At 68.2% G+C, this 230,686-nt stretch carries 206 protein-coding genes, 3 tRNA genes and 2 pseudogenes (1 of these 211 running past the window's edge); 110 read left to right on the top strand and 101 right to left on the bottom strand.

Annotation, left to right across the window (positions count from 1 at the left end):
• A pseudogene (locus ACIRRA_RS08415) lies at nt 1-400 on the top strand (transposase); its annotated part reaches 32 nt to the left of the window's first position; the annotation flags it as partial.
• 19 nt (nt 401-419) lie between these two features.
• On the opposite strand, the gene ACIRRA_RS08410 reads toward ACIRRA_RS08415, so the two are convergent.
• Nucleotides 420-923, bottom strand: a complete 504-nt coding sequence (locus tag ACIRRA_RS08410; protein WP_402764787.1) for a MarR family winged helix-turn-helix transcriptional regulator — start codon at nt 921-923, stop codon at nt 420-422.
• A gap of 93 nt (nt 924-1,016) precedes the next feature.
• Between ACIRRA_RS08410 and ACIRRA_RS08405 the strand changes: the two genes are divergently transcribed.
• Together ACIRRA_RS08405 and ACIRRA_RS08400 are read left to right on the top strand one after the other, a co-directional pair.
• Nucleotides 1,017-2,471: an MFS transporter gene (locus ACIRRA_RS08405; RefSeq protein WP_402764785.1), complete on the top strand. Its 1,455-nt coding sequence runs from the start codon at nt 1,017-1,019 to the stop codon at nt 2,469-2,471.
• Nucleotides 2,472-2,618: 147 nt separating this feature from the next.
• A complete protein-coding gene (locus ACIRRA_RS08400) occupies nt 2,619-3,950 on the top strand; it encodes an FAD-dependent oxidoreductase (protein ID WP_402764783.1) in 1,332 nt (443 codons plus the stop codon).
• 254 nt (nt 3,951-4,204) lie between these two features.
• Here ACIRRA_RS08400 and ACIRRA_RS08395 read toward each other — a convergent pair whose 3' ends face one another.
• Nucleotides 4,205-4,990 carry an amidohydrolase family protein gene (locus ACIRRA_RS08395; protein WP_402764780.1) on the bottom strand — a complete coding sequence of 262 codons (786 nt, stop codon included), beginning with the start codon at nt 4,988-4,990 and terminating at the stop codon, nt 4,205-4,207.
• Nucleotides 4,991-5,074: 84 nt separating this feature from the next.
• On the opposite strand from ACIRRA_RS08395, the gene ACIRRA_RS08390 reads away from it, so the two are divergent.
• The 4 genes from ACIRRA_RS08390 (at nt 5,075) to ACIRRA_RS08375 (ending at nt 10,139) form a co-directional block, all read left to right on the top strand.
• Nucleotides 5,075-5,443 carry a MerR family transcriptional regulator gene (locus ACIRRA_RS08390; RefSeq protein WP_402764778.1) on the top strand — a complete coding sequence of 123 codons (369 nt, stop codon included), beginning with the start codon at nt 5,075-5,077 and terminating at the stop codon, nt 5,441-5,443.
• A 36-nt stretch (nt 5,444-5,479) separates the two neighbouring features.
• Nucleotides 5,480-7,411: a CocE/NonD family hydrolase gene (locus ACIRRA_RS08385; RefSeq protein WP_402764775.1), complete on the top strand. Its 1,932-nt coding sequence runs from the start codon at nt 5,480-5,482 to the stop codon at nt 7,409-7,411.
• A gap of 136 nt (nt 7,412-7,547) precedes the next feature.
• A complete protein-coding gene (locus ACIRRA_RS08380; RefSeq protein ID WP_402764772.1) occupies nt 7,548-9,491 on the top strand; it encodes a DUF6301 family protein in 1,944 nt (647 codons plus the stop codon).
• 9 nt (nt 9,492-9,500) lie between these two features.
• Complete coding sequence (locus ACIRRA_RS08375) at nt 9,501-10,139, top strand: class I SAM-dependent DNA methyltransferase (protein WP_402764770.1); 639 nt, start codon at nt 9,501-9,503, stop codon at nt 10,137-10,139.
• Nucleotides 10,140-10,151: 12 nt separating this feature from the next.
• Here ACIRRA_RS08375 and ACIRRA_RS08370 read toward each other — a convergent pair whose 3' ends face one another.
• Nucleotides 10,152-10,574, bottom strand: a complete 423-nt coding sequence (locus ACIRRA_RS08370) for a winged helix-turn-helix transcriptional regulator (RefSeq protein ID WP_402764767.1) — start codon at nt 10,572-10,574, stop codon at nt 10,152-10,154.
• 66 nt (nt 10,575-10,640) lie between these two features.
• Here ACIRRA_RS08370 and ACIRRA_RS08365 point away from each other — a divergent pair, with 66 nt between their 5' ends.
• From ACIRRA_RS08365 to ACIRRA_RS08355, 3 genes are all read left to right on the top strand, one after another.
• Complete coding sequence (locus ACIRRA_RS08365; protein ID WP_402764764.1) at nt 10,641-11,543, top strand: NADP-dependent oxidoreductase; 903 nt, start codon at nt 10,641-10,643, stop codon at nt 11,541-11,543.
• Between the two features lie 89 nt (nt 11,544-11,632).
• On the top strand, nt 11,633-13,168 hold the full coding sequence (locus ACIRRA_RS08360) for an FAD-binding protein (protein WP_402764761.1): 1,536 nt from the start codon (nt 11,633-11,635) through the stop codon (nt 13,166-13,168).
• Between the two features lie 343 nt (nt 13,169-13,511).
• On the top strand, nt 13,512-15,065 hold the full coding sequence (locus tag ACIRRA_RS08355) for a phytoene desaturase family protein (RefSeq protein WP_402764759.1): 1,554 nt from the start codon (nt 13,512-13,514) through the stop codon (nt 15,063-15,065).
• A gap of 57 nt (nt 15,066-15,122) precedes the next feature.
• Here ACIRRA_RS08355 and ACIRRA_RS08350 read toward each other — a convergent pair whose 3' ends face one another.
• Entirely contained in the window at nt 15,123-15,539 is a 417-nt protein-coding gene (locus ACIRRA_RS08350) for a winged helix-turn-helix transcriptional regulator (protein ID WP_402764756.1), read from the bottom strand.
• A gap of 87 nt (nt 15,540-15,626) precedes the next feature.
• Here ACIRRA_RS08350 and ACIRRA_RS08345 point away from each other — a divergent pair, with 87 nt between their 5' ends.
• Nucleotides 15,627-16,535 carry an NmrA family NAD(P)-binding protein gene (locus tag ACIRRA_RS08345; protein ID WP_402764754.1) on the top strand — a complete coding sequence of 303 codons (909 nt, stop codon included), beginning with the start codon at nt 15,627-15,629 and terminating at the stop codon, nt 16,533-16,535.
• Here ACIRRA_RS08345 and ACIRRA_RS08340 read toward each other — a convergent pair.
• Both ACIRRA_RS08340 and ACIRRA_RS08335 read right to left on the bottom strand, forming a co-directional pair.
• A complete protein-coding gene (locus tag ACIRRA_RS08340; RefSeq protein WP_402764752.1) occupies nt 16,510-17,154 on the bottom strand; it encodes a class I SAM-dependent methyltransferase in 645 nt (214 codons plus the stop codon). The genes ACIRRA_RS08345 and ACIRRA_RS08340 overlap by 26 nt on opposite strands.
• Nucleotides 17,155-17,179: 25 nt before the next feature.
• Nucleotides 17,180-18,097 (bottom strand): LysR family transcriptional regulator, encoded by a 918-nt coding sequence (locus ACIRRA_RS08335; protein WP_402764749.1) that lies wholly within the window; start codon nt 18,095-18,097, stop codon nt 17,180-17,182.
• 182 nt (nt 18,098-18,279) lie between these two features.
• On the opposite strand from ACIRRA_RS08335, the gene ACIRRA_RS08330 reads away from it, so the two are divergent.
• The gene (locus ACIRRA_RS08330) at nt 18,280-19,779 is read left to right on the top strand and encodes a threonine/serine exporter ThrE family protein (protein ID WP_402764747.1); all 1,500 of its coding nucleotides are present in this window, start codon (nt 18,280-18,282) and stop codon (nt 19,777-19,779) included.
• On the opposite strand, the gene ACIRRA_RS08325 is transcribed toward ACIRRA_RS08330, so the two are convergent.
• Nucleotides 19,725-20,351, bottom strand: coding sequence for a GDSL-type esterase/lipase family protein (locus ACIRRA_RS08325; RefSeq protein ID WP_402764745.1), 627 nt, complete (start codon nt 20,349-20,351; stop codon nt 19,725-19,727). The two genes, ACIRRA_RS08330 and ACIRRA_RS08325, sit on opposite strands and share 55 nt — an antisense overlap.
• A 210-nt stretch (nt 20,352-20,561) precedes the next feature.
• Between ACIRRA_RS08325 and ACIRRA_RS08320 the strand changes: the two genes are divergently transcribed.
• Nucleotides 20,562-23,006, top strand: coding sequence for a YbhN family protein (locus ACIRRA_RS08320; RefSeq protein WP_402764742.1), 2,445 nt, complete (start codon nt 20,562-20,564; stop codon nt 23,004-23,006).
• A gap of 12 nt (nt 23,007-23,018) precedes the next feature.
• Here the strand turns inward: ACIRRA_RS08320 and fadD5 are convergent, their stop codons facing one another.
• Nucleotides 23,019-24,584 (bottom strand): fatty-acid--CoA ligase FadD5, encoded by a 1,566-nt coding sequence (gene fadD5 / locus ACIRRA_RS08315; protein WP_402764739.1) that lies wholly within the window; start codon nt 24,582-24,584, stop codon nt 23,019-23,021.
• A 284-nt stretch (nt 24,585-24,868) separates the two neighbouring features.
• On the opposite strand from fadD5, the gene ACIRRA_RS08310 reads away from it, so the two are divergent.
• From ACIRRA_RS08310 to ACIRRA_RS08290, 5 genes are all read left to right on the top strand, one after another.
• Entirely contained in the window at nt 24,869-25,843 is a 975-nt protein-coding gene (locus ACIRRA_RS08310; RefSeq protein WP_402764737.1) for an NAD(P)H-dependent flavin oxidoreductase, read from the top strand.
• A gap of 143 nt (nt 25,844-25,986) precedes the next feature.
• Nucleotides 25,987-26,160, top strand: a complete 174-nt coding sequence (locus tag ACIRRA_RS08305; RefSeq protein WP_402764734.1) for a type II toxin-antitoxin system VapB family antitoxin — start codon at nt 25,987-25,989, stop codon at nt 26,158-26,160.
• Between the two features lie 222 nt (nt 26,161-26,382).
• Nucleotides 26,383-29,130, top strand: coding sequence for an acyltransferase domain-containing protein (locus tag ACIRRA_RS08300; RefSeq protein WP_402764731.1), 2,748 nt, complete (start codon nt 26,383-26,385; stop codon nt 29,128-29,130).
• A 79-nt stretch (nt 29,131-29,209) separates the two neighbouring features.
• Nucleotides 29,210-29,599 carry a hypothetical protein gene (locus tag ACIRRA_RS08295; protein WP_402764730.1) on the top strand — a complete coding sequence of 130 codons (390 nt, stop codon included), beginning with the start codon at nt 29,210-29,212 and terminating at the stop codon, nt 29,597-29,599.
• A gap of 24 nt (nt 29,600-29,623) precedes the next feature.
• Nucleotides 29,624-30,781 carry a cation:proton antiporter gene (locus ACIRRA_RS08290; RefSeq protein ID WP_402764727.1) on the top strand — a complete coding sequence of 386 codons (1,158 nt, stop codon included), beginning with the start codon at nt 29,624-29,626 and terminating at the stop codon, nt 30,779-30,781.
• Between the two features lie 88 nt (nt 30,782-30,869).
• Here ACIRRA_RS08290 and ACIRRA_RS08285 read toward each other — a convergent pair whose 3' ends face one another.
• The 3 genes from ACIRRA_RS08285 to ACIRRA_RS08275 form a co-directional block, all read right to left on the bottom strand.
• On the bottom strand, nt 30,870-31,292 hold the full coding sequence (locus ACIRRA_RS08285; protein ID WP_402764724.1) for an RNA-binding S4 domain-containing protein: 423 nt from the start codon (nt 31,290-31,292) through the stop codon (nt 30,870-30,872).
• 17 nt (nt 31,293-31,309) lie between these two features.
• The gene (locus ACIRRA_RS08280; RefSeq protein ID WP_356996307.1) at nt 31,310-31,921 is read right to left on the bottom strand and encodes an NlpC/P60 family protein; all 612 of its coding nucleotides are present in this window, start codon (nt 31,919-31,921) and stop codon (nt 31,310-31,312) included.
• 283 nt (nt 31,922-32,204) lie between these two features.
• Nucleotides 32,205-32,462, bottom strand: coding sequence for a hypothetical protein (locus tag ACIRRA_RS08275; RefSeq protein ID WP_356996042.1), 258 nt, complete (start codon nt 32,460-32,462; stop codon nt 32,205-32,207).
• Nucleotides 32,463-32,650: 188 nt separating this feature from the next.
• Between ACIRRA_RS08275 and ACIRRA_RS08270 the strand changes: the two genes are divergently transcribed.
• The gene (locus ACIRRA_RS08270; RefSeq protein WP_402764721.1) at nt 32,651-33,835 is read left to right on the top strand and encodes an AAA family ATPase; all 1,185 of its coding nucleotides are present in this window, start codon (nt 32,651-32,653) and stop codon (nt 33,833-33,835) included.
• Nucleotides 33,836-33,962: 127 nt separating this feature from the next.
• The gene (locus tag ACIRRA_RS08265) at nt 33,963-35,918 is read left to right on the top strand and encodes an acyl-CoA dehydrogenase family protein (protein WP_402764873.1); all 1,956 of its coding nucleotides are present in this window, start codon (nt 33,963-33,965) and stop codon (nt 35,916-35,918) included.
• Nucleotides 35,919-35,998: 80 nt separating this feature from the next.
• On the opposite strand, the gene ACIRRA_RS08260 is transcribed toward ACIRRA_RS08265, so the two are convergent.
• Entirely contained in the window at nt 35,999-36,451 is a 453-nt protein-coding gene (locus tag ACIRRA_RS08260) for a carboxymuconolactone decarboxylase family protein (RefSeq protein WP_402764718.1), read from the bottom strand.
• A 375-nt stretch (nt 36,452-36,826) separates the two neighbouring features.
• On the opposite strand from ACIRRA_RS08260, the gene ACIRRA_RS08255 reads away from it, so the two are divergent.
• Nucleotides 36,827-37,813, top strand: coding sequence for an alpha/beta fold hydrolase (locus tag ACIRRA_RS08255; RefSeq protein WP_402764715.1), 987 nt, complete (start codon nt 36,827-36,829; stop codon nt 37,811-37,813).
• A gap of 182 nt (nt 37,814-37,995) precedes the next feature.
• On the top strand, nt 37,996-38,283 hold the full coding sequence (locus tag ACIRRA_RS08250) for a hypothetical protein (protein ID WP_356996046.1): 288 nt from the start codon (nt 37,996-37,998) through the stop codon (nt 38,281-38,283).
• Here ACIRRA_RS08250 and ACIRRA_RS08245 read toward each other — a convergent pair whose 3' ends face one another.
• Nucleotides 38,284-38,877, bottom strand: a complete 594-nt coding sequence (locus ACIRRA_RS08245; protein WP_402764713.1) for a TetR/AcrR family transcriptional regulator — start codon at nt 38,875-38,877, stop codon at nt 38,284-38,286.
• 115 nt (nt 38,878-38,992) lie between these two features.
• Between ACIRRA_RS08245 and ACIRRA_RS08240 the strand changes: the two genes are divergently transcribed.
• On the top strand, nt 38,993-39,466 hold the full coding sequence (locus tag ACIRRA_RS08240; RefSeq protein ID WP_402764710.1) for a nitroreductase/quinone reductase family protein: 474 nt from the start codon (nt 38,993-38,995) through the stop codon (nt 39,464-39,466).
• A 3-nt stretch (nt 39,467-39,469) separates the two neighbouring features.
• Here the strand turns inward: ACIRRA_RS08240 and ACIRRA_RS08235 are convergent, their stop codons facing one another.
• Nucleotides 39,470-40,771: an acetyl-CoA acetyltransferase gene (locus ACIRRA_RS08235; protein ID WP_402764708.1), complete on the bottom strand. Its 1,302-nt coding sequence runs from the start codon at nt 40,769-40,771 to the stop codon at nt 39,470-39,472.
• Between the two features lie 336 nt (nt 40,772-41,107).
• Here ACIRRA_RS08235 and ACIRRA_RS08230 point away from each other — a divergent pair, with 336 nt between their 5' ends.
• The 4 genes from ACIRRA_RS08230 to ACIRRA_RS08215 all read left to right on the top strand — a co-directional run bounded on the left by ACIRRA_RS08230 (nt 41,108) and on the right by ACIRRA_RS08215 (nt 45,004).
• Nucleotides 41,108-41,941, top strand: coding sequence for a hypothetical protein (locus tag ACIRRA_RS08230; RefSeq protein ID WP_379400718.1), 834 nt, complete (start codon nt 41,108-41,110; stop codon nt 41,939-41,941).
• Between the two features lie 40 nt (nt 41,942-41,981).
• Complete coding sequence (locus ACIRRA_RS08225; protein ID WP_402764705.1) at nt 41,982-43,913, top strand: fumarate reductase/succinate dehydrogenase flavoprotein subunit; 1,932 nt, start codon at nt 41,982-41,984, stop codon at nt 43,911-43,913.
• Between the two features lie 2 nt (nt 43,914-43,915).
• The gene (locus ACIRRA_RS08220) at nt 43,916-44,662 is read left to right on the top strand and encodes a succinate dehydrogenase/fumarate reductase iron-sulfur subunit (protein WP_379384410.1); all 747 of its coding nucleotides are present in this window, start codon (nt 43,916-43,918) and stop codon (nt 44,660-44,662) included.
• Nucleotides 44,663-44,848: 186 nt separating this feature from the next.
• On the top strand, nt 44,849-45,004 hold the full coding sequence (locus ACIRRA_RS08215) for a hypothetical protein (RefSeq protein WP_356996053.1): 156 nt from the start codon (nt 44,849-44,851) through the stop codon (nt 45,002-45,004).
• Between the two features lie 45 nt (nt 45,005-45,049).
• Here the strand turns inward: ACIRRA_RS08215 and ACIRRA_RS08210 are convergent, their stop codons facing one another.
• Both ACIRRA_RS08210 and ACIRRA_RS08205 read right to left on the bottom strand, forming a co-directional pair.
• Nucleotides 45,050-45,253 (bottom strand): DUF397 domain-containing protein, encoded by a 204-nt coding sequence (locus tag ACIRRA_RS08210; RefSeq protein WP_356996054.1) that lies wholly within the window; start codon nt 45,251-45,253, stop codon nt 45,050-45,052.
• A gap of 188 nt (nt 45,254-45,441) precedes the next feature.
• Entirely contained in the window at nt 45,442-46,362 is a 921-nt protein-coding gene (locus tag ACIRRA_RS08205) for a helix-turn-helix domain-containing protein (protein ID WP_402764701.1), read from the bottom strand.
• Between the two features lie 263 nt (nt 46,363-46,625).
• Between ACIRRA_RS08205 and ACIRRA_RS08200 the strand changes: the two genes are divergently transcribed.
• The 4 genes from ACIRRA_RS08200 (at nt 46,626) to ACIRRA_RS08185 (ending at nt 48,539) form a co-directional block, all read left to right on the top strand.
• On the top strand, nt 46,626-46,829 hold the full coding sequence (locus tag ACIRRA_RS08200) for a hypothetical protein (protein WP_040862491.1): 204 nt from the start codon (nt 46,626-46,628) through the stop codon (nt 46,827-46,829).
• Entirely contained in the window at nt 46,799-47,050 is a 252-nt protein-coding gene (locus ACIRRA_RS08195) for a hypothetical protein (RefSeq protein WP_402764698.1), read from the top strand. Before ACIRRA_RS08200 ends, ACIRRA_RS08195 begins: the two co-directional genes overlap by 31 nt.
• 158 nt (nt 47,051-47,208) lie before the next feature.
• Complete coding sequence (locus tag ACIRRA_RS08190; protein ID WP_402764695.1) at nt 47,209-47,676, top strand: GNAT family N-acetyltransferase; 468 nt, start codon at nt 47,209-47,211, stop codon at nt 47,674-47,676.
• Between the two features lie 2 nt (nt 47,677-47,678).
• Entirely contained in the window at nt 47,679-48,539 is an 861-nt protein-coding gene (locus tag ACIRRA_RS08185; RefSeq protein WP_402764693.1) for a hypothetical protein, read from the top strand.
• A gap of 30 nt (nt 48,540-48,569) precedes the next feature.
• On the opposite strand, the gene ACIRRA_RS08180 is transcribed toward ACIRRA_RS08185, so the two are convergent.
• The 4 genes from ACIRRA_RS08180 to ACIRRA_RS08165 are packed head-to-tail and all read right to left on the bottom strand — an operon-like array spanning nt 48,570 to nt 53,421.
• Nucleotides 48,570-49,553 carry an SCO2521 family protein gene (locus ACIRRA_RS08180; RefSeq protein ID WP_402764690.1) on the bottom strand — a complete coding sequence of 328 codons (984 nt, stop codon included), beginning with the start codon at nt 49,551-49,553 and terminating at the stop codon, nt 48,570-48,572.
• A gap of 12 nt (nt 49,554-49,565) precedes the next feature.
• Nucleotides 49,566-50,615: an SCO2522 family protein gene (locus ACIRRA_RS08175; RefSeq protein WP_402764687.1), complete on the bottom strand. Its 1,050-nt coding sequence runs from the start codon at nt 50,613-50,615 to the stop codon at nt 49,566-49,568.
• Entirely contained in the window at nt 50,612-51,544 is a 933-nt protein-coding gene (locus tag ACIRRA_RS08170; protein WP_402764684.1) for an SCO2523 family variant P-loop protein, read from the bottom strand. Before ACIRRA_RS08170 ends, ACIRRA_RS08175 begins: the two co-directional genes overlap by 4 nt.
• On the bottom strand, nt 51,541-53,421 hold the full coding sequence (locus ACIRRA_RS08165; RefSeq protein ID WP_402764682.1) for an SCO2524 family protein: 1,881 nt from the start codon (nt 53,419-53,421) through the stop codon (nt 51,541-51,543). The genes ACIRRA_RS08170 and ACIRRA_RS08165 overlap by 4 nt, the downstream gene beginning before the upstream one ends.
• Nucleotides 53,422-53,616: 195 nt before the next feature.
• Here ACIRRA_RS08165 and ACIRRA_RS08160 point away from each other — a divergent pair, with 195 nt between their 5' ends.
• The 3 genes from ACIRRA_RS08160 to ACIRRA_RS08150 are packed head-to-tail and all read left to right on the top strand — an operon-like array spanning nt 53,617 to nt 56,628.
• Complete coding sequence (locus ACIRRA_RS08160) at nt 53,617-54,522, top strand: carbohydrate ABC transporter permease (protein ID WP_402764679.1); 906 nt, start codon at nt 53,617-53,619, stop codon at nt 54,520-54,522.
• Nucleotides 54,512-55,342, top strand: coding sequence for a carbohydrate ABC transporter permease (locus ACIRRA_RS08155; RefSeq protein ID WP_402764677.1), 831 nt, complete (start codon nt 54,512-54,514; stop codon nt 55,340-55,342). Before ACIRRA_RS08160 ends, ACIRRA_RS08155 begins: the two co-directional genes overlap by 11 nt.
• 11 nt (nt 55,343-55,353) lie before the next feature.
• Nucleotides 55,354-56,628, top strand: coding sequence for an extracellular solute-binding protein (locus ACIRRA_RS08150; RefSeq protein ID WP_402764871.1), 1,275 nt, complete (start codon nt 55,354-55,356; stop codon nt 56,626-56,628).
• A 7-nt stretch (nt 56,629-56,635) separates the two neighbouring features.
• Here ACIRRA_RS08150 and ACIRRA_RS08145 read toward each other — a convergent pair whose 3' ends face one another.
• On the bottom strand, nt 56,636-57,583 hold the full coding sequence (locus ACIRRA_RS08145) for a DNA-3-methyladenine glycosylase family protein (protein WP_402764674.1): 948 nt from the start codon (nt 57,581-57,583) through the stop codon (nt 56,636-56,638).
• Nucleotides 57,584-57,880: 297 nt separating this feature from the next.
• Nucleotides 57,881-60,652 (bottom strand): FAD-binding and (Fe-S)-binding domain-containing protein, encoded by a 2,772-nt coding sequence (locus ACIRRA_RS08140; protein WP_402764671.1) that lies wholly within the window; start codon nt 60,650-60,652, stop codon nt 57,881-57,883.
• A 224-nt stretch (nt 60,653-60,876) separates the two neighbouring features.
• Between ACIRRA_RS08140 and ACIRRA_RS08135 the strand changes: the two genes are divergently transcribed.
• The 5 genes from ACIRRA_RS08135 to ACIRRA_RS08115 all read left to right on the top strand — a co-directional run bounded on the left by ACIRRA_RS08135 (nt 60,877) and on the right by ACIRRA_RS08115 (nt 66,458).
• Nucleotides 60,877-62,757: an ABC transporter ATP-binding protein gene (locus tag ACIRRA_RS08135; protein ID WP_402764668.1), complete on the top strand. Its 1,881-nt coding sequence runs from the start codon at nt 60,877-60,879 to the stop codon at nt 62,755-62,757.
• A gap of 95 nt (nt 62,758-62,852) precedes the next feature.
• On the top strand, nt 62,853-63,806 hold the full coding sequence (locus ACIRRA_RS08130; RefSeq protein ID WP_402764666.1) for a class I SAM-dependent methyltransferase: 954 nt from the start codon (nt 62,853-62,855) through the stop codon (nt 63,804-63,806).
• Nucleotides 63,807-63,995: 189 nt separating this feature from the next.
• Complete coding sequence (locus ACIRRA_RS08125; RefSeq protein WP_402764663.1) at nt 63,996-64,466, top strand: hypothetical protein; 471 nt, start codon at nt 63,996-63,998, stop codon at nt 64,464-64,466.
• A 51-nt stretch (nt 64,467-64,517) separates the two neighbouring features.
• Entirely contained in the window at nt 64,518-65,591 is a 1,074-nt protein-coding gene (locus ACIRRA_RS08120; RefSeq protein WP_402764869.1) for a DNA polymerase IV, read from the top strand.
• A gap of 30 nt (nt 65,592-65,621) precedes the next feature.
• Nucleotides 65,622-66,458: an enoyl-CoA hydratase/isomerase family protein gene (locus ACIRRA_RS08115; protein WP_402764661.1), complete on the top strand. Its 837-nt coding sequence runs from the start codon at nt 65,622-65,624 to the stop codon at nt 66,456-66,458.
• A 72-nt stretch (nt 66,459-66,530) separates the two neighbouring features.
• Here the strand turns inward: ACIRRA_RS08115 and ACIRRA_RS08110 are convergent, their stop codons facing one another.
• Nucleotides 66,531-67,352: an alpha/beta fold hydrolase gene (locus tag ACIRRA_RS08110; protein ID WP_402764658.1), complete on the bottom strand. Its 822-nt coding sequence runs from the start codon at nt 67,350-67,352 to the stop codon at nt 66,531-66,533.
• A gap of 140 nt (nt 67,353-67,492) precedes the next feature.
• Between ACIRRA_RS08110 and ACIRRA_RS08105 the strand changes: the two genes are divergently transcribed.
• Nucleotides 67,493-68,485, top strand: coding sequence for an oxidoreductase (locus ACIRRA_RS08105; RefSeq protein WP_402764656.1), 993 nt, complete (start codon nt 67,493-67,495; stop codon nt 68,483-68,485).
• Here the strand turns inward: ACIRRA_RS08105 and ACIRRA_RS08100 are convergent.
• From ACIRRA_RS08100 to ACIRRA_RS08080, 5 genes are all read right to left on the bottom strand, one after another.
• Nucleotides 68,482-69,183 (bottom strand): endonuclease/exonuclease/phosphatase family protein, encoded by a 702-nt coding sequence (locus tag ACIRRA_RS08100; RefSeq protein ID WP_402764653.1) that lies wholly within the window; start codon nt 69,181-69,183, stop codon nt 68,482-68,484. The genes ACIRRA_RS08105 and ACIRRA_RS08100 overlap by 4 nt on opposite strands.
• 105 nt (nt 69,184-69,288) lie before the next feature.
• The gene (locus ACIRRA_RS08095; protein WP_402764650.1) at nt 69,289-69,660 is read right to left on the bottom strand and encodes a DUF5073 family protein; all 372 of its coding nucleotides are present in this window, start codon (nt 69,658-69,660) and stop codon (nt 69,289-69,291) included.
• Nucleotides 69,657-70,463: a heavy metal-binding domain-containing protein gene (locus ACIRRA_RS08090; RefSeq protein ID WP_356996074.1), complete on the bottom strand. Its 807-nt coding sequence runs from the start codon at nt 70,461-70,463 to the stop codon at nt 69,657-69,659. The genes ACIRRA_RS08095 and ACIRRA_RS08090 overlap by 4 nt, the downstream gene beginning before the upstream one ends.
• Before the next feature lie 129 nt (nt 70,464-70,592).
• A complete protein-coding gene (lon, locus tag ACIRRA_RS08085; RefSeq protein ID WP_402764646.1) occupies nt 70,593-73,049 on the bottom strand; it encodes an endopeptidase La in 2,457 nt (818 codons plus the stop codon).
• Between the two features lie 136 nt (nt 73,050-73,185).
• Nucleotides 73,186-73,602 carry a TetR-like C-terminal domain-containing protein gene (locus tag ACIRRA_RS08080; RefSeq protein ID WP_402764643.1) on the bottom strand — a complete coding sequence of 139 codons (417 nt, stop codon included), beginning with the start codon at nt 73,600-73,602 and terminating at the stop codon, nt 73,186-73,188.
• Nucleotides 73,603-73,634: 32 nt separating this feature from the next.
• On the opposite strand from ACIRRA_RS08080, the gene ACIRRA_RS08075 reads away from it, so the two are divergent.
• The 5 genes from ACIRRA_RS08075 (at nt 73,635) to ACIRRA_RS08055 (ending at nt 77,783) form a co-directional block, all read left to right on the top strand.
• Entirely contained in the window at nt 73,635-74,243 is a 609-nt protein-coding gene (locus ACIRRA_RS08075; protein ID WP_402764640.1) for an SRPBCC family protein, read from the top strand.
• A gap of 113 nt (nt 74,244-74,356) precedes the next feature.
• Nucleotides 74,357-75,208, top strand: coding sequence for an alpha/beta fold hydrolase (locus ACIRRA_RS08070; RefSeq protein ID WP_402764637.1), 852 nt, complete (start codon nt 74,357-74,359; stop codon nt 75,206-75,208).
• Nucleotides 75,201-75,773, top strand: a complete 573-nt coding sequence (locus ACIRRA_RS08065; protein ID WP_402764634.1) for a TetR/AcrR family transcriptional regulator — start codon at nt 75,201-75,203, stop codon at nt 75,771-75,773. Before ACIRRA_RS08070 ends, ACIRRA_RS08065 begins: the two co-directional genes overlap by 8 nt.
• A 53-nt stretch (nt 75,774-75,826) precedes the next feature.
• Complete coding sequence (locus ACIRRA_RS08060) at nt 75,827-76,666, top strand: alpha/beta fold hydrolase (RefSeq protein ID WP_402764631.1); 840 nt, start codon at nt 75,827-75,829, stop codon at nt 76,664-76,666.
• 109 nt (nt 76,667-76,775) lie between these two features.
• Nucleotides 76,776-77,783, top strand: coding sequence for a zinc-binding dehydrogenase (locus tag ACIRRA_RS08055; RefSeq protein WP_402764629.1), 1,008 nt, complete (start codon nt 76,776-76,778; stop codon nt 77,781-77,783).
• Between the two features lie 30 nt (nt 77,784-77,813).
• Here ACIRRA_RS08055 and ACIRRA_RS08050 read toward each other — a convergent pair whose 3' ends face one another.
• Nucleotides 77,814-78,887, bottom strand: coding sequence for a metallophosphoesterase (locus ACIRRA_RS08050; RefSeq protein ID WP_402764626.1), 1,074 nt, complete (start codon nt 78,885-78,887; stop codon nt 77,814-77,816).
• Between the two features lie 205 nt (nt 78,888-79,092).
• Between ACIRRA_RS08050 and ACIRRA_RS08045 the strand changes: the two genes are divergently transcribed.
• The 6 genes from ACIRRA_RS08045 to ACIRRA_RS08020 all read left to right on the top strand — a co-directional run bounded on the left by ACIRRA_RS08045 (nt 79,093) and on the right by ACIRRA_RS08020 (nt 84,947).
• A complete protein-coding gene (locus tag ACIRRA_RS08045) occupies nt 79,093-80,448 on the top strand; it encodes a hypothetical protein (RefSeq protein WP_402764624.1) in 1,356 nt (451 codons plus the stop codon).
• Between the two features lie 87 nt (nt 80,449-80,535).
• Nucleotides 80,536-81,327, top strand: coding sequence for a TIGR03084 family metal-binding protein (locus ACIRRA_RS08040; RefSeq protein WP_402764621.1), 792 nt, complete (start codon nt 80,536-80,538; stop codon nt 81,325-81,327).
• A gap of 430 nt (nt 81,328-81,757) precedes the next feature.
• Nucleotides 81,758-82,510: a hypothetical protein gene (locus ACIRRA_RS08035; RefSeq protein ID WP_402764619.1), complete on the top strand. Its 753-nt coding sequence runs from the start codon at nt 81,758-81,760 to the stop codon at nt 82,508-82,510.
• 10 nt (nt 82,511-82,520) lie between these two features.
• Nucleotides 82,521-83,714, top strand: coding sequence for an L-2-hydroxyglutarate oxidase (lhgO, locus tag ACIRRA_RS08030; protein WP_402764617.1), 1,194 nt, complete (start codon nt 82,521-82,523; stop codon nt 83,712-83,714).
• Between the two features lie 50 nt (nt 83,715-83,764).
• Entirely contained in the window at nt 83,765-84,265 is a 501-nt protein-coding gene (locus tag ACIRRA_RS08025; RefSeq protein ID WP_402764616.1) for an SRPBCC family protein, read from the top strand.
• Between the two features lie 10 nt (nt 84,266-84,275).
• Nucleotides 84,276-84,947: a ribonuclease H gene (locus ACIRRA_RS08020; RefSeq protein WP_402764613.1), complete on the top strand. Its 672-nt coding sequence runs from the start codon at nt 84,276-84,278 to the stop codon at nt 84,945-84,947.
• A 98-nt stretch (nt 84,948-85,045) separates the two neighbouring features.
• Here the strand turns inward: ACIRRA_RS08020 and ACIRRA_RS08015 are convergent, their stop codons facing one another.
• The 9 genes from ACIRRA_RS08015 to ACIRRA_RS07975 all read right to left on the bottom strand — a co-directional run bounded on the left by ACIRRA_RS08015 (nt 85,046) and on the right by ACIRRA_RS07975 (nt 94,689).
• Nucleotides 85,046-85,969, bottom strand: a complete 924-nt coding sequence (locus ACIRRA_RS08015; protein WP_402764611.1) for a hypothetical protein — start codon at nt 85,967-85,969, stop codon at nt 85,046-85,048.
• 91 nt (nt 85,970-86,060) lie between these two features.
• Nucleotides 86,061-87,233, bottom strand: coding sequence for an MlaD family protein (locus ACIRRA_RS08010; RefSeq protein ID WP_402764610.1), 1,173 nt, complete (start codon nt 87,231-87,233; stop codon nt 86,061-86,063).
• Nucleotides 87,230-88,345, bottom strand: coding sequence for an MCE family protein (locus tag ACIRRA_RS08005; RefSeq protein WP_402764607.1), 1,116 nt, complete (start codon nt 88,343-88,345; stop codon nt 87,230-87,232). Before ACIRRA_RS08005 ends, ACIRRA_RS08010 begins: the two co-directional genes overlap by 4 nt.
• Nucleotides 88,342-89,484, bottom strand: coding sequence for an MCE family protein (locus ACIRRA_RS08000; protein WP_402764605.1), 1,143 nt, complete (start codon nt 89,482-89,484; stop codon nt 88,342-88,344). Before ACIRRA_RS08000 ends, ACIRRA_RS08005 begins: the two co-directional genes overlap by 4 nt.
• Nucleotides 89,481-90,479 carry an MCE family protein gene (locus tag ACIRRA_RS07995; protein WP_402764603.1) on the bottom strand — a complete coding sequence of 333 codons (999 nt, stop codon included), beginning with the start codon at nt 90,477-90,479 and terminating at the stop codon, nt 89,481-89,483. The genes ACIRRA_RS08000 and ACIRRA_RS07995 overlap by 4 nt, the downstream gene beginning before the upstream one ends.
• Nucleotides 90,476-91,519 (bottom strand): MCE family protein, encoded by a 1,044-nt coding sequence (locus tag ACIRRA_RS07990; RefSeq protein ID WP_356996090.1) that lies wholly within the window; start codon nt 91,517-91,519, stop codon nt 90,476-90,478. Before ACIRRA_RS07990 ends, ACIRRA_RS07995 begins: the two co-directional genes overlap by 4 nt.
• On the bottom strand, nt 91,516-92,991 hold the full coding sequence (locus ACIRRA_RS07985) for an MlaD family protein (RefSeq protein WP_402764600.1): 1,476 nt from the start codon (nt 92,989-92,991) through the stop codon (nt 91,516-91,518). The genes ACIRRA_RS07990 and ACIRRA_RS07985 overlap by 4 nt, the downstream gene beginning before the upstream one ends.
• 12 nt (nt 92,992-93,003) lie before the next feature.
• The gene (locus ACIRRA_RS07980; RefSeq protein ID WP_402764597.1) at nt 93,004-93,867 is read right to left on the bottom strand and encodes an ABC transporter permease; all 864 of its coding nucleotides are present in this window, start codon (nt 93,865-93,867) and stop codon (nt 93,004-93,006) included.
• A gap of 3 nt (nt 93,868-93,870) precedes the next feature.
• A complete protein-coding gene (locus ACIRRA_RS07975; protein WP_402764594.1) occupies nt 93,871-94,689 on the bottom strand; it encodes an MlaE family ABC transporter permease in 819 nt (272 codons plus the stop codon).
• A gap of 499 nt (nt 94,690-95,188) precedes the next feature.
• Here ACIRRA_RS07975 and ACIRRA_RS07970 point away from each other — a divergent pair, with 499 nt between their 5' ends.
• The gene (locus ACIRRA_RS07970; protein WP_402764591.1) at nt 95,189-95,854 is read left to right on the top strand and encodes a serine protease; all 666 of its coding nucleotides are present in this window, start codon (nt 95,189-95,191) and stop codon (nt 95,852-95,854) included.
• A gap of 52 nt (nt 95,855-95,906) precedes the next feature.
• Here ACIRRA_RS07970 and ACIRRA_RS07965 read toward each other — a convergent pair whose 3' ends face one another.
• Nucleotides 95,907-96,539 carry a hypothetical protein gene (locus ACIRRA_RS07965; RefSeq protein WP_402764589.1) on the bottom strand — a complete coding sequence of 211 codons (633 nt, stop codon included), beginning with the start codon at nt 96,537-96,539 and terminating at the stop codon, nt 95,907-95,909.
• A 110-nt stretch (nt 96,540-96,649) separates the two neighbouring features.
• Between ACIRRA_RS07965 and ACIRRA_RS07960 the strand changes: the two genes are divergently transcribed.
• From ACIRRA_RS07960 to ACIRRA_RS07935, 6 genes are all read left to right on the top strand, one after another.
• Nucleotides 96,650-97,948, top strand: a complete 1,299-nt coding sequence (locus ACIRRA_RS07960) for a cytochrome P450 (RefSeq protein WP_402764586.1) — start codon at nt 96,650-96,652, stop codon at nt 97,946-97,948.
• A gap of 293 nt (nt 97,949-98,241) precedes the next feature.
• On the top strand, nt 98,242-99,147 hold the full coding sequence (locus ACIRRA_RS07955) for an Ig-like domain-containing protein (protein ID WP_402764583.1): 906 nt from the start codon (nt 98,242-98,244) through the stop codon (nt 99,145-99,147).
• Between the two features lie 349 nt (nt 99,148-99,496).
• Entirely contained in the window at nt 99,497-100,426 is a 930-nt protein-coding gene (locus ACIRRA_RS07950; protein WP_402764868.1) for a carbohydrate ABC transporter permease, read from the top strand.
• A 68-nt stretch (nt 100,427-100,494) separates the two neighbouring features.
• Complete coding sequence (locus ACIRRA_RS07945; protein ID WP_402764866.1) at nt 100,495-101,286, top strand: carbohydrate ABC transporter permease; 792 nt, start codon at nt 100,495-100,497, stop codon at nt 101,284-101,286.
• Nucleotides 101,287-101,305: 19 nt separating this feature from the next.
• Nucleotides 101,306-102,661, top strand: coding sequence for an ABC transporter substrate-binding protein (locus ACIRRA_RS07940; protein ID WP_402764580.1), 1,356 nt, complete (start codon nt 101,306-101,308; stop codon nt 102,659-102,661).
• Nucleotides 102,662-102,685: 24 nt separating this feature from the next.
• On the top strand, nt 102,686-103,765 hold the full coding sequence (locus ACIRRA_RS07935) for an ABC transporter ATP-binding protein (RefSeq protein WP_402764578.1): 1,080 nt from the start codon (nt 102,686-102,688) through the stop codon (nt 103,763-103,765).
• Between the two features lie 42 nt (nt 103,766-103,807).
• Here the strand turns inward: ACIRRA_RS07935 and ACIRRA_RS07930 are convergent, their stop codons facing one another.
• From ACIRRA_RS07930 to ACIRRA_RS07920, 3 genes are all read right to left on the bottom strand, one after another.
• Nucleotides 103,808-105,790, bottom strand: a complete 1,983-nt coding sequence (locus ACIRRA_RS07930; RefSeq protein ID WP_402764575.1) for a M13 family metallopeptidase — start codon at nt 105,788-105,790, stop codon at nt 103,808-103,810.
• 169 nt (nt 105,791-105,959) lie between these two features.
• Nucleotides 105,960-106,340, bottom strand: coding sequence for a DUF397 domain-containing protein (locus ACIRRA_RS07925; RefSeq protein WP_402764572.1), 381 nt, complete (start codon nt 106,338-106,340; stop codon nt 105,960-105,962).
• Nucleotides 106,341-106,371: 31 nt separating this feature from the next.
• Nucleotides 106,372-107,223: a Scr1 family TA system antitoxin-like transcriptional regulator gene (locus ACIRRA_RS07920; protein WP_402764569.1), complete on the bottom strand. Its 852-nt coding sequence runs from the start codon at nt 107,221-107,223 to the stop codon at nt 106,372-106,374.
• Between the two features lie 90 nt (nt 107,224-107,313).
• On the opposite strand from ACIRRA_RS07920, the gene ACIRRA_RS07915 reads away from it, so the two are divergent.
• Nucleotides 107,314-107,787 carry a hypothetical protein gene (locus ACIRRA_RS07915; RefSeq protein ID WP_402764566.1) on the top strand — a complete coding sequence of 158 codons (474 nt, stop codon included), beginning with the start codon at nt 107,314-107,316 and terminating at the stop codon, nt 107,785-107,787.
• Here the strand turns inward: ACIRRA_RS07915 and ACIRRA_RS07910 are convergent.
• On the bottom strand, nt 107,777-108,157 hold the full coding sequence (locus tag ACIRRA_RS07910; RefSeq protein WP_402764563.1) for a DUF4190 domain-containing protein: 381 nt from the start codon (nt 108,155-108,157) through the stop codon (nt 107,777-107,779). The genes ACIRRA_RS07915 and ACIRRA_RS07910 overlap by 11 nt on opposite strands.
• Before the next feature lie 123 nt (nt 108,158-108,280).
• On the bottom strand, nt 108,281-109,054 hold the full coding sequence (locus ACIRRA_RS07905) for a pirin family protein (protein ID WP_356996105.1): 774 nt from the start codon (nt 109,052-109,054) through the stop codon (nt 108,281-108,283).
• Nucleotides 109,055-109,335: 281 nt separating this feature from the next.
• Here ACIRRA_RS07905 and ACIRRA_RS07900 point away from each other — a divergent pair, with 281 nt between their 5' ends.
• The 4 genes from ACIRRA_RS07900 (at nt 109,336) to ACIRRA_RS07885 (ending at nt 116,682) form a co-directional block, all read left to right on the top strand.
• Entirely contained in the window at nt 109,336-109,806 is a 471-nt protein-coding gene (locus ACIRRA_RS07900; RefSeq protein ID WP_402764559.1) for an NUDIX hydrolase, read from the top strand.
• Nucleotides 109,803-111,149, top strand: coding sequence for an MFS transporter (locus ACIRRA_RS07895; RefSeq protein WP_402764557.1), 1,347 nt, complete (start codon nt 109,803-109,805; stop codon nt 111,147-111,149). The genes ACIRRA_RS07900 and ACIRRA_RS07895 overlap by 4 nt, the downstream gene beginning before the upstream one ends.
• A 121-nt stretch (nt 111,150-111,270) precedes the next feature.
• On the top strand, nt 111,271-112,935 hold the full coding sequence (locus ACIRRA_RS07890; protein ID WP_402764555.1) for a DUF4185 domain-containing protein: 1,665 nt from the start codon (nt 111,271-111,273) through the stop codon (nt 112,933-112,935).
• Between the two features lie 81 nt (nt 112,936-113,016).
• A complete protein-coding gene (locus tag ACIRRA_RS07885; protein WP_402764552.1) occupies nt 113,017-116,682 on the top strand; it encodes a hydantoinase B/oxoprolinase family protein in 3,666 nt (1,221 codons plus the stop codon).
• A gap of 28 nt (nt 116,683-116,710) precedes the next feature.
• On the opposite strand, the gene ACIRRA_RS07880 is transcribed toward ACIRRA_RS07885, so the two are convergent.
• Genes ACIRRA_RS07880 through ACIRRA_RS07860 form a run of 5 tightly spaced genes read right to left on the bottom strand, consistent with a single transcriptional unit; the run spans nt 116,711 to nt 121,474 of the window.
• Complete coding sequence (locus ACIRRA_RS07880; RefSeq protein WP_402764549.1) at nt 116,711-117,892, bottom strand: sulfate/molybdate ABC transporter ATP-binding protein; 1,182 nt, start codon at nt 117,890-117,892, stop codon at nt 116,711-116,713.
• 4 nt (nt 117,893-117,896) lie between these two features.
• Nucleotides 117,897-119,516: a DUF885 domain-containing protein gene (locus ACIRRA_RS07875; protein WP_402764546.1), complete on the bottom strand. Its 1,620-nt coding sequence runs from the start codon at nt 119,514-119,516 to the stop codon at nt 117,897-117,899.
• Between the two features lie 10 nt (nt 119,517-119,526).
• Nucleotides 119,527-120,300 (bottom strand): ABC transporter permease, encoded by a 774-nt coding sequence (locus tag ACIRRA_RS07870; RefSeq protein WP_402764543.1) that lies wholly within the window; start codon nt 120,298-120,300, stop codon nt 119,527-119,529.
• On the bottom strand, nt 120,297-121,040 hold the full coding sequence (modA, locus tag ACIRRA_RS07865; RefSeq protein ID WP_402764863.1) for a molybdate ABC transporter substrate-binding protein: 744 nt from the start codon (nt 121,038-121,040) through the stop codon (nt 120,297-120,299). The genes ACIRRA_RS07870 and modA overlap by 4 nt, the downstream gene beginning before the upstream one ends.
• A 20-nt stretch (nt 121,041-121,060) precedes the next feature.
• Nucleotides 121,061-121,474: a TOBE domain-containing protein gene (locus ACIRRA_RS07860; protein WP_356996113.1), complete on the bottom strand. Its 414-nt coding sequence runs from the start codon at nt 121,472-121,474 to the stop codon at nt 121,061-121,063.
• Nucleotides 121,475-121,614: 140 nt separating this feature from the next.
• Between ACIRRA_RS07860 and ACIRRA_RS07855 the strand changes: the two genes are divergently transcribed.
• A complete protein-coding gene (locus tag ACIRRA_RS07855) occupies nt 121,615-122,442 on the top strand; it encodes a hypothetical protein (RefSeq protein ID WP_402764541.1) in 828 nt (275 codons plus the stop codon).
• A 22-nt stretch (nt 122,443-122,464) separates the two neighbouring features.
• On the opposite strand, the gene ACIRRA_RS07850 is transcribed toward ACIRRA_RS07855, so the two are convergent.
• A complete protein-coding gene (locus tag ACIRRA_RS07850) occupies nt 122,465-123,934 on the bottom strand; it encodes a CCA tRNA nucleotidyltransferase (protein WP_402764538.1) in 1,470 nt (489 codons plus the stop codon).
• Nucleotides 123,935-124,144: 210 nt separating this feature from the next.
• Here ACIRRA_RS07850 and ACIRRA_RS07845 point away from each other — a divergent pair, with 210 nt between their 5' ends.
• The 8 genes from ACIRRA_RS07845 to ACIRRA_RS07810 all read left to right on the top strand — a co-directional run bounded on the left by ACIRRA_RS07845 (nt 124,145) and on the right by ACIRRA_RS07810 (nt 136,402).
• Nucleotides 124,145-124,699 carry an NUDIX hydrolase gene (locus tag ACIRRA_RS07845; RefSeq protein ID WP_402764536.1) on the top strand — a complete coding sequence of 185 codons (555 nt, stop codon included), beginning with the start codon at nt 124,145-124,147 and terminating at the stop codon, nt 124,697-124,699.
• Nucleotides 124,696-127,218 (top strand): DUF6049 family protein, encoded by a 2,523-nt coding sequence (locus tag ACIRRA_RS07840; protein ID WP_402764533.1) that lies wholly within the window; start codon nt 124,696-124,698, stop codon nt 127,216-127,218. Before ACIRRA_RS07845 ends, ACIRRA_RS07840 begins: the two co-directional genes overlap by 4 nt.
• A 374-nt stretch (nt 127,219-127,592) precedes the next feature.
• Nucleotides 127,593-131,504, top strand: a complete 3,912-nt coding sequence (locus ACIRRA_RS07835) for a murein biosynthesis integral membrane protein MurJ (protein ID WP_402764860.1) — start codon at nt 127,593-127,595, stop codon at nt 131,502-131,504.
• A gap of 286 nt (nt 131,505-131,790) precedes the next feature.
• Nucleotides 131,791-132,378, top strand: a complete 588-nt coding sequence (sigM, locus tag ACIRRA_RS07830; RefSeq protein ID WP_402764530.1) for an RNA polymerase sigma factor SigM — start codon at nt 131,791-131,793, stop codon at nt 132,376-132,378.
• 101 nt (nt 132,379-132,479) lie between these two features.
• The gene (locus ACIRRA_RS07825) at nt 132,480-133,391 is read left to right on the top strand and encodes a hypothetical protein (protein ID WP_402764527.1); all 912 of its coding nucleotides are present in this window, start codon (nt 132,480-132,482) and stop codon (nt 133,389-133,391) included.
• Between the two features lie 259 nt (nt 133,392-133,650).
• Nucleotides 133,651-134,634 (top strand): thioredoxin-disulfide reductase, encoded by a 984-nt coding sequence (gene trxB, locus ACIRRA_RS07820; RefSeq protein ID WP_402764524.1) that lies wholly within the window; start codon nt 133,651-133,653, stop codon nt 134,632-134,634.
• Nucleotides 134,635-134,645: 11 nt separating this feature from the next.
• Complete coding sequence (gene trxA / locus ACIRRA_RS07815; RefSeq protein WP_402764523.1) at nt 134,646-134,984, top strand: thioredoxin; 339 nt, start codon at nt 134,646-134,648, stop codon at nt 134,982-134,984.
• Between the two features lie 221 nt (nt 134,985-135,205).
• Nucleotides 135,206-136,402 carry an N-acetylmuramoyl-L-alanine amidase gene (locus ACIRRA_RS07810; RefSeq protein WP_356996123.1) on the top strand — a complete coding sequence of 399 codons (1,197 nt, stop codon included), beginning with the start codon at nt 135,206-135,208 and terminating at the stop codon, nt 136,400-136,402.
• Between the two features lie 101 nt (nt 136,403-136,503).
• Here ACIRRA_RS07810 and ACIRRA_RS07805 read toward each other — a convergent pair whose 3' ends face one another.
• The 9 genes from ACIRRA_RS07805 to rpmH all read right to left on the bottom strand — a co-directional run bounded on the left by ACIRRA_RS07805 (nt 136,504) and on the right by rpmH (nt 143,245).
• The gene (locus ACIRRA_RS07805; RefSeq protein WP_402764520.1) at nt 136,504-137,223 is read right to left on the bottom strand and encodes a GNAT family N-acetyltransferase; all 720 of its coding nucleotides are present in this window, start codon (nt 137,221-137,223) and stop codon (nt 136,504-136,506) included.
• 160 nt (nt 137,224-137,383) lie between these two features.
• Nucleotides 137,384-138,400, bottom strand: coding sequence for a ParB/RepB/Spo0J family partition protein (locus ACIRRA_RS07800; protein ID WP_402764518.1), 1,017 nt, complete (start codon nt 138,398-138,400; stop codon nt 137,384-137,386).
• A 51-nt stretch (nt 138,401-138,451) separates the two neighbouring features.
• Nucleotides 138,452-139,420, bottom strand: coding sequence for a ParA family protein (locus ACIRRA_RS07795; RefSeq protein WP_402764857.1), 969 nt, complete (start codon nt 139,418-139,420; stop codon nt 138,452-138,454).
• A gap of 350 nt (nt 139,421-139,770) precedes the next feature.
• On the bottom strand, nt 139,771-140,508 hold the full coding sequence (gene rsmG / locus ACIRRA_RS07790) for a 16S rRNA (guanine(527)-N(7))-methyltransferase RsmG (protein WP_402764515.1): 738 nt from the start codon (nt 140,506-140,508) through the stop codon (nt 139,771-139,773).
• 156 nt (nt 140,509-140,664) lie between these two features.
• A complete protein-coding gene (locus tag ACIRRA_RS07785) occupies nt 140,665-141,201 on the bottom strand; it encodes a protein jag (protein ID WP_402764512.1) in 537 nt (178 codons plus the stop codon).
• Nucleotides 141,202-141,231: 30 nt separating this feature from the next.
• The gene (gene yidC, locus ACIRRA_RS07780; protein ID WP_402764855.1) at nt 141,232-142,320 is read right to left on the bottom strand and encodes a membrane protein insertase YidC; all 1,089 of its coding nucleotides are present in this window, start codon (nt 142,318-142,320) and stop codon (nt 141,232-141,234) included.
• 4 nt (nt 142,321-142,324) lie between these two features.
• A complete protein-coding gene (gene yidD / locus ACIRRA_RS07775) occupies nt 142,325-142,645 on the bottom strand; it encodes a membrane protein insertion efficiency factor YidD (RefSeq protein WP_354849007.1) in 321 nt (106 codons plus the stop codon).
• Nucleotides 142,642-143,013 (bottom strand): ribonuclease P protein component, encoded by a 372-nt coding sequence (gene rnpA, locus ACIRRA_RS07770; RefSeq protein ID WP_402764510.1) that lies wholly within the window; start codon nt 143,011-143,013, stop codon nt 142,642-142,644. The genes yidD and rnpA overlap by 4 nt, the downstream gene beginning before the upstream one ends.
• Before the next feature lie 88 nt (nt 143,014-143,101).
• The gene (gene rpmH / locus ACIRRA_RS07765) at nt 143,102-143,245 is read right to left on the bottom strand and encodes a 50S ribosomal protein L34 (protein WP_033085250.1); all 144 of its coding nucleotides are present in this window, start codon (nt 143,243-143,245) and stop codon (nt 143,102-143,104) included.
• A 536-nt stretch (nt 143,246-143,781) separates the two neighbouring features.
• Between rpmH and dnaA the strand changes: the two genes are divergently transcribed.
• From dnaA to ACIRRA_RS07725, 8 genes are all read left to right on the top strand, one after another.
• Nucleotides 143,782-145,746 carry a chromosomal replication initiator protein DnaA gene (gene dnaA, locus ACIRRA_RS07760; RefSeq protein ID WP_402764508.1) on the top strand — a complete coding sequence of 655 codons (1,965 nt, stop codon included), beginning with the start codon at nt 143,782-143,784 and terminating at the stop codon, nt 145,744-145,746.
• Nucleotides 145,747-146,547: 801 nt separating this feature from the next.
• Nucleotides 146,548-147,717 carry a DNA polymerase III subunit beta gene (gene dnaN, locus ACIRRA_RS07755; protein WP_402764506.1) on the top strand — a complete coding sequence of 390 codons (1,170 nt, stop codon included), beginning with the start codon at nt 146,548-146,550 and terminating at the stop codon, nt 147,715-147,717.
• A 163-nt stretch (nt 147,718-147,880) separates the two neighbouring features.
• Nucleotides 147,881-149,065, top strand: coding sequence for a DNA replication/repair protein RecF (gene recF / locus ACIRRA_RS07750; protein ID WP_402764503.1), 1,185 nt, complete (start codon nt 147,881-147,883; stop codon nt 149,063-149,065).
• Nucleotides 149,066-149,177: 112 nt separating this feature from the next.
• Nucleotides 149,178-149,786, top strand: coding sequence for a DUF721 family protein (locus tag ACIRRA_RS07745; protein WP_402764500.1), 609 nt, complete (start codon nt 149,178-149,180; stop codon nt 149,784-149,786).
• A gap of 423 nt (nt 149,787-150,209) precedes the next feature.
• Entirely contained in the window at nt 150,210-152,243 is a 2,034-nt protein-coding gene (gyrB, locus tag ACIRRA_RS07740) for a DNA topoisomerase (ATP-hydrolyzing) subunit B (RefSeq protein WP_402764498.1), read from the top strand.
• 86 nt (nt 152,244-152,329) lie between these two features.
• On the top strand, nt 152,330-154,843 hold the full coding sequence (gene gyrA / locus ACIRRA_RS07735) for a DNA gyrase subunit A (protein ID WP_402764497.1): 2,514 nt from the start codon (nt 152,330-152,332) through the stop codon (nt 154,841-154,843).
• A 45-nt stretch (nt 154,844-154,888) separates the two neighbouring features.
• Nucleotides 154,889-155,869, top strand: coding sequence for a DUF3566 domain-containing protein (locus ACIRRA_RS07730; RefSeq protein ID WP_402764495.1), 981 nt, complete (start codon nt 154,889-154,891; stop codon nt 155,867-155,869).
• Nucleotides 155,870-156,008: 139 nt separating this feature from the next.
• Nucleotides 156,009-156,082, top strand: a tRNA-Ile gene (locus ACIRRA_RS07725).
• 139 nt (nt 156,083-156,221) lie between these two features.
• Here ACIRRA_RS07725 and ACIRRA_RS07720 read toward each other — a convergent pair.
• The 3 genes from ACIRRA_RS07720 to ACIRRA_RS07710 form a co-directional block, all read right to left on the bottom strand.
• Nucleotides 156,222-156,294, bottom strand: a tRNA-Ala gene (locus tag ACIRRA_RS07720).
• A gap of 50 nt (nt 156,295-156,344) precedes the next feature.
• Nucleotides 156,345-156,962 (bottom strand): MarR family winged helix-turn-helix transcriptional regulator, encoded by a 618-nt coding sequence (locus ACIRRA_RS07715; RefSeq protein ID WP_402764493.1) that lies wholly within the window; start codon nt 156,960-156,962, stop codon nt 156,345-156,347.
• The gene (locus tag ACIRRA_RS07710; RefSeq protein ID WP_402764491.1) at nt 156,956-157,546 is read right to left on the bottom strand and encodes a protoglobin domain-containing protein; all 591 of its coding nucleotides are present in this window, start codon (nt 157,544-157,546) and stop codon (nt 156,956-156,958) included. Before ACIRRA_RS07710 ends, ACIRRA_RS07715 begins: the two co-directional genes overlap by 7 nt.
• Before the next feature lie 60 nt (nt 157,547-157,606).
• On the opposite strand from ACIRRA_RS07710, the gene ACIRRA_RS07705 reads away from it, so the two are divergent.
• Nucleotides 157,607-157,714 carry a DLW-39 family protein gene (locus tag ACIRRA_RS07705; RefSeq protein ID WP_354848972.1) on the top strand — a complete coding sequence of 36 codons (108 nt, stop codon included), beginning with the start codon at nt 157,607-157,609 and terminating at the stop codon, nt 157,712-157,714.
• A gap of 289 nt (nt 157,715-158,003) precedes the next feature.
• Nucleotides 158,004-158,447, top strand: a complete 444-nt coding sequence (locus ACIRRA_RS07700; RefSeq protein WP_402764877.1) for a hypothetical protein — start codon at nt 158,004-158,006, stop codon at nt 158,445-158,447.
• Here ACIRRA_RS07700 and ACIRRA_RS07695 read toward each other — a convergent pair.
• Nucleotides 158,440-158,646: pseudogene (locus ACIRRA_RS07695) on the bottom strand (ABC transporter); the annotation flags it as partial. The gene ACIRRA_RS07700 and the pseudogene ACIRRA_RS07695 overlap by 8 nt on opposite strands.
• A gap of 183 nt (nt 158,647-158,829) precedes the next feature.
• Here ACIRRA_RS07695 and ACIRRA_RS07690 point away from each other — a divergent pair.
• From ACIRRA_RS07690 to ACIRRA_RS07680, 3 genes are all read left to right on the top strand, one after another.
• Entirely contained in the window at nt 158,830-159,855 is a 1,026-nt protein-coding gene (locus ACIRRA_RS07690) for an adenylate/guanylate cyclase domain-containing protein (protein WP_402764489.1), read from the top strand.
• Nucleotides 159,856-160,294: 439 nt separating this feature from the next.
• Nucleotides 160,295-161,290, top strand: a complete 996-nt coding sequence (locus tag ACIRRA_RS07685; protein WP_402764488.1) for an ATP-binding cassette domain-containing protein — start codon at nt 160,295-160,297, stop codon at nt 161,288-161,290.
• Nucleotides 161,287-162,129: an ABC transporter permease gene (locus ACIRRA_RS07680; protein WP_402764486.1), complete on the top strand. Its 843-nt coding sequence runs from the start codon at nt 161,287-161,289 to the stop codon at nt 162,127-162,129. Before ACIRRA_RS07685 ends, ACIRRA_RS07680 begins: the two co-directional genes overlap by 4 nt.
• A 25-nt stretch (nt 162,130-162,154) precedes the next feature.
• On the opposite strand, the gene ACIRRA_RS07675 is transcribed toward ACIRRA_RS07680, so the two are convergent.
• Genes ACIRRA_RS07675 through ACIRRA_RS07665 form a run of 3 tightly spaced genes read right to left on the bottom strand, consistent with a single transcriptional unit; the run spans nt 162,155 to nt 164,516 of the window.
• Nucleotides 162,155-162,337 (bottom strand): hypothetical protein, encoded by a 183-nt coding sequence (locus ACIRRA_RS07675; RefSeq protein ID WP_402764484.1) that lies wholly within the window; start codon nt 162,335-162,337, stop codon nt 162,155-162,157.
• A 55-nt stretch (nt 162,338-162,392) separates the two neighbouring features.
• Complete coding sequence (gene glmS / locus ACIRRA_RS07670) at nt 162,393-164,231, bottom strand: glutamine--fructose-6-phosphate transaminase (isomerizing) (RefSeq protein WP_402764482.1); 1,839 nt, start codon at nt 164,229-164,231, stop codon at nt 162,393-162,395.
• A gap of 15 nt (nt 164,232-164,246) precedes the next feature.
• Complete coding sequence (locus ACIRRA_RS07665) at nt 164,247-164,516, bottom strand: hypothetical protein (protein WP_356996146.1); 270 nt, start codon at nt 164,514-164,516, stop codon at nt 164,247-164,249.
• Nucleotides 164,517-164,756: 240 nt separating this feature from the next.
• On the opposite strand from ACIRRA_RS07665, the gene ACIRRA_RS07660 reads away from it, so the two are divergent.
• Both ACIRRA_RS07660 and ACIRRA_RS07655 read left to right on the top strand, forming a co-directional pair.
• Nucleotides 164,757-165,296: a peptidylprolyl isomerase gene (locus tag ACIRRA_RS07660; protein WP_356996317.1), complete on the top strand. Its 540-nt coding sequence runs from the start codon at nt 164,757-164,759 to the stop codon at nt 165,294-165,296.
• A 37-nt stretch (nt 165,297-165,333) separates the two neighbouring features.
• Complete coding sequence (locus ACIRRA_RS07655) at nt 165,334-166,200, top strand: rhomboid family intramembrane serine protease (RefSeq protein WP_402764480.1); 867 nt, start codon at nt 165,334-165,336, stop codon at nt 166,198-166,200.
• Here ACIRRA_RS07655 and ACIRRA_RS07650 read toward each other — a convergent pair.
• Nucleotides 166,197-166,640: a PH domain-containing protein gene (locus ACIRRA_RS07650; protein ID WP_402764478.1), complete on the bottom strand. Its 444-nt coding sequence runs from the start codon at nt 166,638-166,640 to the stop codon at nt 166,197-166,199. The genes ACIRRA_RS07655 and ACIRRA_RS07650 overlap by 4 nt on opposite strands.
• 86 nt (nt 166,641-166,726) lie before the next feature.
• Entirely contained in the window at nt 166,727-166,993 is a 267-nt protein-coding gene (gene crgA, locus ACIRRA_RS07645; protein ID WP_040862582.1) for a cell division protein CrgA, read from the bottom strand.
• Nucleotides 166,994-167,141: 148 nt separating this feature from the next.
• Here crgA and ACIRRA_RS07640 point away from each other — a divergent pair, with 148 nt between their 5' ends.
• The 3 genes from ACIRRA_RS07640 to ACIRRA_RS07630 all read left to right on the top strand — a co-directional run bounded on the left by ACIRRA_RS07640 (nt 167,142) and on the right by ACIRRA_RS07630 (nt 169,066).
• Nucleotides 167,142-167,780, top strand: coding sequence for an aminodeoxychorismate/anthranilate synthase component II (locus ACIRRA_RS07640; protein WP_356996149.1), 639 nt, complete (start codon nt 167,142-167,144; stop codon nt 167,778-167,780).
• 151 nt (nt 167,781-167,931) lie between these two features.
• Nucleotides 167,932-168,615 (top strand): RibD family protein, encoded by a 684-nt coding sequence (locus ACIRRA_RS07635; RefSeq protein ID WP_402764475.1) that lies wholly within the window; start codon nt 167,932-167,934, stop codon nt 168,613-168,615.
• Nucleotides 168,605-169,066 (top strand): dCMP deaminase, encoded by a 462-nt coding sequence (locus tag ACIRRA_RS07630; RefSeq protein ID WP_402764472.1) that lies wholly within the window; start codon nt 168,605-168,607, stop codon nt 169,064-169,066. The genes ACIRRA_RS07635 and ACIRRA_RS07630 overlap by 11 nt, the downstream gene beginning before the upstream one ends.
• Nucleotides 169,067-169,149: 83 nt before the next feature.
• Here ACIRRA_RS07630 and pknB read toward each other — a convergent pair whose 3' ends face one another.
• The 7 genes from pknB to ACIRRA_RS07595 form a co-directional block, all read right to left on the bottom strand.
• Entirely contained in the window at nt 169,150-171,048 is a 1,899-nt protein-coding gene (gene pknB, locus ACIRRA_RS07625) for a Stk1 family PASTA domain-containing Ser/Thr kinase (protein WP_402764469.1), read from the bottom strand.
• On the bottom strand, nt 171,045-172,625 hold the full coding sequence (locus ACIRRA_RS07620; protein ID WP_402764467.1) for a protein kinase: 1,581 nt from the start codon (nt 172,623-172,625) through the stop codon (nt 171,045-171,047). The genes pknB and ACIRRA_RS07620 overlap by 4 nt, the downstream gene beginning before the upstream one ends.
• A 34-nt stretch (nt 172,626-172,659) precedes the next feature.
• A complete protein-coding gene (locus tag ACIRRA_RS07615) occupies nt 172,660-174,135 on the bottom strand; it encodes a peptidoglycan D,D-transpeptidase FtsI family protein (protein ID WP_402764464.1) in 1,476 nt (491 codons plus the stop codon).
• Complete coding sequence (locus tag ACIRRA_RS07610) at nt 174,132-175,598, bottom strand: FtsW/RodA/SpoVE family cell cycle protein (protein WP_402764461.1); 1,467 nt, start codon at nt 175,596-175,598, stop codon at nt 174,132-174,134. Before ACIRRA_RS07610 ends, ACIRRA_RS07615 begins: the two co-directional genes overlap by 4 nt.
• Complete coding sequence (locus ACIRRA_RS07605) at nt 175,598-177,100, bottom strand: PP2C family protein-serine/threonine phosphatase (RefSeq protein ID WP_402764459.1); 1,503 nt, start codon at nt 177,098-177,100, stop codon at nt 175,598-175,600. The genes ACIRRA_RS07610 and ACIRRA_RS07605 overlap by 1 nt, the downstream gene beginning before the upstream one ends.
• Nucleotides 177,097-177,564, bottom strand: coding sequence for an FHA domain-containing protein (locus tag ACIRRA_RS07600; RefSeq protein WP_040862589.1), 468 nt, complete (start codon nt 177,562-177,564; stop codon nt 177,097-177,099). Before ACIRRA_RS07600 ends, ACIRRA_RS07605 begins: the two co-directional genes overlap by 4 nt.
• Before the next feature lie 208 nt (nt 177,565-177,772).
• Nucleotides 177,773-179,188, bottom strand: coding sequence for a DUF3662 and FHA domain-containing protein (locus ACIRRA_RS07595; RefSeq protein ID WP_402764456.1), 1,416 nt, complete (start codon nt 179,186-179,188; stop codon nt 177,773-177,775).
• A 293-nt stretch (nt 179,189-179,481) separates the two neighbouring features.
• On the opposite strand from ACIRRA_RS07595, the gene ACIRRA_RS07590 reads away from it, so the two are divergent.
• A tRNA-Leu gene (locus tag ACIRRA_RS07590) sits at nt 179,482-179,567 on the top strand.
• A gap of 837 nt (nt 179,568-180,404) precedes the next feature.
• Here the strand turns inward: ACIRRA_RS07590 and ACIRRA_RS07585 are convergent.
• Entirely contained in the window at nt 180,405-181,457 is a 1,053-nt protein-coding gene (locus ACIRRA_RS07585; RefSeq protein ID WP_402764453.1) for a stage II sporulation protein M, read from the bottom strand.
• Between the two features lie 191 nt (nt 181,458-181,648).
• Between ACIRRA_RS07585 and ACIRRA_RS07580 the strand changes: the two genes are divergently transcribed.
• Nucleotides 181,649-182,449 carry an RDD family protein gene (locus ACIRRA_RS07580; protein ID WP_402764450.1) on the top strand — a complete coding sequence of 267 codons (801 nt, stop codon included), beginning with the start codon at nt 181,649-181,651 and terminating at the stop codon, nt 182,447-182,449.
• On the opposite strand, the gene ACIRRA_RS07575 is transcribed toward ACIRRA_RS07580, so the two are convergent.
• From ACIRRA_RS07575 to ACIRRA_RS07555, 5 genes are all read right to left on the bottom strand, one after another.
• On the bottom strand, nt 182,427-183,722 hold the full coding sequence (locus ACIRRA_RS07575; RefSeq protein ID WP_402764447.1) for a DUF58 domain-containing protein: 1,296 nt from the start codon (nt 183,720-183,722) through the stop codon (nt 182,427-182,429). The genes ACIRRA_RS07580 and ACIRRA_RS07575 overlap by 23 nt on opposite strands.
• Before the next feature lie 3 nt (nt 183,723-183,725).
• Entirely contained in the window at nt 183,726-184,745 is a 1,020-nt protein-coding gene (locus ACIRRA_RS07570) for an AAA family ATPase (RefSeq protein ID WP_402764445.1), read from the bottom strand.
• Nucleotides 184,721-185,818, bottom strand: a complete 1,098-nt coding sequence (locus tag ACIRRA_RS07565) for a DUF4129 domain-containing protein (protein ID WP_402764442.1) — start codon at nt 185,816-185,818, stop codon at nt 184,721-184,723. Before ACIRRA_RS07565 ends, ACIRRA_RS07570 begins: the two co-directional genes overlap by 25 nt.
• Complete coding sequence (locus ACIRRA_RS07560; RefSeq protein WP_402764439.1) at nt 185,815-186,690, bottom strand: hypothetical protein; 876 nt, start codon at nt 186,688-186,690, stop codon at nt 185,815-185,817. The genes ACIRRA_RS07565 and ACIRRA_RS07560 overlap by 4 nt, the downstream gene beginning before the upstream one ends.
• A 75-nt stretch (nt 186,691-186,765) precedes the next feature.
• Entirely contained in the window at nt 186,766-187,338 is a 573-nt protein-coding gene (locus ACIRRA_RS07555) for a TetR/AcrR family transcriptional regulator (RefSeq protein WP_402764436.1), read from the bottom strand.
• A gap of 78 nt (nt 187,339-187,416) precedes the next feature.
• On the opposite strand from ACIRRA_RS07555, the gene ACIRRA_RS07550 reads away from it, so the two are divergent.
• Nucleotides 187,417-188,985, top strand: coding sequence for an MFS transporter (locus tag ACIRRA_RS07550; RefSeq protein ID WP_402764434.1), 1,569 nt, complete (start codon nt 187,417-187,419; stop codon nt 188,983-188,985).
• A 72-nt stretch (nt 188,986-189,057) separates the two neighbouring features.
• On the opposite strand, the gene ACIRRA_RS07545 is transcribed toward ACIRRA_RS07550, so the two are convergent.
• A complete protein-coding gene (locus ACIRRA_RS07545) occupies nt 189,058-190,908 on the bottom strand; it encodes a DUF4407 domain-containing protein (protein ID WP_402764431.1) in 1,851 nt (616 codons plus the stop codon).
• An 882-nt stretch (nt 190,909-191,790) separates the two neighbouring features.
• Here ACIRRA_RS07545 and gltB point away from each other — a divergent pair.
• The 5 genes from gltB (at nt 191,791) to ACIRRA_RS07520 (ending at nt 201,242) form a co-directional block, all read left to right on the top strand.
• A complete protein-coding gene (gene gltB / locus ACIRRA_RS07540; RefSeq protein WP_402764428.1) occupies nt 191,791-196,440 on the top strand; it encodes a glutamate synthase large subunit in 4,650 nt (1,549 codons plus the stop codon).
• Between the two features lie 152 nt (nt 196,441-196,592).
• Entirely contained in the window at nt 196,593-198,062 is a 1,470-nt protein-coding gene (locus ACIRRA_RS07535) for a glutamate synthase subunit beta (protein WP_356996168.1), read from the top strand.
• A gap of 258 nt (nt 198,063-198,320) precedes the next feature.
• The gene (locus tag ACIRRA_RS07530; protein WP_402764426.1) at nt 198,321-199,025 is read left to right on the top strand and encodes a hypothetical protein; all 705 of its coding nucleotides are present in this window, start codon (nt 198,321-198,323) and stop codon (nt 199,023-199,025) included.
• Between the two features lie 41 nt (nt 199,026-199,066).
• A complete protein-coding gene (locus tag ACIRRA_RS07525; protein WP_402764423.1) occupies nt 199,067-200,080 on the top strand; it encodes an alpha/beta hydrolase in 1,014 nt (337 codons plus the stop codon).
• A gap of 259 nt (nt 200,081-200,339) precedes the next feature.
• Nucleotides 200,340-201,242 (top strand): cutinase family protein, encoded by a 903-nt coding sequence (locus tag ACIRRA_RS07520; RefSeq protein WP_402764420.1) that lies wholly within the window; start codon nt 200,340-200,342, stop codon nt 201,240-201,242.
• A gap of 105 nt (nt 201,243-201,347) precedes the next feature.
• On the opposite strand, the gene ACIRRA_RS07515 is transcribed toward ACIRRA_RS07520, so the two are convergent.
• The 4 genes from ACIRRA_RS07515 to lysX form a co-directional block, all read right to left on the bottom strand.
• Entirely contained in the window at nt 201,348-201,689 is a 342-nt protein-coding gene (locus ACIRRA_RS07515; protein ID WP_402764418.1) for a hypothetical protein, read from the bottom strand.
• A gap of 115 nt (nt 201,690-201,804) precedes the next feature.
• Entirely contained in the window at nt 201,805-202,422 is a 618-nt protein-coding gene (locus tag ACIRRA_RS07510; RefSeq protein WP_402764416.1) for a histidine phosphatase family protein, read from the bottom strand.
• 43 nt (nt 202,423-202,465) lie between these two features.
• Nucleotides 202,466-202,666, bottom strand: coding sequence for a hypothetical protein (locus ACIRRA_RS07505; protein ID WP_402764413.1), 201 nt, complete (start codon nt 202,664-202,666; stop codon nt 202,466-202,468).
• A 113-nt stretch (nt 202,667-202,779) separates the two neighbouring features.
• The gene (gene lysX / locus ACIRRA_RS07500) at nt 202,780-206,115 is read right to left on the bottom strand and encodes a bifunctional lysylphosphatidylglycerol synthetase/lysine--tRNA ligase LysX (RefSeq protein ID WP_402764853.1); all 3,336 of its coding nucleotides are present in this window, start codon (nt 206,113-206,115) and stop codon (nt 202,780-202,782) included.
• 139 nt (nt 206,116-206,254) lie between these two features.
• Here lysX and ACIRRA_RS07495 point away from each other — a divergent pair, with 139 nt between their 5' ends.
• Nucleotides 206,255-206,476, top strand: a complete 222-nt coding sequence (locus ACIRRA_RS07495) for an RNA-binding S4 domain-containing protein (protein ID WP_033085219.1) — start codon at nt 206,255-206,257, stop codon at nt 206,474-206,476.
• Between the two features lie 188 nt (nt 206,477-206,664).
• Here the strand turns inward: ACIRRA_RS07495 and rraA are convergent, their stop codons facing one another.
• Both rraA and ACIRRA_RS07485 read right to left on the bottom strand, forming a co-directional pair.
• A complete protein-coding gene (gene rraA, locus ACIRRA_RS07490; RefSeq protein WP_402764410.1) occupies nt 206,665-207,156 on the bottom strand; it encodes a ribonuclease E activity regulator RraA in 492 nt (163 codons plus the stop codon).
• Between the two features lie 5 nt (nt 207,157-207,161).
• Nucleotides 207,162-207,668 (bottom strand): nitroreductase family deazaflavin-dependent oxidoreductase, encoded by a 507-nt coding sequence (locus tag ACIRRA_RS07485; RefSeq protein ID WP_402764408.1) that lies wholly within the window; start codon nt 207,666-207,668, stop codon nt 207,162-207,164.
• A gap of 153 nt (nt 207,669-207,821) precedes the next feature.
• On the opposite strand from ACIRRA_RS07485, the gene ACIRRA_RS07480 reads away from it, so the two are divergent.
• A complete protein-coding gene (locus tag ACIRRA_RS07480) occupies nt 207,822-210,062 on the top strand; it encodes a serine/threonine-protein kinase (RefSeq protein ID WP_402764406.1) in 2,241 nt (746 codons plus the stop codon).
• Here the strand turns inward: ACIRRA_RS07480 and ACIRRA_RS07475 are convergent, their stop codons facing one another.
• The 6 genes from ACIRRA_RS07475 to ACIRRA_RS07450 form a co-directional block, all read right to left on the bottom strand.
• Nucleotides 210,063-210,524: an SRPBCC family protein gene (locus ACIRRA_RS07475; protein ID WP_356996179.1), complete on the bottom strand. Its 462-nt coding sequence runs from the start codon at nt 210,522-210,524 to the stop codon at nt 210,063-210,065.
• 116 nt (nt 210,525-210,640) lie between these two features.
• Nucleotides 210,641-211,609 (bottom strand): copper resistance D family protein, encoded by a 969-nt coding sequence (locus ACIRRA_RS07470; protein WP_402764402.1) that lies wholly within the window; start codon nt 211,607-211,609, stop codon nt 210,641-210,643.
• On the bottom strand, nt 211,606-212,139 hold the full coding sequence (locus ACIRRA_RS07465; protein ID WP_402764400.1) for a copper resistance protein CopC: 534 nt from the start codon (nt 212,137-212,139) through the stop codon (nt 211,606-211,608). The genes ACIRRA_RS07470 and ACIRRA_RS07465 overlap by 4 nt, the downstream gene beginning before the upstream one ends.
• Nucleotides 212,136-212,792: a YcnI family protein gene (locus ACIRRA_RS07460; RefSeq protein ID WP_402764398.1), complete on the bottom strand. Its 657-nt coding sequence runs from the start codon at nt 212,790-212,792 to the stop codon at nt 212,136-212,138. Before ACIRRA_RS07460 ends, ACIRRA_RS07465 begins: the two co-directional genes overlap by 4 nt.
• A 49-nt stretch (nt 212,793-212,841) precedes the next feature.
• Nucleotides 212,842-213,342 (bottom strand): hypothetical protein, encoded by a 501-nt coding sequence (locus ACIRRA_RS07455; protein ID WP_402764396.1) that lies wholly within the window; start codon nt 213,340-213,342, stop codon nt 212,842-212,844.
• A gap of 7 nt (nt 213,343-213,349) precedes the next feature.
• Complete coding sequence (locus ACIRRA_RS07450; RefSeq protein WP_402764393.1) at nt 213,350-213,988, bottom strand: DUF6474 family protein; 639 nt, start codon at nt 213,986-213,988, stop codon at nt 213,350-213,352.
• A gap of 177 nt (nt 213,989-214,165) precedes the next feature.
• Here ACIRRA_RS07450 and ACIRRA_RS07445 point away from each other — a divergent pair, with 177 nt between their 5' ends.
• The 3 genes from ACIRRA_RS07445 (at nt 214,166) to ACIRRA_RS07435 (ending at nt 218,284) form a co-directional block, all read left to right on the top strand.
• Nucleotides 214,166-215,815, top strand: coding sequence for a TM0106 family RecB-like putative nuclease (locus ACIRRA_RS07445; protein ID WP_402764391.1), 1,650 nt, complete (start codon nt 214,166-214,168; stop codon nt 215,813-215,815).
• Nucleotides 215,812-217,767 (top strand): molecular chaperone HtpG, encoded by a 1,956-nt coding sequence (gene htpG / locus ACIRRA_RS07440; RefSeq protein ID WP_402764388.1) that lies wholly within the window; start codon nt 215,812-215,814, stop codon nt 217,765-217,767. The genes ACIRRA_RS07445 and htpG overlap by 4 nt, the downstream gene beginning before the upstream one ends.
• Before the next feature lie 316 nt (nt 217,768-218,083).
• Complete coding sequence (locus ACIRRA_RS07435) at nt 218,084-218,284, top strand: cold-shock protein (protein ID WP_033085228.1); 201 nt, start codon at nt 218,084-218,086, stop codon at nt 218,282-218,284.
• A 156-nt stretch (nt 218,285-218,440) separates the two neighbouring features.
• Here the strand turns inward: ACIRRA_RS07435 and ACIRRA_RS07430 are convergent, their stop codons facing one another.
• A complete protein-coding gene (locus ACIRRA_RS07430; RefSeq protein ID WP_356996187.1) occupies nt 218,441-219,208 on the bottom strand; it encodes an SDR family NAD(P)-dependent oxidoreductase in 768 nt (255 codons plus the stop codon).
• A 143-nt stretch (nt 219,209-219,351) separates the two neighbouring features.
• Between ACIRRA_RS07430 and ACIRRA_RS07425 the strand changes: the two genes are divergently transcribed.
• Entirely contained in the window at nt 219,352-220,260 is a 909-nt protein-coding gene (locus ACIRRA_RS07425) for an SDR family NAD(P)-dependent oxidoreductase (RefSeq protein WP_402764384.1), read from the top strand.
• Between the two features lie 28 nt (nt 220,261-220,288).
• Complete coding sequence (locus ACIRRA_RS07420) at nt 220,289-220,933, top strand: TetR/AcrR family transcriptional regulator (RefSeq protein WP_402764381.1); 645 nt, start codon at nt 220,289-220,291, stop codon at nt 220,931-220,933.
• Here the strand turns inward: ACIRRA_RS07420 and ACIRRA_RS07415 are convergent.
• The 3 genes from ACIRRA_RS07415 to ACIRRA_RS07405 all read right to left on the bottom strand — a co-directional run bounded on the left by ACIRRA_RS07415 (nt 220,874) and on the right by ACIRRA_RS07405 (nt 223,248).
• On the bottom strand, nt 220,874-221,617 hold the full coding sequence (locus tag ACIRRA_RS07415) for a TMEM165/GDT1 family protein (protein ID WP_402764378.1): 744 nt from the start codon (nt 221,615-221,617) through the stop codon (nt 220,874-220,876). The genes ACIRRA_RS07420 and ACIRRA_RS07415 overlap by 60 nt on opposite strands.
• A gap of 293 nt (nt 221,618-221,910) precedes the next feature.
• A complete protein-coding gene (locus ACIRRA_RS07410) occupies nt 221,911-222,432 on the bottom strand; it encodes a peptidase (RefSeq protein WP_402764376.1) in 522 nt (173 codons plus the stop codon).
• Nucleotides 222,433-222,624: 192 nt separating this feature from the next.
• Nucleotides 222,625-223,248 carry a superoxide dismutase gene (locus tag ACIRRA_RS07405; RefSeq protein ID WP_356996192.1) on the bottom strand — a complete coding sequence of 208 codons (624 nt, stop codon included), beginning with the start codon at nt 223,246-223,248 and terminating at the stop codon, nt 222,625-222,627.
• A 195-nt stretch (nt 223,249-223,443) separates the two neighbouring features.
• On the opposite strand from ACIRRA_RS07405, the gene msrA reads away from it, so the two are divergent.
• Nucleotides 223,444-224,124: a peptide-methionine (S)-S-oxide reductase MsrA gene (gene msrA / locus ACIRRA_RS07400; RefSeq protein ID WP_402764373.1), complete on the top strand. Its 681-nt coding sequence runs from the start codon at nt 223,444-223,446 to the stop codon at nt 224,122-224,124.
• 119 nt (nt 224,125-224,243) lie between these two features.
• Here the strand turns inward: msrA and ACIRRA_RS07395 are convergent, their stop codons facing one another.
• Entirely contained in the window at nt 224,244-224,855 is a 612-nt protein-coding gene (locus ACIRRA_RS07395) for a hypothetical protein (RefSeq protein ID WP_402764370.1), read from the bottom strand.
• 312 nt (nt 224,856-225,167) lie between these two features.
• Between ACIRRA_RS07395 and ACIRRA_RS07390 the strand changes: the two genes are divergently transcribed.
• The 4 genes from ACIRRA_RS07390 to ACIRRA_RS07375 all read left to right on the top strand — a co-directional run bounded on the left by ACIRRA_RS07390 (nt 225,168) and on the right by ACIRRA_RS07375 (nt 228,564).
• Entirely contained in the window at nt 225,168-225,539 is a 372-nt protein-coding gene (locus ACIRRA_RS07390) for a rhodanese-like domain-containing protein (RefSeq protein ID WP_402764368.1), read from the top strand.
• 18 nt (nt 225,540-225,557) lie between these two features.
• Entirely contained in the window at nt 225,558-226,655 is a 1,098-nt protein-coding gene (locus tag ACIRRA_RS07385) for a DUF4328 domain-containing protein (protein WP_402764365.1), read from the top strand.
• Nucleotides 226,652-227,419, top strand: coding sequence for a glycerophosphodiester phosphodiesterase (locus ACIRRA_RS07380; protein WP_402764362.1), 768 nt, complete (start codon nt 226,652-226,654; stop codon nt 227,417-227,419). The genes ACIRRA_RS07385 and ACIRRA_RS07380 overlap by 4 nt, the downstream gene beginning before the upstream one ends.
• 227 nt (nt 227,420-227,646) lie before the next feature.
• Nucleotides 227,647-228,564, top strand: coding sequence for a DUF5926 family protein (locus ACIRRA_RS07375; protein ID WP_402764359.1), 918 nt, complete (start codon nt 227,647-227,649; stop codon nt 228,562-228,564).
• Nucleotides 228,565-228,984: 420 nt separating this feature from the next.
• On the opposite strand, the gene ACIRRA_RS07370 is transcribed toward ACIRRA_RS07375, so the two are convergent.
• Together ACIRRA_RS07370 and ACIRRA_RS07365 are read right to left on the bottom strand one after the other, a co-directional pair.
• Nucleotides 228,985-229,533: a ferritin gene (locus tag ACIRRA_RS07370; RefSeq protein ID WP_402764356.1), complete on the bottom strand. Its 549-nt coding sequence runs from the start codon at nt 229,531-229,533 to the stop codon at nt 228,985-228,987.
• A 94-nt stretch (nt 229,534-229,627) separates the two neighbouring features.
• Nucleotides 229,628-230,644, bottom strand: coding sequence for an LCP family protein (locus tag ACIRRA_RS07365; RefSeq protein WP_402764354.1), 1,017 nt, complete (start codon nt 230,642-230,644; stop codon nt 229,628-229,630).
• Nucleotides 230,645-230,686 lie beyond the last annotated feature (42 nt).

Genomic DNA, 230,686 nt, shown 5'->3' with positions numbered 1-230,686 from the left:
GTTCGGTGGGCGCGAGCGTATCTGACGGGGGTTGCTGGCGCCGGTGGAGCGGAAGAACTCCTGGCAGCTGTCCGAGGCCGCTGGGGTGGCCTAGCTCGGCGCGTTGCAGCACTTTCTGAACCGGTCCCGCTGGGATGCCGATGAGCTGCGGGATCGACTGCGTTCGTATATGGCCGAGGCGTTGGCCTGCCCGGACGGTGTCCCGGTTCCGGACGAGACCGGATTCCTGAAGAAGGGTGCGAAATCCGCCGGTGTGCAACGTCGATGCTCGGGCACGGCGGGACGTGTGGAGAACAGCCAGCTCGAGGTGTTTTTGGCGTATACGGTCAGGTCGGGGCGAGCGCTGATCGACCGAGAGCTCTACTTGCCCGAGTCCTGGATCAGTGACCGTGACCGCTGCACGAAAGGCGGGCGTGCGGTCAGCGTGCGCCGGTGCGGCGGCGGGTGGACAACGGGGTGGGACGGCCGCGGAGGCGGTCGATGTGGCGCTGCTGGATGGCGGTGTTGGTGCGCAGGAAGTCGGTGACCAGTTGCAGCTGTGCGGTGTCGTATTTGGCGCCGAGCTCGCGTTCCCCGTCGCTGATCAGCGGGCCGACGAGGGCGAAGCAGCGTTGAGCGCCGTCGTCGGTGATACGGACCACCACCTTGCGCCGGTCGACGGGGTGCGGCGCGCGGGTGAGCAGTTCGAGCTTCTCCAACCGGTCGAGCATGACGGTGACACTGCCGGTGGTCAGGTTGAGCTGGTCGCTGAGCTCGCGTGGGGTGAGCTCACCGGCTGCGAGAAGCTCTTCCAGGCAGCGAAGGTCGGTGCCGTTGACGCCCAGCAGGCGGGCTGTCTCACGGTCGAAGTCGTCGACGGCGGCCTGGTAGGCCTGGGTCGCCTGCCCCAGTTCGGCGAGCACTTCCGCCATTTCGCTTGACATTCGAGTCATCTCCTTGGATTCTCAATTAGCTCGACAATCAAGAAACATTATGTTCGAGATTCATTATAGTCAAGTGAGACCCGGGAGTCACTCATGCCTCGAGCCCTGAATGCGACCGGCGTGGCGCCGGCCGCCGCGCCATCACCCCATCCCAAGCGATGGGCTGCCGCGATCGTGATGATCCTGGCGGCCTTGCTGGACATGATCGACGGTTCGATCGTCAACACCGCGCTACCGTCGATCGGCCGTGAGCTGGGCGCGACTCCCGCCCAGCTGCAGTGGATGGTGTCGGCCTATCTGCTGGGGTTCGCGGCCACCCTGATCGTCGCCGGGCATCTGGGCGACCGGTTCGGCCGCAAGGGGTTGTTCCTGGCCGGGGTGGCAGGGTTCGCGGTCGCGAGCCTGGCCAGTGCCGTGGCGGCCGGGACGGAGCAGCTGATCGCGGCGCGGGCAGTGCAGGGTGTGGCTGCCGCGGTGATCATGCCCCAGGTGCTCGGCTCACTGCGGACCTTGTTCACCGGCGCCGAGCGGGGCAAGGTGTTCGCGATCTACGGCGCGATCGCCGGGATCGCGGTGGCCACCGGAGTGGTACTGGGCGGGGTGCTGACGGACTGGAACCTGTTCGGGTGGGGCTGGCGGACGATCTTCGCGGTCAATGTGCCGCTGGCTGCCGTCGCGATCGCGCTGGGCGCACTGTGGATTCCCGCTGCCCACGACCGCACGCCCGGCCGGGTCGGTGTCGTGCGCGCGGGTGCGCTGGCGCTGTCGCTGGTGGCGATCGTGCTGCCACTGGTGCAGGGCCGCTCCGCGGGGTGGCCATTGTGGGGCTGGTTGTGCCTGGGCGCGGGCGTGGCGGGCCTGGCAGGGTTGGCGGCGGGGCAGCGGGCGCTCGGCGAGCAGCGGCCGATGCTGCCTGCCGGGTTGTTCGTTTCGCGTGCGTTCGTCGCGGGGCTGGTCGTGCAGATGCTGTTCTACGGTGCGATGTCGGGCTTCATGCTGATCCTCACCATCTGGCTGCAGTCCGGGCAAGGCTATTCGCCGGCCCGGGCCGGGCTGCTGATGGTGGCGTTCAGCGGCGGCACCTTCCTCACCGCCCCGATTGTCGACGGGCTGGTAGCGAAGTTCGGCCGCGGCGCGCTGGCGGCCGGGGGGCTGATCCTGGCGGGCGGGTTCTCCGGGGTTGTGCGCGCCGCCGGCCACGCAGGCACCCACTCGGCGGCCTGGCCGCTGGTGCCGGGACTGCTGATCGCCGGCGCGGGCCTGGGACTGATGGTGATCCCGCTGGCCAACATCGCGCTCACCGCCGTGCCGGCGGATCTGGCCGGTGCCGCGTCGGGGGTGTTCACCACTGCCCAGCAATTTGGTGGCGCGCTGGGCGTGGCGGTCATCGGTAACGTGTTTTTCGCCCACATCGGCACCGGCTACGGGGATGCGATCGGCCGCGCCGGGCAGTGGCCGGTGGTGGCGTGCGCGGCCTGCGCACTGCTGTGCCTTGCCATACCCCGCGCGGCGATCGTCCACCACGCCGAGACCGACCACGTCGGCTGACACTCGGGGGCCCACCACGACCCGGACCAGGTTCCGCGGCGGTCGTGGCACATCGCCCGAAAATAGACTTGACAATCAAGTATCTTGAATGACAAGCTCTATTTGCTTGATAAACAAGAAGAACGAACTTTAAGGGAAGTGGTTCACATGCGGGTCATGATCATCGGCGGCGGCACCGGCGGCATGTGCCTGGCGCACGGCCTGAAGCAGGCAGGTGTCGAGGTCGTCGTCTACGAGCGCTACGGGTCCCGCCGCGACGGGCTCTACGGCTACCGGGTCGGCATCGACCCCACCGGCAACCGGGCGCTGCAGCAGTGCCTGCCGCCAGAGCTCTTCGACACCTTCGTCGCCACCTGCGCCCGAGGTCCGCGGCACTTCAATGTGCTGACCCAGTCCATGCACGCCACCGCGAGCATCCCGCTGCGCGACGACAGCGACGAAATCAACAGCGAGCGCTCGGTCTCGCGGTCCACCCTTCGGCAGGTGTTGTTCACCGGCATGGACGACGTGGTGCACTTCGGCAAGGAGTTCACCCACTACGAGCAGCACGAGAACGGCACCGTCACCGCGTATTTCAGCGATGGCACCACCGACACCGGCGATGTGCTGATCGCTGCCGACGGCACCCGCTCGGCCGTGCGCCGGCAGTTCCTGCCGCACGCGGAGGTCAAGGACGCCGGCATCACCTCCATCGCGACCAAGACCGCGCTCACCCCCGAGACCCGCGCCCTGCTCACCGAGGAGATGCTCAACGGCATCAACCTGATCTTCGCCACCAAGGGCCTGATCGGCATGCTGCACGTCATGGAGTTCAAGTGGGACGCCGAGGGCAACCCCAAGGACCCGGCGGACGCCGACCAGCTGCAGAGCTGGTCGGGCCTGCAGTTCGACAACACCCGCGACTACATCAACCTCTCGGTCTGGAGCTCGCACGACCACTTCCCCGCGAACACAGTCGAGCAGCGCGGCGCGGAACTCATCACCACCGCCCTCGAGGTGACCCGCAACTGGCACCCCGACCTGCGCCGTATCTTCGAGCTCTCCGACCCCGAAGCCGCCTTCCCCCTGCAGATCTCGACCTCGGTGCCGGTCGAGCCCTGGAAGACCACCAACATCACCCTGCTGGGCGACGCTATCCACACCATGACCCCCGGTCAGGGCGTGGGCGCCAACACCGCCCTGCGCGACGCCGCCCTGCTGTGCCGCGAACTCGTCGCAGCCGCGCGCGGCGAGAAGACCCTGCTGACCGCCATCGCCGACTACGAATCCGAAATGCTGCCCTACGGTTTCGCCCGTGTCGCCGACTCCCTCGACAACAACGGCACGAACGGCGACGACCCGCTCTACAAACCCTTCACCGGCCGCCTAGCCCTCTTCGCCGCCCGCACCTACTTCAGCCTCACCGGCAAGATCCCCGCGCTGCGCCGCAAATTCCTCGAAGACCTCTACACCTATCGCGGCACCGAGGACGCCGCCTGACCCTTCTCCCCATTCCCCACTCGACGGCCCGCAGCCGGAGCATCGGCTCCGCTGCGGGCCAGTTCATTGCCGAAGGCCCGAAACCTGGTGCCGGGCATCAGGCAATCACCACAACAGTGTCTTGGTTAAGGGTGCAACTTCACTACTTCACTGATCCAGCGGTGCAGCTTGGTCTGGCCGGAGATTCCGGCCGACCCTCAGGATTCGTTGCTGAAAATTAGCGCTATTCTTGCGGATTGGCGTGTTCCCACAGATCAGGCACGGAGAATTCGTTGAAAGTTGTCCTCCAGGACCAGGGTTCGCACTGCCGGATCCGCAATGGCCGCCTCGACGGTGTGCCGCGCGGCGACTACGTCCCCGTACGGTGTGTTCGATCCGAACAGGCACTGATCAGGTACTTCCCGCGCGGCGGCCGCGACTGCGAACACCTGCAACGCGCTCGACAGATCGATGTGCAGGTTGGGCCGCTCCGCGGCCAGCTCCACCAGCTCCAGGGCGTGGAATCCGCCCAGGGCACCGACGATCAGGGGAACCGACGGATAGCGGGCGGCCAGCGCCGCATAGGTCCGGAGATCGTCGAGGGTATTGGGCGCGAAGCCGTGGACCAGCACCGGAATCCCGCCGTGGTCGGCGCTGACGCCCAGCACCGGTTCGATGCGCGCGGCCTGCCCGGGCGGCGGGGTGACCTCGCCGATGCCCACGATGCCGGGTCGGGACAGGTAGGGCTCGAACCATTCGCCGAGGGGCTCGGCACGCAGCAGCGAGGGCATGCTCGCGAAGCCGAGGGTGGCGTCGGGATGTGCGTCCAGCGCGCGCAGCACCTCGTCCATGGCCGCGCGCACCTCGTCCGCCGCCGCGTCCGCACCGCCGATAACTGCTGTCAGTCTGGCGAATTCGGACCGCACCTCGTCGAGCGTGCGGGCGCGTTCGGGGTGGACCCGGGTGGACAGCAGCACCGTGCGATCCACTCCGGCCTGCTTCGCGCGCGCCAGCTGTGCGGCGGGGTCGGCGGTGACGTGGGCGTGGACATCGGTGACCATGGCGTTTCCTCCGGCGGGGAATGGGCGGCAGCGGCTCGACGCTAAACGTTGACACTGGGGTCAAGGTCAAGCCGGAGGACATCGATGCTGATCAGCGAGCTGTCGCAGCGCAGTGGGGTGAGCGCCCGCGCGCTACGGCACTACGACCGCAGCGGCCTGCTGGAGGCCGGGCGGCGATCCAATGGCTACCGGGATTTCCCGGAGTCGAGTGTCGAACGGGTGCGCCGGATTCGAGCGTTGCTCGAGGTGGGTCTCGATCTATCGGGGGTCGCGGATCTGCTGCCGTGCTTCGCGCCGGACGGGCAGCTGGGCGGGTGTGAGCGGGCGCGGCGCCGGTTGACCGATCGGATCGCGGATCTGGACCGGTCGCTGGTGGCCATCACGCGGGCGCGGGACCTGCTGGCCGCGGAGGTCGCGCGATGGGACCGGCCTGCCTTGCCCGATTGTCGATGAGTGGGCGTGGAGTCGGGGCCGGGTTACCGTCGATCCATGAGCCGTAGTGGGAGAGGGCGCGGTCCGATCGCTCGAGTGGGGGCGGTGGTCGGGGCGGTCGCGCTGGTGGCGGCAGGCTGCGGGAGCGGTGGGGGCGGGTCGGCGCCGCAGGGTGCGGCGAGCTGGCCGCCGTCGGACGGACGCGGGTCGTGCGCGGTCGACAAGCAGGAGAATGTTCCCGCGACCATGCGCGACGGCGTGGTGCTGAAAGCCGATGTGTATCGGCCCAAATCGGAGGATCCGGTGCCGGTGATTCTGATGCGGACGCAGTACGGGAAGACCGGCGCGCAGATTCAGCCGTTCCGCTATCAGACCCCGGACTGGTTCGCGTCACACTGCTATCTGGTTGTGGTGCAGGACATTCGGGGTCAAGGCGCGTCGGGCGGCACGTTCACCGAGTTCGCGAATGACACCAATGACGGCTACGACTCGGTGGAGTGGGCCGCCACCTTGCCGGGCTCGAATGGCAAGGTCGGGATGTACGGTTCGTCGTATGTCGGTGCGACGCAATGGCTTGCGGCCGTCGGCGCGCCGCCGCATCTGACGACCATCGTGCCCGCCAATACCGCCTCGGATTATTACGACGACTGGACCTATGAGGGCGGTGCGTTCCGCCTGGCGTTCGTGGAACCGTGGGCCATGGAGACCATCGGTGCGAGCGCGGCCCTCAATCGTGGTGACACCGCCACCGCCAAGCAGTTGGGGGTCGATGGCGCGGACTACACGCGCTGGCTGGGTTTCCGCCCGTATCAGCAGTTTCCGCCGCTGCACCCGGGTGATGGGGCGGTCGCGCCGTGGTTCTACGACTGGATCTCGCACTCCACCCGCGACGATTACTGGAAGCAGTGGAGCATTCGCGATCGGTACGCGAATGTGAAGGTCCCGGTGCTGGATGTAGAGGGTTGGTACGACGCGTTTCTCGCGGGCGGGGTGCAGAATTTCTCCGGCATGGTCGCCGGCGGCGGCACGCCGGAGGCCCGTGCGGGGCAGCGGCTGGTGCTGGGCCCGTGGGATCACGTCGGCTGGGGGCGTCCGGGCAGCAAGGTGGAGACCCCGATGCTGGCGGCGAGCGGTGCGGCGGGCGACAGTCCGATCAACGACCTCATGCTGGCCTGGTACGACCATTTCCTGAAGGGCAAGGACAACAAGGTATCCGGGAAGCCGGTCGTCGACTACTTCCTGATGGGTGCGAACAAGTGGAAGTCGGCCACGGCCTGGCCGCTGCCGGATACCCGGTGGACCACCTATTACCTGTCCGGCAATGGCGGCAATGGGATTCAGGGCCGGGCCGGGCTGCTCACCACCGATGCCCCGAAGGACGCGCAGCAGCCGGATCGCTACGACTACGACCCGCTCAATCCGGTGCCCAGCGCGGGCGGGCACTCGTGCTGTGGCGCGTCGGCGGGACCGCAGGGCCCGGTGGATCAGTTCGTGGTGGAGCAGCGTTCGGATGTGCTGACCTATACGACCGCGCCGATGCCCTCCGACACCGAACTCACCGGTCCGATTCGCATGACGCTGTGGGCGTCCTCGACCGCGACCGACACCGATTTCACAGCGAAGGTGGTGGCGGTGGCCCCGGACGGCTCGACGGTGAATCTCAACAACGGCATCGTGCGCACCGCGTTCCGCGATTCGCTCGATCATCCGTCGCCGATCGTGCCGGGTCAGCCGTATCAGTTCACGATCGATGTCTGGCCGACCAGCTATCTCGTCAAGGCCGGATCGGCGATCCGGGTCGAGGTGTCGAGCAGCGATTTCCCGCAGTTCGCACCGAATCCGAATACCGGTGACCCGTTCGGGCAGAACACGAACACGCAGGTCGCGACCCAGACCGTGTATCACGACAAGGATCACCCGTCGGCGCTGGTGTTGCCGATCATTCCGGCGGGCGACGCGGGAAGTTCACGTTTCCCGATGGCGCACTGACATATTCGGCCCCGACGATGACCGTGGCCGGGCTTCCCGTGGATTGTCCGCCCCGTGCGGGAAGCACCGGCCGCCTACAGACTAATCGCCAACGCGAAGGCCCCCGGCACGGCCGGGCCGGGGTTAGTGTCGCTGGGTGGGTTTCGAGGTGCGTGTCGATACCGCGGGTGCGGTCGAGATCGTGAGAGCGGCAGCGGGGTTCGGCTGGCGCTGGGGTTCGGGCAATGTCTCCGAATTCGCCCGACTGGTCGGATGGAGTAGTCCGCAGCCGGTGGGAACGCTGCGCACCGGCCCGGTCTTCTCCCGGACCGGGCTGTCGGTGTGGTGGGACTCGGCCATGTTCTGGGGCAGCGACCGCGGCCTCGACCATGTCCGCGTGACCATCTCCGACTGCCCGCCCCCCGCGGAGTTCGGCAGCCGGGAACTCCTGGACGCGGCGCTGGCCCGCACGGCGGCCGTGTTCACCGAGCACTGGGGCGATCCGGAGAGCCCGGCCGCAGGCCCGGCCGAGGGTCCGGCCTGGCGTTTCCCGACCGTGTTCGCGGGCCTCACCATCGGTGTGGACACCGTCGACCTGCTGCTGGTGAACCCGACCGCGCAGCGGTACTGGATGGAACGCCGGCACGAGACCGCCCGCCGCCGCGCCGCCGTATGCGCCTGGACCCGCTTCGCCGAGCACCTGGCGGGCTTCCTGGAGACGCTGCCGGTGAACGCACGACTGCTGGTCACCGCACCCGGTGGCCGCTTCGTGCAGTTCGACGCCGGGCCGGAGCAGCTGACCGGCGAGCTGGCCCGCGCCGAATTCATCGACCCCACCTGGTATTACGGCCCGGAGACGGAGCAGCGGCTGATCGACCTGGGCTGGACGCCGCCGCGCGAGGCCAACTGGACGCGCACCCTGTCCCGGCGCGCGGGCGCCGTGGCCATGAGCGGGCTGGCGCTGCGCACTGCCGACACGCTGCGCGCGGTCGGTGTCACCGCGCCCACCGAGCTGATGGCCGATGCCTGGGCGGAGGGCGGCGCGGATCTGGACGTGACCCCGCTGGGCGTCCCGCCGCATCCCACCTCGCGCAGCCAGCGCGCCGAATTCCTGCGCCGCCACGCGGTCTCCGATTTCGATGCCGGGCCGCTGCGGGTGGACGTGCCCGCCGGTGTCGAGATCGCCCGCGCCGCGCGGGCCTTCGACTGGACCTGGACGCGCGCCGATCTGGACGGCTTCGCGGCCGCAGTGGGCTGGAAACCGGTGCGCGACAACGATACCGGCGAGCGCACGGTGTGGACGGACACCGAGCTGGGCGTGGACGATCCGCGCGCCCGCTTCTGCTTCGACGGCGACCGGCTGGAGGCGGTGTGTGTCACCCTCAGCGACAGCATCGAATCGTTCCTCTACGACGAGGGCCTGCCCGGCGAGGTGCGCGAACAGCGCACCGCCGCCCAGGCCCGCGCGCTGGACGGCTTCCGCGCCGAGTTCGGCGTGCCGCGCCATGCGGTGCTGGGGCAGGCGCACGGACCGGCCTGGCCCGATGACCGGCTCACGGTGGGCCTGGTCACCGAGCCGGACACGGTGGAGCTGTATCTGGTGCGGCCGGGTGAACGCGACCGCCGCCTCATCATCGAGCAGCAGCGCGCCGCCTTCCGCGCCCATGATCGCGAATGGGCGCAGTGCTACGAGGAATTGGCCGCCCTCATCGCCGATCTCACCGAGTCCGGCCAGCTCACCGTGGATGCCGGCGAACCGCATCGCGCCCGGATCAATCTCGACCGAGGCGTCGACCACGAGCTGCTGCGGCTGGAATTGGCCAGCGCGACCGCCCGCGAATTGTCCCCGCGCGTCCTGAAATTCATGCTGCGCGACGGCTGGCAGCATCCCGATCACCGATATCCGCTGTGGCACATCGATCTTCCGCTGCCCGCCCTGCCGCGTGACCTGCGCCGGCTGGCCCGGCTGGCGGTGTTGCCGCTGCGCACCCTGATGCCGCCGCAGGCCCGGTTGCGGGTGCTGCTGAACGGCGAGTACCAGGCGGTGCGCGCACCGTCGACGGGCGCGATCGGCGCACCGACGGCCGCGCCGGACGCCTAGAGTCGAGGCATGATCGACAGCGAGGACATGCGCGTCACCCGGGCCGCCTACGACGAGGTGGCGGAGCGGTACGCCAAACTGTTCCACCGGTACCTGCACACCAATCCGCTCGACCGGTTGATGCTGGACGCCTTCGTGGAAGCGGTGCAGGAGAACGGAAACGGCCCGGTGGCCGATATCGGCTGCGGGCCGGGACGGGTCACCTCGCATCTGGCGGCGGCCGGGCTGGAGATGTCGGGGGTCGATCTGTCGCCGGAGATGATCCGGCTGGCCCGGGAGGAATACCCGGACATTCCGTTCGAGGTCGGGCCGATGGAGCGACTGCGGTACGACGACGCCGCGCTGGCCGGGCTGGTGGCCTGGTACTCGATCATTCACATTCCGCCGCAGCGTGTTCCGGCGGTGCTGACCGAGTTCGCGCGGGTGGTGCGGCCCGGTGGGCACGCCGTGTTCGGCTTCCAGGCCGCCGACGAGCCGACGGGCGTGCGGGATTACGCGCACAAGGTCGCCCCCGCCTATCGGTGGGCGCCGGGCACCTTCGCGGAAGCCCTGGCCGCCCATGGTTTCCGGGCCACCGCCACGCTGTCGCGGGAGGCCCGCCCGGACGAATACACCCCGCACGCGGCCATGCTGGCGGTCAGGGTCTGAGCGCGCCGGCGGTCAGGGCCGGATCGGTTCCGGTTCCCGTGCCGCCCGCTCGTCGAATTCGGTTCTGGCGGCGGTGATTTCCTCGGCGTGCTGCAGCGCCCACTGTCCCATGGCGTGGGTGATCCGGCCCAGATCGGCGCCCATGTCGGTGAGCGTGTACTCCACCCGGGGCGGCACGGTCGGATACACCGCACGCCGGACCAGCCCGTCGCGTTCCAGGTCCCGCAGGGTGCGGGTGAGCACCTTCTGGGTGATGCCGTCGAGGCGGCGGCGCAGTTCGTTGAATCGGATCGGCCCGCCCTCGTTGCGCAGCGTGCCCAGCACCAGCAGCACCCACTTGTCGGCCAGCACCGCGAGGATGTCGCGGGCAGGGCAGCGCCGCAGGTAACTGTCGACCAGATTTCCGGATGGCTCCCAGTCGGAGACGGTATCCATGAGGTACCTCGGGATCAAAAGAGTGCCTTCTTTCCACGAGATACTATCCGGCGCAGGATCGAGAACATGAAAGCGATCAGTCAGCGCACCCTCGGCGGACCGGACGTTCTGGAGACGGTGGAGGTCGATGTTCCGCGACCCGGCACCGGCGAGGTGCTGGTGCGGGTGGCCGCCACCTCGATCAATGCCGCCGATTGGAAACTGCGCTCGGGCGCGGTCACCAAGCTGGGCCCGCCGCCGTTCACGCTGGGCTTCGACCTGTCGGGTGTGGTCGCCGAGGTCGGCGCGGAGGTCACCGAATTCCGGCCCGGTGACGAGGTTTTCGGGAATGTGCTCAGCCGTTCCGGCGCGTACGCCGAATACGCGGTGACCCCGGCGCAGTTCCTCGCCCACCGACCCGCCGGGCTCGACCGCATCCATGCCGCCGCGCTGCCGACGGCAGTGCTCACCGCGTGGCAGGCGCTCACCGATGTCCAACCGGGACAACGGGTTCTGGTGCACGCGGCGGCCGGCGGCGTGGGTCATCTGGCGGTGCAGATCGCCAAGGCACGCGGTGCCTACGTGATCGGCACAGCCCGCGCGGCCAATCACGACTTCCTGAGCGGCCTCGGCGTCGACGAGCTGATCGATTACACGGCAACCGATTTCACCACCGCCGTCAGCGACGTGGATATCGCGTTCGACCTGGTCGGCGGCGACTATGCGGCCCGCTCGCTGCGGGTGCTCACCCCGCACGGCCGGATGATCGATGCCCAGGGCGAGGAGCCGCTCGACGATCCCCGCTATCGCCGCCTCTGGTTCGCCCCGTCCGGCGCGGACCTGCGCGCGGTCGCGGACCTGGTCACGGACGGGCGGTTGCGCGGCGAGATCGATCGGGTGATGTCCCTGGCCGATGCCGCCGAGGCGCACAAGCTCAGCGAATCCGGCCGGGTGCGCGGCAAGATCGTCCTGACCGCCTGGAACGACTGATCCGGCTTTCCGGCCATCGGGATACTTGATGCACGCGCCGCTCCCGGCGCATACCGTCGCGGAGAGACCACGTTGATCAGGGAGTAACGGTGACGGACTGGAACGAAGAAGTCGATGTCCTGGTGGCAGGGTCGGGCGGCGGCCTGGCCGGGGCCTATACGGCGGCCCGCGAGGGGCTCACGGTGGCGGTGGTGGAGGCCACCGACAAGTTCGGCGGCACCACCTCGTTCTCGGGCGGCGGCGGGGTCTGGTTCCCGTGCAATCCGGTGCTGCGGCGCGCGGGTGTCGACGACACCATCGAGGACGCGCTCACCTACTTCCGGTCCGTGGTCGGCGACCGTACCCCGGCCGAGCTGCAGGAAACCTATGTCCGCAAGGGCGCCAAGGTCATCGAATACCTGGAGCAGGACGAGGCTTTCGAGTTCCAGATGTTTCCGTGGCCGGACTATTTCGGCAAGGCGCCGAAGGCGCGGCTGGACGGCAAGCGGCACATCATCCCCGCGCCGCTGCGGGCCGCGAAGCTGGGCGAGCTGAGCGACTCGGTGCGCGGGCCGCTGGGCACCGACCGCCACGGCGATCCGCAGCCCGACTACCTGATCGGCGGGCGGGCCCTCGTCGGCCGGTTCCTGCTGGCGCTGTCCAAGTACCCCGACGCCAGGCTGTACCTGAACTCCACGCTGGTCGAGCTGGTCACCGAGGACGGCGCTGTGGTCGGGGCGATCGTCGAGCGCGAGGGGCAGCGAGTGGCCATCCGGGCCCGCAAGGGCGTGCTGCTGGCCGCCGGTGGTTTCGAGGGCAACGACGAACTGCGGCAGCGCTACGGTGTGCCGGGCGTGGCCCGAGACACCATGGGGCCGTGGGGAAATCAGGGTAGGGCGCACGAGGCGGGCATCGCGGTGGGCGCGGACACCGACCTGATGGATCAGGCGTGGTGGTCGCCGGGCCTGGTGCACCCGGACGGGCGTGCGGCCTTCGCGCTGTGGTTCACCGGCGGCATCTTCGTCAACCAGGCCGGAGAACGCTTCGTCAACGAGTCGGCACCCTACGACCGGCTCGGCCGCGACATCATCGAGCACCTGAACGACGGCTCGGCGACACTTCCGTTCTGGATGATCTACGACGACACCGAAGGTGTCGTACCGCCCATCAAGGCCAGCAATGTGCCGATGGTGGACGCGGAACGCTATGTCGAGGCGGGCCTGTGGAAGACCGCCGACACCCTCGAGGGCCTGGCCGCCGAAATCGGTGTTCCCGCCGAGGCGCTGGTGGCGACCGTGGCCCGGTTCAACGACTTCGCGGCCCAGGGCGTGGATCCGGACTTCGGCCGCGGCGACGAAGCCTACGACCGCGCCTTCTCCAACGGCGAGCCCCCACTCACCCCGATCGTGAAGGGCCCGTTCCACGCGGCCGCCTTCGGCATCTCCGATCTGGGCACCAAGGGCGGGCTGCGCACCGACACCGCCGCGCGCGTACTGAACACCGACGGCGAGCCGATCCCGGGACTGTACGCCGCGGGCAACACCATGGCGGCGGTCAGCGGAACCGTCTACCCCGGTGGCGGCAATCCGATCGGCGCGTCGGTGCTGTTCAGCCACCTGGCGGCACTCGACATGAGCGGCCGCTAGCCGCTCCCACCGCCCAAAGGTTCGCGGCGCCAGCGCGGGGCGGCGGAGCGAACGGCTCCATAAACCTGCGCCTTGGAGGAGCGGAAGAGGGAAGAACGAGACCTCCAGCGCCGCGAACCCGCCCGAAGCGAAGCAGAGGGCAAATTCACCACAGCTGGTTCGCGGCGCGTCTCGTTCTGGACTGACGGAGCGGGGGAGCGAAGCGGAGGAGCGGAGGAGGGAAGAACGAGACCTTCAGCGCCGCGAACCCGCCCGGAGCGAAGCGGAGGGCAAATTCAACACAGCGAACCCGCCCGAAGCGAAGCGGAGGGCAAATCAAACACAGTTGTGATGCGATGGGCGCATGACGCGAGCGGGATACGACGTGATCGTGGTGGGCGGCGGCCACAACGGCCTGGTGGCCGCCGCCTACCTGGCCCGGGCCGGGCGTTCGGTGCTGGTGCTGGAACGCCGGACCCACACCGGAGGCGCGGCCGTGTCCGAGCGGGTGTTCCCGGGCTTCGACGCGCGACTGTCGCGCTACTCGTACCTGGTGAGCCTGCTGCCCGAGCGCATCGTTCGAGACCTGGACCTGAGCTTCGAGACCCGCAAGCGGCGCATCGCGTCGTACACGCCGATCGGTGACACCGGGTTGCTGGTGGACAACGGTTCCGAGGCCGCCACCCGGGCCAGCTTCGCGCAGGTCACCGGATCGGAGCGGGATTACGAAGCCTGGCAGCGCTTCTACGCAATGATGGGACACCTCGCCGAGCGCGTCTTCCCGACCCTGACCCACCCGCTGCCCACCCGCGCCGAATTGCAGCGCACGGTGGACGATTCCACGGCCTGGGAGACGATTTTCGAACGGCCGCTGGGCGAATCGGTGGAGGCCGCCTTCACCGACGACACCGTGCGCGGCGTGGTCCTCACCGATGCGCTCATCGGCACCTTCACCCACGCCCACGATCCGGCGCTGCGGCAGAACCGATGCTTCCTCTACCACGTGATCGGCGGCGGCACCGGCGACTGGAATGTGCCCGTCGGCGGCATGGGCGCGCTCACCGACGCACTCGCCGGCGCAGCCCGCGCCGCCGGGGCCGAGTTGCGCACCGGATGCACCGTCACCAGCATCGATCCCTACGGCGACACCGCAGATGTGCACTTCCTGCGCGGTGATCACGGGCACGTGGCGAGCGCGCGGCACGTGCTGGTGAGCGCCGCGCCGTATGTGCTCGCGGGACTGCTGGGCGAGTCGGCCGAGAAACCCGAGGGCGCGCAACTGAAGATCAATATGCTGCTGCGACGACTACCGAAACTCCGTGACCCGCAGGTGGATCCGCGCACCGCGTTCGCCGGCACCTTCCACATCGCCGAATCGGCCGGTCAGCTCGAGCGCGCCTATCGGGAGGCGGCGGCGGGCGCGCTGCCCTCGGCCCCGCCCTCGGAGATCTACTGCCACACCCTGACCGACCCGTCGATCCTCGCGCCGGAGCTGAACGAGCGCGGCTTCCACACCCTCACCCTGTTCGGGCTGCACACGCCCGCACGGCTTTTCGCCGACGACCCGCGGGGCGCCAAGGAGCGGCTGGTGGATGCCACACTGGCGCAACTGGATTCGGTGCTGGCCGAACCCATCCGCGACTGTCTCGCCCTGGACGGCGAGGGCAATCCGTGCCTGGAGGCCCGCACCCCGGTCGAGCTCGAACACGAGATCAGCATGCCCGGCGGCCATATCTTCCACGCGGACCTGGCCTTTCCCTACCGCGCCGACGACGCCGACGACAGCCCCGCCGCCCGGTGGGGCGTCGCGACCGGACACCGCAATGTCCTGCTGTGCGGCGCGGGCGCGGTGCGCGGCGGCGGCGTCAGCGGCATCGGCGGCCACAATGCCGCCATGGCCGTCCTCGAAGAAGGCTGAGCGAAACCGCATGCGGGGCTGAGGCCGCATGTGGGGCCGAGCGACCGGCATCGGCGCTCAGTCCAGTTCGCCGTGCTCCGCGTCCCAGCGGGCGCGGGCCGCGGCCACCGCGTCCATGTGCGCGCGCGACCAGTCGGCCAGGTAGAAGGCGACCCCGGCCAGGCTCTCACCCATCTCGGTGAGCCGGTACTCCACCTGCGGCGGAATGGTCGGGTACGCCGTGCGCTCCAGGAACCCGTCGCGCAGCAGCCTTTTCGTGGTGAGCGTCAGCATGCGTTGCGAGATACCGGGCACGGCGCGCTGCAGCTCGCCGAACCGGCGCACGCCCTTGCGCAGTTCGACCAGCACCTGCACGGTCCATTTGTCGCCGATCCGGTCCAGGGTGTCGCGGATGCCGCAGTGGTCATCGCCACACGGCCCGATGGGAACAGAGGCTACGGCCTGGTCGGTAACAGCGGTGTTCGTGACTGACAACGAAGTGCCTTCTTCCCAGGTCGCCGCCGTCGCCGGAAGCTCGGTCAGGTCGTGGTCCACGACCTTCTCAACGCAAGGAGTAGCGCAATGATTCTCGTGACCGGCGTTTCCGGCGCTCTGGGCGGACTGGTGCTGGCGGGCCTGCGGGCCCGGCCGGATCTGGAGGTGGTGGCGGGCACCAGTTCCGGTGACGGCAGAGCCGCGCAGCACACCGGCAACACCGCCCGGCACATCGATTTCGACGATCCCGCATCCCTGACCGCCGGCTTCGACGGCGTGGACACGCTGGTGTTCATCTCCGCCGGATTCGCCGAGGACGATGTGGTGACGGCCCGCCACGGCGCGGTGGTGGCGGCCGCGACGGCCGCCGGGGTGCGGCACGTCATCTACACCAGCCTCTCGGCGTCGGCCGGGCACACCACCATCGCCGTCCCGCACCTGTGGACCGAGAAGCAGCTGGCCGCAGCGCCTTTCGAGGTGACCGTGCTGCGCAACGGGTTCTACAGCGAGGTGCCGGTGGGCCTGGCGGCCGGGGCGGCCGAATCCGCCGCCGCCACCGGCGTTTTCGCAGCACCGTTCGGCACCGGCCGCATCTCCGGAGTCGCGCGGGAGGATCTGGCCGAGGTCGCGGTGCGGGTGGCCGCCGAGGTCGAGCGCGACCTGCGCGCCGGAACGTCCACCGCGCACGCCGGTCGCACCTACGAGCTGGAGGGCGTGACCTCGGTCAGCGGCGCGGAGATCGCCGGGCTGCTGAGCGAATCCCTCGGCCGCCCGGTCGAATACCGGGACGTGCCGCTCACCGAGCTGCGCGACAGCCTGCTCGGCGGGGGACTCGAACCGTATCGGATCGGGCACACGGTGTCGCTGTTCTCCAACCTGAAGGCGGGCTTCCTGCACGCCACCCACAGCGATCTGCCCGCCCTGCTGTCCGGCGTGCCGCGCCCGATCCACGCCGAGATCGCGGACGCGGTCAGCGGGCCGGGAGCAGCTGGGTGACGAGCCACAGGCGGCGGGGCAGCTCGCCCTCCTCGAAGGAATGGCGGTCGTGCAGCTCCCATCCGGCGGCCAGGGTCTCGACGAGTTCCGCGGAGAAGAAGTGCACGGCGAAGCCGCCGTGCTCATAGATGTCGTCGCCGAGGGATTTGCCGCTGCCGAAGTGGGCGTCATCGGTATTGCGGACGGTGTAGACGAAGGCGCCACCGGGTTTGAGGACGCGGCGGATCTCGGCGACCAGGTCGCGGATCTCCTGGGTGCTGAGGTCCATGCACAGCAGCATGTGTGCGTACACCGCGTCCACGCTGCGGTAGGGCAGCGGAATCGGCTGGCGGACATCGTGTTCCAGGGTGCGAACCCGCTCGCCCGCGCCTTCGGCGTCCGCCCGCTCCCGCAGTTGCGCCAGCGCGACGGCACTGAAATCGGTGGCGGTCACCCGAAAACCCTGGCGCGCCAGGTGGAGTGCGTCCCGGCCGTGGCCCGCGCCCAGTTCCAGCACGTCGCGGGCCCCGCGCTCGCGGAACAGGCGCGCCGCGTACACGGCGGCCTCCGACGGCTCGTCGCCGTACATCTCCGGATGCGTGCGGTAGGTGCGCTGCCAGTGCTCGTGCTGGTCGCTCATGCCCCCAATCATGTCCGACCGGCGGCTAGGAGGTGCGACGGCCGTCCGCGCCGTGCTGACCCATGATGTCGGAGCAGCAGCGGATGAAATACCGCACGACCGGATCGGACTCGGAGGCGTCCGGCCACACCACCGCCACCCGGGTGGGGCCGATGCCGTGCACGGGCCGGAACACCACACCCGGGTACTCGGTGCGGGCGGTGGAGGCGGGGGTGAAACTCACGCCGAAGCCATTGGCGATGGCACGCAGCCATTCCTCGGTATTGCGGGCGATGGCCCCGATGATGGCGGTATCCGCCGGCCGCGAATCCAGGCCCATCCAATAGTCGCGCCACCAGCCGGTTTCCGCGGGCGAGGCGACATACGGCTCGTCCCACAGCTCCCGGAAGGCGATGTCGTCGCGCTGGGCCAGCGGATGGTCCTCGGGCAGCGCGATCCAGCGCGGTTCGGCGAAAAGCTCCCGCAGGTGATATTCGTCCTGGCCCGGAAAGGGCAGGCGCAACAGGGCGACATCGACGTCGCCCTCGTCCAGCCCGGCGGTCGGGTCGGTCCAGCCGCCCTGGTGCAGATCGACCTGCCAGTCCGGATGCAGCCGGTGGAAGACCCGGATGATCTCCGGAATGTGGCCGTCGGCAGCGCTGTTCACGCAGCCCAGCCGCAGCACGCGGGAGGCGCGGCTGGCATCGCTCTTGGTGTCGCGCAGGATCCGGTCCCAGGACGCCAGCAGCGCCGGCACCTGCTCGGCGAGCACCTTGCCGGCCGCGGTGAGGGTCCAGCCCGCGCGGGAACGAATGAACAGCTCCACACCCAGCTGCTGTTCCAGCTGTTTGATCTGGGTCGCCAGCGCGGGCTGCGCGACATGTAGTCGCTGCGCCGCCCGCGGCAGGTTCTCCGCGTCCGCGACTGCCAGGAAGTAGCGCAGCAGTCGCGTATCGATATCCATGTCACCAGGTTAGGAAGAGGGCAACCGGTAGGCATACCCCATGGCTTGGAAGCCGGGATTCGGGCGGGATGCTATCGGCACTTCCACTCCAGAGCGGGGACGCATCGGAGTGATATGGCTCGCGTCCGGCGGATCCGGGCCCGCCGCGCGCTAGATTTTGATTGCTACAGAGTTGCTCATTTATGGAGGCGAGACCTACGAGTCGGTCGGGGCACCATTCACAGCACCGGCGCGCGGCGCGCGGCCGGAGCACGCTGTCGCGCGGCCTCTACGGGGCCACCCGCAAGGCCGCCGGATCCATGGACCGCTGGCTGCGGCGGGTCAGCCCCGGCGCGGTCGCCCCCGTGGCGCAGGCCCCGCCGCCGGAGGAACCCCCCATCTCCGCCGACCTGCTGGATCTGCTGCGGCACATGGGCGTAGCCCTGATCCGCTCCGGCGAGACCACCGGTCGGGTACAGGACGTCCTCGACGAACTCGCGCGATGCTACGACGCCACCGAGGTGCACTTCTTCGTGCTGCCCACGGGAGTGTTCGTGCGCGTACAGGATTCGCGCGGATCGGCGATGGACCTGCTGGAGGCCGACTCCGACACCCTGCGCCTGGATCAGATCGCCGCGCTCTACGAACTCATCGATCGGATCACGAACGAACTGCCGCCGCCGGCCGAGGCCACCGCGGCGCTCGAGGACATCCTCGCCTCCCCGCAGCCGACACCGGTGTGGCGGTTGCTGACCGGCAATGTGGTGCTCACCGTAGGGCTGGGCTTGATGCTCAACCCCACCTCCACCGCCCTGCTCGGCTACATCGTGCTCGGACTGGCGGTGCAGCTGCTGATCATGGCGGCCGACCGGTTCCGGCTGCTGTCCACCAGCCTGCCGGTGCTCGCCGGTGCGGTGGTCACCCTGCTGTCGTTCGGTTTTCCCAACGCGCTCGGCGGCGGCAATCCCTCCCAGCTGCTGATCCCCTCGGTTTCGAGCCTGCTGCCGGGCGCCATGCTCACCAACGGATCCATCGAGCTGGCCACCGGATCCATGGTCGCGGGCGCCAGCCGCACCATCTACGGCTTCAACAAGCTGGTGCTGCTGGCCTTCGGGGTGCTGGTCGGGCTGCAACTGCTGGGCACGCTGCCCACGGTGTCACCGCACGCCGGACACGGATTGGGTTGGTGGACGCCGATACTCGGTGTGCTGCTGATCGGACTGGGCCACAGCTGGCGGGCCAGCGCACCGCCGAAATCCCTGGGCTGGCTGCTGATCGTGCTGTACGCGGCGTTCTGCGGGCAGCAGCTGGGCACCCAGCTCGGCGGCGGGCTGCTCGGCTCGTTCCTCGGCGGCATGGTGGCGGTGCCGGTGGCATACCTGGTGCAGCGCTTCAAGGATGCCCCGCCGACACAGGTCGTGTTCCTGCCCGCCTTCTGGATGCTGGTGCCCGGCGGCATGAGCCTGAGCGGGATCTCCGCGCTGGTCACCGAGAACGACCCCAACGGGCTGCACATCATGGTCACCGCTGTGCTCACCGTGCTCGCCATCGCGCTGGGCGTGCTGGTCGGCTCGGGCCTGGTGACCTCGACCCGGGAGCCGCGACTCCAGGGCATGGTCGAGGACTGGCTGGGACCCGGAACCGAAACTCAGCGCACCAGGGGCAGTTCCGAGCCCGGATCGGCCAGCCAGAGCAGCCAGTGAGGCGCGAGCAGGGCGGCGAACTCGTCGTAGCCGGTCGCGCCCGGATGGAAGCCGTCGCCGGCGGCGACATCGCGCATCCAGATCTGGTTCTCGCGCAACGGCTGATGCGCCCGCAGGTAGGGCACCTCGGCCTCCTCGCACAGGTTGGCGAAGCGGGCGTCGAGCGCCCGCAGCCGGGCATTGTGCTCGTCGTCGACATTCGGCGGCGGCGCGACCACCATTGTCTGCCAGCCCTTTTCCCGCGCCCGGCGCAGGATGTCGGCCAGATTGCGCTCCGACTCACCGGGATCGACCCGGGGCCGGCCATCCTCGATCCGGGTGTCGTTGACGCCGGTGGAGATCACCACCCGGCAGTCCGCACCCGCGGGTAGCCGGGGCGTGCACTCGGCCTCCCAGCGGGCCCGCAGCTCGGTGCTGTTCTCCCGTCTGATACCGAGGTTGTAGTAGGTCAGCGGCTGTCCGGCCGCCGTGGCCCGGGCCGCCAGCCGGCCCGCCCAGCCCAGGCATTTCTGATCACCGACGCCCGCGACGAAGGACTCACCGACGAAACACACACGGAGATCGAGCACCACGGCCCGATCCTCGCACGCCCGTTCGCGATCCATCGAAGACTCGCATCAAGCCGGAACAACCCGCCCCGGAGCGGAGCGGAGGGGCGAATCAGACACTGTTACGGTTACCAGCGTGTTGGGTGGTCGGTGATGCCGTCGCCTGCCTCATACTCACACCGAGCCGACCATGGGACCACAGCCGTTCCCACGATCCGAAAGCGCGAATAGGACATGCGAGTCGACGGGCGGGAAATTCCCGTCTCCGGCAGCCTGCTGCAGCCGCGGATCCGCCGGACCAGTGACATTCTGCGTGTTGTGCTGTCCGCGCTGTCGGTGGCCATTGTCATCGCCGGATCGCTGATCACCAGGCCGCAGTGGGAGGCGTTGGAGCGCTCGGTCTCCGGCATCGTGGGGTTCCTGACACCGGAACAGTCGAACCTGGTCTACATCGTCTACGGAATCGCCATTCTCGCGCTGCCCTTCGCCATTCTGGTGCGGCTGGTGCTGCGCGGGCAGTGGAAGCTGCTGGCGGGCTTCATCTCCGCGGGCCTGATCGCGCTGGGCCTGTTCTCCATCACCGGCGCCGGCTTCTCCGCGCCGCGCTGGCATCTGTCGGAACCGGGACAGGTCAACACCTTCCTGTCGCAGTTCCTCGACGATCCGCGCTGGATCGCCATGCTGGCGGCGACGCTCACGGTGGCCAGCCCCTGGCTGCCGGCGCGGGCGCGACGCTGGTGGTGGACGCTGCTGCTGGCCTTCGTGCCGATCCACCTGTTCGTCTCACTGGTGGTGCCCGCCCGGGCCGCGCTGGGCCTGGTGGTGGGCTGGCTGGTGGGTGCGGTGATCGTGCTGGTGGTCGGCACGCCCGCGCTCGAGGTGCCCCTCGGCGCGGCGGTGCGGGTGCTGGCCCAGCGCGGCTTCCGGGTGACCGCCTTCAAGGTGCTGCGCCCGGCCGCCCGTGGGCCACTGGTGCTTTCGGCGAGCACGGTGCCACAGCCGGAACTGGGCGCCTCACCCAACGGCACGTCCGCCGCGGCGGAGTCCGGTGAATCCCGTTCGCCGGACAATGAATTGATCATCGAGATGTACGGCGCGAACCAGCGCAGCCGCGGCATGCTGCAGCAACTCAAGCGCTGGCTCACGATTCGCAGCGGCGAGTACCCGGCGCCGTTCGCCTCCATGCGCCGCGCGGTCGAGCATCGCGCCCTGATGGGTTTCGCCATCGCCGACCTGGGCCTGGCCAGCAACAAACCGCTCACCGTTGCGGCGCTGGACCGCGGCTGGATGGTGTACGCGCACACCGTGCCCCAGGGCCGGCCGCTGGCCGCCGCCGACGGGGAGCCGACGCTGACCCGGGTGTGGCAGGCGCTGCACAGCATGCACCAGGCCCAGATCTCACACGGCGAACTCCACGCCGAGGAGATCCGGGTCCTCGACGACGGCACCGTGCTGTTCGGCGGGTTCGTGCATTCCGAATTCGGTGCGTACCAGGTGCGTTTCGACTCCGACGTGGCCCAGCTGCTGCTGTCCTCCGCGGACCTGTTCGGTGTCGGCCCGGCCGTGCGCACCGCGCTCGAAGTACTGGACAAGCAGGCGGTGCTGGACGCCTCGGCCCGCCTCACCAAGACCGCGGTGCCCACCCACGTCCGCAAGGCGGTGCCGGACGCGGGCGAGTTGATGAAGAACATCCGTGCGGAGGTGGCCGCGCAAACCGGGCAGGACAAGATCGAGGCCGCGCAGATCACCCGCTTCTCGCGCAACCAGATCATCCAGCTGGTGCTGCTCATCGGCCTGGTGTACGTGGCCTACCCGTACATCAGCGCGGTGCCCACCTTCGCCTCGGAGCTGCGCAACCTGAACTGGGGCTGGGCGCTGCTCGGGCTGACCGTGTCCGCCCTGACCTATGTGGGTGCGGCAATGGCGTTGTGGGCGTGCGCCTCCGAGGCCGTCAGGTTCGGCAACCTGCTGCTCATGCAGATCGCCAACACCTTCGCCGCGACCACCACCCCGGCCGGCGTCGGCGGTCTGGCGCTGAGTGTGCGGTTCCTGCAGAAGGGCGGCCTGGGCGCGGTGCGGGCCACCGCGGTGGTCGCCCTGCAGCAGACGGTGCAGGTGGTGACCCACCTGGTGCTGCTGCTGATCTTCGGCGCGCTGGCCGGAACCTCCACGAACCTGTCGCATTTCGTGCCCAGCGCCACCGTGCTGTACCTGGTGGCGGGCGCCCTGCTGGGCCTGCTGGGCGTGACCATGTTCGTCCCCAAGGTCCGCAAGTGGCTGCTCAACGAGGTGCGCCCGCAGCTGGCGGAGGTGGTGGGCCAGCTGAAGGATCTGGCCCGGCGGCCCGGCCGGCTGGCCATGATCGTGGGCGGCTGCGCCACCACCACACTGGGCATGGCGCTGGCGCTGTGGGCGAGCATCGAAGCCTTCGGCGGCAGTACGACTTTCGTGACCGTCACCATCGTCACCATGATCGGCGGCACCCTGGCCTCGGCCGCCCCGACCCCCGGCGGTGTGGGCGCGGTGGAGGCCGCCCTCATCGGTGGTCTGGCCGCCTTCGGTGTCTCGGCGGGGATCGCGGTCCCCGCCGTCCTGCTCTACCGGGTGCTGACCTGCTGGCTGCCGGTGTTCTGCGGCTGGCCCATCATGCGCTGGCTCACTGCCAACGACATGATCTGAAACTGTCGCGGGTTACGCCGAATACGCTTTGCGCAGTTCGACCTTCACGACCTTGCCGCTGGCATTGCGGGGCAGCTCGGGCACGACCACCAGGTGCTCAGGATGTTTGTAGCGGGCCAGCGACTCGTTCAGGAACGGTTCCAGCTCTTCGAGGGTCAGGTCGTCGACACCGTCGATGAGCGCGACCACCGCGACCGGCACCTCGCCCCACTTCTCGTGCGCGCGACCCACGACGGCGGCCTCATGGATCTTGGGGTGTGCGAAGAGCACGTTCTCGATCTCGGCGCAGTAGATGTTCTCGCCGCCGGAGATGAGCATGTCCTTCTTGCGGTCCACCACGTAGATGAAGCCCTCCTCGTCCTGGCGGACCAGGTCGCCGGAGTGGAACCAGCCGCCGTGGAAGGCCTCCGCGGTGGCCTCGGGCTTGTTCCAGTACCCCTGCATGAGAGTCGGTCCGCGATAGACGATCTCGCCGACCGTACCGGGCGCGACATCGTTCATCTCGTCGTCGACCACGCGGGCCTGGATGGTGGGGATCGGCAGGCCGACCGAGCCGATCTTGCGCAGCGCGTCCTTGCCCTCGAGCACGCAGGTGATGGGTGACATCTCGGTCTGGCCGAAGACCGCCACATTGAAGGCGTTCGGGAAGCAGTCGGCCATGGCGCGCAGCACCGTGTCCGAGGCGGGGGCCGCACCCCAGCACAACGCCTGCAGTGCGAGCTTGCGCTGCTTGACCGTCGGCTCCTCGCAGATGAGCTGCCACTGCACCGGCACGCAGAAGGCGGCGGTGGCCTGCTCGGCCTCGACGGCGTCGAGGAATTCAGTGGCGTCGAACGCGCCCAGCGGGTGCAGCACGGTCTTGCCGCCGAGCATGAAATACGGGGTGAGCGAGCCCAATCCGGCGATGTGGAACAGCGGTGAGCTACAGAAGCCGATGGAGTCCGGGGTGATCTCCATGGCCCGGATACAGGTCAGCGCCTGCGCGTTCATGTTCGCGTGGGTGAGCACCGCGCCCTTGGGGCTGCCGGTGGTGCCCGAGGTGTACATGATCAGGCAGGGGGTTTCTTCCGGAATGTCCAGTGGCGCATGCGGTTCGCCCGGCTCGGCCAGGAAGTCGTCGTAGCCGATGACGCCCGCACCGGTCTGCCCGTTGATGACCACGACCGTGGACAGGTCCGGGGCCTGCCCGGCGACGCCGACAGCCAGCGGCTGCAGCGCCGAGTCGGTGACGATGGCCTTGGCCCCGGAGTCGGCCACGATGTAGGCGACCTCGGGCGGGGTGAGCCGGAAGTTCACCGGCACCGCGACGGCCCCGAGCGCATTGATGCCCATGACGGCCTCGATGTACTCGGTGTAGTTCAGCGCCAGAATGAGCACACGATCGCCGAACCCGACCCCTCGACGGGACAGCGCGTCGGCGAACTGCTCCGACCGCTCGTGCAGCTGCTTCCAGGTGGTGTCCACACCCTTGAACTTGAAGGCGACCTGACCTGGCCGCATGGCCGCGTGAGTCGCGACCTGGTTCACCCAGTGGTTGCGACGCGACCGGATCGGCTCGTCTAGCGGCTGGAAGGTCATGCGGTGTCCTTTCACGCTGATCAACAGCGAGAATATCGCTTAACTTTCTGACGTGACAAGGGTTACAGAGAAGGTTTCACCGAAAAGTTCTCACAGCTTCATTCAGCAGTTCAGAGCATGTATTGGGGCCTAGTAGACAGACATAACCATGAGCAGCCACCTCCGCGTTCACTGGTCACGGCCCTGGTCAGGTGCAAACTTCGACTCACATCAGGGTTGTCGCTCCATATGCAACTATGCGAGTATCGGGGCAGTTTGCGAGAGGCAGGGAGAGGACAGCGCCCATGGCACTGAAGACCAGATTCACCGAGACCTTCGGGGTCGAGCACCCCATCGTGCAGGGCGGCATGATGTGGGTCGGCCGCGCCGAACTGGCCGCCGCCGTCTCCGAGGCGGGCGGTCTCGGCATCATCACCGCGCTCACCCAGCCCACCCCCGACGATCTGCGCCGCGAGATCGACCGCGCGCGTGAGCTCACCGACAAGCCGTTCGGCGTGAACGTCACCATCCTGCCGTCGATCAACCCGCCGCCGTACCAGGAGTACGTCCAGGCGATCATCGAGTCCGGCGTGAAGATCGTGGAGACCGCCGGGTCCAATCCTGAGCCCTTCCTGCCGTACTACAAGGAAGCCGGCATCAAGGTGCTGCACAAGTGCACCAGCGTGCGGCACGCGCTCAAGGCGCAGAAGATCGGCGTGGACGGTGTGTCCATCGACGGCTTCGAATGCGCCGGGCACCCGGGCGAGGACGATGTGCCGGGCCTGATCCTGATTCCGGCCGCCACCCGGGCCCTCGACATCCCGGTCATCGCCTCCGGCGGTATCGCCGACGCCCGCGGCCTGGTCGCGGCGCTGGCGCTGGGCGCGGACGGCGTGAACATGGGCACCCGCTTCATGTGCACCCAGGAGTCGGCGATCCACCAGACGGTCAAGGAGCAGATCGTCTCCAACTCGGAGCGGGCCACCCAGCTCATCTTCCGCACCATGCACAACACCGCCCGCGTGGCGGACAACGAGATCAGCCGCAAGGTCGTCGAGATCGAGAAGGCCGGCGGCAAGTTCGAGGACGTCAGGGATCTGGTGGCGGGCGCGCGCGGCCGCCGGGTGTTCGAGGAGGGCGACCTGGACGCCGGTATCTGGTCGGCCGGTCAGGTGCAGGGCCTCATCGACGACATTCCGACCTGCGGTGAGCTGGTCTCCCGGATGGTCACCGAGGCGGAGGCGCTGGTCCAGCAGCGGCTCGCGGGCATGATCGGATAATTCCGGCGAAAGTCCGTACGTCCCAGACAATTACGACAGAGCCCTTGGCATTTCCTGCCAAGGGCTCTGGCCATTCCGGCTATCGGCGGCTGCTCGATCCGTCATGCTTCGAGGACACGACGGATGCGGCGGAGGTGCCCGAAATGGCCATCACTCGAATCTATCTCGACGACGACGCGCTGCGCCGGACCATGGCCATCTCGGGTGTGAACACCGAACAGGACGCGGTGAACCTAGCACTCCGGTTCTTCAGTTCCCATGCCACCGCCGAGGATTTCGACCATCCCCTTCAGGGACGGACGGCCACGGCCTCGTAATCATGCGGAACGATGACCCCGATGCCCTCGGGGAGGTCGGGTAGGCGCTGACCTGCACGGCGCCGGGTGACGAATTCGCCTGCGCGAAAGTTCTTCTGGCCACGGCGAAATCTTGGCAGAATTACCCGTGGTACCTCGACGGCCGACAGCGCGCGGACACGGGAGGGCATTCCTGTGCGGCAGAGTACGAGAGCATCAACAGATCCCACCCCCTTCCCCCGGGTGTCGATCGTCGGTGTCGGCTGCCGGTCGACGGGTCTGGAGTTCGATCACGAGTGGTTCGGCATCGATCGCCTCGAAGCCGCCGGGCTCACCCCGCGCCAGCGCACCAACCTCGAGGTCGCCGTGGAAGCACTGGACGACTCCGGATTGGGCTGCCTGGCGCCGGCGTCCAATGCGGCGGTGGTCTTCGGCGCGGTCGGCGGCACCAATAGCGCCCACCACCTTTCGCGTGCCCTGGACCTGCGCGGTCCCAGCCTCACCGTGGACAGCCGGCGCGCCTCACCGCTGGTCGCCGTGGACATGGGCGTACGGCTGCTGGCCGACGAAGCCGTGCCCTTCGTCATCGCGGGCGGCGTGGATCTTGCTCTGCTACCGGACATTTCGGACCTCAGAATACCGGTGCCCAGGAACCTCGGCAGCGGAGTCGCCACCGGAGCGGGCGGCGGCAATGGCATCTGCACCGTCCTGGTGCTGCAGCGCACGACCGACGCGCTACGGAGCCGGACCCGCCGCTACGCCGACATCGGCGGGCCCGCCATCGGCTTTCCCGAGGCGGACAGCCCCGACGCGCACATCGCCCTGGACGACCCCGCGCGCCCGGGTGGGCCCCCGGCCCTCGACCGCGGCGACGAACCCCCGGTACTGCTCCCCCTCACCGGACGCGACCCGGCCGCCATCCACGCCCTCGCGCTGCGCTGGGCCGTCGCGATCGGCTCCTATCGCTCACTGCGCGAATTCGCCTCCGCCACTGCCCGGCTCATACCCGAACCCACCCGCGCCGCGGTCCTCGCCCGCGATACCGCCGACGCCGCGGCCCAGTTGCGCACCCTGGCCCGCCGCATCGCCATCACACCTGTGAGCGCGCACACCACGGGAACGGTGACGGCCGTACCCCTCCCACGCGCGACCACCGGCATCTTCGACCCGGTCCGCACCGATCATGACGGCGGCACGCTCTTCCTCTTCCCCGGAACCGGCGGCCACCCGCGCATGGGACGCGCGCTCGCGGCCCGGTACCCGGTCTTCGCGGCGGCGTTGACCGCGGCCGTGGACGCCGTGGCAGCGGCCGGCGGCCCACGAGTCTGGACGCCGCGCAATGGATTCCACCGAACGACCCCTGCGACCAGGCCGAGTGCGGGGCCACCCGAGGCGGGATGCGGTCGCGCACCGTCCGCCGGCTCGGCAGTCCCCGCCTCCGGCCGGCTCGTCGAGGCGCCGCGGCGAGGCGGCGACCACGGGCCCGATCATGCCCGCGAATTCGGCTGCGAGAGCGACACATCGGGCGAATCCGGCGCGGGCGACATCGTATTCGAGCACTCGGCACTGTTCGCCTTTCAGGTCGCACTGGCCGAGTTGCTCGAGTCGGTGGGGCTGCACGCGGATGCGGTGGCCGGGCACGGCGTCGGTGAGGTCGCCGCCGCGGTCGCGTGCGGTGCGTTGTCGCTGGACGACGGGGCACGGGTGGTGGTGGCGCGGGCGCGGCTGCTCGAGCGGGCGGGCGAGGGTGCGGCCGCGGCCGTTCTCGAGGCGACTCTCGCAGAGGTGACCCGGCTGGTCGAGCCCATGCGCGCCGATGTCGCCGTCGCCACCGTGGACGGTCCGACCGCCATCACCGTGGCGGGCGAGCCCCGCTATATCGACGCCCTCGTGCGGCGGGCCCATCGCCGCGCCATCTTCGCCCAGCGCCTCCCGGCCGACGCAATGCCCGCCGCCGCGCACCTGCCGGCGATCCGCGACCGTGCCGCCGAATTGCACGATGAACTCACCGATCTCGCCGCGCTTCCGCCGCAGCTGCCGTTCTACTCGACCACCCGACCCCGCCCGATGCCGCTATTGCCGGACACCCGGGCCCCCGAGGACGAGACCACCCGCACCACGGCGCCGCCCGCCACGGACGACCTGCGCACCGACGCCGCCTACTGGGCCGCCAACGCATGGCATCCCGTCCACTTGGCCGCGGCGTTGGAATCAGCTGCCGCCGACGGGATTTCGAGGATCCTCGAGATCGGCCCGCAGCCGGTGCCGACCACGGGATGGCGTGAGCGCACCCCGTACCCGGAGGGGGCGCAGGCCGTGCTGGCTCGCGACGGCGAGGCGGAGAGTTTTCTGCACACCGTCGCGCGGGGGTATCTGGACGGGCGCGCCGTGGATTGGACGGCCCTCGGCTCGCTCACAGCCCCTCCACCGCAACGGCAATGGCGCAGATCGGATTCCGGTGTGCGGCGCCGGTGGGGGGACGACGGCTTCGGCGCGGCATACCCGGTTGGGCCGCCACCGGCACCGGCCTTTCCGGCCGTCGAGATCCGGCCGGACGGAACCTATGTGGTCGCGGGCGGGCTGGGCCCGCAGGGTGAGGTCGCGGTGCGGTGGTTGCTGGAGGCGGGGGCGCGGGACGTGGTGGTGCTGACCCGCACGCCGCGGCCGCTGCCGCCGGGGTTGACGGGTATGGAGGAGCGGATCGTGGTGATGCGGTGCGACTGCGCCGATCGCACCGATCTGGCGACGGCGCTGCAGGACATTCGCGAGTGCGGTTCGGCGGTCCGGGGCGTGGTGCACGCGTCGGGGGAGACGCGGCTGGTGGCGGCGGCGAATCTACTGGAGTTGACGACGGCGGATGCCACCGATTTCACCGTGCTGCTGACCTGTGTGCCCAGTGCGGCCGAGCCGGGTGCGGTGCGGAAACTGGCGGCGGCGCAGGTGGATCGGCGGGTCATCTGCGTGGAGTGGGAGGTCGGCCCCGCGGCCTGACAGCCGGGCAAAACGGTCAATTGGGGCAGAATCCGCGTGTCCGTATGCGACCGGTCAGTCGCACAGGAATGATGGCTCCATGGCAGACCCCGAGATCACGGTCAAGTGGAAGAAGGAGCCGGACGAGCACGACTACCCGGCCGCTACGGACTACCTCGACATGCTGGCGGAGCCGGACATCGTCGACAAGGTCGTCCAGAAGCTGCGCGACGCTCCCGTGGTGCACAAGAAGGCCAAGGACCTGCTGCGCGCCTCGCAGCTCGAGATCCTGCCGACCTTCAACCCCTATGTCCGCCGCGACCTCGCCAAGATCATGGCAGGCCAGGCGCTCTCGCCGATCCTGGTGGTGCGCGGGGACTTTCGCAAGGCCGTGCCCATGCAGATCGTGGACGGCTACCACCGGGTCTGCGCCATCTACTACACCGACGAGAACATCGCGATCCCGGTGAAGATCGCCTCCCTGCCCTGACCGCGTGAATACCGAGACGATGCCGTGACCTTCCAGACCCTCACCCTCATCACCCTACTCGGCCTGGCCGGGCCCTGGCTGGCCTGGCGGCAGTCCTGGCACCTGCCGGTCATCCTGGGTGAACTGCTGGCCGGAATCGTCTTCGGCACCACTGGCTTCGGCCTGCTGCACCCCGAGGACCCGACCTTCGCCTTCATCGCCGACGTCGGATTCGCGGTGGTCATGTTCGTGGCCGGCACCCACGTGCCGGTGCGGGACGCGGCCATTCGCTCGGCGCTGGGGCGCGGCGCGCTGCGCGCGGTGCTGGTGGGCATGCTCTCGGTGATCGCCGGGCAGGGCATCGCGGCCTGGTTCGACACCGGGCACGGACTGCTCTACGCCGTACTGCTCGCCTCCTCCTCGGCGGCCATCGTGCTGCCCATCATCGACTCCCAGCGGCTGAGCGGAAAACCCGTGCTGGAGTTGACCGCTCAGGTCGCCATCGCCGACGCCGCCGCGGTGGTGGCGCTGCCGCTGGTGATCGATCCGCACAATGCGAGCCGGGCCGCGCTCGGGGCGCTGCTGGTGGCCGGGGCGGCGGCGGTCGCGTACTTCTTCCTGCGCTGGCTCGAGGACTCCGGCATCCGGCACCGGTTGCACAAGATCTCCGAGGACCGGCAGTTCGCGCTCGAACTGCGGGTCAGCCTTGCCCTGCTGTTCGCCCTCGGCGCGCTCGCCACCCGCAGCCACGTCTCGATCATGCTGGCGGGCTTCGCACTCGGCCTGGTGGTGGCCGCCATCGGGGAACCGCGCCGAGTCGCCAAGCAGCTCTTCGCCATCAGCGACGGCTTCCTCGCACCACTGTTCTTCGTCTGGCTCGGTGCGCGGCTGAACCTGCGCGAATTCGGCGACCACCCGCACCTGATCCTGCTGGGTCTGGCGCTCGGCGCGGGCGCGGTGCTGGCCCACGCGTTCATGCGGCTCCTGGGTCAGCCGATTCCGCTCGGGGCCATCGCTTCCGCGCAGATCGGCGTGCCGGTCGCGGCGGTCACGGTCGGCACCCAGCTGCACGTGCTGAAGCCGGGCGAACCGGCCGCGCTCATGCTCGGCGCGCTGGTCACCATTGCCGGAGCCGCCTGGGGCGCGCGGGCGGCGGCCACGGGCACGCCGGGCGATGCCGCAATATCCCAACGAGACAACTGATTTCGTGAGTCGAGGGTAACTCGTCGGGCACGTCCAAAATCGGGTTGGCACCCAACCTTCGGCACGGGTGCAAGGCTGTCGACGGCCCCTAGCCGTCCGCTGAAGTCCCGGGGAGGCGGGGGAGGTCGCGCCCCAGCAACCGGTCCGTCTCGCGCCGCTCGCGCTTGGTCGGGCGGCCGGCGCCGCGATCACGGTGCGGCACGAGGGCGGTCAGCTGCGGGTCGGGCGGGGGCGGGCTCTTGTCGATCATGCACTGCACGGCCACGGCCGCGCCGACCCGCTTGGTGATGAGCTGCTCGACGATGACGATGCGTTCGGAACCATTGACGCGGACGCGGATCTCGTCACCGGGCTTCAGATGGTGCGCGGGTTTGACCGATACGCCATTGACCCGCACATGCCCGGACCGGCAGGCCGCGGCGGCTGCGGAGCGGGTCTTGAAAATGCGGACGGCCCAGGTCCAAGAATCAACTCGGGCCTGAGCCGTGGTGCTCAGTGGAGCAGAGGTCACACGTTGACGATACTGCGTCAGGCGTTGACGATGCGGCGCGCGGTGACGACCTGGCTCGCATGCAGGTTGGTGTAGGAGACCGGGGTGCCGGTCTGCACGGCGTTCAGCAGCTTGCCGTCGCCGGCGTAGATGCCGACGTGGCCGCCACCGTTGGTGATGACGATGTCGCCGGGCTGCAGGTCCTCGAAGGCGACCGGGGCACCGACGTTGGACTGCTCGAAGCTGGTGCGGGGCAGCTCGACTCCGGCCTGCTTGTAGGCCCACTGCACGAGACCGGAGCAGTCGAAGCTGTAGGGACCGGTCGCGCCCCAGGAGTACTGGGCGCCGACCTTGGTCTCGGCGGCGTGCAGCGCGACGTCACCGATGGAGCTGGGCTTGTTGAAGATGCTGGGCAGCTGGAACTGCGGAGCCGGGGGGACCGCCGGGGTGCCGACCTGAGCGCCGCCGCCCAGTCCGCCCGGGGTCTGCAGCGCCGTCTCGGCATCCTTGACCGTCTGATTGAACTGCTGCACCTGGGGCGCGAAATCGTCCGGCACATCAAAGTTTCCGATGCCCGGGATCTCGACGGTGGCGGCCGTGGCGGTGATCGCCGGGAACGCGCCAGTAGTCGTCGCGGCCATCGCACCCATCACGATGGCACCCTTCACGGAATTCGGAAGCCGAGATTCCCGCTGCAAGCTGTGCTTACCCACTGAGCCGCATCTCCGATCTTGCTGCTGTAACGTCGCGGGCTGCCTCTCCGATGAAGCAACAGACTCCGCTAAGTCACGAGAAGATTACGACTAGGCCGTCCCGTTGTCCACCCGACGCGAGAAACGTGTCGCATCTTTATGAAAACGCCCCGCTGAACCCGCAATTCGGTGTATAGGGCCGTGGATCACGAGACGATATAGGTGGTCGATCCGACCGTTATCAACCCTTCGCCGCGATCGCCCGTTCCAGCTCGGCAATCCGCCGGCGAGCGTCCGCGAGCTCGACTTCCAACTGCCCCAGCGCCATCACCAGCGGACCCACCGCGAGATCGGCCACCAGTTGCGGATCGTCGTACCCGCGCTCGATGGCCACCAGGATGTTGTTGCGGATGCGCGCGGCCACGATCGCCTCGGCGGGCACGTTCCAGGATTCGACCACCTCCGCGACGGTGGGCGTGGGTACGGCTTCTTCCGACATGAACCCTCCTGCGCTGGATCCCAACGAATCAGGCATAAGGGTAGAGACTCCCGGGGACACCGCGGAGTCGCTGTATCGACTTCTATTGATCGCGGATCGGCCGGGCCGGTATGCCGGTCGATAGCTGTCTCTAGTGTCCTCGATAGATGCCCGGATAATCCGCGATGACCGCGCTACGGTTGGGCCGCATGGACCCCGTCAGGAATCCCTACGCGCCCGGCGCGGGGCAGCGACCGCCCGAGCTCGCGGGCCGGGACCGGCAGCTAGACGCCTTCGACATCGTGCTGGAGCGGGTGGCACGCGGACGGCCGGAGCGCAGCGTCATGCTCACCGGTTTGCGCGGTGTCGGAAAGACGGTGCTGCTCAACCAGCTTCGCTCGGCCGCCCGCTCACGCGGCTGGGGCACCGGGAAGCTGGAGGCCCGCCCCGATCAGGAACTGCGGCGACCGCTGGCCTCGGCGCTGCACATGGCGGTGCGTTCGCTCGCTGTGACACACCGCAATACGGAGCAGGTGGACGATTTCCTGGGGATTCTCAAGGCTTTCGCACTGCGCTCCACCGACGGCAAGGGCATGCGGGAACGCTGGAACCCGGGCATCGACGTGCCCGCGGTGACCGGACGGGCCGACTCCGGCGATATCGAGATCGATCTGGTGGAGCTGCTCATGGAGGCGGCGGCACTGGTGCGCGATCTGGGCATCGGCATCGCGGTGTTCATCGACGAGATGCAGGATCTCGGGGCGGCCGACATCTCGGCCATCTGCGGGGCCTGCCACGAATTGAGCCAGGACGCCGCGCCTTTGATCGTGGTCGGGGCGGGTCTGCCGCATCTGCCCGCGGTGCTGACCGCGTCCAAGAGCTACTCCGAGCGCCTGTTCTCCTACCACCGCATCGATCGGCTGGATCGGGAGTCGGCCGACCAGGCGCTCATCGCGCCGGCCGAGCGGGAGAGCGTGAAGTACTCCGAGGAGGCGCTGGACGCGCTGTACGAGAAGGCCGACGGGTACCCGTATTTCGTGCAGGCGTACGGCAAGGCCGCCTGGGACGCGGCGGCGCAGAGCCCGATCTCGGCCGAGGATGTGGCGGTGGCGGCGCCCGCAGCCGAAGAAGAGCTGGCGGTCGGTTTCTTTGGCTCCCGCTACGAGCGAGCGACGCCGGCCGAGCGCGAATACATGCGCGCCATGGCCGACCTGTCCGGCGACGACGGGCCGGTGGCCACCGCCGCGGTGGCGCACGAGCTGGGACGCAAACCCGCCTCGTTGTCCCCGGCGCGCGACGGCTTGATCAAGAAGGGTCTGATCTACTCGGCCGAGCGCGGAACCATCGGTTTCACGGTCCCGCATTTCGGCCGATACCTGCGCGGCGTTCAATAACTAAAGATTAGCCAGCTGATCAAGATCATCTCATGACAAGGCCTTTTGATCTTTGCCAGCCCCTACCGGCGGGTAACAAAGACTCCTACACTCGAATGTGATTCTCATCACGGTCGAGGAGGACATCATGGCGACTGCCGCCAAAGTCGACGCCACCGAAGAACAAGCCCGGGCACTGGTCGAGGAATCCCGCGAAACCACCTGGGCCAAGCCGTCGTTCGCCAAGGAGATGTTCCTCGGCCGGTTCCGGCTCGACCTCATCCACCCATTCCCGCGCCCCGACGCCGCGGACACCGCCAAGACCGAGGCGTACCTGACCCGGCTGCGGGCCCTCTGCGAGACCATCGACGGCCAGCGCATCGAGGCCGAGGGCCGCATCCCCGACGAATACGTGCGCGGGCTGGCCGAGCTCGGCTGCTTCGGCCTCAAGATTCCAGAGGAGTACGGCGGGGTCGGGCTGTCGCAGGTGGGCTACAACAAGTCCCTCATGCTGGTCGGCTCCGCCCACGCCAGCCTCGGCGTGCTGCTGTCGGCGCACCAGTCCATCGGCGTGCCCGAGCCGCTCAAGCTGGCCGGCACCCCGGAACAGAAGCGAGAGTTCCTGCCGCGCTGCGCCAAGGGCGCGGTGAGCGCGTTCCTGCTCACCGAACCCGATGTGGGCTCCGACCCGGCACGCATGGCCTCCACCGCGACCCCGACCGCGGACGGGGAGGCCTACGAGATCAGCGGCGTGAAGCTGTGGACCACCAATGGCGTTGTCGCCGAACTGCTCGTGGTGATGGCGCGGGTGCCCAAGGGCGAGGGCCATCGCGGCGGGATCTCCGCGTTCATCGTGGAGGCCGACAGCCCCGGCATCACGGTGGAGCGGCGCAATACGTTCATGGGCCTGCGCGGCATCGAGAACGGTGTCACCCGGATGGACAAGGTACGCGTACCCAAGCGGAATCTGGTGGGCCGCGAGGGCGACGGGCTCAAGATCGCGCTCACCACCCTCAACGCCGGTCGCCTCGCCATCCCGGCCATGTGCACGGCCGCGGCCAAGTGGTCGCTCAAGATCGCTCGGGAATGGTCGGCCACCCGCGTGCAGTGGGGCCGCCCGGTCGGCGAGCACGGCGCGGTCGGCGCGAAGCTCTCCTACATCGCCGCAACGACTTTCGCGCTGGAATCGGTGCTCGATCTGTCGGGCACCATGTGCGACGAGAACCGCAACGACATTCGCATCGAGGCCGCGCTGGCAAAGTTGTGGGCCTCGGAGATGGCGTGCCGGATCGCCGACGAACTGGTGCAGATCCGCGGCGGCCGCGGCTACGAGACCGCGGCCTCGCTGCGAGCCCGCGGCGAAAGAGCCGTCGGCGCCGAGCAACTGGTGCGCGATCTGCGCATCAACCGCATCTTCGAGGGTTCCAGCGAGATCATGCGGCTGCTCATCGCCCGCGAGATGGCCGATGCCCACATGGCCGCCGCCGGGGCGCTGGTGGATCGCAATGCCGAGCTCAAGGACAAGGCCAAGGCGGCGGTCGGGGCGAGCGGCTTCTATGCCAAATGGTTCCCGCAGCTGACCGTCGGCGCCGGCACCGCACCGGTCGGCTTCGGTGAATTCGGCCCGCTGGCCCGGCATATGCGCTTCGTCGAGCGGATGTCGCGCAAGCAGGCCCGCGCCCTCATGTACGGCATGGCGCGCTGGCAGGCCAAGCTCGAGTACAAGCAGGGCTTCCTCGGCCGCATCGTCGACATCGGCGCGGAACTGTTCGCCATGGCCGCGGCCTGCGTGCGCGCCCAGTCCCTGCGGGTCGACGGCAATCCCGACGGCGTGGCCGCCGAGGAACTCGCCGACGTCTTCTGCCGCCAGGCGCGCCTGCGGGTCGAGAAGCTCTTCGACGACCTCTGGTCCAACACCGACGACGCCGACACCGACCTCACCCGCGGCATCCTCGACGGGCGCTACTGCTGGCTCGAGGGCGGCGCACTGGATCCGAGCGAGGGCACCGGCCCGTGGATCGCCGAATGGCAGTTCGGGCCGTCGGTGGAACAGAACCTGCTGCGGCCGTTCCTCCCGTCCACGAAGACGGGGGCGGCCACGTAGCCAAGCTCCGCATAGAAATCTGCCGCTCTCTAGTCGTATTGCTAGAGAGCGGCAGATTGTCCTGACGCGGGACCACCGGGCTACCAAGCCTTTCCGGCCTGCTGACGCGCGGTGGCATCGAGCCGGTTGAACAGGTTGGTCACCGCGATCATCATGACGATCCCGGCCAGCTGCTTCTCGTCGAAGAACTGGGCGGCCGCCTCCCACACCTCGACGTTCACCGCGTCGGCCCGGTCGGCCAGCCGGGTCGCCGCCTCCGCCGGCGCCAACGCGGCCCGCTCCTCCTCGCTGTAGTACGGGGTGTCGCACCACGCCGCGACCAGCCCGATCCACCCGGCGGACTCGCCGAGCTCGCTCAGCTGCTCGATTCCGAAGTCCACGCAGGGCGAGCAGCCGTTGATCTGGCCGGCCCGCAGGTGCACCAGTTCCAGGATCGCGGGCGACACTCCGCCGTTGCAGACCGGCTTGTACAGCTGCTGGATCGCGGCGGTGGCGTCGAGCGCGGCGGCGGGGTTGGTCATCCGACCGTTCATTGTCCTTCTCCCTCAACGAGATTCGTGATCGGCGACCGCTCTGGGGCCGCTCGGTCCGTCATCTCCGCGACCGGCGGGAGCGCCGGAATGTGACGACACGGCATATGGCGCCGGCCATTCCCGGTGCGATACGCATCTACTTTTGTCTAGATAATTCACTAGATATAAGAAGAAATTGCGGACGACGGCCGGGCGTACAGGGATTTCTACACGGGTCCAGCAATGTGGCGAGTCCCCGACAGATCCACCGACAGCCGTGCATAGATCAGCGGAGTCAGTTGGACAACTTGTCCATAACACCTGGTGTGGGGGGCTAACGACGGGGCTATTCCTACCGACGACCGGGCAAGAGGGCGCACTCTTCAGGAGGACGTCATGTCCACCATCGACACCCGTGCCGCCGATTTCGACGGCCGCCACATCACCGTGTCGGCCGATGACGGCGTGCCACTCGCGGTGCGTGAATTCGGCACCACCGACGCCCCGGTCACCGTCGTGTTCGTGCACGGCCACTGCCTGCGCGCAGAGTCGTGGGCGTTCATGCGCGGGCACCTGATGCAGACCTGGGGCGACGACACCCACATGGTGTTCTACGACCATCGCGGACACGGGGATTCCGGGGATGCCGACCCCGCCACCTACACCATCGAGCAGCTGGCCCGGGATCTGGACGCGGTGCTGCGGGTCGTGGTGCCGACCGGACCCGTTGTCCTGGTGGGTCATTCGATGGGCGCCATGACCGTGCTGGCCTACGCCCGGCTGTATCCGGAGATGATCGGGACCCGGGTGGTGGGCGTCGGCCTGCTCTCCAGCGCCGCCAACGGGGTGACCCGGGTCGGGCTGGGGCGGCTGCTGAGCGCACCGGCGGTGAACTCGCTGCGGGTGGCGGTGCGGCGCGCGCCGCGGGCCATGCAGGCCTCGAAACATCTGAGCCGCCGCATCTTCGAGCCCATCATGCGGGACGCCACCCTGGGCACCCGCAAGGTGAGCCCGCGCATGCTGGCGGTGGCGACGGCCATGCTCAACGACACCTCGCTGCTGACCATGGCCAGCTTCCTGGAGTCGCTGATCCGCTTCGACGAGACCGCGACCCTGCACCGGCTGGGCTCGATTCCGGTGCTGGTGCTGGCCGGGTCCGCGGACATCATGATCCCGTTCGCGCACTCGGTGGTGCTGGCTTCCCAGGTCGACGATGCCGAGCTGGTGCGACTGGACGGCGCCGGGCACAGCGTGATCCTGGAGCGGGCCGAGGAGGTGGCCGCCGCGGTGGTGGCGCTGGTGGCCCGGGCGACCGCGGCGGCGCGCGGCGCGGACCCGGACTGCGGTCCCGACTGCGGACCGGAATACGCCATCGCGGGGTAGCCGGAAGATCATCCGCAGCGGGCGGATTCAACGATCTGAAACGTCCGCCGCCCCAATTTCGGACCTGATGACAGGCCCTCTAGCTGCGAATATCCTTTGCCGACGAGACGAATCCCGCACGATCACGTACTGTGTTGTAGATCACGATGTGTGGTCTGTCACACGGCTCGAGGAGGGTTTCGATGACACGCAGCGAGATTGCGGAACTCCGCTACGCGGTCGGCCAGCTCCGGCAGTGCGTCACCGCACTGCGTTCGCACTACGGAGACGCGGGCACCGTCCGCCGGCTGGAGAACGATCTGGAAAGGCTCGTCATCGACACCGACGAGTTCGAACAGGCGCCGCCGCCGGAAGCGCCGCGGGCCAAGCAGGAGACGATCTACGTCCCCGACGCCAAGCACGATGAGGCGGCCTGGATGGGCGCGCAGGACGAGGGCCTGGGCTTCCACTCCCGCCCCCGCACCAAGTAGCTAATCCTTCGTTTCGAACAGCGGCAGGGCCGCCTCGACAATGGCGTCGGGGCTCGGCAATTCGACGAGCGCGTCGGGTGGGCTCAGCTGCCGCTGTAGAGCGCGCTGATGAGCCGCGCCGACCAGCAGCAGCGCTGCGGTGCGCAGATCCGCGGCCTCGACGCCCCGGGCCGACAGGTAGGCGACCACGGCGTCCACCGCGCGGTGCGGGCCCAAGTCGAGATCGCGGCTGCGTTCCCGGTAGACCGCGCCCAGCTCGGCATCCGATTGCACCGCCGCCATCACCGGCAGGGCGGAGACGAAGAATTCCTCCAGGGTCGCGAGCAGCGACCGCAGCGCCGTGCGCAGATCCGCCGCGGGCGCGTCGGCGAGCAGGTCCTTGAGCGGCCGCAGCTGATGCTGGATCACGGCCTGTAGCAGGCCCATTCGATCGCCGAAGTGGTAGAAGATGCTGGATTCGGCGACTCCGGCCCGTGCCGCGATCTCCTTGGTGGACAGCCGGGCGAGGCCGGATTCCGCGAGTACCTGTTGAGCATTGGCGATCACGGCCTCGCGCACACCGGTACTGGGCCGCCCTCGGGAACGGGTCCCCACATCGCCTCCTGTCACGTTTCGACTGTCGTTTTCCAGCTCGACCCTTGCAGTATGCCCCATCTGGTCGTATTTTCTGAGTAGTCACTCAGTAAATATGGAACCGGAGGACGCACCGATGTCCCAGCCAGTAACGACAACCCCGAACCCGGCCGCCACCCGTAAGCAGGAGCGGCTCGACGCCGTCATGCGCCGGCTCCTGCGCTCACCGCTGCACCGGGTGGTCAGCGGCAAACTGCTCATCGTCACCGTGGTCGGCCGCAAGAGCGGGCGGGTGTACGAGAACCCCGTCGCCTACGCAGAACACGACGGCACGCTGCTGATCGGCACCACGGCCAAGTGGCGGCATAATCTGCGGCCCGGCGAACCGGTGCGAATCGGCCTGCGGCGCCGGGAGATCGACGCCGATTGGGAGGTCGTCACCGACGTGGACGCGGCGGCCGAGCCGTATCGGATCATCCTCGAGCAGAACCCGACCCAGGGGAAATACGCGGGCATCAGCCTGAATTCGGACGGCAGCGTCAACCGCGAGGAGCTGGCAGCGGCCTTTGCCCGGGGCGCGGCGGTCGTCCGGCTCCGCCCGCGTGACTAGTCCTCAGTGGCGGTGCCGGCCCCGTCCGGAGCGCCGGCCGCCGACGCCGCGGAAGCGGGCGCCGCGCGGGGCCTGCGAAACCGGTTCCAGATCGGGGGATTCGAAGATCGTGGCCAGGGCGCGGCCGGGGCCCGCGGGGGTCACGGCCAGGCCGAGACCGCCGTCGCGGCGGGCCAGTTCGTGCAGCATGGTGGTGACCATGCGCAGACCCGCCGCGCCGCCCGGATCACCGAGGGCGATCGCGCCGCCGTGCACATTCAGGCGCTCCGCGGCGTCGTCCTCGAGGCCGAGGGTGCGGGCCAGCGCCAGCACCTCGACGGCGGAGGTCTCCTCCACCTCCAGCAGCGCCAGGTCCGACAGCTCGAAACCGGCGCGCCACAGTGCCTTCGCGACCGCGGAGGTGGCGGCGGGCACCGGGACGCCGAGGGGAGCGGTGGTGCTGACCCAGCCGAGCAGGTAGCCCATCGGCTCCAGGCCGAGATCCACCAGCCGATCCTCGGCCACCACCAGGCAGGCCGCGGCGGCCAGGCCGCGGCTGCTGCTGTTTCCGGCCGTGGTCACGCCGTCGGGCCGGAAGGGGGACAGGGCCGCGAAGGCGCGGTGTGAGACATCGTCGCGCAACCCCTCGTCGCGGTCGACCAGGCGCACCACCTCGGAATTCGGATCGTCGGGACGCGCGCACACCACGACGGGCGCGGTCTCCGCGCCGAACACCCCCTGGCGATGGGCGCGGGCGGCACGACGGTGGCTGACCGCGGCGAAGTCGTCGGCCGCGGCCCGGCTCAGGTCGTGGTCACGGGCCAGTTGTTCGGTGCCGTCCGAATCCGCTTGTCCGCGTGCGGATTCGGCGGACCAGATGGCGATCTGCTGGTCGGTGGTGGGTCCGGCGTCGGCCGCGGTGCGGGCACGGACGCCGACCAGCGGCGGGACGCTGGCGGATTGCGCGTCGAATCCCCCTGCGGCGCTGTGGCATTCGGCGCCCACCGCCAGCACCACATCGACCGCGCCGGTGCGCACCATCATGGCGGCGGTGATCAGGGCGCGCAGTCCGCTGCCGGGACCCTCACCCAGGGCGAAGTCACCCAGCTCCGGCGGCAGTCCGCACAGCGGCAGGGCCGAGCGGATGGCCTCGGCATCGGGGACGGCGGTGACCAGCTGTTCGACCCGCGCGGGATCGATGCCCGAGCGGCCGAGCACCGCCGAGATGACAGTGCCGACCAACCGGTTCGGCGGCACCGCGGCGAGTGCTCCGCCGGGCAGCCCCACGGGCGTGCGCATCGGCATGACGATGGCGGCGCGTCTCATTACCGGCTCCCTTCGAACCCTCAACAGACCGACAGGCCACCGCACCGTTGTTGCTGTCATATGACGAGCGGTCACCGCCTCGGACGAGCCGCCCGACCTGCGCGCGGGCCGGAATCCGAAACACTCTGACAGCCCGGTGAGTTCGCGAGATTGCCGTTTGTTCACCAAGCAAACGAATTACTGACGGCCACAGGAAATGTGGCGCAAATCACGGGATCCCGAAATAGCTGTTGCGAGCTCGAGTGATAGCGCCCCTGTCGTAAGGTGCTCACCATCACATTCGATGCCGGAGGTAACGATGACGTTCCACGGGGTAGAGCAGCGAGGCATCCAGCAGTGAGCGCCGCACCAGTCAAGGCTTCTGAATCGAGCACAACCGGGGTTTTCAGTAGGGGACGGGCCGCCATTTCGGCACGCACGCTCCGCACCGACCGGTGGTGGGTGCCGCCGGCCGCGACGGTGCTGGGGCTCGCGGCCTTCGTCATCTACGCGACCATCAGATCCTTTGTGCGCAGCGCGTATTGGGTGCCGGACTTCCACTATCTGACACCGTTCTATTCGCCCTGCCTGAGCGCTTCGTGCGTCGAGGGCTCCAGCCATTTCGGCACGCCGGTCGGCCACCTGCCCATGTGGATTCCGCTGGGCTTCCTGGTGCTGCCGTTCCTGCTGCTGTTCCGGCTCACCTGCTACTACTACCGCAAGGCCTACTACCGGTCGGTGTGGATGTCGCCGCCCGCCTGCGCGGTGGCCGAGCCGCATGCGAAATACTCGGGGGAGACACGGCTTCCGCTGATCATCCAGAACGCGCACCGCTACTTCTTCTACGTCGCGATCATCATCTCGGTGATCAACACCTATGACGCGGTGATCTCCTTCCATGCCAAGGGCGGCGGCTTCGGCATCGGCCTGGGGACGCTGATCATCACCGGCAACGCGCTGCTGCTGTGGGCGTACACGCTGTCGTGCCACTCCTGCCGTCACATCGCGGGCGGCCGGCTCAAGCACTTCTCGCAGCACCCTGTGCGCTACCGCTTCTGGACCGTGGTGTCGAAGCTGAACACCCGGCACATGCAGCTGGCCTGGACCACGCTGGGCACGCTGGTCCTCACCGATTTCTACGTCATGCTGGTGGCGAGCGGAACCATCTCCGATCCTCGCCTCATCGGCTGACAGTCCTCTATTCCTCTGTCTCCCAGGAGTATTCGGTTCCATGCCTGAAGTCGAGCGGCACAAGTACGACGTCGTCGTGATCGGTGCCGGCGGTGCCGGCCTGCGTGCGGTCATCGAGGCCCGTGAGCACGGGCTGTCCGTGGCGGTGGTCTGCAAGTCCCTGTTCGGCAAGGCGCACACCGTCATGGCCGAGGGTGGCTGCGCGGCCGCAATGGGCAATGCCAATGAGAAGGACAACTGGCAGACCCATTTCAAGGACACCATGCGCGGGGGGAAGTTCCTCAACAACTGGCGCATGGCCGAGCTGCACGCCCAGGAGGCCCCCGACCGGGTGTGGGAGCTGGAAACCTATGGGGCGCTGTTCGATCGGACCAAGGACGGCCGGATCAGCCAGCGCAACTTCGGCGGCCACACCTATCCGCGACTGGCACACGTCGGCGACCGCACCGGACTCGAGATCATCCGCACCATGCAGCAGAAGATCGTCTCGCTGCAGCAGGAGGACTTCGCACAGACCGGTGACTACGAGGCGCGCATCAAGATCTTCGCCGAGTGCACCATCACCGAACTGCTCAAGGACGGCGACCGGGTCGCCGGGGCCTTCGGGTACTGGCGGGAGTCCGGGCGCTTCATTCTGTTCGAGACGCCCGCGGTGGTCATCGCCACCGGTGGTGTCGGCAAGTCGTACAAGGTGACCTCGAACTCCTGGGAGTACACCGGCGACGGGCACGCGCTCGCCCTGCGGGCCGGGGCGTCGCTGATCAATATGGAGTTCCTGCAGTTCCATCCGACCGGCATGGTCTGGCCGCCGTCGGTGAAGGGCATCCTGGTCACCGAGGGTGTGCGCGGTGACGGCGGGGTGCTCAAGAACTCCGACGGCAAGCGGTTCATGTTCGATTACATCCCGCCGGTGTTCAAGGGCCAGTATGCCGAATCCATCGAAGAGGCGGACCAGTGGCTGAAGGACAACGATTCCGCCCGGCGCACACCGGATCTGCTGCCCCGTGACGAGGTCGCGCGGGCCATCAACGAGGAGGTGAAGGCCGGGCGCGGCACCCCGCACGGCGGCGTCTACCTGGATATCGCCTCCCGCCTGCCCGCCGACCAGATCGTCAAGCGGCTGCCGTCCATGCACCACCAGTTCAAAGAGCTGGCGGATGTGGACATTACGAAGGAGCCGATGGAGGTCGGGCCGACCTGCCACTACGTGATGGGTGGCATCGAGGTCGATCCGGACACCCAGGCGGCCACGGTGCCCGGTCTGTTCGCGGCCGGTGAATGCGCCGGCGGCCTGCACGGCTCCAACCGGCTGGGCGGCAACTCGCTGTCGGACCTGCTGGTCTTCGGCCGACGTGCCGGACTGGGCGCGGCGACCTATGTCGAGCAGCTGGCCGCGCGGCCCAAGATCTCCGACACCGATATCGCCGCGGCCGCGAAATCGGCTGTGACGCCGTTCGATCCGCCCGCCGAGGGCGGCCCGGGCGAGAACCCGTACACGCTGCACATGGACCTGCAGCAGACCATGAACGATCTGGTCGGCATCATCCGCAAGGAACACGAGCTGAAGCAGGCCGTCGAGCATCTCTCCGAGCTGCGCGACCGCTACGACCACGTCACCGTGGAGGGCCACCGGCAGTTCAATCCGGGCTGGCATCTGGCCCTGGACATGCGCAACATGCTGCTCATCAGTGAGTGCGTCGCCCAGGCCGCGCTGCTGCGCACCGAGAGCCGCGGCGGCCACACCCGCGACGACCACCCGGGCATGGATCCGGTGTGGCGCAACAAGCTGCTGGTCTGCACCGTCGACCCGGACGAGGTCGGCTTCTCGGTGCCGTCGGTGACCGTCACGCCCGAGGCTCAGGTGCCCATGCGCACGGACCTGCTCCGGTTGTTCGACCTGGCGGAGCTCGAAAAGTATTACACCCCCGCCGATCTCGCAGAGTTGCGGGACGACGCCGGAAAGGCGGAATAGCCATGGGTTACGAGGCGAAGTTCAAGGTGTGGCGCGGTGACACCGAGGGCGGCGGCCTGCAGGACTTCACCGTGGAGGTGAACGAGGGCGAGGTGGTGCTCGACATCATCCACCGGCTGCAGGCCACCCAGGCGCCGGACCTGGCGGTGCGCTGGAACTGCAAGGCGGGCAAGTGCGGTTCGTGCTCGGCCGAGGTGAACGGGCGGCCGCGGCTGCTGTGCATGACCCGCATGTCGACGTTCACCCAGGAAGAAGTGGTGACGGTGACGCCCATGCGCACCTTCCCGGTTATTCGCGACCTGGTCACGGATGTGTCGTTCAACTACCAGAAGGCACGCGAAGTACCGTCTTTCACGCCGCCGGTGGATCTGAAACCCGGCGAGTACCGGATGCAGCAGACCGATGTGGAACGGTCGCAGGAATTCCGCAAGTGCATCGAATGCTTCCTGTGCCAGAACACCTGTCACGTGGTGCGTGATCACGAGGACAACAAGCACGCATTCTCCGGTCCGCGATACCTGATGCGTATTGCCGAACTCGAAATGCACCCACTGGATGTCGCCGACCGTCGCGAACTGGCGCAGGAGGACGCGGGACTGGGCTTCTGCAACATCACCAAGTGCTGCACAGAGGTTTGCCCGGAGCACATCAAGATCACTGATAACGCACTGATCCCCCTCAAGGAACGCGTTGTGGACAGGCAGTACGACCCGATCGTCTGGTTGGGCAACAAGCTCTTCCGGCGCTGACGGTACCCGCAGAAATCTTGCACCGTGGCCCCGCGCTCCAGCGCGGGCCACGGGATTTACCGAGACGGTTATTGATCACGAAACGGCTGCCGTTTGACAACGGAAGTATGTTTGCGACGGCTAAGCATGGGTATCCAACTATTCGTGGACCGAGGACTCAAGAATGTGCGTCCCCGGTACCGGAAAATGGGTCCCGATGACTGGGTCGAACGGCTGATCGTAGGGATGCTCTTCGCGGTATCGGCGATGGGCGTATACGTACTCACCGGCGCACTGATGTCGGCCGTTGCAATCGGCGTGCTGGTCGCCGCCGTCGCGATGGGTGTGGTCGCAATCCTCTGAGACCGGGGGCTCACGGGTCGGGCCCGTGAACCCTCGTTCAGCGAATCACCGGTCGAAGACCCCGTTTTCGAGGCCCGCGGTGAAGGATCCCCATTCCGCCGCACCGAACACCAGCGCCGGGCCCTCCGGATTCTTGCTGTCCCGCACGCCCACTCGGCCCGCGGGCAGAAAGGCCACCTCGACGCACTCCTTACCGGCCCCGCTGCGGCTGCTCTTGAACCAGCGGGCCCCGGAGAGATCCACAGTCATGCTCTGTCCTTTCGTCGCCTGTGCGGAGCCCTACATGGTTACGCTCCGCTACCGCCTCCGGGCTTGACCGCCCAGGCGCTGTCCTTTCCTCGCCTGTGCGGAGCCCTACATGGTTACGCTCCGCTACCGCCTCCGGGCTTGACCGCCCAGGCGCTGTCCTTTCTTCGCCTGTGCGGAGCCCTACATGGCTACGCTCCGCTACCGCCTCCGGGCTTGACCGCCCAGGCGGCATACTCCTTCGCCACCTGCCGGAGCAGATTTCTGCTGTCCTGAACGTCCAGCGCGCAGCGTTCCAGGCCCGCTTGTGCCCGGCGATAACGCTGAACGTCGCCCTGTCTCTCGAGATACAGATCGCCGGTGAACCCCTCCACGTAGACCACCGGGGGCTCCACCGGTTGCCCCTTGCTGTCGCATCCGAATTCCAGAATCACGAACGGTCCGGTCGAAAGTCCCAGGGGGACACCGGCGGCGAAGGGCAGGATACGCAGCGCGACATTGGATCGGGTACTCAGTTCCGCCAAGTGCCGCACCTGCGCCGCCATCACCCTTGCACCTCCCACCAGGCGGCGCAATACCGATTCGTGCAACACCATGGCGATGGTCGCCGGATGCATGCGGCGGGTGATCATGGCCTGCCGCTGCATACGCAGCTGAACGCGCCGATCCACCTCCACCACAGTCTCTTCCGGGTATCCCAGGCGGTTCAGGGCCCTTGCGTACTCGGCCGTCTGCAGCAGGCCCGGCACCAATTCCGATTGGTAGCAGGACAACTGCTGCGCGGATGCCTCCAGGCCGACGTAGACGTCGAAGTTCTCGGGGATCAGGTCGCCGTAGGAGTGCCACCAGCTCTTGACCGCCGCCTGCTGCGCCAAACCCTTGAGCCCCTCGGCGATTTCGGCGGGGATCCCGTAGATACGGCACAGCTCCTGGATGTCGATGGTGCGAATGCGGTCCGCGTTGCCCTTCTCGAGCCGCTGCAAGGTGCTCGCGCCCCACTCCATCAGCTTGGCAGCTTCGGCGATGGTCAATCCTGCCTGGATGCGCCAGTCCCGTAGATAGCGACCGAGCTGACGGCGGGGCAGGGTGGATGACGCGGGACCTTCGGACACGACACGCTCCATTCGCAGTCGCGGGCATGGATCGGGGCTCGACGGCGGGCGAGGGCTTCGTCCACTTTGGAGAATCGTCCTCCCCCAGGTGGATTCACTGCTGGGAATTCGCGCAATTTTGCGTTCTCCTGCTCGAAATTCGCCCGCCTGGCGTCTGCTCATGGTGTGCTGGAGATGTGCCCGGAGCGATGTAGCTAGGCCCCTTTCCTTTCCTGAACCTCCGGGCACTTCAGGAACCAGCGGGAACGAGGAGTGGTCTGGACATGCAACTGACATCCCTCAATATGCACATCGCCGGTCTGTCGCGCTGCCGCCGTGATCCGGGTGTGATGACCGTCGAACAAGCACACGCCGCAATGCAATTGCACCTCGATTGCACCGTGCAGACCTGCAAGGTGCGCCGACGAGCGCGGGCAACGCTGGTCGAGGAGGGACGGTGCGTGCTCGACGAGCGGGCACTGCCATGACCGGCCCCGCACCGGCCCAGGCCGGCCCCGATCCCATACCGACCGGCTACGACCGGTTCGTCCACCGGATGCTGTGGCTGCTGCTCGACGCCCGGACAGCACAGCTACGCCACAAGACGGCACAGCTCCACACCAAGATTTCGCGGCCCGGGGTGTACCGGGGAAGGCCCCCGGCCGCGATGAACGCTGCCGCACAGCGCTTTCGAGCGCCCCGCGCCTAACCTCCGGGCAGCGGTGGCGCAGTCCCCACCGCGTGCTGCAGCGCGGTTCGGCCGCCCGCTCCACAGACGGCGAGCGGCCGAACCGCACCCAAGATTCGGTGTGACGCTTACCCTGGAATCCATCGCACTTGTGCCCGGGGTGGAGGGGAACACCGTTGTTGGCCTTCGAACAGCCGGACAATCCGGCGTGCCGGATCGCGTCACTGTCGGATCTGGACGCGATCCGCGCACTCGAGGTGGTCGAATTCGAGCATCTCGCCTATCCGTATTTCGTTCTCCGACAGCTCTTCGAGCTGCACGGAGCAAACTGGACGGTTGCCGAGGATGCGGGGGAGCTCTGTGGCTACGTGCTCACCGCCATCGACGGTGACGGCACGGCCTGGTTTCTCGGCTTCGCGGTGGCATCCGAGTGCCGGGGTCGCGGCCACGGCCGGGCGCTACTGGAAGCCGCTCTGGCCCAATGCCGTCAGGCCCGTGCCGAGCAGGTCTTCGTCACGGTGAAACCGGGCAATCGAGTCGCCTACCACCTCTACAAGGAGGTCGGCTTCGTCTGGGCCGACCACGAGGCGGCCTACTTCGGCGCGGACGAGCCCCGAGATGTGCTGGTGCACAGGATTTATCATTGATCATGCTCGAGAAAAGCGCTCCGTCGTCGCCGTTCGTGACGGATATGAGCATGCGCATCGAGCGCCACGCCGACACCTACGCCGACAACGTCACCGAATTCGTCGAGCAGCCGCAGCGCCTCCGCCGCCGCGCCACCGAACAGCCGCTGCTGGACCTGTTCACCCGGCACACCGAGGCGGTGGTGGCGACCTACGATCCGCCCGGAATACGCAGGGCCGGTGACAGTCTCGTCTTCGGCCACCTCTACGCGCCGGTCCTCGAACACACCGCCACCGCGGCACCGCAGCCGATGGCGGTCAACCAGCTGCTCGCGGCCCTCATCGCCGCGGAGGTGGAGTTCCGTGGGCCACTGCGCTTGAGCCGCACCCAGAATCGGCTGCTGGCCGAGGCCTACGAGCGGCTGGGCCGCCCACTGGTGCAGGCCGGACTGCCGGCGCACGCCGCCCTGGCCTACCGCCGGGCCGGGAGTCTCTACCGGATCGACGAGGACACCGACGCCGAGGATCGCTGCGGCCTGGCCCTGGCCCGGGCGCGGCGGCTGGCGCAGCCGGCCGCCTGGCGGCGCGCCGGCGGCCTGGTCCCGGATCTCATCTGCGGCTACGGTTATCGGCCGTTCCGCATGCTGTGGTTCGTGGCGTTCCAGCTGCTGGTCTTCGTGGTGGCCGTCATGCTGCGGTCGGATCAGCCGCCGGCCATCACCGTGTTCCAGGTGTTCATGAACTACCTGAATCCGCTGGGCGTCGGCGATACCGACAATCTGCGGGTCGGCGGGCGCGTCGTGTTCGTGATCGAGAGCTATCTGGGCGCGGTCACCATGTCGGTGTTCTTCGCGCTGCTGGTGCGCCGCTGGTTCCGGCTCTGATCCGGTCGGGCCGCCGGTCGGATCCGCCTGTCACCACTGGACGGTGCTGATCTTGGCGCTGCGCAGCGCCGCCAGGGTCGCCACCGCCAGCCGGTCGCGCAGATGTCCCACCTGCGCGGTCCACTGCCGGGTGAAGCCCGGATCGGACTCCAGCCGCGTCCACAGTTCGCGCAGCCGGGGCGGGGTGTGGGCGCCCGGCATCCACAGGTGCACCAGCTGTTCGAGCAGCGGCGCCAGCTCGGCGGACGGATCGCGTTCGGGCGCGGGCCGATCCGCCTCGGACAGCGCGGCGCCCAGGGTGGACAGCAGCCAGTCGTGAACGGCCAGATCCTCGCAGAAGCGTTGTACCGCACCCAGATCCCGGGCGGTCGGCACCATGATCCGCACCGACCGGGTGTGCTCGTCCTCGAGCCGGAACGCGAACAGGGTACGCCCGCGCACAATGCCGCCCACCGGCGGCGCGACCCGCGCGGCCCAGCGCAGCCGGGTGGCGCTGGACCGCACCGGCGGCTCCTGGTCCAGGCGGGGATCGGTGCGCACGCGGGTGAGCAGCCGGTCGCTGACCGAGCCCAGGTCCAGGGTGGTGGCGCCGGAGCCCTCCAGGAAACCCTCGGTGAGATCGACGGCGGCCGCGGCGTCGTCGGTGATGCGGTGCCACACCTCCAGCGTCCCGACCTGATTCAGGTAGTGCGACCAGGGCCGCCGGTTCTTGTCGGCCGTCCGCACCACCGTGGAACAGGCCGAACTCTGCATCACCCGGCCGCCCACCAGGATCGCGTGCGCCGCCACCGTCCCGATGGCGCGGCTGTCCGATCCGGACACCGTGGCCAGCTTGCAGTCCACCCCGACGGCGGAACCCGGCGAAATCGCCAGGGCCAGCGGTCGTTCCCGTATCAGTACCCGCTGCCCGGGCAGCAGTGACAGCAGCGCCGTCGCCTCCCGCGCCGCCAGGCCCCCCGCATTGGGCAGCAGTGCCGTACGTACCTCCCCCAGCAGCACCAGCGGATCACTCACCGGGCGGCCACCTCAGACGTCACCCAGGAAGATGTGGTTCAACCGATGAGTGGCCTGGCGCGGCACCTCCACCGGAATCCGTTCGCCCACACCGCGTTCGGCGAGCTTGGCCTGCACATCGTCATCGAGCTGCAGGTGGTCGAGGATGACCCGCACGGCGTGCTCGATGCCCAGATAGCTGTAGGGCAGCACCGACAGGGCTCGATAGGCCGCGAAGGGTTTGGCCTTCGGATTCAGCTTCACCACCGCGGGCAGCCGGGACCAGTCGCTGGGCCACGGCTCCTCCCAGGGCACCGGTGCCGCCACCATGGCGCCCTCGTTGCGAATCAGACCCAGCCGCAGCAACTGCCAGATGGCGGCCAGGAAGGGGCAGGACCAGAGGATGTGCTCCACCTGCCGGTCGCCCTCTTCCTCCAGGCGGCGGCTCCACAGCTGCACATCCAGGAAGATGGAGTGATTGCGCGCACCGAATTCCTCCGGCGGCCGGTAGCGCGAGATTCGCATGGCCTGTCCCGCATCGAATTCCGAGGAACGGCGACCGTTGCAGAGCCAGCCGGAGTCGACGGTGGGCGGGCGGCGGCCGGTGCTGTCGCGTTCGGGTTCGGCGACGATGCGGGCGGCCATCATCTCCGCCAGCCGCACCGGCTCGCCGACCGGTTCGCCGTCCTGGAACGAGGGCACCTCGGCGCAGCCCGCCTCGCGCGCCAGATAGTCGATGCGCACACCGCATTCCTCCGCCGCGGCCAGCAGTTTCTCCAGCACGTGGCGCGGGTCGGCGGTACGCCGGGCATCGCGCGGGCGGTTGGCGGTGCGGGTCCAGAAGTAGTCGTCGACCAGGAAGCAGGTGCTGACCCGTGCGCCCGCCCCGAATTCCGCTTCGGCCGCGGCGATCTGGGTCTGGACGATGGGCGCCACCTTGCGCAGCTGGGCGTGGATCCGGTCGACGCCATTGACCAGCTCGTCCATATAGAAGTGGCCGACCTCGATGGACAGATGCGAGAGCGGCTGGCCGGCCACGCGATTGTGTTCGCCCGCCTCGCTGTAGTCGGCCGCGGAGCTCATCGGCGCACCTCCACCTGTTCCCAGACGGCGTCGTTCATGAGTTTTTCGGTGAGCAGGCGGAATGCGTCCACGGTCTCGGCATTGGCGACATGGGCGGCCACATCCACATCCAGGATCACCTGTTCCCGGCACTGCAGCATCGGTTCCACCGGGATCTTGCCCAGTATCCCGCTCTCGCCCATGCCGTGCCGGTTGGCCGCGCGGGTCAGGGTGTTGTGTTGTTCCTGCAGCCAGGCGGCCTGGGCCGGGCGAAGGCCGGCGGTCAGGTTGAGTTCGGGCACCGCGGTGCGGACGAAGCGCAGTGAATTCAACAGCTCGGCCCGGTCGTGTCCCCAGGCCTCGCCGACGGCCAGCACGCCGTGCTCGTCGTGGACCAGGCCGCGGGCGGCCGCGATGTGCTGGCGGGTCCAGCGGTGGAAGATCAGCCAGCGGCACACTGCGCGGGACAGCTGCGGGTGACGGGTCGCGCTGAGCGCGAGGGCCAGGGCGATGGATCGGCCCGCGCTCAGATCGATGAAGGTGACATTGAATTCCTGCTCGCAGGTGGCGAACAGCGCGGCGCAGCGATCGATCATGCGCTCGTCGAGGGTGGTGAACTCGGAGCCTCCGAGATCGCCGGGAAACAGCACCAGGCGGCCGGAGGGATGCCGGGACCGGCTCAATTCCATCCGGTCGGTCTCGGAGCGCACACTCAGCCGCGCGGGCGTCCCGTTCTCGTCGAGCAGATAGGCGTGCAGGCCCGTCCCGTCCCGGACCCCATTGTCGATCCGGCTGATCTCGAAAGTGCCGCCCGCGGTGGGGGATCCGAAATCGAAGTCCAGGTAGGCGACCTTGTACCCCTTCATGCTCAGCCAGTAGGCCATATTGCAGCTGGTGACCGAGCGCCCGGTGCCGCCCTTGTCCGAAGAGGAGAACACGAGCACGGTCACACGCTCCTGGTGGCGTCGAACCGGGCGTAGGCGAGCTCGTCCAGTTCCAAGAGGGCCTGCGAGGCGAGACTGACTGCGGTACCGGGGCGCTCGTCGATGAGCGTGCGGGCCCGTTCGAGGCGCTGCTCGGCCAGGGCCAGGGCGGTGCGGCCGGCCGACACGTCGGTCTCGCTGAGCTCCAGCATCTCCCGGTTGAGCAGGTGTTCGGCCTCGGTCAGCAGTTCCATGGCGCGGGTCACCGAGGTCGGCGCCCGCAGCGGCGGTTCCCGGTACAGGCGCGCGGCGGTCACCATGCACTCGACCACGCGCTCGGTGAGATACCAGGAGGGCAGGTGGTTTTCGGGGCCACCGAAGATCCGGCTGGGATCGTCCCACAGGCCGGTGGCCGGTCCTTCGCGGAAGGCGCGCAGGTCGAGGTGGTCCATGGTGGCCTGAGCCAGCGTCATCAGCTGGTCGCGGGTCTCGATGGTGCCGGAGAGCCGCGCGGCCTGCAGGGTGCGTTTCAAGAGGACGGTGGCGTAATCGGAGACCGTCCACAGCAGCAGCGGACCGTCCAGCTCCTCGCTGCCCAGCAGGCGCAAACTCACGCCCGGCGTGTGCATGGTGCGGGCCGGATCGTCGGCGGTGAAGCGGCGCACAATGCGGCCGCGGCGGGCCAGCTCGTCGAAAATCGTTGCGGCACGGTCGAGATCGTCGTCATTGGCGTCGCGGTTGAGTAGATCCTGCATGAGCACCGCGGAGACGATGAGACTGAAGTAGTCCGATTCCTCGCCGTCGGAGGTGCGCCACGGAATGTCCTCGAGCGGCCAGCGCCCGGTGCCGAAGCGCGCCACCGCCGCCCAGTAGCGCTGGGCCAGATCCCAGCGCAGCTGCAGGGCCTCGGCCAGGCGGCGCTGCTGGTCGTTGAGCAGGTCGAGTTCACGGGTGCGCACCGAGGTGAGGTCGTTGATGCCGTCCAGCGCCACCACGGTGAAGTGCAGGTAGGGCCGGGCGACGGCATGACCGGGCTGATCCGCGATGGGCATGTCCACGAAGTCGATGGGCGCGGCCTTGCGCACAATGGCCCAGCTCCAACCACATTCGAACATCATGTCGCCGCTGTCCAGGTCGACGCCCTCCACCTGACTGAGGGTGGCGTCGTTGCGCAGCCGGATACGCACCCGGTCCAGGCGCTGCTGCACGGCGTGCACCACCGCGTCCGGGGAACCACCGGTCTGGTTGAGCATCGACAGCATGGCCTGCCCGGCGGCGGATTTGGGCGAGACCGTATTCACGACGAAGCTGCGGATCAGGCCCACCATGGCGGCGGTGAGCCGGACATTGATGAGCGCGTCGAGCGCCTCGATGCGCGGGCCCAGTTCCACGGCGAGCTTGATCCGCCGGCCGACGGCCAGTTCGGCGACCGGGCCGCTGAATCCGCGCAGGAACTTCAGCGCTGCCAGGCACAGGGTCAGCGACATGGAATAGGAGTCGACGACCTCGAGCGCGCGCTGCGCCGGGGTCGGCTCGACGCCCTCGGAGGAGGCCAGGTAGCTGCCCGCGGCGAAGTTGGGCAGGGCAACGGCGGAGTCGGGGTCGCGGTCGGTGTGACGGTCGATGTACTGCTCGAGCAGCCAGACCACGCGCTCGCCGATCCGCAGGCCATTGTCGCCGAGGGGTGAGAGCACCTCGCGGATGTCGTCGGCGATCTCGTCGGGATGCTCCAGCCCGAAGCCGTCGATCTCGGTCGCCGGATACAGCAGGCACAGCAGCTGTTCGGCGTCGCTGATGGAGTTGGAGCCGTTGCGGCCGCCCCACACCCACTCGCCATCCTGATAACACGCGGTCAGCAGCGACCGCCAGACTCCGAGGATCTGTTCCCGTGGCTTTATTCTCATCGACGCCGTCCCCTGCCCTGTCGTGGCCAGCCTCGCCGTCATAGCTATGAACGAGCGCGGCACAAACTATCATGCGCCGCCGCCCGGCACCGGGTGGGACGCAGTCTCGAAATCGCATCGCGCACAGGGCAATATCGGGCAGATCGGGCGTGTGAGGGCGCGGCCGCCGAGAGCGGGCCGGTAGCGTCGCTGATCATGGATCGGACGGTTCGCCGCGGTTCGGCCCGGCGCAGACAGGCGGCGGTGGGCTATGCGCTGCTGCTGCCGAGCCTGATCGGGGTCGGGTGTTTTCTACTGGTGCCGATCGCGGTGGTGCTGTGGCTGAGTGTGCACAGCTGGAATCTGCTGGGGCCCATCGAATTCACCGGGGCGAGCAATTGGCGGTCGGTGCTGGGTGATCGGCAGTTCGGGCATTCGCTGCTGGTGACGCTGGCGTTGACGGCGCTGGTGGTGCCGGTGCAAACGGCGCTGGGGTTCGCGGTGGCGGCCGTGCTGGCGCGACGCGGGCGGGGCGGGACCGTATTGCGGATGGTGTACGCGCTGCCGTGGATGTGTGCGCCGGTGGCGGTGGGGGTGGTGTGGCAGTGGATCTTCGCACCCACGGGTGGGGCGTTGAACGCGCTGCTGGGGCGGCGGATGGAGTGGCTGAGCTCGCCGACGCTGGCGCTGCCGGCGGTGGCCGCGGTCATCGTGTGGATGAATGTCGGTTATGTGGCTTTGTTTTTCGTGGCCGGGATCAGAGCCATACCCGGGGAGATCCTGGACGCCGGCGCGCTGGACGGGGCCACCGGCTGGCGGCGCATTCGCTGGCTGATTCTGCCGCTGCTGCGCCCGACCATGTTCTTCGTGCTGGTCACCGGGGTGCTGAGCGTCTTCCAGACCTTCGACGCGGTGTACGCGCTCACCCGGGGCGGGCCCGACCACCACACGGATGTGGTTGCCATGCGGATGTATTCGGAGGCCTTCGAGTCCGCGCATCCGGGGCGGGCCGCGGTCATGGCGGTGGTGGTGTTCGCGGTCATGTTCGTGATCACGGTGGTGCAGCACCGATACTTCCGGGATCGGACCGAGCGCGGGGAGGCGGAGCGCTATGAGTACTGATCGGCGGGCGACGGCCCGGGCCCTGGCGGCGTACGCGGTGCTGATCCTGGGGGCGCTGCTGACGGTCGCCCCGCTGGTGCTCAGCGCCCTGACCGCGGTCAAGACGCCGAAGCAGTTCGCGAGCGAATCCGCGCTGGCCACACCGCATCCCGCGACACTGGACAACTTCCGCACGGTGCTGGACCAGGGGCTGGGCCGGGCGGTCGCGGTCACCGCCCTGATGACGGTCTGCATCACCTGCGGGCAGCTGGTCACCTCGACCATGGCGGCTTACGCCTTCGCGCGCACCATCTTTCCCGGTCGTGACGTGCTGTTCTGGGTATATCTCGGGACCATGATGGTGCCCAGTGCGGTCACCCTGGTGCCGCTGTATCTGATGTTCGCGAAGCTGGGCTGGCTCAACAGCTTCTGGGCACTGGTGTTGCCGTTCCTGTTCGGCTCGCCGTACGCGATCTTCCTGCTGCGCCAGTACTTCCGGGCCATTCCGGGGGAGATCATCGACGCGGCTCGGATGGACGGGGCTTCGACCCTCGACATACTGGTGAGCGTGGTGGTGCCGATGAGCCGGCCGATCCTGGCCACGCTCGCCGTCATCACCGTGGTGTCGCAGTGGAACAGCTTCATGTGGCCGCTGGTCGCCGCGTCGGGTCCGAAGTGGCAGGTGCTGACGGTAGCCACGGCGACCATGCAGACGCAGTACAACGCCCAGTGGACGCTGATCATGGCCGCCACCACGCTGGCGATCGCTCCACTGGTGCTGTTGTTCATGGTGTTCCAGCGGCAGGTCCTGGCCTCCATCGCGGTGACGGGGATCAAATGACAGGGATCCGGATCAAGGATTCGACCCGGGCCGTACTCGGTCTGGTCGTGGTCGCCTTGCTGCTGGTGACCGCGGCCCTGTGGCTGGGCCGCGACGCGGCGAGCGACGGGCGCACGGTGGTGCGGCTGCGGATCTGGGATCAGAGTTTCGTCTCCGCGTATCGGGCCTCGCTGGACGATTTCCAGCGCGCCAATCCCGATGTCGAGGTGCGAATCACGTTGGTGCCGTGGGCTTCTTACGCGCAGAAACTGCGGCTGGATGTGGCCGGCGGGATCGCCGACGACCTGTTCTGGACCAACCTCTACGAGGACTACGCCGACAGCGGGCACCTGATGGATGTCGGTGCGGCACTGGGACCGCAGGCGGCCCGAGCCTGGGACCCGCAGGCCGTCATGCAGTACACGCGCGGCGGAAAGCTGTGGGCGGTACCGCAATTCGTGGACGGCGGGACGGCCGTGTACGTGAACCGGGACCTGCTGGCACAGGCCGGGGTCGATGCGGGCGAGGTCACGGCGGCCCGCTGGAGCCCCGACCCGGCGCGGGATACCTTCCGACCCCTGCTGCGGCGATTGGCCGCTGTGTCGGAGTGGCCCTACAACGCCGCCAACGACTTTCAATCCATCACCCTGCCGTACCTGGGCTCGGCGGGCGGACAGCTCCAGCGCGACGGCCGGTTCGCCTTCGATTCTCCGCCAGGGCGGGACGCTTTCGGCTACACGGTGGGACTGGTGGCCGACCGGCTCTCCCCCTCGGCCGCTGACACCAATACCAGCGGCGACTTCGCCAAGAACGCCTTCCTGCAGGGCCGCATGGCGCTGTTCCAGTCGGGCACCTTCAACCTGGCCATGATTGCCCAGAATGCCGAATTTCATTGGGGATTGGCCATGATTCCCGAGGGCCCGGCCGGACGGGTGAGCGCCAACAATGCCATCGGCCTCGCGGGCAATGCCGCCACCCCGCACCCCGCGGCGGTGCGGCGGGTGCTGGCCTGGCTCGGCAGTGCGGCGGGCAACCGCTACCTCGGCATCGACGGGGCCACGATTCCGGCCGTGGTGTCCGAACAGCAGGTGTACCGGGACTACTGGACCCGGCACGGAGTAGACGTGTCACCGTTCTTCGATGTGTTGCGCGGCAAGGAGATCCCGGCAGGCGGGGGCGCGGGCTTCCCGGCCGCCCTGGAGGCGATGACGCCGATCTTCGACGATATGTATCTGCGCCGCATCCCCGTCCCGGACGCGCTGGCCCGGGCGCAGCGGGAGGGCGACGCCGCGGCCGCGCGGCAGTGATCGGCGCTCAGATGCGACTGTGATCGGTGTAGGGCGTGCGCGGGCCGAACTTGGGTTTGCGCGCGAAGCCGGCCAGGCCCAGCAGCCGCACCGCGCGATACCGGTGCGGGCGCAGGGGTTCCAGGTACTCGACCATCTCGTCGTCATCGATCGGCCGACCGAGCAGCGTCCAGCCCACGGTGGCCGCGAGATGGAAATCGCCCACCGACAGGGCATCCGGATCACCGAAGGCGCGCTGGGCGATCTCGGCGGCCGTCCACACCCCGATCCCGGGCACGGTGCGCAGCCGCTGCGCGGCGTCGGCATGGCTCAGCCCGGCGGCCTGCTCCAGCTTGGGCGCGATACGCGCCGCCAGCACAATGGTTTTCGAGCGCTGCGGGCCGACATTGGCGCGGTGGTAGACCCAGGACGGGATATGGCGCCAGGTCTCGGCGTCGGGCATGATCCGCAGGCCCTGCGGGGCCGGACCGGGGGCGGGAGTTCCGTAGCGCCACACCAGTTTCCGCCAGGAGTCGTGGGCGGTCCTGGTGTGCACCTTCTGCTCCAGCACCGCCGGGACCAGAGCCTCCCACACCAGGCCGGTGCGCAGCATGCGCAGGCCCGGATTGCGGCGGTGCGCCTCGGCGACCTTGGGGTGCTCGGGGGCGAAATCGCTGAGGTCCTCGTCCAGGCAGAGCATGCCGGGGAGCACCGCCAGGAACTCCTCCGCGCCCGGGCCCCACGCGCGGGCGTCGACCGTCTGCCGATCGAGTTGCCGCAGCCGGTAGGTGACCTCCCCCGAGGGCAGGCGGGAGGCGTGCCAGTGCGATCCGTCGGGAGTCTCGCGGTGACAGGGATCGCCGAAGCCGCGGCGCAGCGGGGAGATGGTGGCGGCCAGATCCAGCGGCCGATCCGAGCGGAGGGTACGGGCGCGCTCGACAGTCGTCCGATCGATTGCGGGCGGCGCTGAAGTCACCGCGCCATTCTATTGTTAACGCGAAGATCGCAGGCAGCGATGATCAGTCCGATTATCTTGGTTTCCCAGCAAATAGATAGCACTCGCCACTGGAGGTACGCAGCGTGATCACCAACCTGATCAATTTCCTGCTCGGTGTCTGGGGAAACATTTTCGCCGGTAGTAGTGGTTACCAGATTGCGCCCGGCACGCTGTCGTTCGGCAGCTGAAGATGATGGAAGGGGCACCCGCCCGGGCGGGTGCCCCTTCGCCTGTACCGATCATGGCCGGCCCGTACCGATTTGCGGCCCGTGCCGACTACGGTCCGTCCAGCAGGAACTGGGCCAGGTGGCGGGACGGGCGGCCTGCCAGCTGTGCGGCCTGGGTACGACAGGAGAAACCGTCGGCTATCAAGATCGAATTCGCGGGCGCCGCACGCAGTGCCGGAAGCAGGCCGTTCTCGGCGACCGCGACCGATATGTCGTAGTGGCCTCGCTGCATTCCGAAATTCCCAGCAAGTCCACAGCATCCAGTGATCTCGATCACTTCCGCACCGGTGCCGCGCAGTATTCGGCGATCGGCCGCGAACCCCAGCACGGCGTGCTGATGGCAGTGCGGCTGCACCAGCACGGTGTGGCCACTGCGGTCCGGCGGCCGCCAGCCGGGCTCGCCCTCCAGGAACTCCGACAGGGTGCGCACCGCGCCCGCCACGGCGGCCGCCCGCGGATCCGCGGGCAGCAGGCGCGGGAGATCGTCGCGGAGCGCCGCCGTACACGACGGTTCCAGCCCGACCACCACCCCACCCGCGCCGACATGCGCGGCCAGGGCATCGACGGTGGCGCGCAGTCGCTTCCGCGCGCCGTCCAGCTGGCCGGTGCTGATCCAGGTGAGACCGCAGCAGACCCGGGAGCCGGGGATCCGCACGCGATGACCCAGTGATTCGATCAATTCCACTGCGGCACCGGCGATCTCGGGATCGAAGGCGTCGGTGAAGGTGTCGATCCACAGCATCACCCCGGGTGCCGAGTCGCCGGTGCTCACCGGCTGCTGCCAGGAACGCCGAAAACTCCTGTGCGCCACCGTGGGCACCTCGCGACGCGGATCCATTCCGAACAGCCGCAGGCCGAGGCGGCGCAACGGTCCCACCGCACCGAGCGCATTGACCAGCCGGGGGAGCCGCGTCGCCGGCCCGAGCCACCGCGGCAGCCGGCCCAGGGTGTAGTGGTCGATCGGGCGCGGCCGGCGCCGATAGCGGCGGTACAGGGTCTCCGACTTGTAGGTCGCCATGTCGACGCCGGCTGGGCAGTCGGCATGACATGCCTTGCAGGACAGGCAGAGATCCAGCGACTCGGAGACGGCCTCCGACCGCCAATCCAGCGCGCCCCGGACCACCTCCTGCAGCACCCGGGCCCGGCCGCGGGTGGTGTCCTTCTCGTCGGCGGTGGCCATGTACGACGGGCACATGAACCCGCCCGCGGCGTGGGTGTCGGCACGGCACTTGCCGACCCCGACACAGCGATGCACGGCCGCGGCCAGATCGCCGTCGGCGGGGAAGGCGAAACCACCGGTCGTGGGCAGCGGGCGCAGCCCGGCCAGGCGCAGGTCGGCATCGATCGGGCGGGGATGCACGAGCACACCGGGATTCAGCACGGCGTCGGGGTCGAACAGCGCCTTGAAACCCGCGAAGGCGTCGAGGGCTTCCCGGGAGTACATGAACCGCAACAGATCCGAGCGCGCCCGCCCGTCGCCGTGCTCACCCGAGAGCGAGCCGCCGAACCGCACCACCTGCCGGGCGGCGTCCTCGAGGAAGCTCCGGAAGCGTTGCGGCGCATCGGCTATCGGCAGATCCAGGCGCACATGGATGCAGCCGTCACCGAAATGGCCGTAGAGCAGGCCGTCCAGGCCGTGGTCCCGGATGAGCGCCTCGAACTCACGCAGATAGTCGCCGAGGCGGTCGGGCGGCACGGCGGCGTCCTCCCAGCCCGGCCAGGCCGGGCGACCGTCGGGGGTGCGACCGGCCAGACCGGCGCCATCGGCACGGATGCCCCACAGCGCCTGCGCCTCGGCGCGATCGGTGACCACGCGTGAATCCAGCGCGTGCGCGCTCCCGCGCAGCAGCTCCGCCTTGTCCCGTGCCTGTTCCGGTGTCTCACCGTCGATTTCGATCAACAGCCAGCCGCCGCCGCGCGGCAGGTCGGGCACCCCGCCACGATGGGCACGCACCACGTCGACCAGGCGCGCGTCCATGCCCTCCACGGCAATGGGCCGCACCGCCATGATCGCGGCGATATCGTCCGCGGCCGTCGGCATATCCGGGTAACCGAGCGCCACCAGCACGGTCGCCGCGGGCACCGGAACCAGCCCGACGGTGGCGTCCAGCAGCAGCCCGCAGGTGCCCTCGGTGCCGACGAAGGCCTTCGCCACCGACGAACCGCGTTCCGGCAGCAGATGTTCCAGCGCGTATCCGGACGCCTGCCGCTCGAACCGGCCCAGCTCGGTGCGAATCAGCGCCAGGTGGGTGCGGGTGAATTCGGGCAGGCCCGCGAGCACGGACAGGTCCGTGCCCAGGGTGCGCTCGATGCCCATCCCGTCGAGAATCCGCAACTCGCGCACCGTATCCGAGGTGCGGCCCCAGGCCACCGCACGCGGACCGCAGGCATTGTTGCCGATCATCCCGCCCAGCGTGCAACGGTTCTGAGTGGACGGGTCCGGGCCGAAGCGCAGCCCGTGCGCGCCCGCGCGCCGCTGTAGCGCGGCCAGCACCACCCCGGGCTGCACCCGTGCGGTGCGGCTCTCGGGATCGAGGTCGAGGATGGCGTTCATATGGCGGCTGAAGTCCAGCACCAGACCCGGTCCGATGGCATTGCCCGCCACCGAGGTGCCCGCCCCGCGCGCCGTCACGGTCAGCCCTTCCGCGCGCGCCACGTCCAGAGTCGCCCGCACATCGGCCGCATCGCGAGGGAATACCACGCCGCGCGGCGGTACCCGGTAGTTCGAGGCGTCCGAGGAGTACTCGGCCCGGCGCCGCGGGCCGGTGTCGACCTCACCGGTGATCGCCCCGCGCAACGCTCGCTCCCACGCCTCGCTCACGCCCCAACCCTATGCGCGCCATCGCGAGGCTTCGCTGATTCGGCCCGGGGGGCCGGCGGCGATTCGGCCCAGAGGGCCGGCGGCGATTCGGCCGGGGGGCCGGCGGCGGATTTCGCTCAGCGCGAACCTCTGGGCTGGGCGGATGGGCTTGATCTCAACCTTTGTTTAGGTATTAGTGTCGGTGGTGCGGGGTTCGATGGACCCCGGACCGGTGAGGAGCGGGGATGAGTATCGAATCCGTGGCGTGGAATCAGCTGTATCGGCAGATGAACGCGCCCACAGAGCAGCGACCGCTGCGGTTGGCCACTGCCCGGCGGATCCTCGCCTTCGCGCGACCGCACCACCGGCAGCTGGTGGCGTTCCTGGTATTCAGCATCGTGTCAGCGCTGCTGGCGGTGGCGACCCCGGTCCTGGCCGGGCGAGTGGTCGACGCCATCGTCGGGCACGGCACTCCGCGCACGGTGATCACGCTGGCCGCGATCATCGCGGCGGTTGCGGTGCTGGATGCCGGGTTGGGGTTGGTGATCAGGTGGTTGTCGGCGCGCATCGGAGAGGGGCTCATCTTCGATCTGCGCACCGCGGTGTTCGATCACGTACAGAAGATGCCGATTGCGTTCTTCACGCGCACCCGGACCGGCGCACTGGTGAGCCGGCTCAACAATGACGTTATCGGGGCGCAGCGGGCCTTCAGCACCACACTGTCCGGGGTCGTCACCAACCTGGTCACCCTCGCGCTCACCCTGGCCGTGATGCTGCGGCTTTCGTGGCAGATCACCCTGCTCGCGCTGGTCCTGCTGCCGGTCTTCGTGGTCCCCGCCCGGCGCATGGGCGAGCGGCTGGCCGGCATCCAGCGCGAGGCGGCCGGGTTGAACGCGGCCATGAGCACCCAGATGACCGAGCGGTTCTCCGCGCCGGGCGCGACGCTGGTCAAACTGTTCGGGCGGCCGCGGCAGGAGTCCGCGGAGTTCGGGCTGCGGGCCGGGCGGGTGCGGGATATCGGGGTGCGCACGGCCATGCTGCAGACGGTGTTCGTCACCGCGCTCACCCTGGTCTCGGCGCTGGCGCTGGCCCTGGTCTACGGGCTGGGCGGCTATCTCGCGCTGAAGGGTGAGCTGGAACCCGGTGCGGTGGTGGCGCTTTCGCTGCTGCTGACCCGGCTGTACTCGCCACTCACCGCGCTGGCCAGTGCCCGGGTGGATGTGATGTCGGCGCTGGTCAGCTTCGAGCGGGTCTTCGAGGTGCTGGATCTGAAACCGCTGATCGAGGATTCACCACTGGCGGTGCCGGTACCCCCGGGTCCGGTGGCCGTGGAGCTGGACGGCGTCACCTTCGGCTACCCGTCGGCCGACAAGGTCTCGCTGGCCTCCCTGGAGGATGTGGCCACCCTGGACACCCGCGGCGGCGAGGAGGTGCTGCACGATGTCTCGCTGCGGGCCGAGCCCGGGCAGATTGTGGCGCTGGTCGGTTCCTCCGGGGCCGGGAAATCCACCATCGCGCAATTGGTCTCGCGGCTCTACGACGTGGACTCCGGTGCGGTGCTGCTGGGCGGAATGGATGTGCGCGAGCTGACCGGGCAGTCGATTCAGGACACCGTCGGCCTGGTCACCCAGGACGGGCACCTGTTCCACGACACCATTCGCGCCAATCTGCTGCTCGCCCGCCCCGCGGCCGCCGAGGACGAGCTGTGGGATGCACTGCAGCGCGCCCGGTTGCGCGAGCTGATCGAGTCGCTGCCCGACGGCCTGGACACCGTGGTCGGTGAGCGCGGCTATCGGCTCTCCGGCGGGGAACGCCAGCGCCTGACCATCGCCCGGCTGCTGCTCAAGCAGCCGCGGGTGGTGATCCTGGACGAAGCCACCGCCTCGCTGGACTCGACCTCCGAGGCCGCCGTGCAGGAGGCGCTGGCCGAGGCCCTCGACGGCCGCACCGCGCTGGTCATCGCGCACCGGCTGTCCACCATCCGCAATGCCGACCAGATCCTGGTGCTCGAGCACGGCCGCATCGTGGAGCGCGGTACGCACACCGAACTGCTCGCCGCGGACGGCCGCTACACCGAGCTCTACCGCACCCAGTTCGCCGATTCCGGCGCCACGGTGACAGTCTGATCGGCCCGGGCGCTCGGCAGTCTGATCGGACCGGGCACCTTGCCGGATCGGCAAATGGATTCGAGCCGCCGGGTGCGCGCCGATAGCGTCGGAGTATGAGCGCTCATTCGCACGAACAGGCAGTCACGCACGGACATCCGCATTCCCACGGTCACGGACATGGGCACGGCCACGGCCACACCCACGACGGGATCGACTGGGCGGCCATGGTCGACGATCTCCGGCGCGATGACGCCATGTCGGCCGACGCCAATGCCGAGATCGCGCGGCGGCTGGTCGCCCTGATTCCGGCCGGTACGGAGGCGACCGTGCTGGACATCGGCGCAGGCGCCGGCGGCCAGAGTGTGGCGTTCGCGCGGGAACTGCTGGCTCGCGGCGGCGGGAGTCTGGTGATCGTGGACGCGGTGCCGGAGCTGCTCGAGGCGGCCGAGCAGGCCGCGCAGGTCGCGCTGGACGGGGACGATCGGGTGCGGGTGCGGACCGTGCACGCCGATGCCGCGGCGGCGGACTTCGGCGCCGGGATCCCGGCCGCGGATCTGGTGTGGGCCTCGCGCATGGTGCACCACCTGCCCGATCAGCAGGCGGGCACCGCGCGCCTGGCCGGACTGCTGCGTCCGGGCGGCTGGCTGGCGCTGGCCGAGGGCGGGCTGTCGATGCGTTGCCTGCCTTGGGAACTCGGCGTGGGCGCGCCCGGACTCCAGGACCGGCTGCTCGCCCTGCGTGACGCGGGCTTCGCCCAGATGCGGGCGGACATCACCGCGGCGACCCCCATGCCCTACGGCTGGAATGTAGCGCTGAGCCGAACCGGGCTGGCCGACGCGACCTCCTTCAGCGTGCTGATCGATCACCCCGCGCCGCCTGCGCCGGCCGTGCGCGATCGCGTCGTCGCCTGGCTGGGCGGCTTGAGCGAGCGGGTCGGCGAACGCATCGGCGATGATGATCGGGCCACCTTGGCGGCGCTGCTGGATCCGGCCGCCGACACCTACATCGGTGCGCGCGAGGACATTTACATTCTGGGCGCCACCACGGTCTTCCTCGGCCGCCGCTAGCCGCCGCGGCGACCGCGCGCGGGCGGCTCCGCGTTCGGGCACGATCGTGATCTGGCCGTGCCCGAACCGACACCGTGTTGTGGCCGCAGCGGCCGCTCTGACGTCCCGGAATGCCCTGCTATGCGGCATAATTCGAGCTCCCATGGCATAACCCACATGATCGTTTCACATGCCGGGGGAGGAGTTTCGGTGACCCGTACCAAGGAGCAGCGGCAGACGTCCGCGACCCGTGTCGACGATATCGAGCGCATGTTCGGCGCCCGCCGATATCAGCCCACCGCCGACACCCCTGCCATGGAGCTACGGGTGACGAGCGGCACCAAACGCACCGACGACGACTGGATCGTCCCCAAACAGCTGGTGGCCGACTGTGTTTCGGGCAAGCTGGTGCTGGACTTCACCCGAGCCCGGTGCTCACGGCGGGAAATCGACATCCGGGTCGAGGCCGGTGCGGGGGCGATCGTGCTGATCGTGCCGCGCGGCTGGCGGGTCGACACGGACGGCGTCCAGCCGGGCGCCGGCTCGGTGGCCAACCGGGTCAAGCTGCCGCGATTCCCGGGCGCACCGCTGATCCGGGTCACGGGTCGGGTGGACACCGGTGCGGTGAAGGCGCGCTACGCCTATCGCTCGCCGCTCAGGTGGTTGCAGCGCTCCCGCTGACCGTTTCCGCAGATCCCGGCACTTCGGGAGACCATGCGGTATGACGGAGGGGTGACGCGCTGGCTGCTGCACGTCGACCTCGACCAATTCCAGGCCGCGGTCGAGTTCCGGCGGCACCCGGAGCTGCGCGGGCAGCCGATCATCGTGGGCGGGAACGGCGATCCGGCCGAACCCCGCAAGGTGGTGTCCTGCGCGTCCTATCCCGCCCGGGCCTTCGGGGTGCGGGCCGGCATGCCGCTGCGCACGGCCGCGCGGGTCTGCCCCGACGGCGTCTTCCTGCCCCAGGACATCACCAGCTACGCCGAGGCGTCCGAGGAGATCATGGCACTGCTGCGGACCTTCCCCGGCCGGGTCGAGGTGCTCGGTTTCGACGAGGCGTTCCTGGCGGTGGACACCGAGGATCCCGAGGAACTGGCGCGCGAGATCCGGTCCGCCATCGCGGAATTGGAGCTGACCTGCGCGGTCGGCATCGGGGACAACAAGACCCGGGCCAAGCTGGCCACCGGTTTCGCCAAGGCGGTGGGCAAGTCGGCGCGGTCGGCCGACGAGCCGCCGGGGACCGGCACTGGAACCGGAATCTTCCGGCTGACCAGGGACAACTGGGTCGATCTGATGGCGCACCGGCCCACCTCCGCGCTGTGGGGCATCGGCGCGCGCATCGAGAAACGCCTGAGCGGCTTGGGGATCGAGACCGTGGCCGACCTGGCCGCCGCCGACCGGACCGTCCTCGCGGCCGAGTTCGGGCCCAATACCGGGCCGTACCTGTGGGTCCTGGGGCACGGTGCGGGCGACACCGATATCGCCGAGCCGCGAGAACCGGTGGGCCACAGCCGTTCCGAGACCTTTCCGCAGGATCTCACCGAACGTGCGGAGATCGACGCGGCGGTGGTGCGGCTGGCCACCCAGGCGGCCGAGGAGACCCTCGGGGCCGGGCGGGCCGTCGGGCGAGTCAGTGTCACCGTGCGCACCAAGACCTTCTTCACCCGCAGCAAGCAGCGGAAGCTGGCTGCGCCCACCGCCGATGTGGACGAGATCGTGCAGACCGCGCTGGAAGTACTGCATACCTTCGAGCTCGATCGGCCCATCCGGTTGCTCGGGGTCCGGGTCGAGTACGCCATGCTGTGATCCAGGTTCCACCCGACGGAAGGCACTCGAATGAACTCAGCATCGCACAGCGATTCCCACAGGGGTGGCGGCGGGGAGACGGGCGGGCACGACTACGAGAACATCCTGTTCGAGCTCGACGGCCCGATCGCCCGCATCACGCTGAACCGGCCGAATGCCGCCAATGGCATCGATCAGGCGCTCGCGGAGGAGCTGGAACGCGCGGCCGCCTACTGCTCGGAGGATCCGGTGGTGAAGGTCGTGGTGCTGACCGCGGCCGGACGGTTCTTCTCCGCGGGCGGCGACGTGCGAGCCATGGCCGCCAGCGCGGACGCCGGGGCATTCATCGAGAAGCTGGCCGGGACCCTGCACCGGGCCGTGTCGGCGCTGGCGCGGATGGACGCGCTGCTCATCGTGGGTGTGAACGGCACCGCGGCGGGCGCGGGCATGAGCCTCGCGGTGGCCGGTGATCTGGTGGTCGCCGCCGAGTCCGCCGCCTTCACCATGGCGTACACCAAGATCGGCCTGAGCCCCGACGGCGGCGCGTCCTACTACCTGCCGCGGATCATCGGCCTGCGCAAGACCCAGGAGCTGATGCTCACCAACCGCACCCTGTCCGCCGCCGAGGCGCTGGAGTGGGGTCTGCTGCACCGGGTGGTGCCCGATGCCGAGCTGACCGACGCCGTCGAGGCCCTGGCGCAGGAATTCGCCACCGGCCCCAAGGGATCCAACGCCAACGTGAAGAAGCTGCTGCTGGTGTCCTCGCGGCACACCCTCGAGGAGCAGCTGGACACCGAGGCGGCCTTGATCACCCGGTGCGCGGATTCCGCCGACGGGCAGGAGGGCATCGCCGCGTTCACCGGCAAGCGTGCACCGAAGTTCGCCTGAGGACAACGGGTTTCGCCCCCGGCCGAGGCCGGGGGCGAGTCATGCCGGGGCTCTCGGGCCTCGAGTTCGCCGTCAACCCTTGATGAAGTCGAGGATCTCGGCGTTCACCTCGGCCGCGTGGGTGATGTAGAGACCGTGCCCGGCGTCCGGGTACTCCTTCAGCACCGCGTGCGGGGCCAGCTTCACGACCTGGCGGCTCGCCACATCGATCAGGATGGACTGGTCCGGAATGCCGTGCAGTAGCAGCGTCGGGACGGTCAGCGCGGCCACATCCGGGCGGTGATCGGTGGTGAACGCTTCGCGCTGCATGACCTGGATCGCGTACGGCGAGGCCGACAGGCAGCGCCTGACCTCCTCGTCGATGACCGCCTGCGTGACGCCCGGACGCAGGTGCGTGGCGAAATAGCCCTGGGACCGCTCGGCGAACCACTTGGGCCGGTCGGTGCGCAGCTGTTCCAGCAGGCCCTCCAGCGCCTCGATCGGGATGCCGATCGGATTGTCGTCGGTGAGCATCATGAACGGAATCGCCGGGGCCAGCAGCGCGATTCGCGCCACCCGATCGGAACCGTGCCGGCTCAGGTAGCGCACCGTCTCGCCGCCGCCGGCCGAGTGCGCCACGATGGTGAGATCCCGCAGGTCGAGGTGCTCGATCAGGGCTGCGACGTCGTCGGCGCGGGTGTCGACGTCGTAGCCGGTGGACGGGGTGTCCGAGCGGCCGTGGCCGCGCCGGTCCATCATGATGCAGCGGTAACCCTGCGCCAGGAAGTAGTGCATCTGGTATTCCCACTGGTTGCTGTCGAGCGTCCAGCCCGACACGAACAGAATCGGGGTGCCGGAGCCGAAGTCCTGGTAGTAGAGGGTGGTGCCGTCGGTGGTGGTCTGGAAAGTCGGCATATCTGCTGCGCTCCTTCGCATTTCGATCGCTGATTCGACAATCGCAAAGTGCGGGAACGAAAGCGATTACCTGCCGGGTAACGGACGCGATCGGCCCGGAAGGTGGCGCGTCCGTGCAGGTGGCGACCTATGCTCGGGACATGGAGTTCCAGGCGATGGTGGCACACGAAACGGACAGTGGGATCGCCCTCATTCGGGAGGAGGTCGCCGACGACTTCCTCATGCCGGGCGATGTGACGATCAAGGTGCACTTCTCGAGCGCCAACTACAAGGACGGGCTGGCCATCACCCCACGCGGCGGCGTGGTGCGGCAGTATCCGCTCATCCCCGGCATCGACCTCACCGGTGAGGTGGTGGCCTCCACCGATCCGGAATTCGCGCCCGGCGACCTGGTCGTCGCGCACGGCTACGACATCGGCGTGGCCCACCACGGTGGTTTCGCCGAGTACGCACGTATTCCGGCCGGGTGGGTGGTGAAGCTGGACGGCCTGACCCCGCGCGAGGCGGCGGCCATCGGCACCGCCGGCTACACCGCGGCCATGAGCGTGCAGGCGCTGCTCGACCGCGGTCTCACCCCCGACTCCGGTCCGGTGCTGGTCACCGGCGCGACCGGCGGCGTCGGCACTGTGGCGGTGGACATCCTGTCCGGGCTCGGATTCGAGGTGGTGGCCTCCACCGGCAAACTCGGTGCGGGCGAACTGCTCTCGGCGCTCGGCGCCGCCTCGGTCATCGGCCGGCAGCCGGGCGAGGGGGAGAAGCTGCGCGCGCTCGGCAGGGCGCAGTGGGCGGCCGCCGTCGACAGCGTGGGCGGGACCTCGCTGGCCCACATTCTCAGCACCGTCAAATACGGTGGCGCGGTGGCGGTCTCGGGCCTGACCGGCGGCTCCGACCTGCCCACCACGGTCATGCCCTTCATCCTGCGCGGCGTGTCCCTGATCGGCATCGACTCCGCGCACTTCCCGATCACCCAGCGCCGTGAACTGTGGGCGCGGCTGGCCAAGGACCTGAAGCCCCGGCATCTGTCGCTGCTGGAGAATTTCGCACCCATCACCGAGGCGGAATCGGTGCTGCGCTCCATCCTGGACGGAACCCACTCCGGCCGAACGATTCTCGGGGTCGCGGGCGAGTTCTAGCCGACGATCGCGCGCACGAGGTTGTGGTCGGACGCCCCGGCCATATCCTCGACCGCGACGCCGCGCATCGGCACGCCGCGCGTGACCACATGATCGATGAACTGGGATTTCGAACCGGCCGTCCGGGGCCGGGTGGGAACGGAGTCCGGCGGAAATCCAGGGATGGTGAAGCCCTCGCCGAGCGCGGCGGCGAGATCTTCCCGGCCGACATTGAAGTCACCGAGCAAGACTGCCGGGCCGTCGCCGGCGACGGCGGCCAGGCGCTCGAACTGGCCGGCGCGGCGCCGGTCCCCGCTCACATGGGTGGCGATGACCAGAATGCCGTCGATCTCGGCTGCCAACAGGCCCTTTCCCGGATCGACCGCATGCGGCTCCGCGGTGACGAACCGGCTCGGCCCGCGCACGATCAGCACGAGATGCTCGGAGCGGTCCGCCAGGGTGTTGGGCACCCGGCGCGGGTTCGGAATGCGCGGGTAGTCGAGGACGTGAAAGGTCCGGTCGGGCAGCGCCTCCCGCAGACTCGCCAGCTGATCGCCGCTGACCTCCTGGAGCGCGATGACCGCTTCGGACCGGGCCGCGACCGCGGCGGTCACGATCGCGATCCGCTTCGCCTCCTCCGGCCAGCGCGCGGCCATCTCGCTCTCCCAGTTGTCGGCATGGACGCGGTGCAGGACGTTCCAGGTGGCAATGGTGATCACCTACGCACCCTACGAGAAACCAACTGACCGTGCGGGTTTCGTTTCATGTGAAACAAAGGATATTCGCCGGTTGGTTGCCAAACCGGCCCGCGCGCGATAGTCAGCTCAGCCCGCGCCTGCCAGAACGTCCAGCGCCGCCGAGAGGTGGGGCAGCGCGGCCGGACCGTACGAGGCGGCGATCTCGGCGAGCGCCCGGGCCAGGTGCGGGGCGATGGTGGCGGCCGGCAGCAGCTCCTCGGCCAGCACGATGCCGCCCACCACATGGGCCGCGCGAATCCGCTCGTCGGAGGTGACCTCGTAACGCCACGAACCGATTTGGACCCGCTCCGGCTCGGAGCGGAACAGGGATTTGCGGGGCGGTGTCCGGGTCACCCCGGGGACGCCCGCGAAGACGGTGAAGACCAGTCCGAGGCCGCCCGGGCCGCCGAGCGCGGCATTGATGGCGCGGGTGGCGGCCCCGGTATCGAAATCGCTCACGAGTTCATGCCGAGGGTGAACTGCGGAATGATCGGGTCGCCGTCACCGATGCGGCGGATGGCCGTGCCGGAGGCATAGAACTCGACCGTGTGATATCCCCACGCGTAGTTGGAGATATCGACGCTGACGCCGGTCACGCCGTTCGCGCCGTCCCGTTCGGCCTCGGCCTGCATGCGGGACATGGCCAGTTCACGGGCCTGATAGTTGCCCTGGGTCCACTGGGGCATCTCCATATTGCGGCCCATCTGGCTGAGCATCTGCCGGAAGCCCTGCACCGCAACGTGGAACACGCAGTTGCCCATGACGAAGGCGACCGGGGCGTAGCCGGTGCGCATCAACGTCACCATGTCCTGCCCCGAGAGGTGACTGGTGAAGGCCTGCCCGTTCGGCCGTCGATAGCTGCCCGGCGATTTCGCGAACCGCACCGCGGTGCCCACCGCGATGAACTCCAGATGCTCCATCGATTCCCCGTGCTGCCGCCACTCCAGCCGCACCCCCACGACCCCGTCGGCCTTGAGCGAGTCCGCCTCGGCCTGCATGCGCGACATGGCATTCCACCGCGCCCGATAGGTGGCCTCGGTCAGCACCGGCAGCTCCTGCTGCTGCCGGATTCCGGTGAACTGGAACCCGACGTGATAGACGGACACGCCCATCACCAGGTCGATGGGTTCGAAGCCCGCCCCGTGCAGCAGCGCGAACTCGTTGACCGACAGATCCGAGGTGAAGATCCGGTTCGCGTGCGAAAGCCGCTCGCCCGCGACCTGATCGAGCTGGTTCGGTTGACTGGGCTGGTTCGGTTGCATGTGGTTCGCCCTCCGTCGGATCCCCGGTGGATCCCTAACGAGGGTACGACCCGGTCTGAATCGGGGCCTGCCGAAATGGCCGGGAGCCGTGCGTGTTTACAGAACACGCACGGCTCCCGTCTCACCGCATCAGGCGGTCGCGCTCAGCGCACGGCCGTCGTAGGCCGGTTCGGCGACCGGCTCGATGGCGTAGGCCAGGATCTCGGCCACGTCGGCGACAGGGCGGATATCCAGGGCGGCCAGCACCTCGGCCGGGACCTCGTCCAGGTCCGGCTCGTTGCGGGCCGGGATGAACACGGTCTTCAAGCCGGCGCGCTGGGCGGCGAGCAGCTTCTGCTTCACGCCGCCGATCGGCAGCACCCGTCCGTTCAGCGTGACCTCGCCGGTCATACCGACATCCGCGCGGACCTGGCGGCCCAGGGCCAGCGACACCAGGGCGGTGACCATGGTGACGCCCGCCGACGGACCGTCCTTCGGGACCGCGCCCGCGGGGAAGTGGATGTGGATATTGCGATCCAGCACCCTCGGCTCGATGCCGATCTCCTCCAGGTGGGAACGGACGTAGGTCAGGGCGATCTGCGCGGACTCCTTCATGACGTCGCCCAGCTGACCGGTGAGGGTCAGTGAGCGGTCGCCCTCGGCGGCATTGGCCTCGATGTAGAGGACGTCGCCACCCGCGCCGGTCACGGCCAAACCGGTCGCGACGCCGGGGACCGCGGTGCGCTCGACCCCGTCGGGGGTGAAGCGCGGACGACCCAGGTAGTCCTGGAGGTCACCCAGTCCGATCACCAGCTTGCCGGAACCGCTTGCGGCCGGACCGGATTCGGCGTCGTAGCCCAGCTCGCTGTCGTAGCCCAGGCCCTCCGGCACGAATTCGCCCTTGATGACCAGGCTTTCGGTCTCGGCGATGTCCGCCGATTCCGACAGCTTGGTCGCCGCCTTGCGCAACGCCTTGGCGATCAGCCGCTCCATCTGCCGCACCCCGGCTTCCCGGGTGTAGTTCGCGGCGATCTCGCGCAGCGCCTCGTTCGTGATCGAAACCTCCTCGGCGGTCAGAGCATTGCGCTCCAACTGCCGCGGGATCAGGAAGTCGCGGGCGATGGCCACCTTGTCGGCCTCGGTGTAGCCGTCCACGGTGATCAGTTCCATGCGGTCCAGCAGCGGGCCGGGGATCGTCTCCATGACGTTCGCGGTCGCGATGAACAGCACGTCCGACAGGTCCAGATCCAGGTCCAGGTAGTGGTCGCGGAACGTGTGGTTCTGCGCCGGGTCCAGGACCTCCAGCAGGGCCGCCGCGGGATCGCCACGGAAGTCCGAGCCGACCTTGTCGATCTCGTCCAGCAGGACAACGGGATTCATCGATCCCGCCTCCTTCATGGCACGCACGATGCGGCCGGGCAGCGCGCCCACGTAGGTGCGCCGGTGACCGCGGATCTCGGCCTCGTCACGCACGCCGCCCAGGGCGACGCGAACGAACTTGCGGCCCAGGGCCCGTGCCACCGATTCACCCAGCGAGGTCTTGCCGACGCCGGGCGGACCGACCAGCACCAGCACCGCGCCGGAACCGCGACCGCCCACGACCTCCAGGCCGCGCGCGGCCCGCCGGGAGCGGACGGCCAGGTACTCGACCATGCGGTCCTTGACCTCGTCCAGGCCGTGGTGATCGGCGTCCAGCACCGCGCGGGCGGCCGAAACATCGGTGGAGTCAGTGGTTTTCACGCTCCACGGCAGTTCCAGCACGGTGTCCAGCCAGGTGCGGATCCAGCCCGTCTCCGGGCTCTGATCGCTGGAACGCTCCAGGCGACCGACCTCGCGGAGGGCGGCTTCCTTCACGTCCGCGGGCAGGTCGGCGTTCTCGACACGGGTGCGGTAGTCCTCCGCGCCGTCCGGCTCGTCCTCGCCCAGCTCCTTGCGAATCGCGTTGAGCTGCTGGCGCAGCAGGAATTCCCGCTGCTGCTTCTCCATGCCCTCGCGGACATCCTCGCTGATCTTCTCGGTGATCTCGGTCTCGGCGATGTGCTGAGTGGTCCACTCGATCAGCTTGCGCAACCGCGCGGTGGTATCCGGGGTTTCCAGGATCTCGCGCTTCTGCTCATTGGTCAGGTACGACGCCCAGCCGGCCGCGTCGGCCAGGGTGGACGGATCGTTCATCTGGTTGACCGCGTCGATGACCTGCCAGGCCTCACGGCGCTGCAGGACCGACACGACCAGCTTCTTGTATTCGGCCGCAAGCTCTTTGGTGCGTCCGTCTGAGACTTCCCCGATCTCGACCGGTTCGGCCTCGACCCAGAGCGCCGCGCCCGGCCCCGTCACGCCGTGGCCGATCTTGGCCCGGCTCTCCGCCTTCAACACCGCCGCGGGGGCACCGCCGCGCATCCGGCCGACCTGTTCGATGGTGGCCACGACGCCGTAGGCGGCGTACCCCTCATCGAGGCGCGGCGCGACCAGCACCTGGTTGACCTTGCCCGCGCGGGCGGCATCGATGGCGGCCTGCGACGACTCGTCCAGCTCGATCGGCACGACCATGCCGGGGAGCACGATCGGATCGGTCAGGAACAGGACCGGCAGGTTCGTTGGTGTAGTCACGTCTTCGACCCCTTCCAAGGTTGAGCGTTACCTACTCAACCCGGGGGGTATACCGATTGTTCCGGACCGATGTTCGCCGGGGGCGAACATGCCTCGATCCGCGGATCAGGATCGGAAACAGCGGTATATGAGCTGGTCAGCGCACTATCAGGGAATCGAGCTCGGCGGCGAACAGTTCGGCGGGGTCGAAATCCATGCCGTTGAAGTGGCCGGCGAGTTCGAGGGACAGGACGCCGTGCAGGCGGGTCCAGAAAGACAGTGCGCGGCGGGCGGCCGGGGGAAGATCGGCGTCGAGCGGTGTCGTCGAATTGCCTTGGGGCAGTGCGGAGAATGCCTCGACCAGCAACGTCATGATCTCGTCGGAGATCTCGGTGGTGTCCGCGGGGGCGTGGTAGCCGGGGACGGGGGTGCCGTAGATGAGGAAGTACCGCTGGGGATCGGTCAGGGCCCACTCCCGGATGGCGTGTGCGAGTCCGGTCACACCGGAGTCGCGCACGGCCCGGAGGGTGTCGGCGAGGCTTCGGTAGGCGTCCCGGACCAGCGCGGTGATCAATTCGTCGCGACTGGCGAAGTAGCGATAGAGGCATGAACATCAGCCGCAAATCCACCCTGCTCGGGATCGCCCTCACCGCCGGAATCGGGTGCACCGCAGCGGCGCCCGCGCTCGCCGATGGACCTTCGGCGGATAGGTCGCCGCTGACCTGCGAGGGGCAGAGCATCGATACCGCCGCACCGATCCACTACCGGACCGAGGCGCTGATCAAGGCACCGTTGGACACCATCTGGAATCTGCAGACCGACGTCGAGGGGTGGCCGTCCTGGCAGCAGCCCGTGACCAGCATGCAGCGGCTGGACTCGGGGCCGCTGCAGCCGGGCTCGCAATTCCGGTGGACAACACCGGCTCCCGTCACCGCGACCACCCCCGCGACCACGCTGACCATCACCTCCACGGTCCAGCAGATGCAGGCCTGCCGGTGCATCCGCTGGAGCGGGCCGGCGGTCGGCGACGGGATGAGCATCGACGGCGGCATTCACGTCTGGACCTTCACCCCGGTCGACGGCGGCATGCTGGTGCGCACCGAAGAGAACTGGAACGGGGCCCAGGTCGAGACGGATGTACCGACCTCGACCCAGTTCCTGGGCGCCGGACTGGAGGCCTGGCTGGCCAACCTGCGGACCGCCGCCGAACGCTGACACCCGGCGAACCACGCCGTCGGACCAATTTTCCGGACAGGGGTTGACGGCCAAGGCTAAAGCGATTAGCTTTATGGCTATCGCAGTTAGCTACTCCCAGAGAGTGAAAGACCATGACGCAGTACGTAGACATCGACGGTGGCCAGATCGCTTACGACGAGATGGGCGAGGGCCCGCTGGTCGTGCTGTCGCACGGCATGGGGATCGATCGCAATGCCTACCGGCACCTGATGCCGCTGCTGGCGGCGGCCGGGTACCGGGTGGTCAACACCGATATGCGCGGCCACGGCGAGTCGAGCATGGACTGGGCCTCGGTCACCGGCAAGGAGGCCATCAGCCGTACCGATGTCGCCAATGATCTGCTCGCGGTCATCGAGAAGCTGGGCGGCGAACCGGCCATCGTGGTCGGCCACTCGCTCTCAGGCGGGTCGGCCACCATCGCGGCGGCGCAGCGGCCGGACCTGGTGCGGGCCATTGTGGAGATCAACCCGTTCACGCTGACCCAGAAGATCGACGTCGCAGCGCTTCTCACCAACTCCCGCCACCGCAGCGGCATGATCCCGCTGATGGGCACCATGATGTTCAAGAGCCTCGGCCAGTGGCTGAAGTACCTGAAGGTGGCCATCCCGACCAAGCCCGCCGACCTCGACGAGTACCTGGCCGAGGTCGCGGCCAAGCTGCGCGAGCCCGGCCGGATGGCCGAATTCATGAAGACCGGGCAGTCGACCCCCGCGGACGCGGAAGCCCAGCTCCCCAATGTGACCCGGCCCGCGCTCATCATCATGGGCACCGCCGACCCGGACTTCCCGAGCCCCGAGGCCGAGGGCCAGCGCGTCGTCGCCGCCCTGCCGGCCGGACTGGGCAGCCTGGGCCTGGTCGAGGGCACCGGCCACTACCCGCAGTTCGAGGCCGCCGACCGGGTGGCCGAGCTGATCCTGCCGTTCCTGAAGGAACATCATGCCTAGGGTGGGCCTGAGCCGGACCGACGTCGTCGCCGCGGGGGCCGCCCTCGCCGACGAGGTCGGTTTCGGCAATCTGGCGCTCGGGGCCCTCGCGCAGCGGCTCGGGGTGCGAACCCCCTCGCTGTACAAGCACATCGAGAGCCTGGCCGACCTGCAGCACGGCATCGCCGCGCTCGCCATGGCCGAAGTCGACCAGCGGGTCCGCGATGCCATGCACGGGCTCTCCGGCAGCGCGGCCCTGGCTGCCTTCGCGAATGCCTTCCGCGACTTTGTGGTCGACCATCCGGGCCGGTACACCGCGACCGTCGGCGCCAAATTCACCGGGCCGGATGATCCACTGCTGCAATCGGGTTCGCGGGTGCTGGAATCCATGGCGGCGGTGCTGCGCGGCTACGGGGTCGGCGAGGAGGAGATGGTGCACGCCCAGCGCACGCTGCGCTGCCTGTTCCACGGCTTCGCCACCCTGCAGGCGTCCGACGGCTTCCAGTGGAGCAACGACTCCGAGGACAGTTTCGAGTGGATGATCCGCTTCCTCGACCGCGGGCTCACCGAAATCGGCTCGCACTGAACTGTTTTGCGGGACCATGAATCCAACACTGGCAACGAAGGCGTTGGAGTGTCATGGAAGACTTCACATTCGACGGCACCCGTATGGCGTATGTGCGGCAGGGGGAGTCCGGTCCACCGGTGGTGATGCTGCACAGCGCGGGGTCCTCGCATCTCATCTGGACGCCCCAGATCGCGGCGCTGTCCCGTGAATACCGGGTCTACGCGGTCGATCTGCCCGGTTACGGCGCCTCCTCCCGGCCCGCCGACGGGTACACGCTCGAGCACTACACCGAGCTGATCCGCGCATTCATCGAACATCATGAGCTCACCGAGGTCGGACTGGTCGGCAACTGCGTCGGTTCGGCCGTCGGCCTGACGCTCGCCCGGCGGCATCCCGAGCTGATCCGGGCGGTGGTGGCGATCAACCCGCTCACCGAATCCACTGCCATGCACGGTGATTGGCGCCAGGCGGCGCGCCTGGCCCGAGCTCTGCCGGATGCCACGGCCCGGAAGCTGAGCGGTTGGCACACCCCGCGCTGGGTCGCCCGCCGCACCGCCCGATCCTGGTTCACCACGCGGCGCGCCTATCGCGAATGCCCGTACGTGGCACCCCTGTCGTCCGGCTTCCCGGCGCGGGCACTGATCTACCTGGTCCGCGACCTGTCTTCCTTTGCGACACTCGACGATTGGCCCGATCGCGACGGCTTGCCACCGATCTGCGTCATCTGGGGCAACCAGAACCGTGTGCTGTCGGCGGCGGCCGGGCGCGGTGTCACCGCGAAGCTGCGCCCCGACCGCGCCGAATACCTCGACGGCTGCGGCCACGTCCCCATGCTCGAACGCGCCCCCGGCGTCACCGCCATCATCACCGAATTCCTCACCGCCCACCTGCCCGCCGACAGCGTGCGCTGAGCGCCCCACCGATTCGGTGGTTCGGGCAAACCGCCCGAGCCGGCGCGGGCGCGGCTTACCATGGCGCCGGGGAGGGGCCGCCCGAATCGGATACCGCGAGGAGTCATCGATGACCATGCTGGCCGCACGACTACACCTGGGACCGGAGCGCCGATTGGAGCTCGACGAGGTGCCGATTCCGGAACCGGGGCCGGACCATGTGCTCGTGAAGGTCGAGGCGGCGGGCGTATGCCTATCGGACGTGCACCTCATCGACGGCACGTTGACGCCCCTGTTCCTGCGCGATGATGCGGTGACACTCGGCCACGAGGTCGCGGGCACGGTGCACACGCTCGGACCGGGCGTGACCACCGCGAAGGTGGGGGATCGCGTATTGCTGCAGGCCGGGGAGCTTCGCAACGGAGCCACCTTCACCCGCGGCGTGGACTACGACGGCGGCTGGGCCGAGTACACCCTGGCGCGGGTCGACACCCTGGTGCCGATTCCGGACGAGCTGCCGTTCGAGCAGGCCTGTTTCATTCCCGACGCGGTGTCCACGCCGTGGGCAGCCATCACCGCCACCGCCGAGGTGAAACCCGGTGAGGCCGTGGGCGTCTGGGGTGTCGGCGGGCTGGGCGCGCACGGGGTGCAGCTGCTTCGCATGGTCGGCGCCGCGCCGATCATCGCGGTGGATCCACTGCCCGCCGCCCGGGAGCGAGCGCTGTCCTTCGGCGCGGACCTGGCCTTCGATCCGGCCGATCCGGACCTGCGGCGCAAGGTGTTCGAGGCCACCGGCACCGGGCTGAACGCCGCCTTCGACTTCGCTGGGGTGGCGCCGGTGCGCGAGCAGGCGGTGGTCTGCCTGGCGCCGCAGGGCCGCCTGGTGCTGGTCGGCCTCACCGACAAGCCGATCACCATCACCGGCGGCACCGCGTTCAGCTTCTTCCAGCAGCAGTTGCGCGGGCACTACGGGTCCATGCCCGAGCACGTCACCCAGCTGGTGAAACTACAGGGGCTGCACCGGGTCGACTTCTCGCGTTCGGTGAGTGCCGTGGTCCCGCTGGCCGACGCCGCCAAGGCCGTGCACTCCCTGGAATCCAAGGAAGGCAACCCGATTCGGATCGTCCTGAAGCCCTAGGCCGCTCACGCACCCGGCACGGTTCGCGGATTACGCGAGCCGACGCTGGAAGACGTTGGTGGACTGGCTGTTCGAGAGATCGACCGTGTAGACCCCCAGGTCGGCGGACGTGGGGGTCAGGTCCAGGACCATGAAGCCGAGGTCGGTGTAGTTCTCGTACAGCGCACCGTTGGCAGTGTGTTTGCCGCCGGTGGACGGTTCGCTGTGCACCGATTTCGCGGCCGCACCGGAGATGATCTGCCGGGTGCCCTTGGAAGCCGCGTTGGGTTCCAGGACCTGCAGCGAGTGGTCGTGGCCCGACAGCAGGAACTGGCACCGGCCCAGCACGTGCGCCTCGAAGAAGTCCTTCACATAGCGGCCGTCGATCGGCTCGATGCTCAATCCCTCGTATTCCCCTGCGTTCCCGTGCGGTCCGTTGTTGAGGTACGGGTGGTGGGTGCAGGCGATCTTCCACTGCGCCGGCGACTCGTCGATGGCCCGGTCCAGCCAGGCGGCCTGCTCGCTCATGAACTGGCCGTCGGCCGCCCAGTAGGGCTGGAAGAGCGGCGGCAGGTAGGCGGCGATGGGATTGAGGTCCAGGACGAAGAATTCGACGACGGGCTGCTCCTGCGGAATCCGCACCGAGTAATAGCGGGACGGCATGAACCAGCGGGCCGAGCGCGCGTGATAGGCGACCTCGTGGTCGCCGCGCAGCAGCCAGCCGCCGTCGCCGGGCAGGATCGAGGAGTTGTCGTGATTGCCCTGCACCATGAGCCACGGGAAGTCGAGGTCGTGGTTGGGGTCCTCGAACTTGGCGGCGAACTGGGCGTCGTCGTCGGACCACGGGCCCTGCTCGTAGACATTGTCGCCGAGGCCGAGGGCGAAGGAGAACGGCTCGCGCGCGTGCAGTTCCCGCATGGCGTCGGCGACCTGCCACTGCGGCCGCGCGCCGGTGCCCGCATCGCCGGTGACGAGAATGCGCAGGCGGTCGGCGTCGGGAAGCGGGAATTTGCCGGTGGCCGGGGCATTCTCGGCGCGGGCCGGCGCACCGGTGGCCGCGAGCGCGGCAACCCCGGCGGCAGTGGCGGCCGTGCCGGTGAAAAACCCACGACGGTCGAGCGACATGCTATCTCCTGCCTGTATATGCTGGTCAATTGACCAGTATCCCCACTTCCGGAACCCGCCGCAGACTACGTCGGCATGACCTTGCCAACACCCCCGCGACACGACGCGTTCTTCCAGGCCAGGACCTTTTGACAGCGCCTCGGACCGATGAGAGTGTTGGGAGTCCGTTTTCTCACCATCGGCTAGGCCACAGGGGGACGCTGCTATGACGACACTGGCCTCGGGTCTGTTCCTCGACTGGGAACAGCTGACCGGCCAGCCCAAACTCGTCGTCGATCTGATCAGCTTCCCGATCTTCAGCGCCATCGCCGGCTGGCTCACCAACTGGACCGGCGTGCTGATGTTGTTCTGGCCGGTCTACTTCCAGGGCTTCCGGGTGCCCGGCCTGGAGATCCTCTACCCCTACCTCCCGCGCCGTGTGCAGGTGCTGCCCACCTTCTCCGGCGACGGAAAGCGGCTCGGCTTCCAGGGTTTCATCCCGGCGCGCGCCGAGAAGATGGCCAGCATCTGCGTGGACGTTGCCATCATGCGAATCGGCAGTCCCAAGGACTTCATTCGCGAACTCGACCTCGAGGGCATTGCCGACTACATCGCCGAGGTGGGCCGCAAACAGGTGCCGGCCATGGTCGACGAGATCATGAGCAAGGAGAACCCGGACCTGTGGGGCGCGGTGCCCAAGTCGGTGCGCAATGTGCTCTACCAGCGCATCGAACGCGAACTGCCGACGCTGGCCCGGCGCGCCTTCGAGCAGCTCGGCGACAATGTCGACCAGCTCATCGACATCAAGGACTTCGTCATCCGGTATCTGCGGGACAACCCGGAGATCCTCAAGGACCTGACCACCACCATCGCCGCGCCGGAACTGAAGTTCATGGTGCGCATCGGCCTGCTGGGCGCGCCCTTCGGTCTGCTGCTGGCGCTGTACATGCATGTGCACCAGAGCATTCCGGTGCTGGGCTGGATTCCGCCGTGGCTGATCATCCTGGCCGCGGCCGCGGCCATCGGTGTCACCGTCAATGTCGTCGCCATCAAGATGGTGTTCGAGCCGGGCGACCCGCAGCCGCGCTACAGGTACCTGTGGAAGCAGGCGCTGCTGGCCAAGCGGCAGCCCGAGGCCGCGGCCGATCTCGCGAATATCCTGGCCTACCAGGTGCTGACGCTGCCCAATCTGGCTCGCGAACTGCTCGACGGCCCGAACGGCGACAAGACCCGGCAGCTGCTGGAGCGGCTCATCTCCCAGGAGATCCACCGCCAGCTCGGGCCCACCCACTCGGTGGTGCGGACGGTCTTCGGCAGACGGCAGTTCGACAACCTGACGGTCGGCGCGACCTCCGCTGCGGTGGGGCTGGCCCCGAGCCTGGCCGACGATCCGGAATTCGCGGCCGCCCAGGCCAAGAAGATCGACGAGTTCGCGGCCCGCAAGCTGCAGCAGCTCACGCCCGGTGAGTTCATGGAGATGTTCTACGCCTCGGTCGAGCAGGACGCGTGGCTGCTATACCTGCACGGCGCGGTGCTGGGCCTGATGGTCGGGGCCGTCCATCTGATCCTTTTCGGCTGGTAGACGGCTTTTTTTCAGGCGGGAACGAGGGCCGCCAGAAATCAAGCACGCATGCTTGCATTTTTCCGGCGGGGCTGCGATGCTGGCCCGGTGGCCGACCTCGAGGCATTGCTCGCCGACTTCACCGCCGAATGCGCCGACCTCGATCGGCTGATCGCGGACCTCGATCCGGCCGGCTGGCAGCGCGACACCCCCGCCGCCGGCTGGACCATCGCCCATCAGATCGCCCACCTGAACTGGACCGATCAGGTCGCCACGGTGTCCGCGACCGACCCGGTCGAGTTCGACAAACTGGTGCAGGCGGCGCTGCCCAAGGCGCTCACCTTCGTCGACGAGGCCGCCGAGGAGGGCGCGAAAACCCCTGCGCCACAACTGCTCGCGACCTGGCGGCAGGATCGCGCGGCCCTGGTCGAGGCGCTGCGCACGGTTCCGGCGGGCACCAAGCTGCCGTGGTTCGGGCCGCCCATGAGCCCGGCCTCCATGGTCACCGCCCGCCTGATGGAGACCTGGGCGCACGGGCACGATGTGGCCGACACACTCGGCGTCACCCGTGAACCCACAGCGCGCCTGCGGCATATCGCGCACATCGGCGTACGGACCCGTAACTTCGCATACCTGACGCACGGCAGGACCGCGCCCGGCGAGGAGTTCCGGATCGAACTGAGCGCACCCGACGGCAGCGCCTGGACCTGGGGCCCGGCCGAGGCCGCGCAGCGGATCAGCGGTCCCGCCTTGGACTTCTGCCAGCTGGTCACCCAGCGGCGGCATCTCGACGATCTCGGCCTGGACGTGGTGGGCGCCGACGCCCGCGAATGGCTGGGCCTGGCACAGGCTTTCGCCGGGCCCCCCGGAAGCGGCCGAACGGCGGGTCAGTTCGACTGACCCGCCGCCTATCCCGGCCTCCGACCAGAAATCCCCAATTCCCACAGGGGCTTCGTTCTCGGCGGAACGGGTTTCCAAGGGTCCGGCCCTTGGGATCACCACTGCTCCCCGAGGAGGAGCGAGCGAGCGCCAGCCTGGGTGCGCCGTGCCTGGTGCCGACCGGACGCCATTGGCCGGAGGTCTCTTCGATGGCAGTCGAGTTGGCGCTCGCCGCTACCGGGTTTTTACCCAGTCTTTCAGCGGGGAAAACCTGTTGATGCCCAACCTTTCCACGGTGTGATCCTGGTCTCACCCGGGGCGTGTGTTACCTGGCGCCACCGTAACCTGGACGCGCGTACGACTTTCAATGGTGCGGGTCGTCGCACCGTCCATGCGCAAGGGGGCTGACGGGCGCAGGGGGCCAGGGGAGAGGGAAAGGAACGCACCAGTCATGTCGCATGAACTCGCGACACAGGCCGCCCGGTCGACCCGGCGTACGGCCCAGGTGTTCCGCTACAGCGCCATTGTCACCGCCAGCATGGCCAGCATCGGGCTGACCGTCGCCGCCGGTTCCTACATCGCCAATGAAATGGCCCAGCAGCCGGGCAGGCTCGCCACGGGCGCGCCGGGCAACCATCCGGCGCTCATCGAGCTCGGCCCGGGCGCAGCCGATCGGCCGGGCGTCCAGCCGGCCGAGCCGATCGCCGAGAAGGTCACCCTGACTTCGCTTTTCACCAACCGGGACATGGAACCCGCGTTCGTGCAGGTGATTCCGGCCCGCACCCCGGGCACCGGCGCCGCCACCGCGTCCGAGGTGCCCCGCCCGCTGGGCGGTCAGTTCCGGCTCGGCACGGCCTACGTGGGCGCGCAGGTGGCCGCGGCCCAGCACACGGCGACGCTCACCGTCGACACCAATGTCTTCGCCACGTTCGCCGATGTCCTGCTGAACACTCCGCTGGGGCACCAGTTGGGCCTCAACGGCGATCCGAGCGCCACCACCCGGCTACGGACCGATGTGGACAGCCGCGGCGACGTGACACTGACCCTGTCGGACCCCGCGATCGGCAACTATGGCCTGCAGATCGCGCGACATCCGGTCCCGGCCGCCACGACCGACACTCCCGCGCACGACGCGACCGACGCACACGCGCACGAGACGGACGGCCGCACGGCAGGGGAAGACTCGGCCGTCGTCGCTGTGTGAGACTTCCGGTGTGTACGACTACTGCGTGATCGGCGGCGGCATCGTCGGGGTGGCCACCGCGCACCGCATGCTCGAACGCCATCCGGGGGCGAGCCTGCTGCTGCTGGAGAAGGCCGGGCAGCTGGGCCTGCACCAGACCGGGCACAACAGCGGGGTCATCCACTCGGGCATCTACTACGAGCCGGGCAGCCTGAAGGCGCGGCTGTGCGTGCGCGGCGCGCAGCTCACCAAGGAATTCGCCGCGGCGCACGATATTCCGTTCCGGGTGTGCGGAAAACTGCTGGTGGCCACCGATGCCGCCGAGCACGCGCGGATGCTCGCGCTCCACGAGCGGTCCGTCGCCAATGGCGTCGAGGTGGAGTTGCTCGACGCCGCCGAGCTGGTGCGGCGAGAGCCGCGCGTCACCGGGACCGGAGCGCTGTTCGTGGCGAGCACCGGCATCATCGACTACGGCCGGGTGACCCGGGCGCTGGCGCAGGAGGTGCGCACGGCCGGTGGTGAGATCGTGCTCGGCGCGGAGGTCACCGCCATCACCGAAACCGACTCAGCGGTAACCGTTTCCGGCCCGGCCGGCAGCTGGCAGGCCCGGCGGCTGGTGGTGTGCGCGGGCCTGCAGGCGGACCGCATGGCCCAGCTGGCGGGTCTGGACATCGATCTGCGCATCGTGCCCTTCCGCGGCGAGTACTACCAGCTGCCGCCCGAGCGCAACGATCTGGTGAACACCCTGATCTATCCGATCCCCGATCCCGAACTGCCGTTCCTGGGCGTGCATCTGAGCCCGACCATCGACGGCGCGCTGACCGTCGGGCCCAATGCGGTGCTGGGCCTGGCCCGCGAGGGCTACCGCAAGGGCAGCGTGAACCTCCGCGACGCCCGGGAGATCCTGGGCTACCGCGGTTTTCACCGGGTGGCCGCCGCCAACGTCCGGACCGGGCTGCGGGAAATGCGCAACTCCCTGTTCAAGCGCGGCTACCTGGCCGAATGCCGTCGCTACTGCCCCGAGCTAACCGTCGCCGATCTGTTGCCACGGGAGGCGGGCATCCGCGCCCAGGCGGTGCTGCGCGACGGCGCGCTGGCCCACGATTTCCTGCTCGAGCACACGCCGCGCTCGGTTCACGTGCTCAATGCTCCCTCCCCGGCGGCCACCTCCGCCCTGCCCATCGCCGAGTACATAACGGACCGATTGGACAAGTTCGCTCAATAAATAGGATTGCTGTAGTACTTTTAAGGCAGCCGTGGGACAGGGAGCAGCCTATGGGCCATTTCAAGTACGCCAGTGATGTCGGCGCACCGGTGGAAGTCGCGTTCACATACACGGACAACCATCAGTTCGTGCCGGACTGGGCCTTCGGCGTGGTCGCATTCGAACCGATCGGGGATTCCGATCATGGTGCCGGAGCCGTCTTCGCCGCAACCCTCCGGGTCGGCCTGTGGCATCCCACGATCGAGTGTGAGATCACCGACTACCGCCGCAACGCGGTCATCGAATACACACTCCGCCGACGCCGGAAGGGGAAGCCGGCGTCGGCGTGCTCCAACTTCTGTGTCATCACCCTGCGTTTCGACCCCCTCGGGTACGGCCGCGCGGTACTGACCTCGGAAACCGAGTACTGGGTGCCACGCGGGCTCACCGGCAAGTTGCTGTCGAAGATGCTGGCCGCGATGGTGCAGGCCACGGTCCACCGGACCGAATCGCAATTGCGCAGGGAGATAGAGGAATTCCACGGCACGGATCTTGTCGGCCGGATCGCGTAGGGTAGGCCGCATGATCATCGTGAGCACCGACGGATCATGCCTGCGCAACCCGGGCGGCGCGATCGGCTGGGCCTGGGTCAATCATGCGGGCGGCTCGGCCAGCGGCGGTGCGCCCTCGGGCACCAATCAGATCGCGGAGCTACGCGCACTTCTCGAGGCCATCCGGGCGCATCCGGACGCCGAACCCCTGCTCATCGAGAGCGATTCGCTCTATGCCATCAAATGCGCCTCCGAGTGGATCCACGGCTGGCGCACCAATGGGTGGAAGACCTCCACCGGCGGCGCGGTCAAGAATCTCGAGCTGATCCAGCAGATCGACCGCGCCATCGCCACCCGGCCCGGTCCGGTCCGGTTCCGCTGGGTACGCGGGCACGTCGGCAACTACTTCAACGAGCAGGCGGACACGCTGGCCGGCCAGGCCGCGCGGAAGGTGGCCGCCACCGGTGTCGCCATTGATCCCGACGGCGACGAACCGGTGCCCTTCGATCCGCCCACCGCGCCGATCCCGATCGTGGAACCCAAGACCGAGCCCCTCCCGGGGACCGCACCCACCGGGTTGGAACGAGCCGAGACAGAACAGGCCGAGAAGGTCGGCGCCACCGCGCATTCCGCGGCCGCGACCCCGCGCCGCCGGGCGGCGGCCGCCAAAGCGTCTGCCGCCGAGGCACTCACGCTGTTCTGAGCGACCCCTCGCGAACCCTTTGACCTGCGACGACATGAAAAGGGTCCGCCTCCGGAAGTACCGGAGGCGGACCCTTTTTCGTGCTCGGGATATCCCGATCAGCTACCCGGCTTGGGCGCCGCGGTGGTGGCGGGCGCGGGCTGGCCGGACGGGGCGGGCTGACCCGAGGGAGCCGGCTGACCGGAGGGCTGGACGCCCTGCTGGTCACCACCGCCGGTCCCGCCCGGGAACAGCGGGTTCTCGTCACCGGCGTAGACCGGCTGGAACTTCGACACCAGCCACTTGCCGTCGTGCTTCTCCAGCTCGACATAGGTCGGGATGGTGAGCACGATCGGCTTGGCGTGGAAGTCGTTGGTGGAGGTCTGGGTCAGGCTCACCAGGACCGAGGCCTTGTTGGCATCGCCGGACTCCCAGCCACAGCGCAACACGTTCAGCGAGGACTTGGCGTGTGCGTTGGACAGGATGTCCTTCACGTCGCCGGCCATCGGGTCGAACATCTGCTTGAACTCACCGGTGATGAGCGCCTGCACGCGCGGGGCGAAATCGTTCCAGGAGGACTGGTCGTAGACCGAGACCGCGCGTGCGAATTCGCAGGCGGCCTTGGCGGCGGAGTCGCGGTCGGCGAGTTCATCGCTCTTGGTGTGCGATTGCCACCAGAACGCGCTCAGACCCGCGAGCGAGGCGACCAGCAGCACGCCGAGCGCGATGAGCGCGACCATCGGCACCGCGACCTTGGAGACCAGCGCGGACTCGGACTTCGCCTTCGGCGCGTCGGCGGCCGCCGGTTCCGGCTTCGCGGCCGAATCCGCTTCGGGCTCGGCAGTCTTCGCTTCCGGCTCGGCCTTCGATTCCGGCTCAGGCTTCGATTCCGGCTCAGGCTTCGATTCCGGCTCGGGCTGGGCCGCTTCGGCGTCCTTCGTCAGCTCCGGCTTCTCGGCGGCCTGTTCGGCGCTGCTCTGGGCATCGGCCTCGGCGATGGAATCGTCTTCGGTTTTCTTGTCCTGGGCAGCGTCGTCCGACATCTATTCGATCACTTTCCCGGTGCGCTGCGGACGCACCGTCTAGGTTTCGTCAGCGAGTATGCCCGCTGCTCCTGAGAGCGGCGGGCGGCACTCACTTGACCGGCGGCAGGGTCCGCTCGTTCGGATCCGAACCCGCGGGCGGGAGCGCGCCATTGTTGGGCACGTCCGGTCGCGGTGCGTTGCCCGAGCCGCGGATCTGCTGGTCCTGGGGTGGGTTCTGGCAGTAGCTCGCCCATTTCGGGAAGGTGTTCTCGGTCGCTACGGCGGGGTTCACCTTCTTGGTGACGTAGTCGCAGAAGGACCTCGGCCAGATGTCGGCGATGGTGTAGAACTCGCCGTCGTGCGCCGGCACGCCCATGGCGGAGGTGCCGACCACCAGCGACGGGAACAGTGCCCGCAGCGCCGGGGTGCGCAGCTGCGCGGCCTTGGTGATGGCCGCGAAGTTGGTGGCCAGGCTGGTCATCGGGTCGGCGGTCTTGTCCAGCACCGCGCCGAGGGCCTGCATCTGGCCGGGCGCCTGATCCAGGATCTTCTGGAGTTCGGCATTCGCGTCGTTGAACTGATTGAACAACACACTCGAATTACGGGTCAGCGTACCCAGATCCGGCTGCGCCAGCGACGTGGTACCGGAAATGACCTGGAGGTTCTTGATCAGGTTGGTGGTCTGGGGGAGCAGGTTGTCCAGGCCGTTGGTGGCCAGGCTGATGCCGTCGATGAGCGAACGCAGCTGGTCCGGGCCACCGGAGAGGGCGGTGTCGAGCTCGCTCAGGATGACGCTGAACTTGTCCGGATCCACCTGGGCGATGAGCGCGCTGGCATTGTCGAGCACCGACCACACGGGGGTGGGGGTCTTGACCTTGCCGGCATCGAACTGGATCACCGAACCGCTGCGCAGGAACGGACCCTGATCGGTATTCGGGCGGAAGTCGATGTACTGCTCGCCCGCGGCCGACAGCGCGCCCACCGACACCTGGGTGTCGGCCGGGATCGAGTACTTCGCGTCGATCTCGGCGGTGGCCGCGATGCCCGCGCCGTTGTCGATGAGCTTGATGTCGAGGACCTTGCCGACGCGGTAGCCGCGCAGGGTCACGTCATTGCCGCTCTGCAGCCCGCCGGATCGGTCCAGATTGACCGTCACCGTGTAGGTTTCGCGCAGCGGATTCACCCGCATCACGCTGATCAGCAGGTAGGACGCGCCCACCAGCAGGATCAGCACCAGCGCGGAATTGGACACCAGGTTCTTGTGTCGCGATACCCAACTCATCGGTGTCCCCCGTTGATCCGGCCGTAGATGATCTGCAGCACCTGGATCAGGCTGCCCCCGAAGTCGTTGAGGTCCTTGAGGTCCGGGAACTTGCTGTTGGCCGGATCGGTGAGCAGGCCGATGTCGAGCATGGAGAGCGTGGCGGCCACCGCCAGGGTGTCGCCCTTGAACGAGGCGTCGGCCTTGGGCCGGATGTCGTGCAGGGCGTCCAGGGCGGGGCCGAGGGACTGATCGGTCCGCGACAACGCGCTCATCAGCTGGTTCACATTGTCGAGCAGGCTGCCGAGCGAGTCGGAGGTGGTGTTGGCGTAATCGCCCAGTGCCGCACTGGTTGTCGAGATCTTGGTGAGCAGATCACCGAGGGCCTGGTTGTTCTCGGCGATGGCGCCGATCATGCCGGGCAGGCTGTCGGCGACCTGGCCCAGCTGCTGGTGGTTTGCCTCGATGGTATTGGCCAGCGCGCTGAAGCCGGCCAGCACATTGTCGATGCGCGAGCTGTTGGTATTGAGGCTGGTCATCACGCTGGTGAGCTGCGTGAGCACGTGGCCCAGCTGTTCGCCGCGCCCGCCGACGATGGAGTCCAGCTCGGAGGTCAGCTTGGACAGATTGGCGATGCCACCGCCGTTGAACAGCAACGAGACCGACATCAGCAGTTCTTCGACGGTCGCGCCGGCCGAGGTGTTGGTGAGCCGGTCACCGTTCTTCAGCAGCTGCATGCCGGGCTCGGCCTTGGGGATGGACACCGCCACGAAGACGTCGCCGAGCGGGGTGGCCTGGCGCAGTTCCGCGGTGCTGCCGGCCGGCAGCTCGATGTCCTGCCGGATGGCCAGGTCCACATTGGCCTTGAAGTCCTTGGTCGTGATCTTGGTGACCACGCCGACGTCGGAGCCACCGACCTTGACCTTCGCCTGGTCGGGCAGATTCAGCGCATTGTCGAAGGTCGCGTGAATGGTGTAGATCTTGTCGCCCGGACCGGGTTTGGGTAGCGGCAGGCTCTCCACCGTGATGCCGCAGCCGGAGGCGACGACGGCGGTCGCGGAGACCGCGATGGCGACGACCGCCCGCCGGGCCGATCGGCCCGCGCGCAGATCCTTCCAGAAGCGATTGCTCATTTGGTCATCCCCAGCATCGCCGCCATCAGACCGAAGTCGGGTCCGAAGTCCTCCATTTTCCCGGTGCGGCAGCCATCCGATCTCATCTGGATGCGCTCGCAGAACAGGCTCACGATCTCACCGGAGAGCCCGGCGCCGATCAGGCCGTGCAGGCGGATGAAGTTGCCCTGACGGTTGACCGAGCGGTCCAGGTTCTGCATGAGCAGCGGGGTCACGTCGACCACCTCGGTCAGGCCGGCCGCATTGGCGCGCAGCTGGTTGGTGACATTGGTGAGCCCGGTGAGGGTGCCGTTGAGCTGGTCGGAGTACTGCGAGAACGCGCCACTGGTGTTGGCCAGGAACGCATTCAGCTGATCCAGGGTGCCCTGCAGACCGGGCGCCTGATCGGCCAGCAGACCGGTCATCTGGGTGATCTTGTTGCTGAATCCGCGCACCGAATCGTCGTTGTCGGCCAGCATGGTGGTCAGCTCGTTGAGCTTGATGATGATGGTGGAGATGGCGTCCTTGTTGTCGACGCCGGTCTTCAGCGCGCCGGAGAGCGCGTTGAGCACATCGCGCATCTTCTCGCCGTTGCCGTTCATCATCGGGTACAGCACGCGACCCGACAGCGGGCCGATCCCGTCCTGCCCCTCCTGGGGCTCGAGCGCGGCGGCGAAGCTGTCGATGGTCTTGATCATGGTGTCCAGCTCGACCGGGGTCTTGGTCTGCTGGGTGGTCAGGTGCGAGCCGTCGGCCAGGGTGTCACCGCCGGTGTAGCGCGGGGTGAGCTCGATGTGCCGGTCGGTCACGATGGACGGCGAAACCAGTGCCGCCTGAACGTTCTTCGGGATCTTGACGCCCTTGTCCACGGTCATGTGGACCTCGACGTACTGACCCTTCGGAATGATCTTGTCGACCCGACCCACCTCGAGCCCCAGCACGGTGATCGGGTTGCCCTCGAACATGCCCGCGATATTGAGGAAGTCCGCGGTGAAGTGCTGGGTCTGCCCCGCGGCGTCCTTCACTCCGAGCGGCACGATGGAGCAGGAGCCCACGGCCCACGCCGCAGCGCCGATCATGGCCGCCTTGGCGATTCGGCCGAGCAGACGCCGCTTCTGTTCCGCGCCGGTCGATGTCTCTGCCTTGAAGCTCGATGTCATTGGTGGCACCCCTCGTTCACCTGCGCGAAGCACAACCAGTTGTCCGGGAACAGCCACGGCAGCGCGACCTCACCGTAGTTGCCGTTGCCGAAGGCATTGTTGAACTGCCGGATGGCCGGCGGCATGATCGACAGCAGCCGATCCAGATTCTCCTTGTTCTTCTGCAGACCGTCGGCCATGGTGTTGAGCTGCTGCAGGGTCGGACCGAACTGGTTGTTGTTGTCCGCGCCGATCTTCTGCAACTGCCCGGTGAGCGTGGCGATATTGTCCAGCAGGCTCTTGAGCAGACCCTGCCGCTGCATCACCCGGTCGGCGATGGCCTGACCCTGCGTGATCACCAGCAGCACGCTGTTGCGGTTGTCGCCGAGGATCTTGGTGACCTTGTCCAGATCCTTGAGCAACTGGTCGACCTGATCCTTGCGGTTGTTCATGGTCTTGGCCAGCGCGCCGATGGCGTCGAGCGCCTGCACCGTCATCTGCGGGGTGTCGCCCATCTGCTGGTTGATCAGATTCAGCGAATCCGCCAGCTTCTTGGTGTCGAGTTCCTCGAACTTGGGCGTGCCCTCCTGCACCACGTCGGCCAGGTTGTAGGGAACCACCGTGTTGGACTTGGGAATCCGGTTGCCCTTCAGCCCGGAGCCGTCGCCGGGCACCAGGTCGACGTAGCGCGCACCCAGCAGGGTCGCCATCTTGATCGACGCCTTGGCATCCGGGCCCAGCTTCACGTCCTTGTCGACATTCAGGGTCAGCAGCACGTGATCACCCTCGAGCTCGGCGCCCGAGATAGTGCCGACGGGGACACCGGAGACATCCACCTTGTCACCGACCTTGACGCCGGCGGTCTGCACGAACTCGGCCTTGATGCTCTGTGTGCCGACACCCACCGTCTTGTAGAGGCTGGAGCCCAGCAGCAGCGCGACGATGACCGCCACGCCGAGCACGCCGAGCCAGAAATTGCGATTGGTACTGAAGCGCTTCCCGAGCTTTGCGATCATGGCCGGCACACCGCCGAGTGGGAGTTGCCGCCGATCTGCGAGAACAGACCGCGCGGGAAGAGGATGCCGTACAGCGAGACGTCCAGGCTGCACAGATAGGCATTGGCGTAGGCGCCGTTCTGGGTGAACTTGCCGACGTCGGAGAGGATGCCGGGCAGGTCCACCGCCGCCTGGTCGAGCTTGGCGCCATTGGCCAGCAGCAGTGCCAGCGCGTCGTGGGTGGCGTTCTGCGCCAGCACCAGCTTGGGCTGGATGGAACCGAACATCCCCACCAGAGCCGTTGTGGCATCGGCGATCTGGACCGTCGACGCCTGCAGCGACTGGCCCTGCGCGTAGAGGCCGCCGATCAGGGCGCGGGTCTGGGTGACCAGCGTCTCCAGCTCGTCACCCCGCTTGGCCAGCCCCGACATCACGCCGGACAGATTGGTGATCACGTCGGAGAGGATGCCGTCGCGGCGTTCGAAGTCCGAGGCCACCGACGCGGCCTGGGTGATGAACGCGCTCAGCGACACATTGTCACCCTGCAGCGCCTGGATGAAGGTGTTGGACAGGTTGTTCACCTGCTCGGGCTGCAGCACCTGGAACAGCGGCTGGAAACCGTTGAGCAGCGCCGAGATATCGAACGACGGCTCGGTCCGCTCGAGCGGGATACCACCGTTGTTCTTCAGTACGACATGGTCACCGGTGTGCGGCTTGCCGGCGGCGGGCGGGTTCAGTGCGACATACCGCTGCCCGATCAGGTTCTGGTACCGGACCAGCGCCTTGGTGTCCCCGTACAGCGTCTGATCGCGCTGCACGATGAAGGTCACCACGGCCTGGTTCTTCTTGTCCAGCTCGATCTTCTCCACCTTGCCGACCCGCACACCGGCCATCCGGACGTCATCGCCCGCACGCAGGCCCAGGACATCGCTGAAGGTCGCGGTGTAGGTGTTGGTATCGCCTTTCACGGTGCGCGCGAGCGTATTCCAGATGACCGCGGTCACCAGGATGGACACGATCGCGAAGATGCCGAAACCGATCAGCGGCTTACGAACGCTCATCGGCCGGCCTCGCTCTGGCTCAGTTGCAAGGTCGCACCCTTCAGGATCGGGCTCAACAGCAGGTACTCGGCCGCGGTCGGACGCCGGCCCAGCAGGGCGGTGATGGCGTCGTCACCGGCCAGCGCGATGTCCCCACCGGTGGGCACCGAACCCGGCTGGCTCGCCGGGGCGGCCGGAGCCGGAGCGGCCGGCGCCAGGTTCGGGAACAGCCCCTGCAGCGGCGTGCCCGCGAGCGGGTCGCTGCCCGGCTTCGCAGCGCCGTCGCTCGGCGTGTCGGTGGGTGTGCCGGTGGTGGTGAGTCCCGGGATCAGCGGGAAGCCCGGCGGCGGCGGGGTGACCGGCAGGTCCTTGGCGGCGTCGATTGCCCTGGGGCGCATGGCTTCCGGCAGCGTGCCCGGATCCGAGGTGAGCGGCGCGGTGCCACAGCTCGGGGCGGCCAGGTCGCCGTAGCGCGGGCAGTCGTCGCGGGTGTAGGGCTTGTAGGGGGTGAAGGTGAGGCCCATGTTCCAGATCATCTGGTTCTGCGGACCCCAGTGGAACGTCGAACCCAGCTTGCGCACCGAATCGTTCAGGTTCGCGATGGCCTGCGGAATGGCGTCCGGGTTGTCCGACAGCGCGCCGAACATGGCGCTGGTCCCCGTGGTCAGATCCTTACCGACATTGGGGTTGCGGGCGAAAAGCCCGTTCACCTTGTCGACGGTGTTCTCGCTGCCGGAGATGAGCGCAGTGAGCTCGGCCCGGCGGTCGGAGATGGTCTGCGCGGTCTTGACCGAATCCTGTAGCACGCCCATCAGGTCCGGCGCGGACTGGTTGAGTGCGTGGAAGGAGGAGGAGAAGTCGTCGAGGAAGCCGCCGACATCCGGCACCGCCCCGCGCACGCCCTCGAGCCAGCGGTCGACACGCTCGATGGTGGAGCCGGGCATGCGGCCGCTGCCGTCCAGCGCGTAGGACAGCGTGCCCAGCACGCGGCCCAGCTGCACCGGATCGATCTTGCTCAGGATATTGCGGACCGTGGTGAGGGTGTCCTGCAGGGCGATGGTGCCCTTGGAGGTGTCCTCCGCGATCTGCGAACCCTCCTTCAGATGCGTGGAATCCGGTCCGTTGTAGACGAGTTCGACCGAGGTGACGGCGAACAGGTTGGAGGGCACCACGCGCGCGGTGACATTGGCCGGGACGCCGCCGGCGTACTCCGGCTTCATCTCGATGTGCACCTCCTGCTTCGTCCCCTTGGCCGCGACCGACACGTCCTTGACGGCGCCGACCAGCACGCCGCGGAACTTCACGTCGGCATCGGCCGGCAGGCCGTCACCGGTGGTGGTCAGATTCGCTGTGACATTGACCTTTTCGACGAAGTATCCGCGGTACCGGGCGAACAGGAAGCCCAGCACGACCGCGATGACGGTGAGGCCGCAGACACCGGCGATGAGCAGCTGCCGCATCGTCGGTCCGCGCCCGCTCGGATCGATGATCATTGTGTGCGCCCCCTATCCCGAGATCCGGATGCCGGGGTTCACGCCCCAGATTGCCAACGTCATGAACAGGTCGGCGAAGACGACCGCGATGATGCACAGCTTGATCGCGCGACCGGCCGCCACACCCACGCCCTCCGGGCCGCCGGAGGCGAAAAACCCGTAGTAGCACTGGATGAACGTGGTGATCGCGACGAAGAGAATCGCCTTCAGCAGTGAGTACAGCACGTCGTGCGGCACCAGGAACTGATAGAAGTAGTGCTGGAAGGTGCCCGTCGCGGTGCCGCCCACCAGGGATACGGTCAGCGAGCAGGAGATGTAGGCCAGCGGCAGCGCCAGGCAGTACAGCGGCACGATGGCGATCATGGCCGCGATCATGCGGGTGCTGACCAGATACGGAAGTGGCCGGATGGCAACCGATTCCAGCGCGTCGATCTCCTCGGAGATGCGCATGGCACCCAGCTGCGCGGTGAACCGGCAGCCCGCCTGCGCCGCGAAGGCGACGGTGGCCAGCATGGGCCCGAGCTCACGCGTGGTGGCGAAGGCCGAGATGGCGCCGGTGAGCGGGCTCAGGCCGAGCAGGTTCAGCGAGGTGTAGCCCTGGATGGCGACGGTCATACCGCCGAACGCCGACAGGATCAGCACCACGCCGATGGTGCCGCCACCGACGACGAGATTGCCGTTGCCCCAGGTGACGTCGGACAGCAGCCGCCACACCTCTTTGGGGTAATGCTTGAACGCGAGCGGCATGGAGCCGACCGAGCGCAGGAAGAAGAACACCTGGTGGCCGATGCGCGCCAGCCAGTCACGCGGCGAGTTGGCCGCGCCCTTGATCCGTTGGAACGGCCGCAGCAGCGGCGGCACGTACGTAGCTGACACGACTCAGACCACCTGCGGGGGGAAAAGGGTGTTGTACAGCTGCGTCATCATCAGGTTGACGCCGAAGAGCATGACCGCGGACATGACCACGGCGGTGTTCACCGCATTCGCCACGCCACCGGGACCGCCTTTGGCGTTGAGCCCCGAGTCACAGGCGATGACGGCCGCGAACAGGCCGTAGATGAGCGACTTCAGCAGGGCCACAGCCAGATCCGCCGTGATCGCGAACGACGAGAACGTACTGATGTAGGAGCCCGGGGTGCCGTTCTGGACGAAGATGTTGAACATGTAGCCGGTCAGGAAGCCGACGAAAACCACGAAACCGCACAGCAATACCGAAACCAGCATGGCCGCGCCGAGACGCGGAGCGACCAGGCGCTGCATGGGATCGACGCCCATGACCTTCATGGCGTCGATCTCCTCGCGGATGGTGCGGGAGCCGAGGTCGGCACAGATGGCGGAACCGACGGCGCCGGAGATCATGAGCGCTGTGACCAGCGGCGCGCCCTGCTGAATGATGCCCAGGCCGTTGGCCGCGCCGATGAAGGACGTTGCCCCGACCTGCCCGGCCACCGATCCGACCTGAATCGAGACGATGACGGCAATCGGAATGGCGACCAGCAGGGTGGGCGCCGCGGCGACATTCGCCATGAACGCGCACTGCCGGATGAACTCACGGTAGGGGAAGCGGCGACGGAAGATCGCGATGAAAAGCTCGGCGACCGCGGCGACACCCATCGACATCATCCGGCCACCGGTTTCCAGCGACCGTTTCGGATGATCCTGCCAGTATGCCTTGACCCAATCCGCGGCCACATTCATCCGTGATGGTGACGGTGGGCTCCCCTGGCCCCCCGGGCTCTTGGTCAACTGCACTGGCTACCCCTCTCGACGCCGGAGTTACCCGTCTCCAGCGACTGTTGCTGGACGCACCCTACTACGGAGTTAGGAAAAACACACCACCGATTGTGGTTCCGCTCATAGAGACGGATCACTTTCGATGTATTGCTGTGAACAGCCACATCAGGGTCGGTTTACGGGGCAAAAAACCTGGCAGAGATCTAGAACTTGTTCTAGTTTTCAACTATCCACCGGCGTTTGCGGACATCCACCGGGTAACAATTTGTAGGAACAAATTTATCGGAATTCAATAGCTTTTGCGTATTGTTCCGTAATCCACATCCAACTAGGTATCGGCCGCGAACCCCGGGAGGACACGGCTAGGCAACATGTGGCAGTACAACAGGCAACCGGGCTCGAATACTGACAGGATGAGTAACCGCAGGTTGAGATTCGTGCGGCTTCCGACGTCTGGAGGGACATGATCAAGAAACTCGCCGGGGCGACCGGCGCATTCGCCATCGCCCTGAGCACCGCGCTCTTCGGAATCGGAGCCGCTCACGCCGATGCCGCGCCCGCCGTCATCGGTGGCGGCTCCGGGATCATCATCGATGATCAGTACGAGTGCACCGTGACCACCGTCGGTCACGACGGCGCCGGACGGCTGGTCGGCCTGACCGCCGGGCACTGCGGCGACGCCGGGTCTCGGGTCTGGGCCGAAAAGGATCGCGGCGCGGGACAGATCGGTCAGTTCGTCTACTCCAACCACGATCTCGACTACGCCGTCATCCAGTTCGATCCGGACCGCGTCATCCCGGTCAACCGCATCGGCAATGTCACCATCACCGGGATCGGCGGCCCGCCCGGATTCCCCATGATCGTCTGCAAGGAGGGCCGCACCACCGGCAATACCTGCGGCATCTCCTGGGGCGACGTCTTCGATACCAACGTCGAGACCTGGAGTCAGATGTGCGTGGTGGAGGGCGATTCCGGCGCGCCGGTCGTCGTCGGGACCACCCTCGTCGGCATGGTGAACGCCTACCTGGCGGTGGCCTGCTTCGGCCCCGAGGTCGGCACGAACATGAGCTCGATCATGGCCGACCTCAACGGCCGGGGCAGCGTCGGCTCCGGCTACACGGTGATCTGATCCACGAGCAATGCCGACCGGGGCGGTGATTCGGGAATCACCGCCCCGGTTGCTATTTGAGGGTGTTCACGCAGACGACGAAATTGCGTTCGTCGTAGACGTAACCCTGGTCGCCGTCGGGGCAGTCGTCGACGCTGCTGCTGTTCTGCACGATCGACACCACCTTCACACCCTCGGTGGCCGTGGTGGCGGTGCAGGGGATGCGGTGGGCCGCGTCGTTGCCGACGTCCATGCAGTCGCCGACCACCCAGTCGATGGTCAGGCAGAGGGCGCCGGTCTCCATGCCATTGAGGGTTTCGTAGTAGACCTGGTCGGAATCCTTGCCGCACTGGGCATTGCGCGGGGCCTTGCCGGTCACCTTGTAGTTGGAGTCCTGGCTGCCGCAGCTCGCCTTCTCGATGCTGGCGTTGTCGGTGGTGCCACCGAGCTTCACGCAGTCGCCGATCGCGGCCTGGAAGTCGGTGTTGCCGCCGCGGTCGGCGCGCGGTGTGGTGGTGGGCGCACCCGAACCGGGCTTGCCGGAGGGTTTGCCCGGGGTGGCGCCGGGGGCCTTGGTGGGGAGCACGATGTCGCCGGGGGCGGCCTGGGGATGGCCGGAAACGGTGGTCCCGCAGCCGGCGAGCAGCAGGGCGGCGGCGGAGATCGCGGGCAGGGCGATCCGGGCGGAAAGCTGCTGACGCAACACTGGCGAGTCCTATATTTCGAAACAAACAGATTTGAGTTCTGTGCCCATGCATACACCACGGGCACCAGGAAGATCGAACCGAGGCGGCCCGGCATTTCGTATAGGAAGCCATGAGCACCGACATCCTGGAGCGCTATCTCTCCTGGCGGCGCGGACGCGACGGTGACCCCTTCCGGGTGCGGATGCCGGCCCTGGGACCGGTGCTCTTCACCGGCACTCCCGAGGGCGCGCGCGACTTGTTCCGGGCTCCGGTGGACCTGCTGGAACCGCCGCTGCCCAATCCCATCGAGCCCATGGTGGGCGCGGCCTCGCTCATCCTGGCCCGGGACGGCCGGCACCGGCGCGAGCGGGCGTTGCTCGCGCCGGCGCTGCACCGCAATCGAATCAGCGCCTACGGCAACACCATTCGCGAAGCGGCCCGGGCCGAGCTGAGCGGGGAGCGCACCGGGGACCCGTGGCGGCCCGGCACCCGGATCGATGCCCGGGCGGCGGCGCGGGCACTGACGCTGCGGGTGATCCTGGCGGCGGTGTTCGGCATCGACGATGCGGCGCGGCGGGCCGAATACACCACCGTCACAAAGGAATTCCTGGAGTCCTTCGGCAGCACGCTGTTCATGGTTCCGGCATTGCGGCGCAATCTGTTCGGGCTGTCCGGCTGGGAGCGGTTCAGCACGGCGCGGGATCGGCTCGACAAACTCATCGACGCCGAGGTGGCGCGGCGGCGCGCGGACGGGGGCAGCGGGGCGGATCTGCTGGCGCTCATGCTGGACACCCGCTACGAGGACGGCAGCGCCATCACCGACACCGACCTGCGCGAGCAATTGCGCACCCTGCTGGTGGCGGGGCACGAGACCACGGCGACCGCGCTGGTGTGGGCGCTGTACCGGCTGCATCGCGAACCGGACGCGCTGGCCCGGTTGCGCGCCGAATTGGCCTCCGCCGGAAGCGATCCCGGCCCGGCCGAGCTGATGGCGCTGCCCTACCTGGACGCGGTCTGCCAGGAGACGCTGCGGTTGTATCCGCCGGTGCCGATCGTATTGCGCAGGCTCACCGGTGATTTCACGCTGCGCGGGGTGCCGTTGTCGGCGGGGGACACCATGGGGATCTCGGTGCATCTGCTGCACACCGATTCCGCGGTGTGGCCGCAGCCGCGGCGGTTCCGGCCCGAGCGGTTTCTGGAGCGCCGCTACAGCCCGTTCGAGTACGCCCCGTTCGGTGGCGGGCACCGGCGTTGCGTCGGTGCGGCGCTGGCCGATTACGAACTTCGCATTGTGCTGGCTACTGTATTGACCGATGTGCGGCTTCGGTTGTCGCCGCGGTTCGCGCGTGGGCCCGCGCCGATGTCGGTGCCGCACACCATCACGGTCGGGCCGCGCGGCGCCATCATGTTCGATGTCGTCGGATACTGAAGCACCCCGGTGATTTCGATCACAAGCAGGTTTCGGGAAATGAGCACACCGAATGCGGCCGCGCCGGTGTCACTTTCGGGGAATCGCCGAGGCCATCGGCGCATTCGCGCCTGTCGAGTAACCAACCCGCAGCCCTGTGACTCACCGCACACCGATTAGTCGGTATGCATAACTGGCAGAAGCCAATTGGCTTGCCGGACGGATCGCTGTAGTAATGAACGCGGGGTTGGGACCTGCGCGGGTGAAGTGTGCCCGCAATCTGCGTGTGAACGAGGATCTGAGAGGACCGAGCTGTGCGCCATACCCGGTATCGGACAACGGGACTGATCGCCCTCGCCGCCATTGCGGCGACCGGAGCAGTGGTGGCAGCACCCGCCTCAGCGACTCCGCTATGGCCGGGCGGGCCGGACGTACCAGGCGTGCCGTCCGCGGTCATGCCGCAGCCCGAGCCGGGCTCGCTACCCACCGACCCGAACGCCAAGTCACCGATTCCGCCCGCCAACTTCGCGGCCCCCAACATCAGCCCCGGTGACGGCGATGTGGTCGGCGTGGCCATGCCGATCATCATCAACTTCAAGGACCCGGTCGGCGATCACGCGGCCGCCGAGAAGTCGATTCGCATCACCTCCACCAACAAGGTGAGCGGCCACTTCTACTGGATGGGCGACAAGCAGGTGCGCTGGCGGCCCGAGGACTTCTGGCCGGCCGGCTCCAAGGTGACCGTCCAGGCGGGCGGAACCGACGTCGCCTACGAGATCGGCGACGAGTTCATCACCACCGCCGATGACACCACCCACGAGATCACCGTGACCCACAACGGCGAGGTCGTGAAGACCATGCCGACCTCCATGGGCAAGCAGGGCCACGAGACCCCGAACGGCACCTACATCATCAGCGAGAAGAACCGCAAGATGATCATGGATTCCTCCACCTACGGTGTGCCGGTAACCGATCCGCAGGGCTACAAGCTCGAGGTCGAATACGCCACCCGCATGTCCAACAGCGGCATCTTCGTGCACGCCGCCCCGTGGAGCGTTGCGCAGCAGGGCGTTTCGGACACCTCGCACGGCTGCCTGAACGTCTCCACCGAGGACGCCAAGTGGTTCCAGGAGAACGTGAAGAAGGGTGACCCGGTGATCGTCAAGAACACCAACGGCGGCACCTTCTCCACCAGCGACGGCTGGGGCGACTGGAACTGACGACTGTTCGATCACGAACGCCCCGCACCGGCGGGGCGTTCGTCGTTTCACGGGACAAGAGCGGGAAGCTCCTGACGCGACAACTGATTTCGTGAGCGTCCGGGTAACTCGCCGGGCACGGCCAAAATCGGGTCGCTCCCCAACCGCTGGCACGCGTGCATGTCGGTGAACGGCTCTCAACCGTGCGTAAAAGGCGCGGAGAGGCGGGTCAAGCCGTACGATTCGGCCCATGTCCGCGCCACTCGGGGGTGAGACCGGTGAACAGTCGGTGGCGGGCGTCGGCCGACAGTTCAGCGAGTTACCATCCGGAATTAACCAAACATTTGTCCCTGGCCGCGAGGCTGCGCGGGTGCGATCTTGGCCCGAACGAGTACTCCCGACACCCCCGGGGCGCGGGTGGCGAAGCAGACCCTGGCAGGACTATGCGCTATTCGTGGTTCTGGTCGCGCCGAACCTGATTCTGCTGGGGTTGTTCGTCTATCGGCCGCTGATCGACAACATCCGCCTGTCCTTCACGGACTGGAACATCTCCGCGACCGGACTGAACTGGGTCGGCTTCGACAACTACACCGAGTGGTTCCGCCGCGACGACTCCTGGCAGATCGTCGGCAATACGGTGATCTTCACCGTCGCCGCCGTGCTCGGCAGCATGGTGCTGGGCCTGGCGCTCGCCCTGCTGCTGGACCGCAAACTGGTCGGGCGCAATGTGGTCCGGTCCGCCATCTTCGCGCCCTACGTCATCTCCGGCGCGGCCATCGGCGTGGGCTTCCAGTTCATCTTCGACCCGGGCTTCGGGCTCGTCCCGGATCTGTTGCACCGGCTCGGGATTCAGTCACCCGACTTCGCGCAGAACCCGCACTGGGCGCTGTTCATGATCACGGTGACCTACATCTGGAAGAACCTGGGCTACAGCTTCGTCATCTATCTGGCTGCGCTGCAGGGGGTTCGGGCCGATCTCATGGAGGCCGCCGAGATCGACGGCGCGAGCCGCTGGATCACCTTCACGCGGGTGTTGCTGCCGCAGTTGCGACCCACCACCTATTTCCTGTCGATCACGGTGCTGCTCAACTCGCTTCAGGTCTTCGACCTGATCAATGTGATGACCCGCGGCGGGCCGATCGGCACCGGCACCACCACCATGATCTATCAGGTCTATCGCGAGTCCTGGGTCAACCAGCGCGCCGGATACGGGGCGGCGGTCGCCACCATCATGTTCCTGGTGCTGCTGATCGTGACCGTGGTGCAGGTGCGCATGATGGACCGAGGGGACGAGAAGTGAACCGGATCGGCGCGCTGAGCGCTTTCAGGGATCAGGAATTCTGGGCCAAGGTGTTCGGCTACGCGGCCATGCTGTGCGTGCTGATCATCGTCGGCGTCCCGCTGTACTACATCCTCACGCGGTCGTTCATGGCGCACACGGAGGTCTACACCCAGCCGGTCACCTACTGGCCGAAGAACTGGCTGGTGTCGAACTACCACGACGCCACCACCACGCTGCCGTTCTGGCAGTTCCTGCGGAACTCGATCATCGTCACCGCCATCGTCTCGGCGGTGAAGTTCGTGCTGGGCGTACTCAGTGCCTACGGTCTGGTGTTCCTGCGCTTCCCCGGCAAGAACATCGTGTTCCTGGTGATCATCGCGGCGCTCATGGTGCCCAACCAGATCACCATCATCTCCAACTACGCGCTCATCGCCCAGCTGGGCTGGCGAAACACCTTCCAGGGCATCATCGTTCCGCTCTGCGGCGTCGCCTTCGGCACCTTCCTCATGCGCAATCACTTCCTGTCGCTGCCGAGCGAGGTCATCGAGGCGGCGCGGATGGACGGAGCGGGCTGGTGGCGGCTGCTGACCCGCGTCGTACTGCCCATGTCGGGACCCACCATGGTGGCGTTCGCGGTGGTCACGCTGGTGAACGAGTGGAACGAATACCTCTGGCCGTTCCTCATGGCCGACGACGCGCGCGTGGCCACGCTGCCGGTCGGTCTCACGCTCCTGCAGAACACCGAGAACCCCAGCGTCACCAACTGGGGACCGGTCATGGCCGGGGTCATCCTGACCATGCTCCCCATCCTCATCGTCTTTCTGGTGCTCCAGCGTCAGATGATCAAGGGCCTCACCTCCGGTGCGGTCAAGGGCTAAGTCCCAGAAGGAGATTCCAGTGTCGGATTCACGTAGCCCCGCTGATTTCACGGCACGCCGTGGTGCTCTGTCGCGACGCGGGTTTCTCGGCCTCGCGGGTGCGGCCACCGGTGCCGCGGCGCTGAGCGCCTGCGCCGGTTCCGGTGGCGGCGGCACGCAGGGTGGTGACTCGAAGACCATCACCTTCTGGTCCAACCACCCCGGCACCTCCAAGGACCAGGAGACCGAGCTGATCAACCGGTTCCAGGCCAAGTACCCGGACCTGAAGGTCAATCTGGTCGACGCGGGCAAGAACTACGAGGAGGTCGCGACCAAGTTCAACGCCGCGCTCTCCGGCGGCGAACTGCCCGACGTGGTGATCCTGTCCGACGTGTGGTGGTTCAACTACGCGCTCAACGGCACCATCGAGCCGCTGGACAGCCACTTCTCGTCCGCGGGCGTGAACGTGTCCGACTACGTGGACACCTTCGTCGGCGACTACAAGTTCAACGGCAGGACCTGGGCGCTGCCGTACTCGCGCTCGACACAGATCTTCTACTACAACAAGGACGTCTGGGCCAAGGCCGGACTGCCCGACCGCACGCCGAACAGCTGGGACGAGTTCGACGAGTGGGGCCCGAAGATCCAGAGCGTGATGGGCGACGGCAAGTGGGCGCACGGCTGGGGCGACGCCAAGAACTACCTGGCCTGGACCTTCCAGGGTCCGTGCTGGACCTTCGGCGGCGCGTACTCGGACGAGTGGAAGCTGAAGTTCGGCGACCCGGCCACCATCAAGGCCGGAAACTACCTGCGCGACTCCATCAATACCAAGAAGTACGCCAGCATCCGGCCCACCTACGCCGTGGACTTCGGCAACGGCATCATCGCCTCGGCCATCGGCTCCACCGGAGACCTGAAGAGCATCAACACCAATGCCGCGGGCAAGACGCAGTTCGGCACCGGTTTCCTGCCGCACCCGAACGGGCTGGCGGGCTGCACCACCGGCGGCGCCGGCCTGGCGATTCCGTCGCGGATCAGCGACGCCCGCAAGGCGAACGCGCTCGAGTTCATCGAGTTCATCACCAATGCGGCCAACACCTCGTACTTCTCGCAGGCCACCGGCTATGTGCCGGTGCGCAAGTCGGCGCAGCAGGATCCGGGCATGCAGGACTTCCTGGCCAAGAACCCGAACTTCAAGACCGCGCTCGACCAGCTGCCGCTGACCAAGCCGCAGAACTACGCGCGCGTGTTCGTGCCGGGCGGCGACCAGATCATCGGCACCGGGCTCGAGCAGATCGGCCTGCAGAACCGGGACACCGCTGCGGCTTTCGGCGACATCGGCAACCAGCTCCAGACGATCATCGACCGGCAGATCACGCCCAAGCTGCCCAAGTAAGTCAAAACGAGGAGAGACGCCGGCATGGCGACTGTGCAGTTCGAGGGTGTTTCCCTCACCTATCCGGGTGCGTCCGGCCCTGCGGTCGACGACCTGCACCTGGACATCTCCGACGGCGAATTCCTGGTGCTGGTCGGGCCTTCGGGCTGCGGTAAGTCCACCAGTCTGCGCATGCTGGCGGGTCTCGAAGCGGTGACCGCCGGGCGCATTCGCATCGGCGGACTCGACGTGACCGGCCTGCCGCCGCGTTCGCGCGACGTGGCCATGGTGTTCCAGAGCTACGCGCTCTACCCGAACATGACCGTGGCCGAGAACATGGGGTTCGCGCTGCGCAATGCGGGTATGAGCAAGGCCGACACCAGGGTTCGCGTCACCGAGGCGGCGGCCATGCTGGAGCTGGAGGACCTGCTCGACCGCAAGCCCGCGCGGCTGTCGGGCGGCCAGCGCCAGCGCGTCGCCATGGGCCGGGCCATCGTGCGGCGGCCGCAGGTGTTCTGCATGGACGAGCCGCTGTCGAATCTCGATGCCAAGCTGCGGGTTTCGACCCGCTCGCAGATCGCGGCCCTGCAGAAACGGCTGGGCACCACCACCGTGTACGTGACCCACGATCAGGTCGAGGCCATGACCATGGGGCACCGGGTCGCGGTGATGAAAGACGGGAAGCTGCAGCAGATCGCCGCTCCCCGTGAGCTTTACGACGATCCGGTCAATACCTTCGTCGCCGGGTTCATCGGCTCGCCCGGCATGAACCTGCTGACCGCTCCGGTCCGCGAGGGCGCGGCCGTGCTCAACGACCTGCGAATTCCCCTGCCGCACACTATCGACGACAAGAACGTGATCGTCGGCATCCGCCCCGAATCCTGGGAGGTCACCACCGACCCGGGCAACGCACTCGCGGTCGAGGTGGAACTGCTCGAGGAGCTCGGCTCGGAATCGTTCGTCTACTCGCACGGCGCGGCGGACGAATGGTCCAGCCGCTCCGGCCGGGTGGTGGCGCGGGTGGATCGGCGCTTCCGGGTCGCGCTGGGCGACCGGCTGCTCCTGACACCCAAGCAGGACGAACTCTTCTTCTTCGACGCGGAAACCGAAGAGCGCCTGCGGTAGCCGACCGGGGCCCCCGCCACATCGGAGAGGGCCCGGTCCGGACTACCAGATCTTCACGCGCTCAGCGGGATCCAGGTAGAGCTCGTCACCCGGCCGCACATCGAAGGCCTCATGGAAGCTGTCCAGGTTGCGGACCACGCCATTGCAACGGAACTCCGGCGGCGAGTGCGGGTCCACGGCGAGGCGGCGGATGGCCTCCTCGGTGCGCGCCTTGGTGCGCCACACCTGCGCCCAGCCGAAGAACACCCGCTGCAGGCCGGTGAGTTCGTCGAGAACGGGGGAGTCCTGGCCCTCGATGGCGATCCGGTACGCCTCCAGGGCGATCGAGAGACCACCCAGGTCACCGATGTTCTCACCGATGGTGAACTCGCCATTGACCTTGTGGTCCGCCGACAGGTCCTTGGGGGAGAACTGGTTGTACTGAGCGATCAAAGCCTTGGTGCGCTTGCCGAATTCGGTGCGGTCCGACTCGGTCCACCAGTCGACCATATTGCCGTCGCCGTCGTACTTGGAGCCCTGATCGTCGAAGCCGTGGCCGATCTCGTGCCCGATGACCGCGCCGATACCGCCGTAGTTGGCGGCGTCGTCGGCGTTCATGTCGAAGAACGGGGGGTGCAGAATGGCCGCCGGGAAGACGATCTCGTTCATGCCCGGGTTGTAGTAGGCGTTCACCGTCTGCGGGGTCATGAACCATTCGCCGCGGTCCACCGGGCCGCCCAGCTTGTTCAGATCGCGGTCGTGCTCGGCGGCGTAGCCGCTGCGGTAGTTGCCCACCACGTCGGCCGGATCCACGGTGACCGCGGCGTAGTCGCGCCACTCGTCCGGGTAGCCGATCTTCGGGGTGAACTTCGCCAGCTTGGCCAGGGCGGCCTGCCGGGTGTCCGGGCCCATCCACTCCAGCTCGGAGATATTGCGGCGGTAGGCCTCCTGCAGGTTCTCCACCAGCTCGACCATGCGGGCCTTGGCCTCCGGCGGGAAGTGCCGGGCCACATAGAGCTTGCCCACGGCCTCGCCCAGCAGGTCCTGTACCAGGGAGACGCCGCGCTTCCAGCGCTCCCGATTCTCCTGCGCGCCGGTCAGGGTACGGCCGTAGAAATCGAAGTTGGCCTCCACCAGCTCTGTGGTCAGGTACGGCGCACGGGCCTTCACCACCCGCCAGGAAGCCCAGGCCTTCCAGTCCTCCAGCGATTCCGAGGCCCACAACTGGGCGAAGGTGCGCACGTAATCGGGCTGGCGCACTACGAGTTCCGCGAACAGCTCCGCTCCGGAACGATCCACGCCCGCGGCCAGCGCGGAAGTCCAGGCGGTCCAGTCGAATTCCGGGTTCTCGGCGGCCAGCGCGTCGAAAGTGGTGAGGTTGTAGCTCAATTCGGCATCGCGGCGGCGCACCACGTCCCAGTGGCCCGCGGCCAGCTTGGTCTCCAGCTCGAAGACCCGCTGGGCGTCGTGGTCCAACCCGGCCAGCTCGAACATGTGGCGGATGTGGGCGACGTACTTCTCGCGGATCTCCGCGTATTCGTCCTTGTGGTAGTACGACTCGTCGGGCAGGCCGATGCCGGACTGGGTGGCGTGCACCAGGTACCGGGTGGAGTTCTTGTCGTCGGTGTCGACATAGAAGGCCAGCGCGCCACCCACGCCGGTGCGCTGCAGGCGGCCGATGAGCGCGGCGAAGTCCGAGCGGTCGGCGACGCCGGCCACGGCGGCCAGCTCCTCGGCGATCGGGGTCAGGCCCGCCGCCTCGATGGCCTCGGCGGCCATGAAGCTGTTGTAGAGATCGCCGATCTTGCGCTCTTCGGTGCCGGGCGCGGCAGCGGCCGCCGAGGCGTCCTGGATGATCTTCTGCACATCCAGTTCCGCCTGGTCGTAGAGCGTGCGGAAGGCACCGTCCACCGCCCGGTCGGCCGGTATCTGGTAGCTCTCCAGCCATTTGCCGTTGACGTGCGCGAACAGGTCGTCCTGCACCCGTACGTCCGCGTCACGGAAGGACAGGTCGATACCGGAGGGAGGCGTCAGCTGCGAAGTCACGATCCCCAGTATGCACAGTTCCGCCTCCCCGCGACTTTGGCGCACGACCGAGAGCCGTTACCACTCGTGCGCGCGTGCCGGCGGTCGAGTGCCGAACCGATTTTGGACGTGCCCGAGGAGTTGCACCCATCGGCACGAAATCAGTTGTCGCGTTCGGAACGAGGGCAGCTCAAGCGGACACCGGTATCCGGTCGAACTCTCCGTCGCGAGCCCCGGCGACGAAGGCGCGCCATTCGCCGGGGGTGTAGACCAGGGTGGTGTCGTGGTGCCGGAGGGTGGTGTGGCCGTCCGCACCGGTCTCCGCGCTGAGCGCGGTGCGGACGGAGTGGCGGCCCAGCACAGCGGCCAGGAATGTCATCCATTCGGTCGCGGCGACGGTGATGATGGGCTCGTCTTCGGGGCGATGTTCCGGATTGCGCCGGTACTTGCTGTCGCGGATGAGCACCGCATCACCGTCGAATCGAACCTCCACGCACTGATTTCCGTTATTGGTACGGGACGACGTGAACCAGCCGCGGGATACCGGCTGATAGTTCGCGGTGTTTAGCATGGGCAGCATTTTACCGTTACGCATGCGTATCCTACCCTTGCGAATAGCGTCTGATGAGCTCCAAAGATTCTGCGCGACCGAGAGATTGGTCGAGCGCACGCACAAATGCGAACCGCAGATCACGAATCTGCGCCGAATCCTCCACCGCCCCACCGAAAACCGCGCTCTCCACCCAGGTGAAGGTGGGAAGATTTTCGGAAGCGAAATCCAGCAGATGGAAACTCGACCCGCCCAGCAGTGCGCCCCGGGTCGCGGTGAACGGAATCACCCGCACCGTAACGGAATCCAGCTCGTCCAGCAGTGTTGCCAGATGTTCCAGTTGCCCGCGCAATACTTTCGGGCCGCCGATCTGCTGCAGCAGCGTGGCCTCGCCGATCACCGCGGTGAGTTCCACCCGGTCGTCGCCGCGCAGCCGTTCCTGCCGCTTCAGCCGCACCGCCACCAGCTGTTCCACCTGGACGGGACGGATCATGACGTCGGCGCTGATGAGCGCCCGAGCGTATTCCTCGGTCTGCAACAGGCCGGGCACCACCAGGCTGTCGTAGCTGCGGATGCTCTCCGCACCCAGCTCCATGCCGTAATACCGTTGCAGCTCCGGCCCGATGAGCGCCGAGGACCTGGCCCACCAGCCGCGCTCCTTGCTCAGCGCCAGCAGTTCCAGCAGTTCCGCGCGCTCCTCGCCCTCCACCTCGAGCAGCTCCAGCACCGGGCCGATGGTGGTGGCCGTGAGGACGCGCCGACCCTTCTCCACGTGCGACCAGTTGGCGGGGGTGAAGCCGACGCGCTTGGCGAAGGTCGCCGAATCGAAGCCGCACTGCTCACGCAGTTCGCGTAGCCGCAGGACCAGCGCCCACCGAGCGACGGTGGGCGAGACGGGTGCCATGAGCAGCGATGCTACGCCGGGGAACTCACTGGCGTGTGACTATTGTCATACCGATTGCCCGGACCTAAGGTCGGTAGCAGGAGGTTCGCCATGAGCGCGCTGGACCCGTCCTCGTATACCGCCACCCAGGAAGCGCTGGCTCGGTGCCGGCGCTATCGCAAAGAGCACGGCCTCTACGGCGTGGTGGACTCGGCACTGAGCCGAATCATGTTGGAGGTCGGGGCCGTCGGGGCCGTGACCATGCCCGCCGACCTGGGCCGCCGGGTCCGCGACCACCTGGTCGCCCGCCGCCGCTGCGGGCCCGTCATCGCCCACCCGCGCTCGGGCCGCTGGACCTTCCTGACCGGCCCCACGGACGAGTCGTATCACGACACCGCTTTGTTCTCAGACCTTTTCCGCGATTGCGCGTCCGTAGCGCAACCGGGCAGCACCATCGTGCTGCCGTCTCCCGCGGACGAGCACAGCGCCTACCGCACGTGGATTCACCCACCAGAAGGGGACTTTCGCCCCGAACTGGCCGAGGTGCTGGCCGCCACCCGCGAGTGCCATCCGGTCAGCGGGTAGGCGCGGGCGTCAGCGTGACGCTGAACTTGTCCTCGACGCGCTTGTTGAATTCGTCCTGGCACTGCTGAACCTTGGAGCTGTCGTTGCCGGCCTTGTTCAGGCAGTCGATCAGGTCGGTGCCGCCGGTGTCCTTGAAGACGACCCACACCAGCACGCCGATCAGGATGCCGCCGATCAGGCTGATGACCCCCATGATCGCGCCCGCGAGCGCCATTCCGAACCCGCCGGATATGCCGCGGCGCGCCTTCGTCACGGCGATCACGCCGAGAATGATCGCGAGCGCGCCGCACAAGACGCCGATGATGGTGAGCAGCACCGTCCAGAAGGTGAGCAGGCCCAGGATGCCGAAGACCATCGCGGTGATCGCCATGCCCCTGCGCTGCGGCGATTCCTGCCAGTACTGCGGTCCGCCGGGCGGCGGATAGTTTCCGGGCGGAGGCGCGGGGTACTGGCCGTACTGCCCCGGCGGCGGGTACTGGTTCATCCGTCGATGCTATTGCCCGCCGAGTCGGGCATGCATTTCCCACACCAGAATCTCCGACGGCATGTTTGCGGTGACACGCTGGCCTCCGCTGCGCGTCAACCGCACCGCGTCGCCCTCGTACAGGGTGCCGGCCCCCTCCATCTCCACCTCGCCGCGCGCGACGAAAACGTGCAGGTAGGGGGCCTCCGGCAGGCGGATCTCGGCGCCCTCGCCGGGCATCCGGGCCACGTGCAGGGCGGAGTGGCTGCTGGCGATGGCGATGGCGGTGCGGTCGCGGTAGCGGGGCAGGCCCGAGGCCACTGTGATCAGGCCGCCGCCGGCCAGCTCGTCGTCGATCTCCAGCTGCTGATAGCCGGGGGTCAGCCCGGAATCGTCGGGCACTACCCACATCTGGACGAAATGCACCGGCTCCCGATGTTCGGGCGCATTGCTGATCCGCCAGGAATCGTTCTTCTCCGAATGCAGGATGCCGGTGCCGGCGCTCATACGCTGGGCCAGGCCGGGATAGATGACCCCGCTGTGTCCCAGCGAATCCTGATGCACCAGGCTGCCGCTCAGCACCCAGGTGACGATTTCCATGTCCCGGTGCGGGTGGGTCTCGAAACCCTCGCCGGGCAGGACGATGTCCTCGTTGTTGACCAGCAGCAGGCCATGATGGGTGTTGTCGGGATCGTAGTGTTCCCCGAACGAGAACGAATGCTTCGAATCCAGCCACGACACACGGGTTTTCATGCGGTCGCCGCCACGATGGATATCGATGTGTGGTGTCGTGAGCGTGGACACCGCCGTACTCCTCTCACCGGCGAGCACCGATCGGATTCCAGGGTAGGGGCCGATACGGCGGCCCAACCTGAATTCCGGGTTAAATTCTAGCGTGAGAGCACCGCTGCCCCGCACGCTGCCGACCAGGTACTACGCTCTCGGCAATCGGTACGGGCAAATGCCCGGCGATTTTGCGTGGGCGGCGGTGACGCCCGCCCGCATGCCGTCGTACCCGCCAGCGGGTTTCGGTCGGCGACCGTATCATGATGTGCCGCAAGCGAAACGGGAGGGAGAGCAGGGGGATGCGACCCGAGGCACTCGCGGGCATCGAACGCGAGCTCCGACAACAGGCCGAGAGCGAGGGGATCGCTCATTTCGTGGTGGGCGTGGCCGTGTTCCGGGACGGCAAACTACTGGTCGTACGGCGTGTCGCCGAAGGCTCGCACGGGGGGATGTGGGAACTGCCCGGCGGCGGCGTGGAATCCGGGGAATCCTTCGCCGACTGCGTGGCCCGCGAACTGTTCGAGGAGACCGGGCTGAGCGTCGTGCGGATCACCGACGTGCTGGGCGGATTCGACTACGCCACCCGCACCAAATCCCGGGTGCGCAAGTACAGCTTCGTGGTCGAGGCCGAGGCCGCTGAGATCCGGCTGGACCCCCTCGAACACGACCGCTTCCAGTGGATCGACGCCGACACCGTCGACAACCTGCCCATGGCCGACGATATGCGCGCGGCCGTCTTCGCGCTGGTGACCACGCACCCGTCCCGGTGACCGCGGCGCCGCCGCCGGCCACCCTGCGCGCCCGGCTGGCCGCGGCCGCGACCGCGCTCCGCGAGAATCCCGGCACTCTGCGGCTGACGCTGGTCCGGTTGTGCGGGCAGTTCGGCGACGGCATGTTCCAGGCCGCGCTCTCGGGCGCGATTCTGTTCAACCCCGAACGCCAGACCGATCCGCTGGCCATCGCCGGCGGCTTCGCGGCCCTGCTGCTGCCGTACTCGATCGTCGGCCCGTACGCGGGCGCGCTGCTCGACCGCTGGGATCGCCGCCGGGTGCTGCTCTACGCGAACGTGCTGCGCGCGCTGCTCATCGTGGCGACCGCGGCGGGCCTGCTGGCCGGGATGCACGCCACCCCGCTACTGCTGGGCGCGCTGTCCGTGGTCGGGGTCAGCCGGTTCGTGGGCGCCGGCGTGTCCGCGTCGCTGCCCAAGGTGCTGGCCCAGCGCTGGCTGGTCCCGATGAATTCGGTACTGGCGACGGTGGCCTCGGGCTGCGCGATTCTGGGTGCGGGCCTGGCCTTCTCGGTCATCGGGCTGATCGGGGCGGGCGACTTCGCCGCGGCGGTGGCCGCGGCCGCCAGCGCCTCCGGTTCGATCGCCGGCGGGCTGGTGGTGGCCGGATTCCGGCCCCGCGCACTGGGACCCGACCGCGGCGAGCACGCCGCGGCGCGGGGCGGGTGGAGCACGGTGCGGGCCATCGCCGCCGGACTGCGCGAGGGCGCCACCGCGGCCTGGCGGTCCCGGGAAGTGACCACGACTTTCCTCGGGATCGGTGCGCACCGCATCGTCTTCGGCGCGGACACCCTGCTGATGGTGCTGGTGCTGCGCCGCGGTGACGAGGCAGCGGTGGGGAGACACCTCGCGAAATTCAGCGCGGCCATCACCGCGACCGGGGCGGGCATGCTCACGGCGGCCGTGGTCGCGCCGGTGCTGATTCCCCGGCTCGGCCGGCCGCGGACGGTGGTGACCGGACTGGTGACCGCGACCGCGGTACAGCTGGGCCTGGTCACCCCGATCACCGTCGCCACCGGGCACAGCGAGCGGCGGGCGGAGCTGCTGTTGCTGGCGGCGGCCTACCTGCTCGGGCTGGTGGGCCAGGTCATCAAGCTGACCGGAGACGCGGCCATGCAGATCGATATCGACGACGCGCACCGCGGGCAGGTCTTCGCCCTGCAGGACACGGTCTTCAACGTCACCTTCGTGCTGGCGCTGGCGAGTACCGCGGTGCTGATTCCAGCGGACGGTCGCTCACCAGCGGTGGTGGTGGCCGCGGCGGCGATCTACGCGGGCGGCGTCCTGGCCATTGCGGCCAATTCACGCCGACGGGTCGGTCCCTAGCCGATGTAGGTATCGGCTCGGTCGCACCCCTCCGGCGACACGGCGGCACAGCTCCGCGGATACGGCCCGTGGACGGCTACGGTGAGGTGGATCCGATCACGGACGAGGAGACGCACCACGGATGACTGCGCGGCGCTCCGAAGCACCTGCGGCCCTTGCACTGTCGAGCCTGGCCATGGCCGGGATCATGCTGCTGCCCGCCACACCCGCCTCCGCCGGCCCCCTGGCCCCCTGGGCCCCGCCGCCGTTGAATGCCTGCGGCGAAACGGGATTCGATCCGCTGGCCCGCGAACCCAACCCGGATGTGCCGCTGCCGCAACCACCGCGGCCCGACAACACCATCCACATTCCGGTCCCGGTCCCGCAGCTCACACCGGTCCCCATTCCGGGTCCGAGGCAGGACAACACCCGCATCCATCCCGCGGCGCTGCCCGCGGACCCGTGCGTCAATCCGTGCCCGGACCTGCGCAACGACAAGAGTCCCAAGCCGGAAAACCTTGCACCCGGGAGTGATCCGGCCGATCCTCCGGGCGACCCGGCCGACGCCTCCGGTGATCCCGGCACCGGCGACGACCCGCCCGCCTCGGAACCGACCCCGGAGCCCACCCCCGCACCGCAGGCCGACAGCGGCTCCGGCGGCATTCAACTGCCACACATCCAGATAGACCAGATTCCGGAGACCGTCCCGATCCCGGTGCCCGGCGGCGATCCCCAGCCACCGCAGCCCCAGCCCGCGCCCGCCGTGCAGCCCCTGGCTCCCGCGCCGGTCGCCGCACCCGTGGCCCCGGCCGAACTCGACTCGCTGGCGCTGGTGAACCAGGTGACCGGGCACGGCTCCACCAATCGCACCGATATGCGCTGGTCGGTGGACGGCACCGACCTGGGCATCATGTGGGAGTCCAAGCCCGGGCAGATCGCCGTCGCCTTCGGTGACACCTTCGGCAAGGGCTGGGGGCCGGTCGGCGCAGGCACCGGGGAGCAGGACTGGCGCAGCAATTCCATCGCGTTCAGTAGCAATCGCGATCTCTCTCGCGGCCTGCGGCTGGACACCTTCGCACAGGACAGCCGCTGTCACGCCGCCGAGATCCTGAGCAGCCGCAAGATCGACAACTTCGAGATCACCACCATCCCGACCTCCGGCTTCGCGCTGAACGGGCGGCAGTACCTGACATACATGTCGGTGGCCCGGTGGAGTCGCCACAAGCCCGGCATGTGGTGGACCAATCTGGGCGGGCTGGCCTGGTCCGACGACAACGGCTCGACCTGGACCAAATCCGAATGGGCGCGCTGGGACAACTTCTTCGGGCAGGGACGGTTCCAGGTCATGGACATGGCGCCGCACAAGGGGTACGTGTACATGTTCGGCACGCCCAATGGCCGGTTCGGCACCATCGCGCTGGCCCGGGTGCCCACCGACCAGGTGCTCAACAAGTCTGCCTACCAGTACTGGATCGCTGATACCTGGGTGCCGGCGCTGGGGCCCGACGAACAGCTGGCCACGCCGATCCTGTCCGGGACCGCCGGTGAGCTGTCGGTGCGCTACGACAAGTCGACCAGGCAGTGGCAGATGATCTACCTCGATCTGGACCGCCACGCCATCGTGCTGCGCACCGCCGCGGAACCGCAGGGCGCCTGGACCGATCCGGTTACCCTGGTCGACACCGACGACTATCCGACGACCTACGGCGGGTACATCCATCCGTGGTCGCGCGGGAAGAACCTGTACTTCACCATCTCGGCGTGGAACAGCTACAACGTGTACCTCATGCACGCCGTCTTGAAGTAGTGAGCCGGCGTCCCGTCGGCGGTTCGGTATCGTGCGCTCTGTGATCGACCTGAACGCGCCCACCCGGAACGACCCGTCGCGATGACGGCCGCGACGACAGCCGGTCCGGAGGGTACGGCACCCCGCTGGCAGTTCTGGATCGACCGCGGCGGCACGTTCACCGACGTGGTGGCCCGACGGCCCGACGGAGCGATCATCACGCACAAGCTGCTGTCGGAGAATCCCAGCCGCTACCGCGATTCCGCGGTGGCCGGAATCCGCGAAATCCTGCGGGCCGAAGGGATTTCCGACCCCGCCGACCGGATCGACGCGGTGCGGATGGGCACCACGGTCGCCACCAACGCGCTGCTGGAACGCAAGGGTGAACCCACCGCGCTGGTGATCACACGTGGATTTCGCGACGCGCTGCGCATCGCCTACCAGAATCGGCCCAAGATCTTCGCCCGCGAGATCGTGCTGCCGGAACTGTTGTACGAGCGGGTCGTCGAGGTGGACGAACGCGTCACCGCGGCCGGGAACGTCCTCGTGCGACCGGACCTCGACAGCCTCGCCGATGCGCTGAAACAGGTGTACGACAACGGTATCCGCGCGCTCGCCGTGGTGTGCATGCACAGCCATCTGTATCCGGCACACGAACAGGCCATCGGCCGGGTAGCGGAGGCGATCGGCTTCCCGCAGGTCTCGCTGTCCAGCGAAGTCAGCCCGCTGATGAAACTGGTGCCACGCGGCGATACCACCGTGGTGGACGCCTACCTGTCGCCGGTGCTGCAACGCTACGTGCGGCGGGTTGCCGACGAGCTCACCGGCGTGCGGCTGATGTTCATGCAGTCGAACGGTGGCCTCACCGAGGCCGGGCAGTTCCGGGGCAAGGACGCCATCCTGTCCGGGCCGGCCGGCGGCATCGTCGGCATGGTGCGCATGTCCCAGCTCGCCGGATACGACCGGGTCATCGGCTTCGACATGGGCGGAACGTCCACCGACGTCTCGCATTTCGCGGGCGAATACGAGCGGGTTTTCAATACCCGGATCGCGGGCGTGCGACTGCGCGCGCCCATGCTCGACATCCACACCGTCGCCGCCGGGGGCGGTTCCGTCCTGCACTTCGACGGCAGTCGGTACCGGGTGGGTCCCGATTCGGCGGGCGCAATGCCCGGACCGGCATGTTATCGCGCGGGTGGGCCACTGACCGTCACCGACGCCAATCTCATGCTGGGACGCATCCAACCCGATTACTTCCCACACGTTTTCGGACCGGAGGGTGACCAGCCGCTCGACGCCGCGCTGGTGCACGACCGCTTCGCCGAGCTGGCCGCCGAAATCCGTTCGCGCACCGGAGACGACCGCACGCCGGAACAGGTCGCCGAGGGCTATCTCCGGATCGCGGTCACCAATATCGCGGCTGCGGTGAAACACATCTCCGTGCAGAAGGGGCACGACGTCACCCGGTATGCGCTGACCACCTTCGGCGGCGCGGGCGGCCAGCTGGCCTGCGCGGTCGCGGACTCGCTCGGCATTCGCACGGTGCTCGTACCGCCGCTGGCGGGTGTGCTGTCGGCGCTGGGCATCGGGCTCGCCGACACCACCGCCATGCGCGAGCAATCGGTGGAGCTGCCGCTGGAACCCGAGTCCATGCCCAGCGCCGAGGGCACGGCAACCGCACTGGAAGCCGACGCGCGCGCCGAGCTGCGCGCCGAGGACGTACCAGAACACCGCATCCGCGTGGTGCGCCGGGCACAGCTGCGCTACGACGGCACCGACACCACTCTCACCGTGGAACTCTCCGAACCCGCGTGGATGACAACGGAATTCGTCGAACGCCACCGCGCCACCTACTCATTCGTCCTGGACCGGCCGATCGTCATCGAAGCCCTCTCCGTCGAGGCGACCGGGCTCACCGAACCGCCCGATCTATCGGGACTGAGCCGGACGGCGGCCGGGGCCGCACCGAGCCGGACGGCGGCCGGGGCCGCACCGAGCCGGATGGCGGCCGGGGCCACGCCGGTCCGCATGCACACCGGCGGCACCTGGCGCGACGTGTTCCTCTACCGCCGTGCGGAACTGGAACCGGGCGTCACGGTGACCGGACCGGCCGTCATCACCGAGGACAACTCCACCACGGTTGTCGACGAGGGTTGGCAGGCCACCGTCGACGACATCGGGCATCTGATCATGGCCCGGGTCGCGACAGCGACCGGACCGCGGGCGGGTACCGACGTGGATCCGGTACTGCTGGAGGTCTTCAACAATCTGTTCATGTCCATTGCCGAGCAGATGGGCGCGCGGCTGGAGTCGACCTCGCAATCGGTCAATATCAAGGAGCGCCTGGACTTCTCGTGCGCGCTGTTCGATCCCGAGGGCAATCTGGTCGCCAACGCCCCGCACATTCCCGTGCACCTGGGCTCCATGGGAACCAGTGTCAAGGAGATCATCCGGCGGCGGCCCGACATGCGCCCCGGAGACACCTACGCGGTCAACGATCCCTACCACGGCGGTACCCACCTGCCCGATGTCACCGTCATCACCCCGGTCTTCGACATCACCGGCGAACGCATCCTGTTCTATGTCGCGTCGCGCGGACATCACGCCGAAATCGGCGGCATCACACCGGGTTCCATGCCCGCGAACAGCCGCCGTATCGACGAGGAGGGCGTCATTTTCGACAACTGGCTGCTGGTCGAGAACGGGCGCTTCCGGGAAGCCGAAACCCACCGGCTGCTGATCGAAGCCGCCTACCCGTCCCGCAATCCGGCCACCAACCTCGCCGACCTACGCGCCCAGATCGCCGCCAATGCGAAGGGCGCGGAGGAGGTCGGCAAGATGATCGACCACTTCGGGCTCGATGTCGTGCAGGCGTACATGCGCCACGTCCAGGACAATGCCGAGGAGGCCGTGCGGCGCGTCATCGACACGCTCGAGGACGGCGACTACGCCTACGAGACCGACCTGGGCGCCACCATTCGAGTCCGTGTTCGCGTGGATCGCGAGAACCGTGGCGCCACCATCGATTTCACCGGAACGTCGGCACAACTGGCGGGCAACTACAACGCGCCCTACGCGGTGGTCAACGCGGCAGTGCTGTACGTGTTCCGCACGCTGGTCGCCGACGACATCCCACTCAACGACGGCTGTCTGCGCCCGCTCACGATCAGCGTGCCGATCGGATCCATGCTGTCACCACAGCCTCCGGCGGCCGTCGTCGCGGGCAATGTCGAGACCTCGCAGGCGATCACCGGCGCTCTGTACGCCGCGCTGGGGGTGCAGGCCGAAGGGTCGGGCACCATGAACAATGTCACCTTCGGCAACAACCGCTGCCAGTACTACGAGACCATCGGTTCCGGTTCCGGTGCGGGCCAGGGCTTCGACGGCGCACCGGTCGTCCAGACCCATATGACCAACTCCCGGCTCACCGATCCGGAAGTCCTGGAGTGGCGATTGCCGGTGGTGGTCGAGGAGTTCTCGATCCGCACCGGCAGCGGTGGCAACGGGCACTGGCGCGGCGGCGACGGAGCCGTGCGGCGACTGCGCTTCACCGATGCGGTGACCGTCTCCACGCTGTCGAGCCACCGCCGCATCCCCCCGTACGGCATGGCGGGCGGCGCACCGGGGGCCCTGGGCGCCAATCGGATCGAACGCGCCGACGGCACGACCACGCAACTGCGCGGCGCGGACTCGGCGCACCTCGAACCCGGTGATGTCCTGGTCGTGCACACGCCGGGCGGCGGCGGGTACGGCGAACCGGAGGAGTGAGGCCGAAGCCGGCCGGGGCGATGGCCGATCAATAGGGATAGACCTCGACCTCGGTCGCCTTCACCGCGAAGTACGCCTCCATCCCGGGGACCACGCCGAGCTGGGCCACCGCGGCCGGAGTCAGATCCGCCGCCAGGCCCGCGGCCGCCCCCGGACCGTCCACCGCGCGCACCCGCACCAGACCGCCGCGATCCTCCAGCTCCGTAACCCGCACCCGGAACACATTGCGGGGACTTCCCTCCGGATGCTCGAGATGCACCGCCACGGCCACCGGCGAGAACACCGCCGCCGCCCGGCCGCCTTCCGTCCACTCGCCCTCGGACCTGCCGAAGACCTCGACCGTCCCGTCCGTGACGGCACCCAGCCCGGCGCTGCCGCCGCTCACCGCCGAACCCATGATCAGGTTGACTCCGGCGATCCGGGCAGCGAACCGGCTGCGGGGCCGCGCCAATACCGCAGCCACCGAACCGGACTCGATCACCCGCCCGGCCTCGATGACCGCGACCCGATCGGCCAGGGTCACCGCGTCGATGATGTCGTGTGTCACCAGAATCGTGGCGCTGGGCCGGGCATCCGGCAGCGTCACAGGATGCGCGGCGATGTCCCGTGCAGTGGCGATCAACTCGCCGTTTCCGTGGTCCGTGCCACCGGGCGCAGGTTCCCGCAGGACTCGGCGCAGCAGCGCCCGCATGGCGGGCGCCGCGGTCACATCCAGCGCGGCCATCGGCTCGTCCAGCAGCAATACCCGCGGGTGCACGGCCAACGCGCGCGCCAGGGCCACGCGCTGCGCCTGACCGCCGGACAGTGACCCGGGCGACCGGTCCGCGAATTCCTCGGCGCCTACGGCCCGAAGCCATTCCCGCGCGAGAGCGGTGGCGGCCCGGCCGCGCACACCCCGGCTGCGCGGCCCGAAGGCCACATTCGCGGCCACCGACAGATGCGGGAAGAGCAAGGCGTCCTGCGCCAGCAGCGAGACGGCCCGCCGATGCGGCGCCACCGCAATGCCTTTCGCGACATCCGTCAGCACGCGCTCGCCCAGCCGGACCTGCCCTTCGTCCGGAATCACCAGTCCGGCAACCACATCCAGCAGTGTGGACTTTCCCGCGCCGTTGGGGCCCAGCACGGCCAGCACTTCCCCGGCCGGAATGTCCAGCCGCACCTCGAAATCCCGGTCCGCCAGGCGCGCGGATACCGCCAGCCCGCTGGTCATCGAATCAGCTCCCGTCGATCCCGAGCAGCGTGCGCAGATGGCGCGGGGCAGGGGAGCCGTGGGACAGCATGGCGTCGTGCCAGTCGCGCAGGCGAGTGGCGGCCGGGCGCGCCGCGGCCACGGCGGCGACCTCGGTGTAGCCGACGAAATAGGTCGAGAGCTGGGTCGAGCTGAGCAGGGTGCGGCGCCACTTGCCGGCCGCCTCGCTCTCTTCCTGGAGGCCGCGGTCCCGCATCAGCCACATGGCCTCGGCTTCGGTCATGCCGTCGCAGTGCACCGACTGGTCGAGGATGGCGTTGATGGTCATGCGCAGGTGGGACTTCAGCTGCTGCAACCGCACCGGCAGACCGCCGAAACCGTTGTCGGCCATGAGTTTCTCGGTGTAGACCGCCCAGCCCTCGATGAAGGTGCCGCTCCAGCACAGCGCACGCACCGGGGTGGAGCCGCGGAAGCGGCGCGACCGGGCGAGTTGCAGGTAGTGACCGGGCATGGCCTCGTGCACGGTCAGGTTGCGCATCATGTGGTTGTTGTATTCGCGATAGAACGAGGTCACCCGCTCGGGCGACCAGGCCGCCGGGGTCGGTGCAATGGCGAAAAAGGTGGGCAGCTCGGCGGTTTCGAGTGGGCCGACGGGATCGCAGTACGCGACCGCCACCCCGCGCGCGAACTCCGGCATCTCCTGGATGACCAGCGGATCGTCGACCAGGGTGGCCAGGTCGTGGTCGCGGACGAAGGCTGTGGCCTCCGCCAGCGCCGCGGCCGCCACCGCGACCACCGTGTCATCGGCCGGGCGATCCGCCGACAGCTGCGCCAGCGCCCGGCGGACGGTCTCCGCATTCGGATTCGGGACACCGAGCAGTTCGCCTGCCGCGGAGCGGATCTCGCCGGTCAGCTGGTCCAGGTGCCGGTACGCGCGGTCCAGGATCTCCCGCGCGCCCAGCTCGGTGTCCAGGGTGTGCCAGAGCTTGGCCTCCCACAGCCGGCGGCCCAGACGCGGATCGCGGTCCGCGCCCTCGACCTGGCCGGTCAGCCACGAGGTGAAGTCGGTCAGCGCCGACATCGCCGCGGTGGCAGCGGGTTCGATCTGGAAGCCGGGTACCTCGGCTGCCAGCGCGGGCACCCGGTCGCGCACCAGCGCGGTTACGCCGCCGAACTGCCCGATGGCGGTCTCGACGTGCACGCGCGGCATCTCGCCGAGCAGCACGCGGGCGGTGGCCAGCGCGTCGGGCAGCGCCGTCAGCCGATCGCGCAGCGCCGCCAGCCGCACCTCGGCGGGCGCGAACGGACGCGCCAGCAGGTGGTGGAGCAGCGGTCCGGGATTGTGCACCAGCGGATTCCACTCGTGCTCCCGGATTTCGGTGAGCTCGAACAGCAGGCCGTCGACCCGCTGCTGCAGGAGCGCGAGATCGACGCCGTCCTCGGGGGCCAGGTCGTCCGGATCGACCTCGGCCAGGGTGTGCGAGGCCTCGCGTAGCAGCTCGCCGTGCCCCCGCACCGCCTCCGCCGACCAGTCGGGGAGCCGATGGTCGGCGCGGTGATCGCCGACCGAGGCGGCCAGCTGCGGGCCGGCGGTCAGCAACGCTTCGACGATGCGCTCGGCACGGGAGGCGAATATCGGCGACATGGCAGCCACGCTAGCGCGCCTCCGGCCGCCGGTAGGCCACCAGCACGATCACCGCGGCGACCAGCACCAGCAGCAGCGAAAGCGCCACGGCGGCATCCGGATCGGACTCGCGCTGCAGATAGATCTCCAGCGGCAGCGTGCGGGTCTTCCCCTGCAGGCTGCCCGCGAAGGTGAGCGTCGCGCCGAACTCGCCCAGGGCGCGGGCGAAGGCCAGGATCGTGCCCGACACCAGTGCGGGGCGCAGCAGCGGCAGTGTCACCCGCCACCACACCAGCGACGGCCGCGCACCCAGGGTGGCCGCGATCCGTTCGTAGCGGTCGCCCGCGGTGCGCATCGCACCCTCCAGCGTGATCACCAGGAACGGCAGCGCCACGAAGGTCTGTGCCAGCACCACCGCGGTCGTGCTGAAGGCGATGCGGATGCCGAGCGCCTCCAGCTGGTGGCCCACCAGCCCGTTCCGCCCGAACAGGTACAGCAGCGCCAAACCACCCACCACCGGTGGTAATACCAAGGGCAGCAACACCAGTGCGCGCAGCACCGGCAGCGCCCGCCAGTGCGAGCGGGCCAGCACCGCGGCCATCGGCACACCCAGCAGCACGCACAGCAGCGCGGCCGCCACGGAGGTGCGCAGGCTCAGCAGCAGCGCCACCCGCGAGGACTCCGAGGTTATCAAAGCCAGGAAATGCGACCAGTCCACCGCCCCGGTCAGCGCCACCAGCGGACCGGCCACCAGCACGAAGCCGATGGCCGCCGGCAGCAGCAGCCAGACCGGGGGCTTGATCACGGCCGCCCGAAACCGGCCTGCTGCAGCGCCTTCTGGCCATCGGGCCCGGTGACCAGCGTGACGAAGTCCTCGGCGACCGCGGCGTTCTTCGAATCCGCCACGGTGGCAATCGGATAGGTGTTCACGGCGGTCGCGGACTCGGGGAAGTTCACCGTCGTCACCTTGGTACCCGCGCCCGCCGCGTCGGTGACATAGACCAGGCCCGCGTCGGCCTGCCCCGAGGTCACCTTGGCCAGCACGTCGGTCACCGAGGACTCCTCGCTGACCGGCGAAATCGACACGCCCGCACCGGAGGTCACCTTCTTGGTGGCCGAACCGCACGGCACCTGCGGCGCACACACCACCAGGCGCAGCCCGGACTTGGACAGATCCGCCAGCGAACCGATGTGCGCCGGATTGCCCGGCGGCGTCACGATGGTGAGGACATTGGTGGCGAAAGTCTGCGGCTTGTCGGTGATCCGGCCGCCCTTCACCGCCTTGTCCATGTTCGCCTGATCGGCGGAGGCGAAGACGTCGGCGGGCGCGCCCTGATTCAACTGCGCCACCAGATCCGAAGAACCGGCGAAGGAGAAGGTCACCTTCGTGCCGGGGTGCGCGCTCTCGTACCGGGTACCCAGCTGGGTGAACACCTGCTGGAGCGAGGCTGCCGCGAAGACCGTGATCGTCTTGGTGTCACTGTTGTCCGAGGAGGAACCGCAGCCCGACAGCAGACCCGCGCCCAGCACCGCGGTCGCGGCCAGAGCGGCTCCGGACCTGGAACCTAGGCCGCGCCACCGGTTTCCGTGGCGGTCTCCACCACCACCGTGGTGGCCTTCACGCTCGCCCACGCCACGCTGCCTGGTTGCAGCCCCAACTCGCGCACCGACTCGCTGCTCATCAACGACACGACTGTGAACGGTCCGCATTGCATCTCCACCTGTGCCATCACGGTATCGGCCACCACCCTGGTGACCAGTCCCGGAAAACGATTGCGTGCCGAACTGGCACTAGCCATCCGGGTCTGCGGAGTGCGAGCCTGCTCGACGGCCAGTTCCGCGAGCTCACTGCCATCCACCACCAGGCGACCGGATTCGTCCTTGCGCGCGGACAGCACGCCACCGTCTATCCAGCGGCGCACGGTGTCGTCGCTGACACCCAGCAGCCGGGCGGCGTCACGAATCCGAATTTCGGGCATGACAAGCAGGATAGATCCGCAAATACGGAAGTACCAGTCGAATCGAACCGTAGATGCGGATCACATCGGTCCGTAAGGTGTTCCAGTTCACTTTTGCGCCGCTGGCGCCGTCACCGGCGGCCAGTACGCTCGAAGCAATCATGGCCACGTATTTCGATCCGAAGGCCTGGTCACCCCTGCGCGCGGTGGACCTGGGCATGGACCTCGGAAGACGCCTGTTCGACCAGAGCTGGCTGGACCAGTGGACCAGTTTCACCACCGCCTGGCTCGAACCAGCCGCCGACTTCGGGGCCGGGACAGTCACCGCGCTCATGCCCGATGTCCTGATGACGCTGCTGTCGGAGGGCATCCTCAGCCAGTTCGGCGGGCAGGAGGTCAGCGCCACCCTGCTCGGCCACGACCTGCGAGCCACCCTCCACACGCTCAAGGTGCGCCGGCGCGGGGCGCACTTCCAGACCAAAACCGTGCTCACCGGGCTGCTCTGGAACGCACACCCCATCGAGGAACTCACCGTCATCGCCCACGGCGTCCGACTGATACCCGGCGTCCCCACCAAACTGCGGACCTCACAGCTCGACCTCAACGGCGTGATAACCCTTGCGGCACTGCTGGAGTGGATCAACACCTGGCAGCCCGACTGGGAACTGGAGCCCGCCGACGAGGGGCTCATCCTGGCCCGCCACCGGCGCCGTCACATCCGGGCGCTGGCCGCGGCCGAGATCGCCGACAACGTCCTGTCCATCACCGTGCACCGCGCCCACTGGCGAAAGGTGCGCGCGCCCAGGCGATTCACGACACTCAACCCGATTCCGCTGTCGGGGCTGCCGAGCGAGGCGCGCATCAGCCGGGCCGAACACGTCGGGGAGCACGTGTTCTTCAGCGTCGACCTGCCCGCGATCACCGGCTCGTTCGATCTCGCACAGATCCGCTCGGCCATCGTCGCGGGGACGACGCTGATCATCTTCTAGCCAGGGAACCGCCACTCCCGGGCTATCGAACCTGCTGCGTCGGCCACCATTCGAGCAGGGCCGCCTCGGCCTCTTCACGGGTCATCGGACCACGGTCCAGGCGCAGTTCCTTCAGGAAACGCCACGCCTTGCCGACATCCGGTCCCGGCTTCAGGTCCAGCAACTCCATGATCGAATTGCCATCCAGATCCGGGCGCACCCGCTCCAAATCCTCCTGCTCCCGCAGGCGTTCGATCCGGGTCTCCAGCTCGTCGTAGGTCGAACGCAGGGCGGCGGCGCGGCGCTTGTTGCGAGTGGTGCAGTCGGCGCGGACCAGCTTGTGCAGACGGGGGAGCAGCTCCCCACCGTCGGTCACGTAGCGACGCACCGCCGAATCGGTCCACTGCCCCTTGCCATAGCCGTGAAAACGCAGATGCAGGTACACCAGCCGTGCCACGTCCTCGGTGAACTGCTTCGAATACTTCAAGGCACGCATGCGCTTTCGCACCATCTTCGCGCCCACCACCTCGTGATGGTGGAAGCTGACCCCGCCGCCGGGCTCATTGCGCTTGGTCGGCGGCTTGCCGATGTCATGCAGCAGGGCGGCCCAGCGCAACACCAGATCCGGATCGCCCTGCTCCTGGTCGATGGCCTGGCGCAGCACGGTCAGCGAGTGCTGGTAGACGTCCTTGTGCTGATGGTGCTCGTCGATCTCCAGCTGCATGGCCGGGACCTCCGGCAGCACCCGTTCGGCCAGGCCGGTCTCGACCATGATGTCGATGCCCTCGGTCGGGTATTCGCCGCCGATCAGCTTGTCCAGCTCCGCCCGCACCCGTTCGGCTGTGATGCGATCGATCTCCGGGGCCATCTCGACGATCGCCTCCCGAACCCGCGGCGCCAGCCGGAAACCCAGCTGCGAGACGAAGCGCGCGGCACGCAGCATGCGCAGCGGGTCGTCGTGGAACGAATCATGCGGCAGCGCAGGCGTATCCAGCACCCCGGCCAGCAGCGCCTCGACGCCGTGCAGCGGATCCACGAACTCCAGCTCGCCCAGCGCGCCGATGCGCACCGCCATGGCGTTGACCGTGAAATCGCGGCGCACCAGATCACCCTCGAGGGTGTCGCCGAAGGTGACCTCCGGATTGCGCGATACGCGGTCGTAGGCGTCGCTGCGGAAGGTGGTGATCTCCAGCTGCTGCCCGGACTTGGACGCGCTCACCGTGCCGAAGGCCAGACCGCCGGTGTCCCACAGGTGATCGGCCCAGCCGCGCATCAGCTCCTGCACCACCTCGGGGCGGGCGTCGGTGGTGAAGTCCAGATCGGTGCCCAACCGGCCGAGCACCGCGTCGCGCACGCTGCCGCCGACCAGATACAGCTGATGGCCGTGCGCGGCGAACAGTTCACCCAGCGGAGTCAGGACATCCGACAACCGTCCCAGCGTTATCGCGGCCGCCGCCAGCAGGCGAGTACGGCGATCCTCCACTGCTGCTTCCTCGGACTTCGGCGAAACCACGAAGAGGGAGCCTACCCAACTCTCGGTAGCTCTCAGGGGCTCCGCCCCCGAACCCCCGGGAAGAAGACCTCGGCGGCTTCGCCCCCGAACCCCCGGACGGGGCCCGGCGTGCCGCCCGGCGAGCGGTATCTACCTGCTATGAGACCTCTGTATATATAGGAGCTACCGCGCTGGGGCGGGTGCGGCCGCCTTCACCTATAGACTGACGCGGTGTCCCCGGCCGATCGCGCGAACAGTCGACGCCGCCAGCCCCGGCGGCGTGGTTCGGCCGGTAATGCGGCGAAATCCACCGGTGCGGCCAAGCCCCGCATGCGCACGGTCCGCGAAACCTCCGCGGGCGGACTGGTGGTGGACGGCCTCGACGGCCCCAGCGAGAAACGTTGCGCCGCCCTCATCGGACGCACCGATCGGCGCGGACGACTGCTCTGGTCGCTGCCCAAGGGCCACATCGAAGAGGGCGAGACCGCCGAGCAGACGGCCATTCGCGAGGTGCAGGAGGAGACCGGCATCCACGGCACCGTGGTCGCCGAACTCGGCAGCATCGATTACTGGTTCGTCACCGAGGGCCGGCGGGTACACAAGACCGTGCACCACTATCTGATGCGCTCACTCGGTGGTGAGCTCTCCGACGCCGACGTCGAGGTCACCAAGGTGGCCTGGGTTCCCTTGACCGAACTGGACTCCCGGCTCGCCTACGCTGACGAACGCAGGCTGGCCGAGGTCGCCAACCGGCTGATCGACCGGATGGAGAACGGCAGACAATGACGCGTGCGGGATCGCAGCGCACGCTGCTTTCACTCGCCGCGGTAATGCTGGCGGTGCTCACCACGCTGGGAATCGGACCCGGAATCGGCACACCCATTGCCGCCGCCGAACCCACCGGCAGCGGCAGCGGACAGCCGAGCGGACCGAAATTCCTGAAGCTGTCCCTGGATTCAGTGACGCCCACCGCCATCACCGCCGCCAGCGACCCCTACTTCGTGGTGTCGGGCACCGTCACCAATATCGGCGACCGGCCGGTGGACGACGTCAGCATCCGCATCCAGCGCGGCGCGGCCGTCACCAGCCCCAGCGGGCTGCGCTCCACCCTGCGCCTGGACCAGGTCAACTACGACATCAACGGCGAATTCCAGGACGTCTCGGACCAATTGACCCCGGGGCAGCGCAAACAGTTCAGCCTCACCGTCGCCCTGCACGCGGGAACCGATCTGCCCAGCGGCATCTCGTCGCTCGACATCGCCGCGCCTGGCGTCTATCCGCTGCTGCTCAATGTGAACGGCCAGCCCGCGTACGGCGGGCAGGCCCGCCTCGACGACGCCCGCTTCCTGCTGCCGGTACTCGGCGTCCCCGGCACCGACCCCAAACGCGCGCTCGCACCGGCCGCTCCGCCCACCATCGACGCCCCACCGGTGGCCACCACCATGCTGTGGCCGCTGGCCGACCGGCCCCGCCTGGTCGCCGGGCGGCCCGGCACCCCCGACGGGCAGGCGCTGCTCACCGACGACGACCTGGCCGCCTCACTCGCGCAGGGCGGACGCCTCGACCAGTTGCTGTCGGCCCTGGAGAGCGTGGTCAAACCCGACAGCGGGCGCGACCGCAACCTCGTCAACGCGCTCTGCCTGGCCGTCGACCCGGACCTGCTCATCACCGTGTCCGACATGACCAGCGACTACCGGGTGCTCGCCAGCCCCTCGGATCCGGACGGGCCCACCCGCTCCGGCACCGGCAGCCACGCCGCCAAGACGTGGCTGGAACGGCTGCGCGCCCTCGCACCCGGAATGTGTGTGGTGGCACTGCCGTTCGCGCAGGTCGACCCGAGCGCGCTGGCCGCCGCCGGCGATGTCACGCTGGCCGATCGCGCGCTCAACGCGCCCGCCGACCTGATCGACTCCCTGCTCGCGGTGAAATCGGTGCGCGGCGTGGCCATTCCGGACGCCGGCACCGTCGACACCGACGGCGCCACCCTGTTCGCGCACCACGGCTTCACCACCACCGTGCTCGCCGACAATGCCGTGACCACCGGCGACAACCGCGCCAACTTCACCGCCGCCAAGACCCCGCCGGGCGGCGCGGCCCCCGAACCCGGGACCCCCGACATGGTGAACCTCGCCGACGTCACCCTGCCGCCCGCCGCCGGCGCGACCCCGCCGCCCGGGCCCGCCACCACACTGCACGCCGCCACCTTCGACATCTGGGCCGCGACCGCCCTCGCCGCCATCGGATCCAATCCGCCCACACCGCCTTTCACCCCCGACAAGGTCCGCTACGACGTCACCAACGACTCCCGCGCCGCCCGACTGCAGGACGCGCTCGGGGCCATGACCTGGACCGCGCTCAACCCGGAACCCGGCCGCCCGCGCTCGGCGCTGCTGATGCCGCCGCAGCAGTGGGGCGCCAACCGGGACGAGGCCTCCACCGTGCTGGGGCAACTGGACCTGCTGGTCAAGAATGGCCTGGCCACGCCGCGGCCGTTCACCGATCTGGTTGCGCAGCAGCCGGATCCGCAGGGTTACCAGCTCGACTACCCGAGCGAGGCCACCGACGACGCGGTACCCGCACACTTCGCCGAACCGGTGCACCAGCAGGCCCAGCGCATCACCGAGCTGATGAGCGCGCTGGTGGACGTACCGCAGCAGGAACTCAGCCCGCGCGCCTTCCTCACCCCGCTGCGTGACGACCTGATCCGGGTGCTCTCGCTGTCCGACCGGCGGGCCGGGGCCGCCGCGGCGGACACCAACGCCCAGCGCCGGCTCGACCAGACCACCAAAACCATGGACAACCTCTACGGTTCGGTGACGGTGCTGCCGCCCGGCGGCGTCTATACCCTCGCCTCCGAGCAGAGTCCGCTGCTGCTGGTGGCCCGCAACGACCTACCGGTGGCCATCCGGGTGCACTTCAAGATCGACGCGCCGGCCGAGACGAACATCACTGATATCGGCGAACAGCAGCTGCCCGCCAAGGGGAATCGATCCTTCCAGATCCCCACCGAGGTGTCCGACAGCCGAAACCTGGTCATTCCCATCGCGCTTACCACATCCGACGGGGTGCCGCTCGGCAATACGGTATCGGTATCGGTGCGGTCCAACGCCTACGGTCAGGTGTTGGCAATAATTACGGCGTGCGCCTGTGCGCTGCTGCTCCTGCTGGTCGGCCGCCGGCTCTGGCACCGCTTCCGCGGACAGTCCGACCCGGCCGACGAAGGGTTCGAACCCGAACCCAGAGGCGGGGACAGCAGTGCGGGGCACGCGGGTAAGCGGGACAAGAAACGACAGGAGGCACGGTGAGCGAGTACGGCGGGCCGCGCTCATCCGGCCGACCAGAGGGACCCGACGGGCCGCCGCCGAGGCGCACACCATCGGCGCCGTGGGAACGCGGCGCTCCCCGCCCCGGCCCGCGCGGGCCGCAGGGCCCAGCCTCCGGACAGCAGCGGGCGGTTCCCGGTAATCCGCAGGGATATCCGGGCCAGCCGTCCGGTCCACAGCGGCAGGTGCCGCGGCCCGGCGAATCCGGGCCCATCATGCACCGCCCCCGCCCCCAGCAGGGACGCCCCATGACGGACGGGCACGTCCCGGCCGAAGAGCGCTACCACTGGGGACACCCCGGCAGCGAAGGCAACCGGCCGCCCGGCCCCGGCCCCCAGCGGTATCCGACGCCGCCGATGTCGAACCCGCGCCCGGTTCCGTCGACGGGCCCACAGCGCCAGGCTCCGTCGACCGGCCCACAGCGCCAGGCAACGCCGCGCACCGCGACCGTCGCCGCCGCACAGGCGGAGGAGAAGGCCGACAACTCCAACGCCAAACTGGTCCGGGACACCGGGTCCCTGGCCATCGCGACCCTGATCAGCCGCATCACCGGTTTCGCCAAACAGGCGCTCCTGCTGACCGTGCTCGGCCCTGCCATCGCCAGCGCTTTCACCATCGGCAGCTCCATCCCGAACATGATTTCGGAGCTGCTGCTCGGCGCGGTGCTGACCGCGATCGTCGTTCCGACCCTGGTCCGTGCTGAGCGCGAAGACGCTGACGGCGGCGCGGCGTTCATGCGCCGGCTGTTCACCACGGCGCTCACCGTCCTCGGCACCGGCACCGTCGTGGCGTTGATACTCACACCGGTATTGACCAAGCACGTCTTCCTCTCCGCCGATAGCAAGGTCAATTCCGGACTCACCACCGCACTGACCTTCATGCTGGTCCCCGCGGTGCTGCTGTACGGGATGTCGGCGCTGCTCATGGCGATCCTGAACACCCATCAGGTGTTCAAGCCCGGTGCCTGGGCGCCCGTCTTCAACAACTGCGTAGCTCTCGTGGTTCTCTGCCTGTATGCGGTAACCCCCGGTGAGATCACACTGGATCCGGTTCGGATGGGTGAACCGAAGCTGCTGTTGCTCGGTATCGGCACCACGGTCGGCGTGGCGGTCCAGGTGGCGACGCTGCTGCCTGCGATCCGCAGGGAAGGCATCGACCTACGCCCCCTGTGGGGAATGGACGCCCGCCTCAAGCAGTTCGGCGGCATGGCCGCGGCCATCGTCCTCTACGTCCTCATCAGCCAGATCGGTTTCAGTTTCACCCTGCGCGTCTCTTCGCACGCCGACGTCGCGGGGCCGACCATCTACCAGAACGCCTGGCTGCTGCTGCAACTGCCGTGGGGCGTGCTCGGTGTGACCCTGCTGACCGCGATCATGCCGCGCCTGAGCCGCAACGCGGCCGCCGACGACACTCCGGCTGTGGTGGACGATCTGGGCGCGGCAACCCGGTTGACAATGATCGCGCTGGTACCGATCGTCACGTTCCTCACCTTCGCCGGACCCCAGATCGGCGAGGCGATCTACGGTTACGGCCGCTTCGGCGGCGATGCCGCGCGACTCGGCGAGGCGGTCTCCTGGTCGGCATTCAACCTGATTCCCTACGCACTGGTGCTGATCCACCTGCGGGTCTTCTACGCGCGTGAACAGGCGTGGACACCCACCTGGATCATTCTCGGGATCACCAGCGTGCAAATCACGCTGTCCGCCCTCGCACCCGTCCTCGTCTCGGCTGACCATGTGGTCATCGCCCTCGGTGTGGCCCGTGGCCTCGGATTCGTCACCGGCGCGATCATCGGTGGGTGGCTGCTGCACCGCAGCCTCGGCGATCTGCGCATGGCGAACGTCGGCCAGACCATCACCCGCGTGGTGCTGGCTTCGCTGGCCGGTGGCGCGGTTCTGCTCATCGTGGACAAAGTCCTGGGACTACACCGGCTTTCGGACTCCTTCGGCGGATTCGGCTCGCTGGTCCGGGTCGGCATTACCGCCATCGTCATGTTCGGTGTGGCCTTCGGTCTGATGCGCCTGCTCGGCGTTCCGGAGATCGTCGCCATTACGGTGGCCATTTCACGCCGGCTCGGCATCACCCCGCCCGCACCGGATCTCGACCTCGACGGCACCCCGCTCGAGGACATCCACGAGACCACGCTGCTGCCCAAACCGGACCTGCGTGCCGCACCGTACTACTACCGCTTCGATCCGTACCTCGACGCGCAGACCATGGTGCTGCCCGTCATCCGGCCCGATGCGGTTGAACTCACCGAAAAGACCGAGTTCCCGTACCCTGTTCGGCAGGCAAGCGCAACTGCCCAGACCGGCATGTCCGCGGACAGCCCCCGCGGCACGCCGGACAGTGCACGGACACCGGACGGCGGCTTCCGCACGACTTCGGATGCCGGCGCAGCGGTTCCGGCTCCGATACATCGGTCTTCGACATACCAGGGCGAAGGAGGAACGAGGGTGAGCGACGATGCGGCGGGCGGTGTCCCGGCCGCCGAATCCGCAACGGCCGCGGGCGGCGGGCTCTCCACGGACACCCCTCCCGCCGGCGCGGCCGGGGGAAAGCCCGGTGGCCGCGCCGAATCCGCGGCACGCTCCGGCGGACCCGGCGACCACGAGGAACCCGAGCACCTACCGGAGGAGGAGGACCACGCCGGTCCCGAAACCGGTGTGTACGAGGCCATCTCGCCGCAGATGCCGCCCATGCGGGTGGAATCGCCGAGCAAGCGCATCCAGCGCGGCCCCAAGCTGACGCCCGGCGCGTCCGTGGCGGGCGGCCGGTACCGGCTGCTGGCCAGCCACGGCGGCGCGCGCGGGCTGAAGTTCTGGCAGGCCCTCGATGTGAAACTGGACCGCGAGGTCGCGCTCACCTTCGTCGACGCCGATCAGCAGGCCACCGACAACTCCGGACACGATGGGCCGCAGGCCATCCTGTCGCGCACGCTGCGCCTGGGCCGGATCAACTCGCCCGGTCTGGCCCGCGTACTGGACGTGGTGCGCGGTTCGTCCGGCGGCATCGTGGTAGCCGAGTGGACCCCCGGCCGCTCGCTCAAGGAGATGGCCGAGACCGTGCCGTCGCCGATCGGCGCCGCGCGCGCCGTCCGGGCGCTGGCGGCCGCGGCCGAAATGGCGCACCGCGGTGGCGGTTCACTGTCCATCGACCATCCGGACCGGGTGCGCATCAGCGCCGCCGGTGATGCCGTGCTGGCCTTCCCCGGCACGCTGTCGGATTCGGACGCCCAGTCCGACGTGCGGGGCCTCGGTGCCATGCTCTACGCGCTCATGACCGCGCACTGGCCGATCCGGGTCGGCGGCATCTCGGGCAGCGCGGCCACCGTCGGCGGCCTGCCGCTGGCCGACTTCGGCCCGGACGGAACGCCGGTGGAGCCCAGGACCATTCGGCCCGAGGTGCCTTTCGAGATCTCCGCGGTCGCGGTGCGGTCGCTGGAGTCCAACAAGGGCGTGCGCACCGCCGCCACCGTCCAGCACGTGCTGGAGCAGGCGTCGGTGGTGGACCAGAAGACCGACTTCATCCCGGTGCTGCGCCTGGGCCAGAAGCCGCCCAGCGCACCCGACGAGACCCTCGCCGATCCGGAACTGCTCGCCGCCGAGAAGGAACGCTCGCAGCGGATGATGTGGATCCTGGTCGGTCTGGGCGTGCTGGCCGCGCTGGTGGTCGGCGTCATCATCTGGTGGCTGCTGAGCGTCTTCGCGCCCGGCTCCTCCAATGCGCCGCTCAACGAACAGCGCAATATCGGCCTCACCACCTCGGTAACAGCGCCGCCCGGCCCTGGCGCGTCCCAGGTCCCGGCCAGTGCGCCCGCCACCGGCGGGGTGCCGGTGCCGGTCACGGGCGCCACGGTGTTCTCCCCGGAGGGCACCCCGGACAATGTCGGCAGCGTCGCGGCGGTACTGGACAACAACCCGGCCACCACCTGGCGCACCGACGCCTACTTCCAGCAGTTCCCGGCCCTGAAGAAGGGCGTGGGCGTGCTGACCACCCTGGGCAGCCCCAGCAAGCTGACCAAGGTGATCATCGAATCGCCCTCGCCCGGAACGCAGGTCGAGATCCGCACCTCGCCGACGGCCTCGCCGACCCTGGATCAGACCCAGCTGATCGGGTCGGCGGTGCTCGGCGACGGCACCACCGAGATTCCGGTGCGGGCCGATCAGCCGGCCCGCTACGTGCTGGTGTGGATCACCCAGCTGGCCAACAACGGGGGCCAGTTCCAGTCTTCGATCGCCGAGATCCGGTTCGAAGCCACACCGTAGTCCAGGGGTTCGCGTTCCACTGCCGGTGACGACACCCGGCAGAGCTTCTGCTTCGATTCGTCACATTCCGACGGTCATCATCCGTCCGATTCGCCCGAACAGCCCGCCTACCAGGGCTTTTTTCGCGCAATCCACTGCTACCGAATCGTTATCTTGGATATGATCCTGCGTACTCTCGGCAAGGGGAGCCCCCGGGCGCCGACTTCTACGGTCCCGGATGACAGCCGCACATCTCGGTGACGCCCGGCCCGTGATCAGGCCGCGTCCGCCGGTCTGAGGGGAAGCATTGTCGTCAGCGCACGAACTCGTGGAAGCACGGCAGGTCAGCGATCGCGACCTGCTCACCGCCCACGCCGGTGGGGCCCCCTACGCCTTCGCCGAATTGCTCCACCGCCACCGCGACCATCTCTGGCAGACCGCACTACGCGCCTCCTACGGCCCCGAGGACGCCGCCGACTCGCTCCAGGACGCCCTGCTGTCCGCGCACAAGGCCGCGGGCGCCTTCCGCGGCGACTCCGAGGTGCGCAGCTGGCTGCATCGCATCGTGGTCAATGCCTGCCTGGACCGCATCCGCCGCAACAAGCTGCGCCGGACCGAACCCCTGTCCGAGGACACGGCCGACGAACCACGCTGCCCGCGAGACGATTTCGCGGCCCTGGAGGCCACCCTGATGGTCGACGCGGCGCTGTTCACGCTGCCCGCCGATCAGCGCACCGCCCTCGTCGCCGTCGAGCTCGAGGGCTACTCCATCGCGGATGCCGCTGCGCTGCTGGGTATTCCGGAAGGCACCGTCAAGAGCCGGTGCGCGCGCGGGCGGCGGCGACTCGCGGCGCACTTTCACGAAGCCAACACCGGACATGCGATGAACACCTGAATTCCACTCGAACACCACGATATTGGGGGAACCTTGAACGGTTCCGCTGCGTCGGATACAAAGACAGGTCTGCGTTTCCTACTCGAGGCCCTGGAGGGGCAATGGAGGACACCGGAGGAGCAATGGCGGGTACCGCGGTACCTACGTCGCCCTTCTCCACCGAACTGCTCGCCGATCTACACGGCGGCAGTCTGCCGCCGGAAGAATCCGAGCGGCTCTGGCCCGCGGTCCGGCGTGACCCGGAGGCCATGCGCTATCTGCACTCACTCGACCGCGTCGACGATCGCCTGCACGACCTCGGCCGCGACGACCACATCGCCCACCCCATGCCCGCCGAGGTGGCCGCCCGTCTGGAACGCATGATCGAAGACCTCGCCACCGGCGACGAGGACCCGGCCCCGGCCACCGTGACCCGGCTGCCCGTCGCGCCGCCACTCGTCACCCGCTCCACCCATTCGACCCCGCCGTCCACCACCCCCATGCCGGTGCTCGACGGCTCCGTCTTCGACACCGGCCGGCTCGATCCCCGGGAGCTCGAGGATCCCGAACCCCCGGCCGCGCCCGAGGACGACACGGATCCCGGCGAGCCCATCCCGTTCGAGACCCCCTCCCGCCGCCTGCGCTGGCTCACCGCCGCCGCTGCCGCCGCGGCGGTGGTCGCGGGCGCCGTGGTGGCCGTGGACGCCGTCAGCACCCACACCGTGGCCCCGGCCGCCCACCCGGCCGCCGACGCCAACCTGGACCCGGGCCTCGCGCCCACCGCCGTCCTCACCGCTATGGGCCGCCACGACATCACCGGCCCCCTGGCGACCGGCAACGCGCTCGCCACCTGCCTGCAGGCGGCCGGACTGGACCGCCAGGTACTCGGCTCCCGCAGCGTCGTGTTCTCCGGCACACCCGGAGTCCTGGTCCTCCTAGCCGGACCGAAACCCCCGCAGATCACCGCCGCCGTACTCGGAACAGGCTGCGGCCCAGGCAATCCCCAGGTCCTCGGACGCGCCGACATCGGCTAGACGCGAACGATCGAAGAGACCTGCCCATAGTTCGCGGCCCGGCTCGATTCTGGACTGCGGCTCGACAGACCTCCGCCTTGAGCGGGGAGCGAAGCGGAGGAGGGAAGCGGAGGAGGGAAGAATCGAGCCGGGCCGCGAACACGCCCGGAGCGAAGCGGAGGGCAATCAAACACGGGAACAACAGCGTTTAGGCTGTTGTTGACCGACACGCTCACGCTCGAGCGATCGAGATTCTGCACAACAGCTTCGGAGGGCCACCTTGAGCACGCCTGTTCGCGACCTGATCATCGTCGGTTCCGGTCCGGCCGGCTACACCGCCGCAGTGTATGCCGCCCGAGCGGAACTGGAACCGCTGCTCTTCGAGGGCACCCAGTTCGGCGGCGCGCTCATGACCACCACCGAGGTCGAGAACTTCCCGGGCTTCCGCGAGGGCATCATGGGCCCCGACCTCATGGAGGAGATGCGGGAGCAGGCCAAGCGCTTCGGCACCGACATCCGCACCGAGGACGTCGACGCCCTCGACCTGACCGGTCCCATCAAGAAGGTGACCGTCGGCGGCGAGGTCCACGAGGCCTACGCTGTGATCCTCGCCATGGGCTCCGCGGCGCGCTACCTGAACGTCCCGGGCGAGCAGGAGCTGCTCGGCCGCGGCGTCAGCGCCTGCGCCACCTGTGACGGCTTCTTCTTCAAGGGCCAGGACATCGTGGTGGTCGGCGGCGGCGACTCGGCCATGGAGGAGGCGACCTTCCTCACCAAGTTCGCCAGCTCGGTGACCATCATCCACCGCCGCGAGGAGTTCCGCGCCTCCCGCATCATGCTGGAGCGGGCCAAGAACAACGACAAGATCCGCTTCGTCCTGAACTCGGAAGTTGTTGCGGTGCACGGGGATACCGCGGTCACCAGCCTGACCCTGCGCGACACCCGCACCGGCGAGACCTCCGAGCTGGCCGCCACCGGCCTGTTCGTCGCCATCGGCCACGACCCGCGCAGTGAACTGGTGCGCGGTCAGGTCGATCTGGACGGCGAGGGCTACGTGCTGGTCCAGGGCCAGAGCACCTACACCTCGCTGCCGGGCGTCTTCGCCGCCGGCGACCTGGTCGACCACACCTACCGGCAGGCCATCACCGCCGCCGGTACCGGCTGCCGCGCGTCCATCGACGCCGAGCGCTGGCTCGCCGAGCAGGGTGACATCACCACCAACACCCTCGATCACGCCGGTCAGCCGGTGGAAGTGAACAACTGAAGGAGCAGTACATGTCCGACGCCAAGACCAGTGCCACCAAGACGGTGACCGACGCCACCTTCGCCGACGAGGTATTGCTCAGCGAGAAGCCCGTGCTGGTGGACTTCTGGGCGGCCTGGTGCGGCCCGTGCAAGATGGTTGCTCCCGTGCTGGAGGAGATCGCCGCCGCCAACACGGACAAGATCACCATCGCCAAGGTGGACGCCGACAACAACCCCGAGACCGCGGCCCACTACGGCATCATGTCGTTGCCCACCATGGTCCTGTTCCAAGGGGGCAAGGAAACCAAGCGGATCGTCGGTGCGAAGGGCAAAGCTGCCCTCTTGCGCGAACTGGAAGAAGTTCTTTAACGACGCTGGATAGAATTTCGGCACCAGCGGGGGGCCTACGTGGTTACGCAAGCTGCCTCCTTCGGCCCCTGACGCAGGCGTCAGGGTTAGGATGCCTGCACTCGACAGTTGCCGAAATTCGGTCCGGGTCTGAAACAATCGTTCGACGCTCCGGTCGTGCGTAGGTGTGAACCGCCGCATGAATGGGTACCCGGGTTGGCGGAAGGAAAGGGCTCTCACGCATGCACCGACTTCGTCACGGCGATACAGGACCAGCCGTAGCAGAGGTTCGGAGCACCCTGGCAAGCCTCGGGTTCCTGCATTCCCACCCCAACAGCGACCCCTCGGGTCCGATCGGGGAGTACTGGAAGGACGCCGACGCGACCTTCGGCCATGATCTGGACTCCGCGGTACGTGCCTTCCAGCAGCACCGCGGACTCCTGGTCGACGGCGTGGTCGGTCCGGCGACCTACCGCGCGCTGAAAGAGGCGTCCTACCGCCTCGGCGCGCGGACCCTCATCTACCAGCTGTCCGCACCGCTGTACGGCGACGATGTCGCCACCCTTCAGCGGCGACTGCAGGATCTGGGCTTCTATGTGCACCGGGTGGACGGCTACTTCGGCCCGCACACCCACGACGCGCTCACCTCGTTCCAGCGCGAGATCGGGCTGTCCTCGGACGGCATCTGCGGTCCCGACACGCTGCGCTCGCTGGATCTGCTGGGCGCCCGCGTCACCGGCGGCAATCCGCACCGCATCGCCGAGGAAGAGGTGGTGCACCGGGCCGGGCCACAGCTCACCGGTAAGCGCATCGTCATCGATCCGGGTCTCGGTGGACCAGACAAGGGCTCGCCGGTGCCGACCGAATTCGGTGACGTCTACGAATCGGAGATCCTCTGGGATCTGGCCAGCCGGCTCGAAGGACGCATGGCCGCAACCGGTATGGAGACGTTCCTGTCCCGGCCGTGGGGGGCCAACCCCTCCGATGCCGAGCGGGCCGAGACCTCCAACACCTTCGACGCCGACCTGATGATCTCGCTGCGCTGCGCCAGCAATGACAGCGGTGCCGCCAGCGGCGTGGCCAGCTTCCACTTCGGCAACTCGCACGGCTCCACGTCCATGATCGGACAGGTGCTGGCCGGGTTCATCCAGCGCGAGATCGTGGCGCGAACCTCGTTGCAGGACTGCCGGACCCACGCCCGCACCTGGGATCTGCTGCGGCTCACCAAGATGCCGACCGTCCAGGTCGACATCGGCTACCTGACCAGTGATTACGACTCCTCGGTGCTGACCAACCCGCGCATGCGCGATGTGATCGCCGAGGCCATCCTGATCTCCGTCAAGCGGCTGTACCTGCTGGGCCAGGACGACCAGCCCACGGGGACATACACATTCGCCGAACTGCTCGCCGAGGAACTGGCGGCCGCAGACCGGCTCTGATGTTTCACATGAAACAAACCCCTCCAGCCCATTCGGGCTGGAGGGGTTTTTCGTTGGGGGTGGCAAACCCGCGCGGTCTATCGCGCCGCGATGCGGGTGGGCTACCGCGTGGCGATGCGGGTGGGCATGGTCAGCGCGGCCGCCGCGAGGAGCTGATCGAGCGCACGCTCGACGTCTTCCTTCCACAGGTGCTCGTGATCCAATTCCAGGCGCAGGCGCGGGAATCGGTGATGCGAAGCGACCACCTTGAAACCGACGTCCTCCAGGAAGTCGGCCTCGATCATGCACCGCTCCGGCGAACACCCGGACGGGGCAGGCGCGGGGGAGCGGACCGGCGTGCCGATCCGCTCGCGCAGTGTCATGGAACCGATCGCCGGCATCGCGGTCGTCGGCGGATCCTTCCGAATGCCGAACGCCTCGATGGCCCGCACACCACGCCGCACCAGATCGCCCACCACGGCCTGAATCAGCTGAAGGCCTATGTCGGTGTCGCGGTAGGGCATTTCGGCGCTCAGCGTGGTCAGCAGCACCGCATCCGGGCTCACCGGGGATGTGGGGAAGAGGCCGGCACGCGGCACCGCGCTGGGCGGTGCATAGAGTGCGCAGCCCGCCGACCGGTCATCCACCACGGCGACCTGTCCGCACGACCCCCACTGCAACATGACGGTGGAGAGCCAGGCCTCCTTCTCGAAGGTCGGGTCGCTGAAGCTATGGGAATCCGCCGCCACGGCCGGATCGATCTCCCAGAACACGCACCGCCGCGCATGTACCGGAAGTTTGTCGAGTCCGCCGAGGGTAAGTGCGGTCACGCTGGTCGACACCGCTCTGCTCAGCCTCCAGCTGTCTGATTCATCCACGCTCACGCCGCATCACACAGTGCTCGCCAGCAAGAATAAGCGATCAACGCTTTACGCCTCTCCAGGGCCATAAACCCGAACGTCACAGTGACGTTTCCACTGTGACCCTCAGGGTGGACCCACTCTAGGGCTTCGACTGCTCCATGAGACTGACAATTCGCTCGAGATCATCGATGGAGCCGAACTCGACCGTGATCCTGCCCTTGCGCTTGCCCAGACTGACCGTCACGCGGGTGTCGAAGGACTCCGACAACCGCTCCGCCACGTCCTGAAGACCCGGCATCTGAATCGGCTTGCGTTTGGGAGCCGGGGGAGTGGCCGCATCCGGATTCCGGTTCGCCAGGGTGACGGCTTCCTCGGTGGCCCGGACCGACATGCCTTCCGCCACGATCCGCGCGGCCAGGGCCTCCTGCGCGTCGGCGCCCGCCTCCAAGGCCAGCACGGCACGGGCGTGCCCGGCCGACAGCACGCCGGCGGCCACCCGGCGCTGCACCGGAATCGGAAGCTTCAGCAGGCGAATCATATTGGTGACGACCGGACGCGAGCGGCCGATGCGCGAGGCCAGTTCCTCGTGGGTGACGCCGAACTCCTCCAGCAGCTGCTGATAGGCGGCCGCCTCTTCGAGCGGGTTCAGCTGCACCCGATGGATGTTCTCCAGCAACGCGTCCCGCAGCATGGAGTCGTCCGCGGTCTCACGCACGATGGCCGGGATGGCGGGCAGACCCGCCTCCTGGCTGGCCCGCCACCGCCGCTCGCCCATGATGAGCTGATAGCGGGGGACCGGTGCGGACTCGACCTGACGCACCACGATGGGCTGCATCAGACCGAATTCCTTGATGGAGTGCACCAGTTCGGCCAGCGCCTCTTCTTCGAAGACGGTGCGCGGCTGTTTGGGGTTCGGCTCGATCTGCTCCGGCGGGATCTCCCGGTAGACCGCACCCGCGTCCGTAGCCTCGACGGCAGTCTCGACCGGATCGGGAACCCGATGCAGGTATGCCGACGCCGGCTGCGGACCGACCGGATCGAGACCGATGACGACATTGGCGGCGGCACTGCCGAGCCCACCGGGCGTGGTCGCCGGGCCGGTCGGGATCAGTGCCGCGAGGCCGCGCCCCAGTCCACCCTTCTTCGCCTGACTCATCGGCCTACCGACCCCTTCCGTTGTTCGCCGTTCATCACCACCGAGATCTACCTACACACCGGATTGTGCGTCCGAAACAGGCGCCGCCACAGTCTGCCGCGCCGAGTTACGTGACGCGATCTCACGTCCGGCATCGAGGTAGCTCATCGCGCCCCGCGAGCCCGGATCGTAATCGAGGACGGTCATGCCGTAGCCGGGAGCCTCCGACACCTTCACACTGCGGGGGATGACCGCGCGCAGCACCGCGTCGCCAAAGTGCGAGCGCACCTCCTCGGCCACCTGATCGGCGAGCTTGGTGCGACCGTCGTACATGGTGAGAACGACAGTGGAGACATGCAATCCGGGATTCAGGTGTGCCTGCACCAGACCGATATTGCGGAGCAGCTGACCCACGCCCTCCAGTGCGTAGTACTCGCACTGGATGGGGATCAGCACCTCCTTGGCGGCGACCATCGCATTGACGGTGAGCAGACCCAGCGACGGCGGGCAGTCGATCATGACGTAGTCGATGTCGTACCCGGCAAGGTTGGCCTCCTGGATGGCGGCCTTGAGCCGGCCCTCGCGGGCGACCATGGAGACGAGCTCGATCTCCGCGCCGGCCAGGTCGATGGTGGCCGGGATGCACAGCAGCCGTTCATTGTGCGGGCTCTGCTGGATGGCATCGCTGATCGAGCACTCGCCGATGAGGAGTTCGTAGCTGGAGGGGATACCCGAGTGGTGCGCGATGCCGAGAGCGGTGCTGGCATTGCCCTGCGGGTCGAGGTCGATGACCAGTACCCGCATGCCCTGAATGGCGAGTGCGGCAGCCAGATTCACGGCCGTGGTGGTCTTGCCCACGCCGCCCTTCTGATTAGCGATGGTGATGACGCGCTGTTCCTTGGGACGCGGGATCTGGGCATTCGTGCCCGACAGCACCTGACTCGCGCGTTGCGCCTCGGCGGCAATCGGGGTATCAGCGGAGATGTTCCCGAACGGGGTACGGCTGAACTCGTCGGTATCGAAGGGACCGCTATCGAGCATGCCGGGAACCCGGGACGTTGTTTCCCGTGAAACATTCGCCGGACCGTTGGACATACAGGCTCCTAACCCGAAGAACTCAAAGACACATGGCCGAGCAGAATTTCGCGCACTTGGCAGCAACGGCCGCGACGCTGCGTTGTCACCGAGGGCTGGCTCGAATCGGCTGGAAGTCGTTCACGCTCGACGTTCATTAGCTTGCCAGTAGTGGACACAATACGGAAGTTGAACGGACAGCTTCGCACCGCGACACACCTCGAGTCCGGGAAACTCACCCGCGAAACCACTCAAAGATCGCAACCGGCTTCATGTTTCACATGAAACATCGCGACCCCGAAGTCGCCCGAGCTTCGTCAGTGACGCTTCGGGTGACCGGTCCCGCGACCCCCGCCCTTGCGCTCCGCGCGGCGCTCGGCGCGCGCCAAGCGCTCGGCACTGATGACATAGGTCGGCGTCTCGAGCACTCCCACACCACATTCCAGAACCTCGGCGTGCCCCGCGCCCGCCTTGGTCAGGTCGTCGCGATCGCGCTCGAGTTCCTCCGCGGCGCTGATTCCCTTGAGCGCCAGCATCCGTCCGTGTTCGTGGACCAGCGGCATGGACCACCCCGCAAGCTTCGCCAGGGGAGCGACCGCGCGGGAGGTGACGATGTCCGCGCCGCCCGCCTCCTTCTTCACGCCGGCCTGCTCGGCCCGGCCGCGCACGATGAGGACATTGTCGAGTCCGGCCTCGGCCACGAACTCGGCCAGGAAGACGGTCCGGCGAAGCAGCGGCTCCACCAAGGTGATTCGGAGATCGGGCCGGGCAATGGCGAGCGGGATGCCGGGCAGGCCCGCCCCGCTGCCGATGTCGACCACCCGCACGCCGTGGGGAATCAGATCACCGATCACTGCGCAGTTGAGAATGTGGCGATCCCACAGCCGGGGAACCTCACGCGGGCCGATCAGTCCGCGCTCCACGCCCGCGGTGGCGAGGGCGGTGTAGTAGAGCCGGGCCTTGTCGAGCCGATCGCCGAAAACGACCGCGGCCGCGGCCGGGGGATCGACCGGACCCGGAGCGGTCATCTCGGTGTCAGGTTCCACGTGAAACATCCTTCCGAACGAACTTGCCCAACCCTGCGGGACTCTCGGGGATCGCGCCCCCGAACCCTCTCGCACGGTGGCGAATTGCGACGGGGGACGACTTCAGATAAGCGTAGGGCCCCCGGGTCTCTGCAACCCGGGGGCCCTACCGTACGTGTCCGCGTGTCAGGCGGGGAGCACCACCACGCGACGGTTCGGCTCCACGCCTTCACTCTCGCTCACCACACCGTCGAGAGCGGCCACGGCATCGTGGACAATCTTTCGCTCGAACGGGGTCATGGGGGCGAGGGCTTCACGCTCACCGGTTTCCAGCACGCGCTTGGCGGCCTCGGTGCCGAGCGCGCTCAGCTCCGAACGACGATTGGCGCGCCAGCCCGCGACATCCAGCATGAGCCGGCTGCGCACGCCGGTCGTCTGCTGCACGGCCAGCCGGGTCAGCTCCTGGAGCGCATCCAGCACCTCACCCCGGCGACCGACCAGCTTCGCCAGATCCTTGCCGCCGTCGATGCTCACGACGGCGCGGTCGCCCTCGACATCGAGGTCGATATCGCCGTCGAAGTCGAGCACGTCCAGCAGCTGCTCGAGGTAATCGCCGGCGATCTCACCCTCTTCGATGAGCGCTTCCTCGGCGTCGGTCGCGGCGTCCGGTGCCGCAGTCGCAGCCGTCACAGTGGGTTCCCCTCCGTCGGTTTCAACAGTCATGGTTGTTTCCTTCATCTGGAGTTGCAAGTCTCAGCGACGCCGCTTCTGATTGGCGCGGCCACGATTACCGGAGCGCTTCTTACCGGTGCTCGGCCGCGCGCCCGGCGCGGGCTTGGCACCGTTCTGGGACGCCTGCGGCGCATCGGAGACGGCGTCCTCGACGGCACCCGCGGGGGCGTCCTCGACCTTGGCGGCCGCCTGCTTCTTGCGGACGTCGACCGGCTTGGCGCCCGGCTTCGGGGCGTTCTGCGCGCGACGCTCCAGGGCGGCCTGCTTCTTCTCTTCTTCTTCCTTCTCGATGCGGCCGAAGACGAGGTGCTGCTGTCCGTAGGTCCAGATGTTGTTGGAGACCCAGTAGATCAGGATGGCGACGGGGAGGAACGGACCACCCACCAGCACGCCGAGTGGGAACACGTACAGCGCCATCTTGTTCATCATGGCCGCCTGCGGGTTGGCCGCGGCCTCCGCGGACTGCCGGGCCACCGAGGCGCGGGCGTTCATGTGGGTCGCGACACCGGCGATCACCATGAGCGGAATCGAGACCAGCGCGATGGCCAGCTTGGTCGGCACGCCACCGTAGTCGGCGAAGGACTGCAGCACGGTGGCGGGCTCGGTGATGTAGGCCGAGAGGGGAGCGCCGAAGAGCCGTGCGATCAGGAAGGACTGAACGTCGGCCGCGGAGAAGATGTAGTTCGGGGTGTGGGCATTGTCGTAGGGCGTCATGCCCAGCTGCCCGATCCCGTGGCCGGTGCGGTTGAACGACCGCAGCACGTGGAACAGACCCAGGAACACCGGAACCTGCAGGAGCACCGGCAGACAGCCCATGAGCGGGTTGAAGCCGTGTTCCTTCTGCAGCTTCTGCATCTGGACCGTCATCTCCTGACGGTCGTTCTTGTACTTCTTCTGCAGCTCCTTGATCTGGGGCTGCAACTCCTGCATCTGCCGGGTGGTGCGCACCTGCTTCACGAACGGCTTGTAGAGCACGAGCCGCAAAGTGAACACCAGGAACACCACGGCCAGTGCCCAGGCGAATCCGCTGTTCTTGCCCAGCACATACCCGAATGCCTGGTGCCAGAACCACAGAATGGCCGACACCGGGTAATAGATGAAGTCGAGCACGGCGCTATGCACTCCCGTCGTTCGTATCGCCGGTCACCGCAGGCGATGATCCTTCGTAAGCTGATGCCGCGTGCCGGTGCTTGCGCTCCGGTACGGGGTCCCACCCACCAGGGTGCCAGGGTGCACATTTCGCCAATCGGACGGCCGTCAGTCCGAGCCCGACGAACAGTCCGCGGGTGCGCAGCGCCGTCACCGCGTACTCACTGCACGAAGGAGTGAATCGGCACACCGGCATGCGGGTGGGGGAGATATAGGTCCGATACAGCTCGATGAGGAATATCAGAGCTTTGGCCGGTATCCGGGCAGCGGCGCGCAGGGCGTTCATGAGAGAACGCCGAGCTTGCGCAAACCGCTGTGCAACTGACGCAGCAGTTCGTCGGAGGGCGTGCCGGCGGCACCCGGCAGGGCGCGAATGACAATGTCTGCGCCGCCGGGCAATTCGGCCGTCAAGCTTGCGCAGATATGACGCAGGCGGCGGGCCACCCGGTGGCGTACCACCGCCGGACCCACCGCCTTGCTGACGATCAACCCGAAACGCGGACCACCCACCCGGATGACCGGGGTAGATCCGCTCGACTGATCGTCGTGTAGCAGTACGTGCACAACTAGGTCCCGTCTCCCGATCCGCCGGCCCTGGCGCACCGTCCGGGAAAAGTCGGTGCGCCGGTGCAGCCGGTAGGGCTCAGGCAGCACCTGAGCATCCAGCGGAGTGCGGGCGGATGGGGGACCGGAGACCGGACGGCGAGTCGCACATACGACGCCGCATCCGGGGGCTACCGAATCAGGCCGTGAGCTTGGCGCGGCCCTTGCCACGGCGCGCCGAGACGATGGCACGACCCGCACGGGTCCGCATCCGAAGACGGAATCCGTGGACGCGCGCCCGACGACGGTTGTTCGGCTGGAACGTCCGCTTGCCCTTGGCCACGGTCAACACTCCTCTAGGTGGTGGGCATCCGGTGACGCCCGAAGCTTTGTCGGTGAAACGGTGCTCTCGAGGGACCTGGGTCTCTCGGTGCAATACCCTTGTCGGCACGGGCAGCAGACAGCCGCCACCGCACCATAGGGTGACTGTAGAAGGGTACTTACCCCCCGGACGAGGGTCAAACTCGGGGGTAGAGGCCCGATTTCCGCACTGGATCGATCGTTCCGCGTGGCGTTTGCTGGGGGTTCGTGTCGCGGCGCGGGCGTCGTGTACGGTCCTTTCCAGTCCTTCGCTGCGACTGCGGTTGACTTTGCCAGCTGATTGCTGTGAACCCGCAGGTACGTGCCCGATTCGGGGAACCAGACACGCGGTTGCGTGTATCCCCAGGTTGTCCACATCTGTGGATAATTGTGTGGAAAGACCCCTGGAGTGGCATATTCGTAGGGCCGACGGTGACTCGCCGACGCCCGGTGACTGGGGGAGCCGAGCAGCGCAGACCGTCTGCTCCTATCGACCTACATCCGGGGAGGACGACGTTCGTGGACGACGAGCAGAATGTGCTGACGGCTGTCTGGCCCGAGGTGATCGCCGAGTTGGCGAGTGGTTCCGCGGACGGGGAGATCCAGCCGGTCAGCAAGGCTCACAAGGCGTGGCTCAACACTATCGAACCGATCACCTTCGCGCAGGGGTTCGCCCTGCTCTCGGTGCCGGGCACGATGGCGCAGGTGACGGTCGAGCGTGACCTGCGGGAGCTCATTCTGCGATCCCTGGCCCGCCGCGGTCTCCAGGTCGAGGGGCTGGGCGTGCGCATTCGCGCGCAGCAGCATCCGCCCGCCGGTCGCTCGGGGAATGCCCCGCGGCACGCGCGCATGACCACCCGGCCCGAACGCCCGCGCGAACCCGAGCCGGCTCCTCCCGCGTATCCGGCCGAGCCGTCGATGGGCGAGCGTCCACAGCCCATGTATCAGAGTCCACAGGAGTACGCGGCGCCGCGCTACCTGCCTCCCCAGGACTACCCGGCCGAGTACGACGAGCACGATGCTTATCCACCTGTGGAATTCGGGCAGCCGCCGATGGCCGAAGAGTTGCCGATGTCGGCGCCGGACCGTGCGATGCCGGTCGGGGAGCCGCCCGTGCCGCCCCGGCGCCGCGACAACCATCGCAGCGTGCCCATGTCGCCCGGTCAGGAGTCGCTGTTCTCGCCGGACCCCGACGACGAACCCGTCCGTTCCACCCCGCAGCGGTATTCCGACGAACCTCAGCGCTATGCCGATGAACCCGCCCCGCAGCGATACTCGGACGAGCCCGCGCCCCAGCGTTATTCGGACGAGCCCGCGCCGCGCTACTCGGAGGAACCGGCCGCACGCCGGCCGGTGGACGAGGCACACGACGACGAGCCGGTGGTCAATGTCCGCAATTCGTGGCCGACCTACTTCAACCGGACGCCCGAACGCGAGCCCGCGCCCACGCCGTCCTCGGCCAGCCTGAACGCGAAGTACACCTTCGATACCTTCGTGATCGGCGCCTCGAACCGCTTCGCGCACGCCGCGGCGGTGGCCATCGCGGAGGCGCCGGCGCGCGCCTACAATCCGCTGTTCGTCTGGGGCGCTTCGGGTTTGGGCAAGACGCACCTGCTACACGCGGCCGGCCACTACGCGCAGCGGCTGTTCCCGGGCATGCGGGTGAAGTACGTGTCCACCGAGGAATTCACCAACGACTTCATCAACTCGCTGCGTGACGACCGGAAGGTGGCGTTCAAGCGCCGCTACCGGGAGACCGACATCCTGCTGGTCGACGACATCCAGTTCATCGAGGGCAAGGAAGGCATCCAGGAGGAGTTCTTCCACACCTTCAACACCCTGCACAACGCCAACAAGCAGATCGTGGTGTCCTCCGACCGGCCGCCCAAGCAGCTGGCGACGCTGGAGGAGCGGCTACGCACCCGGTTCGAGTGGGGGCTCATCACCGATGTGCAGCCGCCGGAGCTCGAGACCCGCATCGCGATCCTGCGCAAGAAGGCCCGCATGGACCGCCTGGACGTGCCGCACGATGTGCTCGAACTGATCGCCAGCCGGGTGGAGCGCAATATTCGTGAACTGGAGGGCGCGCTGATCCGCGTCACCGCGTTCGCGTCGCTGAACGGCCAGCCGCTGGATCTGTCGCTGGCCGAGGTGGTGCTACGGGATCTGATGCCCGACACCGCGACGCTGGAGATCACGGCGGCCACGATCATGGCCGTGACCGCGGAGTACTTCAACACCACGCTGGAGGAGCTGACCGGTCCCGGCAAGGCGCGGCCGCTGGCCCAGGCCCGGCAGATCGCCATGTATCTGTGCCGCGAGCTCACCGACCTATCCCTGCCCAAGATCGGCCAGGCCTTCGGCCGCGACCACACCACGGTCATGTACGCGGAGAAGAAAGTACGCAAGGAGATGACCGAGCGGCGCCGCGTGTACGACCAGGTTCAAGAACTCACAGCCCGAATCAAACAGCGTTCGCGCTGATCCACAGTCCACAGGACCCCACGTCGTCTGACGTGGGGTTCTTTGTTTTCAGGGGTTGTGGATTCCTCGAGGAATCCTCGAGGAAGGTGTGTGGACTCCTCGAGGAATCCCACTGTTGTCCACCGAGTTGCCCCCAGGCCGTCATGCACAGGGGTGCACAACTTTTCATGCACAGTTCCCACAGGTTGATTCATCCTCGAGGGCTGACCTGCCCGGATGCGCTCAGCGGCTTGTGGATTCCTCGAGGAATCCATGTCAGGTCCTCGAGGAATCCTCGAGTTGTCCCCGGTTTCGCTCAGATGTGCGCAGCATGGCCCGAAACGTGGGACCAACTCGAGGATGGCTCGAGGAGAGCTGTGGAGTAGCGGGTCAACTCCACAGCCACGCGTTGTTCATCCTCGAGCCACCCCGACGACATCCACATGCCGCTGGATGCTCCGACCTGGGTAAATGGCCGAAGTCCACAGAACTAACAGGACCTACTACTACTTCAGTTCTTCCTCTAGGAGAGGTTCTTCTAAAACAGGGTGTGTGGAATCTCGGGTGGGGAGAGCACGGTCCGATGGGCAGTCCCTCCCCACCCGATCGGGCAGCAAGGAGAAGGCGAAGCAAGGGATCGGCGCCGCAGGGGGTCAGGGGCAACGCCGTGAGAGTCCACGAGAGTTCCGGTGGTCAGCCGGAGGGTCGGCGTAGGCACGTCGGTCTCGCGCAGGTACGGTTTGGTGTCGGCCCCGTGTGCGAGACTGCCGATTACTGATCCGAAGATCCGAACGACCGACAGTGGAGAGGACAGACCGGGCGATGGAGCTTGCAAGCATGAAGTTTCGGGTCGCCCGCGAGGACTTCGCCGAATCCGTAGCCTGGGTGGCCCGCAGCCTGCCGTCGCGGCCTCCGGTGCCTGTGCTCGGTGGCGTGCTTCTCGTGGCTGACGAGGACGGCCTGACGGTCTCCGGTTTCGATTACGAGGTCTCCGCGCAGATGCGGGTGGCCGCGGAGGTCGCCGGTTCGGGTCAGGTGCTGGTGTCGGGCCGCCTGCTGGCCGATATCACCAAGGCGCTCTCCAACAAGCCGGTGGACGTGTCGGTGGACGGCACCCGCGTGCTGATCGCCTGTGGCAGCGCCAAGTTCTCCCTGCCGACCATGCCGGTCGAGGACTATCCTCAGCTTCCCGAGCTGCCTCCGCAGACCGGTGAGCTCGCGGTGGACCTGTTCTCAGAGGCGGTCTCCCAGGTGGCCGTGGCCGCCGGCCGCGACGACACCCTCCCCATGCTCACCGGTATCCGCGTCGAGATCGAGGGCCCCAAGGTGGTCCTGGCCGCGACCGACCGCTTCCGTCTCGCCGTGCGCGAGCTGGAATGGCAGCCGGGTCGCGCCGATGTGGAGACCGCGGTGCTGGTCCCGGCCCGCACCCTGTCCGAGTCCGCGAAGACCCTCGGCGCGTCCGATCAGCCGGTGCAGCTGGCGTTCGGTACCGGCACCGACGGCCTGCTGGGCATCGTGAACGGCGGCCGCCGCACCACCACGCGCCTGCTCGACGCGGAATTCCCCAAGTTCCGGCAGTTGCTCCCCAAGGAGCACACCTCCATCGCCACCCTCGCGGTGAACGCGCTGACCGAGGCCATCAAGCGTGTGGCCCTGGTGGCCGAGCGCGGCGCCCAGGTGCGGCTGGAGTTCTCCGAGGAGGGCCTGCTGCTCTCCGCCGGTGGCGACGACGCCGGCCGCGCCGAGGAGTGGCTGGAGGCCGAGTTCCGCGGTGAGCCGCTGACCATCGCCTTCAACCCCGGCTACCTGCTCGACGGTCTCTCCGCCTCGCATTCGGACCGGGTGACCTTCGGCTTCACCACTCCCAGCCGCCCGGCCGTGTTTCTGCCGGCGCCCGAGGAGGAGCCCGCCCGGCTGGAGTCGGGCGCGTTCTCGGCCCTCAGCGGCAGCTACATCTACCTGCTGATGCCGGTGCGGTTGCCGGGCTGAGCCCGTTTGGCGATCCCTCGACTCGGCGCGGACGACACACCTGTGCACAGTGTTGACAAACCTGTGAAAAACTCGGCGTGCGTGGCGGATTCGCCGCGCACGTTCGAGTATCCCCAGCCGGGGCCGGTACCGGCCCCGATCTCGGGCATGGTGGACTAGCCGGATGCACGTGCGTGCGCTGTCACTACGCGATTTCCGCTCCTGGGAGGCCGTCGAACTCGAACTCGCGCCCGGCGGAACGGTCTTCCTGGGCTCCAATGGGAACGGCAAGACCAACCTGATCGAGGCCATCGGCTATCTGTCCACACTCGGCTCACACCGGGTGGCGGCCGACGCTCCGCTCATCCGCATCGGCGCGCAGAAGGCCCGGATCGGTGCGACGGTGGTCAATACCGGCCGCGAACTGCGGGTGGATATGGAGCTGAACCAGGGCACCGCCAATCGCGCCCAGATCAATCGCTCACCGGTGCGGCGGCCGCGGGAGATCCTGGGGATTCTGCAAACCGTGCTGTTCGCGCCCGAGGATCTGTCGCTGGTGCGCGGGGATCCGGGGGAGCGGCGGCGCTTCCTCGACGAACTGGCCACCGCGCGACTGCCGCGGCTGGCCGCGGTGCGCGCGGATTACGACAAGGTGCTGCGGCAGCGATCGGCGCTGTTGAAAACGGCTGGGCGCAATGCCCGTTCGGGTGCGCGTGGCGCGGAGATGAGCACCCTCGATGTGTGGGACGGCCATCTGGCGGCGCACGGGGCGGTGCTGCTGGCGCAGCGGTTGCGGCTGGTGCACGACCTTTATCCACATCTTGCACAGGCTTATTCAGATATCGCGCCCGAATCCCGGCCCGCCGCAATCGGTTACCGCAGTGCGAGCCTGCCGCCGGAATTCCTGGATCCCGCACATGCGCCACAGACCGAGGACGAGGAGACGCTGGAGGCGATCCTGCTGCGGGAGCTGGCCGCCGCGCGTCCCAAGGAGCTGGAGCGCGGGGTGTGCCTGGTAGGCCCGCACCGTGACGATCTGGATCTGATGCTGGGTTCCGCGCCCGCGAAGGGTTTCGCGAGTCACGGCGAGTCCTGGTCCTTCGCCCTGGCGCTGCGGCTCGGGGCCTTCCAGCTGCTGCGTTCCGCCGGAACCGATCCGGTGCTGATCCTCGACGACGTGTTCGCCGAACTGGATCGCCGGCGCCGTACCGCCCTGGCCGCGGTCGCTGCCGGCGCCGAGCAGGTGCTGATCACCGCCGCGGTGCCCGAGGACGTGCCGCCGGAACTGGATGCCGCGCCGCTGCGCGTGGAGACCCAAGGCGAGGCCGATCACCGGACGTCCCGGATAGCCGAGTCGGCGTCCATGTGACCTTGCGGCGGAATGGCGCGTTGTGCCGGTGATTCCGTCGATGCGATGCGGCAGAATCACGTGACGAACCGCCGACGATCATCGGGATTCCCAGGTGTGGAAGGAGTTGTGGATGGCTGAGCCGACCGAAGGCAACGACCGCACCCCACCCGAGGTGAATCCCGTTGCCCCCCGCCAATCCAGCGACGCGACCGGTCCGGAACCGGAGTTGCGCGGCGTCGACCTGGCTCGGCGCGCTCTCGAAGAAGCACGTGCCGCGGCACGCGCGGCCGGTAAGTCGGTAGGTCAGGGCCGGGCCTCGCCGCGCAAGGGTGGCGTCCGTGCCCTGCGGCGGCGCAGCGGCTGGTCGGGCGCGCATCCGGACGAGCGCGACCCGCAGACCCTCTCCTCGCTGGCCATGCAGCTGGCCAAGGGTCGCGGCTGGTCGGCCAAGGTCGCCGAGGGCACGGTTTTCGGCCGCTGGGCCAGCGTGGTGGGGGAGGACATCGCGTCCCACGCTCAGCCCATCTCGCTGGAGAACGGTGTGCTGAGTATTCAGGCCGAGTCCACGGCCTGGGCGACTCAGTTGCGCATGTTCCAGTCCCAGATCCTCGCCAAGATCGCGGCCGCGGTCGGCAACGGCGTCGTCAAACAGCTCCGGATCAACGGCCCGACCGCTCCGAGTTGGCGCAAGGGCGAGCGGCACATCAAGGGCCGGGGCCCGCGCGACACTTACGGGTAGGCCGCGAATTCTCGCTCCGGCCCGTTTGTTTCACGTGGAACGAGAAGAGATCGTCACTCGGAGCGTCCGGAGATCACGGAGAACCCTCGCGCAAACTGCTCCGAGCCCGTGCTCACATCGCCCGCTGAGGCTTCCGGAACCCCCCACACCCATAACGGGTCATGTCGCTGGTCGATTTCATGACCCTACGGCCCACCCAGGGGTGTCATAGGTGGGTTCTCTGTCGGTCGTACCAGTAGGATGGGGGAGTAACTAGCGGCGATACCTCCCGGCGCGTTCCGCAGCGCCCGCGCGTGAGCCCCCGTAATTCTCGAGCAGACAGCGTCTGGGTACTCGAGCAGACAGCGTCTGAGGGCTCCGCGCGTGCTCCGCATTGTGCCGGGGGGATCAGCAAGTAAGGAGAGCTACCCACCAGTGGCTGCCATGGACTCCAACGCAGAAGGCTCGACCAAGCAGGGCAATCAGTCGTACAGCGCGACCTCGATCACGGTGCTCGAGGGGCTGGAGGCGGTACGCAAGCGCCCCGGCATGTACATCGGCTCCACCGGTGAGCGCGGCCTGCACCACCTGATCTGGGAGGTCGTCGACAACTCGGTCGATGAGGCGATGGCCGGGTATGCCACGCGTGTCGATGTCACCCTGCTGGCCGACGGCGGTGTCGAGGTCGTCGACGACGGTCGTGGTATCCCCACCGATATGCACGCGCAGGGGGTGCCGACCATCGAGGTGGTCATGACCCAGCTGCACGCCGGCGGCAAGTTCGACGGAGAGTCCTATGCGGTGTCGGGTGGTCTGCACGGTGTCGGCATCTCCGTGGTGAACGCGCTGTCCACCCGCCTCGAGGCCGAGGTGGACTACGGCGGCTACCACTGGACCCAGGAGTACAAGGACGCCAAGCCGGGCAAGCTGATCCAGGGCGAGTCGACCAAGAAGACCGGCACCACCATCCGGTTCTTCCCGGACCCGGACATCTTCGAGACCACCACCTTCAGCTTCGAGACGGTCGCCCGCCGCCTGCAGGAGATGGCGTTCCTGAACAAGGGCCTCACCATCACGCTGACCGATCAGCGGATCCACGAGGGCGACATCACCGACGAGGTGGTGAGCGAAACCGCCGAGGCGCCCAAGCATCTGGACGAGAACGCGCCCGCCGCCGAGCCGAAGACGAAGACCCGCACCTATCACTACCCGGGCGGTCTCGAGGACTACGTCCGCCACATCAACCGGACCAAGACGCCGATTCACAACTCGATCGTCGGCTTCACCGGCAAGGGCACCGGCCACGAGGTCGAGGTCGCGATGCAGTGGAACTCGGGTTACTCCGAGTCCGTCCACACCTTCGCCAACACCATCAACACCCACGAGGGCGGTACCCACGAGGAGGGCTTCCGTGCGGCGCTCACCACGGTGGTGAACAAGTACGCGAAGGACAAGAAGCTCCTCAAGGAGAAGGAAGGCAACCTCACCGGTGACGATATCCGTGAGGGTCTTGCCGCCATCGTGAGCGTGAAGATCGCCGACCCGCAGTTCGAGGGCCAGACCAAGACCAAGCTCGGCAATACCGAGGTGAAGTCCTTCGTCCAGCGCACCTGCAACGAGCACATCTCGCATTGGTTCGAGGCGAACCCGGCCGATGCGAAGACGATTGTGCAGAAGGCGGTTTCGTCGGCGCAGGCGCGGGTGGCGGCCCGTAAGGCGCGCGAGCTGGTGCGCCGCAAGTCCGCCACCGATATCGGCGGCCTGCCGGGCAAGCTGGCCGACTGCCGCTCGAAGGATCCGAGCAAGTCCGAGATCTACATCGTGGAGGGTGACTCCGCCGGTGGTTCGGCCAAGTCCGGCCGCGATTCGATGTACCAGGCGATCCTGCCGCTGCGCGGCAAGATCATCAATGTGGAGAAGGCGCGCATCGACCGCGTGCTGAAGAACACCGAGGTGCAGTCGATCATCACGGCGTTCGGCACCGGTATCCACGACGAGTTCGACATCAACAAACTGCGTTATCACAAGATCGTGCTGATGGCCGACGCCGATGTGGACGGCCAGCACATCTCGACGCTGCTGCTCACCCTGCTGTTCCGCTTCATGCGTCCGCTGGTCGAGCACGGTCACGTCTTCCTGGCCATGCCGCCGCTGTACAAGCTGAAGTGGCAGCGGTCCGAGCCGGAGTTCGCCTACTCCGACCGGGAGCGGGACGGTCTGCTGGAGCGCGGTCTGGCGGCCGGCAAGAAGATCAACAAGGACGACGGCATCCAGCGCTACAAGGGTCTCGGTGAGATGAACCCGAAGGAGCTGTGGGAGACCACCATGGATCCGAGCGTGCGCGTGCTGCGTCTGGTCACTCTCGACGACGCGGCCGCTGCCGACGAGCTGTTCTCCATCCTCATGGGTGAGGACGTGGAGGCTCGCCGCAGCTTCATCACTCGGAACGCCAAGGACGTGCGGTTCCTGGACGTGTAGCGAAGTGGGGCCAGAGGAATCGAACCTCCGGCCCCTGCTTGCTTGCACTCGGACCCGCCCAAATGACTTCCTACGGAGACTAATTCATGACTGAGACTTCGCTTCCGCCTTCGGGTGGCGACCGCATCGAGCCGGTCGACATCCAGCAGGAGATGCAGAACTCCTACATCGACTACGCCATGAGCGTGATCGTGGGCCGCGCGCTGCCGGAGGTGCGCGACGGCATGAAGCCGGTGCACCGCCGCATCCTGTACGCGATGTACGACAACGGGTATCGGCCCGACCGCGGCTATGTGAAGTCCGCGCGCCCGGTCGCCGACACCATGGGTAACTACCACCCGCACGGTGACTCGGCCATCTACGACACCCTGGTGCGCATGGCGCAGCCGTGGGCGATGCGCTATCCGCTGGTCGACGGCCAGGGCAACTTCGGTTCCCGCGGCAATGACGGTGCAGCCGCCATGCGGTACACGGAGTGCCGCCTGACGCCGCTGGCGATGGAGATGCTGCGCGAAATCGACCACGAGACGGTCGATTTCATCCCGAACTACGACGGTAAGACCCAGGAACCGGTCGTGCTGCCGAGCCGGGTGCCGGCGCTGCTGATGAACGGCTCCAACGGCATCGCGGTCGGTATGGCCACGAATATCCCGCCGCACAACCTGACCGAGCTGGCCGAGGCCATCTACTGGGCGCTGGACAACCATGAGGCCGATGAGGAGGCCACCCTCGCGGCGTGCATGGAGCGCGTGAAGGGTCCGGACTTCCCGACCTCGGGCTTGATCGTGGGTACCCAGGGCATCCACGACGCCTACACGACCGGGCGCGGCTCTGTCCGCATGCGCGGTGTGGTGGAGATCGAGGAGGACAACCGGGGTCGCACCACGATCGTCATCACCGAGCTGCCGTACCAGGTCAACACCGACAACTTCATCAATGCGATCGCCGAGCAGGTGAAGGACGGCAAGATCGCGGGTGTCTCCGACATCCACGACGAGTCCTCGGACCGTGCGGGTCTGCGCATCGTGGTCACGGTGAAGCGGGACGCCATCGCCAAGGTGGTGCTGAACAACCTCTACAAGCACACCCAGCTGCAGACCTCGTTCGGCTGCAACATGCTCTCGATCGTCGACGGGGTGCCGCGCACGCTGCGCCTGGATCAGATGATCCGGCTGTATGTGAATCACCAGTTGGACGTGATCGTCCGTCGTACCCGGTACCTGCTGCGCAAGGCGGAGGAGCGGGCCCACATTCTGCGCGGTCTGGTGAAGGCGCTGGATCAGCTGGACGCGGTGATCGCATTGATCCGCCGTTCGGCCGATACCGAGACCGCGCGCAGCGGCCTGATGCAGTTGCTGGAGATCGACGAGATCCAGGCGACCGCCATCCTCGATATGCAGCTGCGCCGCCTGTCGGCTCTGGAACGCCAGAAGATCCTGGACGAGTTGGCCAAGATCGAGGCCGAGATCGCGGATCTGAAGGACATCCTGGCCAAGCCGGAGCGGCAGCGCGCCATCGTCCGTGACGAATTGGCGGAGATCGTCGACAAGTACGGTGACGACCGCCGCACCAAGATCATCGCAGCCGACGGCGATGTGCAGGACGAGGACCTGATCGCCCGCGAGGACGTGGTCGTGACGATCACCGAGACCGGCTACGCCAAGCGCACCAAGACCGACCTCTACCGTTCGCAGAAGCGCGGCGGCAAGGGCGTGCAGGGCGCGGGTCTCAAGCAGGACGACATCGTCAAGCACTTCTTCATCACCTCCACCCACGACTGGCTGCTGTTCTTCACCAACAAGGGCCGGGTGTACCGGGCCAAGGCGTACGAGCTGCCCGAGGCCAACCGCACCGCACGCGGCCAGCACGTGGCGAACCTGCTCGCCTTCCAGCCGGACGAGAAGATCGCCCAGGTCATTCAGATCAAGTCCTACGAGGACGCGCCCTACCTGGTGCTGGCCACCCGCAAGGGTCTGGTCAAGAAGTCCAAGCTGACGGACTTCGATTCCAACCGGACCGGCGGCATCGTGGCGGTGAATCTGCGCGATGAGGACGAATTGGTCGGTGCGGCACTGTGTTCGGCGGACGACGATCTGCTGCTGGTGTCGGCGCACGGCCAGTCCATCCGCTTCAATGCCAATGACGAGGTGCTGCGCCCGATGGGCCGGGCCACCTCCGGCGTGCAGGGTATGCGCTTCAATGCCGACGATGAACTGTTGTCGCTCAACGTGGTTCGCGACGCGGAGGGCATCTATCTGCTTGTCGCGACGGCGGGCGGGTACTCCAAGCGCACGGCCATCGACGAGTACACGGCGCAGGGTCGCGGCGGCAAGGGTGTGCTGACGATCCAGTACGACGAGAAGCGTGGCAATCTGGTCGGTGCGCTCATCGTCAATGATGATGATGAGCTGTATGCGATCACCTCCGGTGGCGGTGTCATTCGCACCACGGCCAAGCAGGTTCGCAAGGCCGGTCGTCAAACCAAGGGCGTGCGGTTGATGAACCTGGGCGAGGGCGATATTTTGCTCGCGATCGCTCGGAACGCGGATGAGCCCGACCAGGTTGCCGAAGATGACACCAGCGGTTCGGCGAAGCAGTAGTTTCTCCACAGCAGCGGCGGCACAAACGGATCGAAGGATTCACCATTGACCACGAATCAGCCGAATGACCAGCGGGGTCACGCCAATGGCGTGACCGAGAGAATCGCCCCGTCCCCGATTCCGCCGCGGCCTATTCCGCGGACCGGCGGGAACGACGGCGGTGCGCCGCAATCATCCGAATTGTCGGACCAGTCCGGCGATTTCGGGCCGGAAGGTAACAATTCGGCAGAGGCCGCGGCACCGGAGGCCGCGGACGCCCAGGGCGGTTCGCCCTTCCAGGAAGGCTGGTCGCAGCTGCCGCAGCGAGAGCCGCAGTCCAACCTGTACCGCCCGGGCCAGGCTCCGACGCCGGGCAGCACCGCCAGCCTCAAGGGCGGCGGTCTGCAGGGCAGCGGTCTGCAGGGCGGCGGCCTCAACGCCGGCGTCTCCAATGCCCGCACCACCGCCGACCTGGCCGCCAAGGCGGCGCGCAAGGAGGCGGCCATGGTGAAGTCCGTCGGCATCGACGGACCGACCCGTAGCATCGCCCGCCCGGAACTGGTCAAGGATCTGCCGGATCTGTCCGAGCTGCGGCACCCGCTGCCGCCGCCGGAGCCGATCGCGCCGGCCGGTCCGGTCTCGCCGTCCGCCCCCGCGGCGATGGCGCAGGCCGCGGCCACCGGTGAACCGTTGCGAGCCACCGTGCAGCTGCGCCACATCGATCCGTGGTCCACGCTGAAGGTCTCGCTGGTGATCAGCGTGGCGATGTTCTTCGTGTGGATGCTGGCCGTCGGCCTGCTGTATCTGGTGCTCGAGGGCATGGGCGTCTGGGAGCGCCTGAACTCCACCGTCTCCACCTTCACCGACTCCAGTTCGGACAGCTCCTCGGCGCTCATCGACGCGGGTACGGTCTTCGGCTACGCCGGCGTCATCGGCCTCATCAATGTGGTCTTGCTGACGGCGCTGTCCACGGTGGGTGTGTTCGTCTACAACCAGTGCACCGATCTGGTCGGCGGCATCCAGGTCACCCTGGCCGATCCCGACTAGGAAACCCGCTGTTTCGATCCGCCGCTACGGCCGGTCCGGACTGCTCCCCGCAGGCCGCTGACCGGCCGTTTTGGTTATCGACGGTTGGGTACGGTAATCTTCTGCCTCGTTCGAGTTACACACTGCGAACACCCACCAAGGGCCTATAGCTCAGGCGGTTAGAGCGCTTCGCTGATAACGAAGAGGTCGGAGGTTCAAGTCCTCCTAGGCCCACTCAAAAGATCGAAAAAGCCTTCCGGGAATCCCGGGAGGCTCTTTTCATTTCACGATTCGGCCACTGCCGCATCCGGATACGACGCGCACGGAATACGAAAAAGCCGCAGGCTGCGAGGCAACCTGCGGCTTTCGTTTGTGGAGCCTAGGGGAATCGAACCCCTAACCCCTGCCTTGCAAAGGCAGTGCTCTGCCAATTGAGCTAAGGCCCCAGACCTGCACGAAGGTACATGTCGGAGTTGGCCCAGGTCAAACCCCGTGCTCAGTCGGCTGCCGGTTGGTGTTCGGGGCAGTTGACACGGAGGTCACGCGGGGGGAGCGGCTGCTGGAGCAGGTCGCAGCGGGGCGTGCCCGCAGTGCCCTGGCTGTAGAAGCGGCAGGTGGTGCAGGTGCGGGCCACCTGCACCACCCCGGCCCGGAGCAGCCCGGCTATCAGGTCGAGCAGGGTGCGCAGGGTCTGATCCTGTTGTGCGCCGGGCAGATCCGCGACACAGGCGCGCAGCACGTCGTCCGCGACGCGGATCTCGGCGGCCAGTTCGGCGCCGTCGGGGGTGAGGACGATGGCGCTGCGCCGGCGGTCGCCCGGGGCAGGCTGCCGGGCCACATGGCCCTTGCGTTCCAAGGCCAGCAGCGAATCCGACACCGTGGGCTGGCTGACCCCGAGCTCGGCGGCCAGCAGCCCGGTGAGGGGCTCCGGCGGCGGACCTTCGGCGAGGGTGCGCAGTAATTCGAGTTGCAGGGGCGTCAGGCCGGTGCGGGAGGCGATGGTCTGACGGTGGGCTCGGACGCCGCGTGCGATCCGGTCCAATGCCGCGACCACCTTGTCCGCGACCTCCGCTCCGGTTCGGTCGACGCCGTTGTTGTCTCCCGCATTCACCACAGGTCAGGACTGTACGGCCTGGCCCACAGCACCGCCGACAGTGTGATCGCCTTGAACCAGGCGTGATACATGACATCGACCTCGGAGGCCGGCGCGCCGGTCGCGCCGAGGAAGTCGCGGACCGTCACGGTGATCGGCACGATGAGCGCGAGCAGATGCCGCAGGGGGATGTGGGTGGCGGGCGAGTCCACCCCATCGGTGCGGTTCTTGCCGGAGGTGTGGTGCCGGCGCGCGATCTCCTCTTGGTAGGCCAACCAGTTCGCGTCGTACTCGCGGGTGCACACATCGGCGATCCACTGCCCGAACCGGGCGCGCACGGCGGCCAGGTAGGCCAGATCGGGTTGCCCGTCGGCACCGGCGAAGGTGGCGACCAGATGGCTGTTCGCGCCGACGAATCCGTACCAGACGTCGAGGATTCGATCGGTCTGCGGCACCAGGATTTCCCCGGCGCGCCGCAGGGCCCCGGCATCCTCGGCGCTCCACAGCAGCGACCGCTGGAGTTCGGCGAGCTCGTCCAGCGAGATCGGGGAGGACGTGAGATTCGGGCTGTCGTAGGTGTATCCGGCGGGGGCTGGGATCGTCATGCGAGAACAATAGGAGTCCTATGTTTGTTCGTCAAGACTCCGCCAAGTAGGGTGGGAGACATGAAATTCGTCCTCACCCTCGTTGTGATCGCCGCCGTTGTCTTCGGAATCAGCAAGCTCCGCCAGCGCAATGACGCCGACCTCTGGCACGAGGTCACCACCCGCTGAAAACCGCTGACGGTGTGCCGATTTCGTCAACCCGATGGCGAATCCGCACACCGTTCGCCGGATGCGTCGCGCCGGCCACCGCCCACAACGGTGAGTCCGTGACAATCCAGCTGACCCTGCTTTCGAGTGTTTCGTGGCGCGGACAGGAGATCACCGGGCCGCGCGTGCGGGCCCTGCCGGCGGTTCTGGCTATGGATCTGCGCGGCGCTGGCAGCGCTGCCGGACTGGTCCACCGGGTCTGGGCGAACCCGCAGGGCGGCACGGTATCCGGCACTAACCGAATCTGCTGGTGGGCCGGGAGAATGAGCTCGCCGCGGTGACCGCCCTGCTGCACGGTCATCGGGTGGTGTCGACCGTGGGTCCCGGTCCCGGCGGGCGGGGCAAGACCCGGCTGGCCCATGCCGTGGGCGCTGCGGCAGAGCAGCGATCGGTACTGATACTGGACAACTGCGAGCAGGTGCTGACCGGTGCCGCCGAATTGGTCAGTGCGCTGGTGTCGTTGACCCACGACCTGCGGATCCTGGTCACCAGCCGCGCCCCGCTCGGCGTGAGTTCCGAAGCGGTGCATCAGCTTCCGGCCCTGGGTCCGGAGTCGGCGGCCGAGCTGTTCGCGCGGCGGCCCGCGCGGTGCGGCCGGAGATCGAACTGCCGCACGCCCAGGTCGCGGAATTGTGCGCCGCCCTGGACGGTCTGCCGCTGGAGGTGGAGCTGGCGGCCGCCCGGGTGCGGGTGAGGTCGGTGGCTGCCGTCTGCGGCGATGAGGGGGACAGGATCTGCACAGTGGTGGTCTCGCCCGCGCATTTCGGTCCGAGCAGCGAGAAGATGGTTCCGGCTTCGACATTCAGGTCGATGCCGTCGAGCACGTGGTGGTCGCCGTAGGACGTGCGCAGCCCGGTCGCCGTGATCGCCGGTGGGCGCGGGGCGGTGGGCATAGTGTCTCCCTCTGGTTCGCGACCGTGGCGGCCGCTGCTGAGAGAAGAGTGCGCGGGCGTGGATTCACGGCGGTATCACCGCGGTTTCACGCGGTGGCGGCGATGAAACCGATCGGGAAGTTCGGGGCTGTGACACGAAACAAGCGGGGGTTTTTCGGTCGATACACGCCGTAAGGTCGAAGTATGGCGTCCACTGAGATCTCCGAACTGGTGCAGTCCGTGGTGGAGCCTTATCTGCTGAGCGGACCACGCAAGTACAACCGCAACCAGGTGGCGGACCTGACCGGGCTGCCCAACAGCGTCACCCGCCGGCTGTGGGTGGCGCTCGGTTTCCCGGCCGACCCGGACGACGCGGCCGAGGAGTACGGCGACTCCGATGTCGAGGCCGCCCGGACGTTCGCCAAACTGCACGTGCTGGCCTCCGCCGACGTGCACCGGCAGACCACCGCGGCGCGCACGCTGGGCCGGTCCATGGCCCGGCTCGCCGAGTGGCAGGTCGATCTGGTGACCGAGGAGATCCTGGATCGCATCGCCACCATCACCCGCGAGCGGCCGGACACCGATCCGACCGAGGCCGCCCGCATTGCCACCGACGAGGTGGTCACCGAGTTCGAGACGTTGCAGCGCTACGCCTTCCGCCGGCACCTGGACGCCGCGCTGGCGCGGTCGCTGGACGGGGGAGCGGTGGCCGGGGACACGGTGCGCGAGCTGGCCGTCGGTTTCGCCGACATGGTGGGTTACACCCGCTTGACCCGTCACCTGGAGGCCGATGAGCTGTCGGCGCTGCTGGAGGCCTTCGAGACGGCCACCAGCAATGCGATCGTGGCCAACGGCGGCTGGGTGATCAAGAACGTCGGTGACGAAGTCATGTTCGCGGCCAATACCGCCGCCGAGGGCGCGCGCATCGCACTGGCCGTGCAGGAGGCCGCCATCGCCTCGCACGGCGTCACCCAGGAACTGCGGGTGGGTCTGGCCTACGGCGAGGTCCTGCAACGCTTCGGCGACCTCTACGGCTCGGTGGTGAATACCGCCGCGCGGCTCACCGGTGTGGCCCGGCCGGGCACGGTGCTGGTCGACGACGGCGCGGCGGAGGCGATCGAGGCCGACCCGGAATTCATGCTGCGGCATCTGGCCACGGTGCGGGTGAAGGGCATCAACCGGTTGTACGGGCATGTGCTGCGCCGCAATGTGATTCGGCCGTTGGTCTGAGCGATTCCGCTGCCGGACGATGATTCCGCCGCCGGGCGAACCTGGTCCGGGAATAGGGGCGGGCCTCGGCGAAGGGGGGGAGTTAGCCGAGGCCCGCGTAAGGTCGGCCCGGGGGGGAGGGGCCGACGGGAACGATCCTACGCGACGAATTCGGATTGTGTGGCTATCGGGCGCCCGCGTTCCAAGATTTTTTTGCGGAAGAGAATGTCGTACCCGGGTGAGACCATGCCACTGTGACCGAAATGCGCCCTTCGCCGAAATCGATTCGAGTAGTGCACTACTCGCGATCGTGGCCGGTGTGCGGGCGGATCATCGAATCGGCCGCATCCCGTACCGGCAACCCCGAGCACCGCCGGACCCCCAACGGGATGCGGCCTCTTCGGTGTAATGGCAGTTCAGGGCCGTTGCGGCAGACCAACCACGAAACACCAGGAGAATCATGCCCGACGCGATAGTCGCCGAGGGTCTGGTCAAGAGGTACGGCCCGCTGGTCGCCCTCGACGGCTTGGACCTGTCCGTCCCCGAAGGCACCGTGACCGCCTTGCTCGGCCCCAACGGCGCGGGCAAGACCACCGCCGTGCGAGTGCTCACCACCCTGCTGATCCCGGACGCGGGGCGCGCCACCGTCGCCGGCGTGGACGTGCTGAAGGATCCGCAACTGCTGCGTTCCCGCATCGGCACCTCCGGCCAGTACGCGGCCGTCGACGAATACCTCACCGGCTTCGAGAATCTGGAGATGGTCGGGCGGCTGTACCACATGGGCGTGCGGCGCAGTAAGGCGCGCGCCCGTGAGCTGCTGGATCGCTTCCGGCTCGCCGACGCGGCCGATCGGCCGGTGAAGGGCTACTCCGGCGGCATGCGGCGTCGGCTCGACCTGGCCGGCGCGCTGGTGGCGAATCCGCCGGTGCTGTTCCTGGACGAACCCACCACGGGCCTGGATCCCCGTGCGCGCCTGGATCTCTGGGATGTCATCGAGGAGCTGGTGGCGGGCGGCACCACGCTGCTGCTGACCACCCAGTACCTCGAGGAGGCCGACCGGCTCGCCGATTCCATCGCGGTCATCGACCACGGCCGGGTCATCGCCGAGGGCACCTCCGACGAGCTCAAGGCCATGGTCGGCGGCGACCGCATCGAGCTGGTCGTCGACCATGCCGACAATCTGGCCATCGCTCAGCAGGCGCTGGAAGGCCTGGCGCACGGGGAGATTCGCCTCGAACCCGGCCTGCGGCGCATCATCGTGCCGGTCGAGGACGGTTCGCAGGCCCTGGTGGACGCCATCGGGCAACTCACGAAACATGAAGTGCGCATTCATGATGTGGGTCTGCGCCGCCCCTCGCTCGATGACGTGTTCCTGTCGCTGACCGGGCACGAGGCGGAGGAGCTGGTCAACGGAAACCGTTCCGCCGCAGAGAACGTGGCGGGTGGTGCCCGATGAGCGCCCTTCTCGCCGTCGCCGAGAAGCCTTCGCTCCCACAGCGACTCGCCATGGTCGTCAGCGACAGCCTGACCATCACCAAGCGCAATGTCATCAAGATTCGACGCGTACCCGACGTGCTGGTCTTCTCGACCCTGTCGCCGATCATGTTCGTGCTGTTGTTCGCCTACGTCTTCGGCTCGGCGATCACCGTGCAGGGCACGTCCTACCGGGAATTCCTGATCGCCGGCATCTTCGCCCAGACCGTGGTGTTCGGATCCACCTATACCGGTCTGAGCCTGGCCGAGGACATGCAGAAGGGCATCATCGACCGCTTCCGCTCGCTGCCCATGGCGCCGTCCGCGGTGCTGATCGGCCGCACGGTGGCGGACATGGTGATGAATGTGGTGAGCCTGGTCGTCATGTCGCTGACCGGTCTGGTGGTGGGGTGGCGGATCCGCGGTTCGTTCCTCGACGCCGTGCTCGCGTATGTCCTGCTGCTGTTGTTCGCCTACGCGGTGTCGTGGATCCTGGCCCTGATCGGCCTGATCGTGCGGGCGCCGGAGGTCTACAACAATGCCAACTTCATGGTGATCTTCCCGCTCACCTTCATCGCCAACACTTTCGTGCCCACCGCCAACCTGCCCACGGTGCTCCGAATTGTGGCGGACTGGAATCCGGTGTCGGCGGTGACGCAGGCGACCCGCGACCTGTTCGGCAATACCAGCCCGATGGGGCCGAGCGCGGACGTCTGGCCCATGCGGCACCCGGTCGCGACCACCCTGATGTGGATCGTGGTGATTCTCGCGGTCTTCGTGCCACTGGCGCTGAATCAGTACAAACGGTCGGTGAGCCGCTGACCCGTCGGCCGATGTCGCCGACCCGTCAGTGGGTCGGCGACAGGTCCGGAGTCGGCGCGGAGCCGTTGCGCGAATAGCCCAGGCGCGGCGGCTCCGCGGCCGGCGCCTGCGGCTGCGGGCGCTTGCTCACGAAGAACGCGATGACGCCGCCCGCAATCGCGACGAGGGCGGCCACAATGACCTTGTTACGAACGCTCCCCAGCTCCATCCGACCATGCTGGCACAGCAATGGAATTCGTGCACGAACGGGGGAGCGAACGCGGTTACTCGACGGTAACGCTCTTGGCCAGATTGCGGGGCTTGTCCACGTCCCGGCCCAGCGCCATGGCCATGTGATAGGCCAGCAGCTGCAGCGGGATGGTCAGGATGATCGGGTCCAGTTCCGGGCACACCGCCGGGACCCGAATGACCGAGTCCGCCAAGCCATCCGGCAGATCGGTGTTGGTGACCGCGATGACCGGCCCGCCGCGCGCCTTGATCTGCTCGATGGTGGTGATGTTCTTGGCCAGCAGCTCGTCGCCGGGGACCAGCACGATGCTCGGCATCTCCGGGTCGATCAGCGCCAGCGGGCCGTGCTTGAGCTCGGAGCCCTGGTACGCCTCGGCGTGAATGTAGGAGATCTCCTTGAGCTTCTGCGCGCCCTCGCGCGCCACCGGCCAGGCGCGCACCCGGCCGATGAAGAACATGCTGCGCGCCTTGGCGAATCGGGACGCGATATCGGCGATCTCCTCGTCGGCGGCCAGCACCGCGTCGATCGCTTCGGGCAGCGCGCGCAGTCCGCTGACGATGCGCTCACCGCCGGCCGCGGACAGATCCCGCACCCGGCCCAGCAGCAACGCCAGCATGGCGAACGACACCGTCATATTGGTGAGCGCCTTGGTGGAGGCCACCGACACCTCCGGGCCCGCGTGCAGGAACACGCCCGCACCGCACTCCCGGGCGATGGCGCTGCCGACCACGTTCACCGCACCGATGACCCGGCCGCCCTTGCGCTGCAATTCCTGAACGGCCGCAAGGGTATCCAGGGTCTCGCCGGACTGGCTGATGGCCACGTACAGGGCGTCCGGGTCCACCACCGGATTGCGGTAGCGGAACTCCGAGGCGGGCTCGGCGGTGGCCGGAATCCGGGCCAGCTCCTCGACCAGCTGTGCGCCCAGCTGGCCCGCGTAGTAGGCCGAGCCGCAGCCCAGGAACACCACCTTGCTGATGCCGCGCAGCTCGCGCGCGTCCATATTGAGGCCACCCAGGTGCGCGGTGGCGAATCGTTCGTCCAGGCGGCCGCGGAGCGCCCGGCGCACGGCGTGGGGCTGTTCGGCCATTTCCTTGCGCATGAAGTCGGGGTACCCGCCCAGCGCGTAGTCCTCGGCCGCCATATCGATGGTGGTGGGGATCTTGTCGGTGCGACGCGCCTCGAGACCCAGTGTGCTGGTGCGGAATTCGTCCGCGCGCACGGTGGCCAGCTCGCCGTCGTCGAGGAATACCACGCGCTGGGTGTGGTGCACCAGGGCGGCCACGTCGGAGGCCACGAACATCTCGCCGTCGCCGACGCCGAGCACGATGGGGGAGCCGTTGCGGGCCACCACCAGTTCGTCGGGGCGGCGGGCGTCGAGCACCAGCAGGCCATAGGTGCCCTCGACCCGGTGCAGTGCGGTGCGGACCGCGTCCTCGAGCGTCTCGGCCCCGTCCAGGGCGGCGGCCACCAGGTGCGCGATGGCCTCGGTGTCGGTGTCGGAGACGAATTCCACCCCGTCAGCGGTCAGCGCGGCACGCAGTTCCTCGGCGTTCTCCACAATGCCGTTGTGCACGACCGCGATCCGGCCGGAGTCGTCGGTGTGCGGGTGCGCGTTCGCGTCCGAGGGCTCGCCGTGGGTGGCCCAGCGGGTGTGCGCGATGCCCACATTGCCGCGCAGCCGGGCGCCCTCGGCGTCGGCCCGGTCGCGCAGGTCCTGGACCCGGCCCTGGGTCTTGGTGACCCGCAGCCGGCCGCGGTGCGGCACGGCCAGTCCCGCGGAGTCGTAGCCCCGGTACTCGAGCCGGTGCAGGCCCTCCAGCAGGACCGGGACGGCCTCACGGTGCCCGATGTAACCGACGATTCCACACATTGCGCGACGGACTCCTCACCCGTAGACGATGCGACGCAGTTGTCGTTCGGTGAAGTCGGGGGCGGCCACCGGGCGCTGCGCGAGCTCCGCCGCCAGGCGTTGCCAGATCTCGGCATTGCGGACCTGACGCCCCTGCAGTTCGGCATGTCTGCGGCGCACGAACTGTTCGGCGGTCTCGTCGAAGTATCCGACGATGTCGGCGACCACGCGGGCCGCGACGGCGGGCGGCAGGCCGGTGGAGGCCGCTACATGGCGCACCAGATCGACCGGAACCCCGTCATTCACCCGACAGAACTTGCCATGCCGACGCTGTTTTTGCCACTTTTGTGCCCGAAAACGGGCAGATTTGACCGTGACGACTGATTTTGCAAGGTTCGGGGTAACTCGCCGGGTATCCCCGGAATTGTTTCGGCGCCCAACCGCCGGCACGGGTGCGCTACGCCGACGGCTCTCAGCCGCCCGCTCGAATCCCGGGGAGGCGGGGGAGTGTCCCGATTCCTGGTCCGTTCCGGTACTGCGCCTAGGCTGGCGGGCGTGACCTCACCGAATCAGACCGCCGTGGCGACGCTGCACACCAGCCACGGTGACATCAAGATCTCGCTCTTCGGTAACCACGCCCCCGCGACGGTCCGCAACTTTCTCGGCCTGGCCGACGGTTCCGCGCCGTACACCACGAAGAACGCGTCCGGCACCGACTCGGGACCGTTCTACGACGGCGCGATCTTCCACCGCGTGATCGATGGCTTCATGATTCAGGGCGGCGATCCCACCGGTACCGGCCGCGGCGGGCCGGGCTACGAATTCAAGGACGAATTCCACCCGGAACTGCGGTTCACCCGCGGCTATCTGCTGGCCATGGCCAATGCCGGGCCGGGCACCAACGGCTCCCAGTTCTTCATCACCTTGGGCCCGCAGCCGCACCTGAACCGCAAGCACACCATCTTCGGCGAGGTCCTCGACCCCGAATCCCGCAAGGTGGTCGACGCCATCGCCGACCTGCCGACCGATCGCAACGACCGGCCCAAGGACGGCGACGTCGTGATCAACAGCATCACCATCTCCTGACACCGGCCGAATCAGGCCAGAGCCGAAGAGAATTCACATGCAACCGCAGCCGCCCGCACCGACCTGCTACCGCCATCCGGACCGGGCCACCGGTCTGGCCTGCACCCGGTGCGGGCGCTCGGCCTGTCCCGAATGCCTCACCCCGGCCGCGGTGGGCCAGCACTGCGTGGACTGTGTCCAGCAGGGCCGCAACGACGTCCGGCCGGTCCGCAATGCCGCCGGGACAACGGTGTCGCGGATACCCAACCCGTACGTCACCTACTCGCTGATCGCGATCAATGTGATCGTCTACGCGGTCACCGCGCTCCAGGCCCACAGCGTGATGGACAACCAGCGGTCGCGGCTGTTCTACGACTGGGTGCTGGTGCCCGCCTTCGTCGGCGACGGCGGCTGGGTGCGGGTACTGGGTTCGGGCTTCCTGCACTACGGGCCGATTCACCTGCTGGCCAATATGTTCGCGCTCTACGTGCTCGGCCCCTACTGCGAAGTGGCGCTGGGCCGTGGGCGTTTCGTGGCCGTCTACCTGGCCTCGCTGCTCGGTGGTTCGGCGGCGGTGACCGCGCTGTCGGATCCGCTCACCGCCTCGGCGGGCGCGTCGGGCGCGATCTTCGGCATCTTCGGCGCGGTCGCTGTGATCATGCTGCGTACCCGGCAGAACCTCACCCAGATCGCGGTACTGCTGGTGATCAACCTGATCATCACCTTCTCGGTGCCCGGCATCTCCATCTGGGCGCACCTGGGCGGACTGCTGGCGGGCACGGTCGCCACCACCGGCATCCTCTACGTGCCGCGCTGGCTGGGGATACGGGAGACCCGCACCGCACTGAACATCGGCTGGGCGGTGGTGGCGGTGGTGGCGGTGATCGCGGTGCTGGCGACGGTGGTGGCCGCGCCGAGTCTCTAGCGCGCCAGGTGAATACGCAGCACCTCGAGAACATCCTCGGGGTGCGCGCCCAGATCCCAGCGGCCCAGGATCAGCAGCTTCTCCTCGCCCTGGTGATCCACATCCATCTCCAGCATGGGCATCCGCCGGCCGAGTCGCCGGTAGTAAACCACGCGGACGAGCAGGATCTGCCGGGGCGTGTAGCGCTGCGGCCCGGTCAGGCCGCGCACCACGATATGCACAGGGTCACCGGGCTCGATCGCCAGCCGCGGCCGCTGCCGCAACCCCATGCCGGTGAGGAAGAGCAGTCCCAGCGCGGCCACTCCGATGAGCAGGCGGCCGGGAGCGTCGTTCGTGACGAAGGCGGCCACGGCCAGCGCGATGCCGCCGACGCCGCAGGCCGCGAGCGCCGCCGGGGGTGTGGACCAGGCGAGACGGGAGGAGGGATCGGTGGATGTCACTGTCCCCACTCCCTCCTCGAGTTGTCCACAGGCTCATCCACAGATGTGTATGAATAACAATGGTGTAAGCCACACATGTGCTGGGCTCAGCGCCAGCGCATGGTCATGATCAGGCCGACGACCATCAGGCCGAACCCGATCAGGAAGTTCCACGCGCCCAGGTCGCTCATCCAGCCGATGTGCTCGTTCGCCAGGTAGTAGACGAGCAGCCAGGCCAGGCCGGCCAGCATGAAGCCCAGCATGATGGCGACGTACCAGACCGGCGACGGGCCCGCCGATTTCACGCGTACAGGCGTGCGGCTGGCCGGGTTGATCGTGTAGTCGGTCTTCTTCCGGACCTTAGACTTCGGCATGACGTCCTCGTTTTCGGCGTTCTGTCTGCATAGACATTATCCCGGCAACCCTGGGGAAAGCGTCGTTGGGGAGGGCCGGGGCGACTGTGGCGACACGGTTCGCGGTATTGCGTGCGACGGCACGCGCCGCGCCAACTACTCTCGAATCATGCGTGTACTGGTCGTCGACAACTACGACAGCTTCGTGTTCAACCTGGTTCAGTATCTCGGACAGCTGGGTGTGGATGCTGAGGTCTGGCGCAACGACGATGATCGACTCGCGGATGTGGACAAGGTTGTGGAGGACTACGACGGGGTGCTGATCAGCCCCGGGCCCGGCACCCCCGATCGCGCCGGCGCCAGCATCGCCCTGGTGCACGCCGCCGCCCGGCACGCCACTCCGCTGCTCGGCGTCTGCCTGGGTCATCAGGCCATCGGAGAAGCGTTCGGCGCCACCGTGACCCGCGCCCCCGAACTATTGCACGGCAAGACCAGCAAGGTCTTCCACATCGGCGCGGGCGTGCTGGCCGGTCTGCCGGATCCGTTCATCGCCACCCGCTACCACTCGCTGACCGTCCTCGAGGAGACCATGCCGCCGGAGCTGGAGGTGCTGGGCCGCACCGAATCCGGCATCGTCATGGCCTTGCGGCATCGCGATCTGCCTATCCACGGTGTGCAGTTCCATCCCGAATCCGTGCTCACCCAGGGCGGGCACCGCATGCTCGCCAACTGGCTGGGCGTGTGCGGCGAGCGTCCGGCCGAGGGACTGGTACAGACCCTGGAGGCGGAGGTCGCGGCACTGGCATGAGCGGTCAGGGCCCGGAGGCGGCAGCTTGCGTAACCACGCAGGGCCTCCGCTCATGCCACATGGATGACGCCGGCATGAGCGGTCAGGGCCCGGAGGCGGCAGCTTGCGTGACCACGCAGGGCCTCCGCTCATGCCACATGGATACAGCGTCATGAGGCCGCACGTCATGCTGTCGGTGGCCGTCAGCATCGACGGCTATATCGACGACACAGGTCCCGACCGGCTGTTGCTGTCCAACTCAGCCGATTTCGATCGGGTGGACGCGCTGCGCGCCGACTCCGACGCCATCCTGATCGGCGCGGAAACCCTGCGTCGCGACAATCCCCGGCTGCTGGTCAACAGTGCGGATCGGCGCCTGCATCGGGTCGCCGCGGGCAAGCCGGAGTATCCGGTGCGCGTGATCGTCACCGCCGGTGGCGATCTCGACCCGGAACTGCGGTTCTGGCGCTGCGGCGGCGAAAGACTGGTCTACACCACCGATTCCGGAGCCGCCCGCATCGGTGACCGTTTGGCCGGGCTGGCCGAAGTCATATCCCTCGGCTCGTTGATCGAATTCGATGCCCTGCTCGATGACCTGGGTAAACGCGGCCTGGAGCGGCTCATGGTCGAGGGCGGCGGTGCCATCCACACCGGCTTCCTGTCCGCCGGTCTGGCCGACGAGATCTGGATGGCTGTGGCGCCGGTCGTGGTCGGAGATCCGGCCGCCCCGCGCTTTCTCGGGCCCGCCGCCTTCCCGGGCGGCTCCAATCACCGCATGCAGCTGGCCGATGTGGGCCGGATCGGCGATATCGCGCTGCTGCGCTATTTGCCGAAGGAGGATTCCGATGTCGGATGAGGCACGGCTGGATCGCGGGTGGATGCGGCACGCCATCGGCCTGGCGCGGTTGTGCCCGCACAGCGACACCGCCTTCGCGGTGGGTGCGGTGATCGTGGGCGCGGACGGGGTGGAGATCGAACACGGGTGGTCGCGGGAGACCGACGACAAGGTGCACGCCGAGGAATCGGCGCTGAACAAGTTGGAGCCGGACGACCCGCGGCTGCGGTCGTCCACGCTCTACAGCACGCTGGAACCGTGCTCGCAGCGGGCGAGTCAGGATCGGCTGCCCTGCACGGATCGGATTCTCCGGGCCGGAATTCGGCGCGTGGTCATCGCCTGGCGGGAGCCCGGCACCTTCGTGGACAACTGTGTCGGGGTGGAGAAGCTGCGTGAGCACGGCATCGAGGTGATCGAGCTGCCGGATCTGGCCGAGGAGGCCATGTCGATGAACCGTCATCTGCGGCTGTAGGTTTCGCGCATCGAAGGTTTCACATGAAACAAAGGGGTTCGCGGACAGTCCGCGAACCCCCTGTTCTCACAGTGGAATCGGCATCACGGCGGGCCGAGCGAGAGCACGCCGGTCGTGATGGTCACCGTCTGGCTCTTGCTCAGCGGCGAGCCCGCGGTCGGCTGCTGAGCCAGGATGCGCCCGACCTCACCCGCGTTCAGGGTGCTCATGTTGTTCTGGCTGACCTGCCCGTTCCAGCCCTTCTGCCGCAGCATGTCCACGGCCTGGGCCGGGGTCATGCCGCGCAGGTCGGGCATGGTCAGCTGGTCACCGCTGGAGACCTGCACGGTAATGCTGGAACCCTTGTCGGCCTGGGTGCCCGCGGGCGGATTGGTGGCGATGACCGTGCCCTTGGGCTGGTTGTTCGGCACCTCCTGCACGGTCACCTTGAAACCGGCGGTGTCCGACAGCGTCGACTGCGCGACGTCGATGGACTGGCCGACCACGTCGGGCACCCGCACCTTGTCCGGGCCGGAACCCAGGGTGATGGTGACCTGCCCGTCGGAGTCGATCTTCTGCCCCGCGTCGGGGGTCTGCCCGACGATCTTGTCCTTGTCCTCGGTGCTGGACGCTTCCCGCTTCACATCCGGATTCAGCCGCAGCCCCTGGGAATTCAGCTGCTGTTCGGCCTGCTGCTGGGTGAGCCCGGCCAGTTTCGGTACCGGCACCTGCTGCGGACCGGCCGACACCTGCAGGGTGACGGTGCTGCCCTTGTCGACCCGCGAACCGCCCAGCGGCTGGCTGGCGATCACATTGCCCTGCGCCACCTTGGGATCGTTCTTCTGCTGGATGGCGACCGTGAAACCGGCTCGCTCCAGATCCCGTTGCGCCAATTGGTAGTTCTGATTGGCCACATCCGGCACCGCGACCTGATCCGGATGCGAGCCCGGTCCGATCAACATCCACAGCAGACCGCCTACCGCGGCGATCGCCGCCACCGCGAGCACGGCGATCAGCGCCGTGCGCCGGCGCGGGCTCGCCTCGACGATCTCCTGCTCGGTGGTGTCGTCGCGGCGTTCGACGGTGCGGTAGCTGCGCGGCGGCGGCAGTTCGTCGTCGAAGCTGCGGTCCTCGTCGGTCATGACCATGGGCGCGGTGGGCTTCTGCCCGCCCAGCACCCGGATCAGGTCGGCGCGCATCTCGGCGGCGGTCTGGTACCGGTTGGCCGGGTTCTTGCTCATGGCCTTGAGCACGACCGAGTCGAGTTCGCGCGGCACTCCCGGATGCACCTGCGACGGCAGCCGCGGATCCTCCCGGACGTGCTGGTAGGCCACCGCGACCGGCGAGTCGCCGGTGAAAGGCGGTTCACCGGTGAGGATCTCGTAGAGCACGCAGCCCACCGAGTACACGTCCGAGCGCGCGTCCACCTGTTCGCCGCGGGCCTGCTCGGGCGAGAGGTACTGGGCGGTGCCGATGACGGCGGCCGTCTGGGTCATGGGGTTCGAGCTGTCGGCGAGGGCCCGGGCGATGCCGAAGTCCATCACCTTCACCGCGCCCGCGCGGTTGATCATGATGTTGGCGGGCTTCATGTCCCGGTGCACGATGCCGTTGCGGTGCGAGAAGTCCAGCGCCGCACACACATCCGCGATGACCTCCATGGCGCGCCGGGGTGGCAGCGGGCCCTTGCCGCGCACCAGGTCGCGCAGGGTGTCGCCGTCGACGTACTCCATGACGATGTAGGGCAGCGGGCCGCCGTCCACCTCGGCCTCGCCGGTGTCGTACACCGCCACGATGGCCGGATGGTTGAGCGCCGCCGCATTCTGTGCCTCACGCTTGAATCGCAGGTAGAACGTGGGGTCGCGGGCGAGGTCGGCGCGCAGCACCTTGATCGCCACATCCCGGCCGAGCCGCAGATCCCGGGCCTTGTGGACCTCGGACATGCCACCGAACCCGATGATCTCGCCCAGCTCGTAGCGGGAGGAGAGGTTCTTCGGGGTCGTCATGGCAATCCTTGCTGCGGGACTGTGGATGAATAGGGGTCGGGCTCGTAGACAGGACCCCGATTACTGCCGGGACTCACCGCGCCCGGGCTCACCCCGCCGGGACTCACTCCGCCTGGATTCGCCGGCAATGATGGTATGTCGTTGTTCGGCCAGGGCCAGCGACCGGTCGTGGTCGGCCGTGCCGAGGTGGTGGTCTTCGGCGCGGTCGTGGTGGGCGGCGCGGTCGTGGTGGGCGGTGGCGTGGTCGTCGGCTCGGGTGTGGTGGTCGGGGGCGGCTCGTAGGTGGTCACCGGGGGCGGCGGCACTGGCCGTTCCCGCGTGGTCGTGGTCGGCGGTGGCGTGGTGGTGCTAGGCACGATCACCGGGGGCGCCACCACCGCGCTGGTGCGGGCGGGCGGCGTGGAGTCGTGCGAGGAGCTGCTCATCAGCACGATGGCGGCGGCCGCGCCCAGAATGAGCACGCCCACGCCGAGCCCGGCGATGGCCTTCTGGCCGGCGGTGAATCGCCCGGTCCCGGGGTCTCCGGCGCCGGTGATGGTCATCGGGGTGCGCGGTCCGGGCATCACGGTGGTCGCGGAGGCCGGCGGCTCGGCGACGCCGCGCATGGGCTGCGGTGGCGGCGCGTAGCGGGTGGTGGCCTGGTCGGCCCGGGCACCCGGAATGATCATGGTCGGTCCGGGCGGCAGCACCCGGGTGGCGCCGGTCATCGGCGGCACGGCCGGAATGCCGCCGGGCGGCGTGGGCCGGCGACCCGAGCGCACCGCGGCCACCGCGTCGGCGAACTCGCCGCCATTGGTGTAGCGCTGGCCCGGATCCTTGGCCATGGTGATCTCGATGAGCTCCCGCACATTCGGCGGCAGATCGGCGGGCAGCGGCGGCGGGGCCTCCCGCACGTGCTTCATGGCGACGGTCAGCGCGCCGTCACCGATGAACGGCCGGGCGCCCGAGAGCGCCTCGTAGCCGACCACGCCCAGGGAGTACACGTCGGAGGCGGCGGTGGCGTCCTCGCCGGTGGCCTGCTCCGGCGCGATGTACTGGGCGGTGCCCATCACCATGCCGGTCTTGGTGACCGGGGAGGCGTCCACCGCCTTGGCGATGCCGAAGTCGGTGATCTTCACCTGACCGGTCGGGGTCACGAGGATATTGCCCGGCTTCACATCCCGGTGCACCACGCCCGCCAGGTGCGCGACCTGGAGCGCGCGCCCGGTCTGCTCGAGCATGTCCAGACTCTGCGCCACCGAGAGCCGGTTCAACCGCGACAGCACCGCGTTGAGCGGTTCACCCTGCACGTATTCCATGACCAGGTAGGCGATTTCGCCGCCCGACCCGTCCTGTGTCTCGCCGTAGTCGTAGATGCTCGCGATGCCGGGGTGGTTCAGCTGCGCGGTGGTCCGCGCCTCGGTACGGAAGCGCTGCCGGAAGGTCGGATCGGCGGAGAACTCCGCCTTGAGCACCTTCACGGCGACCCGGCGGTCCAGCCGGGTGTCCAGCGCCTCCCAGACCTGACCCATGCCGCCGGTGGCGATCAGCCGCTGCAGCCGGTACCGGTCCGCGATCATCGCACCGTTGTTCAGCATTCGTGACCCTGTCTACCTTGCACCTTCATGTCGTTCAGCCCCCCAGCCCGGCATCCAGCACCGCTCGCGCGATCGGGGCGGCCACGGAGCCGCCGGTGGCCGCCAGCGCCCGGTCGCCGCCGTTCTCGACGATCACCGCGATCGCGATCTTCGGGTTCTGCGCCGGTGCGAAGGCGATGTACCAGGCGTGCGGCGGCGTGTTGCGCGGATCGTTGCCGTGCTCGGCCGTACCGGTCTTCGACGCGATCTGATACGAGCGCGGCTGCGTCCCTCCCTGCGTGTTCTTCTCCGACTCCAGCATCAGATTGGTGATCTGGGTGGCCACCTGCGGTGTCACCGCCTGGCCCACCGAGGTCGGCTTGGTGGTCTCCAGCGTGCTCAGATCGGGCGCCTGCAGTTGGTCCATCAGGTACGGCTTCATCCGCACGCCGCCATTGGCGATGGTGGCCGCGACGACCGCGTTGTCCAGCGGGGTCATCGCGACATCGCGCTGGCCGATGCTGGACTGGGCCATGGCCGCATTGTCGGGAATCGTTCCGACGGTGCTGTCCGCCCACGGAATCGGAATATTGGGGTGCTGGGTTCCGATTCCGAACGCGCTGGCCTCGTCCTTGAGTTTCGCGGCTCCGACCTTCATACCGAGCTCGGCGAAGGCGGTGTTACAGGAGTACTTGAAAGCGTCGGTGAGAGAAGCGGTTTGGGCGTCGCCGGGACCGCAGTGGCTGCCGTTGTAGTTCTCCAGCGTAGTGGTGGTGTCGGGCAGCGTGATCCGCGGCGCCGCGGTGAACTGGTCATCGGGCTTGGCGATGCCGTTGGACAGCGCGGCCGCGGTCACGATCACCTTGAAGGTGGAGCCCGGCGGATAGGTCTGCGAGACAGCGCGATTCAGCATCGGCTGGCGCGGATCCTGCTGCAGCTGCTCCCAGGTCTTCTGGGTGGCGGCGCCGTCGTGCCCGGCCAGCAGGTTCGGGTCGTAGGACGGCGTGGACACCATGGTCAGGATGCGGCCGGTGCTGGGCTCGATGGCCACCACCGAACCGGTCAGGTTCTTGGCGGTGAGCTGGTCGTAGGCGACCTTCTGCATGACCGGGTTGAGCGTGGTCACCACATTGCCGCCGCGCGGATCCCGGCCGGAGATCATGTCGATGAGCCGGCGCCCGAACAGGCTGTTGTCGGAGCCGTTGAGCACCGAGTCCTCGGCGTGCTCGAGCCCGTTGCTGCCGTACTGCATCGAGTAGTAGCCGGTGGCGGGCGCGTAGGCCAGCGGATCGGTCGGGTAGGTGCGCAGGTACTTGTAGCGGTCGTCGGTGGCGACCGACGAGGCCAGCACCGTGCCCGACGCGGAGATCTGGCCGCGCTGGCGGGCGTACTCGTCCAGCAGCACTCGCACATTGCGCGGATCGTTGCGCAGGCTGTCGGCCTTGAACACCTGCACATAGGTGGCATTGGCGAGCAGCGCGACAATCATCACCATGACCGCCAGCGCCACCCGGCGCAGAGGCGTGTTCACGCGGCACCCCCCTCGACCTTGCGCAGCAGTTGAGTCGGCGCGTCCGCGATCGGCTCCGCCCGCTTGCGCGCGGGGGCCGGCCGGCGGGCGGCGTCGGACACCTTGATCAGCAGGCCCAGCAGCACGTAGTTGGCCAGCAGGGACGAACCGCCGTAGGACATGTACGGCGTGGTGAGACCGGTCAGCGGAATCAGCTTGGTGACGCCGCCGACCACCACGAACACCTGGATGGCGATCGTGAAGGACAGGCCCGCGGCCAGCAGCTTGCCGAAGCTGTCGCGAATGGCCAGCGCGGTGCGGATCCCGCGAATGGTGAACACGCAGAACAGCATCAGGATGGCGGTCAGCCCGATCAGGCCGAGCTCCTCCCCGATGGCGGAGATGATGAAGTCGGTCTTGGCGAACGGCACCTGCGAGGGCCGCCCGCTGCCCAGCCCGGTACCGGCCAGTCCGCCGGTGGCCAGCCCGAACAGCGACTGCGAGATCTGGTAGCCGGTGTTGGAGTAGTCGGCGAAGGGATGCAGCCAGGTCGAGAACCGCACCCGCACATGCCCGAAGGCGCTGTAGGCGAACACGACCCCGATGGTCAGCAGCACCAGCCCGACCGCCACCCAGCCGACGCGCTCGGTCGCGATGTAGAGCATGCACAGCACGGTGGCGAAGATGAGCAGCGAGGTGCCCAGATCCTTCTCCACCACCAGCACGCCCACCGACAGCACCCACACCAGCAGGATCGGGCCCATGTCGCGCATGCGCGGCAGCTCCATGCCGAACACGTGCTTGCCCGCGCCGGTGAACAGGTCGCGCTTGGACACCAGCACGCCGGCGAAGAACACGATGAGCGCGATCTTGGCGAACTCACCGGGCTGAACACTGAAGCCCGGCAGGCGAATCCAGATCTTCGCGCCGTTCACCTGCGAGTATCGGTCCGGCAGCACCGCGGGCAGCGCCAGGGCGATGACCCCGATCAGTCCGAGGATGTAGGCGTAGCGGGCCAGGCTGCGGTAGTCACGCAGCGCGATCAGCAACCCCAGGAACACCACCATCCCCAGCCCCGTCCACAGCACCTGCTGGTTGGCGTCGGGGGAGGGGATGGGCAGGGAGGCGAACGCGGCGTCCTGGGCCTGCGCCAGATCGATGCGGTGGATCACCACCAGGCCCAACCCGTTCAGCAGCGCCGCGATCGGCAGTAGGAGCGGATCCGCGAAGGCCGCGAACCGCCGCACCGCCAGATGCGCGACGCCGAACAATGCGATGTACGCGGCACCGAGTTTGGCGATCTCCCAGGTGATCGCCTGCTCCTGACTGGCCTCCACCAGCACCAGCGACACCGTCGTGATGACGGCCGCCAGCCCCAGCAGCAGCAACTCGACATTGCGCCGGGTGGCGGGCGGCGGCGCAGGAGCGAATCCGCCCGGTGGACTGGGAAAAGCCCCAGTGGACGGCGGTGCCGGTGCGGACATCAGTCCGCCGTCCTGCAGTTCTGCCCCGGAGTCTGCGGTGCCGTGGTGGTGGTGACAGGAGCGGTCGGCTGGTCGGTCTTGCGGGGTTCCAGCGGGTGGTTCTCGCCGGTGCGCTCACCGCCGGTGAGGCTGCCGGGCGCGGCCGGAACGGCCGGGGTGGTGGTGACGGGTGTGCCGGGCTGGTTGGGGTCGGCGGGCGGCGGGACCGGCGTGGTCGACGGGGTGACAGGCTGCTGCTTCTCGCACGGAGGCAGCAGTTCGCCCTGCACCAGGTTCCGGATCTGCTTGACGGCGTCGTCGCGGGAACCGGGCGGCAGGCCCTTGTCGACCGAATCGCGGCCGCTGGGGCGGAGATCGTTGCGGGTCAGCTGGGCGCAGCCGGAGGGAAACTTGTCGCCGGGCGCGGTCAGTGTCAATTCGCCGCCGCGTGTGACGCATCCGACCTGATCCACATCGCGGATGGAGTAGCCCAGCACCGAACCGGGCAGGCCGCGCAGCACGACCACCTTCTCGCCGTCCACGCCGACGTAGTAGTTGCTGCGGATCATGTTGTAGCCCACGGTGAGCCCCGCGCCCACGGCCACCAGCAGGGCCAGCGACAGCGCCAGCCAGCGCAGCTTGTGGCTCTTCTTGGGCGGTTCGGGTTCGGGCTGCGGCACCGCGCGGCGCGGCGTGGCGCGCGGCGGGCGCATGGCGGCGGCCCGGCCGGCGGCGGTGTTCGGCGGGGGAGTGTCCTCGTCCTCGCCGGAGGCCGCGCCCGCCACGATCGGGTGGCTTTGGCCGTAGTCCAGATCGATGACGTCGGCGACCACCACGGTCACGTTGTCGGGACCGCCACTGCGCAACGCCAATTCGATGAGCCGGTCCGCCGACTCGTCGGTGCTGCCCTCGCGCAGCGTATTGGCGATGGTCTCGTCGCTCACCACGTCCGAGAGGCCGTCGGAGCAGAGCAGATAGCGGTCCCCGGCACGCGCCTCCCGGACCACCAGGGTGGGATCGATCTCGTTGCCGGTGAGCGCCCGCATGATCAGCGAGCGCTGGGGATGAGTGTGGGCCTGCTCCGGAGTGATCCGGCCCTCGTCCACCAGCGACTGCACGAAGGTGTCGTCGCGGGTGATCTGGGCCAGCTCACCGCCTCTGAGCATGTAGGCGCGGGAGTCGCCGATGTGCGCGAGGCCGAGTTTGCGGCCGGCGAACAGGATGGCGGTGAGCGTGGTGCCCATGCCGTCGAGTTCCGGCTCCTCCTCGACCTGGTCGGCGATGGCCGCATTGCCTTCGTGCACAGCACGATTCAGCTTGCCGAGCAGGTCGTCGCCGGGCTCGTCGTCATCCAGATGCGCCAGGGCGGCGATCATCAGCTGCGAGGCGACCTCACCGGCGGCGTGGCCGCCCATGCCGTCCGCCAGCGCGAGCAGTCGCGCACCTGCGTAGACGGAATCCTCGTTGTTGGCTCGGACGAGACCACGGTCGCTGCGCGCTGCGTAGCGGAGAACAAGTGTCACGATCGCAGCTCGATCACTGTCTTGCCGACACGGACAGGGGTGCCGAGTGGAACTCGGACCGGAGTGGTGACCTTCGACCGGTCGAGGTAGGTCCCGTTGGTGGAACCGAGATCCTCGACGTACCAGTCCTCACCGCGCGGAGACAGTCGCGCGTGGCGGGTGGAGGCGTAGTCGTCGGTGAGAACCAGTGTGGAGTCGTCGGCCCGCCCGATCAGGACCGGCTGTGTGCCGAGCGAGATGCGGGTGCCGGCGAGAGAACCCTGAGTCACCACGAGATATTTGGCGCCCTTCTGGCCCCGGCGAAATGATGGGAGCACCGCGGAACCGCCTGCGGCCCGAGGCGCGACCCGGAGGCCGGAAGCCGCGTAGATATCGCTGCGCAGGGTCCGGAGCACCGCCCACACGAACAGCCACAACAACAGCAGGAACCCCGCACGGGTCAATTGCAGGATCAATCCCTGCACGGTGCTCCACCTCCTGTTCGACCGTGTCGTAAGTACGGGGCAGTTACGGAGGTGTGGCTCCGTGACCCCCAACCGGTGTGTTGCTGGTCAGCGCGGCCAGAGTCCGCCGCGAGTATTGGCAGCATCATAGGGCCGTCGACCGGTTGCGATCACGATACGACCGAGGAATTCCCAGCCATATCGTGACCTGCACCGCGAGCTTACGGGATCAGACGATCCGGATCAGGATCTCGGAATGTCCGGCGCGGATGACATCCCCGTCGGCGAGCTGCCAATCCTGGACGGGAGACCCGTTGACCAGCGTGCCATTGGTCGAACCGAGGTCCGAGAGCATGGCGGTCTGGCCGTCCCAGCGAACCTCGATATGCCGCCGGGAAACTCCCGTATCCGGCAACCGGAAGTGCGCGTCCTGCCCGCGGCCGATGATGTTGCTGCCCTCGCGCAACTGGTAGGTGCGGCCGGAGCCGTCGTCCAGCTGCAGCGTGGCCGAATAGCCCGAGCCGCCGCGTGCCGGCGCCGCGCCGTAGCCGGCCTGCTGCTGGCCGTAGCCCTGCTGCTGGCCGTACCCCTGCTCGTCGCCGTAGCCGGCCTGCTCCTGGTACTGGTCGTAGCCCTGCTGGCCGTAGCCCTGCTGCTGGCCGTAACCCTGGTCGGCATAGCCCTGCTGGCCGTAGCCGACGCCCTGCTCGTAGCCCTGCTGCTGGCCATAGCCCTGCTGCTGGCCGTAACCCTGGTCGGCGTAGCCCTGCTGCTGGCCGTAGCCGGCCTGTTCGCTGTAGGCCTGTTCGTAGCCGTGCTGCTGCTGGCCGTAGCCCTGGTCGGCGTAGCCCTGCTGCTGGCCGTAGGCCTGCTCGGACTGGCCGTAGCCTTGCTGCTGGCCGTAGCCCTGCTCGGCGTAGCCGCCCTGCTGGCCGTAACCGCCGCCCTGCTGCTGGTTGTAGTCGTAGCCGTTCTGGTAGTCGCCGTAGCCCTGCTCGGACTGGCCGTAGCCGCCCTGCTCGTAGCCCTGCTGACCACCGTGGCCGTATTCGCCGTAACCCTGCTGACCTTGACGGCCCGCAGGCGGGGGCGCGTACCCGCGGTTCCGCGGATCGGACTCCGCGGGCTCACGGCTTGGGTCGTAGCCTGAGTTCTGCGTCATGGGGCCAGCTCCTGGTTGCGGGTTGGGTCGTTGTGGGCGTTCAGGTCCCGGTGACGGGCCTGCCCGCCTCCCCACGTCCGGATCCACCCGGCCGCGTGTCCTGAACTGTCCGGTGTGCAGCGTAGGGGATGCCTCGAACTCCACGTGCACTTCACCGTAGGTCTGCCATCCTTGCTCGCGGATGTAGTCCTGCAGATGTTTGGCGAAAGCACGCTTGGTGAGCTCGTAATCCTGCGTGGCGAGATCGCGATCCGGCTGTCCCTCGCCCTGGACGAGCTGCCGTAGATCCGATTCGTTGACGGTGATGGCATAGCTGTTCGGAGCCAGCAGATGCCCACCACCGAGATCCTGGATATGGTCGGCGGCCTCGCGCTGCAGTGCGGCCTCGACCTCCTGGGGCACGACGCTCCCGCCGAAGGCGCGGGCGAAGACATCGCCGACAGCCCCCTGGAGACGGCGCTCGAATCGGGAAACAATTCCCATGGCCCCCTCCCTTCTCGGGTCCTGCCGCTCCGGTGCGGGAGCGTGCGTCGTGTCATGTGTCCGACCAGCCGTGACGTGCGCGAAGCGTCCTTGAATAGCAACACGCGGACATGGCGTGTCGCCGCAAGGACACGGTGATTGCATGATATCCACGATCGTCCACACCTGTAACTCTTGGCGGCGAGCCGAGGTTCCCGGGGCGAACGCGGATCGTGATCGCCCGTCCGCACCCCGGATAACCAGGCGATTTCGTTTTGGTCCAGACCCCGTGATACGTTTCTTCACGTCGCTCAGGGCGAGTGGCGGAATGGCAGACGCGCTGGCTTCAGGTGCCAGTGTCCGTAAGGACGTGGGGGTTCAAGTCCCCCCTCGCCCACCACGAGGAAGGCCCTCGATCCGAATCGGATCGGGGGCCTTTCTCTATGTCCGGGGTTCTTCTATGTCCGGGGTTCGACTGTCTCCGGGGTCGTTGCCCTGCTGTCCGGGTTCGGTGTCCGGGCCCGGAGTGCGATGTCGGATTGGTATGAATGTGGCGCCCGGGCCGGCCCGCGCGGGCGGGGCCGCAGCGCGAGTCCGCACGGTGTCGGTTCCGCTCAGCGAGACTCGAAAAGCCGCTGGTCACAACGGATGTGACGAAGATCGCACACCCTCTTCGGGATTGCCTGCCGGAGGCGTTGCCAGGGGGCGTTTCAGGGCCTTCTCGGGGGCGAAAATCGTTTGCCGGAAGATGCCGACTTGGGTATGCGCCCGATTACTGTCCAGCAATGCCTGATGATCATTTAGTGAAAGGCTTTCTAAACAAACTTGAGGTTTGTTTGACCCTGGGTGATCGGTGGGCAATCGACCTGAGCTGGGATGAAATGCCAGCTTAACGGGGTTTGAACCGATGGTGAGCGGAAAATTCGCGAGTTTTTGGCAAACCGACCGACGGGGTTCGGAACGCATCACGCGCAAGGGTTCGAAAGGGGTCCCGAAACGCGACCGCGGGGATAGTTTCGGACCCCTCCGCAGACCGCCCGCAAAGCGTATGCCGGGAATTAGCGATCTTGTCGGGTTCCTTACTGGGAAAGGGTATTTCGCCTGGTCGCGTCATGCGCCAGCCGGGCAAGTCGGAGGTTGCGTAGCCATAACGATTGTGTAGAGTCGTCGGCAACGCTGGCCGCAGCTGAGCCGGACTCGCTGCGGCCAGTGGAACTCAATCCGAACGGTGCCGCGACTACGAAGTCGCCACTCCCACAACCGGTTCCGGACCCTTCTCGATCGAATAGCCCGCGATGTGCTCCGGGCGATCGCCCGCTTCCCGTTCCGACAGCAGGCGCTCCTGCTCCCGCACCGCGCCGCGGCCGCGCCGGAATATATAAGCCAGGAAACCGAGTTCGGCCAGCGCGCCGATGCCGACCCGGACCGCCGTGGGCAGTCCACTGGGTGTGACGAAGCCCTCCAGGAAACCCGACACCAGCAGCACGCCCACCAGTCCGAGCGCGATCACCGCGGTCGCCCGGCCCTGCCGCGCCAGCGCCTGCGGGCGGCTCTCCCGGCCCGGATCGATCAGCGTCCAGCCCAGCTTCAGACCCGCCCCGCCGGCTACGAAAATGGCTGTGAGCTCCAGCATTCCGTGCGGCAGGATCCAGCCGAAGAACGGGCCCAGCCGCCCCGCCCCCGCCATCAGCCCGGCACTGATACCGAGGTTCAAGGCGTTCATGAACAACAGATAGACGGCGGGCAGGATGAGCACCCCGAGGAAGAGCGCCATGGCCGACACCCACGCGTTGTTGGTCCACACCTTGGCGGCGAAGGCGTCGTGCGAGTGCTCGTAGTAGTAGGTCTCGAATTCGCCACCGGGCCGCGTCAAGGCATCTGTATCCGTGTCCAGGCCGAGATGTCGACGGGCGGCCTCCGACCTGGCCACCCACGCGGCCAGCCCCGTCGACCCGAGCAGGAACACCGTCGCCACCGACAGCCACCAGGGCCAAGCACGGTACACGGCGGCCGGAAACCGGTGCGTGAAGAAGTAGGCGATCTCCCGCGGCGTGTCGAAGCGGGCGCTCAGTATCCGGCCCCGGGCCCGGGTCAGCACCGCCGAGAGCCCGGCGATGAGGTCCGGATCCGCCTCGCGCGACTGCAGCCGGGCCAGCTGCTGCGACGCCAGCCGGTAGAGCCGCACCAGCTCGTCGGACTCCGAACCCGTGAGCCGTTTGCCGCGGGAGGCCAACTGATCCAGCCGCTCCCAGGAAGGCCTGTGAACGAAAATGTAGGCGTCCAGATCCATCGGTACCCCTCCTACGCTACGGCTGACAGAATGCTATCCATCGTGTTTCCGCCTGGCTGAGCAAGCCGAGGAGGTTCGCGGCCCGTCTCGTTCTGGACCGAGCGGAGCGGGGAAGCGAAGCGGAGGAGCGCAGGGAGGGAAGAACGAGACCTCCAGGGCCGCGAACCCGCCCGGAGCGAAGCGAAGGGCCATTGGACACAGCACTGTTCACCACCGGCGAAGCCGTGGCCGTCGAGCTGCCGATCGCGAGGATCCCCACGCGGGCGGCGGCCTTCCTGCTCGACCTGCTGCTGCAGACGGTGATCGGAACAGTGCTGGCGCTGCTGTTCGAGGCGCTGCTGGTGTGGATCGGCGCCGACCCCGCCTGGCGGGACGCCGCCGTGCTGGTGGCCATGGTGAGCGCGCTGATCGGGTATCCGGTGCTGTTCGAGACGTTTTCGCGGGGGCGCTCGGTGGGCAAGATGGCGGTCGGGCTGCGTGTGGTGCGCGCCGACGGCGGGCCCATCGACTTCCGGCACGCGGTCACCCGCGGACTGGCGGGGATCGTCGACTTCTGGATTCTGGGCACCGGGCTGATCGCCGTCGTGGTGTCGCTGTGCTCACCCCAGGCCCGGCGGGTCGGGGACGTGCTGGCGGGCACCGTCGTGGTGCACGACCGCAGCCGGCTGCCCTTCGCCGCGCTGGCCGCGCCGCCACCCTGGCTGGCGGGCTGGGCGCAGCAGCTCGATTTGTTCGGTCTCTCCGATGAATTGGCGCTGTCGACGCGTCAGTACCTGTTGCGGTTCCGAACCCTGACCCCGGAGGTCCAGGATCGGTTGGGCCGCACGCTGGTCATCGCGGTGTGCATGAGCCTGCGCACGCCGCCGCCGAACGGCTATCCGCCGCTACAGATCCTGGGCGCGGTGCTGGCCGAGCGGCAGCGGCGAGCCATCCCGCCCTTCGTGCGGCAGCACCCCACGGCCGTGCCGGTTACAGCGCTCCGGTCCGCTTGAGTTCCAGGTATTCGTCGGCCAGCGCCTCCGGCAGCCGGTCGGGCGCATCGGCGATGACACGGACGCCCATGCGGCGCAGCGTCTCCTGGGCCACCGCGTGCTCGGCGATGACATTCTCGGCGGCGGCCGCGGCATAGAGGTCGTCCAGGCCCGAGCGGCGGGTGGCGGCGGCCGCCACCTCCGGATCGGTCACCGCGACCACCAGCACCCGATGCCGCTCGGTCAGCACCGGCAACACCGGTAGCAGACCCTCCTGCACGGTGGCGGCGTCGAGATGGGTGAACCACACCACCAGGCTGCGGCGGCGGGCACGCTGTAGCGTCGCGCGCAGCACGCCCTGGTAGTCGGTGTCGACCAGTACGGGGGTGAGCCCGGCGAGCGCGTGCATCAGCTTGATCTGCAAGCGCTTTCCGCCGATGCCGCGCACCTCGGTGCGCAGCCGGCGGTCGTAGGCCAGCAGATCCACCGAGTCGCCGCCCGAGGCGGCCAGCCCGCCCAGCAGCAGGGCCGCCTCGATGGTGGCGTCCAGGCGGGTGCCGTCGCCAACCCGGCCCGCGCTCACCCGCCCGGTGTCCAGCAGCATGACCACGTGCCGGTTGCGTTCCGGCCGCCAGGTGCGGACCAGCACGTCATTGGCGCGGGCGGTTGCGCGCCAGTCGATGGCGCGCACATCGTCGCCTGCGACATACTCACGGAACGAATCGAATTCGGTGCCCTGCCCGCGAATCGTGCTGGTGTTGCGGCCCTCCAGATGCTGCAGCCGCCGGACCTTGGAGGCCAGCAGCCGCTCACTGCGGAACGGCGGCAGCGCGCGCAGCCGGGCCGGGACCTCGCGCCGTACCTGGCGGCCGGCCATGCCGAGCGGGCCCAGCAGGCGCAGCGTCACCGGACCGGCCACCCGGTCGCCGTGATAGTCCGGCGTCAGCTCGGTGTGTAGCCGAATCCTGGTGTTGGGGGGCAGGTTCAGGGCGTGGGTGCGATGGCGGGCATGCGCGCTGGGCGGCCAGTCGTCCCACAGGATGCCGCGCACCGGCCGGGCGCCGCCGTTGAGCACCGCCAGCTCCACGTCGATGCTGCGGCCGGTGCGGACCGTCGTGATGGGGGCCCGCGAAAGCTCCAGTGCGCCCGGCGATCCCAGCAACAGCAGGTCGGCCGCGATCAGCGCGACCAGCGCCAGCGTGGCGAGCAGCACACCGAGCCACGAGGGCAGCGCCAGCGTGACGAACAGGGCCGCGAGCATCGCCGCGGCGGCCAGCCGGCCGGTGACGACCACGGCCTACACCGGGACGGGGACGGACATCAGCAGCGAGGCCAGCACGCCCTCGGCGGTGACGCCCTCCACCTCGTGTTCGGGCCGCAGGTGCAGCCGGTGCCGGAGCACCGTCGTCGCAACGGCTTTCACATCGTCGGGCGTCACGTAGGCGCGCCCGTTCAGCCAGGCGAAGGCCCGTGCGGCCGCCATCAGCGCGGTCGCGCCGCGGGTGGACGCGCCGTGCGCCACGGCCGGGGAGGTGCGGGTGGCCCGGCACAGGTCCACGGTGTACGCCAGCACCTCGGGGCTGATGGCCACCTGCGCGACGGCGGCGCGGGCGGCCGCGATGTGCGCGGGACCGGCCACCGGGCGCAGTCCCGCGGCGTTCAGATCCCGCGGGTCGAAGCCCGCCGCGTGCCGCTGCAGGATGCGGAATTCGTCATCGCGCCCGGGCAATTGGACATCCACCTTGAACAGGAACCGGTCCAGCTGCGCCTCCGGCAGCGGATAGGTGCCCTCCTGCTCGATCGGATTCTGGGTGGCGACCACCACGAACGGATCCGGCAGCGGCTGCGGCACGCCGTCCACCGAAACCTGGCGTTCCTCCATGGATTCCAGCAGCGCCGACTGTGTCTTCGGCGGGGTGCGGTTGATCTCGTCGGCCAGCAGCAGGTTGGTGAACACCGGACCGCGGCGGAAGGTGAACTCGGCCGAGTGCGGATCGTAGATCTGCGAGCCGGTCACATCGCCCGGCATCAGGTCGGGGGTGAACTGGATGCGGGCGTGCTCCAGATCCAGCGCGGTGGCCAGGGCGCGCACCAGCAGCGTCTTGGCAACGCCCGGAACGCCTTCCAGCAGCACGTGACCGCGGCACAGCAGCGCCAGCACCAGGAACATGACGGCGTGGTCGTTGCCGACCACCGCCTTGCCGATCTCGGCGCGCAGCGCCAGCAGCGCCTGCTGGGCGTCCTGGGCGGTGGGCGTGTGGTTGGTGTCCACGACGTCCTGGGAGAGTTCGGTCACAAGACCTCCGCTTCGATCCATTCGAGTTGTGCGGCCACGAGTTCCAGGGCGACCCGATCGGCGACCGGGTCGTACAGGGCGGCGCGGATGACGGCCGGGTCCGCGCCGGTGCGGGCGCCGATGGACCCGATCACCAGCTCCGCCGGGGTGTCGGCGGTGACGCCGAGCGCGGGCCGCAGCCGGCGCAGCGACGCCGCCCGCAGTTTGGCGGCCACGTGCTCGTGATCGCGGGATTTCCGGTACAGCCCGGCCTGTCCGGCGAGCAGCTCGTGGGCCGGGGCCTCCACCGGCAGCGGTTCGCGCACGATGGCGCCGCGGCGGCGGCCACGCCACCACAGCACGGCGACCCAGGCGATGAGGAACTGTAGACCGCCGAAGGCCAGCCGGCCCGGCAGCCGCTGGAAGATGGAGTCGCTGCCGGCGCCGAAGTTCGGCGGCGGCACGTCCGGCCGGTCGGGCGGCGGGCTCGGCGCATTCGACGGTGGCGACGGCGCGTGGGTCGGCGGGGTCGACGGCCCGGACCCGGCATGGGTGAGCACGTACACCAGTACCGCGACCGCCAGCACGGCCACGACCGTGGCCCAGAAGCGCCAATCCTTCAGCAGCTGCGGCAGTTCCGCGCGCTCGCGGTCCTTCGTCTCCTTGGGGGCCTTGGCCTTGCGGGTCCGGCGCCGCTCGGTGATCTCGGCCGGGCCGGCCTTGGGCGGCGGCGCGATCGAGTATCGGTCGGCCTGTTCGAGCTGCCGGTACTCCGCCTCCGTGGCGTTGCGGCCGCCGTAGACGACCTCGTCGAAACTGTGTGCGGCCGAGGGCAGTTCACCGGCGTCCGGGACCATCGCGGTGGCGGCCCGCGCGGTTTCCCGCGCCGTGCGCGCCCGCTCCTCGTCGAGGATGCCGCGCTGCTCCAGCCCGCGGGTGACGGCGCGGTACCGCTCGCGCAGCGCGGAACTGAAATCGAACCGCCGCGCGGCGTCCTCGGCCGCGGCCAGGTGTGTGGCGGCCGGACCCAGCGTGGGTTCGGGCGGAGCCGCGCCGATGAGATTCGGTGCGGCACCGGTGATCTCCGGCCCGGGCCCGCGGTCGGGTGTGGTCATCGGCCGCTCCCGTCGGGCACCCGGATGTCCCACGCCTCGCGGCGGCAGCGCCGATCGACGTAGGTGACGACCTGCGTCGAGGACTCGACCAGCTCCGCGACCGCCACTATGAGCAGTGTGACGGTGATGATCAGCACCGTCACCGTCCAGCGTCGGGTGCCGGAGAACTCGGCGGTGAACTGCGGCAGCGCCAGCAGCGGCACCACCAGCACGAGCAGCAGCCCGCGCAGGTACAGCCACAGCCCGACCAGCTGCCATTCCGTCCCGCCCGCAAGCAGTTTCGCGCGCCGGGCCGCCACGTTGTAGGTGGCCGACTGATCGAAGATGGTGGGCACCAGCGTGAATCGCCGCCCGCGCAGCCAGGCCAGCCAGATCACCGCGGGCGGCACGGTGAACAGCAGGGGAGTGCCGACGGCCAGCACGCCGATACCGATGAGCGTGTACATCACCTGATAGCCGAGCAGCGGACCGGCTTCCGCGGCCAGCCGCCGCAGTGCCCCCCGCCACGTCGCCGGCCTGCGGTACACGACCGACAACCCGATCGGCACGGTCACCCCGCGGACGAACAAGCGGACCGACCAGGCGCACAGCAGGGTGACCAGCACCGCGCCCCAGAGGCTGCCGCGGTCGGAATTCCCGGTGGCGACAGCCGCCAGCACCGTGCCCGCGACGGCCACCACCGAGGCCACCAGCACGGCGACGCCGAGCAGGCCCGCCAGGGTCTTGATCCGCGCCTGGATCAGCGCGAACGGGATGTCCAGCAGTTCGCGGAACTGCATCGGGCGAATCGGCACAACCACCGGTTCGGTAGAAGTCGGTTCCCCCACCGAGCCGGTCGGCGAACCGACGGAGTCGGCGGCGGTCGGCAACACGCGGCCGAGTCTATCCGGACCAGCGTCTTCGGTCGCCCGATGCGCGTTCGGGCGGCGAACTTCGCACCCCGGGGGTCAGGCGGGAGGTGTGCCGGTCTCCAGCAGCCGGACCACGACGCGGCGGTAGAGCTCGGGTTCGATCGGCGACAGGCCCAGCAGCGCGCGCAGGTAGACGCCGTCGCCGACCAGCCGCACGATCTCGGCCCGCACCGGATCCTCGATCTCGTTGTCCAGGGCCGTCTTCCAGGACCCCATCACCTCGGTGAGGGCCCGGTCGGTCTCCGCCCGCGCGGCGTCCTGCGGCGCGTCGACGCTGCGCATGGCGGCCAGCATCGATCGGTACAGGGCGAGCTCGACGGCGTCGGCGTCGTCCTCGGGATGCGGAGCCTGCAGATACCACTCGGCCACCGAACGCCCCTGCGCCACCGCGGCTCGCACCTGCTGGTCGGCCCGGTCGGTGACGCGGCGGAGCAGTCCGGCGAGCAGTGCGTCCTTGCTCTTGAAGTGATAGAGCAGCCCGCCCTTGGAGACACCCGCGGTGGCGGCCACGTTGTCCAGGGTCACCTGGGACAGGCCCTTGTCGAGCAGCAGGGTTTCGAGCGCGTCGAGGATCCGGTCGCGGGTGCCGGCGGGATCGCGTGTGGTCACGCCGGTTGACTGTACCGTCTGGACGGTTCAGAATGCTACTGTACCGTCTGGACGGTTCACTACCGAGAGAGAAAGCTCATGAGCACCCACGTGACCGCACGTTCCGGAACTCCCGTGACCATCGACCGGCACCACACCACGGTGCCGCCGAAGGCCCGGCCCAGGGATTGGGCCGGGCTCGGTGTCCTCGCGCTCGCACTGCTGCTGATCTCCGTCGACGCCACAGTGCTCGACCTCGCGGTCCCGTCCATCAGCGCGCACCTCGCGCCCACCACGCCGCAGCTGCTGTGGATCATCGACGTCTACTCGTTCGTGCTCGCCGGCCTGCTGGTCACCATGGGCACCCTCGGCGACCGCATCGGCCGCCGCCGCCTGCTGCTCATCGGCGCGGCCGGATTCGCCCTCGCCTCGGCCATCGCGGCCTGGGCGGTCAACCCCGAGATGCTCATTGCCGCACGCGTTCTGCAGGGTGTCGCCGGTGCGACCCTGATGCCCGCCACGCTGGGCCTGATCCGATCCATGTTCGAAGACGCCCGCCAGCGCACCCTCGCCATCTCGGTCTGGGGCGCCATGGCCGCCTCCGGCGCGGCCTTCGGACCGCTGCTGGGCGGATGGATGCTCGAGCACTTCTGGTGGGGCTCGGTCTTCCTGGTGAACCTGCCGGTCATGGCGCTGCTGCTGGTCCTGGCCCCGGTCCTGGTACCGGAGTCGCGCGACCCCGACCCCGGCCGCTTCGACCTGCTCAGCGCCGGCCTGTCCATGCTGGCCCTGATCCCGATCGTGTACGCGGTCAAGGAGTTCGCGGCCCACGGTCCCAACCTGAACCTGCTGATCAGCGCCGGTATCGGCGTGGTCGCGGGCGTGGTGTTCGTGCGTCGGCAGCGCGGCCTGTCCGCCCCGCTCATCGACCTGGACCTGTTCCGGCTGCCCGCCTTCCGGGCCGCGGTGTTCACCAACCTGCTGTCGGTGTTCGCGCTGGCCGGCGTGCTGTTCTTCGGTTCGCAGTACCTGCAGCTGGTGCTGGGCAAGTCGCCGCTGGAGGCCGGTCTGCTGCTCATCCCGGGCACCATCGGCTCCATGCTGGGTGCGCTGGCCGCGGCCTGGCTGGTCCGCTACTGGCGTCCGGCGACGGTGCTCGCGGGCTCGCTGGTGACCGTCGCGATAGGTGCGGGCCTCTACTGGTTGCTGCCCACCGATCCCTCGGGCTCGGTGACCCCGTTCATCGTCGGCTTCCTGCTGATCGGCCTGGGTGAGGGCGTGGCCCTGACCGTCTCGGCCGACATGATCGTCAGCACCGCCCCCGAGGCGCGCGCCGGCAATGCCGCCGCCATCTCGGAAACGGCCATGGAAATGGGCATCGCCCTCGGCGTCGCCGTGCTGGGCAGCGCCGTCATGGCAGCCTTCCGCCACGGTCTCGATCTGACGCACATCCCGTCCGGCCAGGCGGACGCGGCCCGCGAATCGCTGGGCGGCGCAATCGAAACCGCCCGCGCCCTACCGCAACCCGCGGCCGGGGAACTGCTGAACTCGGCGCACTCCGCCTTCGTCAGCGGCATTCACCTGGCGGCCACCTCCACGGCGGCCATCCTGGTCCTGACCGCCTTCGTCGCCTACCGTTCGGCGACACGGAAGTCGTCGGCGGCGTGATCGAAATGGCTGTGGCCCGGATGTTTCCGTGTTCAACGTGAAACATTCCGGGCCACAGTGGGTTTCGGAAGGCTACTCCCGGCCCCTGCCCGGGGGCAGTTCGCGCGGGCTGCGGTGGTCGAGTTCGGGGTTGCGGCGTGCTGCCAGCGCATCGTGCTGCGGACCCGCGGGCAGGGGATAGCCGGAGTCCACCAGGTGGCCCTGGGGTAGGGCGGAGTAAGAGGGGTACTGGGCGTAGGGCTGATCCACCACGCTCGAGGCCACGCGCTGGGCGTGCACCTGCTGCGGGGCGCCCTGCGGGAAGTAGCCGTACTGCGGCTGGGCGTAGGCCTGCTGGTGCTGCTGCTCCGCCGAATCCTGGGAATCCACGGTCACCTTGCGCGTGCGGCGCAGCGTGAAGGTGATCTCCTCCGCCTCCTCGAACGCCTGGCGTACGGTGCGCAGCGGGTGGGTGGCGGTGTCGATGGCATTGGCCACGAAGGACGGCACCAGCGGACGGATCCAGCGGGCGGCGGTGTCGGTGAACGGCACCGTCCCGATGATCGGAAGTTCCAGCCCCCCACCCTTGTTCGCGGGCTGCGCGACCGGCACGGCGGGCACGAGCGCCCCACCCTGCGGTGCGGGGGCCAGAGCCCCGGAGGTGAGCTGGGCGGGCAGGTTCGGCGACTGTGTCACGATCCCCTCCTGGGACACGGTGCTGTCCTTTCGATCCCCGGCCGGGCCGGCGGGGAGTTCATGTCTGATGGCATTGTCGAATTCGGCGACGGCGCGCTGGGCGGGCTCGGTGATGCCGATCTCGAAACCGCCGATGGCGGCGATGATGCGGGTGCGCTGCCGTTCCCGGTCGATGGCGGTGTCGGCATGTACGGCCAGCCGCGCGGCGGTGAGTTGTTGTTCGGCGCGCAGGCTCTCGGTCTCCACGCGCACCTCGGCCTGTTTGACGGCGATGGCGGTGGTGGCAGCCTGGTCGATGCGGTCGGTGGCGGTACGGACCGCGACGGTGCGGTCGAACGCCGTCTCACCCCGCCACAACCGCAGCAGCAGTGGCAGCAGGGCCACCACGATCATGAGCACGGACACCGCGAGCCGCAACACGAACGGCCCGAAATGTCCGGTGGTGTAGTCGTTCATGGCCACCCAGCGCGCCCCGAGCCCGCGGTCGCCGTCGGTATAGGCGGCCTTGCGGGCCGTCGCGAGGGCCTTGTCCTTCTCGGTGACCTTGGCGTCGAGCCCGTCGACCTTGCCCTGCGCCGCGCTGAGCTGGTTGCGGGCGTCGTCGAGCATCTGGTTGGCGGTGCGCTCCTCGGGACCGCGCCCGGGCACGCGGGTGATCATGTTCTGCGGGCAGTCCGCCGCCGGGTTGAATTCGCAGCGGGCGATGATCAGCGCATTGGTGACGTCGTTCTGCGCCTTGGTGATCTGCTGGTCCAGCGCGGTGCGATCGGTCCTGGCCTGCTCCAGCTCGGTGCGCGCGGTGACCACGGCGGGCGCGGATTCCACTGCGTGCTGGGCGGATTCGTCGAGCAGCCGGTTCACGGTGCCGGAGAACAAGATGGTGCAGGCCAATTCGGCGATCACCACCCCGGCGAGCACTGCCACCGCGATGCGGCCGCCGAATTCGGCTACCGCCAGGCGATTCTCCCGGCGATCGGGCGTGGCGGCGGTGGCCAGCGCTCGGGCGACGGCCCCCATCAGCACGGTTGCGATGAGCGCGACCGCCACGATGGCGATGACCGGCCAGCGCGCCGCTCCCGTGGCGGCGGCCGTGACGGCGCCCGCGGTGGCCGCGAGCAGCGCCACCACGGCGCCGGTCACGGTGTAGCCGCCGCGCTCGGGCCCGTCGGTGAGCTGCGGTTGCGCGCCGCCCAGCCAGACCAGCAAGGCGCCGAGCCCGGCGGACCTGGGGACATGGTGAACGGTCATGGGAGTTCACATCCTCTGAGTCCCGGGTGATTCGGCTTCTCGAAACCGTCGCTGATTCGTTGTCTCAGCGTGACAGGCGTACGGCTGTTCCATCGACCGCGGCAGCTGGGATGTGGCCAGGCTCACAGTGGCACGTTTCGGGCATGTGACGTGGTGTTGATCACGCGCCGACTGGCTCGGATAGCACAGAAAACCTGGACAGGAGACGTATTTACGATTTGCTGAATGTGTGCTGAATCCCACATTCAGGAAAAATTCCGTACGGTCCGCAGGTTACCTGCCCATGTCTCCCGGACGGCCGCCGCGGCGACGGAACTTGTCCGGAAAGTTAGCCGGCCCATGTCCGGTTTGCCGGATCACTCTGTGGGGAAATCTGATTCATTGCAGGTGAGAGGCAGTCTGGAGCTGCGCTGGACCGCTCGGCCGGAGTCCTCGCGTGCGTGCGATGCAGTGGTGAACTCAACTGAAACGCACGTGCACCCCTGCTTTACACTGGAGAACGCGCGTGTGTTGGAGGACCGATGAAGAAGCCCAGCTAGAAGCTGGAATTAGTGCAACCTAAGTTGGTTGGGCTCAAGTCCTGACTTATCGTTTGCTCTTACGCCGAACTACACAATTCGGCATATCTCCCCATACGGTCAGAGGCCCGATCGGTGCTCAGCCTAGCGGGCGAGAACTGCGCGGTGTGTAGCGAAGACGTAAGGGTTCCGTTACCACCGAGCACCCGACTAGGTAATCGAAGCGGGTGGACAACTGCAAAGTTGACTGCACGGAATGACCATCAGCGCCGCTGGTCTCCGAAACGTCCGGACGCAGTCCAGACCGGAGGCGTTCGACGAAGGCCGCATTCTTCGAAGGCCTGTTTTTTGTGAAGGCAGAGGCATGACGCAACTTCCTGGCCACAGGTCCCCTGGACCCATCGGGCTCTATGACCCGGCGAATGAACACGACGCCTGTGGTGTCGCATTCGTCGTCGACATGCACGGCCGCCGCAGCCGCGACATCGTCGACAAGGCTATTACGGCATTGCTGAACCTGGAGCACCGTGGTGCCGCCGGTGCCGAACCCAACTCGGGTGACGGCGCGGGCATCCTGATCCAGCTCCCGGACAAGTTCTTCCGCGCTGTCGTCGACTTCGAGCTCCCCGCCGAAGGTTCGTACGCCACCGGTATCGCTTTCCTGCCGCAGGCCCGCCGCGAGGCCGCCCGCGCCGGGTACGGCGTCGAGAAGATCGTGCGCGAGGAGGGCCTCGAGGTCCTCGGCTGGCGCGAGGTCCCGATCGACGAGTCGTCGCTGGGCGCGCTGTCGCGCGACGCCATGCCGACCTTCCGGCAGATCTTCATCGCCTCGCCCAGGGGTGGCGCCGAGCAGCTGTCCGGCATGAACCTGGAGCGTCGCGCCTACGTCATCCGCAAGCGCATCGAGCACGAGCTCGGCAAGTCGGGCGCCGGCGAGGGCGCGACCGGCAAGGAGTCGGTCTACTTCCCGAGCCTGTCCGGCGAGACCTTCGTCTACAAGGGCATGTTCACCACCCCGCAGCTGCGGGCGTTCTACCTGGACCTGCAGGACGACCGGGTCGAGTCGGCGCTGGGCATCGTGCACTCGCGCTTCTCCACCAACACCTTCCCGTCGTGGCCGCTGGCGCACCCGTTCCGGCGCGTCGCCCACAACGGTGAGATCAACACCGTCTCCGGCAACGAGAACTGGATGCGGGCCCGTGAGGCGCTGCTGAACTCCAACGTGTTCGGCATCGATCACGAGGGCAACAACCGCCTGGAGAAGATCTTCCCGGTCTGCACCCCCGGCGCCTCGGACACCGCGCGCTTCGACGAGGTGCTCGAACTGCTGCACCTGGGCGGCCGCAGCCTGCCGCACGCCGTGCTCATGATGATTCCGGAGGCGTGGGAGCGCCACGAGTCCATGACCCCGGAGCAGCGCGCCTTCTACCGCTACCACTCCTTCCTCATGGAGCCCTGGGACGGCCCGGCCTCGGTGTGCTTCACCGACGGCACGGTCGTCGGCGCGGTGCTGGACCGCAACGGTCTGCGCCCCGGCCGCATCTGGGTCACCGAGGACGGTCTGGTCGTGCTGGCCTCCGAGGTCGGCGTGCTCGACATCGACCCGGCCAAGGTCGTCTACAAGAAGCGCCTGCAGCCCGGCCACATGTTCCTGGTCGACACCTCGCAGGGCCGCATCATCAGCGACGACGAGGTCAAGTCCTCGCTGGCCGCCGAGTTCCCGTACCAGCAGTGGCTGGACGAGGGCCCGGCCAAGCTGAGCGACCTGCCCGACCGCCCGCACGTGCACATGTCGCACGACCGCGTGCTGATCCGTCAGCAGATCTTCGGCTACACCACCGAGGAACTGAACCTGCTGGTCGCGCCGATGGCGCAGACCGGTGGCGAGGCGCTCGGCTCGATGGGCACCGACACCCCGATCGCGGTGCTGTCGGCGCGGCCGCGCCTGCTGTTCGACTACTTCTCGCAGCTGTTCGCGCAGGTCACCAACCCACCGCTGGACGCCATCCGCGAAGAGGTCGTCACCTCGCTGCGCAGCATGATCGGCCCGGAGGCCGACCTGCTGAACCCGGGACCGGAGTCCTGTCGTCAGATCACCCTGACCCAGCCGATCCTGGACAACGACGAGCTCAACAAGCTCATCCACATCAATGACGACGGCTCCCGTCCCGACCTGCGGTCCGTGGTGGTCCACGGCCTGTACCCGGTCAAGAAGGGCGGCAAGGGGCTGCGCAAGGCCATCGAGGCCGTGCAGCGTCAGGTCTCGGCGGCCATCGACGGCGGCGCGCGCATCATCGTGCTGTCCGACCGCGAGTCCAACGAGAAGCTGGCCCCGATCCCGTCGCTGCTGCTGACCGCCGCGGTGCACCACCACCTGGTCCGGGAACGCACCCGCACCAAGGTCGGCCTGGTCATCGAGGCCGGTGACGCCCGCGAGGTGCACCACATGGCCATGCTGGTCGGCTTCGGCGCGGCGGCCATCAACCCGTACATGGCCTTCGAGTCCATCGAGGACATGCTCGAGCGCGGCGCGCTGCAGATGCCGGGCAGCACCGGCGATCTCGCGGCCGACTACAAGAAGGCCGTCTACAACTACAACAAGGCGGCCGGCAAGGGCGTGCTGAAGGTGATGTCCAAGATGGGCATCTCCACCATCGCCTCCTACCGTGGCGCGCAGCTGTTCCAGGTCGTCGGCCTGGCGCAGGAGCTGGTGGACGAGTACTTCACCGGTCTGAAGTCGCCGCTGGACGGCATCGGCCTGGACGACATCGCGGACGAGGTCGCGCAGCGGCACCGGATCGCGTTCCTGGAGAACCGCAACGAGCGCGCGCACCGCGAGCTCGAGGTCGGCGGCGAGTACCAGTGGCGTCGCGAGGGCGAGCACCACCTGTTCAACCCGGACACGGTGTTCAAGCTGCAGCACGCCACCCGCTCGGGCCAGTACAAGGTCTTCAAGGAGTACACGAAGCTGGTCGACGACCAGTCCGAGCGTCTCGCCTCGCTGCGTGGTCTGTTCAAGTTCAAGTCCGAGCACCGCCACCCGATCTCGATCGACGAGGTCGAGCCGGCGTCGGAGATCGTGAAGCGATTCTCGACGGGTGCGATGAGCTACGGCTCCATCTCCGCCGAGGCCCACGAGACCCTGGCCATCGCCATGAACCGCCTCGGCGGCCGCTCCAACTCCGGTGAGGGCGGCGAGCACCCGGCGCGCTTCGAGCCGGAGGAGAGCGGCGACTGGCGCCGGTCCGCGATCAAGCAGGTGGCCTCGGGCCGCTTCGGTGTGACCGCGCACTATCTGACCAACTGCACCGACATCCAGATCAAGATGGCGCAGGGCGCGAAGCCCGGTGAGGGCGGCCAGCTGCCGGCCCACAAGGTGTACCCGTGGGTCGCCGAGGTCCGGCACTCGACGCCGGGCGTCGGCCTGATCTCGCCGCCGCCGCACCACGACATCTACTCGATCGAGGATCTGGCGCAGCTGATCCACGACCTGAAGAACGCGAACCCGCAGGCGCGGATTCACGTGAAACTGGTCGCGGAGCCGGGCGTCGGCACCGTCGCCGCGGGTGTCTCCAAGGCACACGCGGACGTGGTGCTCATCTCGGGCCACGACGGCGGCACCGGCGCCTCGCCGCTGACCTCGCTGAAGCACGCGGGTGGACCCTGGGAGCTCGGCCTGGCCGAGACCCAGCAGACGCTGCTGCTCAACGGTCTGCGCGACCGCATCGTGGTGCAGGTGGACGGTCAGATGAAGACCGGCCGCGACGTCATGATCGCCGCCCTGCTGGGCGCCGAGGAGTACGGTTTCGCGACCGCTCCGCTGGTGGTCTCGGGCTGCATCATGATGCGCGTCTGCCACCTCGACACCTGCCCGGTCGGCGTCGCCACCCAGAACCCTGTTCTCCGTGAGCGTTTCACCGGCAAGCCGGAGTTCGTCGAGAACTTCATGCTCTACATCGCCGAAGAGGTGCGGGAGCTGCTGGCGTCGCTGGGTCTGCGGACCCTGGACGAGGCCATCGGCCGGGTCGACCTGCTCGACACCACCGCCGCCAAGGCGCACTGGAAGGCCGCCAAGCTCGACCTGTCGCCGATCCTGGACGACGTCGAGACGGCGTTCATGTTCCAGGACCGCCGCCGCACCAAGGACCAGGACCACGGCCTGGACAAGGCGCTGGACAACGAGCTCATCGCGCAGTCCGCGGACGCGCTGGAGCGCGGCAAGCCGGTCAAGTTCGAATCCAAGATCACGAACGTGAACCGGACCGTCGGCACCATGCTCGGCCACGAGGTCACCAAGCTCTACGGCGGAGTCGGCCTGCCGGACAACACCATCGACATCACGTTCACCGGTTCCGCCGGTAACTCGTTCGGTGCGTTCGTCCCGGCCGGCATCACCCTGCGGGTGGTCGGCGACGCCAACGACTATGTCGGCAAGGGCCTTTCGGGTGGTCGCATCACGGTGCGCCCGTCCGATGACGCGCCGGAGGCGTTCGTCGCGGAGCAGAACATCATCGCGGGCAACGTGATCCTGTTCGGCGCCACCAGCGGCCAGGCGTTCCTGCGCGGTGTGGCCGGCGAGCGCTTCGCGGTCCGCAACTCGGGTGCCACCGCGGTCGTCGAGGGTGTGGGCGACCACGCCTGCGAGTACATGACCGGTGGCCGCGTGGTCATCCTCGGCGAGACCGGCCGCAACTTCGGCGCCGGCATGTCGGGCGGTATCGCCTACGTCTACAACCCGAACGGCACCTTCGAGGCCAACCTCAACACCGAGCTGGTCGACCTCGAGCAGTTGTCGGCCGAGGACGCGCAGATCGTGCACGACATCGTGGTCCAGCATCGCGACGAGACCGGATCCGCTGTCGCCGACAAGATCCTGGGCGACTGGTCGCAGCAGGTGATCAAGTTCGCGAAGGTCATGCCGCGCGACTACAAGAAGGTCCTGCTCGCCATCTCCGAGGCCGAGAAGGCCGGCCGGAATGTCGACGAGGCGATCATGGAGGCGGCCCGTGGGTAACTTCTGGAGGCGGCCCGTGGGTAACTTCGCACTCATGTCGACGAGGCGCCGTAACCATTCAGGGCGGCCCGTGGCTGACCTCACTCTGGCGGTGCAACGCAGCACCACTGTCGTTGTTCCGTGCGCGCTGCGCATTAGTCAGGAGTTCGTAAATGGGTGACGCACAAGGCTTCCTGAAGCACACATCCCGGGAACTGCCCAAGCGCCGTCCGGTTCCGCTGCGACTGCTGGACTGGAAAGAGGTCTACGAGGAGAAGTTCTCCCACGAGACCCTGCAGAAGCAGGCCAGCCGCTGCATGGACTGCGGTATCCCGTTCTGCCACAACGGCTGTCCGCTCGGGAACCTGATTCCCGAGTGGAACGACCTGGTGTACAAGGGCGCGTGGAAGGAGTCGTTCGATCGGCTGCACGCGACCAACAACTTCCCGGAGTTCACCGGCCGCCTGTGCCCGGCTCCGTGCGAGGCGTCCTGCGTCCTGGGCATCAACCAGGATCCGGTGACCATCAAGCAGGTCGAGGTCGAGATCATCGAGAACGGTTTCGACGAGGGCTGGGTGACCCCGGTCTACCCGACCCGCCTGACCGGCAAGCGCATCGCGGTCGTCGGCTCCGGCCCCGCGGGCCTGGCCGCCGCCCAGCAGCTGACCCGGGCCGGCCACACCGTGACCGTGTTCGAGCGCGACGACCGCATCGGCGGCCTGCTGCGCTACGGCATCCCGGAATTCAAGATGGAGAAGCGCTTCATCGACCGCCGCATCGCGCAGATGGAGGCCGAGGGCACCATCTTCAAGACCGGCGTGAACGTGGGCGTGGACATCACCGCCGCGCAGCTGCGCGAGCAGTTCGACGCGGTCGTGCTCGCCGGTGGCGCCACCATCGCGCGTGACCTGCCGATCCCGGGCCGCGACCTGGACGGCATCCACCAGGCCATGGAGTTCCTGCCGCTGGCCAACCGGGTGCAGCTGGGCGACCAGATCACCGACGAGGACGGCCTGCCGCGCATCAACGCGCGCGGCAAGAAGGTTGTCATCATCGGTGGCGGTGACACCGGCGCGGACTGCCTGGGCACCTCGCACCGTCAGGGCGCGGAGTCGATCCACCAGTTCGAGATCATGCCGCGTCCGCCGGAGCAGCGAGCCGCCTCGACCCCGTGGCCGACCTACCCGCTGATGTACCGCGTCTCCTCGGCTCACGAGGAGGGCGGCGAGCGCGTGTTCTCCGTCAACACCGAGCGTTTCGTCGGCGCCGACGGCAAGGTCACCGGGCTGCAGGCGCACGAGGTGTCGATGGTCAACGGCCGCTTCGAGAAGGTCGAGGGCACCGACTTCACCCTCGAGGCCGACCTGGTGCTGCTGGCCATGGGCTTCGTCGGACCGCAGAAGAACGGTCTGCTCGAGGGCCTGGGCGTGGGCTACGACCAGCGCGGAAATGTCATGCGCGACAAGGAGTGGGCCACCACCGTGCCCGGCGTGTTCGTCGCCGGTGACATGGGCCGCGGTCAGTCGCTGATCGTGTGGGCCATCGCCGAGGGCCGCGCGTGCGCGTCTGCGGTGGACAAATACCTGGAGGGTGAGACGGCGCTGCCGTCCCCGATCACCCCGACCATGGTCGCCCAGCGCTGAGCCGTAGGTGATCCAGCGCTGAGCTGAAACCCTGAAGGGCGCTCCCGGACTTCGGTCCGGGAGCGCCTTTTGTTATATAGGGAAACGATCTGAAATGTGTACTAGTCAGTAACTGGGGGCAGTTTTCTCAAACCCTGGACAGGGGACCAGTTACACCTGTTAACTTACTCCCCGTGTGGAGTCCACCCTCCGAGTCGTCCGCAGCGCTCGGTAAGTATGGATCGGTCCCGGAGGATCTCGGGACACTTGGAGGAAAATATGTTCCGTAATCGCCGTGCGGCCGCGATCGCGACCTCTGCCGCAATGGTTTTCGCGGGCCTGAGCATGACCACGCTGGAGACGGGCGCCGCGTCAGCGGATACGACCTGTGCCCTGAGCTCGCATGCCACCAAGAATGACATCAGCACCCTCGGTATCACCATGACGTACGACAAGGGCGCCAACCTCGACTCCATCGGCGTCGGCACCACGGTGACCTACACGATCGTCGTCGGCACCACGGGCATCGGAAACCCGTACGTCAACACCATCACCGATTACCCGCCGGCCGGATTCGGTGCGCCGACCAGCGCCACCATCACCGCATATCACGCCGCGCTCGGTGAGCGGACCGAGAGCGTCACCCCGGAGCCGAACGCCGGTGGCTGGAAGGTGACCAACACGGGCTGGTTCGTGAACTCCGGTAACCCGGTGACCTATACCATCACCTACCCGGTGCCCACCAACCTCTCGGCCGGTCAGCAGGTCACCAGCGGTGGCATCGGAGTCGCGGGCACGGTCGGCGTCAGCAACGAGCTGCCCAACCTGACGTCCTGCTTCACCGCCCGGGCCAACACCGTCGGCGAGGACGCGCTGGGCAGCCTGAACAACAACGGCCTCGGATCGGCCGACGGTCAGCTCAGCTCGACCGGTTCGCTCAGCACCATCCTGTCGGACGCGATCCGCAAGTACATCGGCAGCTGATTCCCCTCCGGGCCGATTCGATCGATAGGAAAACCGTACCGATGCTCACCGGTAAGCTCTCGGCGCTCGCCGCGATCTCGGCAATTGCGCTCTCCCTCGCATTGCCGTCCGCATCCGGGAGCATCGGTACGGCCACGGCGGATGATTCCACCGGATCACATCTGGTTTCGATCGATCGGCCCGGCCAGCGGCAAGAGGAGATCTCGGTCTATTCGGCCGCGATGGACAGGGTGATCACGCTTCAGGTGATTACCCCGTTGGACAACAGCGTCCCGCGGCCCACGCTCTATCTGTTGAATGGCGCGGGCGGTGGCGAGGATGCCGCCACCTGGTATCGCCAAACCGATGTCGTGCAATTCTTCGCGGACAAGAACGTGAATGTTGTTTCCCCGATCGGTGGCAAATTCTCCTATTACACCGACTGGCAAAAAGACGACCCGAGTCTGGGCCGCCAGAAATGGGAGACATTCCTGACCGCGGAACTGCCGCCGATCCTGGATTCGGCGCTGCACGCGTCGGGCGCGAACGCGGTTGCGGGCGTGTCGATGTCGGCGACCTCCGCGCTGAATCTGGCCATCGTGGCCCCCGATCGGTACCGGGCGGTCGCCTCCTACAGTGGCTGCGCCTCCACCTCCGACGAGAACAGCCGCCGGTACATCCAGTTGGTCCTCGACCGCGGTGATGCCGATTCCCGCAATATGTGGGGCGACCCCGGCGACCCGGACTGGCAGCAGCACGACGCGGTACTCAATGCCGGCGCCCTGCGCGGGAAGGCGCTGTTCATCTCGAGCTCGAGCGGGCTGCCCGGGCCCATGGACACCCTCGATTCGCCCTCGATCGGCGGGCGTCCGGCGACGCTGGCCAATCAGGTCGTGCTGGGCGGGGTGATCGAGGCCGCGACGAACGCGTGCACACATCAGCTCGCAGATCGCCTCGGCCAGTTGGGGATCCCCGCGCAGGTCGAATTCAGCCCTGCCGGAACGCATTCCTGGCGATACTGGCAGGACGCGCTGCATCGGTCGTGGCCGCTGCTCGAAGCGGCACTACAGGGTTGAGATGCGAAATGTGGCTTCCGGCACAACTTTCGGCCGGAAATCGGACGTCTTAGCCGACTCGCCTGGCATGGCCGAATAGGCCCCTTTATGCTTGGCGGCGGTGTGTCGCCGATCTCGTCATGCGGTCTGTTTCAGTCAGCTCATGCGGGGCGGTTACCTGGGTTAACCCTCAGTGCACCGGACTGTCATCCGGCGACCGCACCATGATCGGGAATCGGGACGCGCAACCTGTCCCGGCACAAGCGGGAACTGGAGCAGTATGCGGTTGAAGAATGTTGTCGCGGCTGCGGGGGCAGCGGCGAGCGTCCTCATGTCGGGAATCGTCCTGGGCAGCGGTCCCGCTACGGCCGACCCCGGCGCGGGCTGCCCGAGTCTCTACACGGTCGCCGTGCCCGGCACCTGGGAGACCGGCCACGACAAGGACCCCAAGCCCGGCATGCTGGCCGGGGTGACCGACGGATTGCCCGGCGAGGTCGACTATGTGACCTACGCGGCCACCGCCTTTCCCTGGGAGGGCGACGTCTACGCCGCCTCCAAGAAGGAAGCCGTCGACAATGCCCGCGGTCTGGTGCAGGACATGGGCGCGCGCTGCCCGGGCACCAAGATCGCCATCACCGGCTACAGCCAGGGCGCCGACGCGGCCGGCGATCTCGCCGCCGAGATCGGCAGCGGCCACGGTGTGGTGCCGCCCGATCGCATCGCGGCGGTCGCGCTGATCTCCGATCCGCGCCGCTCGCCCACCGACGTCCAGATCGGCCCGCTGGCTCCCGGTGCGGGTGCGGGCGGGGTGCGCGTCGGCGGCTTCGGCTGGGTCAGCGACAAGGTGCGTACCGTGTGCGCCATCGGCGACCTGTACTGCTCCACCGAGGAGACCGACTTCCTCACCCGCTTCGCGGGTTTCCTGGCGCAGTCGTCCAACCCGAACAACTTCAACCTGTGGCAGACCCAGCTCGAACTCGGGTCCATCCTCAACGACCTGATGGCGCAGGGCGGTCTGCCGACGCTGCAGGCCCAGCTGGCCGACGGTCCGGACAGCGAGTACGCCCACCAGCTCGAGCAGTTCTACCGCAGCGGCAAGCACACCAGCTATGGCAGCTACGGCGTCGGCGGCGGCCAGACCGCACTGACCTGGATGCACGCCTGGATCGCGACCAACGCCTAACGGACGGCCCGGCGGTGAGCCGGCCCCTCGAAACCTGAAAAGGCCGCTCCCACACTGGGAGCGGCCTTTTCGGTGTCCGAGCCGATGAGATCGTCGCCGGCCGGGCTACATACCGAAGGAGCCGGTGGGCGGCAGCCAGGGGGCCGGGGCGGGGTTGTTGTTCCAGCCGTTGTCGCCGCCGTTGTTCCAGCCGTTGTTCCAACCGTTGTTCCAGCCGTTGTCGCCGTTGTTCCAGCCGCCGTCGTTGTCGTGGTCGTGGCGGTGGTGGTCACGGTCGTGATCCCAGGGGCCGTGGTCGTCGATCTGCTGGGCGACGACCGGGGCGGAGGCGTCGTCGGGGGTCGTGGCATTCGCGGGAAGGGCGACGACGGCGAGCGGGATGGCGGCCAGGGCACCGGCCGCGGCGAGGCGCAGAGCGAGACGGCGGCGGGGCTTGATGGTGGACATCGTGTGCCTTTCTGTCGGGAAGATCATGCGCCGCGAGGGGAGCGGCTTACGAGTTCCCATCGAAGGCTCCGGCCCTTGGAACGGTTTGGGATCGGGCTGGGAGTCCGCTGAGCGTCTAGGGGCGCGGACGCTGCGTGCGCGGCAACAGGTCCCAGACGTGGCCGTTCTCGTTGACGGTGGCCACTGTGCGGCCGCCGGTGCGCGAGTACAGGATCCGGGTGATCGAGCAGTAGTCGATGGGGAAGGTGAGCGGGCGGGCCAAGCCCAGCACGTCCTGCAGCAGCACATTGATCACGCCGCCGTGGGCGAAGACGACCACGGTGTCGGTGTGCTCGGCGGCCGCGACGATGCTCGCGATGCTGTCGCGCACGCGGCCGATGAAGGCGTCGCCGTCGATCTGCTCGGGCAGGTGCCCGGCCTTGATGCGCGCGTAGGTTTCCCGGAATTCCTGCTGGGCGTCCTCGATCGGGATGTACATCGGCAGGTCGCGGTCGTACTCGGCGAGCCCGTCGAGGACGTCGATGTCGAGTCCGACCTTCTCGGCGGTGGGCCGGGCGGTTTCGCGGGCCCGCAGTTGCGGGCTGCTGATCACACGGGCGATGCGGTGGTGGGCGAGTGCGGCCGGGATCCGGCCCGCCTGTTCGAGGCCGATCGCGGTGAGATCCGGGTCGGCGTGGCCGGATTCGGCCAGGACTCGTTGCGGCTGGGCGTGGCGGACGAGGATCAACTGCACGCCCACCACTCTGCCGCACCACGCCCGTGGTTCGACGCCGGGGCTAGCGGTTCTTGCGGCGGCTCATCAGGTAGACGATGCCGAGCACCAGCACCACGATGCCGATGCAGCAGACCGCGAGGAATCCCCAGAAGCCGGTGCCGCGCCGGCCGCTGGTGCGGCGGGCGGCGGTGTTCTCGAGGGCGGTGTTCCAGGTGTCCGGATGGGTCCACACGTGGTGGTCCAGCAGGGTCGCCTGGGTCATGAGATCTAGGTAGTGCATGGGTACCCCAATCCGTGTGGCCGGTGGGCCCGCCCCGGGCCGAATCCCAGATTAACCGGCGATCCGGCCCGGGGAATCAGGGTTTTCCCTGGTCCCTACCGGGATTCGCTCTGTGCGGTACGGGGTTTCACGAGCGGGAAGGGCAGCGTTTCGCGGATGCTGCGGCCGATCAGCAGCATGACCACCCGGTCAACGCCGACGCCGAGACCGCCGGTGGGCGGCATGGCGTGCTCGAGGGCCTGCAGGAAGTCCTCGTCGAGTTCCATGGCTTCCGGGTCGCCGCCGGCGGCCAGCATGGACTGTTCGGTGAGGCGGCGGCGCTGTTCCACCGGATCGGTCAATTCGCTGTAGGCGGTGCCCAGTTCGACGCCCCAGGCCACCAGGTCCCAGCGCTCGGTGACGCCCGGAATGTGCCGGTGGGCGCGGGTGAGCGGGGAGACGGAGGTGGGGAAGTCGATGTAGAAGGTGGGTCCCTCGGTCGCCGATTCCACCAGGTGCTCGTACATCTCGAGCACGAGTTGCCCGGCGTCCCAGCTCAATTGGAAGGGCACGCCCGCCTTCTCGCAGAGCAGCCGCAGCCGCTCCTCGTCGGTGTCTGGGCCGATGGTCTCGCCGATCGCCTCGGAGACGGCCCCGTGCACGGTCTTGACCGGCCAGTCGCCGGAGATGTCCACCTCGGTGAGGGTGCCGTCGGGTCCGGGGCGCAGCGCGACCATCGCGCCGTTGGCGGCCACCGCGGCCTCCTGGATGAGCTGGCGGCAGGCGTGCATCATGCGTTCGTAATCGCTGTGCGCCTCATAGGCTTCCAGGATGGTGAACTCGGGGTTGTGGCTGTAGTCCACGCCCTCGTTGCGGAAGACGCGGCCGAGTTCGAACACCTTCTCCATGCCGCCCACGCACAGCCGCTTGAGGTACAGCTCGGGGGCGATGCGCAGGTACAGGCCGAGGTCGTAGGCGTTGATGTGGGTGGTGAACGGGGTGGCGTTGGCGCCGCCGTGCACCTGCTGCAGGACGGGGGTCTCGACTTCGAGGAATCCCCAGCCGTGCAGTGTGTCTCGCAGAGACCGCACCACCGCGCTGCGTTTGGCCATCACCTCACGGATATCGGTGTTGATGGCCATGTCGACATAGCGTTGCCGCACTCGGGCTTCCGGGTCGGACAGGCCCTTCCACTTGTCCGGCAGCGGGTGCAGGCATTTGCCGATCATCCGCCAGTCCTGGGCGAGCAGTGAGAGTTCGCCGCGGCGGCTGCGGCCGATCTGCCCGCTCACCTCGACCAGGTCTCCCAGGTCGAAGAATTCGGTGAACGACTCGCTGCGGTCTGCGCCTACCCGGCCGCGGTCGATGAGCAGCTGGATGTCGCCGGACCAGTCGCGCAGCACGGCGAAGATGACGCCGCCGTAGTCGCGAATCCGCAACAGCCGCCCGCAGACTCGCACCGTGGTGCCCTGCGGGCAGCCGCGGGCGGCGGACACGGTGTGGGTGGGCGGGTAGGCGACCGGATATGCCTCGACGCCGGATTCCTGGAGCTTCTCCAGCTTGTCCATGCGGACCCGCACCTGTTCGGGGCGGCGCGGGCCCTGCTCCTCGAGCTCCTCCGGCGGCAGGTCGGGCGGGCTGCCGTCGGTGTGCAGGCCGGTCATGGCGGGCGGTACCGAGGGCCGCAGACCGGTGTGCGTGGAGGCGTCGTGTTCGCGGCCGATGCGGGGCAGGAAGCCTTCGGCGAGGGCGCTGGCAATGGCGACGCGCAGCAGGTGTCGGCGTTCCTCGAACAGCGAGAACCGGGGCACCCATTCCGGCTGGTACTTCACATTGGAGCGGTAGAGGGCCTCCAGCTGGTACCAGCGGGAGAAGAACATGAGCACGCCGCGCCACAGGCGCAGCACCGGGCCGGCGCCGATGCGGCCGCCCTCCTCGAAGACCGCGCGGAAGACCGCGAAGTTCAACGAGATTCGGGTGATGCCGTACTGCTCGGAGGTGAGGGCGAGCCGCGAGATCATGAGTTCCATCAGCCCGTTGGGGCCGGAGCGGTCGCGGCGCATGAGGTCGAGGGAGATGCCGGTGCGGCCCCACGGCACGAACGAGAGCATGCCGAGCACCTGGCCGTTGGGGGCGACGGACTCGACCAGCAGGCAGTTACCGTCCAGCGGATCCCCGAGCCGGTCGAGAGCCATGGAGAAGCCGCGTTCGGTCTCGGTGTCGCGCCAGGCGTCGGCGCGCCGCATGACGTCGGCCATCTCCTCGGGCGGGACTTCCTTGTGCCGCCGCACCCGCACCGTGATGCCCTGCTTGGCAAGACGATTGGCGGCCTGGCGGACCGGCTTCATATCGGGTCCGGCGAGGGAGAAATTGCGGGTCTCGAGGATGGCCTCGTCCCCCAGGCGCAGCGCGGACAGTCCGGCCCGCCGGTAGGCGGTCGCGCCGATCTCGCTGGCGCCCATGACCGCCGGGGCCCACCCGTACTGGTCGGCCAGCCGCAGCCAGGCGTCGATGGCGTGGCCCCAGGACTCCTTCTGCCCGATGGGGTCGCCCGAGGCCAGGCACACGCCCAGTTCGACGCGGTAGGTGACAGCGGCCTTGCCGCTGGGCGCGAAGACGACGGCCTTGTCTCGGCGGGTGGCGAAGTAGCCGAGCGAGTCCTCGACGTCGGAGCGTTCGATGAGCCCGCGGATGGCGGATTCGTCCAGCCCGGTGAGCGCATTGGAGGAGCGCTGCGACCGGAACAGGGTGATGACGGCGGCCAGCAGCGCGATGGCGCCGAACAGGCCCAGCAGCAGGTTGACCAGGTGCGGTGGGTGCCCGTCGAAGTCCTCGCTGGAGACCAGGATCGCGCCGGTGACCCGGGACACCGCCCACAGTGCGCGTTCGGTGTGGTCGGGCAGGGTGCCGGGGAACAGTTCGACCAGCCCCCAGCCGACCAGGCAGCCCAGCGCGAGCCCGCCGGCCAGTACGCCGAGCGCGCGCCAGACCGCGCCGCGCTGCACGTGCGTGTAGAACTCGGACCACGAGGCGATGAGCACGCCGATGACCACGACGTGAATGATCAGCGCGACCAGGGCATTGACGTCGCCCTCGGCGGCGAAGTCGAGGGCGTTGGCGAGCGCGAAGGCCGCCATGTACCCGACCAGCAGCCACCAGGCGATCCGTTTGCGGCTGGCGGTGGCGCCCGCCAGCAGGCCGACCACCAGCGCCCACACCAGTGACGTGTCGGGGGCGTCGAAGTAGTAGGTGTCGACGAAGTGGCGTAGGTGCGAGGTCAGGAACCGCAGCCCGGGCGAGATGCTCCAGGCGAAGCAGAGAATCGAGAAGACGCCGAGCGTGGTGCCCGCGATGTGCGGCACCTCGCGCAGCCGGCCGTGCCCGCGGTGTGGCACCTCCAGCGACCGCGGCTCCGGTCTCGGGTCGGAGTCGTGGGTCGGCCGATCCTGCATCGAAGTCACTGCACCAGTGTGAATGTTGCCCATGCCCATGTGCACTCAGAACCCGGTTCGTGTCTCGTGGCCGCCGCGTGGCGGCTGGTGGTGGGGGCGGCGTTTGGTGTTGAGGCGGCCGCGGGTGAGGATGTACCCCATGTCGGATCCAGTCGATGTCCCGATCGAGGACGATGTCATTCGACTCGGCCAGTTCCTGAAGCTGGCGAACCTCATCGATTCTGGTTCGGAAGCCAAGACGGTTATCGCGCAGGGCCTGGTCCGTGTCAACGACGAGGTGGAGCTGCGACGGGGTCGCCAGCTACATGCGGGCGATGTGGTGGCACTGGCCGGGCACAAGGCCCGGGTCACCGGCGGCTGAGCGCGCTTCGCGGGCAAGGTACTCCCGGATCCGTAGGGGTTCGGTCTGCGCCCCGCGCGGCCGGGCTCGCCGCGTTCCCTGCGGGTTGCCGGCGGCGTCACTCCCGCGGGGGCTCGGGGGCTGGGCCCCGGCTCCCCATTCTCACGGGTGCGGGGGCCGTTACCCCTGAGAGCTTCCCGAGAGTTGGGTCAACCCTCGCTGCGAACGACGACGCCGTCGTGGTCGCTGTAGAGCATGTCGCCGGGAACGAAGGTGACGCCGCCGAATTCGACGGTGACATCCTTCTCGGCGTTCGCTCCGGTCTGGGTGCTCTTGCGCGGGTTGGTGCCCAGCGCCTTGATGCCGATGGGCAGGGTGCGCAGGATGGCGGAGTCCCGGACCGCGCCGTTGACGACGACCCCGGCCCAGCCGTTGTCGACGCCGCGGCCCGCGATGATGTCGCCGACCAGCGCGGTGTGCACGCTCGCGCCGCCGTCCACGACGAGCACGCGGCCCTCGCCGGGTTCGCCGAGGGTCTGCTTGACGAGCAGGTTGTCCTGGAAGGTCCGGATGGTCACGATGCGGCCGGCGAAGACTTCGCGGCCGCCGAACTGGATGAACTGGGTGTCGCAGCTGCGGATCTCGGGGCCGATCTCGTCGGCGAGGTCGGCGGTGGCAATGGAGTTCGCTGATTCGGTCACGGGAACTATCTTGTCAGGGCGAAAATGCGCAAGTCGCGAGCGGTGCGATTGCGGTAGGCGGTGTACGCCTGCGTGGTCTCCTCGAAGCGTTCGAAGATCGCCTGCTTGCGGTCCTCGTCGGTGACCAGCGCTGCGGCGACCGGAATGTGCTGCCCGGCGATGGCGACCTCGGCGGCCGGACTGGCGAGCAGGTTGGCGGTCCACGCCGGGTGGTGGGCCCGGCCGAAGTTGGATCCGATCACGTAGAGCGTGTCGCCCCCGTGTACGTAGAGCAGGGGCGTGGTGCGCGGCTGCCCGGATTTGCGGCCGACGGTGGTGAGCAGAATGACGGGCGCGCCGATCGGGCCGAGCACGGTGTACTTGCCGCCGGTGTGTTCGAGCACCTTGCGATCCAGCGGCGTGAGTTTGCGGATGACCAGCGAGCCGACCGTGGTGGCGGCGAAGGGACTGGCCAGGCGGGACAGCAGATTGGTGCGGGAACCCCAGATCCGTTCGGGAAACTGCTCACTCATACCGCGACTCTAGTGGCCCGTGACCGGGGGTGTTGTGCCGTCGCGATGCGCTCTGCGGCTGCTGAGCGATCTATCCACAAGAGTTAATCAACCGTGCAGTCGGATTCTCGGGCGCATACCGGCGACACCCGATGAGTCCAGGTCGGGAGAGGCATGAACGTAGAACCGGCGATCGACTCGGGTGCCGTCGACGAGACCCGCTCCCTGCTGACGTCCGTGCTCGCCGGCTTCCAAGCCGCCTGGGAGGCGGCCGCGGCGCCGCCCCGCCTGGCCGAGTTCCTGCCGCGCACACCACACCTGCGCCGCCTGGTGCTGATCGAACTGATCAAGGTGGATCTGGAATATCGCTGGATCCGCTACGACTTCCCCAAGCGCCTGGCCGACTACCGGGCCGAATTCGACGAATTGCGGTCCGGCCCACTGCCGCCCGATCTGGCCTACGAGGAGTTCCACGCGCTGCGGCGCTCCGGGATCTCCGGAAATGGTCACAGGGCGGCGGTGGATATCGGCTGCCACCCGACCGAGGCCGCCGCCACCGAATGGGCCGAGCACGACTACCGCAGCACCCTGATCGCCCGGCCGCAGGCCCAGCATGCCCTGGAGGGCATCGAGGTCGGCGATCGGCTGGACGATTTCGACCTGCTGGTGGAATTGGGCAGCGGCGCCTTCGCCCGGGTCTTCCTGGCGCGGCAGCGGTCCATGCAGCGGCTGGTGGCGGTAAAGGTCTCGCAGAACCACGGCACCGAATCCGAGACCCTGGCGCGGCTGGATCACGAGCACATCGTGCGCGTCTTCGACCAGCGGCTGCTGGCCGACCGGGAGCTGAAACTGCTGTACATGCAGTATCTTCCGGGCGGCACGCTGTCGAAGGTGCTGGCGCTGGTACGTTCTCGCGAGCCGGGTGATCGGGACGGCGGGCTGTTGCTGGAGGCGGTGGACGCGGCCATGCGGGATCGGGGCGGCCTGGTACCCGGCGAATCACCCACTCGCGCAGCGACGCTGGAGCGCAGCTGGCCGGAAACCGTTGCCTGGCTGGGCAGCCGGTTGGCCCGTGCACTCGACCACGCGGCCCGGAACGGGGTGCTGCACCGCGATATCAAGCCCGCGAATGTACTGCTCACCGCCGATGGCGGCCCGAAACTGGCGGATTTCAATATCAGTTTCAGCGTGCATGTGGCGGGGGCCAGCCCGCTGGCCTACTTCGGCGGCTCGCTGGCGTACATGTCGCCCGAGCAGCTGGCGGCCTGTCACCCGCAGCTGCCCGAGACCGCCGAGGATCTGGACGGCCGCAGCGACATCTACGCGCTGGGGGTGGTGCTGTGGGAGCTGCTCACCGGCCGCCGACCCTTCGACGACGAAACCCGCGCGGGCGATTCGGAATCCTCGCTCGAACGCATGCTCCGGCTGCGCCGCCACCAGATCGATCCCGGCCACCTCGACGACCTGCCGCCGGACTGCCCGGCCACGCTACGGCGGGTGCTGCTCAAATGCCTGGCCCCCGATCGCGAGGACCGCTGGGCCACCGGTGCGGCGCTGGCCCAGCAGCTGGACCTGTGCCTGGATCAGCGGGCCCGGGATCTGGTGGATCCGCCGGCCAGCAGCTGGCGGTCCCGGGTCGGCCCGTGGTCGCTGGTCGCGCTGATCACGGCGGCGAGCATGTTCGGTGACGGGCTCGGCATCGCCTACGCCAACCTGCACAATCATCCGCTGTTCCAGCTCTGGTTCTCGCCGGAGGAGCAGGCGCGGCTGCGGCTGGTCGGCAATGGACTGTTCCTGCTCACCACGCCGGCCGCCATCGTGCTCACCAATTATCTGTGCCGCCGGGCGTTCATCGTGTGGCGCGGACTGCGGCGGGGCCGTACCTACGATCCGGTGACCCTGGCCCGGGCGCGGCGCGACACCCTGATCGACGGCGACCGGGTGGCGCTGCTGGCCTTCGGCTGGTGGGTGCTGTCGGCCGCGCTGTCGGCTATCGCGCTGGTCGTCTTCACCGGCCTGCCGCCGGAGCGCATTGTGAATCTGGTTGCGACGATGGTGGTTTCGGGTGCGATCGCGGTCGCGTACCCGTTCTTCGTGGTGACGTTCTTCGTGGTGCGCTGCTTCTATCCGCGGCTGCTCACCCATGGTGAGACGGCGCGGGACAACGATGCCCTGCGCGCCCTGAGCCGTCGTTGCACCCGGTATCTCGCGGTGGCGGTGGCGATTCCGTTGATCGGAGTGATCGCGAGTCTGATGTTCCTGACCGCCGAGGAGGTTTCGCTGGAGCTGATCTCCATCTACGCGCTGTGCGCGGTGGGTGTCCTCGGGTTCCTCGGCGACTACTGGCTGTTTCGCCGGACCGAGGCCGATCTGCGGGCCTTCGCGGGGGTCGGCGGCTCTGGCGACCCCGGGTGACTAGGCGGACGTGCGGGTGGTGTGGAACGCGGTGACCTGGGTGACCAGATTGTGGGTGGAGCTCTTCACGGCGAGCTTCACGAACGGCTCGATGGTCTTGCCGAGGATCTTGCCCGCGATGCCGCCGGGGACCCGGTAGTCGACGATGGCGTCGATGGTGCAGGATTCCTCGCCCTTGTCATGGAAGAGGAACGTGGATTCGATCTCGAAGCCCTTGATGGATTTCACCGCGATGGCGTAGCCGGGCTCGTGCCGGACGATCTTGATGGTGGAGTGCAGGGCGATCGGGCCCAGTTGGATGGTGCCGTCGAAGGTGGCGTCCACGCCTTCGACCTTGTCGGTCAGCGGGGTGAAGGCACTGATCTCATTGATGAATTTCGGCAGGTGCCGGTAATCGTTGACGTAGGCGAAGGCCGATTCGGCCGAGGCGGCGCAGTCCGCGACGATCTTGACTTCGGTCATGGGGGCAACCGTAACGTGTTCTAGTTTTCCCTGCAGGTCTTGTGATGCATGCCATCTATGAGACAGCGCACCCGAATATGAGCCGGTGCACCCGAATTCGAGAACCGCGGACCACCTCACGCGGTGACGGCCAGCGTACCGGCCAGCCCGAACACTAGTGCCATCACCAGCACTTCGGCAATCGAGCGCCGCAGCGAGCCGTCCGCGGTCATGCGGTGATCGGCGACCTTCGGCACCCAGCTGCGCCGCCACCACCAGCCCAGCCCGAGCAGCACCGCCAGCAGCACCGTCTTCGCCAGCAGGATCCGCCCGTACCCGCTGGTGACCAGCGGGCTCACCCCGCCGATCCGCACCAGCCCGTTGATCACCCCGGTCACCATCACCGTCACCACCAGCGGCAGCGCCCATGCCGAGTACCGCGGCAGCAGCACCGCCCACTCGCCCCGGGTGCGCACGGTCAGTGCCAGCGCCAGCAGCAGGCCGAACCAGGCGCCGGCCGCCAGCGCGTGCAGCGCCGCCACCACCGAACCGAACGGCTGCTGTGACATGTGCCCGGTGATCGGCCGCAATGCCAGCGTGACGGCGGTGAACACCAGCACCAGATCACCGGTGGCCCGGTCGGGCTGCCGGAATCCGAAGGCGCTGTAGATCGCCACCGTCCCGCTGCCGATGAGCAGCGCGATGCCGATCTGCCCGCCGCTCAGGTGCGCGAGATAGTCGCCGAACTGGGCGGCGCTCAGCTGCCGCGCCGGAATGCCCTGCACCTCCGCGGCTTCCAGCGCCAGCATGGCGAATTCCATTGCCGCCCAGAGCGCGGCGAGCACGGTGATCGGCCGCCACTGCGGCGTCAGCCGGTCCGAGAGCCGCGGCAGCGCGGCCAGGCCCAGCACTGTCGCCCCCGCGCAGTCGGCGAGGACCCGAACGGGGGCCTCGGCCTGCACGGGTTCGGCGGCGGCGAGTGTCCAGGCCAGGGCCGCGCCGGCCAGGGCGATCGGGATGACCAGCGCCAGTAGCCATCTCGGTGAGCTGCTACCGCCGGTCGTCCCGCGCTCCCGGCGACGATCGGTGCGGTCGGTCCGATTCACCTGCGCTGCTTGCCCCGTCCGCCGAGCAGGGCGAAGGCCAGGCCGCCGCCGAACAGCACCACCGCGCCCACGATGAAGATCCACAACGGCACGCCGCCGTCGGAGCCTCCGGACTTGGCGGCACTGTCGGCCCTGGGGCCCGGCGTTCCATTGCCGGGCTTGGTCAGGGTGAACGTCCGCTTGCCGCTGACGGGGTGCCCGTCCGCGGAGGTGACCCGGTACGCGATCGTGTACTCGCCGACCGGTCCCAGCTCGCCGACCTCGATGCTGATGGTCGGTCCCTCCACCTTGGGCTGGCCCTTCGACCACAGGTTGTGGTCCGGCCCGGTGACCGTCATGGACGGGTAGGCCGACTGCAGGTTTTCGTTGAAGGTGATGCTCACCGACGCCGGTGAGGTGTCGATCTGCGCGCCGTTATCCGGACTGGAGGAGACGGGGGTGGAGTGCGCGTCGGCGACACCGCCACCCAGCAGTGCGAATCCGGTGACCAGCAGCCCGGTGATCAGCCCGGCCAGCAACTTGCGGTTCACGACCGCCGTCCCCGGATGACGCTGCCGAGACCGAGGGCCGCGCCCAGCGCGCCCAGCGCCAGGCCGATGCCGCCGAGCCAGCGGGCGGTGTTGTCGCTGCTGTTCTTGTCGCTCGTACCGGCATCCGTGGCGGCTGGGGCATCGTCATCGCCGCCGGTGCTCTTGGCCAGGGTGAGGCTGGGGGCCGGGTGGTCGGGCTCGCTGCCGTCGGCGTTCATGGGCTGGTTCCAGTCGACGACCTTGCCGTCGCTGTAGGTCTGGGACGTGTTGAAGCTGACCTTGCCCTGCTTGGGCAGCGGGCCCACGGAGAGCGCGAAGCGCTGGAACTGGCCCGGGGCGACGCCCGGGTTGCCCGGATCGGCGGTCCAGGTGACCGCCACGGCCTCGCCCTGGGCGTTCTTGTCGACCTTGGCGGTCCAGCCCGCGATGGGCTCGGTGCGGGCGCTCTTCAGATTCGGCAGCGCCACGGTGAGTTTGGTGGTGGAGGCCGTGTCGGACTCGGTCGGCACCCGGAAGGTGGCGACGGCATAGCCGCCCTGGCTGGCGCCGGGGGCGTCCACGACCACGTGCGCGGCGGCGATGCCGGCGCCGGACAGCAGCAGGCCGGCGGCCGCCACCGACGTGACGAGGGTGCGTGAAAGGGAGGTGTGCATGACTGTATTGCCTTCTCTGACAATGGTTACGGGTAGGTAGGAACGGGGGTTACGCCGTAACCGGTGGCGCGCGCGGACCGCTCGCGCCCAGGGCGAGAAGGGTTTTCGGGGTCGGGACCGAACGCGGGCGGCGCGACTGCGGGGCCCGCGCCGGACGTGGGACGAGCCGGGTGAGGATCACCCGGACGGTGCGCGAGATCAGCCCGTAGAGCCGCTCGGCGACCAGGATCAGGACCGCGCAGCCGGCCGCCGCCACCGCGTGTGCGAGCAGCATCGGCCCGTGCGCGGCGAATTCCATTGCCCCCGCGGCATGCCCGTGATGCACGAGGCCGCTGAGGGCGAGGTGGCAGACGGGCTGGCCGGCCACCATGAGGATCGGCAGCGCGGCGGGGGGTCGCAGCGCGGCGGCGAGCGCACCGATGACGGCCGCCGCCAGGATCAGCAGCATGAGCCCGGAGGAGCCGGGGTAGCCGCCGCCCGCGAACCCGTGCGCGCCGACCGCCAGGGCCGCCATGGCGACACCTGCCAGTCCACCGCGCACCTGGCTCATGGGTGTCTCAGCTCACGCCGAGGCGGGCGAGCACGTCGGCCTCGATGCCGGAGAGCTCGTTGGAGATGGAGGCGTGCACGGCGCGACGGCGCGGCACCGGCATCTGGGCGGCGGTGCGCACGGCCGCGGACAGGCTGTCGAGCCGATCGCGGCTGGCGGTCACGAACTTCTTGGTCTCGGTGTCGGTGTTCTTGGACTCGATCTCCGACAGCGTGGACTCCACGCCCGCGATGCGCGCCTGCAGCTTCGCGCCCGGGCCGGAGAACTCGCTCAGCTGATCCAGCCCGATGCCGAGCTGCTGGGCGCGGCGGGTGTCGAGCTGCCCGCGCACGAAGGTCGCGCCGCGGTAGGCGAGCGGCGCCAGCACCGGCACCAGTACCCGGGCCACGCCCAGGTACTTGCGGATCGAGGCCGCGCTGAACAGATCCCGTTCGGCCCGGGCGGCGATCTTCTGCGCGGCCTTCTCCTCGGCCTGCAGTTTGGCGATCTCCGCCTTGGCGACCTGCTTCTGCGTGCGCGCTTCCGCCCGGTTCTTCTTGCGCTCGTTGCGCGCGCCGAGTTTGGCCTCCATACCGGCCTTGTGTTTGAGGGCTTTCGCCTCGGCCCGGCGGCTGACCCGCTTCTTGCGCTTGCCGAACAACCCCATTTATGGCCTCCGTCATGCTGGTTCGCCATGGCAGCACAGGGCCGGGGGAAATGCCTGTCCGCCCATGAAACACAGTTTGCGAATCACCCTAACGGGTGGGTTCGCCGCGCAGCGAGCGCCTTGCGGTTTCGGTGCCAGTTCGTAGGGATGTCGGGGGTTGAGGCCATACTGACTGGCGTGTATTCGGGCATCGGTGACCATGGTGAGCGCGCGGCATTCCTGGATGCGCGTGCGCTGATCGGCTGTCGGCACCGGCTGCATCTGGACGCGAGTAATCCGGGCGTGTTGACCGGGGTCGCCGAGGACGCGGGCGTGCAGCAGCGACGAGAAGCCGCTGCGGCGCACCGATCTCACGTGCGGGACACGCTGGTCGCCGCCGCGCCCGGCAGCTGGACCGTCATCGATCCGAAACAGCCCGCGCCGCAGCGGGCCGCGGCCACCATGGCCGCCATGGCGGCGGGGGCGGACCGGATCTGGGGCGGGCTGCTGCCGCAGGAGCCCGACACCGGGCGCCGCGGCGGCTGCGAAATCCTGTGGCGCGACCGCGATCGCGGCGGATACATCCCGGTCATCGTGGTGAACCACAAGGTGACCGATCCGCGGCAGCCGGACCCGGCCGACCACCACCCGACGACCAGCGATCTGTACCAATGGAACCCGCAGCCGGACCGGCACGTCCGCACCCGGCCGCAGCCGCGGGACCTGCAGCGCCTCGCGCACCTCTACCGCATGTTGCAGCGGCACGGGCTGGCCAGCCCCGCCCTGGTCGGCGGTGCCATCGGCTATCACTTCGACCGGGTCCTGGTCCACGACCTGGGCCCCGTCCTGGCCGATTACGACATCCGCTACGCCGACCGCATCGCGGTGGTGCGCGGTGAACTCCCCACCGTCCCTTCGAAAGTCCCGGAGTGCCGCCAGTGCCCCTGGTGGAGCCGATCGCCCGAAGAGGGCGGGCGCAGCTGTGAGCAGTGGCTGTCCGAGCATCGCGATGTGAGCCTGGTGGCGCCGGGCTCGCGCGCCGAGGTGCTGCGCCGCCACGGCGTCGAGACCATCGACGATCTGGCGTCCTGGAGCGGCGACGATCCCGACGACTGGCAGTACGAGCCGTTCACCGAGGCCGTGGTCACCGCCCGTGCCTGGGCCACCGGCGCGCCCCTGGTCCGCCGGGTCGACCGGGTGCGGGTCACCCGCGCCGATGTCGAGGTGGATGTGGACCTGGAGAGCTTCCAGGAGCACGGCGCCTACCTGTGGGGCACCCTGCTGGACGGCGTGTACCGCCCGTTCGTCACCTGGGATCCGCTGCCCACCGAGGACGAGGGCCGCTCCTTCGCCGAGTTCTGGACCTGGCTCATGGAGGTGCGCGCCCAGGCCGCCGCGGACGGCAAATCCTTTGCCGCCTACTGCTATTCGCGCACCGCCGAGGACAAGTGGCTGTACGAGTCGGCCCGCCGCTTCGCCGGCCGCCCGGGCATCCCCACCGAGCGGGAGGTGCAGCGGTTCGTGGACGGCCCGCAGTGGGTGGACATGTTCCAGGCCGTGTCCGAGCAGTTCATCTGCCCGAACGGCAAGGGCCTCAAGAAGATCGCGCCGGTCGCGGGCTTCCACTGGCGTGACGCGGAGGCGGGGGGAGAGGCGTCGATGGCCTGGTACCGCCTGGCCGTCGCGTACGAGGGCGGCGAGCCGGACCTGTCCCAGCGCACCCGCATCCTGGAATACAACGAGGACGACGTGCAGGCCACGAAGGTGCTGCGGGACTGGATGACGGATCGGGCCGACGCCGAGGTTCCGGCCATCGCCGACTTCGCCCGACGTAATATCGCGTCGTGACCGAACACGTCGAACAGCTGGAGTTTCAGGCCGAGACCCATCAGCTGCTGGAGCTGATGATCCACTCGGTGTATTCGAACAAGGACACCTTTTTACGGGAGCTCGTCTCCAATGCCTCCGACGCGCTGGACAAGCTGCGCCTGGAGACCTTCCGCGACAAGGACCTGCACGCCGACACCTCCGACCTCCACATCGAGCTCGAGGTGGATCGCGACAACCGGGTACTGACCGTCCGCGACAATGGCATCGGCATGTCCCGTGCCGAGGTCGTGGATCTGATCGGCACCCTCGCCAAATCCGGCACCGCGCAGCTGCGCAAGCAGCTGCTCGAGGCCAAGGCCGGTGACCAGCAGGCCGAGGAGCTGATCGGCCAGTTCGGCATCGGCTTCTACTCGACCTTCATGGTGGCCGACAAGGTCACCCTGACCACCCGTAAGGCGGGCGAGAACACCGGCACCCGTTGGGAATCCGCGGCGGGCAGCTCCACCTACTCGATCGAGGAACTGGACGACGCCCCGCAGGGCACCACGGTGTCGCTGCACCTGAAGCCGGCCGACGAGGACGATCACCTCTTCGACTACACCCAGGAGTGGAAGCTCCGCGAGATCGTCAAGAAGTACTCGGATTTCATCGCCTGGCCCATCCGCATGGATGTAGAGCGCACCGTGCTCGACGGCGAGGGCGAGGACAAGACCGAGAAGACCCTGGTCGAGACCCAGACCCTGAACTCCCAGAAGGCGCTGTGGACCCGCCCGCGCAGCGAGGTCTCCGACGAGGAGTACACGGAGTTCTACAAGCACGTCGCGCACGCCTGGGACGATCCGCTCGAGATCATCCCCATGCGGGCCGAGGGCACCTTCGAATATCAAGCGCTGCTGTTCATTCCCTCGCACGCGCCGTTCGATCTGTTCACCCGCGAGCACAAGCGCGGCGTGCAGCTCTATGTGCGCCGGGTGTTCATCATGGACAACTGCGAAGAGCTGATGCCGGAGTATCTGCGCTTCGTCAAGGGCGTGGTGGACGCGCAGGACCTGTCGCTCAATGTGTCCCGCGAGATCCTGCAGCAGGACCGGCAGATCCAGATGATCCGCAAGCGCCTGGTGAAGAAGGTGCTGTCCACGGTCAAGGATCTGAAGAACGCCGAGGACCAGGCCAAGTACCAGGAGTTCTGGCGTGAGTTCGGCCGGGTGCTCAAGGAGGGCCTGCTCTCCGACCACGACAATCGCGAAACCATCCTGGGTGTCTCGTCTTTCGCGTCCACGCATTCGGACAGTGAGCTGACCTCGCTGGCGCAGTACGTCGAGCGCATGCCGGAGACCCAGTCGGCCATCTACTACATGACCGGCGAGACCCGCCAGCAGATCGAGAACTCCCCGCACATGGAGGCCTTCCAGGCCAAGGGTCTCGAGGTGCTGGTGCTGACCGATCCGGTCGACGAGATGTGGGTCGGCTCGGTCACCGAGTTCGAGGGCAAGCCGATCGTCTCCATCGCCAAGGGCGAGGTCGATCTGGAGACCGAGGACGAGAAGAAGGCCTCCGAGCAGCTGCGCGAGCAGCAGGAGAAGGACTTCGCCGACATTCTCGGCTGGCTGCAGCAGACGCTGGACGCGGACGTGAAGGAGGTGCGCCTGACCAACCGGCTCACCAGCTCCCCGGCCTGCATCGTGGGTGATGTATTCGATTTCACTCCGATGCTGGAGCGCATGTACCGCGCCTCCGGGCAGGAGCTGCCGCACAGCAAGCGCATCCTCGAGCTGAATCCGGCGCATCCGCTGGTCACGGGTCTGCGTGCGGCGTACGCGGCGGTGTCCGACGCGGACGAGAAGCCGGTGGAGCTCACCGAGACCGCCGAATTGCTCTACGGCACCGCGGTTCTCGCCGAGGGCGGCGAACTGAAGGATCCGGCGCACTTCGCCCGCATCCTCGCCGACCGTCTGACTCGCACGCTCTGAGCATCGTTCACGGATCGGGCTCCTGCGGTGTTTCCGCAGGAGCCCGACCCGTAGCAAGCGGGAATTGGTCATGCCTCTTTTGTTGTAAATGTGACGATCCGCATCCCTCGGTGATTTCGGGAACTGGCCGCGAACGCGTACGTTGTACGTCTTGGTCGTAAGTTTTTCGTGTTCGTGTTCAACATGCTCGCGCGGAACAGTGTGCGGGCGTCGCTTCACCTTGCCAGGCAAGTTGCAAGCCGCCTTCTGATCGACCCCCGGTACCGCGGCCGCGGTACCCACGCAATAAAAAGAAACACCTCGTCAGGAGAAGGTAATGGTTCAGGGCACCGTCAAGTGGTTCAACGCGGAGAAGGGCTACGGCTTCATCGCCCGCGAAGACGGCCCCGACGTTTTCGTCCACTACTCGGAGATCGAGGGCAACGGCTACCGTCAGCTCGAGGAGGGCCAGGCGGTCTCCTTCGAGATCACCGAGGGCAAGAAGGGCCCCCAGGCTGCGGCCGTCCGCCCGCACTAGGGAGGCTGCGGGCTGACCCCGCAACTCACTGAGTCGTGAATTGACAAGGCCCGCACCGGAATCCGGTGCGGGCCTTGTTGCTGTCCGGGGGTCCGGGGGCAGGGCACCGAATTTCCCCTTGTGGAGGTTCGGGCGCGAAGCCCCCGGAGCACAGTGTCAGCGAGGTGCCATGCGCAGCGCGCCATCCATGCGGATGGTCTCGCCGTTCAGGTAGTCGTGCTCGGTGATGTACTGCGCGAGCTGCGCGTACTCGTCCGGACGGCCCAGGCGGGACGGGAACGGCACGCCCGACTCGAGGCCCTTGCGGTACTCCTCGGTGACACCGGCCAGCATCGGGGTGTCGATGATGCCGGGGGCGATGGTGTTGACGCGGATGCCGAACTGCGCGAGGTCACGCGCGGCCGGGACGGTCATGCCGGCGACGCCGCCCTTGGAGGCGGAGTAGGCGATCTGCCCGATCTGGCCCTCGAAGGCCGCGACCGAGGCGGTGTTGATGATCACACCGCGCGAGCCGTACTCGTCGACCGGGTCGGTCTTGGCGATGGCTTCGGCGGCCAGGCGCATGACGTTGAAGGAGCCGAGCAGGTTCACGGTGATCACCGTGCGGAACAGCTCCAGGTCGTGCGGGCCGTTCTTGGACAGGATGCGTCCCGCCCAGCCCACACCGGCGCAGTTGACGACAATACGCAGCGGCACACCGGATTCCACGACCGTGGCGACCGCGGCGGCCACCTCGTCTCCGCTGGTGACGTCGGTCGGGATGAGGGTGACACCGGCGGGGACGTTGTCGCCCGCGCGCTCGATGGACTGAGCCAGATCCAGGCCGAACACGGTCGCGCCCGCGTCGGCGAAGCGCTTGGCGGTGGCGGCGCCCAGCCCGGACGCACCTCCGGTGACAATGGCGGCGGAGCCCGAAATCTCCACGGTGTTTGGTCCTCTCGACTGTGGACGGCCCTCTCACTGGCCCTCCGTCAATAGGCACCATAGCCGGGCTGTGCGCACGCTTACGCAAGAGGCTCGCAAGATTTGCGAACACGGGTGTTCGTATAAGTGGTAGTTTCGCAGACATGAACGTCAGCACGGCCCGTCCTCGCCGTGGTCTCCGCCGTCCGGCCCCGCGAGTGGCCGGCAAACGCATCCTGATCACCGGCGCAGCCCGTGGCATCGGGGCCGCACTGGCCCGCCAGCTGCACGTGCACGGGGCGCACGTGGCCCTGCTCGGCATCGAGGAGTCGCTGCTGGCCCAGGTCGCGGCCGAATGCGGGGACGCGCCCTGGCGCTACTGCGATGTCGGTGACCCGGCGCAGGTGGAACGGGTCGTCAACTCCCTCACCGCCGAACTGGGCGGCCTGGACGCGGTGGTGTGCAATGCCGGGATCGCCCGGCAACTGTCCCTGCTCGACGGCGACCCCAGCGTGCTCGAGGAGACCCTCACGGTCAATGTGCTCGGCGTCTACTACACGCTGCGCGCCGCCGGACGCCACCTCGCGCACCCCGACGGCTACGTGCTGCTCATCTCCTCGCTGGCCGCGGCCATCCACCTACCCCTGGCCGGCGCCTACAGCGCCTCCAAGGCGGCGGTCGAGGCGCTCGGCGACACCCTGCGGATCGAATTGCGCCATACCGGCGCCCGGGTCGGCATGGCCTACTTCGCCGAACTCGACACCGAGATGACCAGCCGCGGTTTCGGCACCGAGGCCGCGCGCAGCATTCTGGGCCGCTCCACCGTCTCCGGCATCGCCCCCCTGGGCCCGGCCATCGACGCCTGCGAACGCGCCCTGGCCCGCCGCTCCCGTCGCATCGTCTCGCCCTACTGGGTGAGCATGGTGCTGTGGTGTCGTCCGCTCGCCCAGCGCCTGGTGGACTATTCACTACGCGGGGGCGTCGCCGGCGGACTCGAGATCGCCCGCACCGAACCGGCGGATTTCACCACCGACCAACCGGCCCGCCCCCGCAGAATGAGAAAGCTCGTCTGAATCGCTCGAGGCCAACGGAGTCCAGCACATGCCCGAATCGGCAACCCGCCAACTGCCCCGCGGCCGGCACGGCCTGCCCCGCGAAACCGTGGTGGCCGCCCAGCGCGACCGCATCCTGCTCGCCCTGGCCGAGGCGATGGCCGAGAACGGTTATGTCGGAACGCCGGTGGCCGCGGTGATCAAGCGGGCCGGCGTCTCCCGCGAGACCTTCTACGAGCAATTCCGTTCCAAGGAGGCCTGTTTCGAGGCCGCCTACGAGCGCGCCGCGGAACTCATGCTGACCGGCATCCTGACCGCCACCGGCGCGGAATTCGACGGCGAGACCCGCACCGAGCGCATCGAACGTGTGCTCGGCGCGTACCTGGACGCGCTCGCGGGCCAACCCGCTTACGCCCGTTTGTTTCTCGTCGAGGTCTACGCCGTCGGCCCCGAGGCCATCGCGCGCCGCACCCAGCTGCAGGAGACCTTCGTGGCCATGGTCGCCGATGTGCTCGGTGCGGACACCGAGGAGCAGCGCTTCGCCTGCCAGACCCTGGTCGCGGCCCTGAGCTCCATGGTCACCGCCCGCGTCGCGGTGAGCGACCTGGACGGGCTGCGGGAGTTGCGGGAGCCGCTACTGGACCTCGTGCGGCGCAGCGGGGACCTGTTCGGCACTACCGTGCTCGGTGACTGAGGACGCCGGGACGGTCGCGGCCCGGTGCAGCAGCCACAGCACGCCGCCGGCGAGCGCCGGCAGGGCCAGCGACAGCACCGCGATGGCCGGGGTGCCCAGGCCGTGGGCGAAGGCCTCCAGCAGGGTCAGCGCACCGAAGTAGAGGAACAGCAGGCCCGAGCAGACGGCGATGAACCGCTCCGGAATGTGCTTGCCGACGGTCACGCCGATCAGGATGGCGAGCGCGCCCGCGGCCACCATGCCCGCGACCGACCCGATCCACACCGCGACCCAGCCGTTCTTGGTGGCCAGGGCCATGGTGGCGAACATGGTGCGGTCACCGAGCTCGGCCAGCAGGAAGGCCGACAGCACCACCAGGAACGCCGAGCGCGAGTTCGGCTGCGGCGCGATCTCCCGATCCTCCTCGCCGGAGTTCGACGGCAGCGTCTCGCGCAGGGTCCACAGGCCGACCGCGATGAGAGTGGCTGCGGCACAAAGGGAAATGACTGCGGTCGGCAGCGCCGCGCCCAGGAAGTGGCCGACACCGACGGCGATCAGGTTCACCAGCAGGCTCGCGACCGTGATGCCCGACAGCACCACCCACCAGTGGTAGCGCAGCGCGAAGGTCAGGGCCATGAGTTGCGATTTGTCGCCCAATTCGGCGAGGAACAGCACGCCGAAACTCAGCAATATCGTGGCGATCATGAAGGTCAGCTCCCAGGTCTCCGGCCTGTCGGCTGAATGCGGGGACGCTTCAGCCGACACCGCACCGGTAAATCGGTTTGGTTCTTGTCGGCCGAAGGTCTCGCCCACCGGAGAAATCCGGTTCACGCGCCGGATCCTCGAGGGATCAGTATGTCGACGGTGTGATTGGGGGCTACTCCCCTTCGCTCGGGCGCCATGCTACTCCGGCAAACTGGGCGCAGGCAAATGACTGTCTCCCAAATCGCAATGCGCACAATAAGTTTGGTGATGCTGCCGAAATGTTTCGGTTACCCTTACGCAGCCAGCAGCATGGCCAGAACCGCGGTGTCGGGATCACTGATCGGATCCACCCCCACCCTCGAAACCATCGAGGTCACCGTGCCGTCGCTGTCGGTCTCCACCCAGGCCGCCCGATGTTCGAGTCCCAGATGCGGCAGCCCCGGCAGCAGCAGGCACCCCGAGGCCGCGCCCGCGCACTCGGGCAGGGAGGGCCGCGTCTCGCGCGGCGGGTGCAACATGATCAGGGCCGGTGGCACATGACCGGCAAACATGCCCGGATGCAGCCCCTCCGTCCCCAGCACCGTGCCCTCGGCGATCACCAGCCCCACCATCTCGGGATCCGGGTCCTCCGGCAGTTCCTCGCGCGCCCCGAATACCGTCGAGGTGGGCAACAACCCCGGCAGACTGGCCACCCGCACCGCGAGCACCAGCAATTGCGCCCATTCCTTGGTGGAGTCCGGCCAGCGTCCGGAGATCACGAAACCCTGCAGCGAACCATGCGCATGGAACGGCATGACGCCGACCTGACCATTCATGATGTGCCTCCCGAACCTCCCGGGGGCGACTGTGCCCGGTGTTGCCGTTGGGAACACCAGGTTGTACCCGAACAGAACTGGCACACAAGTACCAAAGAGTGCTAGCACCCGGACCCTCGAAATGCGAAAGGCCCGCGAACCGATGCGGTTCGCGGGCCTCGGACGTACGAACGGGCCGGAGCCCGACGGGCATCAGCCGAAGATCAGACCCTTGCCCTGGTTGACCGCCTTGGAGTAGCGGTCCTGAATCTCGGCCCAGTTCACGACGTTCCAGAATGCCTTCACGTAGTCGGCCTTGACGTTCTTGTACTGCAGGTAGAAGGCGTGCTCCCACATGTCCAGGCCGAGCAGCGGGATGATGCCGAGCGGCACGTTGCCCTGCTGGTCGGTCAGCTGGAAGGTGAGCAGCTTGTTGCCCAGGGTGTCGTAGCCCAGCCAGGCCCAGCCGGAGCCCTGCAGGCCGTTGGCGGCCGCCGAGAACTGCGCGACGAACTTGTCGAAGGAACCGAACTCCTCGTCGATGGCCGAGGCCAGATCGCCGACCGGCTTGTCGCCGCCTTCCTTGGACAGGCTCTTCCACCAGATGGAGTGGTTGACGTGGCCGCCGAGGTGGAACGCGAGGTTCTTCTCGTTCAGGAAGATGGCGGCGTGGTCGTCCTTGGCACGCGCCTCCTCCAGCTTCTCGAGGGCCGCGTTGACACCCGCGACGTAGGCCGCGTGGTGCTTGGTGTGGTGGATCTCGTTGATCTGCCCGGAGATGAAGGGCTCCAGGGCGCTGTAGTCGTAATCGAGGTCTGGCAGCGTGTAAACAGCCACGATGTCCCTTTCCGTGTCGGGGCCGTGTGTCCTCGGCAGGTGCCGAGGCGCACCCAACCATCATTCGTACACCCGGTCGTCTGCAACCGGGCTGCGCGCCCCCACATTCCACCCGATGTATATCTTTCCCAACCTTTGGAATTCGGCTGAACACAACGTCGCCGACGGTCGCGCCGGGTCCCGTAGCATCGAGTCATGTCGTGGTACGACGAGTTCGTTGGGCGTGTGCGACTACCGGAACCGATCATGGTGACGGCCGGGCAAGCGCTGCCGGGCCGCGCCGAACCGCTGGTCGTGCCGGACAAGCATTATGTCAGCGGCCATTCCCTCAAACCCCCGTTCCCGGCGGGTACGCAGCTCGCGGTGGTGGCCATGGGCTGCTTCTGGGGTGCGGAGCAGGGCTATTGGCAGCTGGACGGCGTGTACAGCACCGCCGTCGGCTACGCGGGCGGATTCACCCCGAATCCCACCTACGAGGAGGCCTGTTCCGGCCGGACCGGGCACACCGAATCGGTACTGGTGGCCTTCGACCCGCAGGTCATCGACTACGCCGCGATCCTGAAGCAGTTCTGGGAGAACCACGATCCGACGCAGCGCATGCGGCAGGGCAATGACCGCGGCACCCAATACCGTTCGGCGATCTACACCCTCGACGACGAGCAGCGCGAGGTGGCCGAGGCGACCAGGGCCGGTTATCAGGAACGGTTGACGGCGGCCGGTTTCGGCGAGATCACCACCGAGATCGCCCCGCTGCCAGACCTTTCCGCCTTCTTCTACGCCGAGGGCTATCACCAGCAGTACCTGGCCAAGAACCCCGGCGGCTACTGCCCGGACCACGGCACGGGTGTGAGCTGCGCGATCGGGCTTGGCGCGTAAGCACTTCGGCGGGCCATCGCGTAAGCACCGTGCGGACCACCGCGCAGGCACGTCGTCAGGCCACATCGAAAGGGGCTCCGGGACTTGGTCCCCGAACCCGTAGTACGTGTCCGTCGCTTTTACAGCGGCGGGACGATGTCCGGTCGCATGGTGCGCGGGTCGCCCGAATCGTGCGCCTGCCACCAGCGGACGCCGCCGGCGATGAAGTCCGCCAACGGGATCGGGTTGCCCTGCTTGTCGGTGACCTCCGCGCCCTCGAACCACACGCGCACGTCGAGTTCGCGCGGGTCGACGCCTTCCTCCTGGGAGAACTCCATCAAGTGGGCGCCGGGCGTGTCGCTCAGCGTGGTGTCGAAGCTCAGCAGTTTGCGCCACTGGCTCCAGGAGCTGTCGGAGAGGTCGAGGAAGTCCCAGCCGTGCAGCGCGCCGCCGCCGAAGCTCCGGACGGCGTCGTGCAGGCCGTCGAGAGTGAGCGGGAGCACAATGGGCTCGAGGTCGTCCCAGCGTTGGCGGCGCAGCGAGGCGGCGACCCGGCTGACCCCGGTGAGGGTCAGATAGATATCGCTGTCCGCCGGTGGGGGACCGTCCTCGGGCAGGGTCAGCACGTCGAGTTCAAGCCGTAGCGTGGCGCGCGGCGTGTCGACGTCGATGCCGAGGCATGTCGCCTCCGACAGCGCGCGGTTGAGTCCGTTGACGTCGAAGCCGTCGAGTAGCCCCCTGCTCACAGTCATAGCACCAGGCTACCGATCTTGCCTGGCCGGACCGGGGATTTCCCGTTTTTCGACAGTGTTGTCGTTCTTTTCGAGTGCGAAAGGAACCATGCGCTCACCTGCGGCGTCAGACTGGATGGGGCCTTCTGGGACAGGGGCCCGAGGTCGGCCGCTCCGGGACGGGGGAGGGGACTTCCGGATCGGCCGACCGGACGAATCGGTCGTCTATCACCCTGTGGATCAGGTTGTGGATTATGTGGATAACTCCCGAAACCAACCCTGCGCAGGGACGGAACTCCACAGCCCTCGCGCGCGCGTGGCAGGATCGAATCCGTGACGAACCCCCACGTGCCCACGGTGCCGATCGACGCGGTTCCCGTGGAATTCGATGCCGCGGACGGCTGGGGTTCGGCCGCGCCCGTGCCCGCCCAGCTCCTCGACGTCCGCGAGGACGACGAATGGCAGCTCGGCCGCGCGCCCGGCGCCATCCACATCCCCATGACCGACGTGCCCGCCCGGCTCGACGAACTCGACATCGATGCCGAGATCTACGTGATCTGTCGGCAGGGCGGACGGTCCGTACCGGTGGTGGAGTACCTGAACCAGATCGGCTACGAGGCCATCATGGTTTCGGGTGGCATGGTGGCCTGGCAGCAGACCGGCAGGCCGCTCACCGGTGACTGTCCCGAGGCGAAGATCTACTAGGCGCGGAGAGGTGGAGCGATGAACGGGGGACAGGTGGGCCGATCGCGATCCGCCGTCGTGCAGCCGTGCGCCCGCTGTGGGGCGCGCTGGGCGGTACAGGGCAAACCGCTGCACTGGTGCCCGCGCTGCCACGGTGTCCTGCTCTCGCCCGCACCGGTGGACGCGCCCGCCGACCGGCGCAACTACCGCTGGGTGGCCCGCCCGCCCGGCCGCAGAACCCATGGCCCGCAGCCGGTCCGGCGTCCGGGTCCGCTGCAGACGCCGCGGTATCACCGGATTCCACAGTGGGGCCTGCAAGATCGCCCCCCGGCGGCGGCCGCCACACCGCATCGTCCGCTGGCCGCGCTGAATGACCGCATCACCGTGCTGCTGCCGGCCACCGCCGGTGTGTTCGTGTTCTCCGCCCTGGCCGAGCTGGGCCGGTACGGCGTGCTGCTGCGCAACCGCACCCGCCTCATCCCGCCCTGGCTGCTGTGGATTTCCGATGCGGCCGTGACGGTTTCCGCGGTGGTCGCGTTGGCGTCGGCGCTGGTGTCGGCGGTGGCGCTGGTCGGCTGGCTCACCGAAACCCGCCGCGTCGCGTACGCGAGTGCGGGCGAGTCGGATCCGCGGTCGCTTCGTGCCCTGGTGCTGGGCTGTGTGGTGCCGATAGTGAACCTGGTGTGGCCGGGCATCTTCCTGACCGAGGCGGCCAGGCTGCGGTCGGCCGGCGGCGAGGATCCGCGGCTGCTGCGGGCGGTTCGGATCTGGTGGGCGGCTTGGCTTCTCAATGCGGTGCTGGTGCTGGTGGCGATCCTGTACCGGTTCGCGTCCTCGCTCCAGGTGCGGGCCGACGGCGTGCTGGCGAGCATGTGGACCGATCTGGTCGCGGCCGGTGTCGCGGTGGCCTCGCTCGGGCTGGTGCACGCCTTCGCGGGCCTGGATCTGCGGGGCCGCCCGAAGGCGCTGCGGCGCTGGGTGATCGCCACCGGGCCCGCGCGACCGGTGATCGAACCCGTGCGGCGCGCGCCCGCCGCTGTGCTCGGGAATGATGCAGTGGTCGGGGATGATGCAGCTTCCGGGGATGACGCAGAGGCGTCCCCGGATGCGGAGCAACAGGAGGTAGTTGCGAAGTGAGCCGGGCCAGTCGTGCGCCGTTCGTGGTCGCGCACCGGGGGGCGTCGGCGGCGCGACCCGAACACACCCTCGCCGCCTACGATCTCGCCCTGCAGGAGGGCGCCGACGGCGTCGAATGCGACATCCGCCTGACCCGCGACGGGCACCTGGTCTGCGTGCACGACCGCACCGTGGATCGCACCTCGAACGGATCGGGCGCGGTCAGCGAAATGACCCTGGAGGAGTTGAAAACCCTCAACTTCGGGACTGCGGAGGAACCGGAGGGTGTGCTCACACTGTCCGAGCTGATCGAGCTGGTGCTGGACTGGAAGAGCCGTCCCACCAAGCTTTTCATCGAGACCAAGCACCCGGTCCGCTACGGGGCGCTGGTGGAGACCACGCTGCTGACCGAGCTCACCCGCTACGGCATCGGCGCACCCGCCTCGGCGGATCACTCACGCGCGGTGGTGATGTCGTTCGCCGCGACCGCGGTCTGGCGGATTCGCCGTGCGGCCCCGCTGCTCCCGACCGTCCTGCTGGGCGAATCCTCCCTGTACCTGTCGGGCGGCGCCGCCCACACCGTCGGCGCGACCGCCATCGGCCCGTCCGTGCGCACCCTGCGCGAGCACCCGGACCTGGTCGACAAGGCCGCCGCCGCGGGCCGCGCCACCTACGCCTGGACCTGCGACGATCCCGAGGACGTCCAGCTCTGCGCCGACCTGGGCGTGGACTGGGTCGCCACCAACTACCCAGCACGCACCAAGGCCGTTCTCACCAGCGCCTGAACGCCGCACCGCGGTTCACCCGACCGCGAGCTATCGCAGTCCGCGCCAACCACTTTGGATCGGAAATCCCAGGTGGTTCGCGGCGCGTCTCGTTCTGGACTGCGGCTTGATAGACCTCCGCCTTGGAGCGGGGGAGCGAAGCGGAGGAGGGAAGAACGAGACTTTTCAGCGCCGCGAACCCGCCCGGAGCGAAGCGGAGGGCATCGAACACAGTAGGTTTGCCAGTCATGGGTAAGAGCAAGCGCAACAGTCCCAAGCCGGACTCCAATCGGGCGCAGAAGCTGGCCGCCCGCCGCGCCGAACAGGAGGCGGCGGCGCAGGTCGTGACGCGTCCCTTCGAGGGTTTGGCCGCCGAATGCGATCTGGTGGCGCTACGGGAGTTCGTGCCGTCGGCGACCGCGATCTTGAAGCTGTCGCCGAATGTCGCCGCGGAGCGGGCCGTCACTCTCGCCACCGTGCTGCCGGGCGCGGTCGCCGCGCTGGTGCGGGCCGGTGACGAGCCGATCGGTTTCGTCGGCACGCAGGTGCAGTTCCAGTCTGCCGATCCGGCCGCGGATCTGGCTGCCGCCGTGCTGTGGACCCAGTCCGCCACCCCCGGCGAGTCGCTGAACGCCGCGACCGTGGATGGCACGCCGCGGCTCACCGAGGTGCTGGATCCGGGCGCGGCCCTGGACCTGACCGTGCACCAGGACTTCAACTGGTGGGTGCCGGCGGGTGTCACCCCGGATCCGCAGGTGGCCGCGACCATCGAGCAGGCCAATCAGGCCATCATGCCCTCGGCCCGCCTGGAGCTGGGTGCGGACGCCGTCGGCGCGGCTTGGTGGGTGGACGCCGGCGAGAAGGCGCACATCCGCTGGGTGCGGCCGGAGGACGAGGACCAGCTGATGCTGGCGTTGGCGCGGCTGCACGCGGCCGGTGATCTGCACCTGGGTGAGGGTTCGCGCTTCGCGGGCTCGTTCCGCACGCACGGCCTGCTGGTGCCGGTCTTCGACCTGGATCCGGAGCGGCACGCGAGCGAGTGGGAGGGCCCGGCCCGCGAGTTCGGTGCGAAGCTGGCGACCGCGCTGAAGTCGGACGCCCCGCTGACCTCCGAGGAGCGCCGCTCCCGCGACGGCCTGCGGTCGCGCCAGGTCACGCTGCGCTGACTCTGTCGGGCTGAGCACCCGCGGTACCGGCCCGGTCCGGGCCGTTCTCCGGTGAACTGGATTCACTCGGTGAACGGCCCGGGTTTTTGCGGCGATTTTCTGAAAAGAGCCCGTTTCGCTCCGAGTGCTCGGTTAGGTTCTCTTCACCCCGGAAGTTCAGGGGGATCCGGTGATCATCACACCGGATATCAGATGAGGAGAAAAACCATGGATGCCATCCTGGCCGTGGTCAAGTCGCTGTTCGGTACGTTGTCCGCGAACGCCACCGGCACCGTCACGGTGCCGCAGAAGTAAGGAAAAGGCGGGTACGCATCGCACGAGCACCGAGCACATGCAACAGGCCCGGTCCAGCGCAAGGGACCGGGCCTGCTGTGTCAATCCACCGGGCCGGGAACCGAATTACCTTCGGCCCACGGGTAATTACAGCGAGCCACCCGCGGCGTGCGGCGCACCGGACGCGTCCTTCGGACCGCTCATTTCCCGCTGTACGAAATTCTCCAGGTCGAACAGATTCGCGCTGGCCCGCTCGGCGACGGTGAGCAGGGTATTCATGGTCGCGACTTCTTCGACCTGTTCCTTCAGGAACCACTGCATGAATTGCTCGCCCTGGTAGTCGCCCTCTTCCCGGGCGGTCCTGGCGAGCTGGATGATCTGCTCGGTGACGGCCTGCTCCTGTGCGAGCGCCAGCGCGATGGGCTCCTTGGCATTCGCGAATTGCGAAGTGGCGGCTTCGGTTCCGGGCATCTCCACGGCGATGTCGTGATCGATCAGGTACTGCGCGATCATCATCGCGTGGTTACGCTCTTCGACGGCCTGCTTGTAGAAATACTTGGCCAGGACCGGCAGGTCGGCATTGTCGAACCACATCGCCACCGCCATGTACTGGTGTTCGGCATTGAATTCGTTGCGGATCTGATCCTGGAGCAGGGCCTGGAACTTGCTGCGCTTGGTTTGGATTCGGGTGGACATGCGGACGACATTAATCGCTGGTCAAACCGCGTGTCAGCCAAGTACAGCCTTATTGAGTACAGCCTTATTGAGGCAAGTGTTGCCTAAATTCTTCCTAACTCCCGACCGTGGTGATCAAGTCCTGCGGAACCTGCTGATCCTTGGCCAATGCGTCGAAGAACATACTCGCCTTGGTCTTGTCCCAGAGCAGCACATTGCCGCTGCCGGAGACGTCCTCGAATCCGCCGACCGGCACCGTCGTGGTGACCGGATCACTGTTCAGTGCATTGCCGAGGGTCGCCAGATTCCAGATGTGGGCGCCCTTGTCGACCTTCAGCGTCGCGGTGAGATCGCTGATCAGCGGCCAGGCCCGAAATGGATTCGCCAGGGTGGACAGGCTGGCGACCTTCTCGAGCAGGGCGTTGAGGAACTTGCGCTGGTTCACCATGCGATCCAGGTCCGCGCGCGGTGTGGCGCGCGAGCGTACGAAGCCGAGCGCCTCGGGGCCGTTCAACTGCTGGCATCCCGCGGGCAGGTTGACGCCGGCCAGCGGATCGTTCATCGGTGCGTCCAGGCACATCTCGATGCCGCCGACCGCGTCGACCATGTTCGCGAATCCGCCGAAGCCGATGCCCATGTAATGGTCGATGTGCAGGCCGGTCGCACCCTCGATGGTCTTGACCAGCAGTGACGCGCCCCCGACCGCGAAGGACGCATTGATCTTGTCCTTGCCGACGCCGGGAATGCTGACATAGGAGTCCCGCGGCACGCTGACCAGCGTCGGCCGCCCCGACTTGGGAATGTGCAGCAGCATGATGGTGTCGGTGCGCTCGCCTTCCACATCGGAGGAGTCACCGGTGGACAGTTGCTGCTCCTGCTCCTTGGACAGTCCCTCGCGGCTGTCGGAACCCACCAGAAGCCAATTCGTCCCGGGCGTGTCGCCGATCCGGCCCGGATAGTTCGCGAGGGCGTCGATCCGGGTCAGGTGGGTGTCGACATAGATGGCCGCGGCGATCGGCAGCAGCAGGAGCGCCAGCAGCAGTGACAGGATCCAGCGGAACCAGTGCCGCCTCCTGCGGGGCCGGGAACCGGGCGGCGGACGGCCGTCGCCGCCGCGGCGCCTGCCGGGCATCGGTGGCGGCGGAGTGCGCGGCGGTTCCGCTCGGAAGGAAAC

It is taken from the genome of Nocardia sp. NPDC101769 (genome assembly GCF_044766925.1).
In the GTDB taxonomy this organism is placed as follows: Bacteria; Actinomycetota; Actinomycetes; order Mycobacteriales; family Mycobacteriaceae; genus Nocardia.
Note: the sequence above shows the minus strand (reverse complement) of the source record. Positions and strands in the feature narration are given on the sequence as shown.

Coding starts and splice junctions, on each gene's coding strand:
- ACIRRA_RS08410 (WP_402764787.1), bottom strand. CDS start 923: ATGTCAAGCGAAATGGCGGAAGTGCTCGCCGAACTGGGGCAGGCGACC.
- ACIRRA_RS08405 (WP_402764785.1), top strand. CDS start 1,017: ATGCCTCGAGCCCTGAATGCGACCGGCGTGGCGCCGGCCGCCGCGCCA.
- ACIRRA_RS08400 (WP_402764783.1), top strand. CDS start 2,619: ATGCGGGTCATGATCATCGGCGGCGGCACCGGCGGCATGTGCCTGGCG.
- ACIRRA_RS08395 (WP_402764780.1), bottom strand. CDS start 4,990: ATGGTCACCGATGTCCACGCCCACGTCACCGCCGACCCCGCCGCACAG.
- ACIRRA_RS08390 (WP_402764778.1), top strand. CDS start 5,075: ATGCTGATCAGCGAGCTGTCGCAGCGCAGTGGGGTGAGCGCCCGCGCG.
- ACIRRA_RS08385 (WP_402764775.1), top strand. CDS start 5,480: ATGAGCCGTAGTGGGAGAGGGCGCGGTCCGATCGCTCGAGTGGGGGCG.
- ACIRRA_RS08375 (WP_402764770.1), top strand. CDS start 9,501: ATGATCGACAGCGAGGACATGCGCGTCACCCGGGCCGCCTACGACGAG.
- ACIRRA_RS08370 (WP_402764767.1), bottom strand. CDS start 10,574: ATGGATACCGTCTCCGACTGGGAGCCATCCGGAAATCTGGTCGACAGT.
- ACIRRA_RS08365 (WP_402764764.1), top strand. CDS start 10,641: ATGAAAGCGATCAGTCAGCGCACCCTCGGCGGACCGGACGTTCTGGAG.
- ACIRRA_RS08355 (WP_402764759.1), top strand. CDS start 13,512: ATGACGCGAGCGGGATACGACGTGATCGTGGTGGGCGGCGGCCACAAC.
- ACIRRA_RS08345 (WP_402764754.1), top strand. CDS start 15,627: ATGATTCTCGTGACCGGCGTTTCCGGCGCTCTGGGCGGACTGGTGCTG.
- ACIRRA_RS08340 (WP_402764752.1), bottom strand. CDS start 17,154: ATGAGCGACCAGCACGAGCACTGGCAGCGCACCTACCGCACGCATCCG.
- ACIRRA_RS08335 (WP_402764749.1), bottom strand. CDS start 18,097: ATGGATATCGATACGCGACTGCTGCGCTACTTCCTGGCAGTCGCGGAC.
- ACIRRA_RS08330 (WP_402764747.1), top strand. CDS start 18,280: ATGGAGGCGAGACCTACGAGTCGGTCGGGGCACCATTCACAGCACCGG.
- ACIRRA_RS08320 (WP_402764742.1), top strand. CDS start 20,562: ATGCGAGTCGACGGGCGGGAAATTCCCGTCTCCGGCAGCCTGCTGCAG.
- fadD5 (WP_402764739.1), bottom strand. CDS start 24,584: ATGACCTTCCAGCCGCTAGACGAGCCGATCCGGTCGCGTCGCAACCAC.
- ACIRRA_RS08310 (WP_402764737.1), top strand. CDS start 24,869: ATGGCACTGAAGACCAGATTCACCGAGACCTTCGGGGTCGAGCACCCC.
- ACIRRA_RS08305 (WP_402764734.1), top strand. CDS start 25,987: ATGGCCATCACTCGAATCTATCTCGACGACGACGCGCTGCGCCGGACC.
- ACIRRA_RS08295 (WP_402764730.1), top strand. CDS start 29,210: ATGGCAGACCCCGAGATCACGGTCAAGTGGAAGAAGGAGCCGGACGAG.
- ACIRRA_RS08280 (WP_356996307.1), bottom strand. CDS start 31,921: ATGGGTGCGATGGCCGCGACGACTACTGGCGCGTTCCCGGCGATCACC.
- ACIRRA_RS08275 (WP_356996042.1), bottom strand. CDS start 32,462: ATGTCGGAAGAAGCCGTACCCACGCCCACCGTCGCGGAGGTGGTCGAA.
- ACIRRA_RS08270 (WP_402764721.1), top strand. CDS start 32,651: ATGGACCCCGTCAGGAATCCCTACGCGCCCGGCGCGGGGCAGCGACCG.
- ACIRRA_RS08265 (WP_402764873.1), top strand. CDS start 33,963: ATGGCGACTGCCGCCAAAGTCGACGCCACCGAAGAACAAGCCCGGGCA.
- ACIRRA_RS08260 (WP_402764718.1), bottom strand. CDS start 36,451: ATGAACGGTCGGATGACCAACCCCGCCGCCGCGCTCGACGCCACCGCC.
- ACIRRA_RS08255 (WP_402764715.1), top strand. CDS start 36,827: ATGTCCACCATCGACACCCGTGCCGCCGATTTCGACGGCCGCCACATC.
- ACIRRA_RS08250 (WP_356996046.1), top strand. CDS start 37,996: ATGACACGCAGCGAGATTGCGGAACTCCGCTACGCGGTCGGCCAGCTC.
- ACIRRA_RS08240 (WP_402764710.1), top strand. CDS start 38,993: ATGTCCCAGCCAGTAACGACAACCCCGAACCCGGCCGCCACCCGTAAG.
- ACIRRA_RS08235 (WP_402764708.1), bottom strand. CDS start 40,771: ATGAGACGCGCCGCCATCGTCATGCCGATGCGCACGCCCGTGGGGCTG.
- ACIRRA_RS08225 (WP_402764705.1), top strand. CDS start 41,982: ATGCCTGAAGTCGAGCGGCACAAGTACGACGTCGTCGTGATCGGTGCC.
- ACIRRA_RS08220 (WP_379384410.1), top strand. CDS start 43,916: ATGGGTTACGAGGCGAAGTTCAAGGTGTGGCGCGGTGACACCGAGGGC.
- ACIRRA_RS08215 (WP_356996053.1), top strand. CDS start 44,849: ATGGGTCCCGATGACTGGGTCGAACGGCTGATCGTAGGGATGCTCTTC.
- ACIRRA_RS08210 (WP_356996054.1), bottom strand. CDS start 45,253: ATGACTGTGGATCTCTCCGGGGCCCGCTGGTTCAAGAGCAGCCGCAGC.
- ACIRRA_RS08200 (WP_040862491.1), top strand. CDS start 46,626: ATGCAACTGACATCCCTCAATATGCACATCGCCGGTCTGTCGCGCTGC.
- ACIRRA_RS08185 (WP_402764693.1), top strand. CDS start 47,679: ATGCTCGAGAAAAGCGCTCCGTCGTCGCCGTTCGTGACGGATATGAGC.
- ACIRRA_RS08175 (WP_402764687.1), bottom strand. CDS start 50,615: ATGAGCTCCGCGGCCGACTACAGCGAGGCGGGCGAACACAATCGCGTG.
- ACIRRA_RS08165 (WP_402764682.1), bottom strand. CDS start 53,421: ATGAGAATAAAGCCACGGGAACAGATCCTCGGAGTCTGGCGGTCGCTG.
- ACIRRA_RS08160 (WP_402764679.1), top strand. CDS start 53,617: ATGGATCGGACGGTTCGCCGCGGTTCGGCCCGGCGCAGACAGGCGGCG.
- ACIRRA_RS08155 (WP_402764677.1), top strand. CDS start 54,512: ATGAGTACTGATCGGCGGGCGACGGCCCGGGCCCTGGCGGCGTACGCG.
- ACIRRA_RS08135 (WP_402764668.1), top strand. CDS start 60,877: ATGAGTATCGAATCCGTGGCGTGGAATCAGCTGTATCGGCAGATGAAC.
- ACIRRA_RS08130 (WP_402764666.1), top strand. CDS start 62,853: ATGAGCGCTCATTCGCACGAACAGGCAGTCACGCACGGACATCCGCAT.
- ACIRRA_RS08115 (WP_402764661.1), top strand. CDS start 65,622: ATGAACTCAGCATCGCACAGCGATTCCCACAGGGGTGGCGGCGGGGAG.
- ACIRRA_RS08110 (WP_402764658.1), bottom strand. CDS start 67,352: ATGCCGACTTTCCAGACCACCACCGACGGCACCACCCTCTACTACCAG.
- ACIRRA_RS08105 (WP_402764656.1), top strand. CDS start 67,493: ATGGAGTTCCAGGCGATGGTGGCACACGAAACGGACAGTGGGATCGCC.
- ACIRRA_RS08090 (WP_356996074.1), bottom strand. CDS start 70,463: ATGCAACCGAACCAGCCCAGTCAACCGAACCAGCTCGATCAGGTCGCG.
- ACIRRA_RS08075 (WP_402764640.1), top strand. CDS start 73,635: ATGAACATCAGCCGCAAATCCACCCTGCTCGGGATCGCCCTCACCGCC.
- ACIRRA_RS08070 (WP_402764637.1), top strand. CDS start 74,357: ATGACGCAGTACGTAGACATCGACGGTGGCCAGATCGCTTACGACGAG.
- ACIRRA_RS08065 (WP_402764634.1), top strand. CDS start 75,201: ATGCCTAGGGTGGGCCTGAGCCGGACCGACGTCGTCGCCGCGGGGGCC.
- ACIRRA_RS08060 (WP_402764631.1), top strand. CDS start 75,827: ATGGAAGACTTCACATTCGACGGCACCCGTATGGCGTATGTGCGGCAG.
- ACIRRA_RS08055 (WP_402764629.1), top strand. CDS start 76,776: ATGACCATGCTGGCCGCACGACTACACCTGGGACCGGAGCGCCGATTG.
- ACIRRA_RS08050 (WP_402764626.1), bottom strand. CDS start 78,887: ATGTCGCTCGACCGTCGTGGGTTTTTCACCGGCACGGCCGCCACTGCC.
- ACIRRA_RS08045 (WP_402764624.1), top strand. CDS start 79,093: ATGACGACACTGGCCTCGGGTCTGTTCCTCGACTGGGAACAGCTGACC.
- ACIRRA_RS08035 (WP_402764619.1), top strand. CDS start 81,758: ATGTCGCATGAACTCGCGACACAGGCCGCCCGGTCGACCCGGCGTACG.
- ACIRRA_RS08025 (WP_402764616.1), top strand. CDS start 83,765: ATGGGCCATTTCAAGTACGCCAGTGATGTCGGCGCACCGGTGGAAGTC.
- ACIRRA_RS08020 (WP_402764613.1), top strand. CDS start 84,276: ATGATCATCGTGAGCACCGACGGATCATGCCTGCGCAACCCGGGCGGC.
- ACIRRA_RS08015 (WP_402764611.1), bottom strand. CDS start 85,969: ATGTCGGACGACGCTGCCCAGGACAAGAAAACCGAAGACGATTCCATC.
- ACIRRA_RS08010 (WP_402764610.1), bottom strand. CDS start 87,233: ATGAGTTGGGTATCGCGACACAAGAACCTGGTGTCCAATTCCGCGCTG.
- ACIRRA_RS08005 (WP_402764607.1), bottom strand. CDS start 88,345: ATGAGCAATCGCTTCTGGAAGGATCTGCGCGCGGGCCGATCGGCCCGG.
- ACIRRA_RS08000 (WP_402764605.1), bottom strand. CDS start 89,484: ATGACATCGAGCTTCAAGGCAGAGACATCGACCGGCGCGGAACAGAAG.
- ACIRRA_RS07995 (WP_402764603.1), bottom strand. CDS start 90,479: ATGATCGCAAAGCTCGGGAAGCGCTTCAGTACCAATCGCAATTTCTGG.
- ACIRRA_RS07990 (WP_356996090.1), bottom strand. CDS start 91,519: ATGAGCGTTCGTAAGCCGCTGATCGGTTTCGGCATCTTCGCGATCGTG.
- ACIRRA_RS07985 (WP_402764600.1), bottom strand. CDS start 92,991: ATGATCATCGATCCGAGCGGGCGCGGACCGACGATGCGGCAGCTGCTC.
- ACIRRA_RS07975 (WP_402764594.1), bottom strand. CDS start 94,689: ATGAATGTGGCCGCGGATTGGGTCAAGGCATACTGGCAGGATCATCCG.
- ACIRRA_RS07970 (WP_402764591.1), top strand. CDS start 95,189: ATGATCAAGAAACTCGCCGGGGCGACCGGCGCATTCGCCATCGCCCTG.
- ACIRRA_RS07960 (WP_402764586.1), top strand. CDS start 96,650: ATGAGCACCGACATCCTGGAGCGCTATCTCTCCTGGCGGCGCGGACGC.
- ACIRRA_RS07945 (WP_402764866.1), top strand. CDS start 100,495: ATGCTGTGCGTGCTGATCATCGTCGGCGTCCCGCTGTACTACATCCTC.
- ACIRRA_RS07935 (WP_402764578.1), top strand. CDS start 102,686: ATGGCGACTGTGCAGTTCGAGGGTGTTTCCCTCACCTATCCGGGTGCG.
- ACIRRA_RS07925 (WP_402764572.1), bottom strand. CDS start 106,340: ATGCTAAACACCGCGAACTATCAGCCGGTATCCCGCGGCTGGTTCACG.
- ACIRRA_RS07920 (WP_402764569.1), bottom strand. CDS start 107,223: ATGGCACCCGTCTCGCCCACCGTCGCTCGGTGGGCGCTGGTCCTGCGG.
- ACIRRA_RS07915 (WP_402764566.1), top strand. CDS start 107,314: ATGAGCGCGCTGGACCCGTCCTCGTATACCGCCACCCAGGAAGCGCTG.
- ACIRRA_RS07910 (WP_402764563.1), bottom strand. CDS start 108,157: ATGGCGATCACCGCGATGGTCTTCGGCATCCTGGGCCTGCTCACCTTC.
- ACIRRA_RS07900 (WP_402764559.1), top strand. CDS start 109,336: ATGCGACCCGAGGCACTCGCGGGCATCGAACGCGAGCTCCGACAACAG.
- ACIRRA_RS07890 (WP_402764555.1), top strand. CDS start 111,271: ATGACTGCGCGGCGCTCCGAAGCACCTGCGGCCCTTGCACTGTCGAGC.
- ACIRRA_RS07885 (WP_402764552.1), top strand. CDS start 113,017: ATGACGGCCGCGACGACAGCCGGTCCGGAGGGTACGGCACCCCGCTGG.
- ACIRRA_RS07880 (WP_402764549.1), bottom strand. CDS start 117,892: ATGACCAGCGGGCTGGCGGTATCCGCGCGCCTGGCGGACCGGGATTTC.
- ACIRRA_RS07875 (WP_402764546.1), bottom strand. CDS start 119,516: ATGTCGCCGATATTCGCCTCCCGTGCCGAGCGCATCGTCGAAGCGTTG.
- ACIRRA_RS07860 (WP_356996113.1), bottom strand. CDS start 121,474: ATGCCCGAAATTCGGATTCGTGACGCCGCCCGGCTGCTGGGTGTCAGC.
- ACIRRA_RS07855 (WP_402764541.1), top strand. CDS start 121,615: ATGGCCACGTATTTCGATCCGAAGGCCTGGTCACCCCTGCGCGCGGTG.
- ACIRRA_RS07840 (WP_402764533.1), top strand. CDS start 124,696: ATGACGCGTGCGGGATCGCAGCGCACGCTGCTTTCACTCGCCGCGGTA.
- ACIRRA_RS07835 (WP_402764860.1), top strand. CDS start 127,593: ATGTCGAACCCGCGCCCGGTTCCGTCGACGGGCCCACAGCGCCAGGCT.
- ACIRRA_RS07825 (WP_402764527.1), top strand. CDS start 132,480: ATGGAGGACACCGGAGGAGCAATGGCGGGTACCGCGGTACCTACGTCG.
- trxA (WP_402764523.1), top strand. CDS start 134,646: ATGTCCGACGCCAAGACCAGTGCCACCAAGACGGTGACCGACGCCACC.
- ACIRRA_RS07810 (WP_356996123.1), top strand. CDS start 135,206: ATGCACCGACTTCGTCACGGCGATACAGGACCAGCCGTAGCAGAGGTT.
- ACIRRA_RS07800 (WP_402764518.1), bottom strand. CDS start 138,400: ATGAGTCAGGCGAAGAAGGGTGGACTGGGGCGCGGCCTCGCGGCACTG.
- ACIRRA_RS07795 (WP_402764857.1), bottom strand. CDS start 139,420: ATGCTCGATAGCGGTCCCTTCGATACCGACGAGTTCAGCCGTACCCCG.
- rsmG (WP_402764515.1), bottom strand. CDS start 140,508: ATGTTTCACGTGGAACCTGACACCGAGATGACCGCTCCGGGTCCGGTC.
- ACIRRA_RS07785 (WP_402764512.1), bottom strand. CDS start 141,201: ATGACTGTTGAAACCGACGGAGGGGAACCCACTGTGACGGCTGCGACT.
- yidD (WP_354849007.1), bottom strand. CDS start 142,645: ATGAACGCCCTGCGCGCCGCTGCCCGGATACCGGCCAAAGCTCTGATA.
- dnaN (WP_402764506.1), top strand. CDS start 146,548: ATGGAGCTTGCAAGCATGAAGTTTCGGGTCGCCCGCGAGGACTTCGCC.
- recF (WP_402764503.1), top strand. CDS start 147,881: ATGCACGTGCGTGCGCTGTCACTACGCGATTTCCGCTCCTGGGAGGCC.
- ACIRRA_RS07745 (WP_402764500.1), top strand. CDS start 149,178: ATGGCTGAGCCGACCGAAGGCAACGACCGCACCCCACCCGAGGTGAAT.
- gyrB (WP_402764498.1), top strand. CDS start 150,210: ATGGACTCCAACGCAGAAGGCTCGACCAAGCAGGGCAATCAGTCGTAC.
- gyrA (WP_402764497.1), top strand. CDS start 152,330: ATGACTGAGACTTCGCTTCCGCCTTCGGGTGGCGACCGCATCGAGCCG.
- ACIRRA_RS07710 (WP_402764491.1), bottom strand. CDS start 157,546: ATGACGATCCCAGCCCCCGCCGGATACACCTACGACAGCCCGAATCTC.
- ACIRRA_RS07705 (WP_354848972.1), top strand. CDS start 157,607: ATGAAATTCGTCCTCACCCTCGTTGTGATCGCCGCCGTTGTCTTCGGA.
- ACIRRA_RS07690 (WP_402764489.1), top strand. CDS start 158,830: ATGGCGTCCACTGAGATCTCCGAACTGGTGCAGTCCGTGGTGGAGCCT.
- ACIRRA_RS07685 (WP_402764488.1), top strand. CDS start 160,295: ATGCCCGACGCGATAGTCGCCGAGGGTCTGGTCAAGAGGTACGGCCCG.
- ACIRRA_RS07680 (WP_402764486.1), top strand. CDS start 161,287: ATGAGCGCCCTTCTCGCCGTCGCCGAGAAGCCTTCGCTCCCACAGCGA.
- ACIRRA_RS07675 (WP_402764484.1), bottom strand. CDS start 162,337: ATGGAGCTGGGGAGCGTTCGTAACAAGGTCATTGTGGCCGCCCTCGTC.
- glmS (WP_402764482.1), bottom strand. CDS start 164,231: ATGTGTGGAATCGTCGGTTACATCGGGCACCGTGAGGCCGTCCCGGTC.
- ACIRRA_RS07655 (WP_402764480.1), top strand. CDS start 165,334: ATGCAACCGCAGCCGCCCGCACCGACCTGCTACCGCCATCCGGACCGG.
- crgA (WP_040862582.1), bottom strand. CDS start 166,993: ATGCCGAAGTCTAAGGTCCGGAAGAAGACCGACTACACGATCAACCCG.
- ACIRRA_RS07640 (WP_356996149.1), top strand. CDS start 167,142: ATGCGTGTACTGGTCGTCGACAACTACGACAGCTTCGTGTTCAACCTG.
- ACIRRA_RS07635 (WP_402764475.1), top strand. CDS start 167,932: ATGAGGCCGCACGTCATGCTGTCGGTGGCCGTCAGCATCGACGGCTAT.
- ACIRRA_RS07630 (WP_402764472.1), top strand. CDS start 168,605: ATGTCGGATGAGGCACGGCTGGATCGCGGGTGGATGCGGCACGCCATC.
- pknB (WP_402764469.1), bottom strand. CDS start 171,048: ATGACGACCCCGAAGAACCTCTCCTCCCGCTACGAGCTGGGCGAGATC.
- ACIRRA_RS07620 (WP_402764467.1), bottom strand. CDS start 172,625: ATGCTGAACAACGGTGCGATGATCGCGGACCGGTACCGGCTGCAGCGG.
- ACIRRA_RS07610 (WP_402764461.1), bottom strand. CDS start 175,598: ATGTCCGCACCGGCACCGCCGTCCACTGGGGCTTTTCCCAGTCCACCG.
- ACIRRA_RS07595 (WP_402764456.1), bottom strand. CDS start 179,188: ATGGGAATTGTTTCCCGATTCGAGCGCCGTCTCCAGGGGGCTGTCGGC.
- ACIRRA_RS07585 (WP_402764453.1), bottom strand. CDS start 181,457: ATGGATCTGGACGCCTACATTTTCGTTCACAGGCCTTCCTGGGAGCGG.
- ACIRRA_RS07570 (WP_402764445.1), bottom strand. CDS start 184,745: ATGGATCGAAGCGGAGGTCTTGTGACCGAACTCTCCCAGGACGTCGTG.
- ACIRRA_RS07565 (WP_402764442.1), bottom strand. CDS start 185,818: ATGACCACACCCGACCGCGGGCCCGGGCCGGAGATCACCGGTGCCGCA.
- ACIRRA_RS07550 (WP_402764434.1), top strand. CDS start 187,417: ATGAGCACCCACGTGACCGCACGTTCCGGAACTCCCGTGACCATCGAC.
- ACIRRA_RS07545 (WP_402764431.1), bottom strand. CDS start 190,908: ATGACCGTTCACCATGTCCCCAGGTCCGCCGGGCTCGGCGCCTTGCTG.
- gltB (WP_402764428.1), top strand. CDS start 191,791: ATGACGCAACTTCCTGGCCACAGGTCCCCTGGACCCATCGGGCTCTAT.
- ACIRRA_RS07535 (WP_356996168.1), top strand. CDS start 196,593: ATGGGTGACGCACAAGGCTTCCTGAAGCACACATCCCGGGAACTGCCC.
- ACIRRA_RS07530 (WP_402764426.1), top strand. CDS start 198,321: ATGTTCCGTAATCGCCGTGCGGCCGCGATCGCGACCTCTGCCGCAATG.
- ACIRRA_RS07525 (WP_402764423.1), top strand. CDS start 199,067: ATGCTCACCGGTAAGCTCTCGGCGCTCGCCGCGATCTCGGCAATTGCG.
- ACIRRA_RS07520 (WP_402764420.1), top strand. CDS start 200,340: ATGCGGTTGAAGAATGTTGTCGCGGCTGCGGGGGCAGCGGCGAGCGTC.
- ACIRRA_RS07515 (WP_402764418.1), bottom strand. CDS start 201,689: ATGTCCACCATCAAGCCCCGCCGCCGTCTCGCTCTGCGCCTCGCCGCG.
- ACIRRA_RS07505 (WP_402764413.1), bottom strand. CDS start 202,666: ATGACCCAGGCGACCCTGCTGGACCACCACGTGTGGACCCATCCGGAC.
- lysX (WP_402764853.1), bottom strand. CDS start 206,115: ATGCAGGATCGGCCGACCCACGACTCCGACCCGAGACCGGAGCCGCGG.
- ACIRRA_RS07495 (WP_033085219.1), top strand. CDS start 206,255: ATGTCGGATCCAGTCGATGTCCCGATCGAGGACGATGTCATTCGACTC.
- ACIRRA_RS07485 (WP_402764408.1), bottom strand. CDS start 207,668: ATGAGTGAGCAGTTTCCCGAACGGATCTGGGGTTCCCGCACCAATCTG.
- ACIRRA_RS07480 (WP_402764406.1), top strand. CDS start 207,822: ATGAACGTAGAACCGGCGATCGACTCGGGTGCCGTCGACGAGACCCGC.
- ACIRRA_RS07475 (WP_356996179.1), bottom strand. CDS start 210,524: ATGACCGAAGTCAAGATCGTCGCGGACTGCGCCGCCTCGGCCGAATCG.
- ACIRRA_RS07460 (WP_402764398.1), bottom strand. CDS start 212,792: ATGCACACCTCCCTTTCACGCACCCTCGTCACGTCGGTGGCGGCCGCC.
- ACIRRA_RS07455 (WP_402764396.1), bottom strand. CDS start 213,342: ATGAGCCAGGTGCGCGGTGGACTGGCAGGTGTCGCCATGGCGGCCCTG.
- ACIRRA_RS07450 (WP_402764393.1), bottom strand. CDS start 213,988: ATGGGGTTGTTCGGCAAGCGCAAGAAGCGGGTCAGCCGCCGGGCCGAG.
- ACIRRA_RS07435 (WP_033085228.1), top strand. CDS start 218,084: ATGGTTCAGGGCACCGTCAAGTGGTTCAACGCGGAGAAGGGCTACGGC.
- ACIRRA_RS07425 (WP_402764384.1), top strand. CDS start 219,352: ATGAACGTCAGCACGGCCCGTCCTCGCCGTGGTCTCCGCCGTCCGGCC.
- ACIRRA_RS07420 (WP_402764381.1), top strand. CDS start 220,289: ATGCCCGAATCGGCAACCCGCCAACTGCCCCGCGGCCGGCACGGCCTG.
- ACIRRA_RS07415 (WP_402764378.1), bottom strand. CDS start 221,617: ATGATCGCCACGATATTGCTGAGTTTCGGCGTGCTGTTCCTCGCCGAA.
- ACIRRA_RS07410 (WP_402764376.1), bottom strand. CDS start 222,432: ATGAATGGTCAGGTCGGCGTCATGCCGTTCCATGCGCATGGTTCGCTG.
- msrA (WP_402764373.1), top strand. CDS start 223,444: ATGTCGTGGTACGACGAGTTCGTTGGGCGTGTGCGACTACCGGAACCG.
- ACIRRA_RS07395 (WP_402764370.1), bottom strand. CDS start 224,855: ATGACTGTGAGCAGGGGGCTACTCGACGGCTTCGACGTCAACGGACTC.
- ACIRRA_RS07385 (WP_402764365.1), top strand. CDS start 225,558: ATGAACGGGGGACAGGTGGGCCGATCGCGATCCGCCGTCGTGCAGCCG.
- ACIRRA_RS07375 (WP_402764359.1), top strand. CDS start 227,647: ATGGGTAAGAGCAAGCGCAACAGTCCCAAGCCGGACTCCAATCGGGCG.
- ACIRRA_RS07370 (WP_402764356.1), bottom strand. CDS start 229,533: ATGTCCACCCGAATCCAAACCAAGCGCAGCAAGTTCCAGGCCCTGCTC.
- ACIRRA_RS07365 (WP_402764354.1), bottom strand. CDS start 230,644: ATGCCCGGCAGGCGCCGCGGCGGCGACGGCCGTCCGCCGCCCGGTTCC.